Consider the following 171591-nt stretch of genomic DNA (forward strand, 5'->3'; position numbering starts at 1 on the left):
GCGGCAAACCACCCGACGCAGACTCACGCTGCGGCAAACCACCCGACGCAGACTCACGCTGCGGCAAACCACCCGACGCAGACTCACGCTGCGGCAAACCACCCGACGCAGACTCACGCTGCGGCAGGCCGTTCGCACTCGGCTGCCGCTGCGGGAGGCCGATGCCGGGCTGCGGTACACCGTTGGTGCCAGGCTGACGCAGCGGTAGTTCGCCCGAATTCGCCTCGCGCGGCGACAGACCGGTGCCAGCCGGCTCGGGCGGACCATCTGGTCTGCGCGGCGGCGGACCACCCGATCCGAGGTTGCGTTTGGGCAGGCTGGCCGCAGCCAGTTTGCCGCGCTGCGGCACGCTCGAAGCCTGGCCGGGCGTTCCCGGCGCGGGACGCAACGACGCACCCGACTGCTGAGCATCCGAACGTGAACCGGACGACATCGACGAACCCGGCTGCCGCTGCGGCAGACTGCCGGAGCCCGTCGGTATCGGCCCACTGGATGGTGTGCTGGGCGTGGGGTTGCCGGCCGGAATCGGGCCGCTCACCCCGGGATCGACTGTAACCATGACATTGCCCCCAGGGGTGCGCGTGATCGCCCGCGTCTGCATGGACGACTGCGCCGACGGCCGCTGCGGCGCGGAGACCTGCGGTGAGGGTTGCGGGGTGACGGGCTGCCCCGCGATCGGCTTCTCCGCGACGATCAGACCGATCGGTACGTGTACGGTGACGGTCACGCCTGGATCGCGGGCGGTGTCGAAGGTGGGCCGTAGCCGCACCATGAGGCCGTGCCGCTCGGCGAGCCTGCCAACCACAAAAAGACCCATATGACGGGCGGTGTCGGGCCCCGGCTCCGCGGTCTGCTCGAGCCGCCGGTTGATGTCGGCCATCTCGGCCGGCGGCATACCGATACCGCGGTCCGCGACCTCGATGAGCAAACCCTGGTCGTGCGCCTGAGCGAAGGTGAATTTGACGTCGGTTTCCGGCGGCGAAGCCCGCAGCGCGTTGTCCAACAGCTCGGCGAAAAGGTGCGCGAGGTCGGAAGCGGACGGCTCCTTCAGCGAACCGCGCGGCGTCGCGCCGAGTTTCACACGCTCATAGTCCTCGACCTCGGAGATCGCGGCACGCAGCACGTCGCCGATCTCGACCGGAGCCGACTTCGCGCGGCGCTGCCTGGTACCCGCGAGAATGAGCAGGTTGTCGCCGTTTCGGCGCATACGCGCAGCGAGATGGTCCAGCCGGAACAGGTTTTCCAGCAGGCGCGGATCCTTCTCGTCGTACTCCATCGCCTCGATGAGGGTGAGCTGGTGGTCGACGAGCGACTTGGACCGCCGAGCCAAGGTCTCGAACATGTCGTTGACCTGCGAACGCATCTTCGCCTGGTCGCTCGCCAGACGCAACGCCTGACCATGGATGTCGTCGACGGCGCGGGCCAGCTGACCAATCTCCTCGGTACTGCGCACCGGCATCGGCTCCAGCGGAACCTCCTCCGGCGAGGCACCGTTGCGCAGCTCGGCGACCTCCTGCGGCAAGTCGCTCTCGGCCACGCGCAGCGCGGCGAGACGCAGCCGGTGCAGCGGGACGATCATGGAGCGGGCGACGAAGACCGCGAGCAAGAGCGCGGCAAGGATGGTCACGATGACGACCGCGGTATATGTCCACGCGCCGCCCTGGGCCGTGGACACCAGCTCGTTCATCGCGGAGTCGATGTCCTTGGTCGCCTTACCGACGACGTGCTCGTAGACCGCGAGACTGTCCTGAAGCGATTTCTTCAGGTCACCGACCGGGAGCTGGCCCGCCTGGGCCTGCGGGCTGGTCAGCAAGGCGATCCTGGTGTCGATGCCTGCGCGCAGGTCGGCGATCGAGGTGTCGCCGTCGGAGAAACGGTGCGCGAGCACGTTGAGCAGCGCACGCTCGGTGCTGCACGCGACCAGGAAGTTCTGCACGCCGGACTGCTGGTTGCGCAGCACGTCCGGGAACGCGGCGACTTGGCTGACCAGGGTGGCACGGGTGTTGAGCGAGTCGACCAGCCGCAGTTTGGCCGCGTCCACGGCGGTGTCGCTGACCTGGCCGACCGTGCTCTCGACGATGCGCACGCTGTCGTTGCGGACGCGGTCGATCAGCGCGACAGTGTCCGAAGGCGGGCCGGGGGCAACCGACTTGCCCTGGGCACGCACAGCCTTGGCCTGAGTGAGCATGCTGTCGATGGCCGCGCGTGCGCCGGGCACATTGCCGAGCCGGCTGACCGCGTTCTCGGCGTTGGCGATCGCCTTGTCCAGATCCGCGAGATTCTGATCAGTCGCTATGGACTGGCTGGTCCCCAGCGAGACCAACTGCGAGCTCGCGGTGGTCGCGGTCTGCGCGCTGAGCGCGGTGACCACGGGGATGGCGGCGACGTTCTCGGCAATGTCGGCAAGTCGGTTCGATTCCGCGAACTCCGACGAAATCCTGGACACGCCGAGCCCGACCGCGACCGCGAGTGGAACGGCGAGGACCGCCGTTACCTTCCAGCGCAGGTCCCAGTTGCCGAGCGCCCAGCGATTACTGCCGGACCTAGCGGCGTCACGCATCTCCCACTCACTTTCCAAACTGGCCTCTACCACGCGCCATCAACCGAACCTCCACAATCGCGTGCTTGGCTCGACAGGTGGAGCTGGCCGAGAGCTGCGGCTGGCCGAGAAATTGCGTCTACGACGGCCCAAAATAAGTGACATCGGATTCTAACGGATCAATAACTTCTTGGGCGACTTGGCGTGATGTTGCGATCATTGACCTGCCAGTTCCAGGCAAAAACAAAGGTCGCGGCACCCACCCGGGCGTCGCGTGAAGTCTGCCACAATCATCCAGATCTATCGAGGCGGGCATCGAGGCGAGGCTAGGGAGTCACGGGGTTGAACGTGAGGCACGAGTACCGACCGGCCTACCAGACCAGCTTGGTCGATCCCGCTGAGTTCTGGACCGCGGCGGCCGCGGCAATCGATTGGGACGTGCCGCCGACGCAGATCGTCGACACCAACGCTCGCCCGGTAGCCAGGTGGTTTCCCGACGCACGCCTCAACACCTCCTTCAACGCGCTCGATCGGCATGTGCACGGAGGCACCGTGGATGGGGGGAGTCGTGCACATCAGCCCGCATTGATATACGACTCCGCTATCACCGACACCAGGGTCGTCATCACCTACGCCGAGCTGCTCGAGCAGGTGTCCAGGTTCGCGGGAGCGATGGTCGAGCTCGGCGTCTCGGCGGGCGATCGCGTGGTGATCTACCTGCCGATGATCCCCGAGGCGGTGATCGCGATGCTGGCTTGTGCGCGGATCGGCGCCGTGCACTCGGTGGTGTTCGGCGGCTTCGCCGCGCCGGAGCTGGCGGCGCGTATCGACGACGCCGAACCAGTGTTGATCGTCACGGCGTCGGGCGGCCTCGAACCGGGCAAGCAGATCGAATACCCCCCGATCGTGTTGCAGGCTTTGGATCTTGCCGAGACCACCGCGCCGCGCACGGTGATCGTCAAACAGCGGCCGCAGTTCCAGACCATCCCCTTCCCTCCGCCGCAGCCCGCCACCGAGTTCCTGCCGAGCTCCACCCACACCGTCGCGGCGCAATGGCTCGATTGGGACGACGCTGTCCGCGACGCGCCACTTGTCGATCCGGTCTCGGTCGCCGCGACCGATCCGCTGTATATCCTCTACACCTCCGGCACGACCGGGAAACCCAAGGGTGTGGTCCGGGACAACGGCGGGCACGCGGTCGCCCTCGCCTGGTCCATGCGCAACATCTACGCCGTCGGCGCGGGTCAGGTGATGTGGGCGGCGTCCGACGTCGGCTGGGTGGTTGGGCACTCCTACATCGTCTACGCGCCGCTGCTGGTCGGCGCGACTACCCTGCTGTACGAAGGAAAGCCGATCGGCACCCCCGATGCGGGGGCGTATTGGCGGGTGATCGCCGAGCACAAGGTCGACGTGCTGTTCACGGCGCCGACCGCGCTGCGCGCCATCCGCAAGGCCGATCCCGACGCCGAGCTGGCGCGCGATTATGATCTGTCCTCCCTGCACGCGCTGTTCTGCGCGGGCGAACGGCTCGACCCGGCCACCTACGCCTGGGCCGACGAAGTCCTGCTCGCGGGCCGCTCCGACTGCCCCGTGGTCGACCACTGGTGGCAGACCGAGACCGGCTGGCCGATCTGCGCGAACCCGCTCGGCCTGCAGCGGCTCCCGATCAAGGCGGGGTCGGCCTCGGTGCCGGTGCCCGGCTATCGACTACGTGTGCTCGATTCCTCCGGCAACGCGGTGGCTCCGAACATCGAGGGCAATATTGTCATCGGACTGCCGCTGCCACCCGGCACACTCACCGGACTGTGGCGCGACGATGCCCGCTACGAACGGTCCTACCTCTCCGCCTACCCCGGCCATTACCTCACCGGCGACTCCGGCTACTTCGACGAGGACGGCTACCTCTTCGTCCTCGGCCGCAGCGACGACGTCATCAACATGGCCGGGCACCGGCTCTCGGCGGGCAGCATCGAGGCCGCGATCGCCGGTCACGACGCGGTCGCCGAATGCGCCGTGATCGGTCTACCCGACGAACTCAAGGGGCACCGACCCCTGGCCTATGTGGTGCTGAAGTCCAGCGTCGAGATCGATCCGGCACAGCTGCGCGACGAACTGATCCAGCGAGTGCGCGACCAGATCGGCACGATCGCCACCCTGTACGACGCGGTCGTCGTGACCGCGCTGCCCAAGACCAGATCGGGCAAGATCCTGCGCAAGACCATCCGGCAGATCATCTCCGGGGAGACGTTCGAGGTGCCATCCACCATCGACGATCCTGCGGCGCTCGTGTCGCTGGCGGAGCAGATCCGCGCGGCGCGGCCCATGCGGGAGGAGTTGGTGCCGCACACCATCGAGAACCCGGACGATGTGGTGACACCCGACGTGAACTCGGTCGCGCGGTCCTGAAGTCGCGGTCCGGCAACGCTTCTCAGAGTTTCCTCAGAGAGCGTTCACCCGCGCGCCAGCTGCCCGTAATAGCCTCGAGACCGAACCCCCCGATGATCTGGAGGCAACACCCATGAAGCTTTCCGTAGGCCGTCTCGCCGTCGCCGCCCTCGCCGCAGGCGGATTCGCCACGGTTGCGTTGTCCCTCAGTCCCGCGATCGCGGCCGCCGATCCGATGGAGCTGGCCGCACCGCTGCTGGACTCCACCTGTTCCTTCGCCCAAGTCGACACCGCTCTGCACGCGAAGGCGCCGCAGCTGGCGGCGATGCTCGATGCCAACCCGACGCAGAAGGCCGAGCTGCAGCGCAAGTTCGATCAGCCGGTCGAGCAGCGGCGGGCGGAGTTGCGGCGGACCATCGACGCGAACCCGGAGGCGGCGCGTGACGCGGAGAATGATCCGCGGACCACGCAGTTGCGCGACACCCTCCGTGTCGTGGCCGAATCCTGCCACAGCTATTGAGCTCGCTCCCCCGCCTCTCCGAGTCTTCAGGCCGTACCAGTCGGGTAGCACAGGATTTGCGTTCAGATCCTGCGTTGAGTGCCACTCGAGTTTCGGGCGTACCCGGCGAGTTACCCATGTTCCCACGAAATCAGTAGTTGCGTGATGTGCCGTACCAGTCGGGTAGCCTGGGATCCCGTTCAGGGCCTGCGTTGGATGCCACTCGAGTCCTGGGCGTCCCAGGGTGAGTTACCCATGTACCTACGAGATCAGTAGTTGCGTGGCGTGCCGTACCAGTCAGGTAGCCCGGGATCCCGTTCAGGGCCTGCGTCTGGTGCGATCAGAGGTGGGGCCGTACCTACAATGTGCCGACGAAATCAGCAGGTCACCTAACCGATACCTTCTTTGAGTGGCGGCACAATGGATGACGTGACAACCCCGATCCCGACCGTCCTCGTCGTCGACGACGACGAGGACGTGCTCGCGTCGGTCGAACGCGGACTGCGGCTGTCCGGTTTCCGTGTCCTGGTGGCCCGGGATGGCGCCCAGGCGCTGCGCAGCGTGAACGAACACGCGCCGGACGCCGTCGTGCTGGACATGAATATGCCCGTGCTCGACGGCGCGGGCGTGGTCACCGCATTACGCGCGCTGGGCAACGAGGTGCCGATCTGTGTGCTCAGCGCCCGCGCGTCGGTGGATGACCGCATCTCCGGGCTGGAGTCCGGCGCCGACGACTATCTGGTCAAACCGTTCGTGTTGGCGGAACTGGTCGCGCGAATCCGGGCGCTGCTGCGCAGGCGGTCGGACTCCCCAGCTTCGGCGACCCCCGGCGCGATCACCATCGGTCCGCTCGAGGTGGACGTCGCCGGGTACCGCGCACTGCTGCACGATCACGAGATCGAACTAACCAAAAGGGAATTCGAGCTGCTAGCCACACTCGCCAGGAACGTCGGCGTGGTACTGAGCCGGGAACGGCTGCTGGAACTGGTGTGGGGCTACGACTTCGCGGCCGACACCAACGTGGTCGACGTCTTCGTCGGATACCTGCGCCGCAAACTGGAGGTGGACGGCACGCCCCGGCTGCTGCACACGATCCGCGGTGTCGGGTTCGTCCTTCGAGCGGCGAAATGACCGAGCCCGCGCCCCGCCCGGTTCGCGAGGCGGAACCGGGCACGTCCGCCGCCCCGCCGAAAATTCGTCGACGGCGTTCGTTTTCGCTGCGCACCAGGGTAGCTGGCGCTGCGGCGGCAGGCGCGATCGTCATCGTGACGCTGATCAGCCTGCTCAGCATCCGCGCCATCGAGCGCAACAACGTGCAGCAGTCCGACCAGCAGCTCGCCATCGCGGCGCGCATCGTGCTGATCGAGCCGGGCATCGCGGTCAACTTCATCAGCGTGACCGGGCTGAACAACGACATGGCCGTCACAGTCCGCGACAATGGTGCGGTCACGGCGAGCACGACGACCGAATTGCCCGCGCTGCCTACCGGTTCCCGCACCGCCACAGTGGGTGGCACCCCGTACCGGATCCTGACCACCACAAAGAATCAGCCTGCAGGACAAGTGGTTTCGCTCGGCATACCCGCCGCGGGCGCGGCCGAGGCCACTGCGGAGCAGCAGCGCTGGGTGCTCGGCGGCGCACTGCTGTCCATCGCCGCCGCGGCGGCGCTCGGCTGGTTGCTTGCGGGCGCAGCGGTGCGCCCGATCGTCCTGCTCACCCGGCAGGTCGACGCACGCAGCGCGTTCCCCGACCCGGGCAATCCCCAGGCACCGGTGGAAGGCTCGGGCGTGCGCGAGGCGGAGAAGCTGGCCGACGCGGTGAACACGATGCTGCAGCGGGTAGACGAGGCGCAGGCGGAGACCGCGGCCGCGCTGGAGACCGCGCGCGACTTCGCCGCCGTGTCCGCACACGAACTGCGCACCCCGCTCACCGCGATGCGCACCGACCTCGAGGTGCTGCGCACCCTCGATCTGGACGAGGCGCAGCGCGCGGAAATCCTCGGTGACCTGCAACGCAGCCAGGACCGGGTAGAGACGACACTCACCGCACTCGAGCGGCTGGCCACCGGCGATCTGACCAACGAGCACGACCACGTCGCCACCGACGTTTGCGACCTGTGCGACCAAGCAGCGCATGACGCCATGCGGCACTTCCCCGGCCTCACGGTACGCATCGACTCCGACGCCGAGCTGGTGACCCGCGGCCTGCCCGCCGGCCTGCACCTTGCGGTGGACAACGCCCTGGCGAACTCGGTGAAGCACGGCGGGGCCACCGAGGCCCTCGTCTCCGCGCATCGTGCGCCCAACGGCCACATCATCATCACCATCGACGACAACGGGCGTGGCATCCCACCCGACGAGCGCGAAGCCGTCTTCGACCGCTTCTTCCGCGGCAGCCAGGCAAGCAAAGGCGGCTCCGGCCTCGGCCTCGCCCTGGTCGCGCAACAAGCCCAATTACACGGCGGCCGCGCCTATTTCGACGACGGGGCTCTCGGCGGCATCCGCCTGGTCCTCATACTCCCTGGGTAATTGGCCGCGCGCGCGGCGGGTTCGCGGCCCCTTGGTAGCTCGCGTCCGAGCGATGCCGCGAACCGGGAAGCTCGGTCTCGCTGACACGAAAATAGCGATTTTCCCGCCCACGCGGAGCGCGCAGCGCCCCTGAACAGCTTCGCTCGGAAGGGGAAGTCGGGCCGTGGTGGTACGTAATGCGGCAACCGCAGCACCTGGACATTCGCTGCTTGTCGGCTGTGTGGCTACGAAATGCCGCTGAAAGGGCCCGGTCGCAGCCGGCGGAACCACATCGGCCGCACTCCCACTTCCGAGCGAAGCGAGACCTAGCATTGCCGTTCGCGGCCCGGCTCGCGTCCGAGCGGCCGATGCGATTGCGACGCAGTCGCGAGCAGCGGTCGCTCGGACGCGAGCCTTAAAGGGGCCGCGAACACGCAGCGCCGAAGGCGCTGCCAAACAACACAGGCGCTGCCAAAATTACTGAGCGTTCAGCAGGTCGATCACGAAGACCAGCGTCTTGCCGGACAGGCGGTGGCCGGCACCGGCCGGGCCGTAGGCCAGCTCCGGCGGGATGGTCAGCTGACGACGGCCGCCGACCTTCATGCCGGGGATACCGTCCTGCCAGCCCTGGATCAGGCCGCGCAGCGGGAAGGTGATGGACTCGCCTCTGTTCCACGACGAGTCGAACTCTTCGCCGGATTCGAATTCGACGCCGACGTAGTGCACCTCGACGGTGCCGCCGGGCACGGCTTCCTTGCCCTCGCCTTCGATGATGTCCTTGATCACCAGCTCGGTGGGCGCAGGCCCCTCCTGGAACTCGATTTCCGGTTTGGTCATTCGGCTATCCCCTTCGATAGGTGGGTGGTGGAAAAAATCGTCAACGGCTGGCGATCTCGCCATATTCGCGAGCGCCGTAGCCGGTGTAGATCTGCCGCGGACGGCCGATCTTCAAAGGCTCGCTGTGCATTTCGCGCCAGTGCGCGATCCAGCCGGGGAGCCGACCCATCGCGAAAAGCACGGTGAACATACGGGTCGGGAAGCCCATCGCCTTGTAGATGACGCCGGTGTAGAAGTCGACGTTCGGGTACAGGCGTCGCTCGATGAAGTAGTCGTCGGTCAGCGCGGCCTCTTCCAGTGCCTGGGCGATCTCGAACAACTCGTCGGCGCCGCCCAGCTTGCTCAGGATGGCGTCGGCGTGCTTCTTGGCGATCGAGGCGCGCGGGTCGTAGTTGCGGTAGACGCGGTGCCCGAAGCCCATGAGCTTCACGCCGTCTTCCTTGTTCTTGACCTTGCGGATGAACTCCTTGACGTCGCTGCCGTTGGCCTTGATGCCGTCGAGCATCTCCAGCACGGCCTGGTTCGCGCCGCCGTGCAGCGGACCCCACAGCGCGTTGATGCCGCCGGACACCGAGGTGAACAGGTTGGCGTCGGACGAGCCGACCAGGCGCACGGTCGAGGTGGAGCAGTTCTGCTCGTGGTCGGCGTGCAGGATGAGCAGCATGTCCAGGGCAGCGGCGACCTCGGGGTCGACCTCGTAGGGTTCGGCGGGGAAGCCGAAGGTCATCCGCAGGAAGTTCTCCACCAGGCTCAGTGAGTTGTCCGGGTAGAGGAACGGCTGGCCGACCGACTTCTTGTACGAGTAGGCGGCGATGGTGGGTAGCTTGGCCAGTAGTCGGATGGTGGATAGCTCGACCTGCTCGGGGTCGCGCGGGTCCAGCGAGTCCTGGTAGTACGCCGACAGCGCGTTCACCGCGGACGACAGCACCGGCATCGGGTGCGCGTTGCGGGGGAAGCCGTCGAAGAAGCGCTTGAGGTCCTCGTGCAGCAGCGTGTGCCGGCGGATCCGGTCGGTGAAGTCCTCGAGCTGAGCCTGCGTGGGCAGCTCGCCGTAGATCAGCAGGTAGCTGACCTCGATAAAGGTCGAGGACGCCGCAAGCTGGTCGATGGGGTAGCCACGGTAGCGCAGGATGCCCGCCTCACCGTCGATGTAGGTGATGGCCGACTTGGTGGGTGCCGTGTTCATGAAGCCCGGGTCGTACGTCACGTACCCGGTGCTGGCCAGCAGCTTTCCCAGCTCGATCCCGTCGTTGCCCTCGGCGGCCTTGGTGACCGTCATCGGGAATTCCCCGCCGGGATAGGAAAGGACCGGCTTGGCGTCGTCGTCGACGTTGATGATGTTCTCAGCGGGCACGGAAGGATCCCTCTCAGGCTAGAACCAAAGGCACCGGCGCGGTCGGCACACGATGCGCTTGCCCCAACGCTAGCTGTTCAGCGACACGGACAAATACGGAGGGTAGTCCTGCGGCGCCTCACGAACAGGTCCTGGAGCGGTGAGGTTTCGCAGGTACGTCCTGTCGTCGTCATCCAGCGTCGCGGTGCTGGTCATGCTGGTATTTCGGCACGGGCGCGGCCGACACGGTAACGCGTGAACGCGGGGAAGGCGACCGCCGCGACGAGCACGCCGACCACCACGAGCCCGCCTCCTCCGGCCGCGGCTACAGCAGTACCCAGGCTTGCCGCCGCGAAACCGTGGGCAACATCACCGATGCGCGGTCCGCCCGCCACGACAACGATGAACACTCCCTGCAGCCGCCCGCGCAGGTCGTCGGTGGCGACCGTCTGCAGCATGGTGACCCGGAGCGCGGCCGAAACCATATCCACCGCACCGCCGAAGGCCGAGCACGCCAGCGCGATCCACAATCCGAGGCCGAGACCGAGCCCGTGTCCGGTGTATCCGACGGCCATCCCGAATCCGACCATAGCCAGGCCCCACAGCACGATGCAGACGATCACGGCGAGGCCTTGGCGGCGGATGCGCGGAATCCAGCCGGAGAACACGCCGCCGAGCACCGCGCCCACCGACATGGAGGCGAACAACAACCCGAGGGCGACGCCACCCGTGGCCGGGTCACCGAAGGTCTGGTGCGCGATCTGCGGGAACAGCGCACGCGGCATGCCGAACACCATGGCGATCACGTCCACCGCGAACGACGCGAGCAGCACCCGCTGGGTCGCCAGGTAGCCGAAACCGTCCAGCACCGTTCGAAATCCGGCCTTGCGCACCGACCCGGTGGGCGGCAGCGCGGGCAGCCGCCAGACCGCCCAGAGCGTAGCGAGCAGCGCGACGGCGTCGATCAGGTAGAGCGTAGCCAGCCCGACCAGCGGGATCAGCGCGCCCGCCAGAACTGGTCCCGCGATCGCGCCGAACTGCATGACCGTCATGCTCAGCGAATTCGCCGCGGCCAGTTGGCCTTCCGGCAGCAAGCGGGGGATGGTCGCGCTGCGCGTCGGCTGGTTCACCGCGAAGAAAGCCTGCTGCACCGCGAACAGGCCGAGCACGACCCACACGTTGTCCACCCCGACGGCCGCCTGGATCCAGAAGGCCAGCGCGGTGACACCGGTGCCGGCGTTGGTAATGAGCATCAGCCTGCGCCGGTCCATCACATCGGCGAGCGCGCCGCCCCACAGACCGAACACGATCAGCGGTGCAAGGCCGAACAACCCGGCCAGGCCGACATAGCCGGAACTACCGGTGATCTGGAAGATCTGCTGCGGCACGGCGACGACGGACAGCTGCGCGCCGATGGTGGTGACGATGCCCGAGGCCCACAGGCGTCGAAAATCCGGATGGCGCAGCGGGGTGGTGTCGGCGAGCAGTTTCACCGGCCGCAGCGTAGCGAGTCACCCGGCCCGGCTCGACGCGATAATTCTCACGCGCCGAGCGGGAATACGTCAGGGCTGCAATCGCTCGACCATCATGGTCTCGTCCACGATGCGCACGTGGATCCGGTTGTGCAGTCGGCCGCGGCGCCCCTGCCAGAACTCGACCTCGTCGGGCCGGAGCAGGAAACCACCCCAGTGCGGTGGCACCGGGATCTCGTCGATGTCGGCGAACCGCGCGGTCGCCTCGGCCAACGTGCGATCCAGCTCGGCCCGTGAACCGATCGGCTTGGACTGCTGCGAGGCCCACGCACCCAGCTGCGAGTCCCTCGGCCGAGATCGCCAGTAGGCCGCCGTCGTCTCGGCCGGCACCCGCTCGACCGCCCCGCGTAGGTGCACCTGCCTGCCCAGCGCGGGCCAGACGAAGGTGACCGCGGCGAACGGGACGGCGGCCAGCTGGGCACCCTTGGCCGAGTCGTAGTTCGTGTAGAAAGTCACACCTTCGGGCGAAAGCCCTTTGCACAGCACGGTCCGCGCTACCGGTCGTGGCGTACCGCCGACCAGCGACACCGTGGCGAGCACCATGGCATTGGGCTCGGCGATGCCGACCGCGGTGGCCTGTTCGATCCAGTGGCGCAGGAGCGGCTCCCAGCCCCCGGCCAGCCAGTTCTCGTCCAGGTCGACGTCCTCGCCGCTGCCGTAGGGCACACCGCCGTACTCGGTCCGCATGGCGGCGAGATCGGTGCTCGGTAGGAAGTCGGCCGCTTCCTGGCCGCGGGGTGAATTGTCCAGGTCACGCATGGGCCAGACGTTACTCCGGGGTAGCAGCGAGCTAAGGTTTTGGTTATCGGCATGTACTCGTCAAGTCCGACAACTTCCCATCGGCGAGAACATATGACCCGAAGCGCAAGGAGAGTCGCAACATGACCACCAGCCACGCGGTTTCCGGTGGACAGGCCACCGTACCCAGAGATTTCGTCAGCGGCCTGGAGGGCGTGGTCGCATTCACCACCGACATCGCCGAACCGGACAAGGACGGCGGTGCGCTGCGCTACCGCGGCGTGGACATCGAGGACCTGGTCGAAGGTCGAGTGACCTTCGGAGACGTGTGGGCGCTGCTGGTCGACGGATCGTTCGGCCGGGGCCTGCCGCCCGCCGAGCCGTTCCCGCTGCCGGTACACACCGGCGACGTGCGCGTTGACGTGCAAGCCGGTCTGGCCATGCTCGCCCCGATCTGGGGCTACCAACCGCTGTTGGACATCGACGACGAGACCGCGCGGGAAGACCTGGCGCGCGCCTCGGTGATGGCGCTGTCGTACGTCGCGCAGTCCGCCCGCGGTATCTATCAGCCCGCGGTCCCCCAGAGGATTATCGATGAGTGCACCACGGTCACCGAGCGCTTCATGACCCGCTGGAAGGGCGACCCGGACCCGCGCCACACCGAGGCCATCGACGCATACTGGGTGTCCGCCGCCGAGCACGGGATGAATGCCTCCACCTTCACCGCCCGCGTGATCGCTTCCACCGGCGCCGACGTGGCCGCCGCGCTGTCCGGTGCGATCGGCGCCATGTCCGGCCCGCTGCACGGCGGCGCGCCCGCGCGCGTGCTGCCGATGATCGAAGAGGTCGAGAAGAGCGGCGACGCACGGGCCCTGGTCAAGGGCATCCTGGACCGCAAAGAGAAGCTGATGGGCTTCGGCCACCGGGTCTACCGCGCCCAGGACCCGCGCGCCCGCGTGCTGCGGGCCACCGCGAAGCGCCTCGCCGCTCCACGTTATGAGGTCGCCGCCGCACTGGAGCAGGCGGCGCTCGCCGAGCTGCGCGAGCGCCGTCCGGACCGCGCCATCGAGACCAACGTCGAGTTCTGGGCGGCCGTGATCCTGGACTTCGCCGAGGTGCCCGCGCACATGATGCCCGCCATGTTCACCTGTGGCCGCACCGCGGGCTGGTGCGCGCACATCCTGGAGCAGAAGCAGCTGGGCAAGCTGGTCCGCCCGGCCGCCATCTACACCGGGCCGGGTCCGCGCAAGCCCGAGGAGGTTGCGGGCTGGGCCTCGGTCTCGCACACATAGGCGGTAGCCACACGGCATGTTTGCGGGCGGACGAGGAGTCGGAGACGTTGTCCGCCAGCGCATTCGGCTCGAGTACATCCAGGGGACGCTGGAAAGAGGACGTGACGGATGCTGGACAGAGGAATTGCGCGGCGGCGGGTGCTCGGTATCGGCGCCGTGCTCGCCGCAGGATTCGCCGCCACCGGATGTGACTCGATACAGAACAACACTCCCACCGCACAAGCGGCTCCAGCCGCTACGCCCGCCGTCTCCCCCACCGAGGTAGCGGCTAGGCACGCCGGTGCGCGGCCGAAGCAGTGGGGAGTGCAGATGCGGGGCATCACAAGTACTTTCGAGGCCACCGGCAAGCAGATGGCACTGACCTTCGACGCGTGCGGCGGGCCCGGCAACAACGACATCGACGAATCGCTGGTGAGTTTTCTGATCGCCCAGCAGATTCCGGCGACGCTGTTCCTCAACAAGCGGTGGGTCGACGCGAACCCGGCGCGGGCAGCGCAACTGGCGTTGAACCCGCTGTTCGAGCTGGCCAATCACGGCGTCACGCACAAACCGCTCTCGGTGACCGGGCGGGCCGCCTACGGCATCGCGGGCACCCGCTCGGTGCAGGAGGCGGCCGACGAAGTGTGGGCCAACCACGAGCGGCTGACCACGCTTCTGGGCAAGCCGCCGCGATTCTTTCGTGCGGGCACGGCACATTATGACGACGTCGCGGTGGCCATTGTGAACGAATTGGGCGAAGCTCCGATCGGTTTCAGCATCAACGCCGATTTCGGCGCGACTGCCTCGGCGACGCGAGTGCAATCCGCGATGAGTGCCGCTGCGCCCGGCGCTATTTCACTCGCCCATATGCACCGGCCGCAATCCGGAACCGGCGCGGGCATGATCGCGGTTCTGCCGAAGATCCGGGCCATGGGTTTCACGTTCGTCCACCTGTAGCCCGTGCCCGAGTTCTCGAGGTTATTCGTCGCCGAGTGAGGCCACCCAGTCGATGGCGACGGATTCGCCTCGGTCCACCGTGAAGAAGGCGACCTCCAAGTGCTGACCGAGGTCGACGAGACCGAGGGCGCCCAGCGGCACCGGCTGGACGAGCCGAACCCGCCACGGCTTCGGCTCGTCCCAGGCGCGCATTTCCAGGTCGAGGCGCAGCACGGGGTCGTCGCGGGCGGTGTAGTCGGCGGCGACCGGCGCGGTGGCGAGCACCGTGGCATCGGCGCGGCGGCCGTCGGCGAGAATCTTCGCGATGCTCGCCCGTCCCGACACGTCGATGTCGGGCGCATACAGCAGCACGCGGTCGCGGTCGCCTGGGTCCACCCGACAACGGACCACGTCGCCCGGCTGCATCCATTCCAGGTCCGCCGCAGTCGTGCGCTGCCGCACCCTGGTCTCGTAGGGGAACTCCCCGTCCAACTGCACCCGGACCCAGAACACGTGCCCTGGTTCGGTGCGCCGCGGCCGCACGCCGAGGATCGTCGCCGAACCCGTCATGCCGCGAATCAGCAATTCCCGCTTGATCGCGTCCGAGACCGTCGCGAAGCGCAGTCCGAAACTCCACGCCGCCCGCCCGCGCAATCGCCACCCCGAGTTGGCCGACACCATGCTCATGGACACTTAGGTTAGCTGGAGTGTGGTCAGCGACACAGCAATACCACCGTCTACCCTGTACCGCATGACCACTGCGTTCCCGACCATTCCCGACGACATCAAGCCCGCCGACGGACGGTTCGGTTGCGGCCCCTCCAAAGTGCGACCGGAGCAGTTGCAGTCCCTGGTGAAGGTCGGCGCCTCGGTGTTCGGAACCTCGCATCGGCAGAAGCCGGTGAAGGACGTGGTGGCGCGGGTGCGCTCGGGTCTGCGCGAACTGTTCGGCCTGCCCGACGGCTACGAGGTGGTGCTCGGCAACGGCGGCACCACCGCGTTCTGGGACGCCGCGGCGTTCGGCCTGATCCGGGAGCGCTCGCTGCACCTGACCAATGGCGAGTTCAGCTCGAAGTTCGCCGCGGTGGCCAAGGGCAACCCGTTCATCGGCGACCCGATCGTGGTCTCGGCCGATCCGGGCAGCGCACCGGAGCCGGTGTCGGACCCGTCGGTGGACCTGATCGGCTGGGCGCACAACGAGACCTCCACCGGTGTCTCGATCCCGGTGCGGCGACCCGCGGGTTCGGAGAACGCGCTGATCGCGATCGACGCCACTTCCGGCGCGGGCGGTCTGCCGGTGAACATCACCGATGCCGACGTCTACTACTTCGCACCGCAGAAGTGCTTCGCCTCCGACGGCGGCCTGTGGGTCGCATTGATGAGCCCGGCCGCACTGGCCAGGGTCGAGGAGCTCGAGGCATCGGGCCGCTGGACCCCAGATTTCCTCTCGCTGCCGATCGCGATAGACAACAGCACCAAAGATCAGACCTACAACACCCCGGCGCTGGGCACGCTGCTGCTGTTCGCCGACCAGATCGAGTGGCTCAACGCCAACGGCGGTCTGGACTGGGCGGTCAAGCGGACACTGGACTCCTCGGCCCGGCTGTACTCCTGGGCAGAGTCGAGCGAGTACGCCACGCCGTACGTCACCGACCCGACGCACCGCTCGCAGGTGGTCGGCACCATCGACTTCGCCGACTCGGTCGACGCGGCCGCGGTGGCGAAGGTGCTGCGCGCCAACGGCATCGTGGACACCGAGCCCTACCGCAAGCTGGGGCGCAACCAGCTGCGCGTCGGCATGTTCCCGGCAATCGATCCGGACGACGTCAGCCAGCTGACTCGTTCCATCGACTGGGTCGTCCAGAATCTCGGCTGACGGAGCGACACGCCCGGTTTCGACACGCCGCACAGAAGGCTCGGCACGTCGAACAGAGCAGATTAGCGGGGCACGGGAGTCTCTTCGGAGATTTCCGTGCCGCGTGTCCTGCCCCATGAATCTCAGATCTGCACTACTGTTTCGGAAAGTGGGCGGTGTCGCGAGTCGACGCGATAAGGAGGTAACGGTGCGTGAACTTCGAGTGATCGGGGTGACGCCCGACGCCACGCACATCGTGTGTATCGACACCGAGTCCGGTCAGAAGTTCCGGCTTCCCGCCGATGACAAACTACGAGCCGCTGCGCGCGGAGACCTTGCCCGATTCGGCCAGATTGAGATCGAAATGGAAGCAACTATGCGTCCCCGCGATATCCAGGCCCGTATCCGCGCCGGCGCCTCTGTAGAACAGGTCACCGAAGAATCCGGAATGCCGGCGAGCCGTGTCGACCGGTTCGCCTATCCGGTCCTCCTCGAACGGGCCCGTGCCGCCGAACTCGCTCAGAAGGCGCACCCGGTCCGGCCCGACGGCCCCGCCGTGGAAACGCTTATCGATGTGGTCACCGCCGCGTTCACCGAACGCGGTCACAACATCGAGGGCGCCGTGTGGGACGCCTGGAAGGACGAGAAGGGCTACTGGGTCGCCCAGTTGCAGTGGCAGAACGGGCGTTCCGAGATCGCTGCGCACTGGCGCTACCAGCCGGATGCGCACGGCGGCTCGGTCTCCCCGCTCGATGACCCGGCCTCCGACCTGATCGATCCGGATTTCGGTCGTGCCCTCCGCGGACTGGCAACGATCCTGCCTGCCGAGCCGGAGCCGCCCGCGCCGCAGCCGGAGCCGGTCGTGGAGCCCCGCCCCGCGTCGACCACGCCGGCCGCGCGCACCAGCCGGCAGCAGGGCCAGTCCAGCTTGGACGAGTACTTCGAACAGCGCGTGGTCGCCGCGGGCGGCAGCAGCGCTGCGGTCACGGCGGGCACCAGCGCGCCGCCGGCCGCGGCGAGCACGGGGACCCCCACCGCCGGAAATGCGCCGTCCACCAACGGCGCTGCGACCGCGATGGCCTCCGGCGCCCCCGCGGACACGGCCTCGACGGCTCCTGCCGCGTCGACGGCTCCCGCCGTGGCGGAGCCCGCGAAGCCTGCCGCCAAAGCCCCCGCGAAGCCGAGCCGCAGCAAGCGCGGCAAAGCCCCCATGCCGTCCTGGGAGGACGTGCTGCTCGGGGTGCGTAGCTCGGGTCACTGAGTTCGTCTGCCGCGCTACCGGTTCGGGGCGTGCACCTGATGAGGCAGCCGAGCGCTGCCGCGCCGGGCGTCGAATTCGGCGCCCGGTCGCCGTTGATGTTTGCCAGCAATGCCGTCGAAATTGCTGAATCCGCGATCGGAGATTGGTTCCGGTGCTCACTAACGTGTTCGCGAGCGGAAGGCCCGCGGAGGCAGGCACTGGGCGGGTAGATTTTTCCGTGTGGTCAGCGGCGTACGTCGGCGTCGAGCAGTTCACCAAGCGGTGAGCCGTTGGACATCACCGTGCGTTGCTTGAAGTTTGCGAGCTGATTCGTGCAACCATCGGGAGGTGCCGGAATTGCTATCGAAAGCTTCGTCCCTCTGGTACGTCGACGCACCCGATCCATTGGCGGTTCTACGCGCAAACCACGACCCGGACCCCGCTGCCGCACTGGCACTCGCGAAGCAGTTGCACAGTGACCACGATGTGCTGCCGATCATGGTCGGCACACTGGCCGGCTGCGCGGGCCCGGAGGTCGACGAGGTGTACATCGGCTGCTATCCCGGCGTGACCGTGGTGTGCTCGACCCAGGCCGCGCGTGTCCACCCGACCGAGATCCCGGAGTTGCTGGTGCGCCCGTTGGCCTCCGAGCACACCTACCTGGTGTCGTTCGACGCGGCGCACGGCTGGGGCGCGTTCGCGCATTGGGAGCGCGGGGAGTTCCGCCGGGCGTTCAGCTCGACCCGGGTGAACATCCTGGAGGACGAGGGCCTTCCGCTGGTGTGGGAGCGGCCGTACTGGGCGGGTGAGCATCCGGTGCATTGGCACGCGGGCGAACTGCCCAACCCGCAGGCGCTGCCGTTCGACCCCCCCGATTTCGCCGACGCAGCCAACAACGAATGGCTCGGCTTCCGCTACCGCGCACCAACCGCGGACAGCGCGCTGGTGCCGGGCGACATCGCGGTGTGCGGATTCACGCTGTACCCGAAGGGCCAGGCACCCAACCCGGCTGCGCGGACGCCGCGGTCCGGCAAGCGGGAGGCGGCCCCACACAGGCGCGGCCTGTTCGGCTGGCTACGCGGACACGACCACGTCTCCTAGACCCGCGGGCGCACTGTGTCCAAGGCGGCTGCCTCGCCTTCGCTCGGCCCGGCGCACAAGCGGCTACCTCGAACCTTCGCTCGGCCCGGCGCACAAGCGGCTACCTCGAACCTTCACTCGGCCCGGCGCAGGCTGCGTGCGGACTTTGTCCGGCTGCGTCCATCAAGCCGCTAGTGCGCCCAGTAGCAGCATGACCCATCCGAGCAGAACTCCTGCCGCGCCGCCGGCGAGCACCCATCGGGTCACCGGGGCGCGGCGCCACCGCCACGCTGTCGGCGCGGCGCCACCGACCGCGACGACATTCACCGCGACCGCGAGGAGCGGGTGCACCTCGGCCAGCGCGGCGCCGAAGGAATACACGGCGACGGCGGACAGCAGCGCCACCATGATCGCGACGGTCAGCCCCGCCCCCCAGGGTGTCGGGTCATGGTAGGACGGGCACGGCCGATTCAGACCGGTCACGAGATCCTCACCCGCTCGTAGAAGGCCATCGCCGCCGCGGTCGCGACGTTGAGCGAATCGGTGCCGGGCGACATCGGGATGCGCGCACGGATATCGGTGGCTCGCATGGCCTCCTCGGTCAGTCCCGGCCCCTCGGCCCCGAGCAACAATGCCACCCGCTCCCCGTTCATCGCTGTCGCCAAGTTCACCGCCGCAGGGTTCGGTGTGAGCGCGATGATCTGGAATGCCTTGCGCCGCAGTATATCCAGACCTTGCGGCCAATCCGGCACGGACGCGAAGGGAACCCGGAGCACATGCCCCATCGACACCCGGACGGCACGGCGGTACAGCGGATCGGCACACCGATCACCGAACAGGACTGCGTCGGCCCCGAGTCCGGCCGCGTTGCGGAACATCGCGCCGAGATTCTCGTGGTCGTTGACACCTTCGAGCACGACGACGGTCCGCGCCTTCTCGGTCACCTCGTCCATGCCGAGCTCCGCGGGGCGGGGCGCCACGGCGAGCACTCCGCGATTGAGATGGAACCCGACGACCTGGGCCATGATCTCAGCCGAGGCGCGGTAGTACGGCACATCGACGGCGGCCAGGTCGTCGGCGAGTTCGGCGCGCCTGCGCTCCACGCCCAGCAGTGCGGTCGGCGCGAACCGCGAATCCAGCATCCGCTGGACCACCACGACACCCTCGGCGATCACCAACCCCTTGCGCCCGGGTAGGTCGGGCCTGCGGTCAGCGGATTTGAGGTCGCGGAAGTCATCGACCCGAGGGTCGGCGGGATCATCGATATCGATCACTTCGGCCACCGTTACATCCTGCCGGGGCGGTCCGGCCACGCCGTCACCGGCGTTCGCTCCGGCGTCGCGGGACATGAGGAAATTCCGGTGCATGTGTGTGATCGACCGTGGGATGGTCGAGGTATGACCCTCCCGGAAATCACCATCCGGTCCGCGACCGAGGACGACGCGCCCGCGATCCGGACGCTGGTGGAGACCTCCTTCGGGACCCGATACGACCCGACGGAGCTGGAGCGGGAACGGCGGCTGTTCCCGCAGGAGCTGGCGATCGTGGCGATCGAGCGCGGGCGGCTCGTCGGGCACGTGCGGTCCACCACTATGACGGTGACCGTGCCCGGCGGACGAACCGTCGAGGTGTGCGGCATCGCCGGTGTCGCGGTGGCGCCGACACATCGGCGCCGCGGCATCCTCCGGGCTATGTACACCGAGCAGCACCGGCGCATCGAGGCGGCCGGTCTGCCGCTGACCATGTTCACTGCCAGCGAGGGCGGCATCTACGGCCGGTTCGGCTACGGCCCCGCGACGCGGGAGAATGCGGTCGGCCTCGATCGTCGGTTCGCCGAATTCCTGCCGTGCGCACCGGATCCGGGTGGGGTCATACTGCGCGAGCCGAGCGAGGCACGCGCCGCGGTGGAGGCGATCTACGACCGCTGGCGCAGGCTGGTGCCCGGCGCACAAGTGCGTCCCGCGGCGAATTGGGACATCCGATTCTACGATCCGAAACCCTTCCGCCACGGCGGCAGCGACCTCTTCGCGCTCCTGCACGCCGACGGCTACGCACTGTATCGCTTCCACCGGCGCGACCGGGTGACGACGGCCGAGGTCGTCGAGATGCGCACGGTCACCGACGAGGCGCACGCGGCGTTGTGGCGCACCCTGCTCGGGCTGGATCTGGCGCAGCGGGTGGAGGCCGTGCTCACCGACCACGACCCGCTGCCCTATCTGCTGACCAATCCGCGGCTGGTGCGCACTACGGCCCGCTATGACGGTTTGTGGTTGCGGCTCATGGACCTTCCCGCCGCGTTGTCGGCGCGCTCGTACGCGGGCGAACTGGATGTGGTCCTCGCCGTGACCGATCCGTTCCGCGAGGCGGGCGGCTCGTTCGCGCTGCGCGTGCGGGACGGGCAAGCCCGCTGCGAACCGACCACCCGTGCGGCCGATATCGAACTCGGCATCGACGTTCTCGGCAGCATGTACCTCGGTGCGGTTCCGGCACGGGTGTTCGCGGCGGCGAACCGGTTGCGGGTCAAGGATTCCGCCCGGCTGCACGCGATCGACAATGCCTTCCGCGCGGAGCGAGATGCGGTGCTCGGCTGGTTCTTCTGACCGCCGTCCCGGCGCCCCATCGGCGCGGGGAAGGGAGACATGTCCGAATCGGCGCGGAGCTGGCATGCTGGTGACATGAAGCCGATTCAGCTGGTTCTCAACATCCTCTGGTTGATCTTCGCCGGATTCTGGCTTGCGCTCGGCTACATCGCGGCGGGGATCGTCTGCTTCATTCTGATCATCACGATTCCGTTCGGGATCGCATCCTTCCGGATCGCGGCCTATGTGCTGTGGCCGTTCGGCCGGACCACGGTGGAGAAGCCGGGTGCGGGGACTGGCTCACTGATCGGCAACATCATCTGGTTCATCGTGGCCGGATGGTGGCTGGCACTCGGCCATCTGTTCACCAGCATCCCGCTGTTCGTATCGATTATCGGCATCCCGTTCGGTTGGGCCAATCTCAAGCTCATTCCGCTCTCGCTGTTCCCACTCGGACGCGAGATTATAGACAGCGATCGACCATTCGCCGCCCAATAGTAATGCAGATCACATCAAGTTAACGGAACGGACTCTTCGCACGAATGGTAGCTAAAGGGTAACCGACATCGGTGGCGTCTATCTCGTCCCGATTCGGCGCCGAGCCCACCGCACCGGGAGAGCTCCGTCATGACCGACCGCCCCGCTCGACCTGCCGACGACCCAGGCACCGCGCCCCTCGCACCGATCGCAATCGCGCTCGGGCTACTGCTGCTCGTCGCCGCGGGTACCCAACTGAACCACCTGCCGGACTGGGCCGACGACTACGGCGCCGTGCTGGTCTATCTGGCGTTCGTCCTCTACCTGTCGATCGCGGGGCGCCTACTGTGGTGGGGTGCCGACACCATCATCCGGCTCGGCAGAGCGGGACACTGAGCTGGTGCGGTCGTTCCGCTCGAGCGCGGAGCGCGAATCCCTTGCGGCCGTGGCCGCTACTCCGATTCCGAGACGATCTGCTTCATGATCGCTACAGCGCGGGTGAGCACCACGAGCTGCTCGTCGGTGAGCGTGGCGAGTTGCTCGGTCATCCACGCCTCGCGGGCGCTGGTTTCATCGGCGATGAGTGCGCGGCCCGCGGGAGACAACGAGACGATGATCTGACGGCCATCTGTCGGATGCGGCTTGCGCTCCACCAGGTCGAGATCGGTCAAGGAGGCGATGACGCGGGTCATCGACGGCGGCTGAACACGCTCCTTCGCGGCAAGCCCCCCCGGCGTCATCGCGCCGTCGCGTGCGAGGGTGGCGAGGGCCGAGAGCTGGGTCAGCGATATCTGCGAGTCGGCACGGCGACCGCGTAGATGTCGCGTCAGTCGAACGACCGCCAGCGAGAGTTCACCGGCAAGGGCTCGAACATCCGATGGCGTGGTCACAGTGGCAAACGATACGGGACCGGTATCGGCCGGTCGCGGGTTGCCGCCGCTAGGCTGGGCCCGTGACACAGAAAGTCCCGCAGATTCCGCCGCGCCTGACCGATCCGCGCCCCGTGCTCGCGGTCGGCAGCGCACTGTGGTTGATCGCCACGGCGGTGGTGTGGGCGAGTGGTGACCGATGGGAGTCGGCGCGCCCGGTCTGCCTCATGGGACTGGTGGTCGGCGTCCTCGCGCTCGGCATCTTCTTGATCCAGCGGCGCGGCGCGCGGCGCGGCGACAAGGGCGCGCAGACGGGGCTTTAGCCGACCCAGGTCGCGCTCGAGCAACTGCGAATTCGTTCACAGTCCGGGTGAACGGTGCAATACTCGAGGCTGTCCGCGGAGTGCTGGAAGCTGTAGCGGCCCGGTGCGGCGTCGGCGGGGATTGCCCAGGTGAACCGCGCCACGGATTCGGCGATGCCCCGCTTGTTCCAGTAGATGGTGGTCCCGATCTGCTTGCCGCCCGCGAGCAGCGGAAGATCCGACGGCATCCCCCGTGACCACCGGACCCCTATGTCCCCCGATCTTCGGCAGGCGAAGCTTCCGGCCCGAAATGATCGCGAACCGGGTATCCTTCGAAACCGGATCGCCTGCCTGTTGTCCTTGCGGGACTTGAACTTCGGCAGCCCGAGCCGGGCACCCGTGTTTCCCGGAGATGGACTGGAAGAACACACACAGTAGCCCATCGTTCCGCATTCGGCGGCCGGGCCAGCCGCCGGAATCACGCTTGTGGCAGCGAACGCCGCCGAACCGATCGCGCTCTGGGCCAGAACTGTTGTGCGCGACACCGGCATCCCGGTCCCCCTTCGGTCCGATGGCAGCGGACCATGCAACTGGTCACTCGTCCAGTCAAGAATTTCGTACCTGTGAATTGACTGCACGCGCCGCGCGCGCTTAACTCGCTTGGGTGTCCTCCCGATTGAGCGTCGAAGAACGACGGGCCCACCTTATCGAGGCCGCGATCGGCCTTGCCGAAAAAAAGGGCGTTGCAGGCGTGACCACCCGCGATGTCGCTCAGGCTGCGGGCGTCTCGCTCGGTGTGGTGCATTACTGTTTCGAAAACAAGGACGCGCTGATGACCGAGCTGGTCAAAGCGTTGTCGATGGAATTACGCGATTCGGTCGACGCAAACGAATCAGTATGGCAAGAAGTCGGAAGTGGAAAAGAAGCCCTTCAAAAATTGATCCGTTCCGGACTGGAACTCATGTGGCTCAACATCGAAGCCACTCCGGAACGGCAGCTGCTCACATATGAAACGACCACTTACGCACTACGCGAAGGGGAACAAACCCCCGCAAAAATAGCGATCGCGCGCGAACAGTACAACTTCAACGACTCCACCGTGGCCGACATCCTGGAACACGCGCGCGACGCGACCGGGAATCAGTGGACCCTCCCCGTGCAGACGCTGAGCCGCTTCACGCTCAACGTGATCGACGGCCTCGTGCTTCGTTGGCTGGTGGACAATGACAGCGAAAGCGTGCGCGTGCAGCTGGATCTGCTGAGCGAAATGATCACGGAGTACGCAGCATAACGGGCGCAGCCGGACTGGACGAAGTCCGGCTCGCAGCCCCGCGCCGGGCCGAGCGAASRCTCGAGGTAGCCGCTCATGCGCCGGGCCGAGCGAACGCTCGAGGTAGCCGCTCATGCGCCGGGCCGAGCGAACGCTCGAGGTAGCCGCTCATGCGCCGGGCCGAGCGAACGCTCGAGGTAGCCGCTCATGCGCCGGGCGCCCGCGGCGCGCGGACGTGGACGGTCGAGCCGATACGCCACCAAGGTACGGAGACGGTGGTCTCGATCGCACCGCCCAACCGCACCAGCAGGTCGTCGTGCAGTACCAGCTCACCCTCCGGCTCCGTCAAAGTGAACAGTTGGCGCAGAACGACTCCCAACGGTTCCGCCGCCCAGGTCGTGCGGCGACCCGCGCCGAGCACCTCGGCGGTGACGGACTCGGAGACCAGCGGCAGATCCAGCAGAGTAGCCAGGGCCGAAGCGGTTTCGACATCGCCCACCACCAGCCGGTCCGACGGCACTGCCAGGCCGAACCACGGCTGGTCGAGAACGAAGGCGTCACCGGAATCGATCACGGCGCCCGAGAGCGCGCGCACGCGGTCGGGCGGTTCGAGGTCGGTGAGGTCGAGCCGATCCGCGGCGACCGCAGCGGCCAAGCGGGCATGCGTGCGCGACACGACGTCCGGCATAAGCGTTGTCGCCGGGTCGGCGAGCGCATCCAGTAATGCGGCGCCCAAGTCCTCGGTGATCTGGTCCGGGTTCGCGAGAACGGCGCGGTACGCGTCCGCGTCGATATCGACGAAAGTAGGCAGCAGGCCGGCGAATTCGGTGTCGGCGGGGTGGCGGAGCAGGCCGAGCGGGATGCCTTCGACGCGCGCGTGTCTGCGTAGCCACCATGCGGTGTAGCCGTCGGCGTCCCCGAGCAGGCTGCGGGTGCGTGGCGTGGCGGCCAACTGCCGCAACGCTTCCGGCCATGCCGCGTCGTCCACCAGGTCGAGGTCGCGGACCGCCGCCAGCTCCGGCGGATCGTCCAGAAGGGTCGACCACCAGTGCGCCTCTTCGTCCAGATCGTGGTCCGGGCCGGTCGGATCGGCCTCGACGACCACGCTGAAATCCCAGCCGACGCCGACGGCGCGCAAGGCGTCCTCGCCGTAACGATCGACCAGATCAGGGTCCACCGTGCCGAACGGTGCGTCCGAGACCAGCAGATCGCGCAGCGGAGCGCCGGGCAACAGCAGTTCGTCAGCGGGCACCAATTCGCCTTGCGTGTTGGGTAATTCGAGCAAACCGAGCCAAGACGGCAACGTGGCAGGATCGGCGTGCGCGGCAAGGCGGAGAATGGCGTCGGCAGTGTCGGGCTCGCCGGGGTTGTCCTCCAGGTCGGCGCGCAAACCGGGGTCGCTCAACAGGTCCTCGGCGGTGGCCGATCGCGCGCCGAGCCGAGCGAGCAGCGGGTGCGCCGCCTCGGGATGCACCACTCTGGCCCAGTGCACCGGGATCGCGACCTCGAGCTGATCGTCCAATACCACCGTGCGCGGCCCGGTGACCAGCCTGCCGTCGGCTAACGGAACCGCCAGCGCGCCCAGCTCTTCGGCCGCGAGCGGATCCACCACGAACAGCTCCAGCGCGGAGTACAGCGACTGCCACCAGGTCGGCGGTCGCTCCAGTCCGCCTGACAGTTCCGCGAGGCGCGCCAAACCGAGGCGGTGCACGTCCAGCACGTTCATGGCCTCCGCCTGCGCACGGCCGGAGAGGTCAGGGATCGCCAATGGGCCGACCACGTCATCGAGCAGGGCGGCCAATTCCTCGGTGAGGCCGGTGAATACGTGCGTGCTGGTCGGAATCGCGACGTGCGTCGAGCTGCCGAACAAGTCAACCGGTTCGCCGACGAGCGCATCGGCTGGCGCAGCGACTTCCCCCGCCTGCTCGCCGGTGGAGGTTGTGGCGCCGGCATAGGGCTCGCGCGCAATCGGGTCGAGATGCGGAAGGGCTCCGGTCAGCCCTTCGGGCGCGGTGTGCCGACGCGTGGCAACGACAGGCAGCCACGGCTGGGTCTGCAGCTCGCGGATCAGAGCTTCGCGGATCAGACCGTCGGCCTCGCTGCGCGCGAAACCAGGCGCCGGGACGAGCACGAGGCGGTCGCGGGGCGGGAGCGCGCGGGCGAAATCCGCGTAGCCCTCCGCCAACTGGGCCAGGCGGGCGCCAGGCAGCAGCCTGCGGCGATCCGGCTGCATGGGGATGTCGGCAATGAGCAGGGCGGGGAGGGAGAGCTCTTCGTCCGACCTGGTCGGCGCCCGCAGCACATCCGGCGCGGCCGCCACCGGCTTGCCGTCCCGCACCGGCAACAGCCAGCGGGCGCGCGACGCTCGGTACTGCCACCACGTCCGCTGCTCGCTGCCCGGACCGTCGACGTACACCTCGTGCAGTCCGTCACCCATATCCTCAGCACTGCTGAGGAATTCGTCCCCACCGATGCGGATGTGGTGCAACGGGGGCAGTTCCAGCAGCAGGTCGACGGCTTCTTCCCGCATCCCGGCGAGTAGCGTTTCGACGTCCACATCGTCACGCAGGCGCAGCACGACTTCCGCGTCCAGCCCCTCCGCCGGAGTCGCCTCGACGGGCCAAGCCAACCGCAGCACCGGAGGGGCAAGCTCGCCGCCGTCTGCGGCGGGAATTCGGATATCGCTGTGGCGCAGGGCATCCCGGGTCAAATCGCGAGAGAACCGCAGCGACCCGGTGGTGGAACGCAGCTCGACATCCTCGCTCACCGCGAGGACCGCGGTGAAACCGACACCGAACCTGCCGACCGTGCCGACGTCGGCTTTCCCCGACGCGCGCAGCGCGGTGAGCGCTTGTACGCCGGAGAGATCCAGCGGGGCACCGGTATTGCCGATGTGCAGATCACGGCCGACGAGGCGGACGACGAGGCGACCGGAAACGCCTGCCTTGGCCGCGGCGTCGGCGGCGTTCTGCGCCAACTCGGTGAGCAACCGGTCGCGGTACCCGGCGCGCACCAGGTCGGCTTCGGTGGCGGCGTCCTCCCGCAACCGGGTCGGCGAATCACGCCATGCGGCGAGGACCGCCGCACGCAGCGCCGATGTGCCGAATGGATCGGCGGTCTCGGTCAGCTCCGCGGCGATGACTGGGACTCCGGCCGCTCCTGGGAACCCGACTCGTCACCGGCGTCCTGCTCGGTGGCCGAACCTGCCTGCGCACCAGTCTCCTCCGACTCTGCTACGCCCTGCTCTGGAGCGGGCTCGGCGGCCACAGCCTCGGTAGCCGCCGACTCCGGCGCGGTAACGGGCTCGGCGGCGTCCGCTTTCCCTGCGGGTGCGCTCTCATCGACGATCCGGGGCTCGGCCCCGGGTCCCCGCTCGGACGCCCCGGACGTCTCCGCGGCGGCACTATCCGGTCCTGCCGCGTCCATCTCGCCGGCATCGACGGAGGACGCATCGCCATCCCCCGCGTCGGCGGCGGCATGCTCGGGACCTTCGCCCGCGGACGTCGACGCGGCAGCTGTCGAAGGCGCGGTGGAAGAATTCTCCTCGGCGGCGCCAGGCTCCGGCTGGACCCGCTCCGACTCGATCGAGACCATCTCGAAGGCGGAGTCGTCGTACGCCTCGTAGAGCGGGGAGCCGCCACCGGTGGGGAGCACCGTGTCGGAATGGGCACCGCAGCCATAGGCGACGTGCACGACGCGACCGTCGGCGCCCATGGCGTTGCCGCAGACGCCGAACGCGGCGCGCAGCGCCCCGGCCAATGGCAGGTAGAAACCACAGAGTCCGCAAGTGGATGGTGCGGACTTGGCCATCTCGGAATCGGGTCCATGTTCGGCGTACCAGCGCTCGGCGGCCTCTGCGCGACCTTCCCGGCTCATCACCTTGGTACGGCCGAGGCCGACCTCGTAGCCGACCTCGTCAACCACCGGGTCTCCGGTAGCGACATAGCCGGGCACCAAGCGCGGATCGTCGGCGGGCGGGGCCAGCAGATCTCCTGGCGCGAGGTCACCGGGCCTGATCCGCTGCTCCCACGGCACGAAGTCGGGCGCGACCAGGGCATCGGGCCCTGGCAACAACGCCGACTCGCTGACCGTCGCGTAGTCCGCCTCCGGCGGGGCCGCCACCACAACCGCCCACTGCCACCCGCGATAACCAGGCAAGGTGGCCTCGAACCGGTGGGTCGCCGCGTTCTCGTCCTCGGCGGTCACGCCGAGATGCGTGCCGACCGCTGCTGGTTCCAACTCCAGGAGCGCACGGCGGGCCAGGTCGACGGCATCAGCCAGGATCGGCCGCACGCCGGACTCCGAAACAGAAACTGCGCTCACGGTCTACATTTTGCCGTATGGAGCGCGACAGGCGTTCGTTGGCTATCGGTGCCCTGGTCGGCTTGCTCATTGTGAGCGGATGCGGCGACGCCGGGGACACGACACCCAGGATGAATATCGAGGTGGTGGGCACCAGGCCGCACGACCCGGAGGCGTTCACCCAGGGACTGGAAATCGATGGCGACATCCTCTACGAAGGCACCGGCCTGCCGGGCGCGTCGAGCGTACGCGCGTCCCACCTCCCGGCTGGCAATGAACTGGCCAGGGCGCAGCTGCCCGCCCCCTACTTCGGCGAGGGCGTCGCCCTGGCCGCGGGCACGCTGTGGCAGCTCACCTGGCAGGACCACGTCGCCATCGCGAGAGACCCCGGCACCCTGACCGAGCGCGGCAGGGCCTCCTACGACGGCGAAGGCTGGGGTTTGTGCGCCAGGACCGGGCGATTGGTGATGAGCGACGGCACCGACCGGCTGACCTTCCGTGATCCGGTCACCTTCGCACCGACCGGCTCGGTCCGGCTGACCAGCCATCACAACGCCCGCCTCAACGAACTCGAGTGCGCGGCGGACGGTTCGGTCTACGCCAACGACTGGCCCACCGACACTATCGTGCGCATCGACCCGGAGTCCGGCCGCGTGCTCGCGACCATCGACGCCGCCGGTCTGCTCCCTGCGAACGCGCGGGTGAATGCCGACGCGCTCAACGGCATCGCCCAGCTGCCCGGCACCGACCGGTTCCTCGTCACGGGCAAGAATTGGCCGACCATGTTCGAAGTCCGCTTCACTCCGGCTCGAGCGCAACCGGCGGCAGCGAGGACGGTCTCACCTTTCATCGACATCCACGGAGCGCGGGTGAACGCCCAGTACGGAAGTACGACAGAATTGACGGCGTGACTACTCCCCGCGAACCTTCCGGTCCCGACCGTGATCGGTGGGAAGGCGAGGAGCACCCGCCGATCGAACGGCATCCCGGCTTCGACCGGTATCCGCCACCCAACACACCGCGCCGCCGCGGGCCGCTGCCACCGCTCGGACCGGACTCGGGAAACACCGCGCGTGCGTACGACGACCGGCGGCTGGACGCGGAGACCCGGCGACACGAAACACCGCCCGGCTCCGAGTACCCGGAGACCCGGCGCCTGCTGAGCGGGCGACGCGACGAGCACGGTCCGACACCGCGCCGCGTGTTTCCGAGCCGCCCGAAACGCGCGCAGCACGCCGAACCGGACTCCACCGAACCCGCTGGTCAGCGGTCGAGCGAGCCGGAACCGCGGGAAACCCCGACTCCGCCCGGCACCCAGCGCTCCCCTCGCAAGCTGACAGTTACCCGGGTCGCCGCCATGCGCGGCAGGCAGCTGACCGAGAAGGGGATCGCGACCTTCCAGCGTGCGGCCAAGGCGGACGGCGCGGACGAGTCGGGCCTCACCGCGCTCACCTACGCGACCATGGCGAACTTCGCCCTCGACGCGGCCATCGCGGTTGCCCTGGCCAACACCCTGTTCTTCGCCAGCGCCACCGCTGAGAGCAAGACGAAAGTCGCGCTGTACCTGCTGATCACGATCGCACCGTTCGCGGTGATCGCTCCGCTGATCGGCCCGATGCTCGACCGCCTGCAGCGTGGCCGACGACTGGCGCTCGCGACATCGTTCGCCCTGCGTGCGGTCGTAGCGGTCGTGCTGATCCTCGAGTTCGACACCTGGGGGCTGTATCCGCTCGCACTGTGCATGATGATCGGCAGCAAATCGTTCTCGGTGTTGAAGAGCGCGGTGACGCCGCGCGTCCTGCCGCCCGATATCGATCTGGTCCGCACCAACTCTCGGCTGACCGTGTTCGGTCTGGTCGGCGGCACCATCGGCGCGGGGGCGGTGGCCGCGCTCGCCGCGAGCATCGCCGGTTCCAACGGGGCGCTGGTCTTTGCGATGCTGATCGCCTGCGCGGGAACCTATCTGAGCCTGCGTATCCCGTCCTGGGTCGAGGTCACCGAGGGCGAGGTCCCGGCGACGCTGAGCTATCACGGCCCGGACGCGCGCACCCAGGTGCTGGCCTCCGCCAAGGAGTCGGCGGTGCCGCCGACCAAACGCAGGCAGCCGCTGGGCCGCTCGGTGGTGACCGGCCTATGGGGCAACAGCGCCATCCGCGTGCTGACCGGCTTCCTCACCTTCTACGTCGCATTCGTCGCCAAGGCGACCGAGCATCGGCCGGTGCAGCAGGCCGCCATGCTCGGCGTGGTCGGTGCGGCAGCGGCCGTCGGCAACTTCACCGGTAACGCGACCGGTGCACGGCTCAAGCTCGGCAAACCGTCGCTGATCGTGCTCGGTTGCACCGCGGCCTGCGCATTGGTCGCGCTGTTCGCGACGTTCGCGAACAACCTGCTCGGTGCGGCGCTGGCCACCTTGGTCGCGGCCGGAACGAGCGCGTTGGCCAAGGTGTCACTGGACGCCGCGATTCAGGACGACCTTCCGCCGGAGTCGATCGCGTCCGGCTTCGGCCGCTCCGAGACGGTTTTGCAGCTCAGCTGGGTGATCGGCGGCGCGGCGGGCGTGCTGCTGCCGACCGACTATTGGAAGGGGTTCGCGGTTGTCACCGCGATACTCGTGATCGGCCTCGTGCAGACCTTCGTCAGCTTCCGGGGGCACTCGCTGCTGCCCGGCCTCGGCGGTAACCGTCCGCAGCACGCGGAGCAGGAGGTCCCGACGGCTCGGCCGGTGGGTCACTCCACGAGCACATACCGCGAGCAGGGCCCGAGCGGGCCGCGCCGCGGCGGCGACACCACACGGATCCAACGAGGGCAAGGAGACCCCATCTGGTGAGCAAGCTCAACGCACGCACAATCGTCGCGCTGGTCGCGGCCGCCCTGCTCGTGCTCACCGTCGCCTTCGTCGGCGTTCTGGTGGTGCTGGTTCGCAATGCCACCGAACCCGACGTCATGATCACCGCCTACGCGCATGGCAAGACGGTCACCGTCCGGCCGTTCAGCTATTGCACCGTGACCATGCAGGACTGCCGCATCCTGCCCGAGGGCAATGCGGAGGGCACGGTGTTCGCCACCCTGCCCTGCGACCAGCAAACCCCGGATTGCCACCGTGGCCGGACGGTCGAACTGGAGGTCCCCGCCGGTTACCCGTTACAGCTGTCGCTGCCGAAGAAGATCGCCGACGCACCATGGCTCGCTCAGCTCGTCTACGTCCTGCCCACCGGCGAGAAGGTGGATCGGGTGATCAGCCGCAACGACTACCCGGATGGCGCCCTTGCCCTCACCATCGATTCCAAGCCGGAGCCCGACCTACGCCTGATCGGCGTCGAACTCCAGCTCCCGATCCTCGCCCGCGACGAAACCGGCAAGGAGTTCTACGTCCCGCACGCCGCTTGGTCGATCAGCACCGTCTGATCGACCGCGCCTGCGGCACTGCGTGTTCGCGGCCCCTTATGGCCCGCGTCCGAGCGGGCGCGACGCGCAACTGCGTCGCATGCGCTTCGCCCACTCGGACACGAGCCGGGCCGCGAACGGCGCTCGTAAGACTCGCACCCGACGGGGCCGGGAGGGCGTGCATCCGGCGAAAACTCAGTGATCGAGTTCGCGTGCGACCGCCCGGACGACCTCCGAGATGCGTTGCGCGGTCTTGCGATCCGGATACTTACCCTTGCGCAGATCGGGCTGCACCTTCGCCTCGAGCAGGGTGATCATGTCCTCGACCATCCCGTGCAGCTCGTCAGGAGTGTGCCTGCGGGCGGCGGATTCCTTGCGCGCGTTGCGTTCCTGACCCTGCCGGACCGAGGGCGGCGCCTCTAGCAGTTTCAGGCTCAGCGCCTGGGGGCCGCGGCGGCCGGCGGCCATGCCGAACTCGACCCGCTGCCCGGGCTTGAGGCCCTCGACGCCCTGCGGCAGCGCGGACGAACGGACATAGACGTCCTCACCCTCGTCCTGGGAAAGGAAGCCGAAGCCCTTTTCGACGTCGTACCACTTAACCCTGCCGGTCGGCACTGCGCTCACCCGTTCATTGTCGAAAGCTCGGGCCCCACCGGCCCGAGCGCATCCGTCTAGCGGACCTGTCCCGCGGCGGCGCCGCGACCGGTCCTTTCTCTGTGCGAAAAGAACGCGCCCAGCAGGATTGCGGGACGCGGTTGTTTCGAGTCTACCCCGGTGCGAATAACGCAAGCACACCAGTTTTACGGTCGAGCGGTGACGAACCCCTCCGCTCCGACCCCCTCCGGTGGCGTGCCGCGCAGGTCCGGGGATTGGCTGCTCCGACTCGCGCTCTGCCTGTTCGCGCTGGGATTACTGGCAATCATCGCCATCTTTCTGACGCCGGTGCTCACCGACGGTGAGCCAGGTCTGTGGCTCTACTTCGGGGCCCTGCTCGCGCCCCTGGGGTTCGTGGTCGCGCTCGTGTTCGCGCTGCGTTCCGGTCGGCGATCACGCTGAACCGGAGACCTTTCCTCCGCTGGCTCGCGAACCGGTTACCCCGGGCGATCGTTACCCACGCCGTAATGTGATCCTCGTCACATTACGAGAAGGTCACAAAGCGGTGACAGAGCCTCATCGGCGTGACGGCGGGCTTCCTAGCTGCACAGAAGCCGTGCTACCCCGATCGATATCGTGCCGAGACCCGCCCGTACACGCCGGTTACCAAATGGTGATTTTTCGCGGCGATCGACGTACGGTCTTATCCAGCCGGGACAACCGGCTACAACCGGCCCGCCGCACCGAACCTCGCCCCGCGGGTACCGGACCCCGACGGATATGTAGGGGCGAGGGCGGAACGGACGACCTCTCAGTCCGAACCCGGAGCCGAAGCCTCGCAGGTGCGTCGAGAGGAAGACGAACCCGATATGAGTGGACGCCATCGCAAGCCAAGCTCGACCGGCCGCACGGTAGCCAAGGTTGCCGTCACCGGGGCCATGATCGGCACCGCCGGTGTGGCACTCGCAGGCAACGCCAGCGCGGCACCCGACTCCGACTGGGATCGACTCGCTCAGTGCGAGGCCGGCGGCAACTGGGGCATCAACACCGGCAACGGTTTCCAGGGCGGGCTGCAGTTCTCGCCGGGCACCTGGCGTGCTCACGGTGGCCAGGAGTACGCCGCCACCGCCAACCAGGCCAGCCGCGAACAGCAGATCGCCGTCGCCGAAAAGGTGCTCGCCTCGCAGGGCTGGGGCGCTTGGCCGTCCTGCTCGTCCTCGCTGGGCCTGAGCAGCGCACCCACCCAGCGCAGTGCTCCCGCCACCACCGAGACCCCGCGCTGGAACCCCGCGCCACAAGCCGCTCAGGCTGCGCCGGAGGTCAACTCCCAGCAGGTCTTCTCAGCCGTCGACCGTGCCCTCGAGGTCGTCAAGGGCCAGGGCGTGCAGGTGCCCAAGGAGGCCCTCGACTTCGTCAACGCCGCCAAGGCGAGCGGAGTCATGCTCGACCCTGCGATCGTGAACTTCTACGAGGCGAACAAGGGTCTGATCCCTTCCTGATCGTTACACCAACGAAGAAGGGCCCCGCATCAACGAGGATGCGGGGCCCTTCTTCTTTTCCGAGGAATCACCCTACGCGCGGTCAGCGATTGATCACCGTGTTCGGGTGCATGTAGGGCAGCTGATCGGCGGGTACCGGGAATTCGGTGTCCTCGCCGTACGGCGAGAGACCACCGGAGCGGGCCGACGAGAGCTCGGTGACCGCGTGGTCGCCGTCGTCGACCTTCGGCCAGCCGTTGTCGACATAGGGTTTCTTCGATTTGTTCACCACGGCCCCATGCTAACCTGCCTCGCTCTCCCGCCTCTCCGCAATCAAGGCCGTACTGGTCGGGTGAGGCAGGGTTCGCGTTCAGGTCCTACGTTGGGTGCCGCTGGGGTTTTGGGCGTCCGCGGTGAGTTACCCATGTGCGTGCGAAATCAACTGTGGCGTGACGGATCGGATCACCCGGCCCGTAGCGTCGTAGGGTGGACGAGATGACCGCGACCGACTCCCTTGCCGGATGGCTCGGTGCCCGCAGTGATGCCCAGCTAGTGATGCTGCTGCAACTCCGGCCCGACCTGGCTGTGCCGCTGCCTTCCTCGATGGCGGTGCTCGCCGCCCGCGCCGAACAGCGCGCGTCGGTGCTGCGCGCCACCGAGGACCTGGACACGCTCGAATTCGCCATCCTGGAAATCCTCGCGGTCCATGGCGTGACGCACACCGACCAGGACCACACGCCGCTGCGCCGCGACGAGCTGCAAGTGCAGCTGAGCGGACGAGCGCCGTCGACTGCGATCGACGACGCGCTGGAACACCTGACCGCTCGCGCCCTCGTCTGGACCGACGACGACGAGCTGCACCTGATCCCGGCGGCGTCCGAGGCGCTGCCGTGGCCGATCGGCAGCGCGACCGAACTTCCCGACGCCCTCACCGAACCCGAGGTGGTCGCCGCCCTCACCGAGCTGGCCCCCGCCGAACGCGCCCTGCTGGACAAGCTGGCCGCGACGGGCCCGCGCGGACGCACCAAGGACGCTGCGCCGGGCACCCCGTCCGACCGCCCGATCCAGCGTCTGCTGGCGCGCAGGCTGCTGCACTGGATCGACGACGAGACTGTCGAGCTTCCCGTTACGGTCGGCCAGGTGCTGCGCCGCGAACCGGTCACCAACCCGCATGCACTGACTCCGCCGGAGCCGCGCTCGACCAAGTACACGCCCGCCGAGGTGAACGCGGTCGCGGCGGGTGAGGTAGGCGAGCTACTGCGACACTGCACCGACGTGCTCGACGTGCTCGGCCAAGCCCCCGCCCCTGCCCTGCGGGCAGGCGGTCTCGGCGTACGGGAGCTGCGCCGTATCGCCAAGCAGATCGGCGTCGAGGAGCCGAGGGTCGCTCTGCTGGTCGAACTGCTGGCGGCGGCGAAACTCCTCGAAAAGGGTTTGCCGGAGCCACCGCCGGAATTCGATTCGACCGACGACTTCTGGGCGCCCACCCCGGGTGCCGACGCCTGGCTGGCGGCGCCGTCCGCACGGCGCTGGGCCGCGCTCGCGCTTGCCTGGCTCGACTTGGACCGGATGCCGTGGATGATCGGCATGCGCGACGCCAATGACAAACCATTGGCGGCCCTATCGCTGGAGCTGCGCACCCCGCACGCACCGCGCGACCGGCGCGCGATCCTCGGCTTGCTCACAGAGTGCTCGTCGGGCACCGCGCTCGACCCGGCCGACATCGGCCGGGTGCTTGCCTGGCGGCAGCCGCGCCGACGCAGGCACTTCCGGCCGGAAGTTGTCGAGCAGACGCTGGCCGAGGCGGCCGCGCTCGGCTTCGTCGGCCGCGGCGCGCTCGGCTCACCGGCGCGGGCGCTGCTGCACGGCGCGGCGACCAGTGCGGCCGACGCCGAGGCCGAGATGGAGGCGGCGTTGCCGGAGCCGGTGGACCACGTGCTGGTCCAGGCGGATCTGACGGTAATCGCGCCGGGCCCGCTGACCACGGACCTGCAGCATCGGATCGCCCTCGTCGCCGATGTCGAATCCGCTGGTGCGGCAACGGTGTACCGGCTCAGCGAGTCCTCGGTACGCCGCGCCCTCGATGTCGGACTGACCGCGGCCGAACTGCACAGCTTGTTCGCGAAGCATTCCAGGACGCCGATCCCGCAGGCGCTGACCTATCTGATCGACGACGTGGCCAGGCGGCACGGTCAGCTGCGGGCGGGCATGGCCCAATCCTTCATCCGGAGCGACGACCCCGCGCTACTCGCCCAGGTGCTGTCCGCGCCCGTGGCGAGCGCGCTGGCGCTACGCACCATCGCCCCGACCGTCGCCATCGCCCATGCGCCGCTCGGCGAACTGCTGGAACAGTTGCGAACCGCCGGTTTCGCGCCCGCGGGTGAGGATTCGACGGGCGCGATCGTCGACCTTCGCCCCCGCGGCGCCCGGATCTCGGCACGGCCGGGCGCCAGGCAGCCATATCGGCCGACGCCGCCCAGCGCCGAACAGCTGGAGTTGCTCGTCACGGAACTGCGCGCCGGCGAACGCGCCGCCAGCGCCCGCGCCGGCCAAGCGGTGCGCCCGGACGGCACCCGCACCAATACCGCCGCGACCCTCGCCCTGCTTCAGCTGGCGGCGCGGGTGCGGCGGTCGGTGAACATCGGCTACGTGGACGCCCAGGGGGTCGCCACGCAGCGGGTGGTGGAACCGTTGAAAGTGGGCAACGGGCAGCTGGACGCACTGGACCCGGTGACCGGCGCGGTCCGGCACTTCACGCTGCACCGGATCGCGTCGGTTGCCCTGCTGGAGTGATCAGGCCTTCGGCTTGCCCGTGCAGAACGTGACCTTGGGATCCGTCTCGATGAGGCGGAAGCCGTCGGCGTCCTCACCACACAACAGTTCGTCGGCCTTGCCGTCGATCCGCTTCAGCACGCGGAAGGTCGCCTCTGACGAACCGCACTCCACGTGCTTGTATCCGGACGCGCTGCTCTCGCTGTAGCAGCTGCCTTCCTTGAAATTCGGCGCGAGGCACAGGAACGCGGTGGTACTACCGCTGAGCGTCTCCTCGTAGGAGGTGTAGTCGGCGGCGCACTCGGTCTTCTTGTCGAAGGACTGCGCGACCTTGTACACAGCCTTGTCCGATGAGCAGTCGACCGGCTCGGTCTTGGAATCGACAGCCGAACCGTCGATGACGTTGATGCAGTCGCCGACCTTCGCCTTGGCCGTGTCCGACTTGCTCGAGTCCTCGATCAACGAACAGCCGGCTACCGTGACCACCACCGCGGCCACCGCGACGAGGGCGAGCACAATCCGTGCCAGCAGCCTCGCTCCTGGAAACTTCACCTGAAAACCTCTCTCACCGAACACGTTCACGGACTCGTGAACGCGGTGAGGATACCCGCAGGATCACGGCGACCGCATCAGCTCGGCGAGTGACTCCGAGCGCCGCCTGTTTGCTACATGTGCAGGCCGTAGAGCCCGTGCGATGGACCATCGTCCGATCCCTGAGTTCTGTCTGTGGCTCCGCGTGACCGGTCGTTACGCTTGGTCGGTATGACGGTTGAGGACTTCGCAAGCGAGCTGTACGGGGTGGCACCCGCGGAGTTCGTCCCGGCGCGCACCGCCCGGGTGGAAGCGGCCAAGCGAGCGGGCGACAAGAAGCTCGCCACCGCCATCGGCAAGCTGCGCAAACCCACCGTGTCCGCGTGGACGGCGAACCTGCTGGCTCGCGAGGCGCCCGACGACGTGGACGCGCTGCTGCGACTCGGCGCGGCACTGGCCGCGGCGCAACGAGAACTGTCCGCCGACCAGCTGCGCAACCTGACCATGCAGCGGCAGCAACTGGTCAACGCGCTGGCCGAGAAGGCGGGCGCACTGGCCGCCGAGCACGGCCACCCGGTCGGCGTGAGCGTGGTGCGCGAGGTCGGGCAGACCTTGACGGCGGCGCTGGCCGAGCCGGAGGTGGCAGAGCGAGTGCGCGCCGGAACGCTCGCCACGTCGGCAACCTACGAAGGCTTCGGGCCGAGTGGACCGAATCTGGTCGCCGTGCCCGCGTCCACCAAGCGGGCGGCGCCGAAGCCGGAGGGCGACGACACCGCGCGCGAGGAGCTGGAGGAGGCGCTCGAATCAGCCCGCGCGGCAAGGGATTCGGCGCAATCCGAGTTCGATGAGGCGAACAAGCGGCTGTCCGGCGTCGAATCCCGGATCGCCGCGTTGAAAGACGAACTGACACACGTCGAAGAGCAGCGGCAGTTCACCCGGACGGCCGTGCGGTCGGCGAAGGAGCAGCTGCACAGTGCCCAGCGCCACCTGGATCGGGCCGAACGCCAGGCGGAACGGTCTCGTCAGCGCCTCGACGGCGAATAGCCCGCGCGCTCAGCTACGGAGGGTTCCCGGGAAGAGGTATTCCTCTGGGGGCGGTTCGGTGCGGTTCAACCACGCGTCGAAAAAGCCTGTCAAGTCCGCCGTCCCCGCCCTGGACTGTACGAATGCACGGAACTCCGGCATCGATGCGTTGCCGTACGCGTGCACCGCGAGGAAGTCACGGACGGCTGCGAAGAACACCTCGTCGCCGATCTGCTTGCGCAGGGCGTGCAGGAACAGCGGGCCGCGGTAGTAGACGGAGGTGAATTCTTTTCCCGCGCCGGGGTTTTCCAGCGTTATGTCCCAGAACCTGGGTTTGTCGCGATACTTCTGGACGGTCTCGCGGTAGTCGTCGTCGACGTTCTTGCCCTCCATCCGCTCCGGCCACAGGTAGTCGGCGGTGTAGCTGGCGAAGCACTCGTTGAGGCAGATGTCCGACCAGTGGCGCACCGACACCGCATCGCCCCACCACTGGTGCGTGATCTCGTGCACCACGGTTTGCAGATCGGTCCACGGCGCGTAGATCGGGCGGGTCTGGGTCTCCAAAGAGAACTGGATGTCGGCGTCCAGGTAGATGCCGCCCGCCGCCTCGAACGGGTACGGACCGTACAGGGTTTCGGCGAAGTCGAGGATCTCCGGCAGGCGCTGCTCGGTCTCCCGCTTGCCTTCCGCGTCCGACGCGAACGCGCTGACCAGCGGTGTGCCATCGGCCCGACGTTGTTCGAGGTAGCCGAACTTGTCGATCGCGACCGTGGTCAGATAGCCGAGCACCGGTTTGGTCGTTGCCCACCCGACGGTCCGCTTGTCGCCACGCACGATGTCATCGGTCCGCACACCGTTGGACACCACCTCCCACTCCGCGGGGACGGTGGTATGCAGCGCGAAGGTGGCCTTGTCCAGCGGGGTGTCGTTGAGCGGGTACCAGGTTGTCGCCGAGTGGGGTTCACCCGCGACGAAAGCGCCTCCGCTCGGGGCGAAGGTCCAGCCCGCGCCCTCGGTGTTCACCGCGGGGCCCGCGTAGTCGACGGTGACGGTGAATGGCAGGCCGGGCAGCAGCGGGAGCAGCGGGGTCACGGTCAGTTCGTGTGCACCGTCACGGACGAACGCGGCGGGCAGATGGTTCACCGACACCATGCGCACGTCCGGTCCCGCGAAGTCGAGGTTGAACATGTGCAGGGCCTGGGTGGCGACCGCCTCGATCCGGGTGGTCCCGGTGAGCTGGTGGCTCGGCGGGTCGTAGTCGATGCTGACGTCGTAGTGGCCGACGTCGTAGCCGCCGTTTCCGTCCAGCGGGTAGTACGGGTCGCCGATCCCGGGGGCGCCGACCAGTGGGTCGGCGGGAGGATCGGCGCTCGCGGGCACCGACAGCGCCGCGACGGCCACGCCTGCGACCGCGGCGCACATCCGGCCGGACAACCTCATTCGACGACCACCCCTCTCCGCCCCTTTCGGTACCAACGCACCGACCTTGCTGGATGGTAGCCGCTTCAGTCGCCACTACCGGTGAGCGCCACCGACGCGCCGACACCGAGGATCAGCACCGCCCGCGCCGCCGACCGCTTCCAGCCTGCGGGGCGACCGCGCGAAACCTGCCGGCAGATCGGACGCCGGAACCCATCTTCCGAGTCTATGTGCACGCGCAACCCGAAATCGGGAGCTCGCAGCCGAATTCAGGAGCCGAGTTCGCCGGGCAGCTGGTGCGGATCGAGCAGCAGTCGTTTGGTCGTGGTGCGGCGCACCTTCTCGGCCAGCGCGAGGTTGTCGGTGAGTAGCCGCCACTCGACCTCGCTGATGGCGGCTCGGGCGCGGTCGATGACCGTGCCGTCCTTGGTGCCCCAGGCGATAGGCATGGCGCTCACCGACTGCCAGCGCTCGCCGACCTGCCGCGGCGCCCAGTCGGTGCGCACGGCCACCGAGGGCACCCGTTCTCCCGCCTTGGCCTCGTGGCCGGGTAATGCGCGGATTTTCCTGGTCACCAGGGCGTAGCGCGGACCGTTCTCCTCCGGCTTGGACACATCGACCAAGGCGAGCAGCACCACCCCGGAGGGGCGGGACTCCGAGATCACCGCGGGAACGAGCTCGCCGTCGGCGTAGAGCTTGTCGATGCTGGAATGCCTTGGCGTCCACAGCGCCACCCACAACGCGGTCACCGCGCCGAGCGTGAAGGCGACCGCGAGCAGATACGCCCAAGGATGGTCCAGCCAGATCAGGTAGGCCGTTCCGGTCGCCGCGATGATCGCGGCGCCGATCGCCATGATGCGCAGTCGACGCAGGTCGGCGAATACTTCGTTGACCGCGTGGGCATGTCCGCGGTCCACCGCGAATTCGAAGCGTCGCACGTCCTTATTCCTAGCACAGCTTGCGGAGGAATTGCCTCCACTTATCCGAGCGCGGGACCGAGCAAGTCGTCGGCATCCGTGATGCGGTAGGCATACCCCTGTTCGGCAAGAAAACGCTGACGGTGCGCGGCGTATTCGGCGTCGAGGGTGTCGCGCGCGACCACCGAGTAGAAATGAGCCTGGCCGCCGTCCTGCTTCGGGCGCAGCAACCGGCCGAGCCGCTGCGCCTCCTCCTGACGCGAGCCGAAGGTGCCTGAGACCTGCACGGCCACCGACGCTTCCGGCAAATCGATGGAGAAGTTCGCGACCTTGCTCACCACGAGCACCGGAATCTCGCCACGCCGGAATGCGTCGAAGAGTTCCTCGCGGTCTTTGGTTTTCGTCGAACCCTGGATCACCGGAGCGTTGAGCTCGGCGCCCAGCTCCTCCAGCTGCTCCAGGTAGGCGCCGATGACCAGACTCGGCGCGTCCCGGTGCTGAGCCAGGATCGATTCCACCACAGCGATTTTCGTGTGCGCGGTGGAGCAGAGCTTGTAACGCTCCTCTGGTTCGGCGGTCGCGTACGCCATTCGCTCGGCGTCGGTCAGCGTGACCCTGACCTCGATGCACTCGGCGGGGGCGATCCAGCCCTGGGCCTCGATGTCCTTCCACGGCGCGTCGTATCGCTTCGGGCCGATCAGCGAGAACACGTCGCCTTCGCGGCCGTCCTCGCGCACCAGGGTCGCGGTCAGGCCGAGCCGGCGGCGGGACTGCAGGTCCGCGGTCATCCGGAAGACCGGGGCGGGCAGCAGATGCACCTCGTCATAGATGACCAGGCCCCAGTCACGGCTGTCGAAGAGCTCCAGGTGCCTGTACTCGCCCTTGGTGCGGCGGGTGATCACCTGATAGGTGGCGATGGTGACCGGGCGGATCTCCTTGCGTTCGCCGGAGTACTCGCCGATCTCGTCCTCGGTCAACGAGGTGCGCGCGAGCAGTTCGCGCCGCCACTGTCTGCCCGCGACCGTGTTGGTGACCAGGATCAGCGTGGTCGCCTTCGCCTTCGCCATGGCCGCCGCGCCGACCATCGTCTTGCCCGCGCCGCAGGGCAGCACCACCACGCCGGAGCCGCCCGCCCAGAACGAGTCGGCGGCCATCTCCTGGTAGTCGCGCAGGTGCCACTTGTCGTCGGTGTAGTCGAGTTCGATCTCATGCGCCTCGCCGTCGACGTAGCCCGCGAGGTCCTCGGCGGGCCAGCCGATCTTCAGCAACATCTGCTTGATCCGACCGCGCTCGGACGGGTGCACCACCACCGTGTCGTCATCGATGCGCGTACCGAGCATCGGCGCGATCTTCTTGTGCCGGAGCACCTCCTCCAGCACCGCGCGATCCAGGCTGACCAGCGTCAGGCCGTGCGCGGGATGCTTGACCAGCTGCAACCTGCCGTATCGGGCCATCGTGTCCACAACATCGACAAGCAACGGCTGCGGCACCGCGTACCTGGAGAAACTGACCAGCGCGTCCACCACCTGCTCGGCGTCGTGTCCCGCCGCCCGCGCGTTCCACAGCGCCAGCGGCGTCACTCGGTAGGTATGCACGTGCTCCGGCGCCCGCTCCAACTCGGCGAACGGCGCGATGGCCTGCCGCGCCGCATCGGCCAACTCGTGGTCGACCTCCAGCAGCAGCGTCTTGTCACTCTGCACAATCAGTGGACCGTCGGTCACAGCCCCTCCTCATCTCGGCTCGCCGCCCATTCTCCCCGACCCGACCGACAACACCGCAGGTAACCGGCCATTCTCCGCCGTGAGCGGACTCGGCAGCGTCCGTATCCAACGCCGGAAGGTCCCGGTCTCTTCCCGTAGCCTGCGCAGACCGCTCACCAGGACCGTGGCCAGCAACCGCCAACTGGACCGCGACACCGCGGGATCGGGTGGGTGAAGATCGGTGGATGATCGAGATGGCGGCGCTGGTGGGGGTTGCGGGGGCGGCATTGGGGATGGTGCTCACGCCGGGGCCGAACATGATGTATCTGGTGTCGCGGACGGTGTCGCAGGGTCGGCGGGCGGGGTTGGTGTCATTGGGTGGGGTGGCGGCCGGATTCGGGGTGTATCTCGCGGCGGCGACCGCGGGAATCACGGCGGTGTTCGCGGTGGTGCCCGGGCTCTACCTGGGCGTGAAGCTGGCGGGTGCCGCTTATCTGGGGTGGCTTGCATGGCAGGCAGTGCGACCCGGCGGCGTTGCGGTGTTCGCGCCCGCGGTGCTGCCCGCCGACCCGGTGCGGCGATTGTTCGGTATGGGGTTGATCACCAATCTGCTGAACCCGAAGATCGCGATCATGTACATGGCGCTGATCCCGCAGTTCGTCACCCCGGAGCACGGCAGGGTGTGGCTGCAAAGCCTGTGCCTTGGCGCGGTGCAGATCGCGGTGGCGCTCACCGTGAACGGCCTGATCGTTCTCGGTGCGGGCGGCCTGGCCACCTTCCTCACCGGCCGCCCGCTCTGGCTGCGTGCCCAGCGCTACCTCATGGGCACCATGCTCGGCGCCATCGCCGTGCTCCTCGCCACCGGCCGCGCGCGGCCTACCCCCGCCTGACCCCGACGGGCGGCACACGGCGGAGAGGCCTCTCGGGCGTCTTACGAAGACTTGTGTCATTCGTCACACGAGTCAGCCGTGCCGGAGACGGCGCACCCCCTCGTCCAGCGTCTCGTCGCGCTTGCAGAAGGTGAAACGCACCAGGTGGTTCCACGCGCCGGTATCGTCGGCGAACGCGATGACGGGGACGGCCGCGACACCGAGCCGCTTCGGCAGCTCCCGACAGAACGCCAGACCGTCGAGGGCTCCGAGTGGGGTGATGTCGGCGCATACGAAATAGCCCCCCGCGCTGGCCTTCACGTCCAGCCCGGTGTCAGCGAGTGCGGCCGAAAGGCGAATCCGCTTCTCGGACAAGGTATCCCGCAGACCATCGACCCAACCCAGCTCATGATTGATCGCGTGCGCGACGGCCGGCTGAAAGGGGCCGCCCGCAACGAAGGTCAGGAATTGTTTCGCCGCCAGCACGCCGTCGATCAGATCGGCGGGACCGCATGCCCACCCGGTCTTCCATCCGGTGACGCTGAAAGTCTTCGCCGCACTGGACGCTACGATCGTCCGCTCGGCCATACCGGGCAGTGTGGCCAGGCTGATGTGCTCGGCGCCGTCGTAGACCAGGTGTTCGTATACCTCGTCGGTGAGCACCAGAATGTCGTGCTCGCAAGCGATGTCGGCGATCGCCTGCAGATCGGCGCGCCCGAGCACCGTGCCGGTCGGGTTGTGCGGCGAGTTGACGACGAGCATGCGGGTCGCCGGGGTGATCGCGGCGCGCAAGCTGTCCAAGTCGAGCACGAACCGGTCACCATCGGCGATCAGCCTGGCCGTGCGCCGTCGCGCACCGGCGAGGGCGACCGCGGCCGCATAGGAGTCGTAATACGGCTCGATCAGGACGACCTCCTGGCCGGGCTCGACCAGCCCGAGCACCGCGGCGCTGATCGCCTCTGTCGCACCGACGGTCACCAGCACCTGGGAGTCGGGGTCGTACTCGGTCCCGTAGCGACGGGCCCGGTCGTCGGCGATGGCCTTGCGCAGGACCGACATGCCGCGCCCGGGCGGGTACTGGTTCAGTCCGTCGGCGATGGCACGGCGGGCCACTTCGAGCATGCCCGCGGGACCATCGGTATCGGGAAATCCCTGGCCCAGATTGATCGCGTCGTGGCGAATGGCGAGCTCGGTCATTTCGGCGAAGATCGTGGAGGCGAAGGGCCGCAAGCGGGCAACGGTCGGGGATTGCGAGGGCATGTTCGGAGATTATCCCAGCGGCCGATATTGTTGCCATCAGATAGCGACTATCTATATTTCACATCTAAATCATGACCTCTACCTGCAAGTTTGCATGTTCCCCCAGCGAGAGCCAATCCCACCACGCCGCTGAGTGGTCTCCCGAACGTGGCGTGTGACGGCCTCCCACCCCACCTGGTTGCAATCCGGCCACCTCGGATGTCACCGGGGGTTCCTCCGGCAGGTGCGGCGCGAACTCGTCGCGGGCTGCGACCGGGTTCCTCGCCACCGGACTGGGTCTCGGCTCGACCGTGTACCCCACGGGCGGGTTCGTCCGCCGGGAACCGGTTCCCTGGTTCGTCCATGCTGTAGCCGTCGCTCCGTGGGGCGGCCGACGGGGCTCAACCGAGCCGAACTCCACCCAGCTTGGCGGGATTCGCGAGATCATAAGTACCCCAGACCAATCCATCCCGCACGGTGAAACCCATGATCCGGGTGGGATAACCGGCCCGACCATCCTCGGCGGGACGCCCGGTGACGACGAGGCCGAGCTGCCCGTTGACCGAGGCGAATTCGTAGACCGGCGACGGACCCTCGTTCAGCCCGTACTTGCGTACCAGCCCCAGGAAGAAGCGGGCGATCCGATCCGAGCCGTGCAGGATGTTCACTGCGGTGGCGGTCGTGCCGTTGGCGTCGCCGATCATCACCGATTCCGGGTGCAGCGCGGCGGCAACCGCGTTCACGTCACCGGCGCTCAGTGCGGCGAGGAAGCGTTGCACCGCGGCCTCGTGCTCGACGTCCGGTACCGGCGCGGGCGTGTGCGCCACTGCCTTGCGGGCACGCACCGCGAGCTGCCGTGCGGCGTCGGCTGAGATACCGAGAATGTCGGAGATCTCGTCGAACGGCACCGAAAGCCCATCGTGCAGCACGAAGGCCACCCGCTGCGGCGGCGTGAGACTGTCCAGCACGACCAGCGCCGCGAACCGGTACTCCTGCTTGCGGACCACGGCCTCCAGCGGGTCTGGTGCACTCGACGGCGTGCGCGCGGTGACCACAGGTTCCGGCAGCCACTGCCCCACATAGTTTTCTCTGCGGGCGGCCGCGCTGCGCAAACGGTCCAGGCAGATGCGGCTCACCACGGTGGTCAGCCAGGCCCGCAGATCCTCGATCTCGGACTGACGCGCACCGGCCAGCCGCAGCCAGCTCTCCTGCACGGCATCTTCGGCGTCGCTGACGCTGCCCGTCAGTCGATAGGCGACCGAGAGCAAATGCGCCCGATGTGATTCGAACAGGTCGGAAAGCAGCGCGGCAACCATCACCGCGCAGTCTACGGTCCGGCGAAGGAACGTTCCCACGCGGTATCACCGGTCGAGTGACAAACAAACCGGATGAACCCGCCGACCGATCCGTGACAGCATGACGCGATGGACCATCACGTGCTGTCGAACGGAACGGTCTGGTTGTCGGTGCCGACGGCAAACGACATCGACACGATCACCGAGTGCTGCCAGGAACCGTCCATCGGGGAATGGGTGACCATCCCGGTGCCCTACCAACGCGAGCACGCCGAAACCTTTCTGGAGGACATCGTCGGCCCGGGGTGGGCGGCCCGCAGCCCGACCTGGGCTGTGCGGCTCCACGCCGACGGGCCGGTCGTCGGCATGGTCGGCCTCGGCGAACAGGACGAGAGCGCGGCCGAGATCGGTTTCTGGCTCAGCCCGGCGCAGCGGTCCCGCGGCCTGATGACCCAAGCGGTGAATCTGGTGTGCGACTTCGGGTTCCGCGCCGATGGTTTGGCCCTGCAACGGATCAGCTGGCGCGCCTTCGTCGGCAACTACGCCTCGGCCGCGGTCGTGCGGCGGGCCGGATTCCGGTACGAGGGCACGGCACGACTGGGCAGCGTGCAGCGCGGCGTACGCCGCGACCACTGGCTCGCCGCCCGGCTGTCCACCGACCGTGTTTGATTTGCTGTGTTTTYGGCCGCGCGGGCGCGGCGGGTTCGCGGCCCCCTTATGGTTCGCGTCCGAGCGGCCGACGCTGGCGACTTCGTCGCGGACGCGTCGGCCGCTCGGACGCGAGCCGGGCCTGCGAACAGGTAATGCTCGGTCTCGCTTCGCTCGGAACTGGGGGCGGGCGGATGTGGTTGCGGTAGGAGGCGAGCACGTGTTTGGTTTGCAGCGCCGCGAGTTCACGGCCTCTCAGGGCCTGTGTCCGAGTGGGCGAGACTCGACGACTGGGTCGCATGCGCGCTTCGCCCACTCGGAGGTAAGCCGGCCAGCGAACGGCGGTTGTATGACTCTCACCCCGACGGTGTGAGGCGTATCGGGCCGTCCGTCGGCCGGGGTCAGTTCTCGCGCCGCCGCCGCACCGCGTCGGCCAGCCGCTCCAGCTGACGGGCGGTGGTGTCCCAGTCCAGACATGCGTCGGTGATGGACTGGCCGTAGGTCAGCTCGTCGGCGTGGCCGAGCGTGAGATCCTGTCGACCCGCTACCAGGAAGCTCTCCAGCATCACGCCGACCACGCCGGGCTTGCCCGCCGCCAGCCGCTCCGCGATATCGGTGACCACGTCGACCTGCTTGTTGTGGTCCTTGTTGCTGTTGCCGTGGCTGGCGTCGACGACCACCCGCTGTGGCAGCGCCGACTTGTCCAGCCGGACACACGCTTCGGCGACCGAAGCAGCGTCGTAGTTCGGGCCGCTGCTGCCGCCGCGCAGGATCACGTGGCAGTCCGGGTTGCCGGCGGTGCGGATCAGCGCGGAGCGACCGTCGAGGTCGGTGCCGGGGAACACATGCCTGGCCGCCGCGGCGCGCACGCCGTCCACCGCCACCTGGACGTCGCCGTCGGTGCCGTTCTTGATGCCGACCGGCATCGACAGCGCGCTGCTGAGCTGGCGGTGCACCTGGCTTGCCGCGGTACGGGCGCCGATCGCGCCGTAGGACACCAGATCCGCGATGTACTGCGGGGTGATCGGATCCAGGAACTCACAGGCCACCGGAAGCCCGAGCGCGGTGATGTCGACCAGCAGCTTGCGGCCGAAGCCGAGGCCGGTGTTGACGTCGAAGGAGCCGTCCAGATGCGGGTCGTTGATCAGGCCTTTCCAGCCCAGCGTAGTACGCGGCTTCTCGAAGTAGACCCGCATCACCACGTGCAACCGGTCATCGAACTCGGCGGCGAGCGCCGCCAGACGGCGCGCGTAGTCCAGCGCAGCGGCGGGGTCGTGCACAGAGCAGGGGCCGACGATCACCATGAGGCGGTCGTCGTCACCGTTCAGCACGTCGACGGTAGCCTTGCGTCCCGCGCGGACGGTGTCCGCGAGCGCATCCGTGATCGGGTGCACGCGACGCACCTCCGCGGGCGAGCGCAGCGGGCTGATACTCAGGGTGCGTTGATCATCCAGATCGGAATGCCGCGCGTCGACATCGGCTGCGGTTGTCATAGTCGTGGGTTCCTTATTCTCGGGGCCGACCCACGGACGTGAAACCCGTCGAGCCGGTCCATCGTCCGGCTCGGGGTGGAATGTCGTCAGCGCATGTGGTTGCCGCAGACCAACCCACCCAGGGCCGGCTTGCTAAACCAGAAATACACGCACTGCACGCCGAGCACGGTACCAAACCAGAACCAGGCGGTGAACGCATGGTGCCGGATCACACACCTGCCGAACACCGCCCACCGATTTACATAGTCGGAGACGAACCGCCACCGCGCACTACTAGCCTCGTCGAGGTGGGAACCTCAACCCCGTTTGCGGCCGAACAAACGCGGTCCGCAGGCGCGGAAGCGGGTGATCGAGGCGGCACTGGCCGATGCCGGGCTCGAGCCGTCGGATGTCGATGCGGCGGAGGCGCACGGCACCGGGACCACCTTGGGCGATCCGATCGAAGCCCAGGCGCTGATCGCCGCCTATGGGGAGGGTCGTGCGGGACAACCCCTGCGGATCGGCTCGATCAAGTCGAATATTGGCCACACCGTGGCCGCGGCAGGCCCACACCTTCAACACAACCCCATCGGCCCAACTCCCACTTCCGAGCGCAGCGAGACCGAGCATTCCCCGTTCGCGGCCCGGCTCGCGTCCGAGCGGCCGACGCGTCCGCGACGAAGTCGCCAGCGGCGGCCGCTCGGGCGCGAGCCATAAAGGGGCCGCGAACACGCAGCGCCGCAGGCGCTGCAAACAGGCTCAACCCCACTGGCCGGGCACGTAGTCTCCCGCCGGGGTACGCGCGATGACATTCATCCGGTTCCAGGCGTTGATCATCGCGATGGCGGCGATGAGCGCGGCGATCTGGTCCTCGTCGTAGTGCTTGCGCACTTCCTGCCATACCTCGTCGCTGACGGCGCGGCCGTCGCCGATCCGGGTGGCCTCTTCGGTGAGCGCCAGCGCGGCCCGCTCAGCCTCGGTGAAGATGGTTGCTTCGTGCCAGGCGGCGATCAGATTGAGTCGCACGGAGGTCTCGCCCGCGTGCGCGGCGTCCTTGGTGTGCATGTCGGTGCAGTAGCCGCAGCCGTTGATCTGGCTGGCGCGGATCTTCACGAGCTCGTAGGTGGCGGCGGGCAGGGTGGAGTCTGTGATCACCTTGGAGGCCATGGTGAGTCGCTTGACGAAGCTGCCGGCGACGGGGTTGGCGTAGAGGTTGATGCGGGATTCCATGATTTCCGTCCTTTGTCGTTCCCGTTGGGTTCACAAAGAGGACGGCGTGGTGCTGCGAAGTGTGACATCCCGGTTTGTGAACTGGATCACTGCGCCGACCGGACGAGATTCTGGCCGACCGGTTACTTCGTGAAGTCGTAGATGACGCCGGTCAGCTTCTCGGACAGTTCCCACAGCTCGCCCGCGACCTTTTCGTCCCTGGACTCCTTCGAGGAACCGGACGGGCCAGGGTATCCGCGCATGCCGCCCAGCCCGGTCGGGCCGTAGTAGCCGCCCGGCTGGATGTCAGTGGTCGCGGCGTACAGCGTCGGCAGCGCGCCCATCGCGGCGCTCTGCGCGAGCAGACGATTGCCCAGCCACATCACCTTGTCCTGGAACGACTCGGTGTGCGACTGCAGTTCGGTCGCGGCGTAGCCAGGGTGCGCGGCGACCGAGAGCTTTGTCGCACCCGCGGCGGTCAGCCTGCGCTGCAACTCGCGGGCGAACATGAGGTTGGCCAGCTTGGCCTGCGCGTAGGCGGCCCAGCGCTGGTATCTGCGCCGCTCCCAGTTGAGATCGTCCAGGTCGATCCTCCCCATCTGGTGCGCGCCGCTGGAGACCGTGACGATCCGGTCGGAGATCTTGTCCAGCAGCAGACCGGTCAGCGCGAAGTGGCCGAGATGGTTCGTGCCGATCTGCATTTCGAAACCATCGGCGGTGCGTGACTCGGGCAGGGCCATCACGCCGGCATTGTTGATCAGCACATCGGTCGGGTCGGCGCCCTCGGCGAACTCGCGCACCGAGGCCAGATCCGCCAGATCCAGTTTTCGCACCCGGACCCGCTCCCCCAGTTCCGCTGCCACCCGTTCCCCCTTGGCCACGTTCCGGCAGGCGAGCACGACCTCGGCCCCTGCCGTAGCCAGCGCACGCACTGTCGCGGCCCCCAAACCGCTGTTTCCCCCGGTGACGATGAATGTTCGCCCGTCCTGGTCGGACAGATTCGAGGTATCCCACCTGCTCATAGTGGCGAGTCTAATCCGCGTAGGCCCAGGATCCGTGGCGCTGCGTCCGGGCAAGATCGCGTCGCGTCCGATCACGGTGCGGCCGATGTCCCGATCAGCCGTGCGATCTGTTCCGTACCGCGGTCGCTGTGCTGGCCTCGTGTTCGGCGGCAGGCTTTGACAGTGAGATAGGGTTGCCTAACCTATACGCGGGACCCGGATCGTGCGGTCCCGAGCTCAGTTATCTGTGAGGCACACCGTGACTTCGACATCCACCACGTCATCCTGGCACCGCGACGGTTATGTCCCGTTTCCCGCGCAAACGGCGGCAGCGTACCGGGCCGCGGGGTATTGGGCAGGGCGACCGCTCGGTGATCTGTTGCGCGCCACCGCACGACAGCACCCACACCGGCCCGCACTGCTCGACGGTGACCGCAAGCACACCTACACCGAGGTCGACACCGCGGCGGATCGGATGGCCCACGGACTGCTCACGCTGGGTATCGCACCGGGCGACCGCGTGGTGGTCCAGCTGCCCAACGTACCGGAGTTCTTGACCGTCTTGTTCGGGCTGCTACGCGCCGGAATCATTCCCGTGCTGACGCTGCCCGCGCACCGGCGGTCCGAAATCGAGCATCTTGCGGCGCTTTCCGAGGCCGTCGGCTACATCGTGGCCGACCGGGCGGGCGGCTTCGACTACCGCGAGCTGGCCACGACCGTGCGGGCGGCCGTGCCCTCGCTGCGGCACGTCCTGGTGCTCGGCGAACCCGGCCCCCACACCGACCTGGCCTCGATCCCCCGCGACGGCGGCGACCTGCCCGAAGTCGATCCGAGCGACATCGCCCTGATGCTGGTCTCCGGCGGCACCACCGGCCTGCCGAAGCTGATCGCACGCACGCACGACGACTACGTCTACAACGCGACCGCGAGCGCCGAGGTATGCCTGCTGACCGAAAACGACGTCTACCTCGCGACACTGCCGGCCGCACACAACTTTCCACTGGCCTGCCCTGGCATCTTCGGCGCCGTCGGCGTCGGCGGTGCGGTCGCCTTCATCAGCGATCCGAGCCCGGAGAACGCGTTCGCCGCTATCGAGCGGCACCGAGTCACGGTTACCGCGGTGGTCCCGCCGCTAGCCCAGCTATGGTGCGCCGCAACTGGTTGGGAAGACGCCGACCTGAACTCACTGCGCCTACTCCAGGTGGGCGGGGCCCGCCTGGCGGAGATCAACGCCAAGGAGGTGACGCCCGCGCTCGGTGCCACACTGCAGCAGGTGTTGGGGATGGCAGAGGGCCTGCTCAACTACACCCGGCTGGACGACCCGGTCGAACTACTGCACACCACTCAGGGCAGGCCGCTGTCGCCGTCCGACGAGGTTCGTGTGGTGGATGCCGACGGCAACGACGTCGCGCCCGGCGCGGAGGGCGAGCTGGTCACCAAGGGCCCGTATACGATCCGCGGCTACTATCGCGCCCCCGAGCACAACGCCCGCGCGTTCACCCCGGACGGCTACTACCGCAGCGGCGACTTGGTCCGCCGCCTGCCCAGCGGTCACCTCGTGGTCTCCGGGCGGATCAAGGACGTGATCAACCGCGGCGGCGAGAACGTCTCCTGCGACGAGCTCGAGGAGCATCTGCTCGCCCATCCCGCGGTCCGACACGCCGCCGCCGTCGGCCTGCCCGACGCGGCGCTCGGCGAAAAGGTCTGCGCCGTCCTCGTTGTCGACGGCGAGATGCCGACCCTTGCCGAGATCAAGACCTTCCTCGCCGCGCGCGGACTGGCCCCCTACAAGCTGCCGGACGTGCTTCGCCGCACCGACAAGCTCCCCGTCACCGCGGTCGGCAAGATCGACAAGAAGGCGCTGCGCGCAGAGGGCTGACCGGCCAACCGGTGCGTCCGACGAAAACCCGGCGGGCAGCGCGCCAACGAAGCGCTGCCCGTTGTGGACCTATGCCCGTACGACGTAGGGCGCGATGCTGTCGAGCTTTTCGCAGGTCTCCTCGAACTCCCGTTCCGGCAGTGACTGACCGACGATGCCCGCGCCCGCGCGCAGCCAGGCGCCGTGGGTGTTCTGGTACACCGCGCGCAGCACGAGTGTCGCCTCCAGCGCACCGGTCGGCGAGACAATCACCACCGCGCCGGAATACAGGCCGCGCGGGTCGTGATCGAGCCGGAATACCGAATCGACACCCTCGCGCTTGGGAATGCCCGAGGCGGTGACGGACGGGAACAGCGCCTCGAGCGCATCCCAGCTGGACCGGTCGGCGGCGAGCCGCCCGCGCACGGTGGAGGCGAGGTGCTGCACGCTGCCGCGCTCGCGCACCGCCATGAAGTCCGACACCGCGGGCGTGCCGGGATCGGCGACGGAAGAGATCTCCGCGAGCGAGGTCTGCACCGAAATCGCGTGCTCCACAATCTCTTTCGGATCAGTGATCAGATCCGCCCGCGCGGCCGTGTCGATCGCGTCGCCGCGGCCGAAGGCACGGGTGCCCGCCAGCGGTTCGGTGGTCACCACCCGATCGTCGTCCACGGACGCGACAAGTTCGGGGCTGAAGCCCGCCGCCTCCAATCCGCCGAGCCGCAACAGGAACGACCGCGCCGGGGTGTTGTACGCGCGACCGAGTCGATAGGTCGCCGGGACGTCGACCGCAAACGGTAGATCGACCTTTCTGGACAGGATGACCTTCTGATACCGCTTGGCCTGGATCTCACCGACCGCCTCGGCCACCCGATCCTGATAGCCGGTCGGGTCGATGCGGACATCGACCGGATGCGCCTGCGGGAGTTCGGTGTTCTGCGACTGCGCGATCAGATCGTGGATGTTACCGGTCTCGGCGGGTGTCGCTCCGACGACCCGCACGCCGAATTCGCCGACCCGCACCTCGATACGCGGAATCATCAAACGCGCCAGCGCCGTTCCGGGGGCCAGGTGCCGTGTCGCGTCGAGGGTCCATGCGCAGAACTCGAATCCGATCCAGCCGTAGGCGTTTCGGCCGTCCAACGCCAGCGTGCCGAGCGCTCGGTCGATAACACCCGCCGGATTGCCTTCCCAACGACCGGAGGTCGTCCGCCCCGCCCAGGAGACCCGCAGCTCCTGCACATCCAGTTCGACACTGCCGATCGGGTCGGCGGCGAATACCCATTCGCCCGGACGCTCGTACATGACGTACTCACCGAACCGATCGGCGCCCGCCAACCGGGACATCGCTGCCGCCGGATCGGTCACATACTCAACCCGCAAACGCTCCGTGGTCGACAACGATCCTCCAAGGTTATCCTGCCTAACTTGTGGAGGTAAGGTTAGCATTACCTGGCTATCAACCGGGTGGCCTGCGGAGCGCAGACCGCGGCACGAACTATCAGTCCGTGTCCACCGCCAGTGCCGATCGCTCGACACTCAGCAAGCTCTCCGCACTGTGCTCGGCGTGATACGCTGCCCCGCCGCCGCGCAGTCCGAACAGCCGCTTGCTGTAGAGCAGCCAGACCACGGCGGCGATGTTGATCACCAGGGCGGCGACCCGTAGCGCGGTCACCTTCTCGGTCAGCTCGTAGATCTCCAACGGCAGGAAGAGACTGGTCGCGACGACGGCGAAATACTCTCCCCATCGCCGCACCAGCCACAAGCCGATCGCCTCGATCATCTGCAATCCCGCGTAGCCGAAGATACCGACCGCGATCCACAGCAAAGTCGTGTGCGACAGCGAGAACGCCTCATCGATCAGGTGCACGATCTTCGACTGGTCTATGTCCCAACCGATCTGGTCGGCGAACGGGCGCAGCAGCGGCAGGTCCCCGTCGAATGCGGCACGCATCGTCTGCCGTGACGACCGGAATTTCAGCACCGCCACCGCGGCGACCACCAGCAGCAGTCCGCGCAACATCCGCTCGATCGCGAGCGCGCGCATCAGCCAGCGATCGCGCAGCAGGCGCCCGCGCGGCACCTCGGGCGCATGGTCGGCGGGCCCGGAACCGACCGGCTCGCCGGGCACGAAGGTCCCGCAGCGCAGACACCGCCAGGCCGGCCCGGCCACCGTCTCGACCCGCAGCCGGTCGGCCAACTCCGGCTCATCCGGCTTATATGTGTAGTGGCCGTGCCAGCCACAGGAGCGCAACGCCCAGTCCATGTCCGCAGCCTAAACCGAACTCACCGTGCCGAGTGCCTGCGCGGAATCGACCCGGCGGGCTTGAATAGGGGGGAGCGTCACCTGCGGAGGGAAGAACACCGATGATCGATCACCGCGGCGGTTTGCCCGCGACAGCCCGGCACGGGGCCGCACCGCAATCGGTGGTGGCCCTGATCGACGCGGCGTCGGGGGTGGAACGCGAACTGGTCGGCGCGTGGCTCGCCGACGGCGGGATCACCAAGGAGTTCGGCACCGACGCGCCGGTGACCCAGCTCGACCTGGACGCGGGCGCGGTCACTACCCGCCTGGTCGGCAGGCGAGACGATCCGCTCGTGGTGCCGGTCCGTGTGCTGTGGCTGCCGCCGGAGCGCGACGGGGTCCGGCGCATCACCTTCGCCGACCTGGCCCTGATGACCAACCCGCGCAAGCCCAACCGGCTGGCGCAACGCAGGCTGCGCGCCAAGTCTCCGGACCGGCACGTCGTGCTGACCGGCGCACCAGCCTTGCTCAGCGAGCTGCGCGCGAACAACCCGGAGGCGTCGGCCCTGTTCGCCAAGGGCACCGCCGAGCCGTTCGCCCGTGCCATCGTGCGCGCGGCGGTGGTGGCGCTGGAGCGCGCCGAACGCACCATCATCGGCGACCGGTACAAGGTGCCTCAGCTGGTGGCCGAGGAGATCCTCGACTCGCCCGACTTCCTGCGCAGGCTCGAGCTGATCGCCGACCAGATCGGGGCAAGCCCGCACGAGGTGTACCGCCGCGCGGAAAAGGGGCTCAACGAGCTCGTCGCCGCGCAGAGCAGGCTTGTCTCCGACCTGTTCACCCAGGCGATGCGGCCGGTGCACGCGTCGACCTGGAAGGTGGACTCCGACCCGTCCGGACTGGCCGCGCTGCGCGATATCAACCGCCGCTTCCCGCTGGTGTTCCTTCCGTCGCACCGTTCCTACGTGGACGCGTTCGTGCTCGGCGACGTGCTGGCCCGCAACGATTTTCCACCGAACCACGTGATCGGCGGCGCGAACCTGAGCTTCTGGCCCATGGGCCCGATCGCCCGGCGCACCGGGACGGTGTTCATCCGGCGCAGTTTCGGCGACGACGAGGTCTATAAGGCCGTCGTCGAGGAGTATTTCGCCTACTTGCTGGCCAAACGCTTCAACCTGGAGTGGTACATGGAAGGCGGCCGCACCCGCACCGGCAAGCTGCGCCCACCGCGCTACGGCCTGCTGAACTACCTTGCCGCAGCGGTGCGGGCGAACCGGATCGACGACGTCATGCTGGTTCCGGTCTCGATCACCTACGAGCGGCTCAACGAACTGGGCGCCATCGTCACCGAGCAGGCAGGCGGCAAGAAGAAGCCGGAGGGGCTGACCTGGCTGGCCCGCTACATCCGCAGCCAGCAGCATTCTGCCGGGCACGTGTACGTGCGGTTCGGCGAGCCGCTGTCGGCCCGTGATCGCCTTGCCGCGTATGGCGATCCACTCACCAGCCCACCGCTGACCATCCCGCTGCACCAGACCGAACCGATCCCGCCGAGCCGCACCGAGGCCGGGACCGTCGACAGTGAACCGCCGGAGATCGCCGAGCTGGAGCGCAAAGCCGTGCAGCGGCTGGCCTTCGAGGTCGCGGTCGGGATCAACGCGGTCACCCCGGTCACGGTCAATGCTCTGGCCACCCTCGCGCTGCTCGGTGTGCACGAGCGCGCGCTCACCCTCGGCGAGGTGCGCACCGTGCTGGCACCGGTGCTCGGTTACATCGAGAAGCGCGATCTACCGCGCGGTGAGCTCGACGCCCTACGCGACGAGCAGAGCCTCGCCGTCGTGCTGGAACAGCTCTCGCTGGCCAAGGTCGTCACGGTGTACCGCGGCGGGCTGGAGCCGGTGTACTCGATCGAAGCGGGAGCGCACCTCGAGGCCGCCTTCTACCGCAACAGCGCCGTGCACTGGTTCGTCAACCGCGCCATCCTCGAGCTGTCCATCCTCGCCGCGGTCGAGAGCGGCGACACCGACGCGCTGAGCACCGGATGGGACGAGGCATTCCGGTTGCGCGACCTGCTCAAGTTCGAGTTCTTCTTCCCCGAGCGGGCCGAGTTCGCCGAACAGATGGTCGCGGAGATGCTGCTGGTCGACCCGGAGTGGCACACGCACAATCGCAGGGACACGCTCGGATCGGATATTCTGGCCAAGCTCACCGCCTCCGGATTCATGATGGCCCACCGCGTGCTGCGGTCCTTCATCGACGCGCAACTGGTGGTGGCCGAACGGCTTGCCGCCCGCGAGGCGGGCGAGGAGGTCGACCGCAAGGAGTTCATCGCCGAATGCGTGGCGGTCGGAAAGCAGATGATGCTGCAGCAGCGCCTGCACAGCCCGGAGTCGGTCTCCACCGAGCTGTTCACCAGCGCACTGAAGCTCGCCGACAACTACGGCTTGCTGGAAACCGCGTCGCAGGACACGGCGGCACACCGAGCGGAATCGGCGCACCGCAGAAGGGAGTTCGCCGAGCGCCTGCGAACCATCGGAACTCGGATCTCGCAGGCCGCCGCGCTGGACCCGTCCAACATGGACGCTCGATGAGAGCTCGTCGCGGACATTACCGCGGTGCCACGGGAGGTTCGACGACCGACGCGCGCGCTGACCTCGACGCCGCGGTCTCCGCGATCCGCTCCGGGCCGCAGGGCCCCGCCGTAGCCGCGGTTTTCGACTTCGGCGGCACGATCGTCGATGGGTTCGACCGGCAGCGACCGGTGCGCAGGCTGCTGCGTCGCCGTGGCCTCGCGAACGTGCTGGTCGGGGGTATCCGCAACGGTATGACCGACGGCGAGTACCGCCGGCACCTGCACCACCTCGAGCAGGTGCTGGCGGGGAGGTCCGAGCAGGAGCTCGACCAGCTGGGTACGGAGCTGTTCAAGCGCACCGTATACGGGCACCTGTATCCCGAAGCGTGGCGGCTGATCCGGACGCACCGAGCCGCCGGCCACACGGTTGTGCTGGTCAGCTCGCTGACCCGGTTCCAGGTGGCGCCAACGGCGGCGCAACTCGGCATCGAGCACGTGCTGTACACGCCGATGACCACCCGTGACGGCGTCCTCACCGGAAATCCCGATGGGAAAACGCTGTGGCGCAATGGCAAAGCCGAAGCATTCCGCGAGTTCGCCGCCGCTCACGAAGTGGACCTGGGACTCAGCTATGCCTATGCCGATGGGGCCGCCGACCTGCCGTTGTTGTCGTTGGTCGGTCATCCGGTGGCGGTCAACCCAGAAGACCAGCTTGCCGAGATCGCCGACCGGCAGCACTGGACATGGTTGTCGTTCCGGCCGCGCCGCGAGCCGCGGGCAAGCGACTACGCCCGCACCGCCGCGGGATTCGCCGGGCTGTTCGGCGGCGCGTTGTTCGGTGTCGCGGCGAAGTGGCCCAGCCGGGACCGCCAGCAGATGGCTGACGCGCTGATGGCGCACGCGGCGGGCAACACGCTGCGTATCGCGGGCGTCGACGTCCGAGTAACCGGTGCCGAGAACGCGAAATCGCCACGCCCCGCGGTGTTCCTGTTCAACCACCAGAGCCAATTCGACATCATCATCGTTCCCGAGGTGCTCGGCGGTGGCGTGACCGGCATCGGGAAGAAGGAGCTGACCAAGAATCCGGTGTTCGGGCCGCTCATGCGCTTCGTCGGGGTGACGTTCATCGATAGGTCGAACACCGCGCAAGCCAAGGTGGCGCTGCGTCCGGTGGTGGAGACCCTGCGCAGCGGGCTGTCGATCGCGGTGTCACCCGAGGGAACTCGCTCCTACAGCCCCGAGGTAGGACCTTTCAAGAAGGGCGCGTTCCACATAGCGATCCAGGCCGGGGTGCCGGTGATCCCGGTCGTGATTCGCAACGCGGGTGAGATCAGTTGGCGCAACGCGATGGTCGCCCGTCCCGGAACCGTGGACGTCGCGATCCTCGATCCCATCGACGTCAGCGAATGGGATCCCGACAACCTGGACGCCAAGGTGGCGGGCGTGCGGCAGCTGTTCATCGACACGCTGCTGGATTGGCCGAAGTGATCGCCAGGGAAGATCCACTGACCCGAAAACAGCCCAGGGCCCCGATCCAGCGAATGCGTGGCCCCCTGGCGTCGCGCTCAGACCGCGCGGCCGAACAGGAGCTTCCATGGCATCAGTGCCGACTCCAGCTGCACCTTGAGGCTCATCTTGGACGCACCGAGCGTGCGCTCCTCGAACCGGATCGGGACCTCCGCGATCGAGATCTTCTTCTTGATCGTGCGGTAGTTCATCTCGACCTGGAAGGAGTACCCGTTGCTGCGGATCGAGGAAACGTCGATGGCGCGCAGGGTGTCGGCCTTCCACGCCTTGAAGCCCGCGGTGGCGTCCTTGACGCCGAGGCGCAAGATCAGGTTCACATAGAAGTTGGCCCAGGCCGAGAGCGCCTTGCGATACCACTTCCAATCGGCGGCGGTCGAGCCGCCGGGCACATAGCGTGAGCCGAGCACGACGCCCGCGTCCGTGGTTCGCAACTTTTCCAGCATGGCCGGGATCACCTCGGCTGGATGCGACAGGTCGGCGTCCATCTGGATGACCACGTCCGCGCCCTCGTCCAGCGCCCGGGTGATACCTGCGATGTACGCGCGCCCGAGCCCGTCCTTCTCGGTCCGGTGCAGCACGCCGACCACGTTCGCCAGCTCGGCGGCCAGTTTGTCCGCCACCTCGCCGGTGCCGTCCGGCGAACTGTCGTCCACCACCAGCACGTGCAGGTCGGGCACCGGCAGCGCGGTCAGCCGCTCGACCGCAACCGGCAGATTCTCCCGCTCGTTGTAGGTCGGCACAACAACGGTAACCCTCAAGGGTCGCCCTCCCTGCTGATCCTGGTTTCCGCTCGCAGCCCACGCCAGGACCACCGAGCATTCGTCTGATTTCTGGAGAACCGTACTTGATGCACCTGACCGCGAGCTGAGCGGCCGCACCGCACGGGATACCCTGCGGCGCGCCGACCTGCGGCTCAAGATCAACTTCACCGCACCGGGGAACATCCCCGGGCGCCCCCGTCCCGACGGCACGACAGCCGCCGCCGAGACCGCTTCAGCGCGCCGGATTCACGTGGCGGAGTAGCGCGCGGACGTGAGATCCATTGCCGCAGACAGCAGCACCACCTAGTCCCCGTCCCGCCAGGCCCGATCCCGGGCGTCCTCCCGCTCGTTGCGCGCGTGTGCGATCTCCAGCGCCCGCTCGGCCGTCGCCTGGTCCGGATACGGCCCCATTCGATCACGGAACCAGCACTGCCGTCCTTGCTCGGCCCGATTGTGCTTCAAGCAGTAATACCAGCGCTCAGCCATGCCTCCAGCATCCCACCGGACACCGCGTCCGATTCACATTTTCTGTTCACCGGGTGCTGCCGCAACGACCGGAATTCCCACCAACCTACCAAAGGCTCGAGTAATGGATGGCCGCGTCGCAAACCAGAACCGCGCCGAAGAGGACGAACAGAACGCGCACCGATTTCGGGCCATATACGGCGAGAACGCGAACGACTTTTCGATAGACGCGCCGAGCCCGGGTCGTGCCCCGCACGGCGACCGCGAGAATCACCACCGGCGGCAGTAATGCGAGCGCGCAATAGGCGGCCACGATCAGCGGCCACAGCGCCGGCAATGGATTCCGCGCGGAGAGCATCGCCAGTCCGGCTAGATAAGGAACCGCCGTCGGGGCCTGCGCGATACCGATCGCCGCACCGATCAACGCGAGCGCCCACGGTTGCCGTCGCATAGTCGTCACCCATTCCGGGGCCGACGTCCGGCCGGTCATTCGAATGCTCGCGAGGGCGATCAGCACCACGCCGAGGCCGGCCGCACCCCAATACCGCGCCGTCGAGGTGATCTCGAGGTCCACCAGGTCGGTCAGAAAGCCGATTCCCAACACGGTACAGAGCCCGAACGCGGTGGTGACGGCGAAACCCCGGCCAGGAAGCTCAGTCCACCGACCAGCGGCGAGCGGCGGCTCAGCCTGCTGTCGTAGACGACGACCGTAGTGACACCGAGGAGCAGCACGTCGAGCGAGTCGAGAAAGGCGAACCCCGCGAGCGCGAGAAGAAGGGTCGGCATGGCGGCGCCAGCCTACCCACCCGCTGCGAGGCGACCGAGCACACAGCAACGAAGGACTGTGCATCGCTGTGGGATCCGCCACTCCTCGGGACGGTCTCAGCCGACCGGCCTGGACACCTCGAACAGAGTTTTCGCGCGCTCGGCGTCTTCGCCGTCGAGGAAGAGAGCGAGGCCGTGTGTGCCGGGGCGATGGACGGTGAAGGGGAGCGAGTAGGTCAAGCGCAGAGTGGAGAACTCGCGGGCGTCGGCCGGAGCGGGCCACTCGGAGGTGAATTCATGCACGGGCCCGCCCGAACCCCCGCCAGGCCGGATTTCGGCCATCCGGGATGTGACGGTCGAGTACTCGTAGGGCTTGGACGTCAGCGCGAGGACAACTCGCAGATCACCCTCAGCCGGGAACGATGCCACCGGCAGGGTGTCCATGGTGAAGTCGAAGACATCCAGCCGCCCCCGGTCGTTCCAGTCCGAGGTCTCAACCACGACGAACGCATTGACAGTGATCACGCTCCTACCGTAACCGCGTCCATCGCCCATTCCACTTCAGCACTGGGAGCAAACCCGCTGCGACACAGCAGCTGTCCAACCGACCGTGGACGGCGGCCGGAATCGTCGGTCACCCGCGGCCGCCCACCAGCGGACGTCGGCATGAAAAAACCCCTGACCGGGCGATACGTCAGGGGGATCGAGTGGCCAGGGCCGGGATCGAACCGGCGACCTTCCGCTTTTCAGGCGGACGCTCGTACCAACTGAGCTACCTGGCCGCAGGCACCTGAAGTGAATGCCATACGCGAAACGCCGGATTACTCCGGCGCTTACTTGCGACCCTGACGGGACTCGAACCCGCGACCTCCGCCGTGACAGGGCGGCGCGCTAACCAACTGCGCCACAGGGCCATGCTCTGCTACCAACGTTCCGAAAACCGTACCCCCTACGGGATTCGAACCCGCGCTACCGCCTTGAAAGGGCGGCGTCCTAGGCCGCTAGACGAAGGGGGCTCGTCCCGGATTCCTCCGGACCGGCTTTCAACGGCTGTCCGTTGGGAGCTGGGATAGCTTATGACAGACCGGACCAGATCCCCAAACCGGCTGGTCAAAGCCCCAAACTGAGCTCCTCCAGGCGGGCCTGGGTACGCCAGCCGGCACTGCGGAAATTCACCAGCCACTCCGAGGTGGCCATCGCCTCGATCACCACCTCGAGCGCCTCCTCGAACCGCGACCGCAGATCGACCGGACCGCTCATCAGGTCGACCATGTACCGCTGGCCGGCCAGTGCGGCGGCGAGCGTGCGGGTGAACCGGTCGGGATCGGCGTCGGCACGCAGTTGCCCGTGGTCGATGGCACGCACGGTGAGCACCCTCGTCGTGCGGCCGAGGATGCGCCCGCCGCCCGCCTGGACGTCACGGTAGAAATCCGGCTCGATGATCAACCGGTACTCGGCCTGCACGATGATGTCGTGTTCGAGCCGCAACGCGATCTCGTCGACCATCCCGTGCAGGATATCCAGCGGAGTGAGATCCGCTCGCGCAAGCCAACGCTCGGCGGAGACGCGGTAGCGTTCCACCGCGGTCTCCAGCACGGCGCGCGCAAGATCTTCCTTGGAATCGAAATGGAAGTACATGGCGCCCTTGGTGGCACGCGACCCTTCCAGTATGCGGTTGAGCGATGCAGCGGCATAGCCGCTCTTCCCGAACTCAACGGCGGCGGATCTGATAATCGCCGCGCGTGTCCGGCGGGCCCGCTCTTGCTGCCGTGCCATGCTCGAAACGCCTCCGAAGCCTACTCGCCGCCAAGTAGCCACCCCACAAAGGAACCGACCCTTGGCGCGAAGTTATGAGTTTTATCAATACTTCAAACCGGGTTTTCGCCCAGTTTCAAACTTTCGGTACGAAAACTTGCGAAAAACCTGAAACACACCAGCTGGTACAATTTTTCTGTCCGGGTGCGCCGCAGGGGGTGCGCACCCGGGCATTTCTTCGTCTCGGACCTGCCTCCTCCTGCGGCATCGAGTTCCGTCGAGCCGCAATCGGCCGGACCGACCGCAGCATCTTCGGGCACACCAACGATAAGCCGAATTCCGCATCGCCCAGCGTGTCGACGATTCTTCCGGAATTCACCAAGGCGTCACCGTACCCGGAAACCCGGTCCGACACGCGGCAAACCGACGAGTCGAGCAGCTGTCCCGCTCCGCTTTCTGTTACGGCAAATATTTCGCAATCGGATCCCCATGTCCGACGGCTGCGCGAATTCGCCAGCGGCCCAGTGACGTTCACCCGAGCCGACCGGCCAGCCGGCCGACCGACCACCGACAGCGCCTTGCTCGCCGACTCGCTCCGCCGGCCTCGCGCCAGAGGCCTTCACTTCCCGAAATTCCAAACACATTGCCAGCCAACATGATTGGATGATATCCAGATCCCGGCAAGATGAACAAAGTTGGGTGCCAAATGTTTACCGCCTGCATCGTCGCCCGCGCGCCCCGCGTTACCCCGGCACAGGCCCCTTCTCGGCACACGATCGGCGTCGAGCACGACGTCGATCGGATGCCTATCACGCCCCAGTCGACCGCACCCGCCGACATCGACTCCCCCGATCGCGACATCGGGGTGCCGATCACTGCACTGTTCCTCCGCGGTCCTATAACTCGTCAATCGAGCTACGGACTTTCACTCCAAGGGGTTGGAGCGCTTCTACCAGCGGAAACGCTAGATCGTGAGGCAGACACGGAGCCTATACACCCGCGGCCCCACCATCGAGATGAGTGCCCCCTGTAGGACTCGAACCTACGACCTAGTGATTAAAAGTCACCAGCTCTACCAACTGAGCTAAAGGGGCTCGGCTGGAAAGCATAGCCGACAGCGGCCGTGGGGCACGAACCGATCGGAGGGGGTCAGGCCGACATTGCACGTCCGCGGGTACACGCATGGGAACCAGTGAACAACGCGAGCTCGTTCCATCAGGTGGCGCGAATCGAAGCGGCATCTGCTCCCGGCGCATCAGCCGCGGGCGGGCATCCACTACCCGCGCTGAATCAGCTGGCTCATACCGCCAGAAGGCGCCCCCGTGTGCTTCGGGGCTGCCTCGTCCATGTCAGGACTCGCGACACCGATTGGATTGGAGAGCGAGGTTGTGTCGTCCACCGTGTACATCAGCATGCCGACTCTTCGAGGAAAGTCCGACTCAGCGGTCACCGTCCCCCAGAGCGTCGAGGTGTCGTCATCGCCCAGGACGGCCGAGTCGACCGAACAGGTCGGACCCCTCGGACGACTGGAAGATGGTCGACAAACAACTTCGGTAACGACGAGGGCACGGTGGTCGACACGCTCGCGCCGTCGAGGGCCCTGAGGCAACGATCTGATCGCAAGCTCGATGCCGATCAGGCCTCGTGTCATCTGCTCCACTACCTGGTCGACCAGGTGAGCGGAGGCGGCGGCACCCTTCGCCGCAGATCCGGTCCGCGGCCGGGCGGCATCGGCCGGCTCGGCGGCAGTGGCGGCACGAACGGCGGCGTCGGCCGGAGCGCTAGGGATGTGGCGCTGGCCGAGAACGCGGGCGGCACGCTCGGAAAGTGCTGGGTAGCGCGTTCGGAGGGAAGCGATGACGCGCCCGAGCGCGCGTTTCGTCCTCGCCCGCGCGATGGCCGAACATCTGTCCGTTCCGGCGCTGTGGGATGCGGCACGCCGGGCTAACACCCCTTCAGTCCGTGGCGATAGTCCCCTCGCGGCGGCCCGAAGCCATACACTCATGGGGATCGCAGAACGCCAGTAACGGTGGTACGACGTGCATCACCAGGGCATCAGTTGGCTAACAGATGCGTTTCGCATCACACCTACGGTGCCGTAAGGTATGGCCGCATCGGCATCGGTCTACCGTGGGGATGACCTGTAAGACCGGACGCACACACTGAAGGGTTCATACATGGCAAGGGATCTGACTCAACTCGAGCTTCTGACGGAGTTGGAGCCGGTTGCCGAAGAAAACGTCAACCGGCACCTCTCCTTGGCAAAGGAATGGCATCCGCACGACTACGTCCCTTGGGACGAAGGCCGCAATTTCTCCGCACTCGGGGGCATCGATTGGGATCCGGACCACTCCCGGCTGAATGAGGTCGCGAAGGCGGCCATGATCACCAACCTACTCACCGAGGACAACCTGCCGTCCTATCACCGGGAGATCGCCGAGAACTTCTCCCAGGACGGCGCTTGGGGCACCTGGGTGGGCCGTTGGACCGCCGAGGAGAATCGGCACGGCATTGTCATGCGGGACTACCTCGTCGTCACCCGCGGTGTCGACCCGGTCGCTCTCGAAGAAGCCCGGATGATCCATATGACCAACGGCTTCGCCTCCCCTGCCGAAGCCGATGCCGGATTCCTGCACTCTGTCGCGTACGTCACGTTCCAGGAGCTGGCCACCCGCGTCAGTCACCGCAACACCGGCAAGGTCTGCGACGATCCGATCGCCGACCGCATGCTGCAGCGTGTCGCAGCCGACGAAAACCTGCACATGATCTTCTACCGCAATATGTGCGGCGCCGCCCTCGACCTGTCGCCCGACCAAGCCATCGAGGCGATCACTCTGATCCTGGAGAACTTCCAGATGCCCGGCGCGGGTATGCCCAACTTCCGCCGCAACGGCGTGCTGATGGCCAAGCACGGCATCTACGATCTGCGCCAGCACCTGGAGGAAGTCGTCCAGCCGGTGCTGAAGAAGTGGAACATCTTCGAGCGCACCGACTTCACCCCGCGCGGTGAAGCGGTCCGGGAGCGGCTCGGCCTCTTCCTCGAGAAGCTGGGCAACGATGTGCTCAAGTTCGAGGAGCAGCGCGATCGCATGCTCGCCCGCGAAGCTGCCAAGCGCGAGCGCCAGATGGCGGTCAGCACCGTGGGCTGACCGCACACACCTGGCACAACTGCGCCGTCGTCCGGACCTCTGGATGACGGCGCGCCTATTTTCGGCACCTGGAGAGGCGCACGGATTTCCGAATTCAGAAGATCTACGGCAGCGCCGACGAGATCATGAAGGAAACCATCGTTCATGGACTCTGACCGCACTCCGGAAGGCCGACGAGATGACAACAACAGCCCAGGATGGCGCCGCGCTCGCAGGCAAGGTCGTGGCCATCACGGGTGGGGCTCGCGGTATCGGCCGGGCCACCGCAGAGGCGTTCCTCGCCACCGGTGCGGCCGTCGCGATCGGTGACATCGATATCGAGCTGGTCGCCAAAACGGCGGCGGAAATCGGCGCCGATCCGGACGCGAAGGTGATCGGCCTGCCGCTGAACGTCACCGACCGCAACTCGTTCGCCACCTTCCTCGACGCGGTCGAGCATGAGCTCGGTCTGGTGGACGTGCTGGTGAACAACGCGGGCATCATGCCGACCGGGCTGTTCGCGGACGAGGACGAGGCGATGACCGATCGCGTCATCGACATCAACCTGCGCGGCGTCCTGACCGGTTCACGGCTGGCCACCACACGCTTCCTGGCGCGTGGCAGCGGACACCTCGTCAACATCGCGTCGCTGGCGGGCACCCAGGGCTTACCCGGCCTTGCGACCTACTCCGCGACCAAGCACGCGGTGGTGGGATTCACCTCGGCGCTGCATCTGGAGCTGAAAGAACACGGCGTGCAGGTGTCGGCGGTGCTGCCGGGCATCGTGCGCACCGAACTGTCCGCGGGCGCCAACATGCCGGGTTGGATCACGCCACTGACCACAGTGGACCCCGAGGACGTCGCACGGGCGATCGTCGGCACGGTGCTCCGGCCGCGTCCGCTGGTGACGGTGCCACGCAGGCTGACCGCGATCATCAAGTCCGCACAGCTGCTGCCCTACCGCGCCCAGCTCGCGGTGGCCCGATTCACCGGGGCGACAACGGCTTATGCGCAGCCAGATCCGGAGCTCAGGGAGAAGTACCACCGCAGACTGCGCGGCGAGTAGCGGCGCCGTCGCCGGACCCCTTCCCGGTCGAAATCCGCTGCGCCGTACTGTAGCCCGCGAGCGCAGGAAGGATCGCTGAGCAACGGACCGGCAAAACGCTCGAGCTCGTCTACGACCCGATCCAACCGACCGATGTCGCCTGCGCATTCGGTCACCTCCCGGCCTGGTGCGCCAGGTAAGAGTGGTAGAGGGAACGGCGAGCGCCTCAGCGAACGACCTGCGCTGCATGATGAGTCGAAGGCGTCGACCGACAGCGGGAGCGCACTGATATCGACGAGCGCGTTCAGGTGCTCGACGCTCACGCGCGTCAGATCGACCAGCGTGGTGCCCGCCCGCGGCCTCGAAGGCTTCACTGTCCGGGCAGCACCATCGCCCAGGCCGCGGACGTGCTCCACAGGCCACTGAACAGCATTTGAGACACTGGAAGACATGACTGCGGTAATCGAGGCCAAGCCCCAACTGCGGATCGGCCCCTACCCGGTCGATCCGCCGGTCGTGCTCGCCCCGATGGCCGGGATCACCAACGTCGCCTTCCGGCAGCTGTGCCGCGAGTTCGGCAGCCCCACCTCGATCTACGTCTGCGAGATGATCACCGCCCGCGCCATCGTCGAACGCAACGAGAAAACCTTGCACATGATGGCCTTCGGCCCGGACGAGAGCCCGCGTTCGATGCAGCTCTACGGCGTCGACCCGGCCACCCTCGGGGAAGCTGTGCGGATCATCGTCGGCGAGGGCTGGGCCGATCATATAGACCTCAACCTCGGCTGCCCGGTCCCCAAGGTCACTCGGCTCGGCGGCGGTGCCGCGCTGCCGTATAAGCGGACGCTGTTCCGCCGCATCGTGGCCGCCATGGTGAATGCCGCCGAACCGGCGGGCGTCCCGGTGACCGTGAAGTTCCGCATCGGCATCGACGACGAACACCGCACCTATCTGGACGCCGGCCGCATCGCGGAAGCCGAAGGTGTGCAAGCGGTTGCGCTCCACGCGCGCACGGCCGCGCAGCGGTACTCCGGTCAGGCGGACTGGACCGCGATCGCCCGGCTCAAGGATGCCGTCACCGCGATCCCCGTGCTGGGCAACGGCGACATCTTCGCCGCCGCCGACGCCGTCCGCATGATGGACGAGACCGGCTGCGACGGTGTGGTCGTCGGCCGCGGCTGCCTGGGCAGGCCGTGGCTGTTCGCCGAGCTCCAGGCCGCGCTGCGCGGCGAGCCGCTGCCCGACCCGCCCGACCTGGGCCGGGTCGGCAACGTGCTGTACCGGCACGGCGCGCTGCTCGCCGAACATCTCGGCGAAGACAAGGCCATGCGCGATCTGCGCAAGCACATGGCCTGGTATCTGATGGGCTTCCCGGTCGGCGCTGATCTGCGCCGCACGTTCGCCACCGTCTCCAGTCTCACCCAGCTGGAAGACCTTGTCGGGCAACTCGATCCGACCGCACCGTTCCCCAAGGACGCCGAAGGACCGCGCGGCCGTCAGGGCTCGCCGGGCAAGGTCGCGTTGCCGCACGGCTGGCTCGACGATCCGGACGATCCGGCGGTACCGCAGGCCGCCGATGTGATGCACAGCGGCGGCTGATCCCGCAACCCCGCAGCGAACTGGCATCGACACGACGACGCGATCTCTTCGATTTCGCACTCGGGTGGCCCGCCGTGGCGGAATCGTTATCATTGCGGGATCGGTGCTGCCGGTCGACTATGGCCCGAGGCGGAAAGCAAGACGAAAAGCGAGGTTCGTTGGTGGGTGACGATCGGCACGGGCGTTCGCCACGGCCCGGAGGTCGCGCCCCGTGGGAGCGCTATCCCGCGGCGGATTACCCCGAACGAGACGCCGAACAGGCGTCCCGGCGCTCACGACATACCGACGCCACCCAAGACCACAGTTCCGCGCCGCTCACGGTCCAGGACCTCGTCCAGCGGGTCGACAACGAGCGTGGCGGACGACGGGGCCGCCGGGGAGCCGCGCCACAGGATGCGGGCGCTCCACCGGGACGGGGCCACCGCACCGAGCCGACACCACAGGACGCCGGCCCGCCACCGGGACGGGGCCGCCGCACCGAGCCGGCGCCACGGCAGGCTGCTCCACGCGGGCCCGCCGAGCCCGGCACCCGCCGCCCACCGGAACCCGCCAATGGCCGCGGCGCCGCGGCAGGCCTGCGGCGCGCACCCGACGCGCCGGCGCCACGGCACACCGGCAGTTCGCCGGTGGTTCAGGACATCGCGGGCGAACACGCCACCCCGGCCTCGCGCGTCGCGAGCCGTCGTCCCGCCGAGCGCCCCGAGCCCGGCACCCGCCCCGAGCCGGAACAGGCCGAAGAAGTTACCGACGTTCTCCCCCCGCTCACCGAGCCGACACGTGCCAAACGCAAGAGCTCAGGCTGGCCGACGACGGAAACCAAGGCCGTCAAGCCGAAAGCGATCGGTGCGCCGTCGCAATCCCGCCTGGAAGCCGCCCGGCAACGCCGGACGGCGCGACTGCGGACCATGGGCCGAGCGGCGATGGCGGTGGTCTCCGTTCTCGTTCTGCTCGCCACGGGCGGCGGCTGGAGCTACCTGCGTTCCACCGCCAACGGCTTCACCCAGGTTTCCGCGCTCGATGACAACACCGAGGACGTCGTCGACTCGGGCGCGCAACTCGGCGACGAGAACTTCCTGCTCGTCGGTACCGACACCCGTGTGGGCGCCAACGGGCAGGTCGGCGCGGGGTCGACCGATGATGCCGAGGGCTCCCGGGCCGACACCGTCATGCTGGTGAATATCCCCAAGAACCGATCGCGGGTCGTGGTCGTCTCGTTCCCCCGTGACCTCGACGTCAGCAGGCCGCGGTGCAATGGCTGGGACAACGAGAAAATCAATTACACCAACGAGGTCTTCCCGGCGGCCATGGGCGACAAGCTCAACGCCGTCTACGCCCTCGGCGGCCCGAAATGCCTGTTCAACGTCATTTCCAAGATGACGGGGCTCAGCATCAACCACTTCATCAGCATCGACTTCGCCGGATTCGAGGCGATGGTCGACCAGGTCGGCGGCGTAGACGTGTGCGCCTCCAAGCCGATCATCGACGGGATCCTCGGCACGGTCCTGGAGAACTCCGGTATGCAGCACATCAGCGGCGAGACCGCGCTCAACTATGTGCGGGCCCGGCACGTCTATGGAGAGGAACGCAGCGACTACGACCGCATCAACCGGCAGCAGCGGTTCCTTGCCTCGCTGCTGCGTGGTGCGCTGTCCAGCAAAGTGTTGTTCGACCCCGGCAAGCTGCGCGGCTTCATCGACGCATTCACCAAGCACACGTGGGTGGACCAGGTCGACACGAATGACCTGCTGACGCTCGGACGATCATTGCAGAAGGTCGACGCGGGCGCGGTGACCTTCCTGACCATCCCGACCGCAGGCACGACCTCCTACGGCAATGAGATTCCACGCGAGTCCGACATCAAAGCCATCTTCCGAGCGGTCATCGACGACCAGCCGCTGCCCGGCGAGAAGAAGGTGACGCCCACCCCGGGGTCGAGCACGACAGCTCCACCCGCACCGCCGAAGCTGACCGCGGTCGATCCGAGCACGGTATCCCTGCTGGTCTCGAACGCCTCCGGCGTCGGAGGCGTGGCCAACAAGGCGTCGACGAAGCTGGGTAATCAGGGCTTTCAGATCTACAACACGGGCAACTACTCCAACGGCACCGCGACGGCGTCGAAGATCCGGTACGCGGCTGGACACGAAGCGGAGGCCGCGACAGTGGCCAGCGCGATTCCGGGCACGACGTTGGAGCAGGCCTCCGATCTCGGCGGCATCATCGAGGTCGTCTTGGGGACCGACTTCACCGGCACCGTAACGAGCCCGGTTCCGGTGGGCGATCCGATCACCAACGTGCCGGTCAGCTCGACCGCCAGCACGACGCCGGTCAACCTCCCCTCCGACTTGGAGCACGTCAACGCCGCCGAAGACATCTGCAAATAGGTCCAGTCCGCCGCCGCGGACTCTCGACACGCGGGCACACATAGCCCGGGTCACACATCACCGTGCGATGCGCATCACATATCGCCGGTCGGTTCGCCGCATAGATGCCAGAATCAGCATCTGGACCCGGTGTGTGTTACCGCACGCGGCAACGCACCGGCGAACAGGAGGCACCGGTCATTCATCCGTTGTTGGTGACTTGGTCAGCACCGGGAACTAGGGTCTGAATTCATGCGTGTCATCTACAACGAGCAAATGGCTGATCTCGCCCACGTGCTGGGCGAGATGGCCGGTCTGGCGGGGTCGGCCATGGACCGGGCTACCCAGTCGCTGCTCCAGGCCGACCTCACCCTGGCCGAGCAGGTGATCAGCGAACACGACCGGATCGCCGAGCTGATCCAGGACGCCGAGGAGAAGGCCTTCGCTCTGCTCGCGCTACAGGCGCCCGTGGCGGGTGATCTGCGGCAGGTGGTGAGCGCGATCCAGATCGTCGGCGACGTGAACCGCATGGGCGCGCTGGCGCTGCACGTGGCGAAGGTCACGCGCAGGCGGCACCCGAAACACGCGCTACCCGAGGCGGTCAACGGCTATTTCGCCGAGATGGGCCGCATCGCGGTGAACATGGGCGCCGGCGCCAAGGAGGTCCTCGAGACTCGCGATCCCGAGCGTGCCGCCCAGCTGAACGAGGACGACGAGGCGATGGACGACCTACACCGCCACCTCTTCACGCTGCTCATGGACCGGGACTGGAAATACGGCGTCGCCGCCGCCGTCGATATCACGCTGCTCGGCCGTTACTACGAGCGCTTCGCCGACCACGCCGTCGAAATCGGCCGCCGCGTCATCTTCCTGGTCACCGGAGTCCTCCCCCCGGATCCCGACACCGAGGTGTGAGAAGACCTCTTGCAACGTCCGCTATGACGGGCTCGTTTCCAGCGAGCCCGTCTGACGCAAAATCCGGTCGGCGGGTGCCCACTGGAGCCGCGATGTCTGTTACGCGGCCGACGACGAATGCCAACATCGGGCCCCCGCGGATTGGGCTGCTATTCGAGACACCGCGTCGGTACGAATAACAGGCAGCCTGCGCGTGTTGTAACACGAGAGTCCTGGGCGGTCGATACCGCCCAGGACTCTGTTGTTGTGACCAGAAATACTCGGCGGCCGAAATCAGCCGAAGCGGCCCGAGATGTAATCTTCCGTGGCCTTCTGGGAAGGGTTGGAGAAAATCTTTTCGGTGTCGTCGATCTCGATCAGCTTGCCCGGCTTGCCCTGCGCCTCGAGGTTGAAGAAGCCGGTCTGGTCACTCACGCGCGCGGCCTGCTGCATGTTATGGGTGACGATGACGATGGTGAATTCTTTCTTCAGCTCGGTGATCAGGTCCTCGATCGCCAGCGTGGAGATCGGGTCCAGTGCCGAGCAGGGCTCGTCCATCAGCAGCACGTCGGGCGACACTGCGATGGCACGCGCGATGCACAGACGCTGTTGCTGGCCGCCGGAGAGCCCGCCACCCGGCTTGTCCAGGCGGTCCTTCACCTCGTTCCACAGGTTGGCGCCCCGCAGCGAGCGCTCGGCGACCTCGTCGAGCTCCTTCTTGTTGCGCACGCCCTGCAGCTTGAGTCCGGCTACCACGTTGTCCTTGATGGACATGGTGGGGAAGGGGTTCGGCCGCTGGAACACCATGCCGATGGTGCGGCGCACGCCGACCGGGTCGACCTGCGACCCGTAGATGTCCTCGCCGTCCAGCAGAACCGCGCCCTCGACGCGGGCATTCGGAGTTACCTCGTGCATGCGGTTGAGCGAACGCAGCACAGTGGACTTCCCACAGCCGGACGGACCGATGAAGGCGGTCACGCTGCGCGGCAGCACGTTCAGCGACACCTCGGACACGGCGTGGAACTTGCCGTAGAAGATGTTCAGATCTTTGACGTCGATCCGCTTGGCCATTTCGGTAATCCGTTCCGCTTCTATCGGTTCCGTGTGAGCAGCCGGTTGAGAACCGCCGCCGCCAGGTACAGGAAGGCGATGATGAGAATGAGCGTCAATGCCGCGCCCCAGACGCGTTCCCGTCCTGCGGCTTCGGGATTGGCCAGCTCCTGGTAGATCAACAACGGCAGCGACGCCATATTGCCGTCGAAGATGTTCATGTTGATCGACTTGCTGTAGCCGACCAGCACCAGCACCGGAGCCGTTTCACCCATCACCCTGGCGATGGCCAGCAGAATGCCGCTGATCATGCCGGGCAAGGCGGTCGGAACCACGATCCGCAGAATCGTCTTCCACTTGGGAGTACCGAGGGCGTAGGACGCTTCGCGCAGTTCGTCGGGCACCAGTTTGAGCATTTCCTCGGTGCTTCGGACAACCACCGGCAGCATCAACAACACCAACGCGAGCGACACCGCCAAGGAACTCTGTGGGAAGCCGAACGTTGCGATCCACAGCGCGAAAATGAACAGCGCCGCGACGATGGACGGCACACCGGCCAGAATGTCGACCATGAACGTCGTGGTTTTGGCCAGCAGCCCTCGGCCGTATTCGACAAGATAGATCGCGGCCATGATGCCCAGCGGCACCGCAATGACCGTCGCGACCAGCGACTGCACGATTGTTCCGTAGATCGCGTGGTAGACACCGCCCGCGAACTGATTGGGCAGCACGCCCTTCATCGAGTTCTGCCACCAGTTCGCGCGGACTACCGCGTGGAAACCTTTGGTAACCACCATGATCAGCACCCAGCCCAGCGGCACCAGCGCGATACCGAACGACAGCCAGACCAGTCCCGTCGCGATGTTGTTGCGCACCCGGCGCGCAACGCTCACCTGCCGGAAGGCGGGGGCCTTGATCGGCCGGTCCAATGTCGGCGTAGTCATCACCCGTTCACCCTTCCGCCCGCGGCCAGTCGCGCCAGCGCGTTCACCACGAAGGTCAGCGCGAACAGCACGAAACCTGCCGCGATGTATGCGCCGGTCGGCAGCGGATCACTGAATTCCGCCGCGGCCGAGGCGATTTTGGACGCGAAGGTGTAACCGCCGTCGAATACGGACCAGTGTCCGGCCTGCGCGGCCGTCTTCAGCACGATCAGAACGGCGATCGTTTCACCGAGCGCTCGCCCGAGGCCGAGCATCGCTCCGGCGATCATGCCGCTTCGACCATACGGAAGCACGGTCATCCGGACGACTTCCCATTTCGTCGCGCCGAGCGCCTGCGCCGCCTCGATGTGCGAGCGCGGGGTGAGGTTGAAAACCTCACGGCTGACCGACGTGATGATCGGCAGGATCATCACGGCGAGGACGACGCCCGCCGTGAAGATCGTGCCACCGCTGGCCAGTGGAATATTGCCGTCCGAGAACAGGAACAGCCAGCCGAGCTTGTCGTTCAAGAAGTTCTGCGTAGGCTCCAGCTGGGGAGCGAGAACCAGAATCCCCCATAGACCGAACACGATCGAAGGAACCGCCGCGAGCAGATCTACGAGCACCGAAAACGGTCGCGCCAGCGTCTTCGGCGCGTAGTGCGTCAGGAACAATGCGATACCGACACCGATCGGTACGGCAAGCACCAGCGCGAAGATCGAACTGAGCACCGTCACCATCAACAGATCCCGGATACCGAACCGCAGGTGGTTGGCGTCCGAGGTGTTGAACTCGGTGCTGGTGAAGAAGTTCGCGTCGTTCGCCAATACCGAAGGAACCGCTCTGATCAACAGGAACAGCGCGATCAGGGCGATGGAGGCGACAATGATCGCCCCTGCCGTTGTCGCCAGCGAACGGAAGATGATCTCCGCACGCCGGCTGTGACGGCGACGGGCCGCGGTGGCCGGTTCGATGCTCGGCTTGTTCGGCATGAGCGCAGTATCTCCGCCCGGCCGCTGGTCGGTCGAGTCCGACGGTCCAGCGGCGGTAACTTCGTCGTGCACGGTCATGGGATTGCTATCAGGAGATGGCGTTGACGGCGGTGGTCAGCTTGGTCTTGAACTGCTCCGGGATCGGGATGTACCCGGCCTCGTCCAGACCTTGCTGACCGTTGCTGACCGCGGAGGTGAGGAATGCCTTCACCGCCTTGGCCGTAGCGGCGTCGCTGTACTTCGAGCACACGATCTCGTAGGTCGGCATCACGATCGGGTACGCACCCGCTACCGACGGCTTGTAGAACGAGGATGTGTCGATCACCAGATCGTTGCCCTGACCGGAGATCCGCGCCGACTCGATCGCCTTGCCCGCCGACTCGACACTCAGCGCCACCGGATCTTTGCTCGCCGACGTGACGATCCGCGCGATCGACAGGTTCTGCGCCTTGGCGAAGGACCACTCGTTGTAGGTGATCGCGTTCTTGGTGCTCTTCACCGCGGCCGAAGTGCCTTCGTTGCCCTTCGAGCCCGCGCCGACACCACCGGCGAATGCCTTGCCGGCGCCCTTGCCCCACGCCCCGTCCGAGGCGGCGTCCAGGTAGAGCTGGAAGTTATCCGTGGTGCCGGACTCGTCGCTGCGGAAGATTACGGCGATCGGCTCGGAGGGCAGCTTGGCGTTCGGGTTCAGCGCCTTGATCTCGGGGGCGTCCCAGGTGGTCACAGTGCCGTTGAAGATCTTGGCAGCGGTCGGGCCGTCCAGCACGAGGTCGGTCACGCCGTCGATGTTGTAGGTGATCGCGACCGGGCCGAACACGGTCGGGAGGTTCCACGCGGGCGACGCGCAGCGATCGGCGGCCTTCTTCGGCTCGTCCTTCTTCGAGCTCAGCGGCGAGTCGGAGCCACCGAAGTCGGTCTGGCCACCGAGGAACTCGCTCACACCGGCGCCGGAGCCGCTCGATGTGTAGTTGAGCGTCGCACCATCGCAGTTCTTCTCGTAGGCGGCGATGAACCGCTCCATCGCGTTCTTCTGCGCCGAGGAGCCACTGGCTTTGAGGGCCTCCTTGCCGCCACACGCGACGTCGACCTTGGCGACGTTGCTCGTGTCGGTCGCGGTGTTGTCGTCGCTGCCACAGGCGGCGAGCGTCATGGCACCGACGGCCAGCACACCCACAAGGGCGCTGCTGCGCTCGAGATTCACTATTCCTCCGGAATGGCGTCCAACTCGCCCGGTCCCTCACCGGCCCGGACGGGTCCTGTGGTGCTGTTCGCAGGGAACTTGCGCACCAGGCAGCAGTGTGCCGCCCTCCTTCAACCTAAAGTCACGTGGTTGACAGTTCGACCGACCTGAGTGAACAGAGAGTGAACAGCCCTGCGCGATTGCGGCCGCCGGGTGTGATGTTTGCCCTAGTTTTACTCGACGCCTACTGCGGTGCGCCCACTATTCACTCTCGGTCACCGCGTACACGACGTCGACGTGTGCCGGGGCGAATCCGAGGCGGGTGTAGGTCCGCACGGCGGCTGTGTTGTCGGCCTCGGTGTACAGCAACACCTCGGGAAGACCGCGGTCGCGCAAATGGCGCAGGCCGGCCAGCGTGAGCAGACGGCCGAGTCCGCGGCCCTGCGCCGCCGGGTCGATGCCGACCACGTAGACCTCACCGACCGGCGGGTTCTCCTCGTAATGCACCTTGGTCCAATGGAATCCGAGCAGACGCTCAGGATCGCTCGCGTCGGCGACGAAGAACAGTCCCTTCGGGTCGAACCAGGACGCCGCCCGGCGAACCTCGATGTCGTGTTCGGTCCATCCCCCTTGTTCAGGATGCCAATCGAAGGCGGCTTTGTTCACCCGCAGGACCTCCGCGTCGTCGGCGGGGCCGGCGTAGGTGCGCAGCACGATGCCGTCCGGCACAACCAGATCAGGTAGCTCTGATGTTGCCAGTGGCCGCCGCATCTGCCACAGTTCGCGCGCAGTTCGCAGACCGAGCCGGGCCGCCACCGCGGTGGCGGCCGGTCGATCGCCATGCGCCCAGACCCGCGCGCCGGGGCCGCCTTCCGCGAGCGCGGCCGAGACCAGTTCGGTTCCGATGCCGTGTCCGCGGGCGGGCGGGTCCACCACCACCTCTGCCATCGCCGGGTGTTCGCTGTGCGCTGGAACGAGATTGGTATAGCCGGTGAGCACACCATCGCGCAGAGCGAGCAGATGGCGCGCGCCCGTGGCCTCGGACGAGGTCAGCGAGAGCACCGCCTGTTCCGAGATAGGGGCGACACCATCGGCGGCGGCGGCTCGCTCGACGAGTTCACGAATCGCGCTCGCCGCGTTCGCATCCGGACGGTCGGTCCACTGTGTTGTCACGCCGCTCATCGGACTCCGCTCCTCACGCCATCGGACCCCGTTCGGAGGTCCGCTCCAGGCAACGTCATCGGTGCGGCCCGCATTTCCTCGTCGGCCGAACGGCACATGGTTGCCGCCGGGGACTACCGGAAATCACGCTGCGACCTGCCGCCTCACTGCAGGGAGCCGTTGACGGGGGCGAGTGGCGAGTCGTCGGTACCCTCGCTGTCGTCGTCCGGGAAGCTGACCGGCTCGCCCTTGACCGGCGCCCGAGACGGTCGCACAGCCTTGTACCCGACGTTGCGGACCGTGCCGATCAGGGACTCGTACTCGCTGCCGAGTTTGGCCCGCAGCCGCCGGACGTGCACGTCCACCGTGCGGGTGCCGCCGAAGAAGTCGTAGCCCCACACCTCTTGCAGCAACTGTGCGCGGGTGAACACCCGGCCCGCGTGCTGAGCGAGGTATTTCAGCAGCTCGAACTCCTTGTAGGTGAGATCGAGCGGGCGCCCACGCAGCCGCGCGGTGTAGGTGCCCTCGTCGATCACCAACTCGCCGAGGGTGATCTTGCCGGTGTTCTCCGGGCTCGCCGCGCCGCCGTTGCGCCCGACCAGCAGCCGCAGCCTGGCGTCCAGTTCGGCGGGCCCGGTGCCGGGCAGCAGGATGTCGTCGAGGCCCCAGTCCGCGTTCACCGCGACCAGGCCGCCCTCTGTGACCACCGCGACCACCGGCACAGCCGACCCGGTGCTGCCGAGCAGTCGGCACAGGCCGCGAGCCGCGGCCAGATCGGTACGTGCGTCCACCAAGGCGACATCCGCGGAGCCCGCCTCGAGCAGCGACGCCACTTCGGTGGGCACGGGACGTACGTTGTGCGCGAGCAACCCCAGCGACGGCAACACCGACTCGGGGTTGGGGTCGGAGGTAAGCAGGAGTAGCTCCACAGGCCCTCCTCCTCCCATCTCGTAGCTCCGCCGGCTCAGTGACTATGCCGCGTGCCCACGTCTCTGATCACAGGCAATCGGATGCAAGATTAGCGCGCTAGTGCGAATGACCACGCGTTCCGGGTCCCCTACCCGCTCCGGGCGACTCCCGGAAACTCCACAACACAACGACAGATATCGTGCGTACATGGGTAACTCACCGGGTACGGCCGAAACCCAGCCGGATACTCGACCGCCAGCCCGCGACGCGGCTCTCGCGGCACCCACCGCCGGCGAGAAACGCGGAGAGGCGGCCTAGCGCATGCGCAAGCTGATCATCGGCCTGCTGTGTCTGGCGGGACTTGCGGTCGTCGTCGACTTCGGCACCGCGGCCTATTCGGAGTACCGCGTCTCACGCGCGCTGCGCGACGGCGCCGATCTCACCGCCGACCCCGAGGTGACGATCCACGGCTTCCCATTCGTCGGCCAGGCCTGGGACAGCCGCTACGACAACGTCGAGATCCGGGCGCGGGCCAAGCGCCTGGACATTCCCGGCGAGATCGCACTGGAGGCGACGCTGACCGGCGTGCGGCTGCCGGTGGGCGAGCTGGTCGACGGCAGTCTGCGCGGAGTTCCGGTGGAGCGGGTGGACAGCAGGCTGCGGGTGGAGCCCACCGAACTCGGCAGGCTGTTCAATATCCCGGACCTGCAGGTGCACTCGCGCCCCGCGGACAAATCCGACGGGACGGGCGGGTCGGGCGGATCCGGCATGACCACCACGGGCGCGCTAGTGCTCACCGGCACCCTGCCCGAGACCCCCGGCGCTCAGTTCGGTGGCGAAAAGGTGAGCGTGCAGGCCGATCTGCTGCTCGACGGCGATCAGGTGAAGATCGTCGCGACGGGCTTCTATCGCGGCGCCCCCGGCACCGAGACCATGCCGGTCGCGCTGATCAGCGAGACCGATCGCCCCGCGGTGCTCGCCCGATTCACCCGTACCATCGATACGAAGGAGTTGCCGTTCGGTGTCCGGCCCACCAAAGTATCCGCCCAGGGCGGGCAGATCGTGGTGGAGGGCAAGGGCGTGAACGTCACGATCGACCTCGACCGATTGCAGCGACCATGATCAACATCGCAATTCTGGCAGCAGTGCTGCTCGCCGGGCTAGTTGTCGGCGTTTTGCTACGCCGTCGCGAGGGCAGGGTGCGCGCGGCGAACATCATCGAGATGTCCGACTCGGCGCGCGCCGAGTTGCTCGCGGACGTCGGCGTGACCGGTCCCGGTCCGGCGGTGCTGCATTTCTCCGCCGAATGGTGCGGACCATGCGCCGCTGTTCGCCGGGTGGTTGCTAATGTCACAGAGCAACTCGCCCGATCGCCACAGCCGCCGCTGCATATCGAAGTGGACGTCGATGCCGAACCGGCGCTGGCGCGGGAACTGAACGTGCTCTCCCTGCCCACCACGTTCGTCTTCGACAGCGAAGGGCGGGAGCGGTTCCGGATCTCCGGCGTGCCGAAGGCCACGGATCTGCACTCCGCCTTGGAGCCGCTCACCACGGCCGCCTGAGCTGCGATGACAAGCCCCCCTGACGGCTATGAGCAACCCCAGGTCCAATTCTCCCGCCGAATTGGGTAAACTGCTTTCGTGCTTTCCAACCACGAGCTGATGCTCACCCGACGCCGCACAGTGGATCTGTGTCGGCTCGGTGGTTGTTGCTGCCTGTGCCGCTGATCGGTCGGCTTCCCCAGATTTCCGGACGCTGACCTCTGTCTGCCGCGCGAGTGATCTCGTAGATCCCCCGGCGGACTGGCAACTTTCCAGTCATTCGACATTTTCAGCGCAGGAGTACGCACAATGTCCACCGAGACCAGTAACAATTCCCGAAATCTTGACACTGCCCGAAATCTTGCCGATGCCGCCGCGCAGGTCGATGTCCGCGGCCCCCGGTTCGCCGCCTGGGTCACCACCGTCGTCCTCGTTCTGGTCCTTCTCGCTGCCGCGTTGTCCCCGGCCGCCGGCGCGGTGCTGATCGCGCTGCAGACGGTCGTCTTCGCCGTCGGCGCCGCCTTCGGTCCACGCCGTCACCCGTACGGCCGGATCTACGCCACGTTCGTCGCGCCGCGTCTTGCTCCGACCAGCGAGACCGAACCCGTGGCTCCTCTGCGGTTCGCACAGCTGCTCGGCTTCGTCTTCGCGGCCGTCAGCCTGCTGGGCTTCGCGCTCGGCTCCACAATCGTCGGCGCGATATTCGCCGGCTTTGCCCTGTTCGCGGCGTTCCTCAACGCGGCGTTCGGGATCTGCCTGGGTTGCCAGATCTATCCGCTGGTTGCCCGCCTCCGCCGGACTGGTCCGGTTGGTGGTGTTCGCGAGCCCTCCGTGGCTACGCAAGCTGCCGCCTCCGAGCCTGACGCGCACACCGCCGGGTCCCCGGCATCGAACTGACCCTGCACGTCATCTCTGAAAGGAACACAATGGCTCGCTCCGATGTCCTGGTCTCCGTTGACTGGGCCGAAGAGAACCTCAACGCCCCCGGCGTGGTCTTCGTCGAGGTCGATGAGGACACCTCCGCCTACGACGGTGGGCACATCGAAGGTGCCGTCCGGCTCGACTGGAAGAAGGACCTGCAGGATCAGGTTCGTCGCGACTTCGTGAACCAGGAGCAGTTCTCCGACCTGCTCTCGGCGCGCGGCATCTCGAACGACGACGAGGTCGTCCTGTACGGCGGCAACAACAACTGGTTCGCCGCGTACGCCTACTGGTACTTCAAGCTGTACGGCCACAACAACGTCAAGCTGCTCGACGGTGGCCGCAAGAAGTGGGAGTTGGACGGCCGCCCGCTGTCGACCGCGGCCGTGGACCGCCCCGCCACCCAGTACAAGGCCTCCGCGCCCGACGTATCGATCCGGGCGTTCCGTGACGAGGTCATCGCGGCCATCGGCAGCAAGAACCTGGTCGACGTCCGTTCGCCCGACGAGTTCTCCGGCAAGATCCTGGCGCCCGCGCACCTTCCGCAGGAGCAGAGCCAGCGTCCCGGCCACATCCCCGGCGCCATCAACGTGCCGTGGAGCAAGGCCGCGAACGAGGACGGCACCTTCAAGTCCGACGCCGAGCTGACCGAGATCTACCAGGAGGCAGGCCTGGACGGCGAGAAGGACACCATCGCGTACTGCCGTATCGGTGAGCGTTCCTCGCACACCTGGTTCGTGCTGCAGGAGCTGCTCGGCCACCAGAATGTCAAGAACTACGACGGGAGCTGGACCGAGTACGGCTCCCTCGTCGGCGCACCGATCGAGTTGGGAGAGTAATCAACATGTGTGCAGCACCTACCCAGGGTCAGGCCATCCCGGCCGGCGTCGACGTGGAGAAGGAGACGGTCATCACCGGCCGTGTCCTGAGCATCGACGGCCAGCCGGTCGGCGGCGCGTTCGTGCGCCTGCTCGACGGCAACGGTGATTTCACCGCCGAGGTCGTCGCCTCGGGCACCGGAGACTTCCGGTTCTTCGCCGCTCCCGGCGCGTGGACCGTCCGGGCGCTGTCCTCCTCGGGCAACGGTTCCGCCGAGGTTCGTCCCGAGGGCGCAGGCATCCACGCTGTGGACGTCGCGGTCGCCAAGTAACGACCGCACGCGAGCACACGGCCCCGGTCTTCCCATCGGAGCGCTCGGACGGACGAACGTCCGGACGCCGCTCGGAGCGCTCGGACGGACGAACGTCCGGACGCCGCCTATGACAGGAAGCACCGGGGCCGTTTGCGTGCGGCGGCGCGGATGTCGTTAGACTCCAAATGTGGTCGTCTTCTTCGAGATTCTGCTGGTGGCTGTGGCCGTACTGATCGGCTGGTTCGGCCTGTACGTCTTCTACCGGCTGTTCACCGAATCATGAGCGAACTCGCGAGCGAAGGTTCCAACCCGGCCGAGCGAGCGAGTGAACAACTGAACGGCAACGCTCCGGCCGACTCCCCTGGTCGCCTCGGCGGTGACCGGGCCGTTGCCGATGCCGCCGAACGGGCGAAATCGACCGGCGCCCGCAATATTCCGGTCCTACCGGAGCTTCCGCTGCCCGACGACACCGCGAACCTGCGGCTCGGGCCCGATCTGAGTTCCTCGATGCTCGCGCTGCTGCCGCTGGTCGGTGTGTGGCGCGGCGAAGGCGAGGGCAACGATCCCGATCGCGGCGACTACCGGTTCGGCCAGCAGATCGTCGTCTCGCACGACGGCGGCGACTACCTGTGCTGGGAATCCCGTTCCTGGGTCATCGACTCCAACGGCAACTACAGCAGCCCCGACTTGCGCGAAAGCGGCTTCTGGCGGGTCGGCATCGACGGCAACGACGAGGTCATCGAGCTGCTGCTCACCCACAGCACCGGAATTGTCGAGCTGTTCTACGGTCAGGCCCTCACCCAGTCGTCCTGGGAGCTGGCCACCGACGTGGTGATCCGCAGCCAATCGGGCATCGTGGTCGGCGGCGCCAAGCGCCTCTACGGCATCGTCGAGGGCGGCGACTTGGCCTACGTCGAAGAACGGGTCGTAGCCGATGGGCCACTCGAGCCCCGCCTCTCGGCCCGCCTTCAGCGGTACATCGGCTGATCCGCCTCTCCGAGTCTTCAGGCCGTACTAGTCGAGTAACGCGGGATTTGCGTTCAGGTCCTGCGTCGGCTGCCGCTCGAGTTCTGGGCGTGCCCCGGCGAGTTACCCATGTGCTGACGAAATCAGTTGTTGCGGTAGCGAAAGGGGACCGGCGGCGGTGCCACCTCACTTGTACTCAGCGGAAAAGAACAGCCCCCGAGCCATGACCGCGGATGCAACTCACGCGGGTCCGGTCGGACAGACCGGGGCTCGGGGGCCGGGTGACTGCCTGGATTTCGCTCAGCGCTCGCGCGGGCGGAATCCACCTGCAGCGGTGGCGCTAGCGGACAGCCACCTCACGTGTCCTATGAATAACCATTCTTCGAACCACCTCCTTCCTCGTGTACGAACGAATCTAGCGAGGTGTCAGCGCGTCGGCAACGGAATTTCTCGCTGAGCCGAAATAGCCGCGCCCTGAGCCCGGAAATCGGTTGTCACCTGGCCCGATGCGGCGACCCATAGCACCGTGTCGGCTCGGTGATCTTGTGGCAGTTGATGTGTGACGACAACCACGATCCTATCCGGTCCAACGAGGCCACTCTCGGCGTCCAGCAGATCCCGCAGCAGGCGGGCACCGGCTTCGGCCTCGAGGTGCTCGGTCGGTTCGTCGAGCAGCAACACTCGGGCTGGCGCGACGAGGGCGCGCGCGAGCAGGATGCGGCGGCGCTGGCCGCCCGAGACAGCGGCCGCTCCCCCGACCAGGTCGGTGTGCACGCCGTCCGGCAGAGTATCCAGCCAGTCGCCGAGACCGACTGCGCGCAAGGCGGTTTCGGCCTCCGCGACGGTGAGGTCGCCGCGGGCGACGCGCAGGTTCTCCAGGACGGAAGTGCCGAACAGGTGCGCGTCCTCAGCGAAGAAGGTGACACCGGGACGGGGGGTGCCGAACAGCCCCGCCCATGCCATCAGCAGGGTGGTCTTCCCGGCGCCGCTCGGGCCGACAACGGCGACCCGGCGCCCCTCCGGAAACTCCACAGCGGCAGGACCCCCCTCGAACCGACCGACCACAGCCGCAGTAGGGCCGTAATCGGGCCGATCGTTCGTCGGCGAGCCGGTTTTCCAAGCGCCACGGGCAGCCGGTTCGTCTTCGAAGTGGACCAGGCGATGCAGAGCCGCGCGGGCGGTTGTCAGCGCCTGTGCCGCCGCGGGTAGCGGGCCGACCGACTCGAAAGCCGAGAGTGGCAGCAAGACGAGCACGACCAGCGCCATCGGGGTCATCGCACCTTCCGTCCCGCCGTGCGGGCCGTAGCAGGTGATACCGATCAGCAGGGCGCCGAGAAGGCTGATGCCGATCGAGAGTGGCGTGGCCGCCGCCGACCACGCGCTGCGCGAGGCCGCGGTGTCTTCCGCGGCGACGGCCCTGCGCGACGCGTCCGCGGCGGCGCCCATGGCAGCGTCGAGTCGCCCGGCAACACGCAACTCGGGTGCGTGGTCGAGGACCGTGAGGGTCTGCGCGGTGAACTCGGCACGGTCGGCGCGCACGGCATGTTCTGCCGCGCAGGCCGCTCTGGCCGACAGCCACGGTGCGACGACGCCCGACAGCGCAAGCGCCCCGGCCAGAATCGCGGCCGCACCCACCGAGATGGTTGCCAGCAGGCCCACCGCCGCTATGGCAAGCACGACGGCGACCGCGACGGGCACGAATGCACGCACCACGACCGCCCCCAGATCGTCGATATCACTGCCGATCCGAATGAGGAGATCCCCCCGGCGCGGCGGAGTGGGACCAGCACACTCCCGTAATCCCTCGGCGCCGCTGCCGGAAGTCCCGGGCCTGTGCAGCCAGAAGTCGGAATGGGCCAGCGTGCGGTAGACCGTTGTACGCGCCGTTGTCATGGCCCGCAGAGCGACGTCGTGCGTGGTGAGGCGTTCGAGGTAGCGGCACAGGCCGCGGGATATGCCGAGGGCACGCACCGTGACGACAGCAATGCTGAGGTCGAGCACCGGCGGCATCTGCCAGGCGCGCGCGATGAGCCAGGCGGCCAGTGCCGCGAGTCCGAGGCCGCTGCCCAGCGCGAGCACGCCCCACATGATCGCCACCGTGACCCGCCAGGGGGACAGCTCGAGCAGTGCCCACATTCGGCGTAGGTCGCCGAGCGGGGCGCCGCCCGCACCGCGCGAAGCGGTCCGCGGCGTGCCCGTCGTCGCACACCTGCCTTTCTGCCCGCGCCGGGCTCGACGTGTGCCACGTAAGGACCTCTGTGCAGCCAGCGCATTCATCGAACCACCGCCGCGCCGTGCTCGGCACGTACCTGGACGACGTAGTCGGCCGCGGCGAGAACCGTCGGGTGATGTCCGATGACGACCACCGTCGCGCCCGCGCGGGCCCGCTCCCGCAGCGCCGCGAGCACGGTCGAAGCGCTCGCCGCGTCCAGGTGCGCGGTCGGCTCGTCGAGCAGCAGGATCGAGCGGTCGGCGGCGAGCACCCTGGTCAGCGCGAGACGTTGCCGCTGACCGAGCGACAGACCCACGCCGCCAGGACCGACCATGGTGTCCCAGCGGTCCGGGAGATCGTCGAGCACGGCATCGAAACCGGTGGCGGCACAGGTCGCTTCGAGGTGATCGAGAACGCGGTCCGGTCCGCGGGCGGCCGGACGCGCGGCTCGCGCGCCGAGCAGCTCGAGGTTGTCCCGCAGGGTTCCCGGTACCAGCACCGGCCGCTGCGGAAGCCACGCCACGCGCGCCCACCAACGGTCCGGGTCCATGTCGCGTACGTCGACGCCGTCGCAGGTCACCGAGCCGCGCTCCGGTGCGAGAAGACCGAGGATCGCCTGCACCGCCGTCGATTTCCCGCTGCCGTTGGGTCCGGTCAGCACGGTGACCGCGCCAGGCCGCAAAACAGCCGACAACCCCGCGGGCGCGACCCCGTCCCGCGCCCGGACGGACAGGTCCCGTAGCTCGATCGATCCGGCCGCACAATCGGCCGGTGCGAGACCGCCGGACGCATCCGACGCGTCGGGTGCCGACTCGAGGACGGCGAATGCCTTGTCCGCGGCCGCCATTCCGTCCTGTGCGGCGTGGAAACGCTCGCCGACCATCCGAAACGGCAGATACACCTCCGGGGCCAGCACGAGGACGACCAGGCCCGCGTACAAACCCATCTCGCCGAACACGAGACGCAACCCGATGGAGACCGCGATCAGCGCCACGCTCAGGGTCGCGAGCATCTCCAGCACCATCGAGGACAGGAAGGCGATGCGCAGGGCGCGCATGGTGCGCTGCCGCAGCGCATCGCCGAGATCCCGCACGCGATGCTGCATGGTGCCCGCACCGCTGTCCGGCGAACTCGAACCGTCGCCGCGATCCCGGACTTGCGAGGAAGACTCTGCCGGAAAGGATTCCGCGTTGCCGGCCTCGCGCCCGAGCGCCCGCAACGTCGGCATGCCCGCGAACAGGTCGAGCAATTGATCCGAAAGCCGGGTCGTCGCCGTGAGGGTGGCCTCGGCCCGCCCCTGCGTCAGCAACCCGATCAGGATCATGAACACCGGGATCAGCGGCAGCGTGATCACCACGATCACCCCGGAGGTCAGGTCGTGCAGCGCGATGACGGCCAGCACGATCGGCGGGACGAGCACCGCGAGCAGGAGAGCCGGCAGATAGCCGACGAGGTAGCCGCGCAGTCCCGACAGCCCGGTGCCGACGATCACCGCCAATTCGGTTCGGCGCGTATCGAGTTCGCGCGGAGTCAACCGCGCGCCCGCCGCGAGCACCGCGGTTTCCAGTTCCGCCACCACGCTCGCCCCCGCCCGGTGTGCCAGCCTGGACTGGATCCATGTGGCGAGCACCCGCCCCACGATCGCGAGCGCGAGCACGGCTAGCTCGAGCGTCCACGCGCCTAGGGTGCGGCGGCCGGGGTCGGTGACAACTCCCGCAAGCACCCGTCCGAGCATCACCGCGGCGACCACGATCGAACCGGTGATCACCAGCGACAGCACGACGCTCAGCAGCAGGTAGCGGCGGGCCGAGCGGGCGTATCGCCATAGACGCGGATCGATCGGAGGACGAGCCATGGCGTCAGTCCTTCACGGGGCCCAGCGGAAGGCCGATCGGGGCGGGGATCTGCTCGACTGTGATCCGCTTCCGGAACACCCAGTACGTCCAGCCCTGGTAGACCAGCACAACCGGGGTGACGAGCACCGCCGCCCAGCTCATCACCTTCAGGGTGTAGGGCGTCGAGGAGGCGTTGTGGATGGTCAGGTCGAACGCCGAATCGAGGGTGGAGGGAAGCACATTCGGGAACAGCGATCCGAACATCAGCGCGGTGGCAGCGGCCACGGTCACCGTGGTCCCGGTGAACGCCCACCCGTCGCGGTGGCCGAGGTCGCCCGCCGCCGCGGTGGCGAGCCCGAGCACAGCCAGCGCCAACGGAATCCAAGTCCACCCGGTGCCGTAGGCGAGCTGGGTCCACAGCCCGAACGCGCCGACCACGGCCGTGGCAGGCACCAGCAGCAGCCGGGCCGTGCGCCGCGCATCGGCGCGCACCTCCCCACCAGTCTTGAGCACCAGGAACATCGCACCGTGCAGCGCGAACAGCAACCCCGTCGCCAACCCGCCGAGCAAGGCATACGGCCCGAACAGATCCCACACCGTGCCGGCGAACTGCTTCTTCTCGTTCAGCGGAACACCGTGCACCACATTGGCGAACACCCAGCCCCAGGCGATGGCCGGTATCCAGGACCCGATGCCGATGCCGATGTCGCAGCGGGCCCGCCAGCGCGGATCGTTGATCTTGCCGCGGTATTCGATGGCGCAGATGCGCAGGATCAACGCGACGAGCAGGAGCAGCAGCGCGAGGTAGAAGCCGGAGAACAGGCTGGCGTACCACTCCGGGAAGGCCGCGAACATCGCACCGGCCGCGGTCAGCAGCCAGACCTCGTTGGCGTCCCACACGGGCCCGATCGTGTTGAGCACCACGCGCCGTCGCGCGTCGGACCCCTTGCCGAGGATCGGCATGAGCATGCCGACACCGAAGTCGAAGCCCTCCAGCACGAAATAGCCGGTGAACAGCACGCCGATCAGGACGAACCAGAACTCTTGCAAACTCATCGCCGGCTCCTGGATCGGCTCGAACAAACGTGTCGGTGGTCTGGTGGAACTGAGCTCGATGAAGCAGGAACCTCTGTCCGGCAACGGCAAGGGAGACCTGAGAAGGGTGGTGCCGAGCTTGTTCGGCACGCTTCAGTAGGCGAACGAAAGCTGCTCAACGTCTTCAACACGGGTGCGTCCTCCTTCCTGCGTGTCGCCCGGTCCGCCGGCACCGGACCGGATAGCCGCGGGCGCTTCGGGTCCGGCGATCACGTACCGGCGCATCAGGTAGAACCACACCGCCGCCAGCGCGCCGTACACCAGCGTGAAGGTGATCAGCGAGAAGAGCACGACGCCGGGCGAATGGTTCGAGACACCCTGCTGGACAGTGAGTCGCAGGTTCGGATCACCGGTCGGATTCGGCGCGACAACCCAGGGCTGGCGGCCCATCTCGGTGAACACCCAGCCTGCGCTGTTGGCCAGGAACGGCGTCGGGATGACGAGCAGACTCAGCCAGGAGAACCAGCGCTGGTCCGTTGCCCGGCCGCGACGGGTAAGCCAGAGCCCGGCAAGCGCGAGCAGCGCCGAGCCCGCAGACAGGCCGATCATGGCCCGGAAGGACCAGTAGGTGACGAACAGGTTCGGCCGGTAGTCACCGACACCGAACCGCTCGTTGTAGGTCTTCTGCAGGTCGACGACGCCGTCCAGCGTCACACCGGTGAACTCGCCCTCAGCCAGCCAGGGCAGCACGTACGGCACCTCGAGCACGTGCGTGACGCTGTCGCAGTTGTTGTGCGTGCCGACGGTGAGAACCGAGAAATCGGGGTCGGTCGCGGTGTGGCACAACGACTCCGCTGAGGCCATCTTCATCGGCTGCTGCTCGAACATCAGCTTGCCCTGAACGTCACCGGTGTAGACCAGCGCGGCCAGCGACACCAGTAACACCCAGATGCCCGCCCGCGCCGCGGGCCGCCACATCGTGCGCGCCTCGGTCTGCCTCGCGTCGTCGCTGCCGCGTGCGTTGCGCACCATCCACCAGCCCGCGATGCCGGCGACGAAAGTGCCTGCGGTGAGGAAGGATCCGGCGACGACGTGCGGGAAGGCCGCCAACGTCGTGTTATTGGTGAGCACCGCGACGATGCTGTCGAGCTCCGCACGTCCGGTCGCCGGGTTGTACCTGGCGCCGACCGGATGCTGCATGAACGAGTTGGCGGCGACGATGAAGTACGCCGAGGCGTTCACACCGATCGCGACCATCCACATCGCGCCGAGGTGGACGAGCTTCGGCAGTCGGGTCCAGCCGAAGATCCACAGCCCGAGGAAGGTCGACTCCATGAAGAAGGCGACCAAGCCCTCCAGCGCGAGCGGGGCGCCGAACACGTCACCGACGAAGCGGGAGTACTCACTCCAGTTCATTCCGAACTGGAATTCCTGCACGATGCCCGTCGCGACACCGAGCGCGAAGTTGATCAGGAACAGCTTGCCGAAGAACTTGGTCAGCCGCAGCCAGTGCTCCTTGCCGGTGATCACCCACGCCGTCTGCATGGCGGCCACCAGCGGCGCGAGCCCGATGGTCAGCGGCACCAGGAGGAAGTGATAGACGGTCGTGATGCCGAACTGCCATCGGGAGATGTCCAGGGCGTTCAAGCCGACCTCCTGCGTATCTACGACGTGACGTAGTAAGACTACGCCGGAGACGGCCGAGAACAATGAGTCCTGGACCACGCCACACCGGAGCCCGTGCCAGATTTCGCCGGATTGCCGTGCTCGCCGCCAACCCGCGCCCGTCCGAGTAGGACGGAGATCACGAAGCGGCGGGGATCAGCGAGGTGGCACCGCCGTCGGCTTCTCGCCGACGCGACAACTGATCTCGCCAGCACATGGCCAACTCGCCGGGTACGCCCAGTACTCGAACGGCACCCAACACAGGATCTGAACGCGAATCCCGCGTCACCCGACTAGTACGGCCTGAAGACCCGGAGAGGCGGAACAGTCACCAGTCGCCGATCGCTCCTGCTCGCTCGATGCCGCGATTCACCAGCTCGATGATCTCCTCGGCGTTGTCCGGCGCGGACATCCGCAGTCCGTCCAACGAGTTCACCCGCGCCGCGAGCGAGATGCTCGACAGCATCCAGATGCTGTCGCAGGTGAGCAGATCGGCCGTGAAAAGTGAGTGGTAGCGGCATTCCCAGCCCGCCTTCTCGGCCTGCATGAACAGGGCACGCTGGGTGACCCCGGGGAGCACGCCGTTCTTCGCCGGCGGTGTGATCAGTTGCTTGTCGCGCGCGATCACCACCGTGGACCGCGGGCCCTCCAGCACCCGGTTCTCGGTGCTGGTGAAGATCACGTCGTCCGCGCCCATCCGCGCGGCGAACCGCAGAGCCGCCATGTTGCTCGCATAGGACAGCGTCTTGGCACCGAGCAGCTGCCACGGTGCCGCCTGGGCCAAGTCGATCGAGATGCCACGCGACAGCGTCACCACGGAAACGCCTTCGGTGCGGGCCTTCTCAACCCGATCGGGAACCGGAAGCACCAGCACGAAGGCCGTGGGCACCGGAACGGCGGCGGCGAGATCACCGGTCTTCACCTTGTCCGGCGTGCCGGACAGGGCGGAGTCGCGGCCGCGGGTGAGCACCAGCCGCATCAGCCCCTCGCGCTCGCTGCCCCATTCCTTCGCGGCGGTCTCGATCGCCTCCCGCCATTTCCCCAGCTCCGGCTCGGGCAGATCCAACGCCTGTGCGGAGCGACGCAGTCTGCCTAGATGAAATTCGATCGCGCACGCGTTCCCGGCACGCAGAAGCACGGTTTCGAAGACACCGTCGCCGCGCAATACGCCTATATCGTCCGCAAATAACAACGGCGCGTCCGAATCTCGGACCACACCATCGAGTGTTACAAGAACTCGATCCACCATGGGAAGAGAGTAGGCGGTGCGAGCGAACCATGCCCATCGCATGGCCGACTTCGCAGCACCTTTTATCCATGTTCACCACGCGGCCGCGTGCGATGCATCGCCCGATGACGATCCGCTATGTCGAAAACAAGGTCGACAGCCCGGTTGGCACACCGCGTTCCAACCGCGCCTAGAGTGGGAAAGGTGTCCGTGGTCGTAGCGCCCAGCCCCATCCTCAGCGCGTTTGGAGCCGTCGCGGGAGCGCCGGGTTCGCCCGACGCCGCCGTCGCATGGCACTACGGTGATCCGTTCGGTGAACAGCGTGCCGCCGCCGAGCGCACGGCAATCGTGGACCGCTCACACCGTTTCGTCCTGCGCATCACCGGCGTAGAGCGGCTCACCTGGCTGCACACCATTTCCAGTCAACATGTCGCGACCCTCGGCGACGGACGGTCGGCGGAGAACCTGGACCTCGACCTGAACGGCCGGGTGCTACACCACTTCGTGCTCACCGAGCTGGACGCCACCGTCTGGATCGACACCGAGGCCGAGCGTGGACCCGATCTGCTCGCCTTCCTGCAGAAAATGGTGTTCTGGGCCGACGCCCAGCCCATCGAGGCAACCGACCACGCGGTGCTGAGTCTGCTCGGACCACGGGTCGCCGACCTGACCGAGGCGCTCGGCGTCGCCGCCCTTCCCGGCGTCTACGAGGTGACTCCGCTGCCCGGCGGTGGCTTCCTGCGCCGGATGCCGTGGCCGACGGCCGACTCCTTCGACCTGGTGATCCCGCGCGACCAACTGTCGGACCTGTGGACCCGGCTCACCGCGGCGGGCGCCACACCTGCCGGCATGTGGGCGTTCGAGGCGCTGCGCGTCGCGGCCGTGCGCCCCCGGATCGGACTCGACACCGATGAGCGGACCATCCCGCACGAGGCCCACTGGATCGGCGGCGTAGCCGAACACGGAGCGGTCCATCTCGACAAGGGCTGCTATCGCGGCCAGGAGACCGTCGCCCGGGTGCACAACCTGGGCAAGCCACCGCGGCAGCTATTGCTGTTGCATCTGGACGGCTCGGCCGACGAGCGCCCGGCCACCGGCGACGCCGTCACCGCGGGCGGCCGCGCGGTCGGCCGACTCGGCACGGTGGTCGATCACTACGAACTCGGCCCGATCGCGCTCGCCCTGATCAAGCGGGCGGTTCCCGCCGACACCGCGCTGTCCGCCGGCCCGGTCGCGGCGGCCATCGATCCCGACTCGGTTCCCGCCGACGACGCACCGCAGGCAGGCCGGATGGCGGTCGACCGGCTGCGCGGGCGCTGACGCACCGATGACAACCGATCGACGCGGGCCGCTCGACGCCCAGCGACATCCCGACCCGCACAGCGGCGAGCTCCCCATCCGCTACGAGAGGAGCAGTGCCTGTGCGTGTCGGTGACTCCGGAGAGATCCTCGCGGCGTGCGTGGTGCACGCCGACCTGGAGATACCTGGCCGGGTCGGGCGCACCGCGATCGACAAGCGTCCGGTACCGGGCCGAGTCGCGGTCCGTACCCTCGGCCTGGACGGCGATCACGTTTGCAACACCAAGCATCACGGCGGCGTGCACCAGGCCGTCTACGCCTACGCCGACACCGACGCGCGCACCTGGGGCGTGGAACTCGGCCGCGAGCTGCCCGCGGGCTGGTTCGGCGAGAACCTCCGCATCGCCGGGCTCGCCGTCAGCGACGCGGTGATCGGTGCGCGCTGGTCTATCGGCAACACTCTGCTGGAGGTGAGCGCGCCGCGCGTGCCCTGCGCAACATTCCAGCATTGGAGCGGAGAACAGCAGTGGGTGAAGCGGTTCACGCTGCGCAGCGACACGGGCGCCTATCTGCGGGTGCTCACAGAGGGCACGATCGGCGCGGGTGATGGGGTGTCGGTGGTGCACGTCCCTGAGCACGGCATCACCGTCCGCGACCTTTTCACCGGCGCCGACCCCGACCTGCTCGCGATCTTGCTCGCCGAGGAACCGACCATCTCCGATGACGTGCGTGTGCAGGTCGAACGACACGCGCGCAGGCATACCGCCGCCGCATTGGCCGCCGCCCGCCGGGACGCGGTGACCAGTACCGACGACCTCGGCACGGGAGCGCAACTGTGAGTGTGGAACTGGTCGAAGTCGTCCGCTCCGGCTTCCGCGAGTGCGTGCACCGCGGCTCGGTGGTGGTACTCGACGTCGCGGGCGAGCCGACCGTCGCGCTCGGCGAGGTGCACCTGCCGATCTTCCCGCGCTCGACGAACAAGCCGATGCAGGCGATCACCCTGCTGCGGAACGGTTTCGAACCGGTCGACGACGCCGAACTGGCCATCGCGACCGCCTCGCACTACGGCGAGCCGGACCACATCGCGCTGGTGCGCAGGCTGCTCGAACGCTTCGGCTTCGATGAGAAATCTCTCCAGTGCCCGCCCGACCTGCCGTTCGACGAGCGCGCCCGCGCGGCGGTGCTCACCGGCGCGCAGGAACCGCGCAGCATCTACATGAATTGCTCCGGCAAGCACGCGGCGATGCTCGCGACCTGCGCGATCAACGGCTGGCCGACCGAGGGCTACCTGGACGAGGCCCATCCGCTGCAGCAGGCGATCATCGCCACGATCGCCGATCTGACCGGCGAGCCGGAGACCGATCTCGGCATCGACGGCTGCGGACTGCCGATCATCCCGGTCTCGCTGGTGAACCTGGCCCGGGTGTTCGCGACAATGGCGACGGCCGCACCCGGCTCCCCGGAACGCCGGGTGGCCGACGCCATCCGAGCCCATCCGCGAGTGATTTCCGGCACGAATGGGCCCGATCTGCTTGCCATGCAGGCCACCCCCGGCCTGGTCTGCAAGATCGGCGCGGACGGCGTGCACGCGGGAGCGCTGCCTGACGGCTCGGCCTTCGCATACAAGATCGAAGACGGCCACGACCGGGCCCGAATACCGCTGACGCTGGCCATTTTGCATCGGTTGGGGGTCGACTGGACCGACGCGCACGCGGAGCTGGCGGCCCCCGCGGTGCTCGGCGGCGGTGCCCGAGTCGGTGTGATCCGCGCGATTCCGGGGGTCGTATAGCGATTCCCCCCGAGGGCGACAACCGGGCAAACGACAACGGTTCCGGAGATCTTCACCCACTCCTGGAAGCGAGACCGCCAGACACACGCTAAAGTGTCTGTCAGGAAGAGTATTAATTCGAACGGGGCCGCCACCAAACCCCAGGCCGCCCCGCAGTGACGCGAGGGGGTCAGCCATGGGCCGTGGCCGGGCTAAGGCAAAGCAGACCAAGGTCGCACGCGAGCTGAAGTACAGCTCGCCGTCGACCGACTTCGCGAGCCTTCAGCGCGAGCTCTCCGGAAGCCCCAACTCCCAGCGGAGTGGTGGTGTGCTGTCCGATGAGCACGACGCGGACGAATCCTTGTCCCGCTGGGAACAGGGCGACGACTACGACGACTGGCGCCGCTGACTCGGATAAACGTCTGAAGGGGGAGGCCGGCGGGCCTCCCCCTTCGAGCGTTGTCGCGGGTTGACGGACTGGTGCCGAAAAGGCTTGCAACACACCGGAGTCCCGCATCGGATGATGCGGGACTCCGGTGTGTCTTCCACCGCTGTCAGAACCGTGGGTGCTCACCGAGCAGGACGGCGCGCACGGCGTCGGCGTCCTTGGCCTTCTTGACAGTGCCCAACGTCCAGCACTCGATGTGCCGCGCGGTCAGCACGGCGAGCGCCCGGTCGACATCCTCCGGGGCGACGACAGCGACCATGCCGACTCCCATGTTGAACGTCTTCTCCATCTCGGCCCGCTCCACCCGGCCGCGCTGCGCGATCATCTTGAACACCGACGCCGGGTTCCAGGTGCCGCGGTCCAGCTCGGCCACCATGCCCGGGGGCAGCACCCTGGCCAGGTTGGCCGCCAGCCCGCCGCCGGTGACGTGTGCGAAGGTGCGCACATCGGTCTCGGCGATCAGCGCGAGGCAGTCCTTGGCGTAGATCCTGGTCGGCTCGAGCAGCTCCTCACCGAGGGTGCGGCCGAATTCCTCGACGTACCCCGTCAGCGACATGCGGTCGATGTCGAGCAGCACCTTGCGGGCCAGGCTGTAGCCGTTGGAGTGCAGGCCCGAGGACCCCATCGCGATCACGACGTCGCCGGGGCGGACCCGGTCCGGGCCGAGCACCGCATCGGCCTCGACCACACCGACACCGGTCGCGGACAGGTCGTAGTCGTCCGGGTCCATCAGGCCGGGATGCTCGGCGGTCTCACCGCCGAGCAGCGCGCAACCCGCGCGCACACAGCCCTCGGCGATGCCGGAGACGAGTTCGGCGACCTTCTCCGGGACGACCTTGCCGATGGCGATGTAGTCCTGCAGGAACAGCGGTTCCGCGCCGCACACCACGAGGTCGTCCACCACCATCGCGACCAGATCCAAGCCGATGCTGTCGTGCTTGTCCATCGCCTGCGCGACCGCGATCTTAGTGCCTACGCCGTCGGTGGAGGCAGCGAGCAGCGGTTCCCGGTAGCCTCCCTTCAGTGCGAACAGTCCGGCAAAACCGCCGAGGCCACCTTGCACCTCGGGCCGGGTCGCCTTCTTCGCCAATGGTCCGAACAACTCGACTGCGCGGTCACCTGCCTCGATGTCCACGCCGGCCGCGGCATACGAGGCACCACCACTAGGGGTCTGTTCAGTCATTTTCGGGGAGAGCTCCAAACCGAATCGGTGGATAGATGCCTGCTCACGCTACCGGAGTCGGATAACGACCCCGCACCGGTGTTGGCTCACCCTCTTGACAATCCGGCGGAGCAAACCGTAATGCGGACCATCAGTCCGCGACATTCGCGCTGAACAGTTCCGATGTCCTGGCCCGGCGACGGCGCTGTGCCACCGGGCCTGGCACGTTCACGGACGGCTCAGCGCGCTCGCATTCGCGTTCTCGCTCAGCAGCGCTGACTCCGACTGCCCGGTCAACATGCCTTCGAGCACGTTCTTGCCGATGGCGGCCTCGGTAGGCAGCGGGATCGGGTAATCGCCGTCGAAGCACGCGCAGCACAGCCGGGAGCGCGGCTGCTCGGTCGCGGCGATCATGCCCTCGGTGGAGATGTAGCCGAGCGTGTCGGCGCCGATCGATCGGCGCACGCCCTCGACCATGTCCTCGAAGCTGCCTTCCGTGCCCGCGCCGTTGGCGATCAGCTCCGCCCGCGAGGCGAAGTCGATGCCGTAGAAGCACGGCCACTTCACCGGCGGCGAGGCGATCCGCACGTGGATCTCCAGCGCGCCCGCCTCACGCAGCATCCGGATCAGCGCGCGCTGGGTGTTGCCGCGCACGATCGAGTCGTCCACGACGATCAGGCGCTTGCCGCGGATGACCTCGCGTAGCGGGTTGAGCTTGAGCCGGATGCCCAGCTGCCGAATGGTCTGGCTCGGCTGGATGAAGGTGCGCCCGACGTAGGCATTCTTCATCAGCCCCTGGCCGTAGGGAACACCCGAACCCTGTGCGTAACCGACGGCGGCCGGGGTGCCGGACTCCGGCACCGGGATCACAAGATCCGCCTCGACCGGATGCTCCTTCGCGAGGCGGCGACCGATCTCCACCCGGGTGGCGTGCACGGAACGGCCCGCGATGGTGCTGTCCGGCCTGGCCAGATACACGTACTCGAAGACGCAGCCCTTCGGCTCGGGGTTGGCGAAGCGCATCGAGCGCACGCCATCGGCATCGATCGCCAGCAGTTCGCCCGGCTCGATCTCGCGTACGAACGCGGCACCGACGATGTCCAGCGCGGCGGTCTCACTGGCAACGACCCAGCCACGATCCAGCCTGCCGAGGCAGAGCGGCCGTACGCCGTGCGGGTCGCGCGCGGCGTACAGGGTGTGCTCGTCCATGAAGGTGAGGCAGAACGCGCCCTTCAGGGTGGGCAGCAGTTCCATGGCGGCCTGCTCGATGCTGGAGTCCGCCGCGGCGTGCGCGAGCAGCGCGGTCACCACGTCCGAGTCCGAGGTCGCCGCGGCGGGCTGCGGACGCCCGTCCCGGACGGTAGCGGCGAGTAGGCCGAGTTCTCTTGCGCGGCTTGCCAATTCGGCAGTGTTGACCAGATTGCCATTGTGCCCCAAGGCAAGTCCGGAACCGACCGCGGTGGTGCGGAAGATAGGCTGGGCGTTCTCCCAGGTCACTCCCCCGGTGGTGGAGTAGCGACAGTGACCGACTGCGATGTGGCCCGGCATGGCGGCCAGCGTCTGCTCGTCGAACACTTGGCTGACCAGACCGAGGTCCTTGAATACGAGGATCTGCGACCCGTCCGACACCGCGATACCCGCCGCCTCTTGCCCACGGTGCTGCAACGCATATAAGCCGTAATACGTGAGCTTGGCCACTTCCTCGCTCGGCGCCCAGACTCCGAAGACACCACACTCCTCGCGTGGCTCGTTCTCGTCCACGTCCGGGACGGCGTAAACCGGGGTGGCGGAAGTGCTGTCGACCGGCTGTTCGGCGTTGGTCACCGTTTGCTCCCTGATCGGGCGGGCTTGGGGGCAGTTCCCATTCTACGGGTGAATGCCGGCGGACGATCACCGCCACCGCGTCCGAGCAGCAATCCGCCCGGTATACCTACAGATTTCCGACACCCACAACTGTTACCGTGCGGGCCGTGACGACTACGGACGACGCGGGCAGGACGGGGTCGGCCACGGCGCCTGCGCGCAGGCCTTGGGCTCGAATGGTGCTCGCCCCGATCGGCGTGCTGACACTGCTGACGGCGCTGCTGGGCATTATGTATCTCGACTACGTCATCGATCCGGAAAAGAACTTGCACGACTTCCCGATCGCCCTGGTGAACCAGGATGTCGGCGACACCATCGGGACCGCGGACAAGCAGCGACAAGCGAACTTCGGCAACCAGATCACGGACGCGCTGGCGCATGGCGTGCCGTCCGACAAGGTCGACCTGCGCGTGATCAGCATCAACGAGGCCGAGCGGCAAATGCAGTCCGGGCGGGTCTACGGCGCGATCGTCATCCCGAGCGATTTCAGCAAGCGGCTCGGCATTCTCGGTGTGGGCAGTGTCATACCCGGAGACATCCAGCGGCCGATCATCACGTTGCAGACCAACCCGCGTACCGGCGCGTTCGGCACCCAGATCGTGCTCCGGGTCGGCAACGAGGCGCTGACCGAGGTGAACAAGCAAGTCGGCAAGCAGCTGACCGATCAGGTGAACGCGCAGATCGCGCCGCGGCCGGGCGGCCCGCCCGCGCCCGAACTGTCCGGCGCGACCCGGGTCGCGCTCGCGCAGCCGGTGCAAGTGGTAGTGCAGCAATACCACCCGTTGCCCGACGGCACCGGGCAGGGACTCATCGGGTTCTTCTATGCGCTGCTGCTGTTGTTGGCCGGCATGGTCGGCGCGATGGTCATCCACACCATGATCGACGCCCGACTCGGTTTCGTGCCCACCGAATACGGGCCGTGGTACGTGCACTATCCACCGACGCCGATCTCACGCTTCAAGACGCTGCTGATCAAGTGGGGCGTGCTGGTGGTGGCCGCGAACATCAGCTCGGCGGTATTCCTGATCGTCGGCAAGGTGCTGGAAATGCCGATCGACCATCCGCTCGCGCTGTACCTCTACAGTGCGCTGGCCATCATCGCGGTGGGGGCGACCGGGCTGTCCATGCTCGCGTCGATCGGCTCGGCGGGATTGCTGGTGAACCTGATCCTGTTCGTCATCCTCGGCTTGCCCTCCTCCGGTGGCACCGTCCCGATCGAGGCGACGCCGAAGTACTTCGGCTGGCTGGCCTCGTTCGAGCCGATGCACCAGGTGTTCCTTGGTATCCGGTCGATCCTCTACTTCGATGCCGATTTCGAGGCGGGGTTGTCGCGCGGGGTGTGGATGACAGTCTTCGGCCTTGCGATCGGACTGGTATTCGGCACTGTGGTCACTCGCTTCTACGACCGCAAGGGACTGCACCGCGGCAATCACGTCCAGGGCATGAGCGAGCGAACAACAGGCACAGCTGAGCATCGCTCAGTCATGGCGGAGCCGAGCGCCAGCGAGGTGGAGACATGAGTGAACGCAGCGAACGAACGACAGGCACAGCTGAGCATCGCTCAGTCATGGCGGAGCCGAGCGCCAGCGAGGTGGAGACATGAGTGAGCGCAGCGAACGAACAACAGGCACAGCTGAGCATCGCTCAGTCATGGCGGAGCCGAGCGCCAGCGAGGTGGAGACATGAGTGAGCGCAGCGTTCGTGGCTCAGTTGGTGGTGGCCCGGACCAACGGCAGCCAGTGTGCCACCTCGGCTGCTCGGTTTCCTGAGGCACTGACCGCACCGGAATTCACCGCCGTGTCGAACTCCAGCAGGCCGGTGGCCAGCAACAGCCAGGTGCGCGGATCGGTCTCCACCACGTTCGGCGGGGTTCCCCGGGTATGTCGCGGCCCCTCGATGCACTGCACCGCGACGAAAGGGGGAACCCGGACCTCCACCGAGTGCCCCGGGGCGTTCGCGGCAAGGGTGCGCGCGGTGGTGCGGACCGCCACCGCGAGTTCGGTGCGCGCGGGAGCCGGTGCCGTGTCGTCCCGCAGCCATACACTCACCGCCGCCACCGCAGCCTGCAGCTCCCCCCGGTCCACCGTCCCTCGTCGCTTGGCTTCTCTCCGCCTTGAAGGGCGGAGGTTCCCACCCTCGCGGGCGGGGGTTTCCTGGTTCATCGACGGTTGCCTCCCAGCATCGGCTGCGGGGCGGTCTGACACCATCTCCGCAGGCTAGAACCGCCAGCCCGGCGGCTTGGATGTTCTTTGCCGCGTTCACGTCTCGGTCGTGGAACGCCCCGCAAGGGCATGTCCACTCGCGCACGTGAAGCGGCATTCACGTATTGACGCGCCCGCATGTCGAGCACGTTTTCGACGACGGATAGAACCGGTCGACAGCAACGACGGTGCTGCCGTGCCAGTTCGCCTTGTACTCGAGCATCGACCGGAACTGCGACAGCTCGCGTCGGAGATGGCGCGAGCCAACGATCGATTGCGGACCATGTTCCGCACACTCAGGTCCTCGATCGCGATCACTTGGTTTTCGCGCACCAACCGAGTCGAGAGCTTGTGTAAATGGTCCCGGCGCCGGTCGGCGATCCGGGCATGGATTCTCGCGACTCCGAGCCTGGCTTTCGCCCGGTTCCGCGAGCCCTTCCGCTTCCTGGAGAGGGCACGCTGAGCCTTCGCGAGTCGCTCCCGGCCGCGTTTCTCGTGCCGCGGATTCGATACCTTCTCCCCACCGGAGAACGTGTAGAGGCTCGCGATTCCCGCGTCCACACCGATAGCGCCGCCGGTCGCCGTGTGCTCGATGATCGTGTCCTCGACCGGGATCGAAATATGGTAGCGGCCACGCGCGTCCTTCGACACTGTGACCTGCGAAGGTGAGGCACCATCGGGCAGCGTCCGGGACCAGCGGATGTCCAGCGGCTCGGATTGTTCGGCGAGTCCGATCTGTCCGTCGCGGTAGGTGAAGCAGTTCGAGAAGTAGGTCGCCGACTCCTTGGAGCGGCCTTTCTTCTTGAACCGGGGGTAACCGGTCTGCTTGCGCCAGAACTTGTCGTAGGCGCTTTGCAGGTTTCGCAGCGCCGTTTGCAGTGGCCTCTTGGATGGCTCGGTAAGCCAATGGGTTTCGAGGTCGCGTTTCCACTGCGTGAGCATTTTGTCGGATTCGGCGTAGCTGATCCTGCGCTGTTCCTGCGTCCACGCCCGCGAACGCTCCGCCAATGCTCGGTTGTACACGTAGCGAACACAGCCGAAGGTGCGGGCGAGCTGCTCGCACTGCTCGCCCGTGGGGTAGAAGCGGTATTTGTAGGCCCGCTTCACCACTTTCGAACACATGTTCGACATGGCAGCACGTCAGCGTGCCGCAGACTCGATGTGCCAACTCCGCCGCGAACGACGGAGCATGCGCGCTACGAACCATCGTCACATCGCCGACGTTACCGCTGACGGCCCGGCCGGTTTACGGGTCCCATGGGTCGAGCCCACCACCGGGATCCATATGGTCCAGATTGGAAATCCGTCGGGTCGACTCCATCAGCCGTGCACGGTTGAGCTCGGATTGATCCGCGTGGTAAGCGTGCGCGGCATCGCGGTGCATCCGCGCCACCCGCTGCCCGATTTCCCAACGCGTGGCACGACCGACGCCGTTCCATTCATCAGGCGTGATCGCGGCGCGCAGTGCTCGGTCCGAATGCCAATTCTGCTCAACGGTTTCGATGAAACGGTGATCGATAGGCGCACCCGGGGGTGGCGCGCTGGTATTCCTGGCGAAGCTGTTCGCCGCGACAACGGCCTGCGCGGCGAAGGCCCTGCGCGCATCGTCGTCCACATGGTTTTCCACGGCGCGTGCCGCCGCAACGGCCTTCTGTAGTGGTTTGAAACTATTCTGGTTCTGCGACGTCGTCGACTTCTGGGTACTCAGGGCCCGTATGGCATTGCCGACGTGCTCGCGGCTGCCACCGGCAGACATCAGGGCACCGGGCAGCTGCGCGTCGGGGATTTTGCTGTCTTCCAGGCGTTTCAGTGCGTTCGCGACCCCGAGTTCGGTGTGCATTCCGCCGAAGTCGGCAGCGGCTTCCACGGCCAGCACTCGCCAATTCGTCCGGGCCAGCTGGCCCCAGGTGTGCGATTCCCGCCGCATCGGTGCGATTTCGACGTTGGCCAGATCAATCCGCCTGCGTCCGCGTGCCTGCGGGTTGAGGGGGTTGGTCGTTCCCGCGGCGAGCCATGCTGAGACTGGTGAGGAGTTGATGGTGTTGAGTGCCGCGAGTCCGGCAACCAACCCACGGCCGGAGCTGGCGGCATGGGACGTGCCCATGCCGAGGGCCGCGCCACTGCTACTCGCGGATTTGACCTGACCGCCTTGTACCGCGAGCGCGAACCGATTGGCAATCCAGTCATTGCCGCTGGTGAGGCTTTGGGAGAGTCGCTTCAGCTGTGAGATCGCGATGATTTCGACGGCGCCCGCGATGACGATCACCGCAATCACCTGCCCGCGGGCCTGCTGGAACAGGTTGCCCATGAACAGCAGATAGACACCGAGGAAGATGGTGTAGGCGGTCATCCGTGCGGCGGCGATGAAACTGTCGACGAGGTTGCGGACCAGGAACGTCTGGCTCGGACCGTAGACGAATCCGCCCGCGGCGAACCCGAAGATCGACATGAACCCGTGGTAGATCGTGTCCAAGGCAGCCTTGATGACCTTGATACCGAGGTAGGCCGCGAACAACAGCAGGATCCCGCCACAGACCAACAACATCAGCCCGGTGCCGATCTGGCCCATACTCGGGTTCGCGGCCTTGGCGTGCGCGGCAGTGTCCCCGCATGCCTTCATACCGTTCTTCACCCGGTCGTCGTCACCGGCCAGCACGCCCGCCGACCACACCGACCGGCACGCGGGCCGCTCATCGACCACATGCCCGAAGTTCCACACCTGCAGTGGACGCCGCGCGAAATTATCGGCCAGATTCCCCTGCATCGTCGCCACCAACTGGTTCGGATTCGGGTTACCGTTTCCGTTCAAACCGGCCGCCACCGAAATACCCAGATCACGGCCCTGCGCGAGCAACCCGTGCGAGGACAACACATCCTCCAGCGGCTCGGACAGGAACACCGGCCCCACTATCGCCACCCCGAGCATCGTCACCACCTGCATCGCGGCCTTTGCGTGGTAGCCCCGCACGATGAACCACGCCACGAAGAACGCCCCGATCGCCGCCGCTGTCACCAACACCAACGGTGTCGCCACTTGACCGGTCAACGCATCCGCCACTCCGCGCAGCGCGGAGGAGAACATGTCCAGCCACCGGAAGCTCAACGCGTACCCGATCAACCAAATCGCTGTGGTGACAATGGCGAGGTAACCGATGAACTCCAGACCGACTACCGCCCACACGATTGTGGCGCCGGGGTTCAGCGGGCCGCCATGATCGCTGGCGAACAGATAGTTGGCCAGCGGAATGCCGGACGAGTCCTTGATATTCATCCAACTCAGGCCGTCGACCTCGGACGCACTACCGGCAGAGGCCGCCTGATGCTGTGCGGTGGCCACCGCACCCACAGCGCCAGGAAAGACAAAGAGTGCCAACAGAATCAACACCAGCCAGACCGCGCGCCGCCGCCACGGTCCGACATTCGCCCAGCGCAGGCGAAACCGGATCAACTCATCGAAGATCTGGTTCGGATCGATTCTCGAGGCGTGGCGCTGTCGAAACCCGGGACTGTCGAGGTGGGTCATCGTGACGATGCGACGAATCCCGCTGCCGCGGAGCAGGTGTGCATGAAAGTGTCCCCATCCCATGTCGAACTCATCGTCCTCGGTCACCGCCAATGCAGGTCGTTACTCGTCGGACGGCTCAGGAGCTCGGCCCCGTCAACCACTACCGGGTGTTGCTCGAGCACAATCACTTTCCGGCTCCAGAGCGAGGCATAGAGGGACAGTACGTTCGTCTCATTGACGGGCTGCAGACAAGGTTGACGACATTGCGTGAACAACAAGTGACGTAATTCGAAAGCCGGGACCGCTCGCATGAGCGCTGAAACATGTTCTGCTGCAATGCGGGAGCGGCATGCCACGAGTTAGCTCGGACGTGGCCGACCCCCTGCGCGGCTGTTGCTCGGCGCAGGGGGCGTGATGGTGGCGGTCAGGCAGTCTCGGTCGACTGCTTCGGGGTGGCCCGCACGCCGACGTAGCAGCATTCGGTGCCGTCGGCGAGGGTGGCGAAGACGACCGGCATGTAGTCCTCGCTGAAGGATGGCCCCGCGCCGGAGGCGGCGAACACGGTGGGCGCGACCGGAGTCAGTTCCATGTTCAGCGCCGGCGACACGCCCGCCATGCCGTCGACGAATTCGTAGCGCATGTGGCCGGTGCCATCGGCGCGTTCGGTGACGGTGACCACAACACCGGCGCGCCGATAGGTGCCGACGAACGGGGCGATGTCCACCGCGACCGGCGGGTCGGCCGGGCCGAACGGGTCGGGCATGCGGACGTCCGCCAACTCGGCGAGCAGTTCGCGGAACAGAGCCGCATACAGCTGGCGTGCGCCACCGCCGTTGGTGAGCAGAGCAACCGCGACCCCCGCCTCCGGTACCACCCGCACATAGGCGTACTGGCCGATTGCGGCGCCGTCGTGGCCGAATCCTTTGATGCCTTCCCAGTCGTACAGGGTCCAGCCGAGGCCCCAGCCGTCGGCGCTGACTGTCCACTTGTCCGGGACGTCGATCTCGCGATGCCGCATGGCCGCGACCGATTCGGCGGAAAGAACCCGGGTGCCGTCGGCGGCGAGCCCACCATCGAGGTGCATGCGGGCGAAACGGACCATGTCGCCCGCCGAGCTGATCACCCGCGCCGCCGGCGCGACCGAGCGGGGCATGAGATCCCACTCCGGTGCGGGATCCGGGTCGGCGCCCGGCTCGCCGAGGTGGCTCATCGCGACGCGAAACCGCAGCGCCTGCTCCGGCAGGGTCACCAGATGCTCGAGTCCCAGTGGGGCGGCGAGCAGGTCGCGCACCGCCTGATCCCAGGTCTTGCCGGTGAGCACCTCGATCACCCGTCCGAGTACCACGTAGCCGAGGCTGCCGTACGACATCGCTGTCCCCGGCGCGCAGTCCAGCGCGACATCCCGTGCGGCCCTGACATATTCGGCGAGGCAGTCGTCGCCACGGCCGGTGTCGTGGTTGAAATCGTTTGTCACGCCACCGGTGTGGCTGAGCAGCTGCCGGACCGTAATCCGCCGCGTCGCGTCCGAGTCGGGTGTGGCGAACTCGGGCAGCACGTCCACGACCGGAGCGTCGAGGTCGAGCTTGCCCAGGTCCACGAGCCGCATGATCATCGTCGCGGTGTAGACCTTGGCGACGGAGCCGCACAGGAACACCGAGTCGTTCGTCACGGCCGCTCCGGTTCCTCGGTGCAGGACGCCACTGGCGATCTCGTAGACCTGTCCGTCGACCAGCACGGCGAGCGATGCGCCCGGTACGTGGTGCGTGGCGCGCAGCTCGTCGAGCCGCGCCTGCCACCGCGCGACGGAGAACCGGCGGCCGGACGAGTCCGCGCTCCCCCAGCTCCCCCGGACATTCCAATCGCCCGCCGCGTCCCAGCTCACAGTGTTCGACATCGCTTTGCTCCCGATTTCTTCCAGTCGACGAGTACGTCGTTCCCTAATGCGCACACTGTACTCAACAAGGAACGATGTGCGCAAGTGCGTACTCGGCACGGCTACTGACGAATGACCGAAGTCCGCACAAAACCAGCCGACAGCCGACCATGCTCAGGCACGACCCCGCCTGACACGACTGAGCACGACGCAGCGGTGTGCACGTTCAGGACCTCGGCGGACCTGCGGATCTGATCGCCGCCTACGTTCCCGCACGTTGACGAAACCAGCACGACAGTGAGCGGACCCAGCCACCGAACGGTCCTCGATATCGAACGCAGTCGCTCCGGCTCAGCCGCTACGGAACGACCCGCGACGACAGGCGAGCCGAGAAGCGACCGCTCCACCCGCATTGACGGCCAGATGCAGGAAGGCCGGGGCAGCGGCGCTCTCAGCGCGACGGCGCAGCAAGCCGAACACGAAGCCGCCCACCGAGGTCGCGGCAACAGTGGCGGGCGCGCTGTCACCTGCCGCACGCGCGGGCGCGATATGCCACAGCCCGAAGGTCACCGCGCCGAGAAGCGCGCCGACGCGGGTGCCGAAAGCCTTGTCCAGCAAGGGATCCAAGGTGGCGCGGAAGACCAGCTCCTCGCTGTAGACGGTACCGATCGGGATGTGCACGACAACCCACTCCACGGCCGACACCTCAGGGCCGCGATCGGCGAATTCTCCCAGACTGTGCCGCGCCGACGAAATAGCAAGGGCCGCAGCATAACCGGCGGTGACAATCGACGCAGAGGCCAACCCGTAACGCACGCCACGCGACGCGCACCAGTTCGGCCTGCCGTGCAGCGTGAGCGCGTATCCGGTGGCGAAACCGGCATTGGCCGCGGTCCGGCCACGGATGCCGAGCCCGAGCCGGGGCAGCACCCAGTTGCTCCAAGCCAGCGGAACGGCAACGGCCGCAGCCGTTCCCGCGACACGCAGTCGGCTCACTTGATCTTCCGCTCGTACTCCTCCGAGGCCTCCAGCTCGACCCGGATCCGCTCGAAGATCTCCGCGGTCCAGTCCGGTGGCGCCGCGATGGCCGCCCAGCCGTCCAGCACCAGGCTGCCATAGCGGTGCCCGTGACCGTCGGTGACGCCCTGTGCGTTGGTGAGGTCGGCGGCGACCTGCCAGAACGTCACGAACGGCCACCAGCGCATTTGCGAAGACACGTCCGACCCACGCGGCTCGGACAACCAATCAGGTTTCGAGAAGATCAGATCCGGCGACCACCAGACGATGGGGTCGGACGCGTGTTGCAGGTACGCGAGGCGCGGCGGCCGCCACTCCGACGAGGGCCGCGCCAGATCGGCACTGTCGGAGGCGAACCGGACGACGAGCCCGTCCGCGTACACCGGCTCGACCTCGCGCGAGCCCGGATCGCGGCGCGAAACGAACTGCTTCCACAGCCGGTTCGAGTTCGGCGGGCCGACCCAGAGCGCGCCGTCCACCTTGGCCCGCAGGTCGGCCAAGCCGTCGAAGGCGGCCTCGGACCCCTCCGAACCCAAGCTCTCCCCATACACCAGCAGCTTCGGCCGCAGCTGCGGCGGTCGTGCCGTCCAGTGCTGGTACACCGCGTCGAACAGGCGCTTGCCCGCGGCCGTCGCCTTGCCGCGGTCGGCGAGGAACGACAGCACGCTGGGCAGATACGAGTACTGCGTGGCCACGATGGCGGTGTCGCCGCCGTACATGTACTCGATCGCACCGGTCGCCATGGAGTTCACCCACCCGGTTCCGGTCGTGGTGACCACCACGAGCACCTTCCGGTCGAACGCTCCGGTCCGTTCCAGTTCGGACACCGCCAGCTCGGCCTGCTCCTCGCCGTCTTCGGCGGATTCCAGACCGACATAGGCCCGGATCGGTTCCTTGGCCGGCCTGCCGGTGACCGAGGTGATGCGACCCGCGGTGGGGCCGTGGGAGACGAACCACCGCCCTTCGAACCCGAGGGTCTCCCATTTCGCCAGCGAGGTCGGGCTGCCCGAGCGCTCCGGCTGCTGCGGCTGGACCGCGTTCTCCGAGTTGTGGTCGTTGCGCACGCTGAAGGCGGAGTTGGCCACCGCGAAGAACGCCCGCGAGGCCACGCCGTTGAAGATCGTCACGGCCAGCACGACCAGCACGAGGAACCCCGCCGCCGGCGCCAGTTCGCGCGGCACCTTCACCCATCGGTTGAGCAAGGGTGCCAGGAACAGGATAATCTCGCGCACCGTCCGGTACACCGCGACCACCGCAGCGCCGATCGCCACGCTCAGCAGACCGGTGCGCAGGTAGGCGGGCGTGGTGGTGCCCTCCATGCCCATCAGCGCGGTGATCTCGCGCTGCCAGCGTGCCGACTGCACGAGCATGAAAGCGGCGCTCAGCGCGGCGGTGCACAGGATGGCCGACTTCACCGCGTAGCGCACCCAGGTGGGCGGCGCGGGAACCTTCAGCCGCGGCCGTACCCACAGCCGGAACAACCATTCCAGTAAACAGCCGACGCCGTACCCGAGCGCGGCGTTGACCCCGCTGATCAACCCCTGGAACAGCCAGTCACGCGGCAGCAGCGACGGCGTCACCGACAGCGCGAAAAATACCGTCGCGACCACCAGGCCGACGTAGTTCAGGTCGATGACCTCCTCGGCCCGCCGGACGACCGCGACGCCGCGCTTACGCAGCCTCTGCATTGTCGTGGCGGTCTCCAGCACTCGACCAGTATGGCGGTCGCCGCCGTCGGCCCGACGCGTTGCCCGGCCGCGACACGTGCGCCGTCGACACACCACCGTGGAGGCCATATGCCCGCGCACGGCAACTACCCGGTCCGTTCGAGTAGTTGTACGCGGTCATTCGCACCGCCGAGTCCGCAGACTTCGCATCCATGAGCACACACCCGACGCACAGCCGAAGACCACCTCGGCGTTCGTCGCCCAGGCCGCGATCGCGTTCGGTGTCAGCTTTTTCGGGGCGGGCGTCGGCATCTGTTATCTGCCACTGGACCTCTGGCAGCGCGGTCTTCGCGATGTCCATGCTCTTCCTGGTGACGCGCACGTTCACGCTCGCAAAGGTGGTGCGCGACCAGCATGCGGCCGCGACCGTGCACGGTCGCATCGACCAGGCGCGGATGGAAAAGCTGCTCGCCGAACACAATCCGTCCACATACGCTGACCACGCCCGCTTGGGCGGGCCCGGCAGTCGAGGGGTCCGGGTCCGCTCGAGCGAGCGTTCCAGCGAGCACTTCAGCTGTCGAGATCTTCCGGCGGCCGACAGTCAGATCGTGCTCGCGCCGAACAGCTTCGGCAGCGTGCCCTCGTGCGCGGCACGCAACTCGTCCATGGTGACCGAGAACTGGCCCTGCACCTCGACCGAATCCGACCCCTGGTCGACCACGCCGATGCGCACCCACGGCAACTCGCGGGCGGTGCACATGCGGGTGAATCTGGTCTCCTCCGAACGTGGCACGGCAACGAGCACGCGGCCCGCCGACTCGGAGAACAGCATGACGAACGGGTCGGCATCCTCGGGAAGCAGGATGCGGCAACCGGTCTCACCGGCCAGCACGGCCTCGACAATCGTCTGGGCGAGCCCGCCCTCCGAAAGGTCGTGCGCCGCACTGATCATGCCGTCGCGCGAACCGGCGGTGAGGACCTCGGCGAGCAACTGCTCACGGGCGAAGTCGACCCGCGGGGGGACGCCGCCGAGGTGGTCGTGCGTGACCTGCGACCAGATGGAGCCGCCGAACTCGTCGCGGGTGTCGCCCAGCAGGATCAGCGTCTCGCCCGGCTCCAAGCCGAGCCCGGTCGGAATGCGGCGGTGCACGTCGTCGAGCACGCCGAGGACGCCGACCACCGGAGTCGGCAGAATCGCGGTCCGGCCGGTCTGGTTGTAGAAGCTCACATTGCCGCCGGTGACCGGAATGCCCAGCGCCACACAACCATCCGCGAGACCGCGCACGGCCTGCTGGAACTGCCACATCACGCCGGGGTCCTCCGGCGAACCGAAGTTGAGGCAGTTGGTGACCGCCTTCGGAGTAGCGCCGGTGGTTGCGACGTTGCGGAATGCCTCGGCCAGCGCGAGCTGGGCGCCGGCGTAGGGGTCCAGCTTGGTGTAGCGACCGGAGGCGTCGGTAGCCAGCGCGATGCCGCGGCCGGTCGCCTCATCGATCCGGATGACGCCGGCGTCGGCGTGCTCGGCGAGCACGGTGTTGCCGCGCACATAGCGGTCGTACTGCTCGGTGATCCACTTGCGGCTGCACAGCTGCGGGCTGGAGATCATCTGCAGCAGCGTGGCGCGCAGCTCGTCGGCCGTTTTCGGTCGGGTCAGGTTGTCGGGGGTGTCGGCGATCAACGCGTCCTGCTCGTCCGGGCGCTGAACCGGGCGCTCGTACACCGGGCCCTCGTGCGCGACGGTCCGCGGCGGCACGTCCACGACGGTCTCGCCGTGCCAGGTGACCACGAGCCGGTCGCCGTCGGTGACCTCGCCGATCACGGTGGCCAGCACGTCCCACTTGCGGCATACGGCCATGAACGCGTCCACGTTCTCCGGGCTGACCACCGCGCACATGCGCTCCTGCGATTCGCTGGAGAGCACCTCGGCGGGGGTCATGTTGGCCGCGCGCAGCGGCACCTTGTCCAGCTCGATGTGCATGCCGCCGTCGCCTGCGGCCGCGAGCTCGGAAGTGGCGCAGGACAATCCGGCGCCGCCGAGGTCCTGGATGCCGACGACCAGCTTCGCCGCGTACAGCTCGAGGCAACACTCGATGAGCACCTTCTCGGTGAATGGGTCGCCGACCTGCACCGAGGGCAACTTCTTGCGGCTGCGCTGGTGGTCGGCACCCGCAAGCGACCCGTCCGAATCATCGGAGAAGGTGTCCGAGGCGAGTACCGAAACGCCGCCGATGCCGTCCAGGCCGGTGCGCGCGCCGAACAGGATGATCTTGTTGCCGGTCCCGGAGGCGAAGGCCAGGTGCAGGTCCTCGACCCGCATCACGCCTGCGCACAGCGCGTTCACCAGCGGATTTCCCTGATAGGAGGCGTCGAACACGGTCTCGCCACCGATGTTCGGCAGGCCGAGCGAGTTGCCGTAGCCGCCGACGCCGCGCACGACGCCGTCCACCACGCGACGGGTGTCGGCCGCGTCCGCCGCGCCGAAGCGCAGCTGGTCCATCACCGCGATCGGCCGCGCGCCCATCGCCATGATGTCGCGCACGATGCCGCCGACGCCGGTGGCCGCGCCCTGGTACGGCTCGACATAGGAGGGGTGGTTGTGACTCTCCACCTTGAAGGTGACCGCCCAGCCGTCACCGACGTCGACCACGCCCGCGTTCTCACCGATACCGGCGAGCATGGACTTGCGCATCTCGTCCGTGGTGGTCTGACCGAAGTAACGCAGGTGCACCTTCGAGGACTTGTAGGAGCAGTGCTCACTCCACATGACGGAGTACATCGCCAGCTCGGCGTCGGTCGGCCGCCGACCGAGGATTTCCTTGATGCGGGCGTACTCGTCGTCCTTGAGGCCCAGTTCTTTGTAGGGTTGCGGCACATCGGGGTTTGCTGCGGCTGCGCTGACGGTGTCGACCTGCGGAGTCACGGAGTACCAGGGTCCTTTCGGCCGGGCAGGGGGTCGGCAAGCCGGCGGAGCCGGCGGGGTGGGCGAACTCAGCGAAGCGACGAGCGTTGTCACTGGGTTGCGGCGAGATGCCTGGGTGTAAGTCTAGAGGCAGTGTGTAAGTGCCGTGCAGCTGAGGGCGCAGCAGCAGCACCGGCCGTGGTCCGTGACCATTCCCGCGGCGGTGTGTCGGGTGGACGTAGCCATGCGGGTCAACCGGCCGACCGGCCGGACCGACCCGCTACTCTGAGCCGGTGAAAGAAGGATCGGGGGTTGCGAATCCGGGAGAGCATCCGGTCGCCGCCGACGCCGCTCACGCCGGGAGCGCGGATTCCACGTCTACCAGCCGCGCCGCATCGCTGAACTTCTCGTCGCCCCAGGTGCGCTGGCTGATTGCTGCCATTGCGCTATTCGCGGTGTCGGCGCTCGTCTCGCTGCTGGCGCACTGGTGGCACGGCTTCATCGATCTCCGGGTCTATCGCAACGGCGCCCGAGCCTGGCTGGACGGTCGCGAGTTGTACGGCCCGATGCCACCGGTCCTCGGAATCGGGCTGCCGTTCACCTATCCCCCACTGGCCGCCTTGCTCTTCGCTCCGCTTGCCTTGATGCCGCTGCCGATCGCCGAGGTCCTGGTGGTCGCCAGTTCCGTGCTGAGCCTGGGTATCACGGTGTGGCTGGTGCTCGCGCGCATCCGCCCTGAACTGTCCGCGCTGACCGCGCTGACCTCGGTCATCGGCGCGGTAGCGCTGGCGCAGTTCTTCGAGCCGATCCGCCAGACGTTCGGCTTCGGCCAGATCAATCTGGTGCTCATGGCCGCGATCACGCTGGATTGCCTGGTGCGCAAGCCGTCGTGGCCGCGCGGGATGCTGATCGGCATCGCGGTGTCGGTGAAGCTGATCCCAGCCGGATATCTGCTGTACTTCCTGATCCGCAAGGACTGGAAGGCGGCGGGCACGCTCGTGGTGTCTGCGATCGTGGCGGTCGGCCTCGGATTCGTGCTGTTCCCGACCGACTCGGTGGAGTACTGGTTTCACGCCCTTGCCGACACCGACCGAATCGGCCCGCCCTATTTCGCGGGCAACCAGTCCATCAAAGGGATGACATTCCGTCTCGGCGTCACCGATTCGGTGGCCACCCTGCTGTGGATCTCGCTCTCGCTGATCGCCGTCGCTCTCGCCGCCGTGTGGATGCGCAGGCTGATCGACGCGGGCGCCACCGTCGCGGCGCTGCTGGTGAACGCCGCCGCGGTGCTGCTGGTTTCACCGGTGTCCTGGTCACACCACTGGGTATGGATCGTGCCGACGCTGGTGGTCACCGCTGACATGATGGTGCGCGGCAGGCGCGGACGCCGTCTGATCAGTACCGTCGCGGCGTTCACCGTGCTACTCCTGATCGGCCCGCACTGGCTGCTGCCGCACTCCACCGACCGCGAGCTGGACTGGGCATGGTGGCAGCAGATCATCGGAAGCAGCTACGTGCTGGCCGCCCTCGGGGTCTTCGTGATCGCGGTCGCCACCTACCGCCCGGTGACCTCAGGTGTGAGGAAGGCAGCCAGCGCCGCCGCGTAGGCGGGGACGTCGGCGGCGCCCATCAGCTCACGCGCCGAGTGCATCGCCAGCTGCGGCGCCCCGACGTCGACCGTCGGCATGCCGGTACGGGCCGCGGTCATCGGGCCTATGGTGGAGCCGCAGGGAAGGTCGGCGCGATGGACGTAGCGTTGCAACGGAACTCCGGCCTGCGCGCAGGCCAGCGCGAACGCTCCCGCACCTGCCGCGTCGGTGGCGTAACGCAAGTTCTGGTTGACCTTCAGCACCGGCCCACCGTTCACCTCGATCCGGTGTGCGGGCTCGTGCCGCTCCGGGTAGTTCGGGTGCGTCGCGTGCGCCATGTCGCCGGACGCGCACACCGAACCGGTCAACGCGGCCAGGTAATCGGCGCGTCCGCCGCCGCGCGCGAGCACGATGCGTTCCAAGACCGTGGGAAGCAGATCCGACTGCGCTCCGCGATCGGACTGGCTGCCGACCTCCTCGTGGTCGAACATGGCCAGCACCGGAATGGCCGCGCCCGGCTGGTCGATCGCCGCGAGAAACGCCTGCAGGCCCGCGAAACAGGTGCCTTGGTTGTCCAGGCGTGGTGCGCTCACCAGATCCTGGTCGCGCCCGACGAGCCTGCTCGGCGTCAGGTCATGGGTCATCAGCTCCCAGCCGAGCACCTCGTCCGGGTCGACCTCGGCGCGGCCGGCCACGAAATCCAGGAACGCGTCCGACTCGTACCCGACGCCCCACACCGCGTTGAGGTGACGCTGCGGATCCAGCGTGACGCCTTTGCGATCGTCGGAGAGGTGGATGGCCAGCTGCGGCACCCGCAGGATCGGCTCGTCGATGCGAACCAGCCGCTCGCGCACCGTGTTTCCGTCGCGCACACTCAGCCGCCCCGAGACGCCGAGCTCACGATCCAGCCAAGAATTCAGCCACGCGCCGCCGTAGGGCTCCAGGCCGACCAGCTGCCAGCCCGCGGAAACCAGGTCCGGGTGTTGCTTGACGCGCAAGTTGGGACTGTCGGTGTGTGCGCCGACCACCCGGAACGGGGTCGCGCCCGAGGAGTCCGCCGTGGCCCAGGCGACCAGCGACCCACCACGCACCACGTAGTGCCTGCTCGGGCCGTCCGACGGCCAGGGCTGCGACTCGACGAGCCGGGTGAAGCCGCGAGCGTCCAGCTCGCCGGCGACCGTTCGGCAGACATGGAATGGTGACGGCGACTCATCGATGAACGCGCACAGCCCGGTGGCCGTGGCGTCGGTGGTGGAAACGGGCATGCCTGCGATCCTAGGCAAGCGGGGTCGTCAGGACCGACGCGCCGCCCGGGACGAAAGCCGTGCGATGCGTGTTCCTTCGACTTCCAGCCGCATTTGCCCACAAGCCGACAGTTTGGTCGATTCGTTCATCCGGTCGATTAATTCATACCGTCGAGGACCGAAAGTTATCTATGCCGAATTCGTCGGATGAATAAGCCTACGACACCCTACTCCGGCACAGCAGAAACGAATTCCAGCGATCGCAGGAGTTCGGCGTAGCGGCGCGCACCGATTCGCGCGCACAACTCCTGCTCCGCGCGCTCCTCTTCCGCACGCACCGCGGCGACCAGCTCGGCTCCCAGTTTGCTGAGCCCGATCAGGATGCGCCGTCGGTCGTCCCGCGCGGCGAGGCGGAAGATCAGTCCGCGCTCGGCCAGATAGTCGGCGTGCCTGGTGGCCGAGGACGGGGCGAGCTGCGACCTGGCAGCCAGCTCGGTCATGGTGATTCCCGATTCATCGCCCAGATTCGACAACATCGACCACTGATCCGCCGAGAGCTGTCTGGCACATAATGCGGTGTCCAAGTGCCGCAGCCAACCGCGTTCGGCGGCGCGCAGCGCACCATGCAGCGTGGAATATCCGCTCACAATGGTCGTCATTGTTTCCTGCCCGCCATGAATTTCGCTCGAACGAGAAGAGTACCGAATGCTACCGTTCGGCGAGAGCCCCGAGGGCACGATCGAGATCCTCGACATCGTCCCGACCGGGCGGTATCGACGCACCGTCGTGCGACGCGGCGATTTCCCTCGCCGTCTACGAAATCAACCGTGGCCGAGGAATTCCGGGCGGAAAATTCGTACTATGAATATCGATGGCGGACGGCCGCTCAGAGCCACCGGTCACGTGGGACTGCCCGGTGTGCGGATGCTCGGCCAGCACCCGGCCGGGCAGACACTGCCCGGCCGTGCAACCAGCTCGACGCCGACCCGACAGTCTTCGTGTCAGGCGGAGACCAAAGTGTCCAGCACGGAGAGGAATAGGCCGAGGCCGTCGTCGCTCGGGCCGGTCAGCGGCTCGGTAGCGTGCTCGGGGTGCGGCATAAGGCCGACAACGCGACCATTGGGCGACGCGATGCCCGCGATGCCGCGCTGCGAACCGTTCGGGTTCTCACCCGCGTAGCGGAAGACCACCCGACCCTCTCCCTCCAGCTCGTCGAGCACGGTAGCCGAGGCCTGGTAGCGGCCCTCACCGGACTTGAGGGGGATCAGGATCTGGGCGCCCGGCTCGTAGCGGGAGGTCCACACCGTCGACACCGATTCCACCGTCAGCCACTCGTCGCGGCAGATGAAGTGCAGACCCTCGTTGCGGGTGAGCGCGCCGGGCAGCAACCCGGCCTCGCACAGCACCTGAAAGCCGTTGCAGATACCCAGCACCGGCAGGCCGGCGGTCGCCGCGCGCACGACCTCACCCATCACCGGGGCGAACCGGGCGATAGCGCCCGCACGCAGGTAGTCACCGTAGGAGAAGCCGCCGGGCACAACGACCGCGTCGACGCTCTTCAGGTCGGCGTCGGCATGCCACAGGCTGACCGCCTCGGCACCCGCCAAGCGCACCGCCCGAGCGGCGTCGACATCGTCGAGCGTGCCGGGAAACGTGACGACCCCGATGCGCGCGGTCATGAGAGGCGGACCACCTTCCACTCCTCGATCACCGTGTTGCACAGCAGCGATTCGGCGATCCGCTCGAGCGCCTCGTCGTCGACGCTGTCATCGATGTCGAGTTCGAATCGCTTGCCCTGACGCACATCCGAGATGCCCTCGAATCCCAGGCGCGGGAGCGCGCCGACGATGGCCTGTCCCTGGGGATCCAGGATCTCGGCCTTCGGCATCACCTCGACCACGACTCGTGCCACGCGTTGCTCCTCATGTGGTTGGGGGGTTACCTGAGCAGCCTAGTTGTGCTGGTCGCAAGCGGCATCCGCGGGGTCGGCCCCGGCCACTAGCATGGTGGGATGCGCATAGCCCACTTCGGTCACTCCTGTCTCCTCGTCGAGCTGCGCGGCAAGAAGATTCTGTTCGACCCGGGCACTTTCTCGCACGGTTTCGAGGGCCTGACCGGCCTGGACGCGATCGCGGTCACCCATCAGCATCCCGACCATATCGACCCGAACCGGATCGACGCGCTCGTCGAGGCCAACCCCGGCGCCCGGCTGCTGTCCGACCCGCAGACGGCTCAGCAACGCGGCGGGCAGTGGGAGGCGGTGCACGCGGGCAACGTGCTCACGCTCGGCGATCTCCAGATCACCGGGGGCGGCGGCAGGCATGCCGTCATCCACCCGGAGATCCCGGTGATCGACAACACCGTCTTTCAGCTGGGCAGTCCGGACGATCCTGCCCAGCTTGTACACCCGGGCGACTCGCTGTGGGTGCCTCCGGTCCCGGTCGGCGTGCTGGCCGCGCCCGCCGCCGCGCCGTGGATGCGGGTCAGCGAGGCCGTCGACTACGTGCGCGCGGTCAATCCGCGCACCGCCTTGCCCATCCACTTCGGCATCATCGTGCCGGAGGCGCGGGGCATCTACTTCGGCCGCCTCGCCGAAATGGCGCCCGCCGGAACCGAATTCCGGGTTCTCGAACCAGAAGAAGCCACCGAGCTGTAGCCGTTACCCGGTGTAGGTCGCCAGAAACAGCGCCTCGGCGAGCGCCATATGCTCGATCTCCTTCGGGTCCACGCTCTCGTTGGGCGCGTGGATCAGGCACGTCGGCTCCTCGACCCCCAGCAGCATGATCTCCGCGCCCGGATAGGTGTCGGCGAAGACGTTGCACAGCGGGATGGACCCGCCCTGGCCCTGTGTCGTCGCGGGGCGGCCGTAGGACGCGGCCAGCGCCGCCTCCATCGCGGCGCGAGCAGGCCCGCCGGTGCCGGAGCGGAACGGGGCGCCGACGCCTTCGAGTTCGACCGTCAGCTTCGCGTGCCATGGCGTGTTCGCCTCCAGGTGCGCGACGAGCGCTTCGTGTGCCCGGCCCGGATCGGTCCCCGGCGGGATGCGCAGGTTCAGGCGTGCGCGGGCGATCGGCGGTATCGCGGCAGAGGATCCGACCACCGGTGGTGCGTCGATGCCGAGCACCGTCAATGCCGGTCGCGCCCAGAGCATGTCGGCGACCGTGCCGTCGCCGGTCAGCTCGACGCCGCCGAGGACGCCCGCGTCGGCGTGGAACTGCTCGCTCGGATACTGGACGCCCGGCCAGACCTGGTCGTTCGGCAGTCCGGCGACGGTGGTGTTGCCGCGCTCGTCGCGCAGCGAGGCGAGCAGGTGGATCAGTGCGAGCAGCGCGTCCGGGGCCGGGCCGCCGAACATGCCGGAATGCATCGCCCCCGCGAGGGTTTCGATGGTGACTACAACATTCACGTTGCCGCGCAACGTCTCGGTGAGGGTCGGCACGCCGACCGCGAAGTTGCCGCAGTCGCCGATCAGAATCGCGTCCGCCCGCAACAGATCCGGATTGGCCTCGACGAAAAGCTCCAGTCCCCCGGTGCCCTGCTCCTCGGAGCCCTCGGCGACCAGGGTCACCCCGAGCGGCAGCTCGGCGCCGAGCGCGCGCAATGCCGTGAGATGCATGATTATGTTGCCCTTGCAGTCGGCGCTGCCCCGCCCGTACCACCGCCCGTTCTTCTCCGTCAGCTCCCACGGCGGGGTACGCCAGGCCGCTTCGTCAATCGGCGGCTGGACGTCGTAATGGCAGTACAGCAACACCGTCGGCGCCCCCTCCGGCGCAGGGCGCGCGGAGATGACGGCCTTACTGCCGTCGGGTGTTTCGTGCAGACCGACCCTGGTCAGCCCCGCCGCGGCGAAGGCGTCGGCCACCCACTGCGCCGCTCGCTCACACTCCTCTTGCGGAAACTGTCTGGGATCGGCCACCGACCTGAGCGAAACGAGCTGGGCCAGATCTGTTTTCGCCTGCGGCATCAACCCGGCGACCTGCTCGCGCAGTGCCGCGGTGCGTTGATCGTCGGTCATGCCCGCGCCTCGATTCTTCGCGTCGTCGAATGTCATGTCCGGTGGACAGGTGCCGATCCGTTCCGTGCGACTACGGTCTGCCCGCCACCACACCCCCGGTTGTCGCCGGGCGACTGCTCGGACCGCTCGCCCCGTCACCTTGATCAGCAGAGACGATAGATCCTCGCAGACGATTCCGCCGCCGCTGCCGAGCGTATCCGCCATCACTCCATAAGAGCGGCGCGCCATCTGCTGCAATACAAGAACTCAGCCGCACCGTCCCCGCATTGTGTCAAGCTGGAGCCACCAGACGCCGGCAACCAGTCGGCATCCTCGATGGTCAATGAATGCACGGCAAGCGCAGCCGGTTTCGGTCTACCGATTCCGGCGCCCGCACAGGCACACCAAACGAGCCGAATCGGGAGGCCTTATCCATGCCCGACACCGAGGGACCCGACGACCTGTTCGCCCTGCCCGGGCTCAGCCGGAGCGCGCCGAAGGGCGGATTTCCGGCGAGTGAGATGTTTCCCCAGGCCGCTTACGAGATCGTCCATGACGAGTTGATGCTCGACGGTGTCTCCAGGATGAACCTGGCCACCTTCTGCACCACCTGGGTGGACGACCAAGCGCGCAGGCTGATGGCCGAATGCCTGGACAAGAACATCGTCGACAAGGACGAATACCCGCAGACCGCAGACCTGGAGCGCCGCGGCGTCCGGATGGTCGCCGACCTGTGGCGCGCACCGGACCCGGCCACGACGCACGGAACCTCGACCACAGGGTCGAGCGAGGCTGCCATGCTCGGTGGGCTCGCAGCCAAGTTCCGCTGGCGCAAGCGCGGCGGCTCCGGGACGCCCAACTTCGTCTGCGGGCCGGTTCAGGTCTGCTGGGAGAAGTTCGCACGCTATTTCGACGTCGAGATCCGGCAGATCCCGCTGCGCGGCGACCGGCTGACCATGCAGCCGGACGACGTCGCCGCCCACTGCGACGAGAACACCATCATGGTCGTGCCCACCCTCGGCCAGACCTTCACCGGCCTGTTCGAGGACGTTGCCGGGATCAGCGCGGCGCTGGACACACTGCAACAGACCGGCGGCCTCGACATCCCGATCCACGTCGACGCCGCCAGCGGCGGCTTCCTTGCCCCGTTCGCCGCGCCCGACCTGGTCTGGGACTTCCGGCTGCCCAGGGTCAAGTCGATCAACTCCTCCGGCCACAAGACCGGGCTCGCGCCGCTCGGCTCAGGCTGGGCGATCTGGCGCGAGGCGGGCGATTTGCCCGAGGAGCTGATCTTCAACGTCGACTATCTCGGCGGAAGCATGGCCACTTTCAATCTCAATTTCTCCCGCCCCGGCGGCCAGGCGATCACGCAGTACTACGACTTCATCCGGCTGGGCCGGACCGGCTACGCCAGGGTGCAGTCCACGATCTACCGGGTGGCACAGCACCTGGCCGCCGGGCTGCGCGGGCTTGGGGTCTTCGAGATGATCCACGACGGCGATCCGCAGCGCGGCATCACCGCGGTGTCCTGGCGGCTGACCGGCGACCCCGGATTCAACCTCTACGATCTGTCCGACCGCCTGCGCACCAGGGGCTGGCTGATAGCCGCGTATCCGCTACCCCCCGACCGGGGCGACGAGACGGTCATGCGCGCGGTGATCCGGCACGGCTTCACCGTCGACATGGCCGACCTGCTGCTCGAGGACCTGATCCGCTGCATGAAACAGCTGGAGCGTCGACCGTTTTCGACCTCGCTCACCCGCGCGGACGCGGGTGGCTTCACCCACGACGCGACGGCCGCCGTGCCGGACGCGAAGATCTTGCCCGCATGATGGGCGCAGCCGGACGAAGAAGTCCGCCCGCAGCCCCCGCCGCGCCGGGCCGAGCGAAGGCTCGAGGCAGCCGCACATGCGCCGGGCCGAGCGAAGGCTCGAGGCAGCCGCACATGCGCCGGGCCGAGCGAAGGCGAGGCAGCCGCCTCGCGGCCGGCGCGCCGCCGCCCGATTACGCCATTCGCGGGCGGCGGCGCCGATCGGGCGCAAACACGGTGCCGACTGGTAACAGGCGGCGACCACACCTGCCGCCGCGGCTCATTCATGCGGCTCGGGCGGCCGGATACGGCTCCCAGCGGTAGGTGTGGCCGAGCGCACCGTGGAACAGCGCAAGGTCGACGGCGTCGAGCATTGCCTGACGAGGGCCGGAACGGTCCAGCTGTGCGGCGGAGACGGCGAGACGCAGCACGCCGCCGCGACGGGCGATGCGGGCGGCGCCCATTACCAAGGCTCGGCACCACCACGGCTCCGCACGGAATCCCGCACCGATGCCGTACACCCGGGATTTCTGTGCCATATCGCGCTCCAGGTCGACGATCGAAGTGAGGCCGAGCGCGAGCCGGAAGCCGACCTCCGGCAGCGCGTCCAGCGCACCCCTCGAGGCATCCCAGCGCGGAGCCCCGAACAGGCGAGTGCGCAGATCGACCTGCTCCATCACCCGGTCGGCGGCGGTCAGCCGCAATCGTGCCTCGTGCCTGGGCAGGTCGGCGAACTCGGCGCGTCGCCGCTTGGTGGCCGCCTGGTCGTAGCCGTGCAGCACGATGGCGTCACCACGAGCCCGGCGCCCGCGCAACCACGCCTGCGTCGCCAGGTCGTCGACCAGCCGGTATTTGCCCTTCAGCCGCGGCGCGACCAGCAGTGACAGCGGCACGCCGCGCCGATCCATCTCCTCGGCGAATTCCATCGCCGTGTCCCGGGTGGTGTCCCTGATCCCGGATACCGACACGATCAGCTCAGCGTTCATGAATCAACGGTGCCAGCCATACATGTCCTCGACATGCAGCCCGCATGACCACGCGACGAACACTCCGACACGCCTCGGTCGAGTGCGCCGCTACCAGCGGTCCCAGTGCAGAACCTGTTCGCGCGGGACCCGCACCGCGGGCTTGAAGTCGACGCCGATCGTGTAGGCCAGCGGGATGAACGCCGCGAGCATGACTTTGTCGTATGGAATCCCCAGCACCGCAGCGAGTTCCCGTTCCAACGGCCCCTGCGCACTGGTCCACACGGTGCCGAGACCGCGCGCTCGGGCGGCGAGCATGAAACTCCACACGGCGGGCAGGATCGAGCCCCATGTCCCGGCCTGGACCGCCACCGAGGCGCGATCGGTCCGACCTTCGATTGCCGGGATCACGATCGCGGGGACGCGGTGGATGTTCTCGGCGAGATACCGCAGTCCGCCGAAGATGCGGTCCATCGCACCGGGGTCGACCTGCATGCGGCGCATGTCGGCGCCGGTCAGTGGCTGCCCGCCGAGCGCGAGCGACCTACGGAAGATGTCGGCCACGACCCTGCGGCGTGCGGGCTCGGTGACCACGACGAAGTGCCAGCGCTGCCGGTTGCGGCCAGTCGGCGCCTGGGTTGCCAGATCGATGCACTCCTCGATCAGTTCGCGCGGCACCGGGCGGTCGAAATCGAGACGCTTGCGCACCGCGCGGGTGGTGGACAGCAGTTCGTCCGGGGTGAGATCCAGCGTCATCGTGTGCTCCTGGCCGAAACATCCGGTACCTACCCCCAAACCGTATGACTGGAGATAATCTTGTGTCAAACGATCTGTGACCAGACGATTAAACTGACTGAGACGTCCTGAACAGCGAGGAGATCATGCCGACTACCGAAGACGCCGCCAAGCCGACCTACTTCCCCGCGCTTGCCGCAGAACGACTCGATATCGCACTGTGCCGAGCGTCGGCAGCCGTGGCGCGGGCGGGTGAAATCCATGCCGCGACACAGGGACTAGGCGTGGGCCAGCATCTGGTGTTGAAGATGCTGGACGCCGTCGGCGCCTGCGCACAGCAGTCCTTGAGCGAGGAACTGCGCATCGACCGCAGCGTGATGGTGACCCTCTGCGACGACCTCGAGCGGTCGGGTTACATCCGGCGCGAGCGCAATCCCCGCGACCGCCGGTCCTACGCCGTCACCCTCACCGACACCGGGCGCAAACGGCTCCGCAGCGCGGAGTCGGCAGTGCCCGCCTTTCTCGACGAAACCTTCGCCGCGCTGTCGCCGAACGAGCGGCGTCAACTCACCGCTCTGCTCGGCAAACTCCTGTTCCCGACCGCCACCGGATAACGGGCCGACCGTGGCCTACGCGCCGGCGAGACCCACGGTGTCGAGCACCCAGGCGTACTCGAACGCCACTTCCTTCCATGTCTCATAGCGCCCGCTGACGCCGCCGTGCCCTGCGCTCATCTCGGTCTTGAGCAGCAGCGGCGCATCGCCGGTCTTGACGGCGCGCAGCTTGGCGACCCACTTCGCGGGCTCGACGTAGAGCACGCGGGTGTCGTTCAGGCTGGTGATGGCCAGGATCGGCGGGTAGTCCTTGGCCTCGACATTCTCGTACGGCGAGTACGACTTCATGTACTCGTAGACATCCTTTTCCGCCAGCGGGTTTCCCCACTCGTCCCATTCGATGACGGTCAGCGGCAGTGACGGGTCGAGGATCGAGGTGAGCGGATCGACGAACGGGACGTTGGTCAGGATGCCAGCGAACAGCTCCGGCGCCATGTTCGCCACCGTGCCGACGAGCAGGCCGCCCGCACTACCCCCGTCGGCGATCACTCGGTCCGCTGCGGTGACGCCGGTGTCGACGAGATGCCGCGCGCACGAAACGAAGTCGGTGAAGGTGTTCTTCTTGGTGAGCGTCTTGCCGTTCTCGTACCAGAGCCTGCCCATCTCGCCGCCGCCGCGCACATGCGCGACCGCGAAAACCATGCCGCGGTCCAGCAGTGACAGGCGCGAAACCGAGAAAGAGGGGTCGATGCTCGCTTCGTAGGAGCCGTAACCGTAGAGCAGCAATGGTTTCGGCGCATCGGCCGCCGCGTCCTTCTTCCGCACCAGCGAGATGGGGATCCGGGTGCCGTCCTCGGCAATCGCCCAATCCCGGTGCTGTTCATAGTCGTTCGCGTCGAAGCCGCCGAGCACCGGCTGTTCTTTGCGCAGCAGCAGATCGCCGGTCGCGGGGACATAGTCGAACACCCGCATCGGTGTGATGAACGAGGTCAGGCCGATGCGCAGGGTCGGCTGGGCCCACTCCGGGTTGGAGCCCGCGCCGACCGCGAAGAGTTCCAGATCGAATGCGAGTTCGCGGCGCTCACCGTAGCCGGATTCGGTCAGCGGCCACACCGCGATCCGGGTCAGCGCCTCGCGCCGGTAACTGAGCACCAGGTGATCGCGGAACGGGTCGACGTCCTCGAGCCGCACGTCGTCGCGGTGTCCGACCAGCAGCGTCATGTTCGACGGATCGTCGACCGGCGCCTCGGCGAGGACGAAATTCTCCGCCTTCACCCCATCCACGACGTCGTTGTGCAGGATGAGGAACCGGTCCTCGCCGCCGATCACAGCGTGCTCCGCGGAATACTCGACGCCCTCGCGGCGCGGCAGCAGCACGCGGAATTCGCCCTCGGGATCATCGGATTCGAGTACCCAGCCCTCGCTGGTGATCTTCGAGCCGACCCAGATCATCAGGTATTTCTCCGAGCGGGTCGCGCCGACGCTCACCCAGTACCGCTCGTCGGGCTCGTGGAACACCTTGACATCGGGCTCCGTGCTGCCGAGCCGATGCCGCCACACGGTGTCGGGTCGCCATGACTCGTCGACCGTCTGGTAGAAGACGTGCGTGCCGTCCAGCGACCAGGTAGCGCCCGGCGCGGTACCGGCGATCTCGTCGCCGAGCGACTCGCCGGTGCGCAGGTCCTTGAACCGCAGCACGTAGCGCTCGTCGCCGACGTTGTCCACCGAATAGGCGAGCCGATCGCCGTCGTGGCTGATCGAGTACGCGCCGAGCGAGAAGAAGTCGTGGCCCTCGGCCAGCACGTTGCTGTCGAGCAGCACCTGTTCCCCGGGAACCTCGGTTCCCGCTTCCAGCTGTGGCGGCGTCCACGCGTCGATGCCCTCGGCGTCGGCTGCGATCGGGCACCGGCAGTGCACGGCGTACTGCTTGCCTTCGAAGCTGCGCGAGTAGTACCAGTAGTCGCCCATGCGGGACGGTACGGACAGATCGGTCTCCTGGGTACGCGCCTTGATCTCGTCGAAGATCGCGTCGCGCAGCGTGTCCAGGTGCGCGGTCTGCGCCTCGGTGTAGGCGTTCTCCGCCTCCAGGTGGGCGATGACGTCGGGATTCTCCTTGTCCCGCAGCCACTCGTACTCGTCGACGAAGAGGTCGCCGTGGTGCACCCGCTCGGTCGGGACCGTCTTGGCGATCGGCGCCGCTACGACGGGAGTGCCGTTGCCGGGTTCGGAGATCGTTCCGCTGTCGAGAGCCATGGCGTCCACCCTACTGTTCGGGCGCCTCGCCGCCCGCAGCCCGGATGATGCCGTCCAACATGTCGCTTGTCGCGCGCAGATCGTGCATGGCCTGGTCGATCCGCGCGCGTTCCTCGGTGAGCTTCTCCACCAGGAACGGCGTCGCCAGCGCGTTGGGGGTTCCGTCCAGGTCGTGGATGCACGGCAGCAGCTCGCCGATGGTGTCGCTGTGCAGGCCCGCGGCGAACATTTCCTGGATGCGCCGGACCCGGTCCACCGCTGCCTCCGGGTACTCCCGTTGCCCGCCGGACGTCCGCTCCGACGCCAGCAGGCCTTTGGTCTCGTAGTACCGCAGCGACCGGACGCTCACGCCGGTCCGCTCGGCCAGTTCACCGATACGCACGCTCGCTCCTTGACCTGACATTGATGTCAGGTTTTACGGTACAGCCATGTTGCTGACCGAATACCACCACCGCTCGCTCGACCTGCCCAACCGGATCGTGATGTCGCCGATGACCCGGCTGCGCTCCCTGCCCGACGGCTCGCCGACCACCGACGTCGCCGACTATTACGCCCAGCGGGCGACAGCCGGGCTGATCGTCACCGAGGGCATCTGGCCGCATTCGACCGGGCAGAGCGAGGCATGGGTGCCCGGGTTGCAGACGCCCGCACACGTCGAGGCGTGGCGGCACGTCACCGAGGCCGTGCACGCACGCGGCGGCCGGATCTTCGCGCAGCTCATGCATGGCGGACGCAAGGGCCATCCGCTCGCGCGAATCGACGGATCCCGGCCCGCCGGACCGTCGGCCGTGCTGGACGACGACCGCGTGCATCTGATCGACGGAGGCAAGGCAGACCCGATCACGCCGGGCGCCCTCGATCACGCCGACATCGCCGCGGTGGTGGACCAGCACGCCACAGCCGCGCGCAACGCCATCGCGGCAGGCTTCGACGGTGTCGAAATCCACGGAGCCAACAGCTATCTCGTGCACCAGTTCCTCGCCGACAACACCAACCTGCGCGACGACGAGTACGGAGGATCGATCGAGAACCGCATGCGGTTGCCGCTGGCCGTCGTCGACGCGGTGACCGGCGCCATCGGCTCCCGGCGGACCGCCATCCGCCTCTCCCCGGGCAACCCGCAGTTCACCATGGTCGAGGCCGATCCCGCGCCGCTCTACCGGGCCCTCGTCACCGAACTCGACCGCCGCGACCTCGCCTACCTGCACCTCACCGACAACGACCGCTACCACGCACTCGACGACCTGCGGCCGCGGTGGCACGGCACGCTCATGGCCAACATCGGCGAGAACCGCGAGCCGACGACGGCGGCCGGCGCGGAAAACGTGCTGCGCACCGGACTCGCCGATCTGGTCTCCTTCGGCAGGTCGTTCATCGCCAACCCCGACCTCGTCCATCGCATCCGGCACGATCTCCCGCTGGCCCCGATCCGCGAAGAGTCGCTCTATGGGCGTACCGCCGAGGGCTACAGCGACTACCCGAGCTGGACGGCAGGCGCAGTCGTGCGTTAGCTACAGATGAACAGCCCCGATGTGGCCGACTGCGCGCTACGCCATGAGCAGCGTCCGAGCCCGCTCGTTGAAGTCCGCGACCAACGGATGTGGACCAAACGTCACCATGCGCTGCTGGATATCCCGAACGGCTTCCACAGATCGGGATGACCTGACCTTGCTGGACAGGCTCACGGTTCGAACACTCGCGGCATGGGCCGCTTCAAGATCCCGATTCTGAATGTGGGTCACCGCTAATGCGGCATGTGACAGCGCACCACGCCGCGCCCGGTTCTGGCTGCGGGCGTAGACAATCGACCGTCGTGCGTGCGGGGCAGCGTCCTCCGGTTGTCCGAGATCCCGGAAGGCGTTTGCCCACTCGCCACAGATGTACGCCTCGTCAATGAACTTCGCCCACTCTGGTTCCTGCTCGGGCTCGATCTGCTCGAAGGCTCGTTCGGCCGCGTTGACCGCGTGTGCGGTACCGACCTTGTCGCCAGTGGCTGCGAGCGCCCGCGCTTCGAGCGTCCACAAATCGGCCAGACATGCCGCAGAGTCGGCCTTGACCAGGCCCTGACGGCCCGCCTGAGCCAGACGGCGACCCTCCTGTGGATGTCCGAGTAGGGTTGCCTGATCGGCCAGCCCAGCAAGGACGTGAGCGCCCAGCGCTGCATCCTTTGACTCCTCCGCCAGGCGGAGAGCCTGAATCAAGTATCGCTGAGCGGTCCCTTGCTCACCGTTGTCGAACGCCATCCATCCGAGTAGATAAGTCTGTTCGGACGCAGCCCCGCACAATGCCCGGCGTACTTCCTCCGTGTGGGTCCGCCGAAGCAGCGGATAGACGTGTTCGTTCATGTACGCGGCCAGGACCAGACGGCCCGATCCTCCGCCTTGGAATATGTCCATCTCCTGAAACGTGCCGAACATGTTCTTCACGGCCGTAACGTCTTCGAGCCGTACGCGTTGCCGTTCGTCCGGCAGCTGGTCAAGGGTATTGAGTAGCCAGTCACGGGACGGGCCGATGGCCGCGACTGCTGCAAAGGGTGCGGCCGTGAGTAGCTTCCTGCGGTCCACGTCTGCCCTTCCCAGGTCGGCAACAGCTTCCACCGTCTCGGTCAACGTTGGGCTGTAAGTAAGGGACCGGTCGACCGCCTCACCTAGACCGAGGTCATAGGTTGTCACGCGGTAACCAAACCGTGCAGAGAACAAATCCGCCAAGATCGCCGGAACCGGAGTCCGCGGGCGTTCCCCCTCGTCTACCCAGCGCCGCACGCTGGAGGTGTCCGGCCTGACCTGGTGCTCGCCCCATTCGAAGGCGAGGGTCCGGACTTGCCGTGCCAACTCGCCACGGCTCCACCCGGAGCGAGTCAGCCACTCTTCAAGCTGCACGTTCGGACTCTTCATCCTGATCACCCGTTGGTCTAGTGGTGGTGGCGAATTCACCACCATTCAACACCCCTAGCAACCTGCTCGTGGCAGCTCGGAGCAACCACACTCAGGTCTGTGCCCGGTTGGTGTCACAACTCCACGTGACAGCGTCACCCAGCGCCACTGGGCACTTTGGCTCAAGTAGCGACAAGGGGACAGACAGTGACTGCGAGAGAACTGCCGTACCGAAGCCCGTTCGTCGGCCCTCATCGGCCCGACGTCCGAGGGTGGCAACCACCGCCCGCCGAAGTGGTCGAGATCTTCGTGGATTCCCTCCGGGTGTGGGCAACCGGATCTGTGTCCGCCGAATCGTCCCGGTGCTGGGGTGAATAACCAACCCCCAGCATCGGGCGCACCACTGGGGAGGTGGCGTGATGCACCGAGACCGGTTGCGTACCACCGAATCCCCGGACGGCCGAAAGGTCGCGACGTGGCGGTTGATGCGTCGAGAATGCCAGGTGCTCAACATCCAAAATCGAGCGGAAGCCACACCGGCCCACCGCTGGCCTAGCGGCAGGTCACTGCCCTCCGCGATGCCAGGTTCGGTGATACTCGACGGCCCACCGACCCTGTGGGAAGCCCGGGACGCCTTTCCGGGCTACCTCGATCTCTGGGACGCGCTACGCGCCGACTATTGGGCTGCCTTGCTGTGCACGACTGATCTGCCCACCCCGGCCGGGTGAGCGATGCGAACTGCCTACCCGACCCGGACCAGCACCTACGTGCCGTGGTCCGCCGTCTTCACCATTGCGGTTCGGAAGATGCTGTGACCATCACACTGGCTGACGCTGAGCAGTGGCGGCACTTCCATAGCAAATGCTGGCAAGACGGGTTCTTCCGCTCGTTCGACCACGCGCGTTTCGTCCTCGACATCCACTCCGGGCACGGCCCCAGTTGCCTCCAATACCTCTCCGCCAGTGCCTACATCAGCCACGGCATCGATCACGAGGTCTCGGGGTGATCGACCTGCCGTGGCTGCGAGAGGACGAGGACGGCCCCGCCGCATGGATGCAAGACCACGACGGAACATGGTTCGCGGTTGACGATTACGGAATCCCCTACGGCCCATTGAACGTCGTCGACGGCAAAGCCGCTCCGGTCGATCCCAACGGTGCGCCATGAGTTGGATCAATGACCGCTGCTCGCAGCCGCCGCCTCCGACCACATCCGAAGAGCGCGCCCGCGGCATCATCGCCATCCATCGGTCCTGCGAACCGCCGTGTCCGCGGAAGCTGGGTGCGCTGCCGTATCTGCCGGTCGAGCGCACCGCATTTCGGTGGCTCGCAGTCGACGTATCCGGAGCCTTGACATGGAACACTGGCCTGTTCGGCCATGACGAGAAGGGGTAGACCACGTGGGTGACGACGAACAGATGAGCATGGATCTCGGCGTGCCTGTCGAGCGGACCGAGTGGGAAAAATGGGTCGATCCAGATCGGCGGGCAGCGCAGGTGCGGAAATTCCTCGATCGCGCGGGATTGCGTGACATTCCGTCTGAGCCGTGGCCCGAAGGGGCTCCAGAATTGTCCGAGCTGAACGCCGTCGTGGCCGAACTGTTCCCGGATATGGCTACCGCTATGAAGGCCGAGAACTCCGATATGACTGACGCCTTCATATGTTTTCTGGGCGAACTCTTCATAAGGTTCGCGGGCGCACGCTGGGAGGATTACGAATGGTTCGGTCGCGAGAATTCATTCTACGATCACGTCAATCCATTGCTCGAATACGGGTTCGACACCGACGGCGACACCGCGTACGGATTGATGAAACTCATGATCGACGACTATGACCCGGCAGACGGTGGCATGTTCTCCGGTATGGCCGAGATGCTGCGCGAATTTGCCGACGAATACTCATCGTCACGCGACGGTGTGTAGCTCAACACTTTCAGCCTGAGGCATTGCAATATTCGGGGGGTTAGACGCTGTCATGTCTGACGAGTACGACAGAATCCGAGAGCCATTCGATAATCCTGCTCGCGGAAGGATTTTCGAGAACGGCATAGAACATCTTTTCCTTGATCTCCAGAGCGGTTATGTACAGCAACCCGATCGGTACGCCACATCGCTAGGTCCCCGACACTACGACAAGGCCAGAGCTGATGAGCACGGCCGGATTCATGCCATCGAAGACAAATCGGGCCAAGTCGGCAGCAAGAACGATGTCCGGGAGCTACGAAAGGACCGCGAGCTTCTCGCGAAACGCGAAATCGAATCTCTTCGGATTAGGACCGTTGCGGGTGAGCAGATGTCGCCGAAATACCGGCAATTGCTGATAGATTTGAAACAAGAATTCGGCGACAGGGTGATTCACCAAGAGCTGACACGGGATCAGGCTCGTGCCGCATTCGCCAAAGGGCTAGTACACGAAAAGGACGCCCGCCAGCTGGAATTGAAGACAAGATACGAACTGGACCGTGCCAACCGTGCACGTCAGCGCCTGGCGAGGATACGTGAAATCATGCGGGCACGAGAGCGCGCCGAGCAATTTCGTAAGATGCAGCAATTCCGGGAAGCTGCCACACGTGGCCGGGCGGAAGCCCCGCACCGAGCCGAGCGCGCCCGACAGGCCCGAGAACAAGCCGAGCGAGCCAGGCAGGCGCGCGAAACGCCAGGAACCGAGCGTGCACGGGTTGAACGTGAGGCTGCCGAACGGGTGGCGCGGGAATTCCCGTTGTCCAATCAGTTCCAGGAACGGGAAGCGGCAGACGCTGGGGAACAGGCCGCCAGGGAGACGGCCGCCGTGGAGCGTGAAGCGGCCGACAGGGCGCGTGCTGCCACTGACAAAGAACGCGATGCGTGCAAAGCTGCCATCAACAAGGACGCGGCACGGGACGCTGCATTCAAGGAGCTGGACGCGAAAGGGCGCCTATCGGAGGTGGAACGACTTCTGTGGTTGGGGCAGGCAACTCACCCACAAGCAGCGGTAAGGGAGCCACCCGGCTACGGGCCACAGGTGGAGCGCGGCGGTACCGGACAAGGACAGGACCGCCCGCGCGGTCTGATGCGAGACCGTTGACGGCTCGCGATGGCCGAAAGTCTGTCCACTGCGGATCAACGATCTCGATTCGCGGTCGTACAGGAGCCTGTTTCACCCCGCTGAACAGCACAAATATCGAACCGCGGAATGATATCGGAAGCCTGAAACCCGTACACGACACGGGAGCCGCATAACCGCTGCGCTCATCCCTATCCGCCGCAAGTTCCTTACGGCCTCGACACCTACGAGTGGCATACCGTAGAGAACCTACTGGCCGATGCCGCAGCAGCGTGCCGATCGTGGGTTTCAGGCAGCGAGCGGCAGGCCTAGGGTGGCCGAAGAGGATGCAATACAGCTCAATCCGCGAGCGCGCTGCGAATCGAGCCCGCCAGATAGTCCAGGTCAGCGCGCCGCGGGCTGGTCGGACGACCACGCAGCCCGAATCCGTCGCCCGGCGTGCGCGGGATGACGTGCAGGTGCACGTGGAACACCTCCTGCCCTGCCGTCACCCCGTCGGCGAGAAAGAAGTTGACGCCGTCGCACCCCACTTCGCTGGCCCGCAGCGCCGCGGCGAGTCGCTGTCCCACCTGGAACAACTTTCCACCGACCGCCGGATCGAGCTCGGCAAGACTGCGCGCCGCCACCTTCGGCACCACCAGCAGATGCCCTGGCGTCATCGGCCGAATGTCCATGAACGCCAGCACATCATCGTCCTCGTACGCCTTGCTCGCAGGCGCTCGACCGGCAACGATATCGGCGAAAATTGTATACGGATTCACGAGCAGCAGCCTAGATGTTCATCTGTGGTGCGGCGGCTACGCAATTATTCGCGGCGAAAGTCCCAACCCCGCTACAGGATTGGAGACGGCGTGTAGCGAGCCGCGTCGGGATGGCGGTCGACCAGTTTCTGGACCTGGCCGATTACGTCGGCGACCTGTGCGTCGGCGGCGCCGATGAAGGCGGACTTGTCGGACAGCGCGGCGTCGAGGGCGGCGCGGTCGAGCGGAAGGCGACTGTCGGCGGCCAAGCGGTCCAAGAGGTCGGGTTCGCGGCCCTGCTCCCGCATGGCGAGGGCGACAGCGACGGCGTGCTCCTTGATGACCTCGTGCGCGGTTTCGCGGCCGACGCCGGTGCGGACCGCCGCCATCAGGATGCGGGTGGTGGCGAGGAAGGGCAGGTAGCGATCCAGCTCGCGGGAAATGACGGCTGGGTAGGCGCCGAACTCGGCGAGGACGGTGAGGAACGTTTCCATCATCCCGTCGATCGCGAAGAAGGCGTCCGGTAGCGCGACCCGGCGCACCACCGAGCAGAACACGTCGCCTTCGTTCCACTGCGCGCCCGCCAGTTCGGCCGCCATCGAGGCGTAACCGCGCAGCACCACCTGCAGGCCGTTGACCCGCTCACAGGAGCGGGTGTTCATTTTGTGCGGCATCGCCGAGCTGCCCACCTGCCCCGGCTGGAAGCCCTCGGTGACCAGCTCGTGCCCGGCCATGAGCCGGATGGTGTGCGCGAACGAGGAGGGACCGGCGCCGACCTGCACCAGCGCGGAGAGGACGTCGTGGTCGAGCGAACGCGGGTACACCTGGCCGACGCTGGTGAGCACGGTGGCGAAGCCGAGATGCCGGGCCACCTGCTGCTCCATCCGCGCCAGCTTGGCGGGGTCGCCGCCGAGCAGGTCGAGCATGTCCTGTGCGGTGCCCATCGGGCCCTTGATCCCGCGCAGCGGGTAGCGGTCGATCAGCTCACGCAGCCGGGTGAGCGCGATCAGCAGTTCGTCGGCGGCGGAGGCGAACCGCTTGCCGAGGGTGGTGGCCTGTGCGGCGACGTTGTGCGAGCGGCCCGCCATCACCAGTGTCTGATACTCGGCGGCGCGTTCGGCCAACCGCGCGGCGATCGCGACACCGTGCGCGTGCACATGCTCGAGCGAAAGCCGGATCTGCAACTGCTCCACGTTCTCGGTGAGATCGCGGCTGGTCATACCCTTGTGTACATGCTCATGCCCGGCCAGGGCGTTGAACTCCTCGATGCGGGCCTTCACGTCGTGGCGAGTGACCCGCTCGCGTTCGGCGATCGAAGCGATGTCGACCTGGTCGAGCACCCGCTCGTAGTCCGCGACGACACCCTCTGGCACCTCGATGCCCAGTTCCGACTGCGCCCGCAACACCTCCAGCCACAACCGCCGCTCCAGCACGATCTTGTATTCCGGCGACCACAGGTGCACCAACTCGGGGCTGGCGTAACGGGTGGCAAGGACGTTGGGGGCGAGAGTCACGACTGCGCCTCACTGACGCTCGGTTCCGTCGTGCCCTGGGGCACTGTGTCGATGGTTCGCTCGCTTCGCTCCCTCACGTCCGGTCAGTCTAGTGCCCGGAAACGATCCACTTGCTGGGGCGTCGCCGGTGCGACGATGTCGATCACCTCGAGCAGCGCGCCGCGGGCCATCCGTCGCGGTTCGGGATCTATTTCGGTGAGCGCCGCGACGACGGCTCCGTCCACCACCGCGACCAGCCTGCGCAGTTGCTCCGGCCGCACCATCCGGTCGGACCGGCGCAGCACGTCGGCCAGCAGCTCGTCCAGCTGGGCGCGCAGTCGGAGCTGCACCTCCCGTAATTCCGGGTGGCGCGCCGAGGCCACCGAGCGCTCGTAGCGGGCGATCAGCTGGCCGCGCGCGACCTCGTCGGGTCCGTCGGTCCCCACCAGCAGATCGAGCACCAGGTCGACGGTGGCCTCCGCGCCGCGGCGGCGGTGGCTCACCTCGCCGACCCTGCGGCGCATCGCGTCCAGCTCCGCGTCGCCGCTGAACTCGACCGCCCGCGCGATCAGATCGTCCAAGGAGTCGAAGTAGTAGGTGGTGGACGCCAGGGGTAGGTCGGCGCGCGTCGCGACCGAGCGATGCCGCACCGCGTCGAATCCGCCTTCGAGCAGTAACTCGGCGGCAGCAGATACCAGCGCCTGGCGACGCCGTTCGCCTTTCGGGGTCGTCGCGGTGATCACCGTGCCATCGTGCCAGTCATCATCAGTTCTTCCAGGGGAAATCAGCGAGGAAAGCAATCAAGGTTGTTTTACCGCATCCGCGCGGCCACGGTGTCGAACTGCGGAAAGTTGTTGCTCGACAGGCGGATCACGCACCGAGATAGTGCCCTAGACGCAACAGCGCCGCTTCGATGTCCTGCGTGGCTCCCGCGAACGAGAAGCGCACCGTGCGGTGTCCGTTCACGGTGTCGAAATCGACGCCGGGCGCGAGCGCGACGCCGATGTGGTCGAGTACCTCGGTGCACCATGCGCGGGAGTCGTCGGTGAGATGGCCGATGTCGGCGTAGGCGTAGAAAGCACCATCGGCGGGAGCCAGGTCGGTGATGCCGAGCTTCGGCAGCCCGTCCAGCAGCAACCGCCGGTTCACCGCGTAACGCCGTACGTGCCCGTCGAGCTCCGCCTTGGCCTCCGCGCCGAACGCGTGCAGCGCCGCGTACTGCGAGATGGCGGGCGGGCAGACGGTCAGATTCGACGCCAGACGCTGCAACGCGGGCCGCAGTCCGCTCGGCACCAGCATCCAGCCCAATCGCCAGCCGGTCATCGAGAAGTATTTGGAGACCGAGCCGATCACCACCGATTCCCGCGAGGTCTCCCACGCCGAGGAGGTCTTGCTGTCCGCGCCGGCGCTGTCGTACGTGATGCCGTGGTAGATCTCGTCGGAGATCAGCAAGGTGCCGTGTTTCTCGCACCAGCGGGCCAGCGCGGCCAACTCGGCGGGGGCGATCATCGTGCCGGTCGGGTTGGCGGGGCTGGCCACGACCAGGCCCGCGGGTGGTTCCGGCAGGGCTTCGAGCATGGCGACCGTCGGCTGGAACCTGGTGTGGGCGCCGCAGTCCAACTCGAGTACGCGGCATCCGAGCGCGGTGAGGGTGTTGCGGTAGGCCGGATAGCCGGGGCGGGCGACCACGACGGTGTCGCCAGGGTCGAACGCGGCAAGGAAGATCAGTGAGAACGCGCCGGACGATCCGGTCGTCATCACCACGTCGTCCGGATCGACCGAATAGCCGTAAGTCTCGCGATGGTGCTCGGCGATCGCCTCGCGGATCGGCAGGATGCCGAAAGTCTCGGTATAGCCCAGCAATTCGGATCGGATCGCGAGTTGGGTCGCTCGCAGTACCGGCGCGGGCGCGGGCGTCGACGGCTGGCCGGCGGCGAGTACGAGCACGTCGCCATGGGTTCTGGCCCGTTCCGCGGCGGCTTTCCAGACATCCATCACGTAGAAAGGGGGAATGGTCGACCGGCGAGATTCTCTGGACACTCGACAGACGGTAGAGCACGCGGTCGACGTGCGGTCGGGGTTATGGTCGGCGTAATGCTCGAGAACGCTCGACGAGACGGGCTCGACCGAGTACGCGGAGTGGGTGGCATCGGAGTCATTCCGCGTGATTGGCGTGCGCCGGTGCGAAAGCGTCCGGAACAGGGACTGCGCGCTCTGTTCGGAGCCGGGGGTTCCCTGTGGGCACGGCGATTCCGATGGCGGACGCTATGGGAACACAAGCCGGACCCGCGCGAGATGTGGCAGCGACGGCCCAGCGGAGAGGAACTGCTCGCGCTGGTGCGCAAGCACAAGGTGCTGCTGGCCGGGCTGGCCGCGGCCGCGGTGTTCGCCGCGAGCGACACGTCTTTCGCGGGGACGGTCACGGATCGCACGCCGGCACCCGACCGTGCCCTGCGCGTCGCCGTCGCCTATCCGCCGCAGATGCAGAACAGTCCGCCGTCGGTGCGCCGGTTGCTGAACGCGATCGCCAACGGTGAGCGGCTGCGCGAGCAGGCGGTGGTTGCGGCCGCCACGCGAGCGACTCTCGAACGCGCCAAGGCCGAGGCGGCCGCCGCGGTGGCCGGTGAGCGCCAGCCGTGGATGACCGGAAACGCACCGGTGCAGCCCGGAATGCTGCCGGGTATCTCCAGCTTCGTTCTGCCCGCCCGCGGCACGTTCACCTCCGGCTTCGGTTCCCGGTGGGGAACGTTCCACAACGGCATCGACATCGCGGGCCCGCTCGGCACCCCGATCTACGCGGTCGCCAACGGCACGGTCATCGACGCGGGCCCGGCCCAGGGCTTCGGCCTCTGGGTACGGATCCGGCACGACGACGGCAGCATCACCGTGTACGGGCACATGTACGACTTCTTCGTCTCGGTCGGTGAACGAGTGCCAGCGGGCATGCAGATCGCCCGGATGGGCAACCGCGGTGACTCGACCGGCCCGCACCTGCATTTCGAGGTGATCGTCGGCGGACAGCACGTGGACCCGCAGCAGTGGCTGGCGCTGCGCGGTCTGACCTTCGGTTGAGCCAGAGCCGGCGACGTCGCTTCGATCTCAGACGGTGATGCGTTCCTCGACGGCGGCCAGGCCGATATCGGTGCGGTAGTGGCTGCCGGGCAGCTTGATCGCGGCGATGCGGTCGTAGGCGTGCGTGCGAGCTTCGGCGAGGTCGGCACCGACGCCGACGACGTTGAGCACCCGGCCGCCCGCGGAGATCAGCGCGCCGTCTTCGCGCTGCGCGGTTCCGGCGTGCAGGACCGTGGCGGCCTCGTCGAGCGCGCCTTCCGCCGCGCCGGCGATAGCGTCGCCGAGGCGGGGGCGGCCCGGGTAGTTCTCCGCGGCGAGCACCACAGTGATCGCGGCACCGTCGCGCCAACGCAGCGGGGCCACCTGCGCCAGGGTGCCGGTGGCGGTGGCGTTCAGCAGTTCGCCGAGCGGACTCTCCAGCAGCGCGAGCACCGCCTGCGTCTCGGGATCGCCGAAGCGGCAATTGAATTCGATGACGGCGGGACCGGCCGCGCCGATCGCGAGGCCGGCGTAGAGCAGGCCGGAGAACCCGCTGTCACGCCGAACCAGTTCAGCCGCAACGGGTTTCACAACGTCATCGACAATCGCGGTGACCATCGCCTCGGGCAACCAGGGCAGCGGCGTGTACGCGCCCATGCCGCCGGTGTTCGGGCCGGTGTCGCCGTCACCGACGCGTTTGTGGTCCTGCGCGGGCAACAACGGAACCACCGTCTCGCCGTCGACCAGGCAGAACAGTGATACTTCCGGCCCGTCCAGGAACGATTCCAGCAGTACCGGATGGCCTTGCTCGAGCAATTCTGCGCCGTGATCGCGCGCTGCGGAGCGATCCGCGGTCACCACGACGCCCTTGCCCGCCGCCAGTCCGTCGTCCTTCACCACCCAGGTCGGGCCGAAGCGGTCGAGTGCGTCGTCGAGCTCGGCCGGGTTGTCCACGACCTCGCTGTGCGCGGTGCGCACACCCGCCGCGGCCATCACGTCCTTGGCGAACGCCTTCGAGCCCTCGATCCTGGCGGCCGCCGCCGACGGACCGAAACAGGCGATGCCCGCGGCGCGTACCGCGTCGGCGACGCCGAGCACCAGCGGAACCTCGGGTCCGATCACGACGAGGTCGGCCGCAAGCTCTGCGGCCAGCCCGACCACCGCCTCCGCGGAGCTCGGGTCGACCGCGCGGGTCTGCGCGTGCTGGGCGATGCCCGCGTTGCCAGGGGCAGCGAACAGCGCACTCACCGCGGGGTCTCTGCGCAGGGCCAAGACGAGGGCATGTTCACGGGCTCCGGAACCGATGACGAGTACACGCACGGCAGACAGCCTAAACGAGCCGGTTACCGCCTTTGCCGCTGCCAGCCCTGGCCGAGGGGATTATGGAAGAGGACAACGGATGTGGGCGCGCACGACCCGCACCGATCACACCGGAGCACCCGAAGGATGTGCTGACATGGGTCTAATCGACGGACTGATGGGCAATGCCGGACGGATCGATCCGGGCCAGGCGCAACAGGAGTACGCCAAACTCCTCGGCAACGGTGAACAGGTTTATGCCGCGTACCTGCTGGTCCGCGACGCCATGCTGTTCACGAACCGCCGCCTGATCCTGATCGACAAGCAGGGCGTCACCGGTCGCAAGGTGAGCTACCACAGCGTCCCCTATCGTGCGATCACCCATTTTTCGGTGGAGACCGCGGGCACCTTCGATCTGGACGCCGAACTGGCCATCTGGATCGCGGGCACCGCAGAGCCCCTGCTGAAGAGGTTCAACCGGCAGGTGGACATCTACGAGGTGCAGGGCATCCTGTCGCACTTCGTGGCGGTCTAGCACGTGCCAGGGCGGCGCCGGGGCGGACGGACCGGTCTAGTCTGCGGAGCATGGCTTCTGTCTTCAGCGCGATCATCGCCGGTCAGCTCCCGGGCCGATTCGTCTGGGAAGATGACGAATTCGTCGGCTTCCTCACCATTGCCCCGGTCACCCCGGGCCACACCCTCGTGGTGCCGCGCAAGGAAATCGACCAGTGGCAGGACATCGACGCCGACATTTTCGCCCGGCTGACCGGCGTCGCCCAGAAGATCGGCCAGGCCGTGCGCGCGGCGTGGGACGCGCCGCGTGCCGGTCTGCTGATCGCCGGACTGGAGGTGCCACACCTGCACGTACACGTGTTCCCGGCCTTCACCATGGGCAACTTCGACATCTCCGGCGCCGACCCGAACCCGAGTCCCGAGTCCCTCGACGAGGCCCAGACCAAGATCAAGCAGGCCCTGCGTGACCTCGGCCACGGCAGCAACGTCCCCGACTGAACCCGGTTCCCACCCGCGCGAGAGAACGGTCCGACCGCCACTCGCGGTCGGACCATTTCTTCGTCAAGCCTGCACGTCGTGCAGGGGACTATCAATTCCCCCGACCGAGACCGTCGCCAGCGTCTGGCTCGGGGTCCAGAAGATCCTGCCGTGCTCGAAATCCTGGTAAGTGCCAGTGTCCCAAGGGATTTCGTCGCTCGTCGGCCATCCCAGCGGACCGTTCTCGTAGCCGGAGCGATTCCAGCGGTCGCGGATAGCGCCGTGCAGCCAGAAGGCGCGCTCACTCGCTGCCTGGCGGTAGAGGGCGCCGCCCTGGAAATCCTGCACCTCACCCGACGGCTGGCCGCCTGGACCGTGCAACACGGTTCGGTCGGTAACCGGGTAACCGAGTGGGCCTGTCTCCCAGCTCAATTCCTCGAATTTTCCCCATAGCGTTTCCGGGATGGCGTGGGCACCGGTGGAGGGGTGCCAATAGATATGTCCGTGCTCGAACTCGGCGAACCGGCCCACGCCGTCGGGGGTCGCGATTTCGCCGGCGGTGATCCGATTGCCCAACCAGGGATTCGCAGCCGCGCAATCGTTGATCGCGTTCGGCTCCGACCCGCCCGATCCGCCAGTGGCAAAGCTCCGCACATCGTCGGCGAATACATCCCACGGAAAATTCGGCCCGACATCCGTATGCGTGCCGATGCCGAGACACTCCGTCACATACTTATGATCGGAGATCCCCGCACGCTCCTGATAGGGCGGCGCGATGACATACGTGTCGAAACCGTATTTGCGGGCGTCCTGCACCGCGAGCCACGCCGCGATCCGAATGTCATCGCGAATGGACATCCAGACATCGCGGCTCCACGCGATGCGGCTTCCGGCGAAGCAGAGATTGATCGTGTACGGATTCGCGTCCAGCACAGACCAGCTCGCCAGGTCGGTGTCGACGACATCGGCGACCACACGATCACGGAGGGTGTAGTGGTAGCTCACGCCATTATTGGGGTTGTTGAGGTAGTTCGCGAGGCTCTCGGCGGTCCCGTTGCCCTCCTGCGTGTGCAGCAGGAAATTCTTGATGCGCGCACCGTGGCGGCTGGAAGCCGAGTTGCCCATCCGATCGATTTCGACGTAATCCGGCTTGTTCACACTTCCCCCTTGATTCGGATCCGGCGTAGCCGCTTTCGACCACTGGCCGTAGTCGTCGACGAGGACCTTGTTGACGTCCACCCCGACGCCGGCGACCTGATCGCGGTCGATGCGGATCTGGTGGATGTGCGCGGCGGGATGGTCCCCGTTGATCGAGGCATCGCCGGACCAGTTGTGTTGCCAGAACCACCTGGCGACGCCGTCCTCGAGCGCCCAATCGATGCAGCGCGCGTTGCCGTACATACCGGTCCACTCCGCACCGACCACCGATGCCCAGCCACGCAGGAACGGCGCTATCTGCGAATTCCACTCCTCCAGGGAAGGGTTCGAGTCGACGGGCGCATACAGCGGCCGAAAGCCCGGCCCTCCGGCAGCGAAATGGTAGTCGAGCGCGATTCGGGCGTGATGCACGCCCGAATCGTATCCACCTTTCCAGTCCGACGTATCACCCTTGCCGTACTGATAATTGGTCACCACCTCCAGCCCGATGGCACGCAGCCGGTCACAGTAGTCGCGGGTCAGCGGCTTCGCGCCGAAGTTCGTGCCAGGCCTGGAGTCGGAGAAATAGCCGATGACCCCGGCGTATCCGGCGTTCTTGATCGCCTGCGGGTCTATCAGCGCGGCAGAGAAATCGATCAACTCAGTCATCACACACCCCCGTGTTCGAGTCCGCGTGTCCATCCAGAACGACGCGTTATATTCGTTCACCTCAGCAACTTTCGACTGAGAGACCCTCGACATAAATAGATTCGGCACCGAGGGCGAAAAGGATGCCGCGATATTGTTTTTGTGGCCGATCCGGTGTTCGCCCGTTACCTCAGGGTACCTCCACCGCGACCTATCCGGCATTTCGCCGGACGTGATATGAAGCCGAGATTCGCAGCCTCGCAAAACAACTCGGCTACAACTTTGCGAAAACGGCGGTATTCGAATTATAGAAAACCACCCAGTCGGTCTGCTATTGAACATGATCGCAATCTCGACGTCGACGCGGTGGTTACACCTGGACGGCCGAACCAGCCTCGTCAGTTTCGGATTGTTGCGAGCGTCGACCGCGGCGCAAGGGGCGGCCTGGCGATCGGTTCAGCCGATCCCCGCCTGCCGTTGCAGGAATTCGATGACTGCGGCGGTGTAGCCACCCGGACGGCTGAGCAGCAGGGAGTACCCGGCTTCGCGGCGATCGCGCTGGGCGATCGCGAGCGCGCGTATGGCGACATGATTGCGGGTGCGCAGCCTGCTGGCGGTGGTCACGACAGGTCAGCCTTTCATTCCGCTATGGGTGGGACTTCGCGCTCAGTCGTCGCAGCAAGAACAGTCGTGCGCTTCGGCTTTCGCCTGCTGGGTGTCGGGCGAGGGTGTGAGGCAGCAGGTGTCGCCTTTCCAGGCGTTGACGCCTTCTTCGGCCGCGATCACGGCAATCACCATGGCAGCGATCGGGTCGGCCCACGACCACCCGAACAGGGCGTTGAACAGCAGCCCGGCGAGCAGGACCGCCGACAGGTAGGTGCAGAGCAGGGTCTGTTTGGAGTCGGCTACCGCGGACGCCGAACCGAGTTCGCGCCCCGCGTGCCGCTGCCCCCACGACAGCACCGGCATGATGATCAGACTGGTTGCGGCCAACCCGATTCCGATCGGGGAGTTCTGTGCTTCCCCGATGCCGAGCAGGGCGCGGATCGCTTCGACGGCGACGTAGGCGGCCAGCGCGAAGAAGGAGAAGGCGATGATCCGCAGCGCGATCTTCTCCCGGGCTTCGGGGTCGCGGCTGGAGAACTGCCAGGCGACCGCCGCGGCGGAGGACACTTCGACAACCGAGTCCAGCCCGAACCCGATCAACGCTGTCGACGACACTCGGGTGCCCTCAGCCAATGCGATGACCGCCTCCAGCACGTTGTAGCTGATGGTGACCGCGACGAACCAGCGGATCCGCCGCGACAGCACCCGCCGCCGCGCGGGGCTGGGCCCCAGCCGGACCGGCGACGTCCCGGGCATCAGCAGCACTGCTCAGTCGCCGAGGCCGGACAGCAAGCCGGGTCGACCGCCAAGACCAGCCCGAGTAGATCGTCCAGCGCATGAGCGATACGCGGGTCGGCGAGTTCGTAGCGGCTGCGCCGGCCTTCAGGAACGGCGACGACCAGGCCGCAACCACGCAGGCAGGCCAAGTGATTGGACAGGATCTGCCTCGACACCCCGATCCACTCGGCCAGATCCGACGGATAGCCGGGCCCGCTCCGCAGACTCAGCAGGATCCGGGTACGAGTCTGGTCTGACAGCGCATGACCGAAGCGAGCCAGCGCGTCCGAGTGCAACAGCGTCTCCATAAACCCGATAATACAGATTCTCGTGTATTCACTAAAATCTGAACTGTCTGCGGCGGCGACCTGATCGCGGCTGGAACTATCGACAGCTCCGGCTAAAACGGACTGCGGCGACGGTTGCTCGGCTCCCAGTCCGGATGGAGCGGGCTGCCGCCTCGATCTCGACGCTGCGGTGTTGCCGCCGAGCGTGACCTCCCGCAGTGATCCGCTTCCATTCCGCCCACATCGATTCGAGGTTGGTGAGGGTGCCGAGCAGGTCGGGCAACGCAAGGCCCGAGTCCGTGAGATCACACCACGCGACGAGGTCGTCTTGGGACGGCGCTTGCTTACCGGTCTCGATCTTGAACACCTTCGCCGGCACCTCACCAGCGTCATCCCACGGGCTGCTACCCGCGTCGGTGTCAGCGATGCCTGGGGCGTCGACCGTCGTATTCAACGGCATGCGAGGGCTTCCGTTGCGCCGACGGGGCACGTCGCGGTGTCCGGGAGGCTGTGCGAGGCAGCTGTCCGCGCGTCGGGCGGGAACCGTCGAAGGCAGGCAGATGCCGCCGGCAACTCAGGCACCACTGCGTGGAGGGAATGGTTTGCAGTAGGTGGATCGGGATCTGGGTGTGACAGCCGCGGCAGCGGCCGTAACGGCCTGTGGTGATGAGCGTGCGGGCTTCATCGATGTCGGCCAGGGCGCGTCGTGCGGCCGTGGCCAGTTTGATGGTGACCTCATGCCTGGCCTTACCGGCCGCGTCGGTGGGTACGGGTGCGCGATCGATTTCGGCTTCGAGTTCAGCCAGCTGCTGCAGGCGGAAGCGGCGTTGCTGGTTCAGTGTGGCTCGCAGCGCCGGTAGATGGTCGGTAAGGCGTGCGGGTGAGACGGTGTGTGCGCGGGTCATCCAGGTCTCCAGGACTGGTAATTCGGAATGCGGTTCGAGATGCGGTCACGTGAGAAGGGATGGGGCCGCCCTGTCAGCGGCCCCCTGTATTACCACCTCCACGCCCTCCACATATTCACTGACAACCCCAGGATCGTTAACGCCGAACGGCTGCGCTTGTCCGCCTGCGACAATCGCGGGTGCGCCACTTGTCCGATTCCTCCACTCGCATCCCCGGGGACCGTGTTCAGGCGGAAACAGCAGGTGTATGGCGGTCGAGTCGGGCTGCGGTCGGGCTGCGTGACAACCCGTACTGCGACCAGGCGCGCCAATTACCTGGCGCACCACGTTAAGTGGCCGCAATCTGTCCACGTTCGGCGCCGCCCGCTCACGTCGAAGGTTGGATTCGGGCGGTTGTGGTTGCCCGGTCAGTGCACGAGTGCGGCCGCAGTCGCCGGTGTGGTCGCGATGGTCACGGTGCGGGTGCCGGGCACTGTGCGGGTCAGCGCGATGGCAAGGCGCCGTTCGGATTCGTCGGCGAACCGGCCGGAGATGGTGGCGTCGCCCTCGTCGACGGTGACATGCCAGCGCCGCGCGCCGGTGTACTGATCGAGGAGGTTCTGTGCGCCGGCCGCGAGTGCGTCGTCGGGGGTGAGCATGATTCGCAACGCATCGCCGCGGCTGAACATACCGACCACGCGGCCGTCGGCATCGACGACCGGCAGACTGCGCAGCCCATGCGTCACCAGCCTGCTCATGACCTCGGCCAGTACCGCGTGGCCGGGGACCGACACCGCCGGTGTGGTCATCACTGCACTGACCGCGTCGTCGAGTGCGTCGGCCCGCAGGAGGTCACCGCTGGTCAGGACCCCGATGAGGCGATCGTCCTGGTCGAGCACAGGCAACGCCGCGTAGCCCAGTTCGGTGAGCATCAGCGCAGCCTCGCGTGCCGTATTGCTGTGCCGCACTGCGATGATCGGTCGTTGCATGACCTCGCATACCCGCATGTTCTTCATTCCGTTCAACTCCGTTCAACCAGTTACCGGCTCGGCACGACAAGGCAGATCCTTCGCTGGACTGTTCTCGTGTTCTCCAGGGGCTGGGTCGGTCAGCGCGTAGGGGACCGCGTGCAGCAGCGTCACTGCCATGATCGCGCCGCTGGATGTGTGGTAGATACGGCGTTCGCCCGGTCGCGCGCCGGTGATGGCGCTGCCCAGTGGCAATTGCATGGAGCGTTCTTGTCAACTCCATGATTGCGTGGTTGTCGAGGCGATCGGTTGCGCTGATCCGACAATCGAGGAGCCGAGATTTGTGGCGATGGCACAGCACAGTCAGTCGTTGTCGGTGACGGCGAGTTCTATCATCACGGCGAGCCGTTTGCGGGGGTCGTCCAAGTCGAGATTGGTCACCTCTGCCATCTTGCGCAGCCGGTTACGCACGGTGTTCTCGTGCACGCCCAGCTGCGCCCCCGCGCCGGCGGGGTCGCCTTGTGCCTGCAACCAGGCGCGCAGCGTTGCCACATACTGGGTGGAGTTCATGTGGTCGTGTCGGCGCAATTCCGACACCGGGCCCCGTGCGGGGGTCCGTCCGGAAAGCCCGGCGGTGCGCAACCGTTGTAGCAGGATTTCGTCCCACGACTCGTCATAGGTGGGGGGCTCGGCACCTGCTGAGCGGGCCTCGTGCAGCGCCAGGCATTCGTCGGCTTCTCGGCGCGCCAACGCCAATTCCGTGGCCCGGGCCACACCGCTGATCCCGGCCAGCACCGTCATCTTCGCGGGCAGTGCCGCCTGTCGCTCGGCTATCCAGCGGCGTGCGGTGGCCGCCTGGTCGGCGGGCAGCACGGTGTAGATAGTGTCGCCGACCAAGGCGCTGCGGCTCGAACGGAACCAGCCGAATCCGGTTGTTGCTCGCTCGAAGATCAACAGCAGTGCGACGTGCTGCTCGTCGGCGATCCGAGCGCGCAGCGCGATCACCCGCAAACTCTCCGGCGCCAACCCAGCCTGCTGGCCACCGTCGCCGCGTCCGCGGCACCCTCCAGCAAACCGATCACCAGTTCGGATTCCACCTGCCGTTCCAGGTCCGCGCTGGCCCTCGACCGCAACAGGTGCAGGGCGACTGTGTGCGCGCCGTCGGTCAAGGCCGTGCGCCGAGCCCCGTGTAACGGTGCCGGGCACGACACCCATACCGAGCCCAGCAGTTGCCGGCCCACGCGCACGGCCACGACCATCCGCCCCGTCATACCACGTTCTACCTGCGCGGGAACGGACAACGGTTCATCCGAGGCTGCCAAATGTGCGAAGACATCGTGCGCGTCGAACAGCTCTCGTAACCACGGCGGCATCTGCCGGTCCAGGATCGTTTCGACCCGTGCGGGGTCGAGGTGGGGCTGTCGCCTGGAATACGCCAGCACCCGAGACAGCCGGTCCTCGATCGTTACCGCACCTTCGACCGCGTCGGCCAGGCTGTCGGCCAAGGCGAACAGATCAGTCGGGCCGCGACCGGCCTCGGTTTCGCGTCCTTCCAGCACCAACCCGTAGACCACCGCGGCCACCTCGCTCCAGGCCACCGCAAGGTCGACCACCATCACCGCCACACCCTCGCTCTCCGGCTCATCCTGGGTCTTCTCACCCGCACGGATGAGCGCGACAACAGCCCGCGCCGAGGCCGCCCAGTCCACCACTTCCGACACGGAGCAGGCCCCGATCCCCAGCAGCACATCACCCACTTCTTGTGGGTCCTGATCGGCGCCATGGATTACCACACTGCGCAATGGGGTGGACCGGGGAACCGAACCCAACCGTAAGCGGATCCCGTAGCCACCCAGTACGTTCGCCAACCGGTCCAATGTCACCATGAGCGGCTCCTGTGTGGAATCGACGGTGCAGCGCGATCAGGCCCCCGACGCCGACGCGACCGGCAGAAAATGGTGGACGGTCCGGCTTTCGCGACACTGGTGCATGAGGTTGGACGTTGCCGATACCCCGCGTCCCATCAACTAGATGAGGTTTCCGGTGCTCCGCCGCGTACGAAGATGGTCTCGAGCCGTGCAGACGCGGGTAATGCGTATGGCGAGGCTCCGCTTCCGCGGCCGGCTGGGGGCGCACTGGGGTCTATCACTTTTCGGGGGACCTGCGCGATTGTGCGACGAGATCGGCAAGTACGGCTGCTTCGCTGATGTCGGTTTTCTTGGTGCCGGTGAGCAAGGTGAGTTTGTGTTGGTCGGCTAGTTCACGCAGGTGTGTGAGCGCTTCGGCGCGGTCGGGTTCGGTGAGTTCGTCGCGGTAGCGGCGGGCAAATTCGTCGAAGAGTTCGGGGTCGTGGCCGTACCATGTGCGCAGTTCGGTGGATGGGGCGATTTGTTTGCACCATTCATCGAGATGGGCTCTGGTTTTGCTGACGCCGCAGGGCCAGAGCCGGTCCACCAGGACGCGGGTGCCGTCGTTCGAGGTGGGGTCGTCATAGATTCTGCGGATTTGCACAGTGCGTCGAGTCGTCATAATCGGTTCCCGGTTCTATCACTGCTCGAGTTGGCGAGTTGGTGTGCGGTGAGCACGTCGGCGAAGCAGGTGTAGAAGCAGGCGACTGCTTCGGCATCGGAGAATGCGGCCGAGGTCGTCCATGTCGACTTCGACGTGCCAGGGAGGTTTCGATGGCGCGGGCGAAGACCGTCCGGTCGACTGTCACCCCACCGATCCCCGTCGGCCACCATTGCCTCGAGACCACCGTCGCGCAGGGTAGGGGCGGGTGAGGTTGTCCAGCCACGGGCTTTGTCCATATTCGGTGTAGCGCCAAGCCCTCGACTGCTGGGGATCGGTCGTCGTGACGAACTCGACGATGTAGGAGGGGCCGACCCTGGTGCGCGGATGCGGTCTGGTCGCGACCAGACCATCAGCCTCAGCGAACGCCATAAGCCTCCAGCGGTTGTTCATCTCATCGCGATCTACGCCTGCGGAGTCTCAGCGGGGACAGCCTCCGCGGTCGGGCCGCACCCGCTGCCGACAGCCGGCCATTCAGCCGGCCCGACCTTTGCCACATACCGAACGGTACGCGCGCGACCGGACTTTCGCGATTTACGTTGGGCGAGCACACATCGTGGTGCAGGCGGTCTCCGCAGGTACAGGACGGCGGCTGCGTGAGGACGGCGCCGACACGCAGCGTGATGGCCTTGGCCGTTGATGTGATCAGGGCAGGCGCCCACTAGGGGTATGCGCCCGATCGCGCCGCCGGCACCGACTGGTCGATTGATCGACGCTGGCGACAGGAGTTGCAGCGCCGACCGCACTCCCTATGGGCGAACTGATGGTGTGCCGCGGTGCCGCCTGAAGAGCCCTGCGCAGGGTACTGGTCAACCATCCCGCGTTCACGATCGAACCGTGGTGCCTGCGGGCGACGATCTGGACCTGGAGGTTGCTCGCACAGAGATCAAGTGATCGCGTCGATCAGCAGTTTCGCAGCCACCGTTGCCCCGTCCGCGCGGGTCAGGCCGGCCACTACGCCCGCGCGCGCTCGGGTGGTAGACGCCAATGCCATGTCGAGAGCGGCAGACAATGATGTCGCGTTGGGATCAGCGTCCTCACACGCCGTGCCGATGCCGAGATCAGCCACCCGGCGCGCCCAGTACGACTGGTCCATCATCTGGGGTACCACCACTTGGGGCACGCCGGCCCGAGCAGCGGCCGTCGTCGTGCCCGCGCCGCCATGGTGGATGACGGCGGCGACCCGAGTGAACAGCGCCTGATGGTTGACCTCGCCGATGGCCATGCAGTCGGCGAGGTCGTCGATGACGGCCAACTCGGCCCAGCCACGAGAGATGAGCGCACGGCGGTTGTGGGCACGGATCGCTTCGATCGCCACCCTGGCGATGTCGGGGCGCATCGGCATACTGCCGAACCCGACGTAAACCGGTGGTGTGCCCGCGTCCAAGAACGCCGCCAGCTCGGCAGGGAAGGGCCGTTCGTCGGGCACGATCCAGGCACCGGTCTGCACGACGTCCAGACCCGGCGATTGCGACCATGGACCAAGAACCGGGTCCACGGCCAGCCACGGGCTGTTGGCGATGACGTGGTCGCGCACATTGCCCACCGGTGACAGCCCGAGGGCCGTTCGGCCGGTATTGAGCGCCTGGCCGAACTGCGCGTTCCATCCGTGGGCGTCGATTTCCCACAGCAGCCGGTTGCCGATTGCCTCCGGGGCGGGCCGATCGCCCGGCAGCGGCATCGGCGGATGGTGCGGCGAGGGCAGGGTGGTCGGCTGGTAGCTCACGAACTGATAGTGGATGCCCAGCTTCTCAGCGACGGACCGGGCACCGATCTGTGTCACGCCGGTTGCTACTACCGCATCGCATCCCGCGGCCGCTGTGGAGATCGTGTCGAACTGAACTGTGGGCCAGTCGGCCACGTACTGCAACAGATCCGCCTGCGACGGCCTGCTGCCTCGCGAACCGGTCATCGGTGGCCCCAGCGGCTCCAGCGGGACGCCGAACTCGGCGAAGCGCCGCTCGAAATCCGGTGGCGCACACACCCGCACCTGGGCTCCGAACTCCCGCAACCGTAGCGCGAACCCCAAGGTCGGCTCGATGTCGCCGCGCGACCCGCTCGCCGACAACAGCACCCGCGCCGTCATCGACGATCTGCGACTGGATTCGCACTGATCCACCCGGCCTGAACGAGGTCGTCGATGCCGCCCATACCGACCATCATCGAGCCGAGCATCTTTCTGCGACGCCACGACCGTTCCCACCATGGGGAAATTCCTGTGCACCACGTGCAGTCGTTCTGATAGCGAGGCCCACCTCGGCGGTCACTACCGGAACCCCACTACGCCATATCGGGGGTAGTGGCGCAATCGAGCGGAATCCGGCGCTGAGCCCGCACGTGCGCTGGCTGCGGATTGAGACCGTTCGGCGGAGCTGGTCGATTACCTGGCCGATGGCCTGGGCGGGCAGTACGCGTTTCATCTGCCCGACTTCGGCGGCGGCCATCGGCCGTTGCGCGATCCGGACGCCCCGGACGACTGAATCTCGTTGATGCTCGGCGCTTGTCGCAGGTCACGGGGTCCGGGCCGTCGGGCAGGGTGATCCCGATCTCCTCGCGGTGTGGTCTACGTGCCTTCGTCCAGGAGGGCGCGCAGCGCCAAGTTGCCGACCTGCCGCAGTTCGTCGCGGCTGCGCCCGGCCGCAGCCTGAACGGCGATGCCGTCCGAGATCGTGTGGACGAGTGCGGCCAGAGCGGCTGGTTCCTGGCGGGACGGCAGGTCGGTGGCCTGCTCGAGCCGCCTGCGCAGCGCCGCCTCGCCGGCTTTGCGTACCCCGACGGCGCCCTGGCGGACAGTGTGCGCGTCGGGTCGGCCAGCTTGAACGGTCTTGACGCACAGGCAACCGTGGGGCGTGTTCTCGCCTGCGGTCAGGTCGACAGCCCCGTGGATCAGCCGCTCGATGACCTCGCGACCGGTGCGCGCGTTCAGCGCGTCGGCGGCATAGGCGCCAGGGCCGTCGAGGTAGCGGGCGAGGACCTTGCCGAACAGTTCCTCCTTGTTGCCGAAGGCGGCATAGAGGCTGGGCTTGTTGATCCCCATCGCGGCGGTCAGGTCGGCCACCGACGTGCCCTCGTAGCCATGCCGCCAGAACAGCTCCAGCGCGTGGTCGAGTGCGGTGTCTGCGTCGAATGAGCGTGGGCGTCCGCCGGGCATGCCGTCCTCCGGGCTCTCTCCCCTGTTTTTTACCTATCGGTACATTACCTCTTGCGCGAGAATGCCGCGCCACCTAGTTTCATACCGAACGGTACAGAACTAAGGAGCGACACACATGATCCGAGTCGGAGTTGTCGGGGCAAGCGGTTGGGCGGACAGCTCGCACCTGCCCGCCCTCGCAGCACTCGAGGAGTTCGACGTGACCGCGGTCGCGACCACCAACCAGGCCAGCGCGGACCGGGCCGCCGCCGCCCACGGCGCACGGCACGCCTTCGCTGATGCAGGTGAACTCACCGCGCACCCCGAGGTCGATTTAGTCGTCGTCTCGGTGAAGGCCTCCGGGCATGCCGCCGTGATCAGGGCAGCGCTCGACGCCGGCAAGCACGTCGTGTCCGAGTGGCCGCTGGGCGTCGACGCCGCCGAAGCGAGCGAGCTGACCGAGGCCGCCACCGCGGCAAGCGTCGTTCACGCGGTCGTCCTCCAAGGCCACCACTCCCCGAGCGCCCGCTTCGCCGCGGACCTCCTGGCCGACGGCCGGATCGGCACGCTCGAATCGGTCGCGCTGGTGGCGGAGGGCGCCCCCTGGGGCGGCAGTCGAATATGGCCGAACTTGGTGTTCGGCCTCGACCCCGCGGAGGGAACCAACATCCTGACCATCATGGCCGGTCACTTCCTGGCCGCACTCGAACGAGTCACGGGCCCACTGACCGAAGTCTCGGCACGGCTGCCCCGCATACACGACCGCGTGCTCGTCGCCGGGACCGAGCGGACCGTGCCCAACGCCACGCCCAGCCACGTGCTACTGCACGGACTGCTGGCCAGCGGCGCCACCGCCTCCGTCGCCGTGCACGGCGGCAACGGGCCCGCCCGGGACGGATTCCTCCTCGCGCTCGTCGGCAGCGACGCAACGTTGACCGCCACCCCGACCCAGCCTGGGACATTCATCCACTGGGGCGGCTGGGACATCCGGATCGGCGACGAGTCCCTGGCCGTGCCGGACGCCTATCGCACCGTCCCCGCCAGCGTCCAGTTCGGCCCACCGGCCAACATCGCGGCCCTCTACCAGGAGATCGCCCAGGCCATCGCCGAAGTACGGCAACCGCATCCCAGCTTCGAGACCGCGCTGCGCCACCACCGGCTCCTCTCCGCCATCGAACAGTCGGCAGCCGATGGAATCGTCCGGGACATCTCGTAGCCGACATGGAGCGGCAGGACAAAAATTGTGTCAACACCCCTGGCAGGTAAGGGAGCCTTAAAAACGGCGAACAATCGGCAAACGCGCAGGCTAACCGCCGTTTCTGAGAAGCCCTCTGTCAGGATTGAACTGACGACCGCTCGCTTACCAACAACGGCACGGCCTCCACCACTGAACTCAGCCGCGCAGCGGCTGGAAAGAGAGCCCCCTGTCAGGATTGAACTGACGACCGCTCGCTTACAAGGCGAGTGCTCTACCACTGAGCTAAGGAGGCGGGAAAAGCGGTTGTCATCATAACCGGGCACGCCGGCTACGTGACACCGGGTTTCGGCGTCACGTAGTCGGCGGTCGATCAGATGGTCCCGACGCAGTATCGATTACCGCGTATCAGGACTTGGCGCCCTGGCGGGCCGCGTCGTCCGCGGCCATTGCGTCGCGCAGGCTCTTCGGACGCATGTCGGTCCAGTTCTTCTCGACGTACTCGACGCAGGCGGCGCGGCTGTCCTCACCGAACACGACTCGCCATCCCGCCGGAACCTCGGCGAAGGCCGGCCACAGGGAATGCTGTTCCTCGTCGTTGACCAGGACGAAGAAGCGGCCGTCTTCGTCATCGAAGGGGTTGGTGCTCAATTTCACCTCACTGGATACTGGCGCTATGTACGGGATCGCTCCGAGGTCACACGGCGCTGGGGTTACACGAACCGTAAGCGCCGAGATACCCCGTGCGTTGTTTCGACCCTAGCAAGGCACACGTTACGCCAAGGCGATTACCTCCTCGGCACCCTCGCCAAACTCGCAATCAGCTCGCAAAGAAGTCGAGCAGGATCTTGTTGACCGCTTCCGGCCGTTCCAGATATCCGAAATGTCCAGCATCCGGCACTTCCTGGTACCGCGCGCCCGGGATGACCTCGGCGATCTCCCTGGACAGGTAGGGCGGGATCATCCGGTCGTCAGCAAACCCGACCGACAGGCAGGGCACCCGGATCGCCCGGTATGCCTGCACCCGGTCGAAATCGTGGTCCATCCTGCGCTGGGCGCGGATGCCCGGCGTCACCGGTCCGCCGGTGAACTCGAACAGGTCGAGCCAGTCGCGAGCGGCGTTCGGTTCTGCCATGGTCGCGGGCGACAGGTTCATCACCGCGCTGACCGCTGCCTCGTACTTGGGGGGCAGCTTCACCCCACTGGCGTCCAGCTCGTGTTCGCCGAGCGACAGCGTCTTCTGGAACTGGTCGAGTCGCCCGTGACCCGCCATGAATACCGCTTTGCGCAGCAAATCTGGGCGGGCCAGGGCCAGCTCCTGGGCTACCCGCGCGCCCATCGAGGTGCCGACCACCAGCACGGGTCCCTCGGCGAGGAATTCGATCAGGGCGGCGGTGTCGGCGACCATTTCGTCGACGGTCATGCCGGAGGCGGCCTCGAAGGACGGCGCGATCCCGCGGTTGTCGAACGTGCACACCCGGTAACCCGCCGCGACCAGCGCAGGAACCTGGTGCAGCTCCCACACCCGCCCCGGGCTTCCGGTGCCCATGATCATGACCACGAGCGGCGCGGAGCCCTTGACGTCGGTACCCCTGGCGCGATCACCCTTGACCTGGTAATTGAGAGAAATTCCGTTCACCGTGGCCAGCGGCATGTCTACCCTTTCGTGGAGTTGGTGCTGCGGTCCCCACGGTATAGGGACGGGCCAGGTCGGCGCACCAGCCGGGTGCAGTCGACGCGGCGCGGTGCGCCGCGGAACTCCGAGGCGGACGGAGGTTCGAGCGTCGCATACCATTGACTATTCGCACGTACGAGCGTACTGAGCCGGGAGGACTTGAAAATGGCCGCGAAAGGCAGCGCGAACGACATCGCGGACGACGATCTGGAACCGCTCGCCGACGAGACAGCGCGGCAGGCACAGCGGGTGGTCGCGGCCTACGCCGAGGATGCCGACGAGTGCCGAATGCTGTTGTCCATGTTGGGTATCGGACCGAGCGTTCGGAGCGAATAACCTCTTATTCGACGCCAACGGCGACGTCGACTGCACAACTCCAGCGGGATACAGCAACGCGAAGGATGCGTGAGTGGACCAGATGAACCCGTCCGACGACTCCGAGCACGCCAGAGACACTTTCCCTGCTGAGACCGCGGCGGCGAGCGCCGGCCCGTCCGAATCGGGCTCCGGTTTCGTCGTCGTCGCCAATCGGCTTCCCGTCGATCTCGAACGCCTACCCGACGGGACCAGCCGATGGAAGCGCAGCCCAGGCGGTCTGGTTACGGCGTTGGAACCGGTATTGCGCAACAACAAGGGAGCCTGGGTCGGCTGGGCCGGCGTCCCCGACGTCGACGTCGAGCCGATCATCGAGGACGGCCTCGAACTGCATCCGGTCCCGCTGTCGGCGCTGGAGGTGGGCGACTACTACGAGGGGTTCTCCAACGGCACGCTGTGGCCGCTCTACCACGACGTCATCGTTCGTCCGGTCTACGACCGCAACTGGTGGGCCGCCTACGTCACGGTGAACCGTCGCTTCGCCGAGGCCACCGCCAAGGTCGCCGCCGAGGGCGCGACGGTGTGGGTGCAGGATTACCAACTGCAGCTCGTACCCAAGATGCTTCGCATGCTGCGCCCCGATCTGACCATCGGGTTCTTCCTGCACATCCCGTTCCCGCCGGTCGAGCTTTTCATGCAGATGCCGTGGCGGACCGAGATCGTCGAGGGCCTGCTCGGCGCCGACCTGATCGGCTTCCACCTGCCCGGCGGCGCACAGAACTTTCTCTACCTGGCCCGCAGGCTGGCCGGCCAGCCGACCTCGCGCGGTTCGGTCGGTGTGCGATCCAAGCTCGGTGTCGTCCAGGTGGGGTTCCGCACGGTCCGGGTGGGCGCGTTCCCGATCTCGATCGCCTCGGCCGAACTCGACGAGCACTCTCGGCGCAGATCGGTGCGCGAACGCGCCGCCAAGATCCGCGCCGAGCTGGGCAATCCGAAGAATATCCTGCTCGGCGTCGACCGGCTGGACTACACCAAGGGCATCGATATCCGGCTCAACGCGCTGGAGGAGCTGCTTGTCGACGGCCGGGTCGATCCGGCGGAGACCGTGATGGTCCAGCTGGCCACCCCGAGCCGCGAGCGCGTCGAGAGCTACATCCAGATGCGTGGCGACATCGAGCGTCAGGTCGGCCGGATCAACGGCGAGTTCGCCAGGGTCGGCTACCCGGTGGTGCACTACCTGCACCGGCCGATCCCACGCGACGAGCTCATCGCGTTCTTCCTGGCCGCCGACGTCATGCTGGTGACGCCCCTGCGTGACGGCATGAACCTGGTCGCCAAGGAGTACGTCGCCTGCCACAGCGGGCTCAACGGCGCCTTGGTGTTGAGCGAATTCACGGGCGCGTCAGCCGAATTGCGCCAGTCGTATCTGTGCAACCCACACGACCTGGACAGCGTGAAGGACGCCATCATCTCCGCGCTGGAGGACGACAGGGACACCAAGCGCAGGCGGATGCGCTCGCTGCGCCGTCAGGTGCTCGCCCACGACGTGGACCGCTGGGCGCGGGCGTTCCTCGACGCGTTGGCGCAGGATCAGGTCGCGGGTAGCGCGCTGCTGACCGATGACGACATCTACCCGGAATCGCGCACGCCGTCGCGCTGATGGCGTTCACAGGAATCACCCAGTTTTCGCCCAGGAACTTCGCAGCAGGGTGCTGGACCATGAAGCAATGACTGGTGCGCCTGCGGAGCGGACACCCGAGGCACGGGTGCTGGTGGTCGATGACGAGCCGATGATTGTCGAGCTGCTCGCCGTGAGCCTGCGCTATCAGGGCTTCGAGGTGGACACCGCGGCCGACGGCGCGCAGGCGCTGGACAGGGCGCGCACCTTCCGGCCACAGGCGCTCATCGTGGACGTGATGATGCCGGGTATGGACGGCTTCGGTCTCCTGCGCAGACTGCGCGCCGACGGCATCGACGCACCCGTGCTGTTCCTCACCGCGCGCGACGACGTGCAAGACAAGATCACCGGCCTCACCCTCGGGGCGGACGACTACGTCACCAAGCCGTTCAGCCTCGAAGAGGTGGTAGCCCGGCTGCGCGTCATCCTGCGCCGCGCGGGCCACGCCGCCCCGCAGCGGGAGAGTTCGCGCATCCGCTTCGAGGACATCGAACTCGACGACGACACCCACGAAGTGTGGAAGGCGGGCGAGCCGGTGGCCCTGTCCCCCACCGAGTTCACGTTGCTGCGCTACTTCATGGTCAACGCGGGCACAGTGCTGAGCAAGCCGCGCATCCTGGACCACGTGTGGCGCTACGACTTCGGCGGCGAGGTCGGCGTCGTGGAAACCTACGTCTCCTACCTGCGCAAAAAGGTCGACACCGGCGACACTCGCCTGATCCACACGCTGCGCGGCGTCGGGTACGTCATGCGCGCACCCAATCGCCGGGTTGGGCGGTAGATGAGTCCCGGTCGCGTCGCGACGGCCCACGCGAAAGCCGCCGGCGCCTTATCCGCGATCCCGCTGCGGGTGACGCTGATGGTATTGCTTGTCCTCACGGCGGGCCTCGGCCTGCTCATCTCCAGCATGGTGGTCACCTCCGGCCTGGAGCAGCAGCTGACCAACCGCACCGACCAGCAGCTGCGTGAGGGCGCTGGCGAGTGGTCCCGCCGGGAGCGGGTACCACCGCCGCCGGTGCTGCCGCCCGACCCGCGCCATGCGCCGAGCCAGTTCTACGTTCGCGCACAGATCGTCGACGGGCGGTCGTTCTCCATCAAAGCATTCGGCGTCGACGCCGAACCTGCCCTGCCGGACACGCTACGATCCGGCCCCTTCACCACCGGCTCCGCGAACGGCGGACCGATCGAGTGGCGCGTACTGACGGTGCGCACGCCACACGCGACGACCACCGTGGCGTTGCCGCTCACCCAGAACACCGACACGGTGCACCGGCTGCTGATGCTGCAACTGATCGTCGGTCTGATCGTGCTCGCCGCGCTGGCGGTGATCGCGTACTTCGTGGTCCGGCGCAGCCTGCGACCCCTGCGCCGGGTCGAGAACATCGCCGCCGCGATCGCACAGGGTGACCTGCATCGCCGGGTTCCGGTGCGTGGCAAGAACACCGAGGTCGACCGGCTGTCGCGTTCGCTGAACGGCATGCTGGCGCAGATCCAGCGCGCGTTCACCGCGACCGCGGCGTCCGAGGATGCCGCACGGCGGTCCGAGGAGCGAATGCGTCGGTTCGTCGCAGATGCCAGTCACGAGTTGCGTACCCCGCTCACGACGATCCGCGGGTTCGCCGAGCTGTACCGCCAGGGCGCCACCTCCGATCCGGGGATGTTGATGGATCGCATCGAGCGCGAGTCCCAGCGGATGGGCGTTCTGGTCGAAGACCTGCTGATGCTGGCGCGATTGGACGCGCAGCGCCCGTTGGAACTAGGGCCGGTCGACCTGCTTGCCGTCGCCAGCGACGCCGTGCACAACGCGCGGACGGTGGTCGCGGCCGGGCATACCGACGGACCGATGCGCACCATCGAGCTGAAAGTCCAACCGGGCGAGGGGACGTTGGAGGTCGTCGGCGACGAGGCACGGCTGCGCCAGATCCTGGCCAACCTCCTGAACAACGCCGTCACGCACACCGCGCCCGACGCTGCGGTGCAGGTACTGCTGGCACCCGACGCCAACCATGTCGTGCTCGAGGTTGCCGACAGCGGCCCCGGTCTGCCTGCCGAGGAGGCGGAGCGTATCTTCGAGCGCTTCTACCGCACCGACACCTCGCGCGCCCGCAGCAGCGGCGGCTCCGGGTTGGGCCTGTCCATCGTGCAGGCCCTGGTGTCCGCACACGGCGGCACGGTCACCGTGCGAAGCACGCCTGAGGAGGGTACGACGTTCACCGTCCAGCTGCCCCGCCGGACGCCGCCGCATTCGGACTAGCCGAATCGAACCGGCCGCCGTCCACAGTCAGACCGGTGTGACCGCCTCGACCAACCAGCGGGAATCCGTTTTCGCCAACGTGACGCGGACGCGGCTGCCGGTGGTGGTGCCCTGCGGGGTGTCCTTGCTCGTCGTGACCTGGTTGAGGAACACCAGAACTTCCGCGTGGCTGCGGTCCGCCGAGATGACGCCGCTCGCCTGGGTGGTCGCGGTGACGGTGAGCTGCTTCTCCTTGGCGCCCGGCGCGATCTGCTTGTCGATCAGCGTCAGGTAGTCGTCGCGGAAGCTGCCACCGAGGTTGTCGGCCGACTTCCTCAGCTCGGTGTCGACGGTCTGCGGGCTGTAGGTGAACATGGCCTCGACGGTGCGGCCCGCCGTCGCGACCGCGTCCTTGCGCGACTGCTCGGCCTGCCGGTCGTCCCAGTAGCGGTAGCCGTTCACGCCGCCGACGACCGCTGCCGCGGCGACCACCACGCCGACGATCGCGAGCAGAAGCTTGCCTCGAATTCCGTTCATGCTGTGCCCTCTCTGGCATGAGCGGAGCCCTCCGTGGTGACGCTTCGCTGCCTCCTCCAGGCCTGACCGCTCCATGCTGTGCCCTCTCTGGCATGAGCGGAGCCCTCCGTGGTGACGCTTCGCTGCCTCCTCCAGGCCTGACCGCTCATGCCACGAACTCCACATTGGACACGCTCAGACCGGCGTCGCCGCGGTTGACGGTTACCCGGAACCGGTAATACCTGGTCTGCGGCTCGGACTGGCCCGCATTGGTCAGCGTCTGTTTGGCGGCGACCAGGACGCGCGCGGAGCGGTCGTCGTCGCTCTCCAGCGCGGCCGCCACGATCTCGCCGTTGGAGACCACCTTGGCCTGCTGCACGATGCTGGTGAACGGGTCGACCCTTCCGTCGAACTCGGTTTTGAACTCCCCCGAGGCCAGGGACAGGATCCGATCGATGTCCTGCTTGGCCGAATCGGCCCGGATGGTGGTGAGGTTGACGATCGCCTGCCGGGCGGTCTGCACATATTCGTCGCGGCGCGCGTCGCGTTGGTCCGCCGAACGCGTCGCGAACACCGACAGGGTTGCACCGCACACCAGCGCCAGGACCAGCAGCGCGGCGGCGCCCAGTGCGAGAAGCTGCGGGACGCGGCGGCCGCTCTTCTCCTTTTCGTCGGCAGGCGCAGCATGGGCTTCCGCCTTCGCGAGAACGACCGATTCCTGGTCGGCTGCCGTGTCGGCGGCCGAGGAGACCGCGGCCGGCTCCGCCACGGCGTCCGAGTCGTCAACGGAAGTCGGCCCGCTGTTCGCGGCGGCGCCGGATGTTCCGGCGGCGAGAACCGCGGCGCGGGCCGAGATGACGTCGGTAGCCGAGGTCTCGACATCTGGGGTGGTCGAGGTCGGGTTCTCCTCGACCGGAGGTCCGGCCGAGCGCACCGCACGTCGCCGCGTGCGGTGACCATCTCCCTTGATATCACTCATCGTTGCTGCTCCTCGAGCATCGCCTGCCAGCTCGACGGTACCGTGCCCGAACCGTCCGGTCCGATATCGCCCTGCCGGTACGTGCGCCCGTCGCTGCCGATATAGACGCCGGTATCCCGCTCGTACTCTCTCGCGGCAGCCGGTGTGCCACCGCCGTAACTTGCGGGTGCCACACCCGCGGGTTCCCGCGCGGGAGGCGCGGCCGCCGGCGCGACCGGCTGCGGCGGACCGATCGGCGGGTTGTTACCCACCGGAACGTACCCGGTCCGGCACAGCTCCGGCGTCGGGGCGCGCACACCGGGGACCTCGGCGCACGGCGTGTTGCGGATGCCGCGCACTGCCTCGGGCGCGTTCTGCGGGACCTTGCAGTACAGGCCGGGTGGCGTGTCCACGGTGTCCAATTCGCTGGGCGAGCGGCGCTGGTCCGGCGGGAGGAAACCGGTGGTGCAGGCGGGCGGGTCGTTGACAACGGTCATGAAGTCGACCAGGGCGCCGTACTCGAGCGGGCCGCGGACCGCGGTGAGCAGCGCCGCGACCAGCGGCGGGTAGACCACCAGGATCTGTTCCAGTCCGGCGTGATAGGTCACGGCAACCTGGCCGACGCTGACCAGGTTGGCCAGCACCAGCGGCAGGGTCGGCTTCAAGTCGTTGAACAGCGAACTCACCTGCTGCATCGCGGCGGGGCCTTTGCGCAGCACGCCGCGCAGCGCAGGGTCGTGACCGCGTAGCTGATCGGTGACGGTCGCCAGATCGGCGGTCCAGGAACGAATCGCGGCGTCCGAGCGGGTCTGAGTGTCCAGCAGCGGCCCGATCTGGTCGAGCAGCTGCTTCGTCGGCTCCGCGTTGTTCTGTGCCTCCTGCACCAGCAACGCCGCGGAATCAATGAACCGCTGCAGGTCGGGGCCCGCACCGTTGAATGCGAGGAACGCCTCGTCGATGACCTGTCGCAGGCGGGTGTCGGCGACACTGGACAGCAGCCGGTCCGACTGGTCGAGCAGCGCCCCGACATCCTGCGGCAGTTTGGTGCGCTGCACCGGGATCACGCTGCCGTCACGCAGGTCGCCGCCCGTACGGTGCTCGGCGGGCACCAGGTCGACATACTGCTCGCCGACCGCTGACACGCTGCGCACCCACGCGTCGACGTCCGAGGGAATCTTGTAGTCACTCGCGATCGACAACTTCGCGTCGACCCCGGCGGGGGTGAGCCGAACCTCCTTCACCTGACCGACATTCGTGCCGCGGTAGGCGACGTTGGCCGTCGGGTAGAGACCTCCGGTCGCGGCCAGTTGGACCGTCACCTCGTAGCGCCCGATGCCGAACATCGCGGGCAGCTTCACATACTTCCCGCCCATCACCACCAGGCCGATCACCGTCAGTACCGAGAAGATGATCAGCTGGGTGCGGACAAATCGATTGAGCGTCACTGTCCCGGACTCCCTTGTGGCGCAGTGTTTCCCGGCATGGGCACAGTCAACCCGGGAATGGCGGGCAGGCCGGGGATCGGAGGAAGGCCGGGAATGGTCGGCGTGGGCTGCTGGCTCGCGGCGGGCGGGGGCGCCTGCAGCGGCCCGGTCGCCGGGTCACCGTTCTGAGCTGCCGTACTCGGCGCGAAGCTGCCGAGTGCGCCCTCGACACCGCCGAAGCGCCCGCCCAGCGGTGTCCCGGTGAGGAAGTTCGAGTCCAGCCGCCTGCCCGTGATGTCCACCGTCATGAACAGATTCAGGTAGTCGCCTTTGATCGCGTGATCGAGGTTCTTCATCGGGAACGGGAAGGTGAGCAGGATCTTCAGCGCTTCGGTGAGGTTGTTGCCGGTGTCGGCCAGCGATTGCAGCACCGGCCAGAGGCTGCGCAAGTTGGCCTTCAGATTGCTGCCGCCTGCGTCGATGATCCGCTGGGTGACATCGCTCAGCTCACCGAGCGCGGTGATCGCCCGCGTGATATTCGCCCTGCGATCGGCCAGCACGGTCAACGCGGGATGGATCTGCTCGATGGCGGCGGCCACCACATCGCGCTGCTGGGCCAGCTGGCCGCCGAGCCGGTCGAGTCCGCTCATCGCGGCGATGATGTCACCGGTCTGGTGGTCCAGGTTCGTGGTCAGTTCGTTCAGTTGCGGTAACAGATCCCGGATCGCGTCCTCCCGGCCGGTGAACGCGGAATTGAGTTCGCGGGTAATGGTTTCCAGCTGGGACACGCCGCCGCCGTTGAGCACCACCGACAGCGAGGACAGCACCTGCTCGGTGGTCGGGAAGGTACCGGCCCGCGCCAGCGGGATGACATCGCCGGATCGCAGCCGGCCTTCGGCGGTCTGGTCGGTCGGCGCGGACAGCTCCACATGGTTGGAGCCGAGCAAGCTGGTCTGCCCGATCTTGGCGACCGCGTTGGCGGGCAACTGCACGTCGGGGTTCAGCGTGACGGTGACCAGCGCGTGCCAGTCCTCCACCTCGATCTTCGAGACCGTGCCGACCGTCACGTCGTGCACCCGCACCGGCGAATTCCTGGTCAGCGTGGTCACGTTCGGCATCTGGATGCGCACCTGGTAAGAGCCGGGCGCGGTGCCCTCGGTGCCGGGCATCGGCAGCGAGTTCAGCCCGTCCCACTGGCAGCCGGAAACCCCGAGTACCACCGCAAGCCCCACCGCGAGGGCGGCGGTCCGGTGCACTCGCCGCATCGGCATCATCGCACTCCTCCCGGAATGGCCAGCCCGGCAATGCCGTTCGGCACACTCACCGGCGCGGATTGTGGTTGCTGCGGCGTCTCGCTCGCCACCCGCCCTGCCAGGCTGGGGTCGGAATACACCAGCTGGTTCGGGAACGCGGTGACGCCGCTGGCCGGGTTCGCCATAATCGGCACGTAGTTCATGGCCAGGGTATTGAGGACCGGCGCAAGGTACTGCGCGCAGAGATCGGCGCTGCGGTCGGAGTCGTTGGTCTCCAACGCGCGCACCGACCCGCAGAGGAAACTGAGCGGGTCCGCGAAGTTGGTCGGTGCGATGGCGCCGGTCAGGGTGCCCTGAGCGGGCTTATAGATCTGGTAGAAGTTCACCAGCGCGGTCGGCCCGGAATGCAATACGCGTTCCAGCTCGGGTCGCTTGTCGACCAGCACCTGGGTGGCATCGGCCAGCCGTTGCACACCCTCGGTGAGCTCGGCGCCGTTGCCCTCGATGAACCGGCGCACATCGGCCACCGCCGTGTCCAGATTGTCCAGTCCGGCACCGAGATCCGACGAGACACCGGCCAGTACCGAGGACACCGATGCGAGTCGGCCGCCGAACTGCACGATCTGCTCGTTGCTCGCCGAGAGCACCTCGACGAACTTCTGCAAGTTGCGGATAGTGCCGAACAGGTCGGTCCGCTTGTCCGACAACGTGTTCAGCGTGGCCGACAACTCATGAAGTGTGTCGCGGAACTTCTGGCCGTTGCCGTCGAGATTGTCGGCGGCAGTGTTGATGAAGCGGCCGAACGAGCCCTGCGCGTCGTCGCCGACCGGACCGAGCGTGGTCGCCAGCTTGGACAGTTCCGCCTTGATGTCATCCCATTCGACGGGCACAGCGGTGTGCTCGATCGGAATCTCGCTGCCGTCCTTCATCTTCGGTCCACCGGTGTAGGCCGGCGCGAGCTGGATGAACCGCGCCGAGACCAGCGAAGGCGAGATGATCACAGCCCGCGCGTCGGCGGGGATGTCGATGCCGCGGTCGAGCGTCATCTTCACCTTCACCCGGTCGCTGCCCGGCTCGATCGAGTCGATCCTCCCGACCTGTACGCCCAGCACGCGCACGTCGTCGCCCTTGTACAGGCCGGAGGTGGACGGAAAATAAGCCGTGATGCCGGTGGTTCCGATCCGGGTGATGCCGTTCCACGCACCAACCGCCACAAGCGCGGCGACCAGCACACCCGCCAACACGAATACCCAGCGGGGCAGTTTCCGCACTGCGGCTGTGCCTGTTGTTCGCTCGCTGCGCTCGCTCATCGCGGCGGCTCCTGGGTCGCGGGTTCGATCGACGGGAACGGCTCGAGGTAGCTGCGCAGATCATCGGGCAGGTGCTGCGGCCACACCAGGGCGTCCACCATCGGCTGCAGCAGCTTGCTGCTCGCGTTGACCACGTACGCCTGGAAGTAGGGGCCGCTGCCGACCTGCTCACCGAGGGCGGCCGCGAACGGACCGAGCCCCACGAGCGCGTCAGCGAGGTTCTGCTTGTTCTTCTGCAACAGGGCAAGCACCGAATTCAGCTTGTCGAGCGCCGGTTTCAGCTGCGCCTCGTTGTCGGCGACCAGACCCGACAGCTGCTTGGCCAGGCCGTTCACGTAGACGATCAGCTGGCCGAGCGCAGTGCGGCGCCGATCCAGCTCACCGAGCAGCTCGTTGCCGTCCAGCAGCAGCGCGTTGATCTGGTTGCCGCGGTCGGCCAGGATCTTCGTGACGCTCTGCGCCCGCTTCAGCAGGTCCGACAGCGCCTCGTCGCGCGCGTTGATGCTGCGCGAGAGCGCGGTGACGCCGTCCAACGCGGACCGAAGCGGAGCGGGCGTGTCGGCGAAGGTCGCCGAGAGCGCGTCGAGGGTCTGGTCGACCTTCTCCATGTCCAGGCCATGCACTGTGCCCGCCAAATCGCTCAGCGCCTCGTTGAGCGAATACGGCGAGGTGGTGCGGTCCAATGGAATCGTGTCGTCGGCGCGCAACGCCCCGGAGCCGGACGGGGTCACCTCCAGCGACTTGCGTCCGAGCACGGTGTTGGTCTTGATCGCCGCCGATGTCTTCTGCCCCAGCACGATCGACTCGTCCAGAGTGAACCGGACCAGCACCTCGGCCCCGTCCAGGGCGACCTTGTCCACCAGGCCGGAGCGCACACCGGCGACCTGGACCGGGTCGCCGGGCGCCAAGCCGCCGGCGTCGGCGAAGTACGCGGTGAACGTCGCGCCGGACCGGATGAACGGCAGCCGGTCGAATTGCAGTGCCGACAGCGCCACCGCCACCGCGAGCACGAGGCCGACGATGCCGATGGTGATGGCGGTTGATCGCTGCTCGTTCATCGGTTCCCGGCACACCTTCCGGTCGTCTGCGCGGCGGGCATGTTGATCTTCATGGTTTTCCCGTCCGGACCGTCCACCAGGAAATTCGTCCCGCAGACGTAGAGCTGGAGGAAGGAGCCATAGGAACCGATCCTGATCAGCTGCCGATAGGTCGAGGGAAGCCGGTCCAGCACCCACTGGACGGTGTCGGAGCCCGCGTCGAGGTTGCTGGCGAGGCGGCCGGTCTGCTCGATGGTGTCCTTCAGGTCCGGGCGGGCCTGGGCGAGCAGGTCGGTCAGGTCGCCGGTCGCTCCGGCGATGCGCGGAATCGCGTCGCCGATCTGGTCCCGGTCGGCGGCCAATCCGCTGATCAGCCGCTGCAGTTCGGCGAGCGTGGTGGCGAACTGGTCGCCGCGCTGATCGATGGTCTGCAACACGGCGTTCAGGTTGTTGATCACGCTGCCGATCAGCGCGTCCCGGTCGGCGAGAGTCTTGGCGAACGAGCCACCACTGTTCAGCAGGGATACCAGCGTGCCACCCTGGCCCTGGAAGATCTGCAGCAGCGCGTTGGTCAGGTCGTTCACCTGGCTGGGATCGAGGCCGCGAAGCAACGGCTTGAACCCACCGAGCAGCATGTCCAGATCCAACGCGGGCGCGGTCTGCTCCGTACCGATGGTGCCGCCCTTCTGCAACACATAATTGGAGCCGGGGCCCTCGAGTAGCTCCATATATCTGTCGCCGACCAGGTTTTCGTACTTGATCGCCGCGCGCGTACTGGTGAGCAGTCTGTACTTGCGGTCGACGGCGAACTCGACGTGCGCGAGATAGTCCTTGCCGACCTTCACCGAGGTGACCGAGCCGACCGGAACGCCCGCGATACGCACCTTCGCGCCGGGCAGGATTCCCGAGGAACTGGTGAACACGGCGTGATAGCCGTTCTCCCTGGCGAAGCGCATCTGACTGAACACGACCGCCAGCCCGGCGAAGACCAGCGTCATCACCAGGGTGAAGATGGCCAGCTTGACGGTCGTCGCGGTGTTTTTCACGGTCGCGGCACCCCCGGCAGTCCGGCGAACAGGATCTGGAAGATCTTGGGCGGGTTGACAGTCAACGTTGTCGACGGCGCGTACACGTGACCTTCCGAAGTGTCGGTGACGAGATAGTCGGCGTGGCTGCCCGGCTGCCGGTCGAGCAGCCCCGCGCACCGTGGGCCGCCGGTCGCGTTCACCTTCGGCAGATCCTGCGGGTAGGTGTAGGGATCGGGGCCGTATATGAAGCCCGCGTTCAGCGCGACGCCTTCCTGCAAACCGCCGAAGACCGCCTCGCCGAGCGGAAGCGCCTTGCCGAGACCACCGATCAGGCAGTAGAGCGCGGGCGCGTACTCGTGCAGCAGTCCGGTGGTCGGGCGCAGCAGGTCCAGAGCCGTGACGAGCTGATTCTCGTTCTCGCGCAATACCGAACCGGTGGTGTCGGCCAGCCCGATCAGGTTCATCAGCACGTTGTCGAGGCTGTCCTGCTCCTCGACCAAGGTCTTGCTGGTGACGGTCGCGTTGTCCAGGGTGCGGAGCAGGTCGTTCGCCGTGTCCGCGTAGAGGTTTGTGACGTCGCTGGTCTTCGCCAGGTCCTGTTGCAGCGTGGGCAGATACGGGTTGATGTCGCGCAGGTAGGCGTCACTCTGCACGAGCAGGTCGCCGAGCTTCTGCCCCCGGCCCTGTAGCGCGGTGCCCAGCGCGGACAGCGTCGCGTTCAGTTTCTCCGGCTCGAGCTTGGCGAGCACGTCGGACAGATGTTGGAACAGCGTGTTGAACTCGACGGTCACCCGCTGTGCCGTCACGGTAGCGCCCGGTTTCAGCGACGAAGACGAAGGCTGCCCGGGAACAACGAAGTTGACGTACTTCGCGCCGAACACGGTGGTGGAGCGGATGTCGACGTCCGCGTTGGACGGCACCAGCTTCAGCATTTCCGGATCGAGGGCCAGCGTCAGCTTGGCGCCGTCGGCGGTGTGGTCGACGGCCGCGACGCGACCGATCTCGACACCACGCACCTTCACCTTGGCGTCCGGGTCGAGGACCAGGCCACTGCGCGGAGCGTCCACGGTCACGGTAGCCGTGGTGGTGAACCCGCCGACGAACATGGTCAGCGCGACGGCGACGAGCGCGACGAGCGCGAGCACCATCCCGGCTCCGGCCAGTTTCAGGCCGAGCCCGCCGCGCAGCGCCTTCTTCAGGCCGCTTTCTGCTTGCTTCGATTCCGCCATGTCACTCATCCGGAGAGATGGAAGTTGCCGGAGGTGCCGTAGATGGCCAGCGAGATCAGCAGGGTCACCGTGACCACCGCGACCAACGAGGTCCGCACCGCGTTGCCCACCGCGATACCCACGCCGACCGGACCGCCCGCGGCGTTGTAGCCGTAGTAGGTGTGGATCATCATCACCGCCAACGCCATGAAGATCGCCTGGGCAAAAGACCAGAGGATGTCGCTCGGGATGAGGAAGGTGGAGAAGTAGTGGTCATAGACGCCCGCCGACTGCCCATAGATCACCACCGTGGCGAATCGGCTCGCGAGGAACGACGCGATCACCGCGAGCGCGTAGAGCGGGACGATCGCGATCATCCCGGCCAGCACCCGGGTGCCGACCAGGTACGGCACCGGCCGGATCGCCATCGACTCCAGCGCGTCGATCTCCTCGGCCACCCGCATGGCGCCCAGCTGCGCGGTCGAGCCGGCCCCGATGGTGGCGGCAAGCCCGATGCCGGAGATCACCGGCGCCGCGATGCGGACATTGATGAATGCCGCGAAGAAGCCGGTGAGCGCCTCGACGCCGATATTGCCGAGTGAGCTGTAGCCCTGCACCGCGATGGTGCCGCCGGCGAACAGGGTGAGGAATCCGACGATCACCACCGTGCCGCCGATCACCGCCAACGCGCCGGTACCCATGCTGATTTCGGCGATCAGCCGGATCGTCTCGGTCCGGTAGTGCACCACCGCCCTCGGAATGGAACCGATCGTCTGGGCGTAGAACACGGCATGTTTGCCTACCGCATCGAGCGAGTCCGACATCCGGCGCACGCGTCGCACAGTCCGCGGAAAGCGGGATTCGAGCACGAAGGACATCGCGTCACCGCGCCGTGAACTTGATGCCGACGGCGGTGACCACCACGTTCACTACGAACAAGGCCATAAAAGCGAAGACTACGGTCTGATTCACCGCATCACCGACACTCTTGGGTCCACCTTTGACATTCAGGCCCAGATAACAGGCGACCAGCCCCGCGATCAGCCCGAACAATCCGGCTTTCACCTCGGAAATGATCAGCTCGGGCAGATGGGTGAGCAATGTGATGCCGTTGACGAACGCGCCGGGATTCACGTCCTGCAGATATACCGAGAACAGAAACCCGCCGACGATGCCGATGGTGCACACCAGACTGTTGAGCATCAGCGCGACGAACATCGAGGCGAGCACGCGCGGCACCACCAGGCGGTGCACCGGGTTGATACCGAGCACCCGCATCGCGTCGATTTCCTCGCGAATGGTGCGGGCACCCAGGTCAGCGCAGATCGCGGTGGCGCCGGCGCCGGCGACGATGAGCACCGTGACAATCGGCCCGACCTGGGTGACCGAGCCGAACGCCGCGCCGGCGCCGCTGAGGTCGGCCGCGCCGATCTCGCGCAACAGAATGTTCAGCGTGAAGCTCACCAGAACTGTGAACGGAATCGCGACCAACAATGTGGGAACGATCGATACTCGCGCGATGAACCAGGATTGATCGATGAACTCGCGCCATTGAAAGGGTCTCCGCACGCTGGAACGCGCGACCTCGGCGGTGAGTTCGAAGAACCCACCAACGGCCCGCAATGGCACGGCAAGGACCTCGTTCATCCGCGATCCTCCTTGCTCAACTGCGTATACAGCGCACGGCGCGAACGTCCACCGTGGCCGCACCGCCTCAACGATTAGAACACGTTCACCGTGTTGCCGGAAGTCTTTCAACACTTTTGAAGTGCTCTTTATCTGGAGATCGGCATTCAAATTGGAACCGGTGTCATTACGGAAAGATCCCACCTTTGTGAGGTGTCATACGTCCCGCACGCACATGTCTACCAAGTGCCGAACTCATGATCAACAGTTGGACGATTGATCAGTAACGCACCGGCAGCAGCCGCCGCCGAGCGGCTCATCCCAGATCGATGAGCGAGGAGGCCGAGAATGTCTGCCCGGCCGGGCGCTCAGCGAAATAGCCACTCAACGTGTCCGCCAGGTTGCCCGCCGACCACCGACCGCCCGCGGCGTCGAACCGGCGCTCCACGACCGGTGCCGCCATGAGCGCGACCATTCCCCCGTACACCACGAACAGCTGCCCGTTGACCGCGTCGGCGGCGGGCGAAGCGAGATAGGCGACCAGCCGGGCCACATGATCGGGCGACAGCGGGTCGATCTCCCCCTCGGGGGCGGCGCTGAACACCGCTTCCGTCATCGCGGTCCGCGCCCGCGGCGCGATCGCGTTGGCGCGCACGCCGTAGCGCGACAGCGCCCGCGCGGCCGAGAGGGTGAGTGCGGTGATGCCCGCCTTCGCGGCGCCATAGTTGGCCTGCCCCTCCGGTCCGAGTAGCCCCGCCTCCGAGGAAGTGTTGACCAGCCTGCCGTAGATCGGCGCGCCCGCCTCCTTGGACTTGCCGCGCCAATAGGCGGCCGCGTTGCGCGACAACAGGAAATGACCGCGCAGGTGCACCGCGAGCACCGCGTCGAAGTCCTCGTCGGACATATTGAACAGCATTCGGTCGCGGGTGATACCCGCGTTGTTGACCACGATGTCGACCGAGCCGAAGGCTTCCTCGGCGGTGCCGATCAGCGCGTCGGCGGTGGGGCGCTCGGCAATGCTGCCGGCGACGAACTCCGCCTTGGCCCCCAGCGCGCGGATCTCGGCGAGGGTATCGGCGACCGCGTCCGATTCCGACAAGTCGTTGACCACGACCGAAGCGCCCGCCCCGGCCAGCGCGAGCGCTTCGGCACGCCCAAGTCCGGCGCCGGCGCCGGTTACGATTGCCACTCGGCCCGCAAGGCTCAGATCATTGCTCACGCGGCCGACTTTAGAACGTGTTCCAACTTCCGGCAAGGGTCGGGCTACTGCAGACGCAGCGCCGCCTTCGGGCATTGCGCGACGGCATCCTCCACCGCGGCGAGCCGATCGGCGGACACCTCGGCGTCCGCGATGCGCAGCACGTCCTCGTCGTCGAGTTCGAACACGTCGGGGGCAATTCCGACGCAGATCCCGTTCGCTTCGCACTGGTCCGGATCGACACTGATCTTCATGAGAACTCCTTTACCACCGCTGTACTCGAAGCCTAACAAGCCGAGGCGACCGCCCGGGTCTCCATCGACCCGTTCCACTCCCAATACTGGAACATGTTTCAGTCGATATGCAATGATCGAGAGAACCCGAAACGACGAAGGCTCGGTCCTACCCACCTCGCCGACTCCGCAAGATCCGTCGGCTGACCATCCCCCATGAGGTATTGCCATGCGCATTGCGTACACGCCGCAACAGGAGGAGCTACGCGCGGAGCTGCGCGACTACTTCGCGCGGCTCATCACCCCGCAGCGCCGAGCGGCGCTGAGCGCGCAGACCGGCGAGTACGGGCAGGGCAACGTCTACCGCGAGGTCGTCCAGGAGATGGGCCACGACGGCTGGCTGGCGCTCGGATGGCCCAAGGAGTACGGCGGCCAGGACCGCCCGACCATGGACCAGCTGATCTTCACCGACGAGGCCGCGATCGCGGGCGCGCCGGTGCCGTTCCTGACCATCAACTCGGTCGCGCCGACGATCATGCATTACGGCAGCGAGGAGCAGAAGAAGTTCTTCCTCCCCAAGATCGCGGCCGGTGAACTGCACTTCGCCATCGGCTATTCCGAGCCGGGCGCGGGCACCGATCTGGCCAGCCTGCGCACCACCGCCGTGCGCGACGGCGACGACTACGTGATCAACGGCCAAAAAATGTGGACAAGCCTGATCGCCTACGCCGACTACGTCTGGCTGGCCGTGCGCACCGATCCGACAGCCAAGAAGCACAAGGGCATCAGCATGCTCATCGTGCCGACAACGGCCGAGGGCTTCTCCTGGACCCCTGTACACACCATGGCGGGCCCGGACACCAGTGCGACCTACTACCAGGACGTCCGGGTGCCCGCGAGCGCGCTGGTCGGCCAGGAGAACGGCGGCTGGGCGCTGATCACCAACCAGCTCAACCACGAGCGCGTCGCGCTCACCTCGGCCGCGCCGCTGGCATTGGCCCTGCGTCAGACCGTGGAGTGGGCCGGCAGCACCAAGGCCAGCGACGGCTCGCGGGTGATCGACCGGGAATGGGTCCAGCTCAACCTCGCCAAGGTGCACGCCAAAGTCGAGTACCTCAAGCTGCTGAACTGGGAGATCGCCAGCCGGGCCGACGCGGGCGGCGACGCGGCTCCGCGGCCATGGGACGCCTCGACCTGCAAGGTGTACGGCACCGAGCTGGCCACCGAGGCCTATCGGCTGCTCATGGAGGTCCTGGGCCCGCAGGCCTATCTACGCCAGGACTCCCCCGGCGCCGAACTGCGCGGACGGCTGGAGCGGATGCACCGGGCCGCGCTCATCCTGACCTTCGGCGGCGGCACCAACGAGGTCCAGCGCGACATCATCGCCATGACCGCCCTCAAGCAGCCTGCCGCGGCGCGCTGATCGAAAGCAGGTAAACCCCATGGATTTCACTCCCACCGAAGCGCAACTGGATCTCGCTCGGCTGACCGGCGAGGTGTGCGGCAAGCTGGTCACCGCCGACCGGCTGCGCGAACTCGACACCGCTGGCGAGGGCGGTGGGACGGGAAAGAACACCGAGCGGTTCGACGAGACGCTGTGGAGTTCGCTCGCCGAGACCGGCGTGCTCGCGGCGGCTCTGCCCGAGTCGGTCGGCGGCAGCGACCTCGGCCCGCTCGAACAGACCGCCATCCTGCGTGAGCTGGGCAAGCATGTCGCGGCTGTGCCGTATCTGTGGTCGATCGTCGTCGGTGCGGGCGCGCTGGCCCGGTTCGGCGATGCGACGCAACAAGATCTATCCGCCCGGGCCGGTGCGGGCAGCATCGTCCTCACCGCGGCGCTGGCCGAGGAGCACAACTGGGAGCCCGCCCAGCCGACCACCACCGCGGTCGAGACCGACGGCGGCTGGCGGCTCACCGGCGCCAAGACCACCGTGCCCTTCGCCGACCGAGCCGAGCGCATCCTGGTTCCCGCCACGGTGTCCGGCGCAACGGCGGTCTTCCTCGTCGATCCCGCTGCCGCGACCGTGACGGCCCAGCAGGTGGTCGACCGCAGCCCGGAGTTCGCGGTCGAATTCACCGATACGCCCGCCGAACTGATCGGCGGCGTGGCCGACGGCGCCGAGATCCTGGACTGGATCCTCACCCGCGCGTGGCTGGGCCTGAGCGCCCTGCAACTCGGGACGGTGGAGCGGGCGCTCGAGTTGGTCGCCGAGTACGCAAGGGAGCGTGAGCAGTTCGGCAAGGCAGTCGGCAGCTTCCAGGCCGTCGCCCAGCGCCTCGCCGACGCTTACATCGACGTCCAGGGCCTGCGCCTTGCCGTGACCCAGGCCGCGTGGCTGCTGTCGGAGAACCTGCCCGCGGCCGAGGCCGTGCACACCGCCAAGTTCTGGGCCGCCGACGCGGGCCACCGAGTCGCGCACACCGTCGTCCACGTGCACGGCGGCGTCGGCATCGACCGCGACCATATCGTGCACAACTACTTCACGGCGGCGAAGCACAACGAGTTCGCCCTCGGCGCGGGCACCGATCACCTGCGCGCACTCGGCGCGCTACTGGCCACATAGCCGAGATCAATCGAGTCGGCCCGCATGGCATCTTGACTGCGGGCCGATTCTCGTGTCCGGACCGTCAGCCTTCGAACTTCGCCAAGTGTTCGGCGATCGTCGATACCTCGAGCTCACCCTGGCATACCGCCAGCACGAATCGCTCGGCGTCATCGACGTCGAAACGTGGGCCCAGCCGATGACCGTTGATCTGCAGGAAAACCCAACTCGCGTACCAGGCCAATCGTTTGTTGCCATCGATCAGGCCGTGGTTGCACGCGATCGATTCCATCAGCGCGGCAGCCTTCTGCCACACATCCGGATAGGCGTCCTGGCCGAACACGCTGGACTGCGGTCGAGCAAGAGCAGAATCGAGCAGGCCGTAGTCACGGACCGCCGGAGTGCCCAACCGCTCAGCGAGATTCAGCAGTTCGGGCAGCGTCAGGTACTCCATCAGGCCAGCCTCCGGTTCAACTCCTCACTGACTTGCAAGACGTGATCAGCAGCCTCGTTGAACAGTCTGGAATGCTCGTTGATCGCCTTGATGACCGCGTCGTGGACGAACTGCTGCATGCTGCGGCCCTCCGCTTCAGCGCGTTCGCGCAAAGCAGCCAACTCCGCCTCGGAAAACCGGATGTTCAGACCAGCCATTACTCGATGGTACCGCGTGGTACCGCATAACACCGGCCGGTTTCAATCGACCGGAATCGACATCAGGCAGCGATGGAGCGTTGCGTGTCACGCTGAATGCCGAGCCTGGACAGCCCGCCGCCGAGTGGACGGGGCGTGGCCAATCGCCCGAGCTGCTCGCGGGCGCCCCCGACTATCGACAAGTCGCCGTCTCACGCATCACTTCCGCTATTCGGGACCACCAAGGGTGGATGCCAGATATTGCTGCAGCGTGGGAGCGATATCGCGGACGAGCTCGTCCCGCGAGAGGGCGACAACGGGCGGTAGGCCGAGCACATAGCGGCACAGGGCCAACCCGAGAAGTTGGGTCACGATCAGACCGGCGCGGCGGGGCGCGTCGGCGGGGCTACCGAAGCGGAGGACCGCTGGGAGCACCTGTTCGGCGAAGACGCCGCGAAAGCGTTCGGTCACTGCGTCGTCCGTGACCGAGGAGCGCAGCAGGGTCAGCATGACCTCGTTGCCCGGGGGTTCTTCCCAGAGGGTCAGGAAGCGGCGAATCAGTAGTTCACCCAAGCCGCTCGGGTCGGCGGTGGCGAGATCGGGCAGGTCGAGAGCGATGTCGACGGCCGCCGCGAACAGGCCGTCCTTGCTGCCGAAGTACCGCATGACCATGGACGGATCGATGTCCGCATCGGCGGCGATGGCGCGGATGGTCGCCTTGCGGAAGCCCTCGGCGGCGAAGCGGGAGCGGGCGGCCTCCAGAATCGCGGCACGCGTCGCGTCCGAGCGGCGCACGGGGGCGTGATCAGGCTCGACGGTCATGCCAACGAGTGTAGGCCAACAACTGTTGACTTCCCTGTTCGGGTGGAGATACAGTTATGCCAACAATCGTTGGCCTACAGACGTTGACACGAGGAGTTCCGATGGACACCATCCCGAACCCGTTGCCTCCCACCACTTCCGTGGTGATCGTCGGTGCGGGGCCCGCCGGGCTGACCGCCGCCATCACTTTGGCCGACGCGGGCGTGGACTTCGTCCTACTCGACCGGCTCACCGAAGGCGCGAACACCTCGCGCGCCGCAGTCGTGCACGCCAGGACACTGGAGGTCCTCGAGCAGTTCGGCATCGCCGAGGAACTCGTCGCGACAGGCATCGTCGTACCTCGTTTCACCGTTCACGACAGCAGCCACACACTGGCCACCATCCCGTTCGACGGACTCCCGACGCGCTACCCATACACCTTGATGACTCCGCAGGACACCACCGAGGCAGTCCTGCTGGAGCGCCTGCGCAAGGCGGGCGGCGAGGTGCACCGGCCCTACGTGATCACCCGGGTTACCGGCGAAACAGACGGGGTCACAGTCGAATACACCGATGCGGCAGGCGCAGAGGGCAGCATCCGCGCCGACTACGTGATCGGCGCCGACGGCATGCACAGCATCGTTCGCGAAGCGGCCGGCATCGGGTTCACCGGTGCCACCTACGCGGAATCCTTCGTCCTTGCCGATGTGCGGATGGACTGGCCGATCGCCCGCGACGAAGTGGCGCTGCATCTTTCGCCGGAAGGCGTCACCGTGGTCGCGCCACTGCCGGACGATCACGAACCCAACCGCTATCGCGTGGTGGCCACCTTGGAGACGGCGCCCGAGCACCCGACCGTCGAGGACATCCAGAACATCCTGGACAAGCGCGGCCCCGGCGGCGAGGTGAAAGTCCGCGAGGTGCTGTGGAGCTCGCGCTTCCGGGTGCACCACCGGGTCGCCGACCACTACCGCGCGGGCCGCATCCTGCTCGCGGGCGACGCCGCCCACGTGCACAGCCCCGCGGGCGGCCAAGGCATGAACACCGGCATCCAGGACGCGGCCGCGCTCGGCCCGCTGCTGGCGCGGGTACTGGCGGGCGAGCCGGACACGCTGCTGGACACCTATGAAACGACCCGCCGCCCCATTGCGCTCGGCGTCGTCTCGTTCACCGACCGGATGACGAAGATGGCGACCGTGCGTCCGCGCCCCGCACGCATGCTTCGCAACCTGATGCTCTCGACACTGGCCCGAATCCCAGCCTTTCGCTACCGCCTGGCCTTCCAACTCGCCGAACTGGCAAACCGCTGAACTCCGGCGGTGGCCGAATCTGGTACGCGATAGATGATTCCAACCGGATTCTGTACCTGCCACTCGCTGGTACCGGTCACCCGAAGCAGACCGACCGTCGACGGTGACGCTCTAGTGTGTCGGTCCCGAAATTGCAGCTCTAATTATCTATGGTGTTGGGGTGGCGGGTTTCGGGCGTAGTGATGTCGAGTTCGTACTGGCCGGTGACGAGCGGGACCAGCTTGTCGCATGGTCGCGGGCGGAGTCGTCGCGGTTGGCG

The 171591-nt window shown here is 67.2% G+C and carries 154 protein-coding genes, 5 tRNA genes and 6 pseudogenes; 66 read left to right on the forward strand and 99 right to left on the reverse strand.

Features of this window, described 5'->3' with window-relative positions:
• The coding region (locus tag AB4Z47_RS08005) for an ATP-binding protein (protein WP_441949165.1) at nucleotides 1–2560 on the reverse strand (2560 nt) is incomplete at its 3' end.
• Between the two features lie 321 nt (nucleotides 2561–2881).
• On the opposite strand from AB4Z47_RS08005, the gene AB4Z47_RS08010 reads away from it, so the two are divergent.
• The 4 genes from AB4Z47_RS08010 (at nucleotide 2882) to AB4Z47_RS08025 (ending at nucleotide 7951) form a co-directional block, all read left to right on the forward strand.
• Nucleotides 2882–4945, forward strand: a complete 2064-nt coding sequence (locus tag AB4Z47_RS08010) for an AMP-binding protein (RefSeq protein ID WP_441949167.1) — start codon at nucleotides 2882–2884, stop codon at nucleotides 4943–4945.
• A gap of 112 nt (nucleotides 4946–5057) precedes the next feature.
• Nucleotides 5058–5444 carry a hemophore-related protein gene (locus tag AB4Z47_RS08015; RefSeq protein WP_441949169.1) on the forward strand — a complete coding sequence of 129 codons (387 nt, stop codon included), beginning with the start codon at nucleotides 5058–5060 and terminating at the stop codon, nucleotides 5442–5444.
• Between the two features lie 408 nt (nucleotides 5445–5852).
• Nucleotides 5853–6554, forward strand: coding sequence for a response regulator transcription factor (locus tag AB4Z47_RS08020; protein ID WP_441949171.1), 702 nt, complete (start codon nucleotides 5853–5855; stop codon nucleotides 6552–6554).
• Nucleotides 6551–7951, forward strand: a complete 1401-nt coding sequence (locus AB4Z47_RS08025) for a sensor histidine kinase (RefSeq protein WP_441949173.1) — start codon at nucleotides 6551–6553, stop codon at nucleotides 7949–7951. Before AB4Z47_RS08020 ends, AB4Z47_RS08025 begins: the two co-directional genes overlap by 4 nt.
• A gap of 456 nt (nucleotides 7952–8407) precedes the next feature.
• On the opposite strand, the gene AB4Z47_RS08030 is transcribed toward AB4Z47_RS08025, so the two are convergent.
• The 4 genes from AB4Z47_RS08030 to pdxH form a co-directional block, all read right to left on the reverse strand.
• On the reverse strand, nucleotides 8408–8767 hold the full coding sequence (locus AB4Z47_RS08030; protein ID WP_357263241.1) for an FKBP-type peptidyl-prolyl cis-trans isomerase: 360 nt from the start codon (nucleotides 8765–8767) through the stop codon (nucleotides 8408–8410).
• A 40-nt stretch (nucleotides 8768–8807) separates the two neighbouring features.
• Nucleotides 8808–10121 carry a citrate synthase gene (locus AB4Z47_RS08035; protein WP_441949176.1) on the reverse strand — a complete coding sequence of 438 codons (1314 nt, stop codon included), beginning with the start codon at nucleotides 10119–10121 and terminating at the stop codon, nucleotides 8808–8810.
• Nucleotides 10122–10312: 191 nt separating this feature from the next.
• Complete coding sequence (locus AB4Z47_RS08040; RefSeq protein ID WP_441949178.1) at nucleotides 10313–11593, reverse strand: MFS transporter; 1281 nt, start codon at nucleotides 11591–11593, stop codon at nucleotides 10313–10315.
• 69 nt (nucleotides 11594–11662) lie between these two features.
• On the reverse strand, nucleotides 11663–12391 hold the full coding sequence (gene pdxH / locus AB4Z47_RS08045; RefSeq protein WP_441949180.1) for a pyridoxamine 5'-phosphate oxidase: 729 nt from the start codon (nucleotides 12389–12391) through the stop codon (nucleotides 11663–11665).
• Nucleotides 12392–12513: 122 nt separating this feature from the next.
• On the opposite strand from pdxH, the gene AB4Z47_RS08050 reads away from it, so the two are divergent.
• Nucleotides 12514–13662, forward strand: coding sequence for a citrate synthase 2 (locus AB4Z47_RS08050; RefSeq protein WP_441949182.1), 1149 nt, complete (start codon nucleotides 12514–12516; stop codon nucleotides 13660–13662).
• 108 nt (nucleotides 13663–13770) lie between these two features.
• On the forward strand, nucleotides 13771–14598 hold the full coding sequence (locus tag AB4Z47_RS08055) for a polysaccharide deacetylase family protein (protein ID WP_441949184.1): 828 nt from the start codon (nucleotides 13771–13773) through the stop codon (nucleotides 14596–14598).
• Nucleotides 14599–14619: 21 nt separating this feature from the next.
• Here AB4Z47_RS08055 and AB4Z47_RS08060 read toward each other — a convergent pair whose 3' ends face one another.
• The gene (locus AB4Z47_RS08060; protein WP_441949185.1) at nucleotides 14620–15264 is read right to left on the reverse strand and encodes a hypothetical protein; all 645 of its coding nucleotides are present in this window, start codon (nucleotides 15262–15264) and stop codon (nucleotides 14620–14622) included.
• A gap of 64 nt (nucleotides 15265–15328) precedes the next feature.
• Here AB4Z47_RS08060 and serC point away from each other — a divergent pair, with 64 nt between their 5' ends.
• The 3 genes from serC (at nucleotide 15329) to AB4Z47_RS08075 (ending at nucleotide 18773) form a co-directional block, all read left to right on the forward strand.
• A complete protein-coding gene (serC, locus tag AB4Z47_RS08065; protein WP_441949186.1) occupies nucleotides 15329–16453 on the forward strand; it encodes a phosphoserine transaminase in 1125 nt (374 codons plus the stop codon).
• A 187-nt stretch (nucleotides 16454–16640) separates the two neighbouring features.
• A complete protein-coding gene (sepH, locus tag AB4Z47_RS08070) occupies nucleotides 16641–17693 on the forward strand; it encodes a septation protein SepH (protein WP_441949188.1) in 1053 nt (350 codons plus the stop codon).
• Nucleotides 17694–18020: 327 nt separating this feature from the next.
• The gene (locus AB4Z47_RS08075) at nucleotides 18021–18773 is read left to right on the forward strand and encodes a DUF6928 family protein (protein ID WP_441949190.1); all 753 of its coding nucleotides are present in this window, start codon (nucleotides 18021–18023) and stop codon (nucleotides 18771–18773) included.
• 162 nt (nucleotides 18774–18935) lie between these two features.
• On the opposite strand, the gene AB4Z47_RS08080 is transcribed toward AB4Z47_RS08075, so the two are convergent.
• Nucleotides 18936–19235, reverse strand: a complete 300-nt coding sequence (locus AB4Z47_RS08080) for a DUF2537 domain-containing protein (RefSeq protein WP_441949192.1) — start codon at nucleotides 19233–19235, stop codon at nucleotides 18936–18938.
• Nucleotides 19232–20035, reverse strand: coding sequence for a TrmH family RNA methyltransferase (locus AB4Z47_RS08085; protein ID WP_441949194.1), 804 nt, complete (start codon nucleotides 20033–20035; stop codon nucleotides 19232–19234). Before AB4Z47_RS08085 ends, AB4Z47_RS08080 begins: the two co-directional genes overlap by 4 nt.
• Nucleotides 20036–20149: 114 nt before the next feature.
• Between AB4Z47_RS08085 and AB4Z47_RS08090 the strand changes: the two genes are divergently transcribed.
• The 3 genes from AB4Z47_RS08090 (at nucleotide 20150) to AB4Z47_RS08100 (ending at nucleotide 22204) form a co-directional block, all read left to right on the forward strand.
• On the forward strand, nucleotides 20150–21352 hold the full coding sequence (locus AB4Z47_RS08090; protein ID WP_441949196.1) for a GNAT family N-acetyltransferase: 1203 nt from the start codon (nucleotides 20150–20152) through the stop codon (nucleotides 21350–21352).
• Nucleotides 21353–21427: 75 nt separating this feature from the next.
• Nucleotides 21428–21829 (forward strand): YccF domain-containing protein, encoded by a 402-nt coding sequence (locus AB4Z47_RS08095; protein ID WP_441949197.1) that lies wholly within the window; start codon nucleotides 21428–21430, stop codon nucleotides 21827–21829.
• 129 nt (nucleotides 21830–21958) lie between these two features.
• Nucleotides 21959–22204 carry a hypothetical protein gene (locus AB4Z47_RS08100; protein ID WP_441949199.1) on the forward strand — a complete coding sequence of 82 codons (246 nt, stop codon included), beginning with the start codon at nucleotides 21959–21961 and terminating at the stop codon, nucleotides 22202–22204.
• A gap of 56 nt (nucleotides 22205–22260) precedes the next feature.
• Here the strand turns inward: AB4Z47_RS08100 and AB4Z47_RS08105 are convergent, their stop codons facing one another.
• Complete coding sequence (locus AB4Z47_RS08105) at nucleotides 22261–22698, reverse strand: MarR family winged helix-turn-helix transcriptional regulator (protein ID WP_441949201.1); 438 nt, start codon at nucleotides 22696–22698, stop codon at nucleotides 22261–22263.
• Nucleotides 22699–22760: 62 nt separating this feature from the next.
• On the opposite strand from AB4Z47_RS08105, the gene AB4Z47_RS08110 reads away from it, so the two are divergent.
• Nucleotides 22761–23000 carry a DUF2530 domain-containing protein gene (locus tag AB4Z47_RS08110; RefSeq protein ID WP_441949203.1) on the forward strand — a complete coding sequence of 80 codons (240 nt, stop codon included), beginning with the start codon at nucleotides 22761–22763 and terminating at the stop codon, nucleotides 22998–23000.
• On the opposite strand, the gene AB4Z47_RS08115 is transcribed toward AB4Z47_RS08110, so the two are convergent.
• Entirely contained in the window at nucleotides 22997–23227 is a 231-nt protein-coding gene (locus AB4Z47_RS08115; protein ID WP_441949204.1) for a hypothetical protein, read from the reverse strand. The two genes, AB4Z47_RS08110 and AB4Z47_RS08115, sit on opposite strands and share 4 nt — an antisense overlap.
• Before the next feature lie 416 nt (nucleotides 23228–23643).
• Between AB4Z47_RS08115 and AB4Z47_RS08120 the strand changes: the two genes are divergently transcribed.
• Entirely contained in the window at nucleotides 23644–24270 is a 627-nt protein-coding gene (locus AB4Z47_RS08120; RefSeq protein WP_441949206.1) for a TetR/AcrR family transcriptional regulator, read from the forward strand.
• 184 nt (nucleotides 24271–24454) lie between these two features.
• On the opposite strand, the gene AB4Z47_RS08125 is transcribed toward AB4Z47_RS08120, so the two are convergent.
• Together AB4Z47_RS08125 and AB4Z47_RS08130 are read right to left on the reverse strand one after the other, a co-directional pair.
• Nucleotides 24455–27376, reverse strand: a complete 2922-nt coding sequence (locus AB4Z47_RS08125; RefSeq protein ID WP_441949391.1) for a sacsin N-terminal ATP-binding-like domain-containing protein — start codon at nucleotides 27374–27376, stop codon at nucleotides 24455–24457.
• Between the two features lie 380 nt (nucleotides 27377–27756).
• Nucleotides 27757–28542: pseudogene (locus AB4Z47_RS08130) on the reverse strand (DUF3027 domain-containing protein); the annotation flags it as partial.
• Between the two features lie 47 nt (nucleotides 28543–28589).
• Between AB4Z47_RS08130 and AB4Z47_RS08135 the strand changes: the two are divergent.
• Genes AB4Z47_RS08135 through AB4Z47_RS08145 form a run of 3 tightly spaced genes read left to right on the forward strand, consistent with a single transcriptional unit; the run spans nucleotide 28590 to nucleotide 31956 of the window.
• Nucleotides 28590–29462 carry a glutaminyl-peptide cyclotransferase gene (locus tag AB4Z47_RS08135; protein WP_441949207.1) on the forward strand — a complete coding sequence of 291 codons (873 nt, stop codon included), beginning with the start codon at nucleotides 28590–28592 and terminating at the stop codon, nucleotides 29460–29462.
• Nucleotides 29459–31378, forward strand: coding sequence for an MFS transporter (locus tag AB4Z47_RS08140; protein ID WP_441949208.1), 1920 nt, complete (start codon nucleotides 29459–29461; stop codon nucleotides 31376–31378). The genes AB4Z47_RS08135 and AB4Z47_RS08140 overlap by 4 nt, the downstream gene beginning before the upstream one ends.
• On the forward strand, nucleotides 31375–31956 hold the full coding sequence (locus AB4Z47_RS08145) for a DUF2771 domain-containing protein (protein ID WP_441949209.1): 582 nt from the start codon (nucleotides 31375–31377) through the stop codon (nucleotides 31954–31956). Before AB4Z47_RS08140 ends, AB4Z47_RS08145 begins: the two co-directional genes overlap by 4 nt.
• A 174-nt stretch (nucleotides 31957–32130) precedes the next feature.
• Here the strand turns inward: AB4Z47_RS08145 and AB4Z47_RS08150 are convergent, their stop codons facing one another.
• Complete coding sequence (locus AB4Z47_RS08150; RefSeq protein ID WP_441949393.1) at nucleotides 32131–32550, reverse strand: cold-shock protein; 420 nt, start codon at nucleotides 32548–32550, stop codon at nucleotides 32131–32133.
• A gap of 198 nt (nucleotides 32551–32748) precedes the next feature.
• On the opposite strand from AB4Z47_RS08150, the gene AB4Z47_RS08155 reads away from it, so the two are divergent.
• On the forward strand, nucleotides 32749–32991 hold the full coding sequence (locus AB4Z47_RS08155) for a hypothetical protein (RefSeq protein WP_441949211.1): 243 nt from the start codon (nucleotides 32749–32751) through the stop codon (nucleotides 32989–32991).
• Nucleotides 32992–33398: 407 nt separating this feature from the next.
• Complete coding sequence (locus AB4Z47_RS08160) at nucleotides 33399–34028, forward strand: transglycosylase family protein (RefSeq protein ID WP_441949213.1); 630 nt, start codon at nucleotides 33399–33401, stop codon at nucleotides 34026–34028.
• 82 nt (nucleotides 34029–34110) lie between these two features.
• On the opposite strand, the gene AB4Z47_RS08165 is transcribed toward AB4Z47_RS08160, so the two are convergent.
• Nucleotides 34111–34299 carry a hypothetical protein gene (locus AB4Z47_RS08165; protein WP_327112279.1) on the reverse strand — a complete coding sequence of 63 codons (189 nt, stop codon included), beginning with the start codon at nucleotides 34297–34299 and terminating at the stop codon, nucleotides 34111–34113.
• A 203-nt stretch (nucleotides 34300–34502) separates the two neighbouring features.
• Here AB4Z47_RS08165 and AB4Z47_RS08170 point away from each other — a divergent pair, with 203 nt between their 5' ends.
• Nucleotides 34503–36800, forward strand: coding sequence for a helicase-associated domain-containing protein (locus tag AB4Z47_RS08170; RefSeq protein WP_441949214.1), 2298 nt, complete (start codon nucleotides 34503–34505; stop codon nucleotides 36798–36800).
• Here AB4Z47_RS08170 and AB4Z47_RS08175 read toward each other — a convergent pair whose 3' ends face one another.
• The gene (locus AB4Z47_RS08175) at nucleotides 36801–37331 is read right to left on the reverse strand and encodes an LppU/SCO3897 family protein (protein WP_441949215.1); all 531 of its coding nucleotides are present in this window, start codon (nucleotides 37329–37331) and stop codon (nucleotides 36801–36803) included.
• A 210-nt stretch (nucleotides 37332–37541) separates the two neighbouring features.
• Here AB4Z47_RS08175 and AB4Z47_RS08180 point away from each other — a divergent pair, with 210 nt between their 5' ends.
• Nucleotides 37542–38354: a hypothetical protein gene (locus AB4Z47_RS08180; RefSeq protein WP_441949216.1), complete on the forward strand. Its 813-nt coding sequence runs from the start codon at nucleotides 37542–37544 to the stop codon at nucleotides 38352–38354.
• Nucleotides 38355–38363: 9 nt separating this feature from the next.
• Here the strand turns inward: AB4Z47_RS08180 and AB4Z47_RS08185 are convergent, their stop codons facing one another.
• The 3 genes from AB4Z47_RS08185 to AB4Z47_RS08195 all read right to left on the reverse strand — a co-directional run bounded on the left by AB4Z47_RS08185 (nucleotide 38364) and on the right by AB4Z47_RS08195 (nucleotide 42390).
• Nucleotides 38364–39773: a M1 family metallopeptidase gene (locus AB4Z47_RS08185; protein WP_441949217.1), complete on the reverse strand. Its 1410-nt coding sequence runs from the start codon at nucleotides 39771–39773 to the stop codon at nucleotides 38364–38366.
• A gap of 248 nt (nucleotides 39774–40021) precedes the next feature.
• Nucleotides 40022–40690: a DUF3239 domain-containing protein gene (locus AB4Z47_RS08190; protein ID WP_441949218.1), complete on the reverse strand. Its 669-nt coding sequence runs from the start codon at nucleotides 40688–40690 to the stop codon at nucleotides 40022–40024.
• 41 nt (nucleotides 40691–40731) lie between these two features.
• Nucleotides 40732–42390, reverse strand: coding sequence for a DNA repair helicase XPB (locus tag AB4Z47_RS08195; RefSeq protein ID WP_441949219.1), 1659 nt, complete (start codon nucleotides 42388–42390; stop codon nucleotides 40732–40734).
• A 224-nt stretch (nucleotides 42391–42614) separates the two neighbouring features.
• On the opposite strand from AB4Z47_RS08195, the gene AB4Z47_RS08200 reads away from it, so the two are divergent.
• Nucleotides 42615–43259: a LysE family translocator gene (locus AB4Z47_RS08200; protein ID WP_441949220.1), complete on the forward strand. Its 645-nt coding sequence runs from the start codon at nucleotides 42615–42617 to the stop codon at nucleotides 43257–43259.
• A gap of 72 nt (nucleotides 43260–43331) precedes the next feature.
• Here the strand turns inward: AB4Z47_RS08200 and AB4Z47_RS08205 are convergent, their stop codons facing one another.
• Nucleotides 43332–44498, reverse strand: coding sequence for a pyridoxal phosphate-dependent aminotransferase (locus tag AB4Z47_RS08205; protein WP_441949221.1), 1167 nt, complete (start codon nucleotides 44496–44498; stop codon nucleotides 43332–43334).
• 380 nt (nucleotides 44499–44878) lie between these two features.
• Nucleotides 44879–45793 (reverse strand): sigma-70 family RNA polymerase sigma factor, encoded by a 915-nt coding sequence (locus AB4Z47_RS08210; RefSeq protein ID WP_441949223.1) that lies wholly within the window; start codon nucleotides 45791–45793, stop codon nucleotides 44879–44881.
• A 108-nt stretch (nucleotides 45794–45901) separates the two neighbouring features.
• Between AB4Z47_RS08210 and AB4Z47_RS08215 the strand changes: the two genes are divergently transcribed.
• Nucleotides 45902–46441 (forward strand): GNAT family N-acetyltransferase, encoded by a 540-nt coding sequence (locus AB4Z47_RS08215; RefSeq protein WP_441949225.1) that lies wholly within the window; start codon nucleotides 45902–45904, stop codon nucleotides 46439–46441.
• 380 nt (nucleotides 46442–46821) lie between these two features.
• Here the strand turns inward: AB4Z47_RS08215 and AB4Z47_RS08220 are convergent, their stop codons facing one another.
• The gene (locus tag AB4Z47_RS08220) at nucleotides 46822–47913 is read right to left on the reverse strand and encodes a 3-deoxy-7-phosphoheptulonate synthase (RefSeq protein WP_441949227.1); all 1092 of its coding nucleotides are present in this window, start codon (nucleotides 47911–47913) and stop codon (nucleotides 46822–46824) included.
• Nucleotides 47914–48246: 333 nt separating this feature from the next.
• Here AB4Z47_RS08220 and AB4Z47_RS08225 point away from each other — a divergent pair.
• Nucleotides 48247–48459 (forward strand): annotated as a pseudogene (locus tag AB4Z47_RS08225) (hypothetical protein); the annotation flags it as partial.
• A gap of 192 nt (nucleotides 48460–48651) precedes the next feature.
• Here the strand turns inward: AB4Z47_RS08225 and AB4Z47_RS08230 are convergent.
• The gene (locus tag AB4Z47_RS08230; protein WP_441949228.1) at nucleotides 48652–49122 is read right to left on the reverse strand and encodes a carboxymuconolactone decarboxylase family protein; all 471 of its coding nucleotides are present in this window, start codon (nucleotides 49120–49122) and stop codon (nucleotides 48652–48654) included.
• 122 nt (nucleotides 49123–49244) lie between these two features.
• Complete coding sequence (locus tag AB4Z47_RS08235; protein WP_441949230.1) at nucleotides 49245–50123, reverse strand: oxidoreductase; 879 nt, start codon at nucleotides 50121–50123, stop codon at nucleotides 49245–49247.
• Between the two features lie 238 nt (nucleotides 50124–50361).
• Between AB4Z47_RS08235 and AB4Z47_RS08240 the strand changes: the two genes are divergently transcribed.
• Nucleotides 50362–51981, forward strand: coding sequence for a (2,3-dihydroxybenzoyl)adenylate synthase (locus AB4Z47_RS08240; protein WP_441949232.1), 1620 nt, complete (start codon nucleotides 50362–50364; stop codon nucleotides 51979–51981).
• Between the two features lie 69 nt (nucleotides 51982–52050).
• Here AB4Z47_RS08240 and AB4Z47_RS08245 read toward each other — a convergent pair whose 3' ends face one another.
• The gene (locus tag AB4Z47_RS08245; RefSeq protein WP_441949233.1) at nucleotides 52051–53361 is read right to left on the reverse strand and encodes a salicylate synthase; all 1311 of its coding nucleotides are present in this window, start codon (nucleotides 53359–53361) and stop codon (nucleotides 52051–52053) included.
• A gap of 100 nt (nucleotides 53362–53461) precedes the next feature.
• Nucleotides 53462–54226, reverse strand: a complete 765-nt coding sequence (locus tag AB4Z47_RS08250; RefSeq protein ID WP_441949235.1) for a DUF2127 domain-containing protein — start codon at nucleotides 54224–54226, stop codon at nucleotides 53462–53464.
• A 101-nt stretch (nucleotides 54227–54327) separates the two neighbouring features.
• Here AB4Z47_RS08250 and AB4Z47_RS08255 point away from each other — a divergent pair, with 101 nt between their 5' ends.
• Both AB4Z47_RS08255 and AB4Z47_RS08260 read left to right on the forward strand, forming a co-directional pair.
• Nucleotides 54328–56793 (forward strand): glycerol-3-phosphate 1-O-acyltransferase, encoded by a 2466-nt coding sequence (locus AB4Z47_RS08255; protein ID WP_441949237.1) that lies wholly within the window; start codon nucleotides 54328–54330, stop codon nucleotides 56791–56793.
• Entirely contained in the window at nucleotides 56790–58262 is a 1473-nt protein-coding gene (locus AB4Z47_RS08260; protein WP_441949239.1) for an HAD-IB family hydrolase, read from the forward strand. The genes AB4Z47_RS08255 and AB4Z47_RS08260 overlap by 4 nt, the downstream gene beginning before the upstream one ends.
• 77 nt (nucleotides 58263–58339) lie before the next feature.
• Here AB4Z47_RS08260 and AB4Z47_RS08265 read toward each other — a convergent pair whose 3' ends face one another.
• The 9 genes and pseudogenes from AB4Z47_RS08265 to AB4Z47_RS08305 form a co-directional block, all read right to left on the reverse strand.
• Nucleotides 58340–59059 (reverse strand): polyprenol monophosphomannose synthase, encoded by a 720-nt coding sequence (locus tag AB4Z47_RS08265; protein WP_441949240.1) that lies wholly within the window; start codon nucleotides 59057–59059, stop codon nucleotides 58340–58342.
• 306 nt (nucleotides 59060–59365) lie between these two features.
• Complete coding sequence (locus tag AB4Z47_RS08270; protein ID WP_357263132.1) at nucleotides 59366–59548, reverse strand: hypothetical protein; 183 nt, start codon at nucleotides 59546–59548, stop codon at nucleotides 59366–59368.
• 85 nt (nucleotides 59549–59633) lie between these two features.
• A pseudogene (locus AB4Z47_RS08275) lies at nucleotides 59634–60313 on the reverse strand (GAP family protein).
• 96 nt (nucleotides 60314–60409) lie between these two features.
• Nucleotides 60410–60817 carry a hypothetical protein gene (locus AB4Z47_RS08280; protein ID WP_441949242.1) on the reverse strand — a complete coding sequence of 136 codons (408 nt, stop codon included), beginning with the start codon at nucleotides 60815–60817 and terminating at the stop codon, nucleotides 60410–60412.
• A gap of 183 nt (nucleotides 60818–61000) precedes the next feature.
• Nucleotides 61001–61074: transfer RNA gene (locus AB4Z47_RS08285), tRNA-Phe, on the reverse strand.
• A 58-nt stretch (nucleotides 61075–61132) separates the two neighbouring features.
• Nucleotides 61133–61206, reverse strand: a tRNA-Asp gene (locus tag AB4Z47_RS08290).
• Between the two features lie 29 nt (nucleotides 61207–61235).
• A tRNA-Glu gene (locus AB4Z47_RS08295) sits at nucleotides 61236–61308 on the reverse strand.
• Nucleotides 61309–61402: 94 nt separating this feature from the next.
• Entirely contained in the window at nucleotides 61403–62068 is a 666-nt protein-coding gene (locus tag AB4Z47_RS08300; protein ID WP_441949244.1) for a TetR family transcriptional regulator, read from the reverse strand.
• Nucleotides 62069–63068: 1000 nt separating this feature from the next.
• Nucleotides 63069–63141, reverse strand: a tRNA-Lys gene (locus AB4Z47_RS08305).
• A 1083-nt stretch (nucleotides 63142–64224) separates the two neighbouring features.
• On the opposite strand from AB4Z47_RS08305, the gene AB4Z47_RS08310 reads away from it, so the two are divergent.
• The 5 genes from AB4Z47_RS08310 to phoU all read left to right on the forward strand — a co-directional run bounded on the left by AB4Z47_RS08310 (nucleotide 64225) and on the right by phoU (nucleotide 71094).
• Nucleotides 64225–65196, forward strand: a complete 972-nt coding sequence (locus tag AB4Z47_RS08310; protein WP_441949245.1) for an acyl-ACP desaturase — start codon at nucleotides 64225–64227, stop codon at nucleotides 65194–65196.
• 178 nt (nucleotides 65197–65374) lie between these two features.
• Entirely contained in the window at nucleotides 65375–66241 is an 867-nt protein-coding gene (locus AB4Z47_RS08315; RefSeq protein ID WP_441949247.1) for an SDR family oxidoreductase, read from the forward strand.
• Nucleotides 66242–66670: 429 nt separating this feature from the next.
• Nucleotides 66671–67819 carry a tRNA dihydrouridine synthase DusB gene (gene dusB, locus AB4Z47_RS08320; RefSeq protein WP_441949248.1) on the forward strand — a complete coding sequence of 383 codons (1149 nt, stop codon included), beginning with the start codon at nucleotides 66671–66673 and terminating at the stop codon, nucleotides 67817–67819.
• A gap of 161 nt (nucleotides 67820–67980) precedes the next feature.
• Nucleotides 67981–70200, forward strand: a complete 2220-nt coding sequence (locus AB4Z47_RS08325) for an LCP family glycopolymer transferase (RefSeq protein WP_441949250.1) — start codon at nucleotides 67981–67983, stop codon at nucleotides 70198–70200.
• Between the two features lie 231 nt (nucleotides 70201–70431).
• Complete coding sequence (phoU, locus tag AB4Z47_RS08330; protein ID WP_441949252.1) at nucleotides 70432–71094, forward strand: phosphate signaling complex protein PhoU; 663 nt, start codon at nucleotides 70432–70434, stop codon at nucleotides 71092–71094.
• Between the two features lie 273 nt (nucleotides 71095–71367).
• On the opposite strand, the gene pstB is transcribed toward phoU, so the two are convergent.
• From pstB to AB4Z47_RS08360, 6 genes are all read right to left on the reverse strand, one after another.
• Nucleotides 71368–72144, reverse strand: a complete 777-nt coding sequence (gene pstB, locus AB4Z47_RS08335; RefSeq protein ID WP_406269850.1) for a phosphate ABC transporter ATP-binding protein PstB — start codon at nucleotides 72142–72144, stop codon at nucleotides 71368–71370.
• 20 nt (nucleotides 72145–72164) lie between these two features.
• Entirely contained in the window at nucleotides 72165–73067 is a 903-nt protein-coding gene (gene pstA / locus AB4Z47_RS08340; RefSeq protein WP_441949253.1) for a phosphate ABC transporter permease PstA, read from the reverse strand.
• Entirely contained in the window at nucleotides 73067–74038 is a 972-nt protein-coding gene (gene pstC / locus AB4Z47_RS08345) for a phosphate ABC transporter permease subunit PstC (RefSeq protein ID WP_441949395.1), read from the reverse strand. Before pstC ends, pstA begins: the two co-directional genes overlap by 1 nt.
• An 88-nt stretch (nucleotides 74039–74126) precedes the next feature.
• A complete protein-coding gene (pstS, locus tag AB4Z47_RS08350; RefSeq protein ID WP_441949255.1) occupies nucleotides 74127–75239 on the reverse strand; it encodes a phosphate ABC transporter substrate-binding protein PstS in 1113 nt (370 codons plus the stop codon).
• Between the two features lie 240 nt (nucleotides 75240–75479).
• Nucleotides 75480–76400, reverse strand: coding sequence for a mycothiol synthase (gene mshD, locus AB4Z47_RS08355; RefSeq protein WP_441949257.1), 921 nt, complete (start codon nucleotides 76398–76400; stop codon nucleotides 75480–75482).
• A 143-nt stretch (nucleotides 76401–76543) separates the two neighbouring features.
• Nucleotides 76544–77308: a winged helix-turn-helix transcriptional regulator gene (locus AB4Z47_RS08360; RefSeq protein WP_441949258.1), complete on the reverse strand. Its 765-nt coding sequence runs from the start codon at nucleotides 77306–77308 to the stop codon at nucleotides 76544–76546.
• A gap of 301 nt (nucleotides 77309–77609) precedes the next feature.
• Between AB4Z47_RS08360 and AB4Z47_RS08365 the strand changes: the two genes are divergently transcribed.
• The 6 genes from AB4Z47_RS08365 (at nucleotide 77610) to AB4Z47_RS08390 (ending at nucleotide 81869) form a co-directional block, all read left to right on the forward strand.
• The gene (locus AB4Z47_RS08365) at nucleotides 77610–78410 is read left to right on the forward strand and encodes an LmeA family phospholipid-binding protein (RefSeq protein WP_441949259.1); all 801 of its coding nucleotides are present in this window, start codon (nucleotides 77610–77612) and stop codon (nucleotides 78408–78410) included.
• Nucleotides 78407–78850 carry a thioredoxin family protein gene (locus AB4Z47_RS08370; RefSeq protein ID WP_441949261.1) on the forward strand — a complete coding sequence of 148 codons (444 nt, stop codon included), beginning with the start codon at nucleotides 78407–78409 and terminating at the stop codon, nucleotides 78848–78850. The genes AB4Z47_RS08365 and AB4Z47_RS08370 overlap by 4 nt, the downstream gene beginning before the upstream one ends.
• Before the next feature lie 288 nt (nucleotides 78851–79138).
• The gene (locus AB4Z47_RS08375) at nucleotides 79139–79726 is read left to right on the forward strand and encodes a DUF4395 domain-containing protein (RefSeq protein ID WP_441949262.1); all 588 of its coding nucleotides are present in this window, start codon (nucleotides 79139–79141) and stop codon (nucleotides 79724–79726) included.
• Nucleotides 79727–79755: 29 nt separating this feature from the next.
• On the forward strand, nucleotides 79756–80589 hold the full coding sequence (locus AB4Z47_RS08380) for a sulfurtransferase (protein WP_441949264.1): 834 nt from the start codon (nucleotides 79756–79758) through the stop codon (nucleotides 80587–80589).
• Nucleotides 80590–80594: 5 nt separating this feature from the next.
• Nucleotides 80595–80900 carry a DUF1416 domain-containing protein gene (locus tag AB4Z47_RS08385; RefSeq protein WP_441949265.1) on the forward strand — a complete coding sequence of 102 codons (306 nt, stop codon included), beginning with the start codon at nucleotides 80595–80597 and terminating at the stop codon, nucleotides 80898–80900.
• Nucleotides 80901–81161: 261 nt separating this feature from the next.
• Nucleotides 81162–81869, forward strand: a complete 708-nt coding sequence (locus tag AB4Z47_RS08390; RefSeq protein WP_441949266.1) for an FABP family protein — start codon at nucleotides 81162–81164, stop codon at nucleotides 81867–81869.
• 405 nt (nucleotides 81870–82274) lie between these two features.
• Here the strand turns inward: AB4Z47_RS08390 and cydC are convergent, their stop codons facing one another.
• The 5 genes from cydC to AB4Z47_RS08415 all read right to left on the reverse strand — a co-directional run bounded on the left by cydC (nucleotide 82275) and on the right by AB4Z47_RS08415 (nucleotide 89844).
• The gene (gene cydC / locus AB4Z47_RS08395; RefSeq protein WP_441949268.1) at nucleotides 82275–83984 is read right to left on the reverse strand and encodes a thiol reductant ABC exporter subunit CydC; all 1710 of its coding nucleotides are present in this window, start codon (nucleotides 83982–83984) and stop codon (nucleotides 82275–82277) included.
• A 137-nt stretch (nucleotides 83985–84121) separates the two neighbouring features.
• Nucleotides 84122–85915 (reverse strand): ABC transporter ATP-binding protein/permease, encoded by a 1794-nt coding sequence (locus AB4Z47_RS08400; RefSeq protein WP_441949270.1) that lies wholly within the window; start codon nucleotides 85913–85915, stop codon nucleotides 84122–84124.
• A gap of 4 nt (nucleotides 85916–85919) precedes the next feature.
• Nucleotides 85920–86951 carry a cytochrome d ubiquinol oxidase subunit II gene (gene cydB, locus AB4Z47_RS08405; RefSeq protein WP_441949272.1) on the reverse strand — a complete coding sequence of 344 codons (1032 nt, stop codon included), beginning with the start codon at nucleotides 86949–86951 and terminating at the stop codon, nucleotides 85920–85922.
• Nucleotides 86952–87083: 132 nt separating this feature from the next.
• Nucleotides 87084–88577 carry a cytochrome ubiquinol oxidase subunit I gene (locus AB4Z47_RS08410; RefSeq protein ID WP_441949273.1) on the reverse strand — a complete coding sequence of 498 codons (1494 nt, stop codon included), beginning with the start codon at nucleotides 88575–88577 and terminating at the stop codon, nucleotides 87084–87086.
• A gap of 346 nt (nucleotides 88578–88923) precedes the next feature.
• Entirely contained in the window at nucleotides 88924–89844 is a 921-nt protein-coding gene (locus AB4Z47_RS08415; RefSeq protein WP_441949275.1) for an aminodeoxychorismate lyase, read from the reverse strand.
• Between the two features lie 183 nt (nucleotides 89845–90027).
• Between AB4Z47_RS08415 and ygfZ the strand changes: the two genes are divergently transcribed.
• From ygfZ to AB4Z47_RS08435, 4 genes are all read left to right on the forward strand, one after another.
• On the forward strand, nucleotides 90028–91143 hold the full coding sequence (gene ygfZ / locus AB4Z47_RS08420) for a CAF17-like 4Fe-4S cluster assembly/insertion protein YgfZ (protein WP_441949277.1): 1116 nt from the start codon (nucleotides 90028–90030) through the stop codon (nucleotides 91141–91143).
• A gap of 95 nt (nucleotides 91144–91238) precedes the next feature.
• Complete coding sequence (locus AB4Z47_RS08425) at nucleotides 91239–91961, forward strand: MOSC domain-containing protein (RefSeq protein WP_441949278.1); 723 nt, start codon at nucleotides 91239–91241, stop codon at nucleotides 91959–91961.
• The gene (locus AB4Z47_RS08430; protein WP_441949279.1) at nucleotides 91958–92911 is read left to right on the forward strand and encodes an asparaginase; all 954 of its coding nucleotides are present in this window, start codon (nucleotides 91958–91960) and stop codon (nucleotides 92909–92911) included. Before AB4Z47_RS08425 ends, AB4Z47_RS08430 begins: the two co-directional genes overlap by 4 nt.
• 175 nt (nucleotides 92912–93086) lie before the next feature.
• On the forward strand, nucleotides 93087–93299 hold the full coding sequence (locus AB4Z47_RS08435; RefSeq protein WP_441949281.1) for a DUF3073 domain-containing protein: 213 nt from the start codon (nucleotides 93087–93089) through the stop codon (nucleotides 93297–93299).
• 145 nt (nucleotides 93300–93444) lie between these two features.
• Here the strand turns inward: AB4Z47_RS08435 and purM are convergent, their stop codons facing one another.
• Both purM and purF read right to left on the reverse strand, forming a co-directional pair.
• Nucleotides 93445–94521 carry a phosphoribosylformylglycinamidine cyclo-ligase gene (gene purM / locus AB4Z47_RS08440; protein ID WP_441949283.1) on the reverse strand — a complete coding sequence of 359 codons (1077 nt, stop codon included), beginning with the start codon at nucleotides 94519–94521 and terminating at the stop codon, nucleotides 93445–93447.
• A gap of 207 nt (nucleotides 94522–94728) precedes the next feature.
• Complete coding sequence (gene purF / locus AB4Z47_RS08445) at nucleotides 94729–96324, reverse strand: amidophosphoribosyltransferase (RefSeq protein ID WP_441949285.1); 1596 nt, start codon at nucleotides 96322–96324, stop codon at nucleotides 94729–94731.
• 215 nt (nucleotides 96325–96539) lie between these two features.
• Here purF and AB4Z47_RS08450 point away from each other — a divergent pair, with 215 nt between their 5' ends.
• Nucleotides 96540–97883 (forward strand): YhgE/Pip domain-containing protein, encoded by a 1344-nt coding sequence (locus AB4Z47_RS08450; protein WP_441949396.1) that lies wholly within the window; start codon nucleotides 96540–96542, stop codon nucleotides 97881–97883.
• A 186-nt stretch (nucleotides 97884–98069) separates the two neighbouring features.
• Here AB4Z47_RS08450 and AB4Z47_RS08455 read toward each other — a convergent pair whose 3' ends face one another.
• From AB4Z47_RS08455 to AB4Z47_RS08480, 6 genes and pseudogenes are all read right to left on the reverse strand, one after another.
• Complete coding sequence (locus AB4Z47_RS08455) at nucleotides 98070–98447, reverse strand: sterol carrier family protein (RefSeq protein WP_441949287.1); 378 nt, start codon at nucleotides 98445–98447, stop codon at nucleotides 98070–98072.
• Between the two features lie 100 nt (nucleotides 98448–98547).
• A pseudogene (locus tag AB4Z47_RS08460) lies at nucleotides 98548–99686 on the reverse strand (RNA-guided endonuclease InsQ/TnpB family protein); the annotation flags it as partial.
• A gap of 124 nt (nucleotides 99687–99810) precedes the next feature.
• A complete protein-coding gene (locus AB4Z47_RS08465; RefSeq protein WP_441949289.1) occupies nucleotides 99811–102174 on the reverse strand; it encodes a hypothetical protein in 2364 nt (787 codons plus the stop codon).
• Between the two features lie 319 nt (nucleotides 102175–102493).
• Complete coding sequence (locus AB4Z47_RS08470; protein WP_441949291.1) at nucleotides 102494–103963, reverse strand: serine hydrolase domain-containing protein; 1470 nt, start codon at nucleotides 103961–103963, stop codon at nucleotides 102494–102496.
• Nucleotides 103964–104293: 330 nt separating this feature from the next.
• On the reverse strand, nucleotides 104294–104938 hold the full coding sequence (locus tag AB4Z47_RS08475) for a CPBP family intramembrane glutamic endopeptidase (protein ID WP_441949293.1): 645 nt from the start codon (nucleotides 104936–104938) through the stop codon (nucleotides 104294–104296).
• Nucleotides 104935–106647, reverse strand: coding sequence for an alpha/beta hydrolase (locus AB4Z47_RS08480; protein WP_441949398.1), 1713 nt, complete (start codon nucleotides 106645–106647; stop codon nucleotides 104935–104937). The genes AB4Z47_RS08475 and AB4Z47_RS08480 overlap by 4 nt, the downstream gene beginning before the upstream one ends.
• A gap of 187 nt (nucleotides 106648–106834) precedes the next feature.
• On the opposite strand from AB4Z47_RS08480, the pseudogene AB4Z47_RS08485 reads away from it, so the two are divergent.
• A pseudogene (locus AB4Z47_RS08485) lies at nucleotides 106835–107111 on the forward strand (YiaA/YiaB family inner membrane protein); the annotation flags it as partial.
• A gap of 116 nt (nucleotides 107112–107227) precedes the next feature.
• Here the strand turns inward: AB4Z47_RS08485 and purL are convergent.
• Complete coding sequence (gene purL, locus AB4Z47_RS08490; RefSeq protein ID WP_441949295.1) at nucleotides 107228–109546, reverse strand: phosphoribosylformylglycinamidine synthase subunit PurL; 2319 nt, start codon at nucleotides 109544–109546, stop codon at nucleotides 107228–107230.
• Nucleotides 109547–109818: 272 nt separating this feature from the next.
• Here purL and AB4Z47_RS08495 point away from each other — a divergent pair, with 272 nt between their 5' ends.
• Nucleotides 109819–111132, forward strand: coding sequence for a glycosyltransferase 87 family protein (locus AB4Z47_RS08495; RefSeq protein ID WP_441949297.1), 1314 nt, complete (start codon nucleotides 109819–109821; stop codon nucleotides 111130–111132).
• Here AB4Z47_RS08495 and AB4Z47_RS08500 read toward each other — a convergent pair.
• The 4 genes from AB4Z47_RS08500 to purS all read right to left on the reverse strand — a co-directional run bounded on the left by AB4Z47_RS08500 (nucleotide 111081) and on the right by purS (nucleotide 114270).
• Entirely contained in the window at nucleotides 111081–112379 is a 1299-nt protein-coding gene (locus AB4Z47_RS08500) for a M18 family aminopeptidase (RefSeq protein WP_441949299.1), read from the reverse strand. The two genes, AB4Z47_RS08495 and AB4Z47_RS08500, sit on opposite strands and share 52 nt — an antisense overlap.
• Nucleotides 112380–112585: 206 nt before the next feature.
• Nucleotides 112586–113017 (reverse strand): MarR family winged helix-turn-helix transcriptional regulator, encoded by a 432-nt coding sequence (locus AB4Z47_RS08505; protein WP_441949300.1) that lies wholly within the window; start codon nucleotides 113015–113017, stop codon nucleotides 112586–112588.
• Between the two features lie 342 nt (nucleotides 113018–113359).
• Nucleotides 113360–114037 (reverse strand): phosphoribosylformylglycinamidine synthase subunit PurQ, encoded by a 678-nt coding sequence (gene purQ / locus AB4Z47_RS08510; RefSeq protein ID WP_441949302.1) that lies wholly within the window; start codon nucleotides 114035–114037, stop codon nucleotides 113360–113362.
• A complete protein-coding gene (gene purS, locus AB4Z47_RS08515; RefSeq protein ID WP_441949304.1) occupies nucleotides 114034–114270 on the reverse strand; it encodes a phosphoribosylformylglycinamidine synthase subunit PurS in 237 nt (78 codons plus the stop codon). The genes purQ and purS overlap by 4 nt, the downstream gene beginning before the upstream one ends.
• Nucleotides 114271–114369: 99 nt before the next feature.
• Here purS and AB4Z47_RS08520 point away from each other — a divergent pair, with 99 nt between their 5' ends.
• Nucleotides 114370–115014 (forward strand): MBL fold metallo-hydrolase, encoded by a 645-nt coding sequence (locus AB4Z47_RS08520; RefSeq protein WP_441949305.1) that lies wholly within the window; start codon nucleotides 114370–114372, stop codon nucleotides 115012–115014.
• Between the two features lie 3 nt (nucleotides 115015–115017).
• On the opposite strand, the gene AB4Z47_RS08525 is transcribed toward AB4Z47_RS08520, so the two are convergent.
• Complete coding sequence (locus AB4Z47_RS08525; protein WP_441949307.1) at nucleotides 115018–116373, reverse strand: dipeptidase; 1356 nt, start codon at nucleotides 116371–116373, stop codon at nucleotides 115018–115020.
• Nucleotides 116374–116786: 413 nt separating this feature from the next.
• Between AB4Z47_RS08525 and AB4Z47_RS08530 the strand changes: the two genes are divergently transcribed.
• A complete protein-coding gene (locus AB4Z47_RS08530; protein WP_441949309.1) occupies nucleotides 116787–118184 on the forward strand; it encodes a glutamate decarboxylase in 1398 nt (465 codons plus the stop codon).
• 262 nt (nucleotides 118185–118446) lie between these two features.
• Here AB4Z47_RS08530 and AB4Z47_RS08535 read toward each other — a convergent pair whose 3' ends face one another.
• Complete coding sequence (locus AB4Z47_RS08535) at nucleotides 118447–119148, reverse strand: DUF2334 domain-containing protein (RefSeq protein WP_441949311.1); 702 nt, start codon at nucleotides 119146–119148, stop codon at nucleotides 118447–118449.
• Nucleotides 119149–119238: 90 nt separating this feature from the next.
• A complete protein-coding gene (locus tag AB4Z47_RS08540; protein ID WP_441949313.1) occupies nucleotides 119239–119883 on the reverse strand; it encodes a nitroreductase family protein in 645 nt (214 codons plus the stop codon).
• Between the two features lie 125 nt (nucleotides 119884–120008).
• Between AB4Z47_RS08540 and AB4Z47_RS08545 the strand changes: the two genes are divergently transcribed.
• Nucleotides 120009–120476 (forward strand): MarR family winged helix-turn-helix transcriptional regulator, encoded by a 468-nt coding sequence (locus tag AB4Z47_RS08545; protein WP_441949315.1) that lies wholly within the window; start codon nucleotides 120009–120011, stop codon nucleotides 120474–120476.
• Between the two features lie 15 nt (nucleotides 120477–120491).
• On the opposite strand, the gene AB4Z47_RS08550 is transcribed toward AB4Z47_RS08545, so the two are convergent.
• Both AB4Z47_RS08550 and AB4Z47_RS08555 read right to left on the reverse strand, forming a co-directional pair.
• Complete coding sequence (locus tag AB4Z47_RS08550) at nucleotides 120492–122669, reverse strand: S9 family peptidase (protein ID WP_441949317.1); 2178 nt, start codon at nucleotides 122667–122669, stop codon at nucleotides 120492–120494.
• 10 nt (nucleotides 122670–122679) lie between these two features.
• Nucleotides 122680–123051: a MerR family transcriptional regulator gene (locus tag AB4Z47_RS08555; RefSeq protein WP_441949319.1), complete on the reverse strand. Its 372-nt coding sequence runs from the start codon at nucleotides 123049–123051 to the stop codon at nucleotides 122680–122682.
• Between the two features lie 46 nt (nucleotides 123052–123097).
• Here AB4Z47_RS08555 and AB4Z47_RS08560 point away from each other — a divergent pair, with 46 nt between their 5' ends.
• Nucleotides 123098–124180, forward strand: a complete 1083-nt coding sequence (locus AB4Z47_RS08560) for an alkene reductase (RefSeq protein ID WP_441949320.1) — start codon at nucleotides 123098–123100, stop codon at nucleotides 124178–124180.
• 36 nt (nucleotides 124181–124216) lie between these two features.
• On the opposite strand, the gene AB4Z47_RS08565 is transcribed toward AB4Z47_RS08560, so the two are convergent.
• On the reverse strand, nucleotides 124217–125563 hold the full coding sequence (locus AB4Z47_RS08565; RefSeq protein ID WP_441949322.1) for a hypothetical protein: 1347 nt from the start codon (nucleotides 125561–125563) through the stop codon (nucleotides 124217–124219).
• Between the two features lie 395 nt (nucleotides 125564–125958).
• On the opposite strand from AB4Z47_RS08565, the gene AB4Z47_RS08570 reads away from it, so the two are divergent.
• The 5 genes from AB4Z47_RS08570 to AB4Z47_RS08590 all read left to right on the forward strand — a co-directional run bounded on the left by AB4Z47_RS08570 (nucleotide 125959) and on the right by AB4Z47_RS08590 (nucleotide 128604).
• Complete coding sequence (locus AB4Z47_RS08570; protein ID WP_441949323.1) at nucleotides 125959–126270, forward strand: hypothetical protein; 312 nt, start codon at nucleotides 125959–125961, stop codon at nucleotides 126268–126270.
• Between the two features lie 83 nt (nucleotides 126271–126353).
• Nucleotides 126354–126548, forward strand: a complete 195-nt coding sequence (locus tag AB4Z47_RS08575) for a hypothetical protein (RefSeq protein ID WP_441949325.1) — start codon at nucleotides 126354–126356, stop codon at nucleotides 126546–126548.
• Nucleotides 126545–126709 (forward strand): hypothetical protein, encoded by a 165-nt coding sequence (locus AB4Z47_RS08580; protein WP_441949327.1) that lies wholly within the window; start codon nucleotides 126545–126547, stop codon nucleotides 126707–126709. Before AB4Z47_RS08575 ends, AB4Z47_RS08580 begins: the two co-directional genes overlap by 4 nt.
• 232 nt (nucleotides 126710–126941) lie before the next feature.
• On the forward strand, nucleotides 126942–127463 hold the full coding sequence (locus AB4Z47_RS08585; RefSeq protein WP_441949328.1) for a hypothetical protein: 522 nt from the start codon (nucleotides 126942–126944) through the stop codon (nucleotides 127461–127463).
• 52 nt (nucleotides 127464–127515) lie between these two features.
• Complete coding sequence (locus AB4Z47_RS08590; RefSeq protein ID WP_441949330.1) at nucleotides 127516–128604, forward strand: hypothetical protein; 1089 nt, start codon at nucleotides 127516–127518, stop codon at nucleotides 128602–128604.
• Between the two features lie 317 nt (nucleotides 128605–128921).
• On the opposite strand, the gene AB4Z47_RS08595 is transcribed toward AB4Z47_RS08590, so the two are convergent.
• The 4 genes from AB4Z47_RS08595 to AB4Z47_RS08610 all read right to left on the reverse strand — a co-directional run bounded on the left by AB4Z47_RS08595 (nucleotide 128922) and on the right by AB4Z47_RS08610 (nucleotide 132856).
• Nucleotides 128922–129344: an HIT family protein gene (locus tag AB4Z47_RS08595; RefSeq protein WP_441949332.1), complete on the reverse strand. Its 423-nt coding sequence runs from the start codon at nucleotides 129342–129344 to the stop codon at nucleotides 128922–128924.
• A 71-nt stretch (nucleotides 129345–129415) separates the two neighbouring features.
• Complete coding sequence (purB, locus tag AB4Z47_RS08600; protein WP_441949333.1) at nucleotides 129416–130837, reverse strand: adenylosuccinate lyase; 1422 nt, start codon at nucleotides 130835–130837, stop codon at nucleotides 129416–129418.
• Between the two features lie 83 nt (nucleotides 130838–130920).
• The gene (locus AB4Z47_RS08605) at nucleotides 130921–131559 is read right to left on the reverse strand and encodes a TetR/AcrR family transcriptional regulator (protein ID WP_441949335.1); all 639 of its coding nucleotides are present in this window, start codon (nucleotides 131557–131559) and stop codon (nucleotides 130921–130923) included.
• A 127-nt stretch (nucleotides 131560–131686) separates the two neighbouring features.
• On the reverse strand, nucleotides 131687–132856 hold the full coding sequence (locus tag AB4Z47_RS08610) for a pyridoxal phosphate-dependent aminotransferase (protein WP_441949336.1): 1170 nt from the start codon (nucleotides 132854–132856) through the stop codon (nucleotides 131687–131689).
• Between the two features lie 54 nt (nucleotides 132857–132910).
• Between AB4Z47_RS08610 and AB4Z47_RS08615 the strand changes: the two genes are divergently transcribed.
• Entirely contained in the window at nucleotides 132911–133888 is a 978-nt protein-coding gene (locus tag AB4Z47_RS08615; RefSeq protein ID WP_441949337.1) for a M23 family metallopeptidase, read from the forward strand.
• 27 nt (nucleotides 133889–133915) lie between these two features.
• On the opposite strand, the gene purD is transcribed toward AB4Z47_RS08615, so the two are convergent.
• On the reverse strand, nucleotides 133916–135187 hold the full coding sequence (gene purD, locus AB4Z47_RS08620) for a phosphoribosylamine--glycine ligase (protein ID WP_441949339.1): 1272 nt from the start codon (nucleotides 135185–135187) through the stop codon (nucleotides 133916–133918).
• Between the two features lie 136 nt (nucleotides 135188–135323).
• Here purD and AB4Z47_RS08625 point away from each other — a divergent pair, with 136 nt between their 5' ends.
• Together AB4Z47_RS08625 and AB4Z47_RS08630 are read left to right on the forward strand one after the other, a co-directional pair.
• Nucleotides 135324–135701 (forward strand): PH domain-containing protein, encoded by a 378-nt coding sequence (locus AB4Z47_RS08625; protein ID WP_043718981.1) that lies wholly within the window; start codon nucleotides 135324–135326, stop codon nucleotides 135699–135701.
• Between the two features lie 50 nt (nucleotides 135702–135751).
• Entirely contained in the window at nucleotides 135752–136177 is a 426-nt protein-coding gene (locus AB4Z47_RS08630) for an HIT family protein (protein WP_441949341.1), read from the forward strand.
• Nucleotides 136178–136240: 63 nt separating this feature from the next.
• Here the strand turns inward: AB4Z47_RS08630 and AB4Z47_RS08635 are convergent, their stop codons facing one another.
• The 5 genes from AB4Z47_RS08635 to AB4Z47_RS08655 all read right to left on the reverse strand — a co-directional run bounded on the left by AB4Z47_RS08635 (nucleotide 136241) and on the right by AB4Z47_RS08655 (nucleotide 140071).
• Entirely contained in the window at nucleotides 136241–138283 is a 2043-nt protein-coding gene (locus AB4Z47_RS08635; RefSeq protein WP_441949343.1) for a glycoside hydrolase domain-containing protein, read from the reverse strand.
• Between the two features lie 114 nt (nucleotides 138284–138397).
• Nucleotides 138398–138565: a hypothetical protein gene (locus AB4Z47_RS08640; RefSeq protein ID WP_441949345.1), complete on the reverse strand. Its 168-nt coding sequence runs from the start codon at nucleotides 138563–138565 to the stop codon at nucleotides 138398–138400.
• Nucleotides 138566–138607: 42 nt separating this feature from the next.
• Complete coding sequence (locus tag AB4Z47_RS08645; protein WP_441949346.1) at nucleotides 138608–139303, reverse strand: cation transporter; 696 nt, start codon at nucleotides 139301–139303, stop codon at nucleotides 138608–138610.
• Complete coding sequence (locus AB4Z47_RS08650; protein ID WP_441949348.1) at nucleotides 139303–139632, reverse strand: ArsR/SmtB family transcription factor; 330 nt, start codon at nucleotides 139630–139632, stop codon at nucleotides 139303–139305. The genes AB4Z47_RS08645 and AB4Z47_RS08650 overlap by 1 nt, the downstream gene beginning before the upstream one ends.
• A gap of 76 nt (nucleotides 139633–139708) precedes the next feature.
• Nucleotides 139709–140071, reverse strand: coding sequence for a hypothetical protein (locus AB4Z47_RS08655; protein ID WP_441949350.1), 363 nt, complete (start codon nucleotides 140069–140071; stop codon nucleotides 139709–139711).
• Nucleotides 140072–140222: 151 nt separating this feature from the next.
• Between AB4Z47_RS08655 and AB4Z47_RS08660 the strand changes: the two genes are divergently transcribed.
• On the forward strand, nucleotides 140223–140471 hold the full coding sequence (locus AB4Z47_RS08660) for a hypothetical protein (protein ID WP_441949351.1): 249 nt from the start codon (nucleotides 140223–140225) through the stop codon (nucleotides 140469–140471).
• Nucleotides 140472–140923: 452 nt separating this feature from the next.
• Here the strand turns inward: AB4Z47_RS08660 and AB4Z47_RS08665 are convergent, their stop codons facing one another.
• The 7 genes and pseudogenes from AB4Z47_RS08665 to AB4Z47_RS08695 form a co-directional block, all read right to left on the reverse strand.
• Nucleotides 140924–141511: a CBS domain-containing protein gene (locus tag AB4Z47_RS08665; protein ID WP_441949353.1), complete on the reverse strand. Its 588-nt coding sequence runs from the start codon at nucleotides 141509–141511 to the stop codon at nucleotides 140924–140926.
• Nucleotides 141512–141526: 15 nt separating this feature from the next.
• Entirely contained in the window at nucleotides 141527–141724 is a 198-nt protein-coding gene (locus AB4Z47_RS08670) for a hypothetical protein (protein ID WP_441949355.1), read from the reverse strand.
• A 102-nt stretch (nucleotides 141725–141826) separates the two neighbouring features.
• A pseudogene (locus tag AB4Z47_RS08675) lies at nucleotides 141827–143349 on the reverse strand (PucR family transcriptional regulator).
• Nucleotides 143350–143608: 259 nt separating this feature from the next.
• Complete coding sequence (locus AB4Z47_RS08680; RefSeq protein ID WP_441949357.1) at nucleotides 143609–143992, reverse strand: DUF488 domain-containing protein; 384 nt, start codon at nucleotides 143990–143992, stop codon at nucleotides 143609–143611.
• Between the two features lie 183 nt (nucleotides 143993–144175).
• Nucleotides 144176–144403, reverse strand: a complete 228-nt coding sequence (locus AB4Z47_RS08685) for a hypothetical protein (protein ID WP_441949359.1) — start codon at nucleotides 144401–144403, stop codon at nucleotides 144176–144178.
• A gap of 514 nt (nucleotides 144404–144917) precedes the next feature.
• Entirely contained in the window at nucleotides 144918–146117 is a 1200-nt protein-coding gene (locus tag AB4Z47_RS08690) for a glycosyltransferase (protein WP_441949361.1), read from the reverse strand.
• A gap of 477 nt (nucleotides 146118–146594) precedes the next feature.
• Nucleotides 146595–147182 carry a TetR/AcrR family transcriptional regulator gene (locus AB4Z47_RS08695; protein WP_441949362.1) on the reverse strand — a complete coding sequence of 196 codons (588 nt, stop codon included), beginning with the start codon at nucleotides 147180–147182 and terminating at the stop codon, nucleotides 146595–146597.
• A 115-nt stretch (nucleotides 147183–147297) separates the two neighbouring features.
• Here AB4Z47_RS08695 and AB4Z47_RS08700 point away from each other — a divergent pair, with 115 nt between their 5' ends.
• Entirely contained in the window at nucleotides 147298–148377 is a 1080-nt protein-coding gene (locus AB4Z47_RS08700; protein WP_441949364.1) for a Gfo/Idh/MocA family protein, read from the forward strand.
• A 202-nt stretch (nucleotides 148378–148579) separates the two neighbouring features.
• Here AB4Z47_RS08700 and AB4Z47_RS08705 read toward each other — a convergent pair.
• The 3 genes from AB4Z47_RS08705 to AB4Z47_RS08715 all read right to left on the reverse strand — a co-directional run bounded on the left by AB4Z47_RS08705 (nucleotide 148580) and on the right by AB4Z47_RS08715 (nucleotide 150010).
• Nucleotides 148580–148651, reverse strand: a tRNA-Thr gene (locus tag AB4Z47_RS08705).
• Nucleotides 148652–148764: 113 nt separating this feature from the next.
• Nucleotides 148765–149007 (reverse strand): MbtH family protein, encoded by a 243-nt coding sequence (locus AB4Z47_RS08710; protein WP_327112110.1) that lies wholly within the window; start codon nucleotides 149005–149007, stop codon nucleotides 148765–148767.
• A 169-nt stretch (nucleotides 149008–149176) separates the two neighbouring features.
• Entirely contained in the window at nucleotides 149177–150010 is an 834-nt protein-coding gene (locus AB4Z47_RS08715; protein WP_441949366.1) for an alpha/beta fold hydrolase, read from the reverse strand.
• Between the two features lie 186 nt (nucleotides 150011–150196).
• Between AB4Z47_RS08715 and AB4Z47_RS08720 the strand changes: the two genes are divergently transcribed.
• The 4 genes from AB4Z47_RS08720 (at nucleotide 150197) to AB4Z47_RS08735 (ending at nucleotide 154278) form a co-directional block, all read left to right on the forward strand.
• A complete protein-coding gene (locus AB4Z47_RS08720; protein WP_327112106.1) occupies nucleotides 150197–150367 on the forward strand; it encodes a hypothetical protein in 171 nt (56 codons plus the stop codon).
• A gap of 82 nt (nucleotides 150368–150449) precedes the next feature.
• Nucleotides 150450–152006 carry an alpha,alpha-trehalose-phosphate synthase (UDP-forming) gene (locus AB4Z47_RS08725; RefSeq protein WP_441949399.1) on the forward strand — a complete coding sequence of 519 codons (1557 nt, stop codon included), beginning with the start codon at nucleotides 150450–150452 and terminating at the stop codon, nucleotides 152004–152006.
• 67 nt (nucleotides 152007–152073) lie between these two features.
• Nucleotides 152074–152805: a response regulator transcription factor gene (locus AB4Z47_RS08730; RefSeq protein ID WP_327112104.1), complete on the forward strand. Its 732-nt coding sequence runs from the start codon at nucleotides 152074–152076 to the stop codon at nucleotides 152803–152805.
• The gene (locus tag AB4Z47_RS08735; RefSeq protein ID WP_441949368.1) at nucleotides 152806–154278 is read left to right on the forward strand and encodes a sensor histidine kinase; all 1473 of its coding nucleotides are present in this window, start codon (nucleotides 152806–152808) and stop codon (nucleotides 154276–154278) included. It abuts the gene before it with no gap.
• Nucleotides 154279–154305: 27 nt separating this feature from the next.
• Here the strand turns inward: AB4Z47_RS08735 and AB4Z47_RS08740 are convergent, their stop codons facing one another.
• The 12 genes from AB4Z47_RS08740 to AB4Z47_RS08795 all read right to left on the reverse strand — a co-directional run bounded on the left by AB4Z47_RS08740 (nucleotide 154306) and on the right by AB4Z47_RS08795 (nucleotide 166069).
• Nucleotides 154306–154794, reverse strand: a complete 489-nt coding sequence (locus AB4Z47_RS08740; protein ID WP_441949370.1) for a h domain protein — start codon at nucleotides 154792–154794, stop codon at nucleotides 154306–154308.
• Between the two features lie 145 nt (nucleotides 154795–154939).
• Nucleotides 154940–155752, reverse strand: a complete 813-nt coding sequence (locus tag AB4Z47_RS08745) for a hypothetical protein (protein ID WP_441949372.1) — start codon at nucleotides 155750–155752, stop codon at nucleotides 154940–154942.
• A complete protein-coding gene (locus AB4Z47_RS08750) occupies nucleotides 155749–157176 on the reverse strand; it encodes an MCE family protein (protein WP_441949373.1) in 1428 nt (475 codons plus the stop codon). The genes AB4Z47_RS08745 and AB4Z47_RS08750 overlap by 4 nt, the downstream gene beginning before the upstream one ends.
• Complete coding sequence (locus AB4Z47_RS08755; RefSeq protein ID WP_441949401.1) at nucleotides 157173–158420, reverse strand: MCE family protein; 1248 nt, start codon at nucleotides 158418–158420, stop codon at nucleotides 157173–157175. Before AB4Z47_RS08755 ends, AB4Z47_RS08750 begins: the two co-directional genes overlap by 4 nt.
• A gap of 5 nt (nucleotides 158421–158425) precedes the next feature.
• Nucleotides 158426–159718, reverse strand: coding sequence for a virulence factor Mce family protein (locus AB4Z47_RS08760; RefSeq protein ID WP_441949374.1), 1293 nt, complete (start codon nucleotides 159716–159718; stop codon nucleotides 158426–158428).
• Nucleotides 159715–160776, reverse strand: a complete 1062-nt coding sequence (locus AB4Z47_RS08765) for an MCE family protein (protein WP_441949376.1) — start codon at nucleotides 160774–160776, stop codon at nucleotides 159715–159717. The genes AB4Z47_RS08760 and AB4Z47_RS08765 overlap by 4 nt, the downstream gene beginning before the upstream one ends.
• Entirely contained in the window at nucleotides 160773–161801 is a 1029-nt protein-coding gene (locus AB4Z47_RS08770) for an MCE family protein (RefSeq protein WP_441949378.1), read from the reverse strand. The genes AB4Z47_RS08765 and AB4Z47_RS08770 overlap by 4 nt, the downstream gene beginning before the upstream one ends.
• Entirely contained in the window at nucleotides 161798–163012 is a 1215-nt protein-coding gene (locus AB4Z47_RS08775; RefSeq protein WP_441949403.1) for an MCE family protein, read from the reverse strand. Before AB4Z47_RS08775 ends, AB4Z47_RS08770 begins: the two co-directional genes overlap by 4 nt.
• Nucleotides 163013–163017: 5 nt before the next feature.
• Nucleotides 163018–163869 carry an MlaE family ABC transporter permease gene (locus AB4Z47_RS08780; RefSeq protein WP_441949379.1) on the reverse strand — a complete coding sequence of 284 codons (852 nt, stop codon included), beginning with the start codon at nucleotides 163867–163869 and terminating at the stop codon, nucleotides 163018–163020.
• A gap of 4 nt (nucleotides 163870–163873) precedes the next feature.
• A complete protein-coding gene (locus AB4Z47_RS08785) occupies nucleotides 163874–164638 on the reverse strand; it encodes an MlaE family ABC transporter permease (protein WP_357262905.1) in 765 nt (254 codons plus the stop codon).
• A 295-nt stretch (nucleotides 164639–164933) separates the two neighbouring features.
• The gene (locus tag AB4Z47_RS08790) at nucleotides 164934–165836 is read right to left on the reverse strand and encodes a 3-oxoacyl-ACP reductase (RefSeq protein ID WP_441949381.1); all 903 of its coding nucleotides are present in this window, start codon (nucleotides 165834–165836) and stop codon (nucleotides 164934–164936) included.
• Nucleotides 165837–165880: 44 nt separating this feature from the next.
• A complete protein-coding gene (locus AB4Z47_RS08795) occupies nucleotides 165881–166069 on the reverse strand; it encodes a ferredoxin (protein WP_441949382.1) in 189 nt (62 codons plus the stop codon).
• 208 nt (nucleotides 166070–166277) lie between these two features.
• On the opposite strand from AB4Z47_RS08795, the gene AB4Z47_RS08800 reads away from it, so the two are divergent.
• A complete protein-coding gene (locus tag AB4Z47_RS08800; RefSeq protein ID WP_441949383.1) occupies nucleotides 166278–167471 on the forward strand; it encodes an acyl-CoA dehydrogenase family protein in 1194 nt (397 codons plus the stop codon).
• Nucleotides 167472–167490: 19 nt separating this feature from the next.
• The gene (locus AB4Z47_RS08805) at nucleotides 167491–168612 is read left to right on the forward strand and encodes an acyl-CoA dehydrogenase family protein (protein WP_441949385.1); all 1122 of its coding nucleotides are present in this window, start codon (nucleotides 167491–167493) and stop codon (nucleotides 168610–168612) included.
• 64 nt (nucleotides 168613–168676) lie between these two features.
• On the opposite strand, the gene AB4Z47_RS08810 is transcribed toward AB4Z47_RS08805, so the two are convergent.
• From AB4Z47_RS08810 to AB4Z47_RS08820, 3 genes are all read right to left on the reverse strand, one after another.
• Complete coding sequence (locus AB4Z47_RS08810; RefSeq protein ID WP_441949405.1) at nucleotides 168677–169048, reverse strand: type II toxin-antitoxin system death-on-curing family toxin; 372 nt, start codon at nucleotides 169046–169048, stop codon at nucleotides 168677–168679.
• A complete protein-coding gene (locus AB4Z47_RS08815; RefSeq protein ID WP_441949386.1) occupies nucleotides 169045–169242 on the reverse strand; it encodes an antitoxin Phd in 198 nt (65 codons plus the stop codon). The genes AB4Z47_RS08810 and AB4Z47_RS08815 overlap by 4 nt, the downstream gene beginning before the upstream one ends.
• 207 nt (nucleotides 169243–169449) lie before the next feature.
• Complete coding sequence (locus AB4Z47_RS08820) at nucleotides 169450–170043, reverse strand: TetR/AcrR family transcriptional regulator (protein WP_441949388.1); 594 nt, start codon at nucleotides 170041–170043, stop codon at nucleotides 169450–169452.
• A 101-nt stretch (nucleotides 170044–170144) separates the two neighbouring features.
• Between AB4Z47_RS08820 and AB4Z47_RS08825 the strand changes: the two genes are divergently transcribed.
• Entirely contained in the window at nucleotides 170145–171332 is a 1188-nt protein-coding gene (locus AB4Z47_RS08825; protein WP_441949390.1) for an FAD-dependent monooxygenase, read from the forward strand.
• Nucleotides 171333–171591: the final 259 nt, after the last annotated feature.

The organism is Nocardia sp. 2TAF39 (assembly GCF_052114905.1).
GTDB lineage: Bacteria > Actinomycetota > Actinomycetes > Mycobacteriales > Mycobacteriaceae > Nocardia.

What these genes read in the sequence shown, in the direction of transcription:
- AB4Z47_RS08015 (WP_441949169.1), top strand. Translation starts at nt 5,058, where the DNA reads ATGAAGCTTTCCGTAGGCCGTCTCGCCGTCGCCGCCCTCGCCGCAGGC.
- AB4Z47_RS08025 (WP_441949173.1), top strand. Translation starts at nt 6,551, where the DNA reads ATGACCGAGCCCGCGCCCCGCCCGGTTCGCGAGGCGGAACCGGGCACG.
- AB4Z47_RS08030 (WP_357263241.1), bottom strand. Translation starts at nt 8,767, where the DNA reads ATGACCAAACCGGAAATCGAGTTCCAGGAGGGGCCTGCGCCCACCGAG.
- pdxH (WP_441949180.1), bottom strand. Translation starts at nt 12,391, where the DNA reads ATGCGTGACCTGGACAATTCACCCCGCGGCCAGGAAGCGGCCGACTTC.
- AB4Z47_RS08050 (WP_441949182.1), top strand. Translation starts at nt 12,514, where the DNA reads ATGACCACCAGCCACGCGGTTTCCGGTGGACAGGCCACCGTACCCAGA.
- AB4Z47_RS08055 (WP_441949184.1), top strand. Translation starts at nt 13,771, where the DNA reads ATGCTGGACAGAGGAATTGCGCGGCGGCGGGTGCTCGGTATCGGCGCC.
- AB4Z47_RS08060 (WP_441949185.1), bottom strand. Translation starts at nt 15,264, where the DNA reads ATGAGCATGGTGTCGGCCAACTCGGGGTGGCGATTGCGCGGGCGGGCG.
- serC (WP_441949186.1), top strand. Translation starts at nt 15,329, where the DNA reads ATGACCACTGCGTTCCCGACCATTCCCGACGACATCAAGCCCGCCGAC.
- AB4Z47_RS08090 (WP_441949196.1), top strand. Translation starts at nt 20,150, where the DNA reads ATGACCCTCCCGGAAATCACCATCCGGTCCGCGACCGAGGACGACGCG.
- AB4Z47_RS08095 (WP_441949197.1), top strand. Translation starts at nt 21,428, where the DNA reads ATGAAGCCGATTCAGCTGGTTCTCAACATCCTCTGGTTGATCTTCGCC.
- AB4Z47_RS08100 (WP_441949199.1), top strand. Translation starts at nt 21,959, where the DNA reads ATGACCGACCGCCCCGCTCGACCTGCCGACGACCCAGGCACCGCGCCC.
- AB4Z47_RS08115 (WP_441949204.1), bottom strand. Translation starts at nt 23,227, where the DNA reads ATGCCGTCGGATCTTCCGCTGCTCGCGGGCGGCAAGCAGATCGGGACC.
- AB4Z47_RS08135 (WP_441949207.1), top strand. Translation starts at nt 28,590, where the DNA reads ATGGAGCGCGACAGGCGTTCGTTGGCTATCGGTGCCCTGGTCGGCTTG.
- AB4Z47_RS08160 (WP_441949213.1), top strand. Translation starts at nt 33,399, where the DNA reads ATGAGTGGACGCCATCGCAAGCCAAGCTCGACCGGCCGCACGGTAGCC.
- AB4Z47_RS08170 (WP_441949214.1), top strand. Translation starts at nt 34,503, where the DNA reads ATGACCGCGACCGACTCCCTTGCCGGATGGCTCGGTGCCCGCAGTGAT.
- AB4Z47_RS08180 (WP_441949216.1), top strand. Translation starts at nt 37,542, where the DNA reads ATGACGGTTGAGGACTTCGCAAGCGAGCTGTACGGGGTGGCACCCGCG.
- AB4Z47_RS08185 (WP_441949217.1), bottom strand. Translation starts at nt 39,773, where the DNA reads ATGAGGTTGTCCGGCCGGATGTGCGCCGCGGTCGCAGGCGTGGCCGTC.
- AB4Z47_RS08200 (WP_441949220.1), top strand. Translation starts at nt 42,615, where the DNA reads ATGATCGAGATGGCGGCGCTGGTGGGGGTTGCGGGGGCGGCATTGGGG.
- AB4Z47_RS08205 (WP_441949221.1), bottom strand. Translation starts at nt 44,498, where the DNA reads ATGCCCTCGCAATCCCCGACCGTTGCCCGCTTGCGGCCCTTCGCCTCC.
- AB4Z47_RS08210 (WP_441949223.1), bottom strand. Translation starts at nt 45,793, where the DNA reads ATGGTTGCCGCGCTGCTTTCCGACCTGTTCGAATCACATCGGGCGCAT.
- AB4Z47_RS08215 (WP_441949225.1), top strand. Translation starts at nt 45,902, where the DNA reads ATGGACCATCACGTGCTGTCGAACGGAACGGTCTGGTTGTCGGTGCCG.
- AB4Z47_RS08220 (WP_441949227.1), bottom strand. Translation starts at nt 47,913, where the DNA reads ATGACAACCGCAGCCGATGTCGACGCGCGGCATTCCGATCTGGATGAT.
- AB4Z47_RS08230 (WP_441949228.1), bottom strand. Translation starts at nt 49,122, where the DNA reads ATGGAATCCCGCATCAACCTCTACGCCAACCCCGTCGCCGGCAGCTTC.
- AB4Z47_RS08235 (WP_441949230.1), bottom strand. Translation starts at nt 50,123, where the DNA reads ATGAGCAGGTGGGATACCTCGAATCTGTCCGACCAGGACGGGCGAACA.
- AB4Z47_RS08250 (WP_441949235.1), bottom strand. Translation starts at nt 54,226, where the DNA reads ATGGACTGGGCGTTGCGCTCCTGTGGCTGGCACGGCCACTACACATAT.
- AB4Z47_RS08255 (WP_441949237.1), top strand. Translation starts at nt 54,328, where the DNA reads ATGATCGATCACCGCGGCGGTTTGCCCGCGACAGCCCGGCACGGGGCC.
- AB4Z47_RS08260 (WP_441949239.1), top strand. Translation starts at nt 56,790, where the DNA reads ATGAGAGCTCGTCGCGGACATTACCGCGGTGCCACGGGAGGTTCGACG.
- AB4Z47_RS08270 (WP_357263132.1), bottom strand. Translation starts at nt 59,548, where the DNA reads ATGGCTGAGCGCTGGTATTACTGCTTGAAGCACAATCGGGCCGAGCAA.
- AB4Z47_RS08300 (WP_441949244.1), bottom strand. Translation starts at nt 62,068, where the DNA reads ATGGCACGGCAGCAAGAGCGGGCCCGCCGGACACGCGCGGCGATTATC.
- AB4Z47_RS08310 (WP_441949245.1), top strand. Translation starts at nt 64,225, where the DNA reads ATGGCAAGGGATCTGACTCAACTCGAGCTTCTGACGGAGTTGGAGCCG.
- AB4Z47_RS08315 (WP_441949247.1), top strand. Translation starts at nt 65,375, where the DNA reads ATGACAACAACAGCCCAGGATGGCGCCGCGCTCGCAGGCAAGGTCGTG.
- dusB (WP_441949248.1), top strand. Translation starts at nt 66,671, where the DNA reads ATGACTGCGGTAATCGAGGCCAAGCCCCAACTGCGGATCGGCCCCTAC.
- phoU (WP_441949252.1), top strand. Translation starts at nt 70,432, where the DNA reads ATGCGTGTCATCTACAACGAGCAAATGGCTGATCTCGCCCACGTGCTG.
- pstB (WP_406269850.1), bottom strand. Translation starts at nt 72,144, where the DNA reads ATGGCCAAGCGGATCGACGTCAAAGATCTGAACATCTTCTACGGCAAG.
- pstA (WP_441949253.1), bottom strand. Translation starts at nt 73,067, where the DNA reads ATGACTACGCCGACATTGGACCGGCCGATCAAGGCCCCCGCCTTCCGG.
- pstC (WP_441949395.1), bottom strand. Translation starts at nt 74,038, where the DNA reads ATGCCGAACAAGCCGAGCATCGAACCGGCCACCGCGGCCCGTCGCCGT.
- mshD (WP_441949257.1), bottom strand. Translation starts at nt 76,400, where the DNA reads ATGAGCGGCGTGACAACACAGTGGACCGACCGTCCGGATGCGAACGCG.
- AB4Z47_RS08365 (WP_441949259.1), top strand. Translation starts at nt 77,610, where the DNA reads ATGCGCAAGCTGATCATCGGCCTGCTGTGTCTGGCGGGACTTGCGGTC.
- AB4Z47_RS08370 (WP_441949261.1), top strand. Translation starts at nt 78,407, where the DNA reads ATGATCAACATCGCAATTCTGGCAGCAGTGCTGCTCGCCGGGCTAGTT.
- AB4Z47_RS08375 (WP_441949262.1), top strand. Translation starts at nt 79,139, where the DNA reads ATGTCCACCGAGACCAGTAACAATTCCCGAAATCTTGACACTGCCCGA.
- AB4Z47_RS08380 (WP_441949264.1), top strand. Translation starts at nt 79,756, where the DNA reads ATGGCTCGCTCCGATGTCCTGGTCTCCGTTGACTGGGCCGAAGAGAAC.
- AB4Z47_RS08385 (WP_441949265.1), top strand. Translation starts at nt 80,595, where the DNA reads ATGTGTGCAGCACCTACCCAGGGTCAGGCCATCCCGGCCGGCGTCGAC.
- AB4Z47_RS08390 (WP_441949266.1), top strand. Translation starts at nt 81,162, where the DNA reads ATGAGCGAACTCGCGAGCGAAGGTTCCAACCCGGCCGAGCGAGCGAGT.
- cydC (WP_441949268.1), bottom strand. Translation starts at nt 83,984, where the DNA reads ATGTGGGCACTGCTCGAGCTGTCCCCCTGGCGGGTCACGGTGGCGATC.
- AB4Z47_RS08400 (WP_441949270.1), bottom strand. Translation starts at nt 85,915, where the DNA reads ATGGCTCGTCCTCCGATCGATCCGCGTCTATGGCGATACGCCCGCTCG.
- cydB (WP_441949272.1), bottom strand. Translation starts at nt 86,951, where the DNA reads ATGAGTTTGCAAGAGTTCTGGTTCGTCCTGATCGGCGTGCTGTTCACC.
- AB4Z47_RS08415 (WP_441949275.1), bottom strand. Translation starts at nt 89,844, where the DNA reads ATGGTGGATCGAGTTCTTGTAACACTCGATGGTGTGGTCCGAGATTCG.
- AB4Z47_RS08435 (WP_441949281.1), top strand. Translation starts at nt 93,087, where the DNA reads ATGGGCCGTGGCCGGGCTAAGGCAAAGCAGACCAAGGTCGCACGCGAG.
- purM (WP_441949283.1), bottom strand. Translation starts at nt 94,521, where the DNA reads ATGACTGAACAGACCCCTAGTGGTGGTGCCTCGTATGCCGCGGCCGGC.
- AB4Z47_RS08450 (WP_441949396.1), top strand. Translation starts at nt 96,540, where the DNA reads ATGGTGCTCGCCCCGATCGGCGTGCTGACACTGCTGACGGCGCTGCTG.
- AB4Z47_RS08470 (WP_441949291.1), bottom strand. Translation starts at nt 103,963, where the DNA reads ATGTCGAACACTGTGAGCTGGGACGCGGCGGGCGATTGGAATGTCCGG.
- AB4Z47_RS08480 (WP_441949398.1), bottom strand. Translation starts at nt 106,647, where the DNA reads ATGCAGAGGCTGCGTAAGCGCGGCGTCGCGGTCGTCCGGCGGGCCGAG.
- AB4Z47_RS08500 (WP_441949299.1), bottom strand. Translation starts at nt 112,379, where the DNA reads ATGCCCGTTTCCACCACCGACGCCACGGCCACCGGGCTGTGCGCGTTC.
- AB4Z47_RS08505 (WP_441949300.1), bottom strand. Translation starts at nt 113,017, where the DNA reads ATGACGACCATTGTGAGCGGATATTCCACGCTGCATGGTGCGCTGCGC.
- purQ (WP_441949302.1), bottom strand. Translation starts at nt 114,037, where the DNA reads ATGACCGCGCGCATCGGGGTCGTCACGTTTCCCGGCACGCTCGACGAT.
- AB4Z47_RS08520 (WP_441949305.1), top strand. Translation starts at nt 114,370, where the DNA reads ATGCGCATAGCCCACTTCGGTCACTCCTGTCTCCTCGTCGAGCTGCGC.
- AB4Z47_RS08525 (WP_441949307.1), bottom strand. Translation starts at nt 116,373, where the DNA reads ATGACCGACGATCAACGCACCGCGGCACTGCGCGAGCAGGTCGCCGGG.
- AB4Z47_RS08530 (WP_441949309.1), top strand. Translation starts at nt 116,787, where the DNA reads ATGCCCGACACCGAGGGACCCGACGACCTGTTCGCCCTGCCCGGGCTC.
- AB4Z47_RS08535 (WP_441949311.1), bottom strand. Translation starts at nt 119,148, where the DNA reads ATGAACGCTGAGCTGATCGTGTCGGTATCCGGGATCAGGGACACCACC.
- AB4Z47_RS08540 (WP_441949313.1), bottom strand. Translation starts at nt 119,883, where the DNA reads ATGACGCTGGATCTCACCCCGGACGAACTGCTGTCCACCACCCGCGCG.
- AB4Z47_RS08545 (WP_441949315.1), top strand. Translation starts at nt 120,009, where the DNA reads ATGCCGACTACCGAAGACGCCGCCAAGCCGACCTACTTCCCCGCGCTT.
- AB4Z47_RS08550 (WP_441949317.1), bottom strand. Translation starts at nt 122,669, where the DNA reads ATGGCTCTCGACAGCGGAACGATCTCCGAACCCGGCAACGGCACTCCC.
- AB4Z47_RS08560 (WP_441949320.1), top strand. Translation starts at nt 123,098, where the DNA reads ATGTTGCTGACCGAATACCACCACCGCTCGCTCGACCTGCCCAACCGG.
- AB4Z47_RS08565 (WP_441949322.1), bottom strand. Translation starts at nt 125,563, where the DNA reads ATGAAGAGTCCGAACGTGCAGCTTGAAGAGTGGCTGACTCGCTCCGGG.
- AB4Z47_RS08590 (WP_441949330.1), top strand. Translation starts at nt 127,516, where the DNA reads ATGTCTGACGAGTACGACAGAATCCGAGAGCCATTCGATAATCCTGCT.
- AB4Z47_RS08615 (WP_441949337.1), top strand. Translation starts at nt 132,911, where the DNA reads ATGCTCGAGAACGCTCGACGAGACGGGCTCGACCGAGTACGCGGAGTG.
- AB4Z47_RS08625 (WP_043718981.1), top strand. Translation starts at nt 135,324, where the DNA reads ATGGGTCTAATCGACGGACTGATGGGCAATGCCGGACGGATCGATCCG.
- AB4Z47_RS08630 (WP_441949341.1), top strand. Translation starts at nt 135,752, where the DNA reads ATGGCTTCTGTCTTCAGCGCGATCATCGCCGGTCAGCTCCCGGGCCGA.
- AB4Z47_RS08635 (WP_441949343.1), bottom strand. Translation starts at nt 138,283, where the DNA reads ATGTTCAATAGCAGACCGACTGGGTGGTTTTCTATAATTCGAATACCG.
- AB4Z47_RS08645 (WP_441949346.1), bottom strand. Translation starts at nt 139,303, where the DNA reads ATGCCCGGGACGTCGCCGGTCCGGCTGGGGCCCAGCCCCGCGCGGCGG.
- AB4Z47_RS08650 (WP_441949348.1), bottom strand. Translation starts at nt 139,632, where the DNA reads ATGGAGACGCTGTTGCACTCGGACGCGCTGGCTCGCTTCGGTCATGCG.
- AB4Z47_RS08655 (WP_441949350.1), bottom strand. Translation starts at nt 140,071, where the DNA reads ATGCCGTTGAATACGACGGTCGACGCCCCAGGCATCGCTGACACCGAC.
- AB4Z47_RS08665 (WP_441949353.1), bottom strand. Translation starts at nt 141,511, where the DNA reads ATGAAGAACATGCGGGTATGCGAGGTCATGCAACGACCGATCATCGCA.
- AB4Z47_RS08670 (WP_441949355.1), bottom strand. Translation starts at nt 141,724, where the DNA reads ATGCAATTGCCACTGGGCAGCGCCATCACCGGCGCGCGACCGGGCGAA.
- AB4Z47_RS08680 (WP_441949357.1), bottom strand. Translation starts at nt 143,992, where the DNA reads ATGACGACTCGACGCACTGTGCAAATCCGCAGAATCTATGACGACCCC.
- AB4Z47_RS08685 (WP_441949359.1), bottom strand. Translation starts at nt 144,403, where the DNA reads ATGGCGTTCGCTGAGGCTGATGGTCTGGTCGCGACCAGACCGCATCCG.
- AB4Z47_RS08690 (WP_441949361.1), bottom strand. Translation starts at nt 146,117, where the DNA reads ATGACGGCGCGGGTGCTGTTGTCGGCGAGCGGGTCGCGCGGCGACATC.
- AB4Z47_RS08695 (WP_441949362.1), bottom strand. Translation starts at nt 147,182, where the DNA reads ATGCCCGGCGGACGCCCACGCTCATTCGACGCAGACACCGCACTCGAC.
- AB4Z47_RS08700 (WP_441949364.1), top strand. Translation starts at nt 147,298, where the DNA reads ATGATCCGAGTCGGAGTTGTCGGGGCAAGCGGTTGGGCGGACAGCTCG.
- AB4Z47_RS08715 (WP_441949366.1), bottom strand. Translation starts at nt 150,010, where the DNA reads ATGCCGCTGGCCACGGTGAACGGAATTTCTCTCAATTACCAGGTCAAG.
- AB4Z47_RS08720 (WP_327112106.1), top strand. Translation starts at nt 150,197, where the DNA reads ATGGCCGCGAAAGGCAGCGCGAACGACATCGCGGACGACGATCTGGAA.
- AB4Z47_RS08725 (WP_441949399.1), top strand. Translation starts at nt 150,450, where the DNA reads ATGAACCCGTCCGACGACTCCGAGCACGCCAGAGACACTTTCCCTGCT.
- AB4Z47_RS08730 (WP_327112104.1), top strand. Translation starts at nt 152,074, where the DNA reads ATGACTGGTGCGCCTGCGGAGCGGACACCCGAGGCACGGGTGCTGGTG.
- AB4Z47_RS08735 (WP_441949368.1), top strand. Translation starts at nt 152,806, where the DNA reads ATGAGTCCCGGTCGCGTCGCGACGGCCCACGCGAAAGCCGCCGGCGCC.
- AB4Z47_RS08740 (WP_441949370.1), bottom strand. Translation starts at nt 154,794, where the DNA reads ATGAACGGAATTCGAGGCAAGCTTCTGCTCGCGATCGTCGGCGTGGTG.
- AB4Z47_RS08745 (WP_441949372.1), bottom strand. Translation starts at nt 155,752, where the DNA reads ATGAGTGATATCAAGGGAGATGGTCACCGCACGCGGCGACGTGCGGTG.
- AB4Z47_RS08755 (WP_441949401.1), bottom strand. Translation starts at nt 158,420, where the DNA reads ATGCGGCGAGTGCACCGGACCGCCGCCCTCGCGGTGGGGCTTGCGGTG.
- AB4Z47_RS08760 (WP_441949374.1), bottom strand. Translation starts at nt 159,718, where the DNA reads ATGAGCGAGCGCAGCGAGCGAACAACAGGCACAGCCGCAGTGCGGAAA.
- AB4Z47_RS08765 (WP_441949376.1), bottom strand. Translation starts at nt 160,776, where the DNA reads ATGAACGAGCAGCGATCAACCGCCATCACCATCGGCATCGTCGGCCTC.
- AB4Z47_RS08775 (WP_441949403.1), bottom strand. Translation starts at nt 163,012, where the DNA reads ATGGCGGAATCGAAGCAAGCAGAAAGCGGCCTGAAGAAGGCGCTGCGC.
- AB4Z47_RS08780 (WP_441949379.1), bottom strand. Translation starts at nt 163,869, where the DNA reads ATGTCCTTCGTGCTCGAATCCCGCTTTCCGCGGACTGTGCGACGCGTG.
- AB4Z47_RS08785 (WP_357262905.1), bottom strand. Translation starts at nt 164,638, where the DNA reads ATGAACGAGGTCCTTGCCGTGCCATTGCGGGCCGTTGGTGGGTTCTTC.
- AB4Z47_RS08795 (WP_441949382.1), bottom strand. Translation starts at nt 166,069, where the DNA reads ATGAAGATCAGTGTCGATCCGGACCAGTGCGAAGCGAACGGGATCTGC.
- AB4Z47_RS08800 (WP_441949383.1), top strand. Translation starts at nt 166,278, where the DNA reads ATGCGCATTGCGTACACGCCGCAACAGGAGGAGCTACGCGCGGAGCTG.
- AB4Z47_RS08805 (WP_441949385.1), top strand. Translation starts at nt 167,491, where the DNA reads ATGGATTTCACTCCCACCGAAGCGCAACTGGATCTCGCTCGGCTGACC.
- AB4Z47_RS08815 (WP_441949386.1), bottom strand. Translation starts at nt 169,242, where the DNA reads ATGGCTGGTCTGAACATCCGGTTTTCCGAGGCGGAGTTGGCTGCTTTG.
- AB4Z47_RS08820 (WP_441949388.1), bottom strand. Translation starts at nt 170,043, where the DNA reads ATGACCGTCGAGCCTGATCACGCCCCCGTGCGCCGCTCGGACGCGACG.
- AB4Z47_RS08825 (WP_441949390.1), top strand. Translation starts at nt 170,145, where the DNA reads ATGGACACCATCCCGAACCCGTTGCCTCCCACCACTTCCGTGGTGATC.